Genomic DNA, 183,763 nt, shown 5'->3' on the forward strand with positions numbered 1-183,763 from the left:
ACCGCTTCTCGACACGAGCGGCGCACGAGGCACACGTCATCCCGCCGATCGCCAACTCGACCCGGTCCAGCGCGTTGCCGGAAGTCATCGCTCCTCCTTCTTTGGATGGTCGTGCGGGATGTCAGTTGTGCTCGTGGCCGCCATGCCCGTCCTCGGGCTTGGCAGGCGGGACGGGTGTCCCCTCGTCTCCGGTCGTGGCGGTGAACTCCGCGGTGCGGACCTTGCCCTTGTGCTGGAAGTCCAGGTAGAGCCGGTACGCCCCAGTGCTCGGCACCTCGGCGTAGAAGGTGACCGACGGACCCGGCCGCGTCTTGCCGTCACCCGGCTCACCGTCCGGGTGGACGTGCAGGTAGGCCATGTCGCGGTCGCGCAGCGCCACCAGGTGACCGTACGCCTCCAGGTACGGCTCCAGGTCGGTGACCGGCGCACCGTCCTTGCTCACGGTGAGGGTCAGCTTGCTGGACTGCCCCGGAACGAGCCGGCCGTCCAGCTTCACCTCGTAACCGTCGACCTTCGCGACCTGCTCGGCCTTCGGCAGCACCCGCGGACGGTAGTCGCCAGGAGCGGTGACGTCGGTGCCCAAGGTCAGCTGCTTCTCGGCCCCTTCCGGCTGGACGTCGGTGAAGAAGCGGTACGCGCCGGGATCGGGAAGCGTGAGCGGGATTGTCCACACACCGCCACCGGCCTCGGTCGGATGCAGATGCTGGAAACCCGAGAGGTCACGGCGGGCGACGATCAAGTGCAGCTTCTTGCCATGCAGCGGCTTGTACCGCGTCACCGGCTTGCCGTCGGGGCCGTCCACCCTGAAACGGAAGTCGGACCGCTTCCCGGGCTCGACCGTGGTCGCCTCCGGATTCAGCGTGTAACCCCCTTCGGACACCTGGAGCCCGCCCGGAACGCGGGTGGAGGTGCTGCCCCCGGCGGCGCTCGTGCCGCCGTGTCCACCCCCGGCCTTCTGACCGCCCGTCCCGTGCCCGCCGCCTTCGTGCTGCGCGGTCTCGGTGGTGGCGCCGACGGGCCCGGCGATGTCGCCGACCCCGAGTGCGCCTCCGAAGACGGCGGCCAGGCCCAGCGCGTACGCTCCCAATTTGGTCGCGGAGTTCATCTCACACCTTCAGTTCGTATCCGGCCTCCTCGACGGCGGCCCGAACCTGGGCCTCGTCGAGGGGCGTGTCACTGGTCACGGTCAGCCGGCCGGTCGCGAGGTCGACGGCCACATCGCTCACACCCGCGACCTGACCCACCTCCTCCTTGACCGAGTTCACACAGTGCCCGCAGGTCATCCCAGAGACGGTGTAGGTGGCGTTATTCATCTCGCTCTCCTTTCCAATACCCCCTAGGGGTACCTTCCATCGCCATGGTGCCACGCGGATCGATCGATTGCAACCCCTACCCCCTAGGGGTTAATCGAGTACGATCCTGAAGAAGATACCCCTCGGGGGTAAGCCATGGCATACCCGACCAAGCCAAGGAGGCAAACACGATGAGGACGTTCGACCGGCTCGTGGTCGTCGGCGCGTCACTGGCCGGCCTGCGCGCCGCGCAGGCACTGCGGGACGAGGGCCACACCGGAGGCCTCACCGTCATCGGCGCCGAACCGCACCTTCCTTACAACCGGCCGCCGCTGTCCAAGAGCGTCCTGACCGGCGACGACGACGTGGCGCTTCCAGGCGACGGCGAACTGGACGCAGAGTGGCTGCTGGGCCGGAGCGCGGTAGGGCTGGACACCGCACGCGGTTCCGTGACGCTCGACAACGGCACCAAGGTCGCCTACGACGGCCTGGTGATCGCCACTGGCGCACGGCCACGCCGCCTGGCCGAGGCGGACATGTCCCTCGCCGGGGTTCACCTGCTCCGCACCATCGACGACGCGGTGAGCCTGCGCAAGGCGCTGGCGGAGGGTCCTCGCCGCGTGGCGGTCATCGGCGGCGGCATCATCGGCGGCGAGGTCGGCTCCACCCTGCGCGCGATGGGAATCGAGGTCACCCTCATCGACGCCGCCCCCTTCCCCATGGCCGGACCGCTCGGCGACACCGTCGGCGCATGGCTGGCCGACCGCCACTCGCACCACGGCGTCGATCTCATCTCCGGCGCGCGTGCGGCCGCCCTCGAAGGCGACGGCAGGGTGCGGGCCGTACGGCTGAGCGACGGGCGTTCCGTTCCCGCGGACCTCGTCGTCGCCGGGCTGGGCGTGCTTCCCAACACCGAATGGCTGGACGGCAGCGGGCTGCGCGTAGACGGCGGGGTCCTCACCGACGCCGCGCTCTTCGTCCAAGGCGGCACGGACGACGGGGCGGCGAACGTCGTCGCGGCCGGAGACGTCGCCCGCTGGCCGCACGCGGTCTTCGACGACGAGTACGTCCGCGTCGAGCACTGGGCCAATGCCAACGAGCAGGGGGCCGCCGCCGCGCGCAACCTGCTCCGCGGCCCGCGGGAGGCCGTCCCGTTCGCCGAGGTGCACTCGCTCGGCACCCGGGTGCACGGTGCCCGCGTCCAGTGGGCCGGCCTTCCCCGGCTCGCCGACGACGCCGTGGTCGTCGCGGGCTCGCCGGAGGAGGAGAAGTTCGCCATCGGCTTCGGCCGGGGCGGCACGCTGGTCGGCGCCGTCGCCGTCAACTGGCCCAAAGAGCTCATCCGGATGCGGCGCGCCATCGCCGCACGGCAACCCTTGTCAGCCGCCGCGGCTTGACGACCTCCCAGGACGAGCGCCGGAAGGCAGGCCGGCGCTCGTCCTGGCGCAGGGGCTTATCTACCGGAGGCCTTCTCGCAGGTGAGCTTCGGTTCGGGCTGGTAGACGGTGCGGAACTTCTGCTTCCGCACGACCTGGCCGTCCTTCTTGAAGATCCGCCACACGTCGATGGAGAAGCCTTCGGCGCCGGGCATCGGAATGCATTTGGGGCCGGAGTCCTTGGCCGTCTCGTAGCCGCGCACGGCGTACCGGCCCGAGGACTGGGACTCGATGTCGAACCGCTTGGTGCTCCAGAACGAGACGGTGATCGAGGTGCCGGTGTACGCGGTCTTGATCAGGACGCCGTGCGGGGAGTCGTTGCGCCACCGGAAGTCGGGCTCGGGAAAGGACACCGTCGACTCCCGTCCCGGCGGGTACCGGGGGATGAAGAACATGTGGGGGGTGTGCTGCACGTCCTGCAGCCCGCCGAAGAACACCGCGTTGAACATGGTGGTGGCGAACTGGGAGATGCCGCCGCCCACGTCGTCGACGTACCGCCCGTTGAGGATCATGGGCGCGGGCACGAAGCCCCGTGCCCGGTCGCGCTTGCCGACGAGCTTGTTGAGGGAGAACGTCTCGCCGGGCTTGACGATGTGGCCGTCGACGATCCCGGCGATGGTGTGGATGTTGGTCACGCGCGGCGCGCAGCAGGGGTGCTGGGTGGTGAACGTGCTGATCTTCTCCTTGATCCCCATCGCCCGGATCTGCTCGTCGGTGACCCGCGGAGGTGTGGTGACCACCTGGACCGGGACGCTGCGGGCTCCGCCGGAGGCGAGCACGCCGGTGATCGCCTGGCCCAGCTTGGCGGCGTTCACGCCCATGCCGGTGCGCGCCGGGACGAGCTGCAGCTTGCCCTTCTTCACCTCGTAGGTCGCGTCGCGCGGTGCCTGGGCGGCCGGAACGAACCGCTTGTCGGCGAGCTTGGCCACCGCGGTCGCGTCGAACTCGGGGCGCAGCGAACCCCGGCCGTCGGCGACGAACCGGAGGCCGCGCGCGATCTCCGATGGCGGCACCGGCACCGTTCGGCCCTGGCCGGTCAGCTGCAGCGGCTTGCTGACCGCCGCGAGCGCCGTGGTCTGCGCGAACCGCTGCGCCTGGGCCGCCGACACGGTCGGGGTGGTGGGCCGGGGCGCCACCGTGACCTGCGGGCGCGAGTCGAGGAACGCCTCCTTGATCGCTCGCTGGGCCGCGGCGCGGTCGATCTCGTTCCCCGGCTTGGGCGCGACCGGCACCGGCCGCGTGCCCACAAAGCGGACGCCGCCTTCGCGGAGGGGCCGGTCCACCTCTTTGGCGATGCCGTCGACCGCGGCCGTCAGCCTGCCCGTGTCGACCTTGACGTGCGGCTCGACGGTACGTGCGCCGAGCCACGGCCGCAGGAGGTCGGCCGGGGAGGGGGCGCCGCCGCCGGCGGCGGCGACCGTGGCCCGCACGTCCAGGGACAGGCCCGCCTCGGTCGGCGAGATCGTGAAGCGATGGCCCGCGGCGGTCACCGCGATCGGCCGTTCCGCGTCGTCGGCCAGCTCCATGGCCAGCTTCGCCTCCGCCGCCCGCGGGGAGAGCCCGCCGATGTCGATCCCGGCGACCCTGGTGCCCCCCGGCACCTCGCCGGCGATCGCGACGACCCGGACGACGACCGTCACCAGCAGCACACCCAGCACCGCCGCCGCGACCAGCATGAGATGGCGGGGCAGCCGCGACCGGGTCACAGGTCCCTGGACACCACCGGGCACCGCCGGTACCTGGAAACCACCGGGCGCCGCAGGGCCGTGGTCGCCGCCGGGCACCGCCGGTACCTGGAAACCGCCGGGCGGCACCGGCCCCTGGTCGCCGCCCGGCGGCACCGATCCGTAGTCACCGCCGGGCACCACAGGTCCGTGGTCACCGCCGGGCACCGCCGGTTCCTGGTCACCCCAGGGCGCCGCCGGGACCTGGAAACCGCCGGGCACTTGCGGGTCCTGGGCGCTGCCAGGCGTCATCTGTCCGTGGCCACTGTCCGGCACCGTCTGTCCCTGGTCGCCGCCGGGTGCCGGCGGTTCGTGGGCGCCGCCGGGCGCCGGTGGTTCCTGGGCGTCGTCGGACGTCGGTCGTCCGTGGTCGCCGCCGGACGTTTCGGTCACCGTTCCCGTCTCCTCATCGCTCCCCCACTGGAAGATCCCCTAGCGGGGATGGTAGGTGGCGGTCCGTGATGCTCAGGACGCGCCCGCATGGTCTGTGCCGGCCGCGACGGGACGGGGCGGAACGCCGGCGGCGAAGCCGCCGGTCAGGACCGAGTTCCGGTGCCGGAGCGCGCCGTTCTGCCGGAGCAGCTCGCCGTTCTCGCGGCGTGCCCTGCGGAGGCGGCCGCTCAATCGCCGGTGGCCGAGAAAGCCCCCGAGAACCGCCCCGAGGACGAAGGTGGCCAGGGCCGGCTGCCAGCGCAGCGCCGCCGCCGCGATCACCAGTGCCGTCGTGAGCGCGAGCGCGCCCCCGTGCCGTTCCAAGGCGGTGTCGACGCGCCGGGGGATCCTCACCCAGACCTCACCTCCGGCATTCCGGACTACTACGGGAAATAGTAGGGCTTGCGGACGGGCGATTCGGGCGTTATCGGTGCATCGGCAGTCGTCAGGCGATGCGGACGCCGCCGGCGAAAGGCCGACCGGAGATCGGGCTGACCTTGATGACGTCGCCGGTCTGGGGCGCGTGGACCATCTTGCCGTTGCCGATGTACATGCCCATGTGGTGCAGGTCGCTGTGGAAGAACACCAGGTCGCCGGGCCTGAGCGCGCCGCGCGAGACCCGGGTGCCGGCGTTGAACTGGCTGCCGGTGTAGTGCGGCAGCTTGATGCCCACCTGGGCGTAGGCGTACATGGTGAGCCCGGAGCAGTCGAAGCCCTTGATGTTGGAGCCCTGGGCGATGCCGAAGCTGGGGCCGGACGGTGTGCCGCCGCCCCAGGAGTAGGGGAGACCGAGCTGGCCCAGGGCGGCCTTGACGGCGCCCATGGCCTTGGCCGAGGCGCCGTCCGGGTCGACGGCCGGGGCCGCCCCCTTCTTGGGGAGCGCGGCGCCGATGTTCAGCTTGCGCTCGACCTTGGCGAGCTTGCCCTCCAGCTCCTTCTTCTTGCGCTGCGAGTCGGCGGCCAGCTGCTCGACCTGCCGCGCACGGTCGGAGGCCGACTTCTGGGCGCGCTGGGACGCCTGGATGGTCCGCAGGAGAGCGGCGACCCGGGTGCCGTTCTGGCGCGCGAAGTAGTCCATCGTCGCGGAGCGGTCGAGCACCGCCTGCGGGTCCGAGGAGGAGACGAACGCGGCGGACGGATCGGCGCTGCCGTTCTTGTAGGTCTCCGCCGCCATGGTCGCGACCTCGCCGCGCAGTTCCTCCAGCGCCTGCTGCTGGCGCCGGGCGTTCTGCTCGGCGGCCTTCGCGGCCCGCTGGGACTGCTGGAGGCGGACCCGCAGCCCGTTGAACTGCTCGGTCAGCCGCTCGGCCTCGTCGGTGAGCTCGCGCTGCTGCGCGGTCAGCTCGCGGCGGGACGGCTCCGGCTCGGCCGACGCCGGAGGCGGTGCCAGGAGCGTTACCAGCGCGACGGCCGCGACCGACCCGGTCGCGGACAAGGCCAAGCGGGAGAGCCGGGCGTCGGCGCCTCGCAGCATGCACTGTCCTCTCATGTAGCGCGCGCCGTCCGGTCCGGCGCTTCGCATGAGGTCTCACACGAAAGAAGCCACCCCGTGGGACGGCCCCTACGGAGGGTAGGAGGTTCCAGACCAATTCGCCACCCAAGCGCTCAACTCACGCTATAAGTCACACCCGTATCAGCAGGGGCCGACCAGCTTCGCGACGGCCGCCACCGCCGCGGTGAACGGCAGTGCCACCGCGCAGAGCGACAGTGCCCAGGCGATCGGCCGAACGATCGGGCGCGGCCGTCCCGTCTCCTCTTCCAGGCGGGTCAGCCGCAGGGACAGCGCGCCGCGTCCCTGCCCTGAGGCCGCAAGCGCACCGGCGAACTCCGGCGTGGTGGCGATCTGCCGCAGGGCTTCGGCCAGGGGGCGGTTCCCGCTGGTGCGGGCCGCCGCGTCGTCCGCCGCCATCTCCAGCAGGACGGGGATCCTGGCCTTGGCCCGCCGCACGGTGGGCAGCCACGGCAGCAGCGCGTGGACGACGTCCAGCAGGAGGAGCAGGGCGTGGTGACGCTGGCGCAGATGTGCGCGCTCGTGTTCGAGAACGGCCTCCAGTTGCCGGGGGGACAGCCGCTCGCGGGCACCGGTGCTCACGACGATCGGCCGCCACCGCGAGGGCAGGCAGTAGGCGACCGGAACGGGATGGTCGAGCAGCAGGACGTCGGGATGGTCGCCGTCCTCATACGCGACCATGTGCAGGACCTCGCGATGGTCGCGCCGCTGCCGGATGGCGCGGCGGACGCGGGGGACCCCGCCGGCCAGCCGGGCGCAGCACATCCACACCACGGGCAGGCTCGCCAGCCCGCCCAGCGCGACGACCGCGAGCCGATGATGGGGCAGGCAGCCGCGCAGCCATTCGAAGAACCCGTGCCCCGGCGTCGGCGGCCACAGCAGCCCGATCGCGAGCACGCCGGCGACGGCCGCGACGGTCCCCGCCAAGGCCCCGAACCAGCAGGCGACGGCGGTTCCCGGGTGCGCCTTCGAGGGCCGCAGGCGATCCAGCGCGATCCCGGCCGCACAGCCGAGCAGGAGCACGGCCGCGACCAGGACGATCAGGAGGGCGAGCATCCGATCAGGGCCCCGGCTCACCGGCGGCCCGGCGGCGCAGCGCTTCGAGCAGCTGCCGGGCGTCCTCGGCGGCGACCCGCTCGGCGAACCGCGCCAGGACCGCGCCGTGGTCGGAGGTCCCGGTCAGGGCGTCCAGCATGAGCGCGGCCACATGGTCCTCCCGGGCACGCGTGGGGCGGTAGCGGAAGGCAGAGCCGTCGGGGATCTTCGTCAGCATGCCTTTGCGGGACAGCCGCTCCGCCACCGTCTGCACGGTGTTGTAGGCCAGCGGCTTCGCCGCCCCCTCGTTCAGTCGTCCCAGCAGTTCGCGGACGCGCAGCGGCCCGGGAGCCGCCCACAGCGCCTCCATGACGGCGCGCTCCAGCGACCCCGCCGGTCCGACCACGCGATCACCCCCGTCTCCCCCTTATTCTGCCCAACGGCGACCCCGCCGTGTGCCGCTCAGTGGTGGTACTGGTGCACGACCGCGTGCCCCTGGCCGCGGCCGATCATCCACCGGTTGACCGGCGTGGTGAGCAGGAACGCGACCAGGAAGGCGAACGCCAGCGACCCCCAGAACAGCGGGCTGGCCAGACCGGCGTGCATGGCCCCCGGGATGACCAGCATGACCCCGTTGTCCAGGATCTCCATGATCGCGATCGACAGCGTGTCGGCCGCCAGCGCCACCTTGAACGCCGCGCGCAGGGACAGGCCCGCGCGCAGCACGCCCCGCATGGTCAGCGCGTAGCCGAACACGAACGCCAGCGCCACGGCGAGCGCGATCGTCGGGAGGTTCGACCAGCCCAGCGCGGTGCCGATCACCATGCCCAGCACCTCGCCGATCGCACAGCCGGTCAGGCAGTGCAGCGTCGCCTGCGCGGCCATCCCCCAGCTGACCGCTCCCCCGTGACCGGCACCGTGATCCATGTGCTCGGATCCGCTTTCGGACGGGGAACCGTCCCGCTCATGCATACCCATCCGGACCACCCATCTTCGATATTTACTAAGAATGATAGTAAGTTTTGCGGCAACCCCGGACGGTCGTGCGACCAGCCACGTCGCGACGGCGGGCGCGCCGGGCATCCTGCCGTGATCGGCGACTTATCCGCAGCTCGTAGTAGGTGATCGTGCGATCACGACCCGACACGCGGCCGAGATCGGCCCGCCGGCCGCCTGCTCCGCTTCGCCGCGCTGCTACTATCAGTTGTAGTACTGGTTACTCCGGGGTGGAGCGATACCGAAGGGCGGTGGACGCGTGGCCGGGCAGCGTTTCGGTGAGCTCGAGGCCGCGGTGATGGACCGGATGTGGTCCTACGGCCGTCCCGCCAACGTCCGCCAGGTCCTCGAAGACCTCCAGCAGACCCGGACCATCGCCTACACCACGGTCATGACCGTGATGGACAACCTCCACAAGAAGGGCTGGCTGCGCCGCACCCGGCAGGGCCGCGCCTACATCTACGAGCCGGTCTCCTCGCGCGAAGGCTACACCGCCAAGCTCATGCGGGAAGCGCTCGCCACCAGCGACAACCAGGCCGCGGCGCTGGTGCACTTCCTCTCCGACCTCTCGCCCGAGGAGGCCGAGGCCCTCCGCACGGCGCTCAAGGTCGTCCCTCCCCGGAACAGCCGCTAGCCGCGTCGCATGAGACGTCCGACGGCGGCCATCATCTCGGCCTTGGCCTCGTCCTCCCTGCCCTCGACCCTTCCTTCGCTCATGCAGTGGTCGACGTGATCGTCCAGTAGTCCTAGCGCGACCTTGTCCAATGCGGCCTGGATCGCGGAGATCTGGGTGAGGACGTCGATGCAGTAACGGTCCTCCTCCACCATCGCCTGCACACCGCGGACCTGTCCTTCCACACGTCGCAGCCGGTTCTGCAGCTGACCCTTGGTGGCGCTGTAACCGCGCGTCGGCGGGGCGCTCTTCGTCGTCTCCATGCCTTCAGGGTACCTGAACCCCCTAAGGGTATACAGCCCTCGACGGCGCCCCGGCGACGGGCCGCCAGGACGCCGGAGGCCAGCCGGGTTCAGAGGAGGCGCGAGGCTCCGACGAACTGCCCCGCCCAGTACGCGGCGAGATCCACGACCTCGACGTCCTTGCCGGAGCGGGGCGCGTGGACCATCTTGCCGCCGCCGATGTACATGCCGTTGTGGCCCAGGTCCGGGTAGAAGAACATGATGTCGCCCGGCTGCAGCTGGCTTTGCGAGGAGATGCGCCTGCCCATGTTGTACTGCGCGCCGGTGTAGTGCGGGAGGTTCATGCCGATCTTGTTGTAGGCCCACAGCATCAGGCCGGAGCAGTCGAAGGAGCTCGGCCCCGCCGCCCCGTACACGTACGGGGTCCCCACGCGCGACAGCGCGGCGTTCACCACGACCCCGGCCTTGCCCTTGGCCGACGACGACTGCGCGGCCCCGCCACTCGACCCCCCGCGCGACTTGGGGATCTTGCTGATCAGCTTCTCGATCTTGGCCTTCTTGGCGGCCAGGTCCTTGGTGAGCTTCTGGATCTCGGCGGTGCGGGTGCGGGCGGCTCCCGCGCTGCGCTCGTAGCGCATCCTGGTCAGCGCGAGCTCGCGGAGCTGCTGGACCTGCTGCGCGGCCAGGTAGCGGGACGCCGCCGACTGGTCCAGCGCCACCTGGGGCTCGTCCCCGATGAAGAGGGAGACCTCCGACTCCGCGCCCGGGGTCATGTACTGCGAGGCGGCCAGCACCCCGGCCTTGCGGCGCACGTTCTCGTAGTCGGCGCCCGCCTGCCGCGCCTGCCGTTCCGCGGCCTTCTGGGCCAGGCGCGCCTTCTTCAGCGCGAGGCGCTTGCCGTTGTACTCCTCGGTGAGGATCTCGGCCTGACGTCCCAGCTTGTCCGGGTCCGGCGCGGGGGCCGCCTGGACGGGACCGGTGGTCGTCAGAAGACCGGAGACGACGATGGCCGCCACCGTCGCGGCACGTACCGGCATCCGATGCACAGAGTCCTCCTTGGGCTTCCCGGGCCCTCCTTGGGCGTCCCGGGCCTTGACCGAGGACAAGCTACTACATGACCTAGTACTAGATGTGCCGACCCGGGAAGATCGCCTATCTCCGCCCGGGGCGCCACGTCAGGCGGGCATACGTCACCAAATGGCCACCGTTCCGCCACCTGGCAGTACCGTTCGAATTCCTACTAAGCTAGCTAGTAGCAGACCAGAGGGGCGGGGATGAAGAGGCAGTCGACGAGGGAACGCGGCCGGCCGGCCGCGGCCCGCCACCATCACCATGACACCGACTCCGCCGCCCTGGCCGCGGTCCGCGAGGAGATCCTGCGCAGGGCCCGCCCCGAACCGGGAGAGATCGGACTGAATCTGGGCGCCGGGCACGGACTGGTGATCCCCCTCGCCCAGACGCTCGAACGGATCGTGGCGGTCGATCCCGCGGCGCAGGTGCTGGCGGAACTCGGCCGTGAAGCCGGTGCGGCGCAGCTGGACAATCTCGTCCCGATCGCGGCCGACCTGACGGAGTTCGCGGTCCCGCGGGGAAGCGTCGACCTGGTCGTGTCCAACTACGTGCTCCACCATCTGTACAACGCCGACAAGCGGGAGATGGTGGTGCGCGCACGGCGCTGGCTACGCCCCGGCGGGCGGCTCGTGATCGGGGACATGATGTTCGGCCGCGGCTTCTCCCCCGGCGACCAGCGGATCCTGCGCAAGAAGGTCCGCACCCTGGCCGCGAAGGGGCCCGGCGGTGTCTGGCGCATCGCCAAGAACCTCGTGAAGTTCGGCTTCCACTTCGGCGGCTCCTACCCCGCTCCGCCCGGCTTCTGGATGACCGCCCTGCGCGACGCCGGTTTCGAGGATGTCGGCCATGTCCAGGTCGTGCAGGAGGCGGGGGTCGTCTGGGGCCGGGTCTGATCAGCCCGGCACGCAGCGGATCGGGCCCGGCACCGCGCGGGCGGACGGGATCCGGATCACGAAGGCCGAGGCCGCGTTCCGGCCGGAGGCCAGCGCCTCGCGCATCAGCCGGTCGGCGTACTCCCTCCGGGTGGCGGTCGGCTCGTAGAGGTAGGTTCCGTCGACCAGTTCGCGGCGCAGCCAGCCGCTCCGGCGCAGCCTGTTCACGAGCTTGGCGACGAGGGCCGGTGCCACCGCGCGGTTGCGCCGCAGGTCGTCCGCAAGCTCGCGGACGCCGACCGCGTGGTCGTACGACCACATCAGCTCCATGACGGCGGCTTCCAGATCGTGCACCTTGGGCAGGGTACCCACCTCCCCACAGCTACTATCTTTAATAGTAGCCCTGTGCGGGCCATCACAGCGGTAGGTGGCAGTGCCGTTCGAGGATCGCGAGGACGGCCGGGTTCGCCGCCAGGACGACCGGCACCGCGATCAGCAGCCCGGCGCCCAGCGCCCCGGCCGCGCGGGCGGGGCGCGACAGTCTCCGGTGCGGGCCCAGGAGTCGCCGGACCCGCACGATCGCCGCGGGTCCGCCCGCAGCGAGGGCCGTGGCGGGTATCCGTCCGGCGCCGACGGTGACCAGGGCGGCGGCGATGGTCGCGCGGTCGTGCCGTTGCGCCGCGACGTCGTCGGCCCGCAGCTCCACCAGATGGGCGATCTCGTGCCGCGCCGCCCGGAACAGCGGGACCCCGGGGAAGGCCCAGGCGATGGCGCCGGCGATGTTCACGGCGATGTCGTGGCGCGCTCCCAGGTGCGCGCGTTCGTGTGCGAGCACCGCGGCGAGCTGCGCCTCGGTCAGGCGTTCCAGCGCCCCGGTCGACAGCACCACGCATCGGCGCCGGCCCGGCATGCAGTACACGACGGGCTGGTCGTGCTCCAGCACCAGCGCGTCCAGGTCGGGCCGGCGCCGCGCCACGACGGCCAGCACCCGCACGTGCTCGCTCCGCCGCCGCGCGGTGACGGCGAAGGTGACGATGACGCAGGCCGCCGTCCAGGCGCTCACTCCGGCCGCGATCAGCAGCCCGGCGTAGGCGCCCACCGGCTGTTTCACCCCGCCGTAGTGCGACTGGAGCAGCGTCTGGCAGGCGTTCAGGATGTCGGCGAGGCCGTGCGACGGGCGTCCCGCGGGCACGACGAGGGTCAGCCCGGCCAGCACCACCGCGCCCAGCACCGACACCGTCGCCGCCTGCCACAGGACGAGCCCCAGGCGCGGCGCCCGCTCCAGCCGGCCGACCCGTCGCAGGAGCCGCCCGCCGAGCACGGCGAGGACGGCGGCGTACGCCAGCAGGGCGACCGTGCTGATCACGCGTGGCCTTCCTGCGGGACGACCTTCAGCGCCGCGCGCAGCGCCTCCGCCTCCGCCGGGGAGAGGTCGGAGAGGAAATGGACGAGGGCCGCGGCCTGGTTGTCGCTGGTCGCGAGCGCGTCCCGCATGAGCTTGGCGGTGTAGCCGGCCTTGGTGGCGACGGGCTCGTACACGTGGGCCCGGCCCACCTTGGTGCGCCGCAGCCAGCCCTTCCGGTGGAGGTTCTCCATCACCGTCTGGACGGTGGTGTAGGCGATCGTCCGGTCCCGCTTCAGGTCTTCGAGGACCTCGCGCACGTTCGCCGCGCGCCCGTACGACCACAACCGCTCCATGACGACGGCTTCCAGGTCACCGAACCGCGACAGAGCAGCCATCCCCACTACCCTTCCCAGCACCGCCATCGAGCTTTGCTACGACGATACATCGTAGTCAGTGGCGGGCTCGCGGGAGCGTCCGGGAAGGATCATGACCGCCACGACGCCGCCGACGGCGACGAGGGCGACGCCGGCCAGCAGGGCGTTGCTCATCCCGGCGGCGAAGGCGTCGCGGGCGGCGTCCGCGAGGCGGGCACCGGGTTCGCCGCCGATCCGCGCCGCGACCTCCAGCGCCCCGGCGAGGGAGTCGCGCACCACCTCCGCGACCGGATCCGGCAGGGACCGGGCGGCCTGCCCGGCGTCCCCGCGGTAGCTGGAGTTGAAGACGCTGCCCAGGATGGCGATCCCCAGAACGGCGCCCAGCTCGCGGGTGATGTCGTTCAGTGCCGCGGCGACGCCCTGCTTGGCGGCCGGCAGCGAGGCGAGGATGGCGTCGGTGGCCGGGGTCGCCGCGTACGCCACCCCGGCGCCCATGAGCGCCCCGCCCGCGAGGACGGGCCAGAAACCGGATCCCGCGTCGATCAGGGACAGCACGGCGAGCCCGCCCGCGATGAGCGCCATCCCCAGCCCGATGACGGCGCGCAGCCCGAAGCGGTGCCCGAGGCCCGGCGCGCTCGGCGAGAAAATAATCATTGCGGCGGCGAGCGGCAGCAGGCCCAGCCCGGCACGGAAGGCCGAGTAGCCCAGGATCTCCTGCATGTACTGCAGGAGCAGGAAGAAGACGCCGAAGGCGGCCATCGACTCGATCACGATCACCAGGGATCCGGCCGAGACCCCCGGCAGCCGGAAGATGCGCAGGTCGAGCAGGGGCCGTGCGGTGCGCGACTCCCACAGGACGAAGGCGGCCAGGGCCGCGGCGGACGCGCCGAAGCCGGCCGCGACCAGCGGGTCGGTCCAGCCCCGTTCCGGGCCCTCGACGATGGCGAAGACCAGCGAGGCCACTCCGGCCACCGACAGCACCGCGCCCGGGATGTCGAGCGGCGAGGCGTGCGGGTCCCGCGAGGTCGGCACGACCAAAGCCGTGGCGGCGACCGCCGCGACCGCCAGCAGGGCGTTGAACACGAACAGCGAGCGCCAGGAGTAGGCCTCCAGCAGCCCGCCGGCGACCAGGATGCCGACGAGCCCGCCGCCTCCGAACACGCCGGACCACACGCCCACCGCGCGGCCGCGCTCCTCGGGCGGGAAGACGTCGGTGATGACGGACAGGGTCATCGGCATGATCAGCGCCGCGCCCGCACCGGCGGCGGCGCGCCAGGCGATGAGCGCTCCGGTGCCGTCCACCCACAGCGCCGCCGCGGTGGCCACCGCGAAGATCACCAGGCCGATGAGCAGCGCGCCCTTGCGCCCGTACCGGTCGCCGAGCGCGCCGCACGGCAGGAGGAGGCCGGCGAACGCCACGCCGTAGGCGTTCATCACCCATTGCAGCTGCGCCTCGGTCGCCCCCAGGTCGCGGGCCAGGCCGGGCAGCGCCACGGCCAGCGAGACCAGCATGCCGACCACGGCGATGAGCGCCACGCACATCACCGCCAGCACCGCGAGCCTGCGGCTCCGGCCCGCGGTGGGCGGGCTCTCGTGCACGTTCGTTCCCGTGGAGGTCACGGGCACCACCTCTTCACCTATTGAACGATCGCTTTAACTCAAACATATGTGTTCGGGTTAAATCAAGCGATCGTTATACTCGGCGGCATGGGCATCGACGCCGCGGCCACCCGGAACCGGATCCTGGACGCCGCGGAGCGGCTGTTCGGCGAGCGCGGCTTCGCCGGCACCTCGCTCCGCGCGGTCACGACCACGGCGCGGGTCAACGTGGCGTCGATCTACTACCACTTCGAGTCGAAAGAGGGACTGCTGAGAGCGGTGGCCCGTCGCGCCATGGCCTCGGTCAGCGAAGAACGGCACCGCCTGCTGGACGAGCTGTGCACCCGCGGCGACCCCGGCGTCGAAGAACTGGTGCGGGCGTTCGTGGTGACCGGCGCCGACCTGGTGCGCCGGCAGGGCGAACGCGGCGAGCACGTCGCCCGCTTCATCGGGCGGGTCCTGTGCGAACCCGGGCCCGAGGTCCGCCGGCTCTTCGCCGCGGAGGTCGGCCACGTGGAAGGCCGCTACCTCGACGCCCTCACCAAGGCACTCCCCGGCCTCCCCGCCGGCGAGGTCGCGTTCCGCTACCGGACGATGGTCGGCGTCCTGGCGCTGCACCAGATGGACGCGCTCGCCGACCTGGCACCGCCCGGCCATGGCGACGACATCTGGGCCGGTCGCGGCGATGACACCGAACGGCTGATCGCGGCACTCACCGGCATCTTCCTCGCGCCGCAGGCCCCCGCCGTGCCTAGCTGATCGGCCTCAGGACGGCCAGCAGCGTCTTCTCCAGGATCTCGCCGACGTTCTCCGCGGCCATCCGTCCGGCGGCGACCTCGCCGCTGGCCGTGTGCAGCAGCGAGTAGACGGTGGTCACCAGCCAATCGACCGGGAGGTCGGCGCGGAACGCGCCCTCCTTCTGACCGCGGTCGATGAGGCGCTCGACGTGCGCCATCGGCTCGTCGTGGTAACGCCGCACCTCGTCGGCGGTGAGGGCGCGCTGCGCGGCGGTGTGCAGGCCGCCGAAGCGGCTGAGCATCGGCCAGCACGAGCGGATCAGCCGGGCGAACGCCTCGGCGGGCGGCCCCTGGTGTGGCGCGGCGGCCTCGATGACGTCCGTCCCCTCGGCGATGGACGCGTCGAGGACCGCTCTCAGGACGTCCTCCCGCGAGGGGAAATGCGAGTACAGCGTGACCCTGCCCAGGCCGGCGGCCTTGGCGATGCCGCTCATGCTGACGTCCGGGTCGCGGGCGAAGCATTCGGTGGCGGCGGAGACGATCGTCGCGATGTTGCGCTCGGCGTCCGCCCGCTTGCGCCCTCCGGGCCGTCGCCCCTGTGTCGCCATCCTCCGACCCTACCAGGCAACCCGAACATCACTGTTTGACTTATTACCCCAGGCGGGTACCTTAATCCGTACATCACTGTTCGGTTTTTAGGAGTCGCCGGATGTCTCACCACTCTCCCCCCGCACACGACGCCCCTGACGCGCACTCGGCCGCACACCCGCGCCGCTGGACGGCCCTGGCCCTCATCAGCGTCGCCCAGTTCATGCTGATCCTCGACGTCACGGTGGTGAACGTCGCGCTCCCCCAGATGGGCGCCGAACTGGAGCTGAGCCGCACCACGCTCACCTGGGCCGTCACCGCCTACACGCTGTTCTTCGGCGGCCTGATGCTGCTGGGCGGACGCCTGGCCGACCTCTTCGGGGCACGCCGCCTGATGCTCGCCGGCCTGGCCGTCTTCACCCTCGCCTCGCTGGCCACAGGGCTGGCCCAGAACGAAGCGCTGCTGCTCGGCGGCCGTATCGCCCAGGGCGTCGGCGCCGCGCTGCTGTCCCCGGCCGCGCTGTCGACCATCACCACCACCTTCCACGGCGAAGAGCGCAACAAGGCGCTCGGCGTCTGGGCGGGCCTCGGCGGCATCGGCTTCGCCGCGGGAGTCCTGCTCGGCGGAGCGCTGACCGCGGGCCCGGGATGGCGCTGGGTGTTCTTCGTCAACGTGCCGGTGGGCGCCGCCCTCCTGGCGGCCATCCCCGCGACGGTCTCCGCGTCCCCGAGCCCGCACGGCACGCGCCCGCGCCTCGACCTGCTCGGAGCGCTGGCCGTCACCGCCGCCACGGGCTCGCTCATCTACGCCCTGGTCACCGCGGGCGACCAGGGCTGGGGCTCGGCCGAGACGCTCATCGCGCTGGCCTGCGCCGCCGTCCTGTACGGAGCGTTCGTGCTCATCGAACGCACCGTCCGCTCCCCGCTGATGCACGTGGGCATGCTCGGGCGCCGTCCCGTGGCCGTGGGCGCCTTCCTGATGCTCGCTGGCTCCGGGCTGCTGATCTCGCTGTTCTTCCTCGGTTCGCTCTACCTGCAGCACCTGCGCGAGCTCAGCGCGCTGGAGACCGGCCTGATGTTCCTGCCCGCCGCGCTGGCCACCGGCGCCGGAGCGCACCTGGCCGGACGGTTCGTCAGCCGCATCGGCACCCGTCCCGTCGCCGCCACCGGGCTCGCCCTGGTCGCCATCGGCACCGGCCTGCTCACGCAGGTCTCGCCCAACGGCGACGTCCTGGCGCAAGTGCTGCCCGGCCTCGCCATCGCCGCGGTCGGAGTCGGCCCGGTCTTCGTCACCGCCACCACCTCGGCGCTGGCCTACATCGACCACGGCGAGGCGGGACTGGCGTCCGGCGTCATCAACACCTTCCACGAACTCGGCGGCGCCATCGGCGTGGCGACGGCCTCCACGCTCGCCGCCACCGGCCTGGCCGCCACCCCCTCGATCGACGGCTTCGGCGACGCGTTCACCGCCACCGCGATCGCCGCCGCCGCGGCCGCCGTCCTCGCACTGGTGCTGGTCCCGCCGGGCAAGCCCCAGATGACCGGCACCCCGCACGCCCACTGAAGGCGGGCCGCTACCAGCCGGCGCCGTCCAGGTAGCGCTTCGGGGAGGTCCCGACGACTCGGCGGAACGCGGCGAGGAACGCGCTCGGTGTCGCGTAGCCCACGGCGTGCGCGGCCTGCGACACCGACCGGCCCTCGGCCAGGAGGGGCAGCGCCGCGCGCAGCCGCATATGCGTGCGCCAGCGATCGAAGCTCATGCCCGTGTCCTGGACGAACAGCCGCGTCAGGGTGCGCCGGCTCACCCCGATGGCACGCGCGTGCGCGTCGAGGCTCCGCGAGTCCGCGGGATCGGCGAGCAGCGCGTCGGCCACGGCGCGCACACGTTCGTCGATGGGGTTCGGCACGTCGATGGGCAGGGTCGGGACGGGGCGCAGCAGGTCCAGGACGACCGCCTCGCCGCGCAGCCGGACGTCGTCGGCCAGGTCCTCGCGGGAGAGGTAGGCGATCATGTGGGCCAGCAGCCCGTCGACGCCGACCGCGGTGGGCTCTGGCCAGTCCAGCCCGCACCGGGCCGGTTCGAGGTAGAGGCTGCGCATCACCGCGTCCCGGGTGGCGCCGGTCCGGTGGACGACTCCCGCGGGCAGCCACAGCGCCCGGGTCGGCGGCAGGATCCAGTAGGTGTCGTCGACGGCGATGCTGAGCACGCCGCGTCGCGTCCAGGCCAGCTGGTGGTGCGTGTGGCTGTGCGCGGGGATCCACTCCCCCGACGACAACGGGAACGTGCCGACGACGATCGCTCCCACCCCGGGAGGAACGGCGTACTCGCCGTCCTCCTCGGCGTCTCCGGTCATGCGGCCGAGTGTATGTCCTCAACACGACATGACCTGGCCCCATCGCGGATCGCGGCCAGCGCCGCCGGTCCATAGCGTTGCCGCATGTCGATCAATCACTCCGGTTCGACCATGGGCCGTCGTGGGCCGGCGCTGGTGGTGCTGTGCTTCGTCCAGTTCATGCTCGTCCTGGACGACAACGTCGTGAGCGTCGCGCTGCCCAGCGTCCAGAAGGATCTCGGCTTCAGCACCACGGGCCTGACCTGGGTCGTCAACGCCTATTTCCTCGCCTTCGGCGGGCTGCTGATGCTGTTCGGCCGCCTGGCCGACCTGGTGGGGCGCCGGCGCGTCTTCCTCGGCGGGGTGGCACTGTTCGGTGCGGCGAGCCTGGCCGGCGGGATCGCCCAGGAACCCTGGCAGCTCGTGGCCGCGCGCTTCGTCCAAGGGGCGGGATCGGCCATGGCCAGCCCCGCCTCGCTGGCACTGATCGCGCTCCTGTTCCCCGAAGCCGGTGAGCGCGCCAAGGCGCTGGGCATCTGGGGCGGCATCGCGGGGTTGGGCGGGACGACGGGCCTGGTCATCTCGGGTGCGCTGACCGATCTCGCGTCCTGGCGCTGGACCTTCCTGATCAACATCCCGGTGGCCGTACTGGCCGTCGCGCTGCTGCCGCGCCTGGTCTCCGAGAGCCGCGCCACCCACCGGACGCGCCTGGACGTGCCCGGCTCGGTCCTGGGCACCGGCGCCGTCCTGGCCCTGGTCTACGGCCTGCTCCAGGCACGGGAGTCGGGCTGGGGCGGGGCGGCCGTCATCGGGCCGCTGCTCCTCGCCGCCGTCCTGGCCGCCGCGTTCCTCGTGGTCGAGGCGCGGACGGCCGAGCCGTTGGTGCCGCTGCCGTTCCTGGCGTCCCGGACCCGCGCCGTCGCCAACGTCACGATGCTGCTGTTCTCCGCCGCGCTCTACGCGATGGCCTTCCTCCTGATGATGCACCTGCAGAAGGTGCTCGGCTACGAACCCCTCCAGACCGGAGTCGCCTACCTGCCCTACTGCGCCGGGATTCTCGCGGGCATGTGGCTCTCCTCCCGCGCGGTGATCAGGCTCGGGGTGCGGCGGACGCTCGTCATCTCGATCCCGATCACCGCGGCCGGGCTGGTCCTCCTGTCCGGGATAGCGCCCGGCGACGACTACGCGTCCGGCGTGCTGCCGGGCATGCTCGTCACGAGCGTGGCGAACGGCCTGAGCCTGCCCGTCCTCACGGTCGCCGCTCTCACCGGCACGACCGAGGAGGACGCCGGTCTGGGCTCGGCCCTCCTCAGCTCCGTCCAGCAGGTGGGCGGCGCCGTGGGGGTGGCGGTTCTGGTCACCCTGGCCGCACTCCGCAGCGACGCCGTGTCCGGTTCGGCCGACCCGCCGCACGCCGCGACCGAGGGCTTCTCCCTCGCCATGCTCATCGCCGCCGCCCTCATCGCGCTCGGCGCCGTCCTCGTCGCCGCCCTTCTCAGATCGCCGCGAGACTCCGGCGACGCACCGCCCCTAGCCCATGGAACCGCTGATCAGAGCTCTGCGGTCCGGTGACGCCGGCCGGACGTTGGCGGCGGCGGTCGGCGCGTCCGGCCAGATGTCGAACCGCCCCCAGCGGAGCGGCCATGCGAAGCGCCGGTCGACGATCCAGGCGAGGTGCGCTTCGATGTCGGCGCGACGCTCGGGCGGCCCGATGGCCGTGTCCGGTTCGACGGGCAGGCACCAGGCGTGCTCGTCGAGCGCGATGATCCTGCCGTCGAAGTGGTCGTAGACGACGTCCGGGTGGAGCGGCAGCTCGGCATCCGCTTCCCGCTGGAAGGTGTAGTCGCCCACGGTTTCGCCGGTACTCGCCCGCAAGAAGCACAGGACCTTCTCGCCTACCGCGACGATCGTGTCGCCGGCACCCCACAGCACGCCTTTCGTCCCGGCCGGGGCGGAAAGTGTGCGCAGCCGCTGCGGTTCGCCGTCGCCCAGCGACCAGACCTCGATGTCGCCCGCCGCCGTGAGGACGGCCCCCCGGTCTCCGGACGGCGCCCAGGCCCACGCCGCGAAGTCCTTCCCGTCGGACGTCTCCGCAGGAACAACGCTCAACCGGTGGACGAGCCGCCCCTCGTCGAAGACGACGACTCCCGGGTCGGACGCCCGCTCGCTCAGCACGGCGGCGAGCCGGGCGGTGGAACCGCGCACGCCCCACTGCAGCGACAGATCGAAGCGGCCCCCCTTGATCGGGAAGGGTTCAGCGGCCGGGTGCCCGGTCGACGCGTCGAGGAAGTGCAGCTGCCTGCGGTGGAGATGGGCGAGGTAGCGCCCGTCCGGGCTCCACTCGGCGACCCAGTCGACCCTGGCGCACCAGAGCGGGTCGCCGGTGGGGACGTCCACGACGAACGCCTCGCTGCGGTTGGCGACGTACAGCAGGTTTCCGTCGGGGGACCAGATGGGCGGCCAGTCGACCCACAGCTCCTCCCCGTGGGCTTCCTGGATCTCCGCCGGGAGCGGCCCCTTGGCGAGGACGTACTCGTGCGGCCCCTCGGCGTGTTCGACCAGCCAGTGCATGACGCCGTGCTCCAGCGGGGCCACGCACCCTTGAACACCGATCATGTCCTTCGTGCCCGTCACGACGAAGGCGCCGCGGCCGTCCGGGTGCAGCGCCCAGGCGGGCGGGCGCGACGCGCCGTTGGTCACCTGGGCCTCCGCGCGCGGCTCGGAGGACTCGCCGAACGGGTCCCACACTCCGACGGCGTTGGTCCGGAAGGCCATGCCCAGGTGCAGGCCGTCGGCCGACCACTGCATGGCACGCGCGACTTCGTACGAGCCGATGCCGCCGTCGATCCACGTCAGGACGTTGACGCACCGCCCGGTGGCGACCTCCCACACCTGGGCGGTGCCGCTCTCCCCTTCACCCCAGTCGCCGGTGGCCAGGTAGCCGCCGCAAGGGCTGAGCGCCAGTGCGGAGATCTCCGAGCGATGCCCGTACGGGCGGCTCAGCGTCGTGCCGCGCTGGCGGATCTTGTCCGTGGCCAGCCGGTGCGCCTGAGTGACCCCGTGGTCGCGTTCGAGCTCGGTCAGCCGGGCCCGCAGCGGAGGAACGTCGCGGGCGGGCACGAACGATGCCCAGTCCGCGCCCGTCAGCAGGGCTTCCAGCTCGGCCGGGTCGGCCGCGGCGAGCGCGGCGGGATCCGCGAAAGGGCCCGGGGCAGGAGCGGGCGAGGAAGCCTGCTCGCCCGCCGGGGCCTCCAGGTCCGCGAGCAGGGCGAGCAGCGCCGCCTCGTTGAACTTCGGTATGCCCTGGACGTACGCCTTGTTGCCTTTCTCCCGCGATGTCTCCCGTCCTATGAAGATCGCCGCGGTCGAGGGGGTGAGTTCGTCGGTCACGTCGACGCCCGCGGCCGTCAGGCCTCGTTCGGCCTCGCCCGGTCCGAGGGCGTCGAAAGTACCGGAGAGCGCGACAGCGCGGCCCGTCAAGTCCATGGGCGACGAGACTAGTGCGCCCCTCCGCCATTTCCCCTCGCGTCGTTCAAGGCCGCGTGGACGCGGTCGCGGGCCAGCGGGAGCGCGCCGAAGCGGACGCCGGTGGCGTCCCGCACCGCGTTGGCGAGCGCGGGAGCCACCGGGTTGAACGGGCTCTCGCTCATCGACTTGGCGCCCAGCGGACCGAGGGCGTCGGTCGTCTCGGCGAAGTGCACCTCGGTTCGCGGCACGTCCGCGAAGGATGGGATGTGGTAGTGGCGGAAGGTCGCGGTGGTGACCCGGCCGGTCTCGTCGATGACGAGCGACTCGTACATCGCCGCGCCCAGGGCCTGCGCGACACCGCCCTCGATCTGCCCGCGGCACTGCATCGGGTTGATGACGCGCCCGGCGTCCGCGGCGTGGACGCTCCGCAGGATCCTGATCTCACCCGTCCCGGCGCACACCGCCACCCGGAAGCCGTGGACGTTGAACGCCACCGAACACGGCGCGCCGTCGGACGACCCGACCGCCTGCAGTTCCCCGCCGGCCGCCCGCTCCGCGCCGACCGCGGCGACCGCGGCGATGCGGTCGCGCAGCGCCTCCGCCGCGCGTGTGACGGCCAGGCCCGTGACCGTCGTGCCGGTCGAGCCGAACGCGCCGGTGTCGTGGCCGACCCCGTCGGTGTCGGCCTGCTCGATCCGGATCCGGTCGACGGTCGTGCCGAGCACCGCGGCGGCGAGTTGCCGGTGCACGGTCGTCGTACCGTTCCCGAACTCGGCCATGCCGACCGCGAGCCGGTAGTCGCCGCCCGGCAGCAGCCGGATCCGCGCCTCGGCCCGGTGCCCGCGCGGCGGGATCGTGTCGATCATCGCCAGCGCCACTCCCCTGCCCACGGACCAGCCCTCCTCGGCGGGAGGCGGCGCGCCGTCGCCGCGGTCCAGCGCCTCGTCGACGAGGGCGAGGCACTGGTCCAGGCCGTAGCTGCCGATCCTGGCCTCCTCCGCGGACGGGATCTGGAAGCTCACCATGTCGTCGCCGGGCCGGATGACGTTGCGGGCCCGGAAGGCGACCGGGTCCATATCGATCGCGCGGGCGAGCTCGTCGATCGCCGACTCGACGGCGAAGATCCCCTGGCTGAGCCCGTAGCCGCGGAAGGCCCCGGAGGGGACGGTGTTGGTGTAGACGGCGTATCCGTCCACCTTCTTGTCGGCGCACCGGTACACGCCGATCGACTCGTTGCAGGCGTGGAACACGGCGCCCGCGTGGTTGCCGTACGCGCCGGTGTTGATCACGACTCGCAGCCGCAGCGCGGTCAGCGTGCCGTCGCGCCGCGCGGCGGCCTTGACGTGCACGGTGGCCGGGTGCCGGGTCACGGTCGCCTCGAACTCCTCCTGGCGGGTGAGCTCCAGTTGCACCGGCCGCCCGGTCCGCAGGGCAGCGAGCGCGACGACGTCCTCCGTCAGCATCTCCTGCTTGGCCCCGAACCCGCCGCCCACCCGGCCGCACACGACGCGCACCTTCTCCTCCGGCAGGTCGAAGAGGGTGCACAGCGCGCGTTTGGTGAGGAACGGCACCTGGCTGCTCGTGCGCACCGTCAGCCGTCCGGCCCTGTCGACCCAGGCGATCGAGGCGTGCGTCTCGAGGTGCGCATGCTGGACGCGATGGCTGGCGTAGGTGTGCTCGTGAACGGCGTCGGCCTGCTCGAACGCCGCTTCGACGTCGCCGATGCCGCCGTGCACCTCGGCCGCGATGTTGCGCTCCGCGCGGGCGATGTGCTGGCCGGCGCCCTTGTCGCCGTGGAGGACGGGGGCGCCGGGCGCCATCGCCTCTTCGGGATCGAGAACGGCCGGCAGCACCTCGTAGTCGACGGCGATCCGGCGGCAGCCCTCCTCGGCGGCCGCCACGCTGTCGGCCACCACCGCCGCGACCCGCTGCCCGGTGAAGCGGACGACGTCGTCGAACAGCAGCGTGTCGGAGGGGTCGTCGTCCGGGTTCTCGTGCCGTCCGGACGAGTAGAGCCGCCGCGGCGCGTCCTCGTGCGTGAACACCGCCCGCACTCCGGGAACGGCGCGCGCGGCGCTCGTGTCGATCGCGGCGATCCGGGCGTGCGCGTGCGGCGAGCGCAGCAGCTTGAGGTGCAGCAGGCCCTCCATCGCGACGTCCAGGGTGTAGCGGGCCGCCCCCGTCACGATCTCGGGACCGGCCGGGGCGGGCAGGTTCCGTCCGCACGGATCGTCCCGCGGGGAGTCCTCGGCATGCGCGATCCCGTGGACGGCGTCGTCGATCGCGCGGTAGCCGGTGCACCGGCACAGGTTTCCCTTGAGCGACCGCGCGAGATCCTCCCGCTGGACGGGATCGAGGGCCGCCACCGTCATGATCATTCCCGCGGTGCAGAAGCCGCACTGGAATCCCTGCGCCGCCAGGAAGTCGCGCTGCACGGGATGCGGTTCCGCGCCGGAGGCGAGCCCCTCGATCGTCGTCACCCGGCGCCCGGCCGCCCGGAAGGCGGGGAACAGGCAGCTGTGCACCGGCTGTCCGTCGACGTGCACCGTGCAGGCGCCGCAGTCGCCCGCGTCGCAGCCCTTCTTCACCCCGAAGTGGCCCAGTTCCCGCAGCAGAGTACGCAGGCACTGCCCGGGGCGTGGCCGGACGGTGAAGTCCCGGCCGTTGACCTCGATCCGCATGCGGGTCACCTCCCGACGTCCGCCGACAGCTCGCGCCTGATCTCTTCGGCGAATCGGAGCGTCATGTGCCGGCGCCATTCCGGCGTTCCGTGCACGTCGTCGTAGTACCGGTCCGGGGGGACCGCCCGTTCGAGGGCGTCGCGGAGTTCCGCGGGGCCGGGCGGCCGGGGGAAGGCCAGCCGGACCGGCCGCGGGGTCGAGGCGGTCACCGTCAGGACGAAGGAGCCGTCGTCGGGCGATCTTCTGCCGATGAGCAGTGCCGCGGAGCGGCCGAGCGGGGCCGGCGAGATCCAGCGGAAGGCGGTGCGGCAGCGCAGCGCGGACTCCGGCAGGGTGACCGAGCGCAGCAGTTCGCCCGGTGCCAGCACGTTCGCGCCGGGTCCGGTGACGAAGTCGGCCGCCGCGACGTGCCGTTCGCCGCCGCCGGTCGTCCAGATCGCGCAGCTCGCGTCGAGGGCGGCGGCCAGCGAGATCATCGGGCCCGCTGGCAGCGACATGCAGAGATTGCCGCCCACGGTGGCCTCGTTCCACACCTTGAAGGAGCCCAGCAGGGCCTGGCGGCATTGGTCGATCAGCGGCGCCGCGGTCCAGGCCGCCGGCAGACGGTGGCCGGGCAGCGCGGCGCCGAACAGCTCCGCGAGGGTGCACGTGGCGCCGATCTCCAGGCCGCCCGCCGCGACCCGCAGCGGCTCCCAGCCGAAGCCCTTGAGGTCGATGAGCCGGTCGAGCCGCGGCTGGGGCTCGGAGAACAGCCACGTCCCGCCGCCGAGCCACGCGTCGCCCGGCCGCCACGCCGCCTGCGACGCACGGCTCGGGTCCAGTACCACCGAGGTGATCCCGTTGAGGTCCATGGTGAACATTCCGCTTTCCGGTTCACGTGATCAGGCCGAAAAATGCGATGAGCAGTATGTAGGAGACCAGGACAAGGGCCGTGCCCGCCAAATGGGCGCGCCGGGAGCGGGCCCGGCCGGGCATCAGCCAGAACGCCAGCGAGCGGTTCACCAGCGGCATGAAGGCCCAGGTGAGAAATCCGACGCTGAGCACGTTGCCGGCGAACAGGCCGAGGTACTCCGGAACCCCCGCGTCCTGGAGCGCGCGGCCCACCGTCAAAGTAATGACCATTACGGTGGGATAGAGCGCCAGGAGAACGCACATGGCCTGCTTCCAGTTGGGCGGGATCCCCTCGTGGGTGCGCTCACTGAAACGGAACCAGCCGCTGAACGCCGATTCGATCTCGCGGAGGTCGTATTCGGCGAAGTAGTCGCGCCCCTCGTCGAGAAGCCTCCTGCGGTCGTCGGACTCCAGCCACCGCGCGAGGTGTTCGCGGGTGTCGAAGCGGAAGATGACGACCCAGCGGTCCTGGATGCCTTCCACCGGCTCGAACAGTTCGGCGCCCATGAATCCGGGATATCCCTCCTGCGCCTTGAGGGTCTTGTGCTGCCACTGCAGGAAGTCCTGCTCCCGGCCGGCGCGCACGTCATGGGACACGACCGCCGTCACGGCCTCCTGGGCAGGGACTCCGCCGCTGAGAACCTCCTGTTCGGGCTCCTCCTCGAACAGCTCGCGGCCCTCGTCGATGAGCCGGCGGCGCGTGCTCGACTTGAGCCATGCGCTCAACTGGTCGACGCGCGAGAAGCGGAAGACCACCACCCATTCGTTGCCGCCGCCGGACTCCGGCGGGTACGACTCCGTGCCCTCGAACCCGTCGAAGGCCCGTACCGCCCGATTCACCTCCTCCTGCCAGCGCCGGTAGTCGTCCTCGCGTCCCCGGAAGACCTTCTGGGATGTGACGACCGTGGCCCCGGCGCCGTCCGAGCCGCGTTTTGCACTGACGCCCATACATAGCTAGCGTAGTTACAAACGGACACGGGGCACAAATAGGGAGAAATTGCACATCGATTACCGGGCGGGGGTTGTGCCATGGGGCAGCGGGAGTTCCTGGAAGAGGCCGTCAGGCTGGCCATCGAATCGGTCGAGAACGGCTGGGGCGGCCCGTTCGGCGCCGTGATAACCCACGACGGCGAGATCGTCGCCCGCGGGCAGAACCGCGTGCTCCTCACCGGCGATCCCACCGCGCACGCCGAAGTGGAGAGCATTCGCAAAGCGATAGCGCGGCTCAACCCCGAAGCCCCCTCCATTTCGGAAGAGCATCAGAACGAGAGCACCCTCGAATACGTCCCCCGCCCCGAGGGGTCTCCCGACCCGCTGAGCGAGCGGGCCCGGATGCTCCAGGGATACTCCATCTACGTCAGCGGCGCCCCCTGCCCGATGTGCATGAGCGCCATCTACTGGTCGCGCATCGACGCCGTGTACTTCGGCAGCGACCTCGACGCCACGCGGGCCATCGGCTTCGACGACGCCTTCCAGTACGAGGACTTCCAGAAGCCCATGGACCAGAGGCGCATCCAGGTCGAGCAGATCTACGCCGACCTGGGCGCGAAGGCGTACGCGGCGTGGACGAACCGCCCCGACCGGCACCCTTACTGACCCGGCCGGGCGGTTCCGCCATCAGCCGCCCACGCCGTCCGGGCCGCGCCGCCCCTAGAGGAGGGTGCTCCAGTAGCTGCCCTGCTGCGCGGACGCTTCGACCGCGCGGGCGGCGCGCTCGGCGTTGAAGTGGCCGCGCGGTGAGCCAGCCGGCGACCGCGAGCGCCCACGCCAGGGCGGCGATCTCGTCCGCGCCGAGGCCGCGCAGCGGATGGCCTTCCAGTGCCTGGACGGCGAACACGTGCAGCCCGTGCCGGAAGGTCGCCGCCAGCGGGGCGACCGCCAGCGCCAGGGAGGCGATCACCACCGACAGCCCGGCGGTGCAGATCACCGCCTGCCAGAGCGCCAGCGCCGCCTTCGGGCTGCGTTCGGGCCACCTGGCCTTGGCCAGCAGGGTGGGCACGGGGCCGAGCAGCACGACGGCCAGGCCGAGGAAGCCGGCGGCCACCAGCAGCGGCTTCAGGATCATTTCGGCGGCTCCGGGGCACCGCCGGGGTCGCGGTCCTCGAACGCGGAGAGCACCCGCCGCAGCGCGGCGACGTCGTCGGCCGTCACCGAGTCCAGGAAGTGGCTCAGCGCCGACTCGCGGTCGCCCGCGCCGGTGAACGCCTCGTGCATGAGCTCGGCGACGTGCGCGTCCTTGCTCCGCAGGGCGCGGTAGCGGTGCGCGCGCCCCTCGCGCTCGCGGGTCACCAGACCCTTCCGGACCAGCCGGTCGAGGATGGTGAGCACCGTCGTGTGAGCCGGCCGGGACGGCAGGACCGCGGCCAGATCGCGCGCCAGCGCGCCGTCCGGCCGGCCCCACAGCTCGTTCATCACCGACCGTTCGAGCTCACCGAGCCGCATCCCTCCACCACCTTCGGCCATGTCAGCTGGACGGACCCAACTTCTACAGTATGTAGAACATAGGTGCTCGTCGTCCGAACTCCAAAAACGGGGATCTACTATGGTTCTGTAGTTGCTACTATCGTCACGTAGTAGTCGAGCGGGGAGTGTGCGATGAGCGACTTGGCCGGATTCCAGAATCCTCGGTTCGCGCGCATGTACGAGCGCATCAGCGCCGAGTCCGAGCGGCGCGGCACCGCCGCGCATCGGGACCGGCTGCTGGCCGGCCTGACCGGGCGGGTGATCGAGATCGGGGCGGGCAACGGCCTGAACTTCGCCCGGTACCCGGAGACGGTCTCGGAGGTGGTGGCGGTCGAGCCCGAGGAGCGGCTGCGGGCGCTCGCCGAATGCGCCGCGGCCGAGGCCGGGGCGCCGGTGCGGGTCGTGGCCGCGCACGCCGACGACCTGCCGTTCGAGGCCGGCGAGTTCGACGTGGCCGTGATGTCGCTCGTCCTGTGCTCGGTGCCCGACCCGCGCCGCTCGCTGGCCGAGGCGCGTCGCGTGGTGAAGCCCGGCGGGCAGGTGCGCTTCTTCGAGCACGTCCGTTCCCGCAACACCCTGGTCGGGTTCCTCCAGGACGCGGTCACCCCGATGTGGGCGCGCGGCGGAGGCGGCTGCCACCTGAACCGGGACGTCGAGCGGGCGATCCGCGAGGAGGGAATGGAGATCGACGAGGTCGACCGGTTCACGTACCGGCCCATGCGCGGGCTGCCGCCCGCCCCGCACGTCCTGGGACGCGCTCGCACGCCGGGTTGATCACGCGATATCGTCGCTTACGACACTGACGTAGTAGATGTTGGGGCGGGCCGATGTCGCTGGGCAGCCTGGAGTCCTCGATCATGGACGTCCTGTGGGCCGCCGACGGGCCCCTCACGGTTCGCGAGACCCTCGAATCGCTCAACCGGGAGCGGACCCCGCCGCTGGCGTACACGACCGTGCTCACCGTCATGAGCCGTCTCGCCGACAAGGGCGCCCTGGTCCGTACCGCCAAAGGCCGCGGCCACGCCTACGCCCCCGCGGTCGCGGACGAGGCCGCGCTGGCGGTGCAGGGAGTGCTGCGAACCTACGGTGAGGCGGCGGTGGCGCACTTCCTCGACCGGGCCGCCACCGACCCCGCCCTGCGACAGCGCCTCAAGGCACTGCTCGAGGACGGTCAGCGGTGAAGAGCCGTTCCGCCGACACGGGCAACCGGGCGTTCTGGGGCCTGGTGGCGGCTTCGGTGGCCGCACAGACTCTGGTCGCCTACGGAACCTGCTGCCTGGCCGCCGCCATCGCCGCGGCGGTGCGCGATCAGGGGATCAACGCGCTGTGGACGACCCGCGCCGACCTGCTGCCCGGGGCACTGGTCCTGGTGGCCGCCGGCACCGGCGGGGTGCTGGGCACGTGGTCGCTCGGACGTTCGCTGTGGCACACCCGGATGCTCGCCGCCACCGTCCGCCGGCACCGCACCTCGACACCGCTCCGGCTGCGGCGGCTCGCAGACAGGCTCGGCATCGGGTCGCGCGTCCGCACGGTCGACATGGCGCACCCCTTCGCGCTGACCTACGGGCTCCGCAGACCCCGCGTGCTGGTGAGCACCGGCCTGCTGGCCGCCCTGAGCGACCCCGAACTCGCCGCCGTCCTCGCCCACGAGCGCGCGCACGTGCGCAGCCGCGATCCGTTGAAGATCGTGCTCGCCCGGGCCCTCCCCGCCTGGCACTTCTACCTGCCCGTGCTGCGCGACCTCCGGCGGCGGTTCGCGCTCGGACGCGAGCTGGCCGCCGACCGCGCCGCCATCGCGCGCCACGGCACCGCCGCGCTGGCCGGCTCGCTGCTCAAGGTCGCCGAAGGACCGGCCTGGGCCAAGGCCGCTCCCGCGATGGCGACCGACGATCTGCTCGACAGCCGCATCACCCAGCTCGAAACCGGGAACGAGCCTCCGGCGGCGCCGGCCGGGCGCCTCACGAAGGCGTGGGCGGCGATGTCCGCCTTCGCGCTCGGCACGGCCGCGATCTGGTCGCTGACGGTCGCCGGCCACGCGATGCACTGCGATTGACGCCGGATTCTCATCTGATCTACACCTGTACGGCGCCCCGCCGCATCTTCTACAATGCGTCGAAGCATTGTCGCCAGACTGCCGGACAGAAGTCTTCGCGGCGCCGGTAGGGCTTGACAATGCCTGGAATTCGCGGGAAGCACCGACCTCACGGCGGATGGCGCTGAGCGTCCGCCGATGCGGCCGATCGCGCTGACGGGCCGATCGCCGTGCAACGCCAGGGCGCCCCCGCTTCCGCGTCACCGCCATCATGCACAGCCACCCGGCCGGGCGATCAACGCCCGCGTTCGGCCCTCCCCCCGAGGAAGAGCAGTTGCGCATCTTCGAGCAGGCCCCCGCCGTCCCCCGTCCGCTGACCAGAGCGCTGCTCGGCTGCAGCGTCCTTCTGGCCGCCGCATGCCAGACGGCCTCGCAGGCCGCCACACCCGCCGAGGAACAGGCCGCCCAACGCGGCACGAACGACACGGCCGTGACGATCAGCCCGGCCAACGGCGCCGCCAAGGCCAGGCCCGACCGCGGGGTCGTGGTCAGGGCGTCCAACGGCACGCTCGGCTCCGTCAGCGTGCGTGCGGGCGGCCGGGACGTCGCCGGATCCTTCAACGCCGCGCGGACCGAGTGGCGGTCGCGATGGACGCTGGCCCCCGCCACGTCGTACGCCGTGACCGCGACGGCGAAGAGCCCGGCGGGCAAGACCGCCCAGGCGGGCAGCACCTTCAGGACGCTCAAGCCGGCCCGGACGGTCGCCACGTCGCTGGACTGGATCCTGGAGGGCAACCAGCGGAAGACGTACGGGGTCGGCACCCCGATCATCCTGAACTTCGACCGTCCCGTCCTCAACAAGAAGCTGGTGGAGAAGGCCCTGGAGGTGCGGGCGGAGAAGCCCGTGGAGGGCGCCTGGCGATGGGTCGGCGACCGGCAGGTGATCTACCGGACCAGGACCTACTGGCCCGCGCACCAGAAGGTCACCGTCACCGCCCACATGGCCGGGGTGCGGGCCGCCAAGGGCGTCTACGGGCTCAGGGACTTCACCCGGACCTTCACGATCGGCGCCGCCCGGATCAGCAGGGTCGACCTGAAGAAGCACCGGATGGTCGTCAGCATCGACGGCAGGAAGGCGCGGACGGTCCCGATCAGCGCGGGCAACGGCACCACGCTGGAGTACACCACCACCAGCGGCGTCCATCTGACGATGGAGAAGGGCAACCCGGTGCGCATGATCGCCCCCGGCCGCAAGAAGGGCGATCCCGGCTACTACGACGAGATGATCAACTGGGCCGTCCGCATCTCCAACAGCGGGGAGTACCTGCACCAGAGCATGGGCGAGTACGGGTGCCTGGGCAAGGCGAACTGCAGCCACGGCTGCGTGCGCCAGCACCCCCGGGACGCCACCTGGTTCTACCGGACGGTCCAGCCCGGCGACGTCGTCACCATCACCGGTTCGCGGCGCAAGCTGGAGTGGAACAACGGCTGGTCGTTCTGGCAGCTCCCCTGGGCGTCTTGGAGGAAGGGCAGCGCCCTGAATTGAACCGCTAATCTCCTACAAAACGTAGAAGATCCTTGGAGGGTCGAGATGTCGGCGGACGCCGCGGCGGTTCTGCAGATCATCGGGCTGGCGGCCCTGTTCTTCCTCGGCGGGCGGGCACTGCTGCGCGGCGAACGGAAGGAGCGGGCCCGGGAACGGCTCGTGGACCCGGCCCAGCCCGGTGACAAGGAAAGCGCCTGAACAGGAAGAGGAAGGCTTGTGGCAAACCCCGGATCCCCCGGCCACCCGCGGCGGCGTCCGCTCCGACTGCTGGCGATCACCGTGACCCTGGCACTGGGCGCCGCCGTCCCGTCCCCCGCGGCCCTGGCGCGCACGTCGGCCGAACCGGGCGGAGCGGCCAGGATCGCCAAGCTGACCAAGGAGATCAAGGCGCTGGAGAAGTCCTACGGGGGCAATCTGGAGCAGTTGCGCGATGTCCGCCAGGACGCCAAGAAGGCGGTCGAGAGATCGCGGACCCTCAACACCGAACTGGCCCAGGCCCGGACGATCGTCGCGCAACTGGCCGCCTCGCAGTACATGAGCAATGGCGTGGACCCCTCGGTCCAGATCGTGTCCGGCACCGACCCCAACGATCTGCTCGACGGCGCCGCACTGGCCAGCCACGTCTCGGCGAGCCGGGCCGCCCGGGTGAAGCAGATCCAGTCGCTGGTCGGACAGCAGGAGCGGACCCGCCGCGAGGCCGAAGGCAAGATCGAGAAGCTTGCGGGCGACACCGAGAAGATCTCCAAGCGGAAGGCCGAGGTCCAGCGGCTCCTGAAGAAGTACAAGCCGGAGTCCCCCACGGTCGGCAACGGCGGGATGACGGCGCGCATGGTCAAGGTGCGGGACGAGATCGAGACCGAACTCGGGCCGTTCATCACCATCGGGTGCACGCGTCCGGGCGACCCCCAGGACCACGGGAAGGGGCAGGCCTGCGACTTCATGGAGAGCAGCGCCGGCTCGATGCCCTCGGCCGCCCGGATGGCCCACGGCGATCAGGTCGCCGCCTACGCCATCAAGCACGCCTCCCGGCTGGGCGTCAAGTACGTCATCTGGCGGCAGCGGATCTATGACATGCGCAGCCCCGGCTGGGAGACGATGTCGGACCGCGGCAGCATCACCCAGAACCACATGGACCACAATCACATCTCGGTCTTCTGACCCGGCCCCTCCCGGACGGCCCGCGGGGCGGGCGCGGTGGCACGGCGTGCCTTGCACCAAGGTGTGAAATTAGTTATCTATATAACATGATTTCACCCTATCGGCCCTTCCGATGACGAGCCCCTACGACCGCACGGATCTGTTCGACCTCGCGGGCAAGGTCGCGCTCGTCACCGGGGGCAGCCGGGGGCTCGGCCGCGAGATGGTCCGCGCCTTCGCCGCCGCCGGAGCCGACGTGGTCATCGCCAGCCGGCGGCTGCCCTCCTGCGAGGCGCTCGCGGCGGAGGTGGGCGAGAAGACCGGCCGCCGGACGCTGCCCATCGCGTGCCACGTCGGCCGCTGGGACGAGATCGACCGCATGGTCGAAGCGGCGTACGCGCACTTCGGCCGCGTGGACGTCCTGGTCAACAACGCCGGGATGTCACCGCTGTACGAGAACGTCCTGGACGTCGGGGAAGAGCTCTACGACAAGGTCTTCGCCGTCAACCTCAAGGGCCCCTTCCGTCTCATGGCGCAGGTCGGAACGCGGATGGCCGCCGGGGACGGCGGTTCGATCCTCAACATCAGCAGCATCGGCGCCATCCGCACGGGCGCGGACGTCATCCCGTACGCCGCCGCCAAGGCCGGGCTCAACAGCATGACCGCGTCGTTCGCCCACGCGTTCGGCCCCACGGTCCGGGTGAACGGCATCATGCCCGGCGGCTTCTTCACCGACGTGTCCGCGCACTGGGACCGGGAGGCGTTCGACCGGCACGCGGCCGACACCTTCGCACTGGGACGCGGTGGGGAGCCCAACGAGATCGTCGGCGCGGCGCTGTACTTCGCGTCCGCCGCCTCCACCTACACCACCGGCTCCATGCTCGTCGTCGACGGCGGCGTCCCCCGCTGACCCCTGAATGTTGGGAGAACACCATGCCGGGACGGCTTCAGGACAAGGTCGCGATCGTGACGGGCGCCGGATCGGGCATCGGCCGGGCGATCGCGCTCCGGTTCGCCGCCGAGGGCGCCACGGTGGTGGCGGCGGACGTGTCGGGCGGCGAGCGGGCCGTCGCGGCCGAGGGCGGGGAGCGGGTGGAGCCCTTCTCCTGCGACGTGTCGGACGAGGCCGCCGTCGTCGCGCTCATGGAGCATTGCCGGGACCGGCACGGGCGGCTGGACGTCCTGGCGAACAACGCGGGGATCAGCAACAGCCCTGAACGCGTCCACGAGATGGACATGGCGGCCTTCGACCGGGTGATGGCCGTGAACGTCCGGGGATCGTACCTGGTCCTCAAGCACGCGCTGCCCCTGCTCCTCCGGGCGCCGTCCGGAGCCTCGGTGGTCAACACCGCCTCCATCGGGGGGTTCCGCGCGACGCCGGGCGCTTCCCCCTACCTCATGTCGAAGGGGGCGCAGGTGATGATGACGCGGGTCGCGGCGCTGGAGTACGTCAAGGACGGCATCCGCGTCAACGCGGTGTGCCCGGGGACGACGGAGACGGCGATCCTGGACGGGAGCACGCCGGAGATGCGGGAGATGCTGTCAGCGCGGATCCCGATCGGCCGGCTCGGCGCGCCGGAGGAGGTGGCGAACCTGGCGCTGTTCCTGGCATCGGACGAGTCCTCCTACATCACCGGGCAGTGCTACGTGATCGACGGCGGCAGAAGCGCCGGCTGACCTCCCTCCCCAGAGAACCTTACCCCCGTCGGGTATTTCGACCCGGCGGGGGTTTTGTGTTGCTCAACTAGAAGATGGGGGTTGTTGAACATATTTACCGTTATGTAACATCCACGAAACCCTCCATCTCTAGGTTTCACTCTGACGTCGTCCCAGGTCGCCGACGCGTTCATCGCGCGCGGCACCCGGCACGACCCCGGTGGAACACGAAGAAAGCTGCCGCTGATGCCTTCCCCCCTGCCTCAGGTCGACGACACGGCCGCGGTCTCGCTGCTGCAACGCATGGTCCGGTTCGACAGCCGGACGGAGACCGCGGGCGAGAGCGACCTCGCCCGGTGGCTCGTCCAGCAGATGGACGGGCTCGGGCTGGAGACCGAACTGCAGGAGGTCTCCCCAGGGCGCCACAACGCGATCGGCGTCTGGCGCGGGACGGGCGGCGGCAAGAGCCTGCTGTTCAACGGGCACATCGACACCAACCCCGTCACCGAGGGATGGACGGTCGACCCGTGGGGCGGGCTGGTTCGGGAGGGCGCGCTCTACGGCGTCGGCGTGTCGAACATGAAGGCGGGCTGCGCCTCGTACCTGGCGGCCGTGCGGACCCTTGTGGAGACCGGGCGGCGGCTGGCCGGGGACGTCGTCCTCACCTTCGTCGTCGGCGAGCTGCAGGGCGGCGTCGGCACGGTCGCGATGCTCGAACGCGGGATCCGCGCCGACTACTTCGTCAACTGCGAGCCCACCGACGTGCAGGCGCTCACCCTGCACGCGGGGGCGGTCAACTTCGGCGTGGAGCTGACCGGCGTCACCCGGCACATCTCCAAGCGGGACGAGGCCGTGGACGCGATCGCGATCGCCTGCGAGCTGATCCCGGAACTCAACGCGCTGACGCTCACCGGCGCGGCCGGTCCCGAGCACGCCAAGATCAACCGGTGCAACGTCGGGGTGGTGCGGGGGGCGCTGTCGCGGTCCTTCGAGGAGTGGCGGCCGCCGCAGATCGCCGACTTCGTCCGGCTCATCGGCAGCGCCCGGTACGCGCCCAGCCAGACCGTCGACGGGGTGCTCGCCGACATCCGGGGCGCCGTCGACCGGGCCGTGGAACGCCATCCGGGGCTGCGCGGCCACGTCTACGAGCACGACAAGGCGGCCAAGAAACCCGACTTCCCGCCGTTCGAAGTGGAACGTGACAGCACGGTGGTGCGGGCGGTGAACCGGGCCTACCGCGAGGTGCGCGGCCGGGACCAGCCCACCGGCGCGATCGAGCCGTGCTGCTACTTCGGCAGCGACGCCGCCCACCTGGCCGCGGCGGGCATCGAGGGCGTCGTGTGCGGGCCGGGCGGCAAGTTCAACACGATGCCGGACGAGCGGGTCGAGATCGCCGACTACCTCGACCAGATCCGCATCCACCTTCTGACCATGGGATACCTCTGCGATGACCAGAACTGACACCACCGGCGCCGGCACGGGCGCCAAGCAGTCCGGGCAGCCGGCCGCGTCCGTGCGGATCGAGTCGGTCACCAAGAAGTACGGCGGCACGGTCGCGGTGGACGGCGTCAGCCTGGACATCGCGGCCGGCGAGTTCGTCTCGCTGCTCGGGCCGAGCGGCTCGGGCAAGACCACGCTGCTGATGGCGATCGCCGGGTTCGAACGGCCCGACGGCGGCCGGATCCTGGTCGGCGGGCGCGACGTCACCGGGCTGCCGCCGCACCGCCGCGGCTTCGGCGTGGTGTTCCAGCGGTACGCGCTGTTCCCGCACATGTCGGTGCGCGACAACGTCGGCTACGCGCTGCGCATGCGCGGCAGGCCGCTGGGCGAACGCAACCGCGCCGTGGACGAGGTGCTGGAGCTGGTCGACCTGGGAGGCTTCGCCGACCGTCGTCCCGACCAGCTGTCCGGCGGGCAGGCGCAGCGGGTCGCGCTGGCCCGGGCGCTGGTGTACCGGCCGCCGGTGATCCTTTTCGACGAGCCGCTGGGCGCGCTGGACCGCAAGCTGCGCGAGCAGGTGCAGCTGGAGATCCGGCGGCTGCACCGCGAGCTGGGCCTGACGATGATCTTCGTGACGCACGACCAGGAGGAGGCGCTGGTGCTCTCCGACCGGGTCGCGGTGCTGTCCGACGGCCGGATCGAGCAGTTCGACCGGGGCGCGGAGCTCTACCACCGGCCCCGCACCGAGTTCGTCGCCGGGTTCCTCGGCCGCACCAACAGCTTCGACGCGACGGTGGCCGGCCGGGACGGCGACACGGTGACCGTCGCCGTCGGCGGCCGGACCGTCACCGGGCACGCGCCGGACCCGGGCCCGCTCGCCGAGGGCGGGGCGTGCGTGGTCACGATCCGTCCCGAGGCGCTGCGCCTGGTGCCGGCGGGCACCGACGGCGGCCTGACCGGCACGGTCGCCGAGCTGGTGTTCTCCGGTCCCACCACGACCGCGCGGATCGACGTCGACGGCCGGCCCCTGCTGGTGCAGGGGCTGTCGGGCGACCCGGGCTTCGACGTCAGGGAGGGCGACCGCGTCGCGGTGGCCGTCCCGCCCGGTGCCGCTCGCGTCTTCCCCGGCCGGCGCTGACCGCGTCCCCCTGCTCCTCCCCTCCCCCTCGATACCTGGAGTTGATCGTGTCTCGTTCCTCCCTGCCCGTGAGCCGTCGCGGCTTCCTCGCCGGCGCGGGCGCGCTGGCGGGCGCCGTGACGCTCGGCGCCTGCGGCAACCCCGACAAGCTCAAGGGCTCCGGCCCCGGTTCCGGCGGCAACCAGCTGGTCGTCTACGACGGCGGCGGCGCCTGGGGGCAGGCCCAGCGCAAGGTGCTGTTCCAGCCGTTCGAGAAGGAGACCGGCATCAAGGTGGTGCCCGCTCCCGCACCGCCCGCCGCGCAGCTGCGCACCGCGATCTCCGCGGGCAAGCCCGGCATGGACGTGGTGGACCTCAACGGCGCCCGGATCGGCTCGTGGGCACGGGACGGCCTGCTCCAGGAGATCGACTACACCAAGTGGAACGATCCGTCGCTCAAGGGCAAGTTCGACCCGTACCCGGCCCAGCAGCACGCCGTCCCCGCGATCATCTTCGCCGTCCAGCTCGCCTACGACCGGCAGGCGCTCGGCCGCGACATGACGGGCTGGGCCGACATGTGGAACGGCTCGCTGCCCGGCAAGCGGTCGTTCCGCACCGGTGACGGCCCCGGCGGCGGGACGCTGGAGATCGCGCTGCTCGCCGACGGCGTCGCGCCCAAGGACCTGTACCCGATCGACATGGAACGGGCGCTGCGCAAGCTGTCGCAGGTCCGCTCGAACGTGCTGAAGTTCTGGGACAACGGCGCCGAGTCGATCCAGATGCTGGTGGACAAGCAGATCACCGGCGTCGCCGCGTGGAACGGCCGGATCGAGTCCGCGCTGGCCGGCGGCGCCAAGAACATCCAGTCCACGTTCGCGCAGGCCATCGTGCAGATCGACTACTGGGCGATCCCCAAGGGCGCCGCCAACGTGGAGGGCGCGCTGCGGTTCATCGAGTTCGCGTCCAAGCCCGAGCGGCAGGCCGAGTTCGCCCAGGAGATCACCTACGCGCCGACCGTCAAGTCCGCCTACGACCACATCCCCGCCGAGCGGCAGAAGCTGCTGGCCACCGCGCCCGGCCTGTCCGGCACGGTGCTGCAGAACATGGAGTACTGGAGCTCGCAGGACAAGAGCGGCAAGACGATGGAGGAGATCGCCATCGACCGCTGGCAGAAGTGGCTTTCCTCGTGAGCGAACCCGCCGTGAGCGAGCCCGCCGCCACCGGGAGGCGGCTGCCGCGGGGAGGCGTCGGCTGGCTGTCGCTGCCCGCCCTGCTGGTGCTCGTGGCGCTGTTCGTCCTGCCGCTGAGCCGCCTGTTCGTCGACTCGGTGCAGACCGACACGGGCCTGAACCTCACCCGCTACATCGACCTGTTCCACGACGGCCTGTTCTGGCCGATCATGGGCCGGACGGTGCGGCTGTCGCTGATCGTCACCTTCGCGGCGGCGTTGATCGGGTACCCGATCGCCTACACCGCGGCGCGGCTGCCCCGGCTCTGGGCGGCCGTGGTCCTGGCCTGCGTCGCGCTGCCGTTCTTCACCTCCACGCTGGTACGCAGCTACGCCTGGCGGGCGCTGCTCGCCGACAACGGCGTCATCAACGACATGCTGGTCGGCGCGGGGCTGTTCGACCGGCCGCGGCAGCTGGTGTTCAACGACCTCGGCATCGTGATCGGCATGACGCAGGTGCTGCTGCCGATGCTGGTGCTGCCCACGTACGCGGTGATGAAGGGCATCGACCGGTCGCTGACCAACGCTGCGCGCGGCATGGGCGCCTCGCCGTTCGCGGCCTGGCGGACGGTGTTCCTGCCGCAGTCGATGAGCGGGCTGGCGGCGGGCGCGAGCCTGGTGTTCATCAGCTCGCTGGGCTACTACACGACGCCCGCGCTGCTCGGCGGGCCGTCCACGCCGATGATCGCCCAGCGCATCGACGTGCAGATCAACACCCAGCAGGAGTACGGGCCGACGGCCGCCCAGGCGGTCATCATGCTCATCGGCGTCGTGATCCTGATGGTGCTGCTGCGCCGTCCCCTGGGCCTGTCCCGGCCGGGCGGCGCGACGCACTCGGGATCCGGCCTCGGACGGTGGCTGGGACGATGCTGGGCGATCGCGGCCGACGCGCTCGCCAACCGGCTGCTCGGCGGGGCGCCGGGACGGGCCGGAGTGGCGGTCGGCGCGGCGGTGAGCCGGGTCCGGCACGTGATCGTCGGCGCGCTGGCGGCGTTCGGGCTGGTGCTGCTCGTCGGCCCGCAGGTCGTCGTCGTGCTGCTGGCGTTCAACTCCTCCGACTACCTGTCGTTCCCGCCCACCGGGTACTCGACCCGCTGGTACGGCGAGTACTTCAACGACGAGTACTGGCGGTCGTCCACGCTGCTCAGCCTGGGCGTCGCGGTCGTGGCCGGGCTGATCGCCACGGCGGTCGGGGTGCTGTGCGCGTTCGCGGTGGCCCGGTGGCGGCGCCGCAGGCTGGCCACCGGCGTCTACCTGCTGTCCATGGCGCCGCTGGTGATGCCGCCGATCATCCTGGCGGTCGGGCTGTTCTTCACCTTCGCCCGGATCGGGCTGCTCGGCAGCCCGACCGGTCTGGTGCTGGCGTACGTGGTGCTCGGCGTCCCGTACGTGCTGATCACCAGCCAGGGCGTCGTCGCCGAGATCGACCCGCTGTACGAGCGCGCCGCCGCCAGCATGGGCGCCTCGCCGTGGCGCCGGGCGCGGACGATCGTCGCCCCGCTGATCGCGCCCGCGGTGGTGTCGTCGTTCCTGTTCTCGGTGATCATGGCGTTCGACGACCTGGTCATCGGGGTCTTCCTGGGCAGCGCCGAGACGGTGACCCTGCAGGTCCGCATGTACCAGGACATCCAGTTCGAGATCAGCCCGAAGGTCGCCGCGGTCGGCGTCGTCGTCACCTCGGCCATGCTGCTGACCGGGATGCTGGTCATGACGTTCAACCGGCTCGGGCTGTTCGGCCGCGCCCGCCGCGGCGGCCTCCCGGGGATGGGCCGATGACGCGGGGAGCGGACGCCGCGCGGCGCGCCACGGCGATGCTGGACGGCCAGGAGTCCCAGTGGCCGGAGCTGTCGCGGCGGTACCGGTGGCTGCACGAGCACCCCGAGCCGTCCATGGGCGAGCGGGAGACCGCGGCCGCGCTCGCCGGATGGCTTCGGGAGGCCGGATACGAGGTCACCGAGCACGTCGGCGGCACGGGCGTCGTCGGGGTGCTGCGCAACGGCCCGGGACCGACCGTCCTGCTGCGCGGCGACATGGACGCGCTGCCGGTCGAGGAGACCAGCGGCCTGCCCTACGCCAGCCGCCGCACCGCGACCCTGCCGTCCGGGGACGAGTCCCCGATGATGCACGCCTGCGGCCACGACATGCACGTGGCGTCCCTGCTGGGGACGGCGCAGACCTTGGCGTCCGGCCGCGCGGGCTGGTCCGGGACGGTGGTGGTGTGCGGGCAGCCGGGCGAGGAGACGGCGCAGGGCGCGCGGGCCATGGTCGAGGACGGCCTGATGACCCGCTTCCCGCGCCCGGACGTGTGCCTCGCCCAGCACGTCAGCTCGGCCGGCGACGGGATCGTCGAGCACCGGGCGGGCGTGTTCATGTCCGCGTCGGCCAGCATCGAGCTCACCGTGCACGGGCGGGGCGGGCACGCCTCCCAGCCGGAGGTCACCATCGACCCCGTCCTGCTCGGGTCGTACCTGGTCACGCGGCTGCAGGCGGTCGTCTCGCGGGAGACGACGCCGAGCGACCCGGCGGTGCTGAGCGTGTCGATGTTCCACGCCGGTGCGCAGGCCAACGTCATCCCGGACGACGCCGTGCTCACCCTCAACCTGCGGGCGCGCAGCGAGGAGCGCAAGGCGAAGCTGATCGAGGCGGTGCGGCGGATCGCGGCGGCCGAGTGCGCCTCGTACGGGGCGCCGCGGCCGCCCACGTTGCGGATCTTCTCCGACTTCCCGGCGCTGGCCAACGATCCCGCGCTCGTCGACGTGGTCGGCGGCGCGCACTCGGCGCTGCCCGGCACGACGGTCGAGGAGGGCCACGTGCGGATGGGCAGCGAGGACTTCTCCGAGTTCGGCCTGCCCGGACCGGGACGCTACGACGGACCGCCGATCCCCTACGTCTACTGGTGCTACGGCCTCACCGACCCGGACGTCTGGGACGCGGCGCCCGGCCGGACCCGGGAGGAGCGCATGGCCGCCGTGCCTGTCGCGCACACCGGCGACTTCGTCCCGCGGCACCCCGAACGCACCCTGCGCCGAGGGGTCGAGCTCCTGCTGGCGGCGGCCCTGTGCTTCTTGTGACCGTGCTTCCTGTGATCTTGTTTCGCGGCGGTGCCCGTCCGGCGGCGGTAACCTTCGGGCATACCGCGGCCCCCGACTCTGGAGACCCCCACCCGTGACCGCTGAGCGCCCCTCCCGAGCCGCGGACGCGGTGATCGCGCGGTGGGCCGCGACGCTGACCGTCCAGGCCGGGCCCCGCCGCCGCGCCGCCCGCGAGCACGCGGTCGCCGAACTGCGCGCGGCGATCTCCGAAGGCGTGCTGCCGCCGGGGGCGGAGATCCCCGAGCAGGCCGCCGCCGAGGCGCTGGGCACGTCCCGCAACACGCTGCGCGAGGCGTTCCGCGTGCTGTTCCACGACGGCCTGCTGGAACACCGCGACCATCGGGGCGTCATCGTCCGCAGGCTGCGCGCCGAGGACATCGTCGACATCTACAACGCGCGCATCCTGCTCGAATGCGGGGCGCTGGAGGCGGCCCACCGGGCCCCGTCCGAGCGCGTCGACCTGATCCGGCAGGCCGCCGCCGCGGGACTGGCCGCGCTGCCCGGCCGCGACCCCCAGGAACTGCGCCGCTGCGGCATGGCGTTCCACCTCAGCGTCGTGGCGCTGGCCCGCTCCCGCCTGGTCAGCGCGTTCGCCGACACCCTGTTCACCCAGCTCCAGCTCGCCTACCACCAGACCCGGGACCCGGCCGAGTTCCACGCGTCGTTCATCGAACGCAACGTGGTCATCGCCGACCGGCTCGGCGAGGGCGAGTTCGGCGAGGCCGCCGACGCGATGCGCCAATACCTCCGCGACGCCCAGGCCCAGCTCCTCACCTCGATCGCCATGCCCCACTGACCGGCCGCGAGGACGCCTCATACCGGGGTGGCACGCGCAGACCTCACACTGGGAGTTGACGCCGGTTACGGCCGGGGTCATTAGTGTCGACCGCCATGAGACGCAGGTCGGTTCTGACGATGGCGGCGGGCTTGGCGGCGGCGTCGATGGCGCCCGTTCCGGTGGCCGCGCAGGGACGGCCGACGGGTGCGCGGGCGCGGGTGCGCCTGCCCGTCCCGTCCGGCCCGCACGAGATCGGTACGGTGCCGCTGCACCTGGTCGACCGGTCGCGGCCCGATCCGTGGGCGGGTCCGCCCGCGTACCGGGAGCTGATGGTCAGCGTCTGGTACCCGGCGGTGCGGACCGGCGGGCACCAGATCGCGCCCCACATGGAGCCGGGTGCGGCCGAGCGTTTCGGTGCCGTCACCCGTCACAGGATCCCGCCGGGCACGGTCGACTGGGCCGCCACCCGCACACACGCCCGGCAAGGGGCGCCGGCCGACCCGCGGGGCGGGCGGCGGCCGGTGGTGCTCTACTCGCCTGGTGCCGGCGATCCGCGCACCTGGGGCACGGTGCTGGTGGAGGAACTGGCGAGCCGCGGGTACGTCGTGGTGACCATTGACCACACCTACGAATCGCCGGGCGTCCAGTTTCCCGACGGCTCGGTCAGGAACAACGACCGGCTCTTCGAGGAGATCGCGCAGGCCGAGCAGAACGGCACCTTTCCGGCCTTGCTGCGGAAGGTGCTCGGAGCCAGGATCGGCGACACCCGGTTCGTGCTGGACCGGCTCCCCACACTGCCGCACGGACTGTCCGGTGTGGTCGACCTGGACCGGATCGGCATGTTCGGCCAGTCCGGGGGCGGGTTCACCGCCGCCCAGGGCATGTACGAGGACCGCCGGATCCGGGCCGGGATCGACCTGGACGGGACGCTGGAGTTCAACCGCGAGCCGGACGGCACGAACCTCTCGCCCGTCGCCGTGCACGGCCTGCGCCGGCCGTTCATGCTGATGGGCAGGCAGGGCAGCGACCACACCACCGAGCCGTCGTGGAAGGCGTTCTGGTCGCACAGCACCGGCTGGCGCCGCGACCTGACCCTGCGGGGCTCCAAGCACCAGACCTACACCGACCTGGCGGCGATCATGCCGCGGACGGGGCTGCCGCGGAACGTCGTCGAGGACGCGATCGGCACGACCGACCCCGCCCGCGCCGTCGCGGCGCAGCGGGCCTATGTCACGTCCTTCTTCGACCGCTGGCTGCGCCATCGCGACGACCATCTCCTGGACGGACCGTCGCCGCGTTATCCCGAGCTCGCCTTCGTCGACTGATCAGAATCGGCATATTCGGCCAGCCATATGAAGGGTCGGGTATTTCATTCGCCATAGCGCGTGAGTACGGGGGCCGGCGTCGGGCGCCGGCCCCCGTATTCACTGGCGGGTGTTACTTCTTGCCGCGCTCCTTGCCGTGCTCCTTGAGCTGGTTCTCGTCCCCTTCGTTGTCCTGGTCGACCTTCTGGTCGCAGTGGTTCTTGATGTCGACGGGCGAGTGCTCCACCTTGGAGTCGACGTTAACCGGAGCGAAGACGACGAAGCAGACCTGCGCGTTGTCGTTCTCGAACTTGTCGTTGTCGTGCTTCTTGTTGGCGTCGATCGTGTCGTGCTCGCCGCCCTTCGGGTGAGCGACAGCGGCCTCGGCCATCGCGGCGGACCCCGCGCCGAGCAGGACACCGCCCACAGCCATGGTGAGCGCGCTAGCAGCAGCAAATCGCCGGAACATCATGCTTCCTCCTTGTTTGGCGGGCGCGCCGATACCGGTACCGTCCATGCTGGACTCACTGGTTAATCGACATTTGCAGACGGCCCAGTCCATACCCGTGTTTCGATGCTCTTGCGGCGCCGGGTCGTTCCTTTCCCAAGGCATTGCCCGACACGGACGGAAACGGCGGGCGGGCATTCGGGCGCCGTACCCGGTGTGACGATCACTTGTCCGCCCCGGCCTTCCGTCATGCCGGCCGTTGGCGGCGGCGTGATGTGATCACTGGGTCCCGCGTTGTTTCGGTCCGACCTTCCGCATTGATTTCGCGATCCAGGTCTTATGTCGGGCGTGATCGGATGGCTGGTTATTTCGGAGAAAGGTCCGGAATGATCCGCGCGGCTCCGCTGCCACACCGCTCTCATCAGCCTGACAGCCCTCACTGACCCTTCGGGCCGTATGTGGTCACGCGAGTGGCCAGGCCCCCCGGGCGGTGATACGAACGGGCGGTGATCATGTGACGTCTTCCGCCGGACGGTGAGCAATGAGATCCCGCCAACCCCTCACTCGCAGGAGGCTCCTCGCGAACAGCGCCGGTCTGGTGGCCGCCGGTGCGTTCGGCCTGCGCGAAAGCCCGGCGCACGCCGGGCAGGCCGCCCTTTCCCGGCCGGTGCGGGACTGGCGTCCCGCGGCCGAGGACGTGCGCCGCGAACTCCTGCACACCTGGAACGCCTACAAGAGGTTCGCCTGGGGTCACGACCACCTGCTGCCCGTGAGCGGGGGGCACGGCGAGTTCTTCGACAACGCCCACCCCGTCGGGCTCACCATCGTCGAAGCCCTCGACACGCTGTACCTGATGCGGCTCGACGACGAACTGGCCGAAGGCATCGCGTGGATCGAGGAGAACCTCGACTTCTCGACCGTCAACGCCGACATCCAGGTCTTCGAGACCAACATCCGGATGGTGGGCGGCCTGCTCTCGGGCCATCTCGCCACCCGCGAGCCCGCGCTGCTCCGGCACGCCCGGCGGATCGCCGACATCCTGATGCCGTGCTTCGAGCGGTCGCCGACCGGCATCCCGTACCGCTTCGTCAACCCGAGCACCGGGGAGATCAGCGGCGTCACCAACCCGCTGGCCGAGGTCGGCACCATCATCACCGAGTTCGGGACGCTCTCCCGGCTGACCGGTGACGCCAAGTACCACCGGGCCGCCAAGAAGGCGATGAAGGCGGTCATCGACCGGCGCTCGGAACTGGACCTCCTCGGCACCGAGATCAACGTCGAGACCGGCCGGTGGGTCAACGGCGCGGCGACGATCCACCCGCCGGTCGACTCGTTCTTCGAGTACGTGTGGGACGCCTGGGACCTGTTCGGCGACACCGACTTCCGCGCCTGGTACGAGATCCTCACGCGCGCGATCCTCGAGCACGAGAGCACGACCATCGACGGTCACCTGTGGTTCGCCCGCGTCGACAAGGACGACGGCGACGTGGTGGCCACCGATCAGTCCGAACTCGGCTCGTTCTATGCCGGGTTGCTCGCCCAGAGCGGGCACCGGCGGCTCGGCGACGCCTACCTCGCCTCGTGGACCTCGGTGCTCGACCGGTATCCGGTGCTGCCCGAGGGGTACGACCCGGCGACGCGGGCCGCCACCGCGAAGGGCAACCAGCTGCGGCCCGAGTACGTCGACTCGTGCCTCAACCTGTGGCTCGTCGCGGGACCGGGCCGTCCGGCCGCCGAGCGGTACCGGGAACTGGCCTACGACTACTACGTGCGGCAGAAGCGGCACTCCCGCGTCGCCAACGGCTGGACGATCATCGAGGACGTCACCGCCGCGCCCGTCCGGCACGGCGACCTCACCTCGGGCTACTGGTGGTCGGAGCAGATGAAGTACTGGTACCTCATGTTCGCCAAGGCGGACCGGTTCGACTACCGGAGCAACTACCTGTCGACGGAGGGCAACGTCTTCCGCGGGCTGCTCCGGCGCTGATCCGGCGCCGTTTCACAGGGCCGCCCGGTCGGCGGTCAGGACCTCCCACTGGCGGGCGACGCCCTCGGCGAGGGCGGTGGACGGGCGGTAGCCCAGCAGGGCGCGTGACTTGGCCAGGTCGGCGGCCGTGACGGCGACGTCACCGGGCTGCGGCGCGGCGTGGACGGCCGGTATCGGACGCCCGGTGACGTCGGCGGCCAGGTCGAGCAGGTCGTGCAGCCGCACCGGGGCGCCGCCGCCGACGTTGACCGCCTCGGCGCGGGCCGGGACGCTGCCCGCGGCGAGCGTCGCGGAGACGGCGTCGGCGACGTAGGTGAAGTCGCGGCGCTGCGTACCGTCGCCGAACAGGTGCACCGGCTCGCCGGTGAGCGCGGCGCGGAGCACCCGGCTGATCATCATGTCGGTCCGCTGGCGCGGCCCGTACAGGGTGAAGTACCGCAGCGCGACCACGGCCGTGGTCGCGCCGGGGCGCCGGGCGTGTTCCAGGCACAGCCGTTCGGCCGCCAGCTTCGTCATCCCGTAGGGGGACGCGGGAAGGGCGGGGTGGTCCTCGCGCGACGGATCCCCGCCGGTGGTCCCGTAGACGCTGGACGAGGAGGCCACCACGAGCCGTGGCGTGCCCACGTTCGCGCATGCGGCCAGGACACGCTGGGTCGCCACGACGTTGCAGGCGACATAGTCGGCGAATTCGCGGCCCCAGGACGCGCGCACGCCGGCGACGGCCGCCAGGTGGTAGACGTGGGCGGCGCCTTCCAGCAGCGGCTCCAGGGGGACGCGGTTCAGGTCGGCGACGACGAGGCGGAATCCGGGCCGTCCCAGCAGTCCGGCCAGGTTGGCCGCGGCGGTGGCGTCCCGGGCAGGCGAGCGCCGGTCGATGCCCACCACCCGCGTGCCGCGGGCCACCAGCGCGTCGGCCACATGCGAGCCGAGAAAGCCCGCGACGCCCGTGACCACCACCGCACGGGCGCCCACGCGCTCAACGCGCATGGTAGTTGAGCGCCAGCACGACGCCGATGTCCGGGCCGTGGTGGAGGGGGCGTTCGTGGGGGATGCCGGCACCTCGGAAGACCGTCACGCCGTGCTCGGGATAGGTGAGCGGGACTCCTCCGCCGCTCGTCCGGGCCCCGCCGTGCTCGGCGATCTCGGCGGCGGACGCGGACGCCAGCTCGGGGTGCAGCAGGAGCGGGCCGATGTCGCCGCGCAGGTGGACGAGCATCTGGAGCTCGAACTCGGGCCGGTCGGTGTGCAGGCCGCAGTACGCACCCGGCGGGTAGTAGAGGTAGGCGGCCTGGAACGGGGCCATGGGACGTCCGCTGAGAAGTTCCGCCAGGGTGAGCAGTTGCGGGCTGTGGTGCAGGGCTTGGAGTAGCGGCCCCCGATCGAGCCAGTACTGGTGGCTGTCGGAGGCCGCACCCACTCTTCGTCCCACGCGGTGCGACAGCCGGGCCCGCCCGGCCAGGCGACTCGCCTCCGATGCCAGCCGGCGGCGCAGCGGGTCCGGCCAGAGCCCGTCGACGCGGCAGGACGACGTCTCGTCCAGTTGGCGCGCCAGGGCGCGGAAGGCACCGCGGTCCGCTATCCGGTCCGGGAAAAGCAGCGAGGAAAGGGCGGCCGAAATTACGCCGCGCCGGTCGGCGTCCAGATCCGCGCCCTTTTGACCAGTTTCTTCGATAAAGACGGGCGGTTCACCCGACCTTACCTGACTGGCAGAGTTCCCTGTCGCCATGGCTTCCCTCTTTCTGCCTTGATATGGGTGCCACGTGGACTATCTTTACAAAAAAGTCGACTAATCTCCACTACACCCGGTGATCCGGCAATAAAGATCGCGTCCATCGAACGCCATGCCGATCGTTGATCGCCGACCCGACCGAGGTTCGGCAGAAAAGGGAGGCTCGAAATGCAGCTGGCCGTCACGCAAAACGAACGTGAGCTGCGCGACCAGGCGGTGGCGCGGATCCTTTCCCTCGACGTGGCCGAGCACGACGCGCTGTGTTCGAAGGACCCGGAAGTGGCGGCCCTCCGCCCGCTGATGCGGGACCTGATCCCGGCCGACTTCCCCGGTGTGACCCGGTGGTTCCTGCCGGTCGCCCCCGAGATGCCCGAGGCCGGGGCGGGACGGTTCGCCGCCTACCTGTCCCGGCTGGAGGCCGGCGCCACCGTCTCGGCGTCCGGCCCGGTGCGCAGCGCCTACGTCCTCAAGGTCGTGCTGACCGGCGCGGTCCGGTTCGAGGGGCGGACCTTGACCGCGGGCGACTGGCTGTGGGTCCCCACCGACCGGCCCTACGCCTTCACCGCCGGTGACCTCGGCGCCGTCCTCTTCTCCGCCCTGCCCTGCGTGGCGCCCGAGCCGGACGCCTCCGACGGCGCCGGCCCGGCGCTCGACGGGCTCGGCACGTCCCTGCTCAGCCGGGCCGCGAGGGGCTTCGTCACCTCGCGCGACCCCGGCGTGGACGCCGCGGTGCGCGACCTGGCCGGACTCGGCCGCGCGACGGGCCTGGGCGACTTCGCCGAGCGGGCCGACGGCGTCGCCCACCGGTTCCTCCCGTTCGCCCCGCCGATGCCGCAGGCGCCGCGCGGGTCCGGCCGGTTCTTCGTCTGGCAGTCGCTGCTGGAGCCGGGCACGCGGGTGCCGCGCCACTCGCACGAGCTGGAGCGGCTGGCCGACTACAAGGTCGTCATCAGCGGCTCGCTGCTGTGCGCGGGCCGGGAACTGACGGCGGGCGACTGGCTGTGGGCGCCGGCGGGCGAGAGCTACGAGTTCACCGCCGGCGAGACCGGGGCCCTGCTGGTGGCGGGCTGGCCCTACAACTAGCGCCGTACGCCGATGGGGACGGTACTTCCCAACAGCCTGCGCCACGTCCTTGACGAGCAGGGCCGGGACACCGGATTCTGCTTCGTGCGGGAGCCTGTGCGTGCCGAGCACATGCCGGTCTTCCATGCCTTGGCGAAAGACCACCGGATGGTCGGGCTGTGCAGTTTCGGTCCCTTCCCCCTTTTCCACGAGGGTTACCGGGATTTTTGGGAACTGCCTGGGGAGACCGTCCCCGAGGAGGGCTGGAATCGGCCCTTCATCGAGGCGTGCGAGGCCTGGTGCCATTGTTTCCGGGAACCGGACAGGTTTCTTCCACCGGGACGCCCCCGATTGCTCTTCAGCAATTCCGATTTCACGGATATCGAGCGGATCCGGGCCGCGGCCCTGCCCTCGGGGCCGGTCGGGAAACGGTGGGACGTCGTCTATAGCTGCCTGGGGCATCGTCTGTACGAGTTCCAGAAGGACTGGGACACGGCCAAGGCGTGCCTCAGGCGGCTGTGCGGCGACCTGGGGCTGCGCGTGCTGGTGGTGGGCCGCGCCGACTCCGCCGACCTGCCGGACCTGCCCGGCCTGGAGGTCCTCGAGTCGCTGCCGCTTCCGTGGGACGAGTTCCTCCAATACGTGGCCCGTGCCCGCGTGGTGATGCTGCCGCACCGTTTCGACGCGTCCCCGCGGGCGCTCCCCGAGGCGTTGGCAATGGACGTCCCCGTGCTCGTCCGCCGCGGCATCTTGGGCGGGTGGAAGTACGTGACGCCGGAAACCGGCGAGTTCTTCGACGACGAGGGGGACGTCGTCCAGGCGGCGTGGCGTGTCCTCACCGGCACCTACACGCCGAGCGCGTGGCTGAGCCGAAACTACGGCCGCCGGCGGGCGGAGGCCCGTCTCGCCGACTTCCTGCGGGGCCTGCCTGGGGGCGAGGGGCTGAAGGCGGCTCACGTCCACATAACGGGCGCCCTGTAGCGGACGATTGTGAAGGAGCCCGTGTATGGCCGCAGATGCGGTGATGGTGGAACTGCTCGCCGCCAATCCGTCCTGCCCGGATTCGCTGCTGCGCCGGGCGGCGCGGGTGGACGCGCGGCCACGGCGTGCCGTCGCGGCGCATCCACGGTCCCGTCCATGGCTGGCGGATCTGGCCCAGGACGAGGACTGGCAAACCCGGGTCAGCGTCACGGAGAATCCGGCCTGCCCGTCACCGCTGCTGCGGACGTTGGCGCGGGACGGCGAGCCGCGGGTCCGGGCGGCGGCGGCACGGTGCGCGGCGTGCCCGGAACCCGTCCACGCGCGGCTGGCGGAGGATCCGGTGCCGGAGGTCAGGGCGTCCGCCGCGGCCAATCCGCGCTGCCGGGCGCCCGTCCTCGAACTGCTGCTGGACGACGAGGCGTTGATCGTGCGCGACGCCGCGGTCAAGCATCCCGCCTGCCCTCCGTCCCGGCTGACGGTCAGGGCCGGGGCGGACCTTTGGTGGCGGACGGCGGTGGCCGCCCACCCCGCGGCGCCGCCGGCGGTCCTGGTCGCGCTTGCCGAGGACCGGGACGCGGTGGTCCGGGTCGCCGTCGCCCGGAACCCGGTGACGCCTCCCGCCGTGGTGGGGACGCTCTGCGTCGACCCGGATCCGGACGTGGCCTGCGCGGCGCTCCGCAATCGGGCGGTCCCGGCGGACCGCCTGGAACTGGCCGTGGTGCACGCGGCCGGGCGGCTGCGGGCCGCCGTCGCGCGCAACCCGTCGTGCCCGCGGCGTCTCCTGATGGCACTCGCGTCCGACGACGACGCGCACGTCCGCCTGGCCGTCGCCGAGAGTCCGCGTTGCCCGTCCGCGACGCTGGCCCGGCTCGCCGCCGACGGGGACGACGTCCTGCGGGCCGCGGTGGCCCGGAATCCCGAATGCCCGCCGCGCACGCTCAGTGACCTGGTTCTCTCGGGCTCCGTGAGCGTGCTCATCGCGCTGGCGTGGAACCCGTCCTGCCCGGCGGACCTGCTGCGCGATCTCGGGGCCCGTCCCGCCGCCGCGGTCAGGGCGGCCGTGGCCCGCCATCCGCGCTGCCCCGCCGACATGCTGGAGGTCCTCGCCGACGACGCGAGCCGCGAGGTCGCCGAGACCCTCGCGGTGTTCGCCGGGAACGAGGAGGTCCTGCTCCATCTCGCCGAGCGGTTCCACGTGGAAGGGGCGCGGACATGACCGAGACTCCGCCGCGCGTTCCGGCTCCGTCCGCCGAGGAGTTCCTGAACCGGTACGTCAGGCGCGGGCGGCCCGCGGTGTTCACCCGCCTTTTCCAGGGACAGCCGATCCACGACTTCCGCACCCGCGACGCCGCCCTGGAACGCCTCGGTGACCTGCCGATCACGGTCACCGAGCCGTACCACGCCGGCGGGTTCGCCGCGTTCCGGCCGGACGCGCCGCCGCCGCGGGCCGTGCGGACCACCCTGGCCGGTTACTTCCAGGACGACTCGCCACTGCTGTGCCTGGAACAGCCCACCCCACCCGAACTCCGGCGCACCTTCGACGTCCCCGGCTACCGGCGCGCACTCGGCGGCGAACCATGCGACGGCTGGGAGAGCCGCCTGTTCGCGGGCCACAAGGGCAAGGTCTCCAATCTGCACTTCGACGCGGACTTCCGCGGTGTCCTGCTCCACCAGGTCTTCGGCGTCAAGCGCCTGGTCTGGGTGCCGCCCGCGCAGTCGGCCAAGCTGCTGCCGTTCATGAACCTGAGCCTCCTGCTGCCCGGCCGCCTCACCGAGGACGACCGCCGGGAGTGGCTCGGCTACGTGCACGCGGCCGAGTGCGTCCTGCTGCCCGGCGACACGGCGTTCATCCCGACCGCCTACTGGCACCACGCCGAGTACGTGGAGGACTCGCTGTCGGTCAACCTCCGCCTTCCCCGCAACCCGTTCACGCGTGCCATCGGCGGCAGGGACGTGCACAAGACCTGGCGGCTGGGCTGCGTCGCGGCGTCGTCCCCCGACCCCACCGCCATGACCGGCGCCGACCGCGCCGACCTCGACCTCGTCCGGCGGACGCTGCGGCACCCCGGCACGCCCAGGGAGCGGCTCGACCTCATGGAAGAGACGATCCGGACCCTCTACGAGCGTCGCTGCCCGGGTCTGCCGGCACAGGCCTATGCCGACACGTCCCGCGCACTGGACGAGGAGACGGTCTGGACCCGCCTCATCGACGAAGGGGTGCTCTATGGGCCATGAACGCGCGGATCGTCGCCGGGTACAGGCGGTGCTCGACCTCCTGGATGCGCCGCTCCAGGCTCTGGGGAGTGTCGCCGGGCAGGACGGGCACCGGCTCCTGCGCCAGGACCGGCCCGGCGTCCACCTCGGGGACGGCGATGTGCACGGTGCACCCGGTGACCGCGACGCCCGCGGCGAGCGCGTCCTCCACCGCGTGGAGCCCGCGGAAGTCCGGCAGCAGCGACGGATGCAGGTTCAGGACACGACCGCCGTACCGCTCGAACATCGGCTCGGCGAGAACCGTCATGAAGCCCGCCATGACCACCAGTTCCACGCCGTGCCGCTCCAGCACGCGCACCAGCGAACGGGTGAAGGCGGCCCGGCCTGCCGGAGTGCGAACGCCGCGCGGGACGACCTCCCACGCCACCCCGTGGTCCGCCGCGACACCGGTGGCCGGGCAGGGCCTGTCGACGGCCACGACGGAGACGTCCAGGCCGTCCGCCAGAATGGCGCGCAGACCGGCGCCCTTGCCCGAAGCCAGCACCCCGATGCGCATGACACGACGCTAACCCGGGCGGGCATCCTCGTCATGGCGAAGGCACCGGTGCGTGGCCGGGTCAAGACGAGGCTGTGCCCGCCGTGCACGTCCGGCGAAGCGGCGGCGCTGGCCGAGGCGATGCTCGCCGACACCCTGGCCGCCGTCGCCGCGACTCCTTCGGCGTGGGCCCGCCTCGTCCTGGACGGCGATCCCGGGCCTTGGCTGCCGGACGGGATCGGCGTCGTCCCGCAGCGCGGGCGCGGCCTCGACGAGCGGCTGGAGGCGGCGTTCGCCGACGCGGGCGCCCCCGCGCTGGTGATCGCCGGGGACACGCCGCAGGTGACGCCCGCGCTGCTCCGCATGGCCCTGGCGGCGCTCGACGGGCCCGGCGCCGACGCCGTCCTCGGGCCGGCGCCCGACGGCGGCTACTGGGCGCTCGGACTGCGCCGCCCGGTCGCCGGAGTCTTCGCGGGGGTGCCGATGAGCCGTCCCACGACGCTGCGGGACCAGCGGTCGCGGCTGCGGGCGCTGGGGCTGTCGGTCACCGAGCTGCCGCCGCTGCGCGACGTCGACACGATGGCGGACGCGCGGGAGGTGGCCGCCGAGTGCGTCCCCGGTTCGCGGTTCCCCGCCGTCCTGGCACGTGTAGAGCGGGCGGTCGCACGCCGGGCCAGCCGGGCGAGCCGGGTGGGCCGGGCATGACCGTCCAACGGGTGAGCGCCGCGCTGTGGGGACGAGCCCCGTCCCCCGAGGCCGTGGCGCGGGCGGAGGCGCGGCGGCTGGCCGGTCCCCCGCGGACCCGCGCCGTGCTGACGATCGCCCGCGACGAGTCGGTCTTCCTGCCCATCTGGCTGCGCTACTACTCCCGTTTCTTCGCCCCGTCGGACATCTACGTCCTGGACCACGGTTCCACCGACGGCTCCGCCGACGGGCCCGGCTTCGTGCGCATCCCCGTCCGGAACGAGAACGTCGACGTGCTGTGGGTGCGGGACGCCGCCCAGGAGCACCAGCACCGGCTCATCGAAGGCTATGACGCCGTGCTGTACGCCGACGCGGACGAGATCGTCGTCCCCCATCCCCGGCTCGGCACGCTGGCCGACTACCTCGACCGTTTCCACGGCAGGGTCGCGCGGTGCACCGGATACGAGCTGATCCATCTGCGCGACCGGGAGGCGCCGTTCGATCCGGCACGGCCCGTCCTGGAGCAGCGGGGCCACTGGTTCCCCAACCCGCTCTACGGCAAGCCGGCCCTCGCCCGCGTCCCGGTCACGTGGGGCCCGGGGTTCCACACCTGCCGCGAGGCGGACGACGAGCCCGACCCCGATCTGTTCCTCCTCCACCTGCACCGCCTGGATTACGACCGGTGCCTGGACCGCCACCGCGCCCGCGCCGCGAAGCCGTGGAGCCGGGTGGATCTGGAACGCGGCTGGTATCACCAGATGCGCATCACCGAGGAACCGCATTTCCGGCGGTGGTTCTACGGTGACACCGGCACGCGCGGGGAGATCCCGATGCGGATCGAGCCCATCCCGGAGTTCTTGCGCGGCCTCTTCTGAGCGACCCCGGTCAACGTCGGCGCCCGACGCCGTCCAGGAACACTTTCACCGACCGCGCCGACTCCAGGCGGACGACGCGCAGGTGGCTCCACCGCTCCTCGCCGAGCGCGGCCTCGTACGCCCGGCGCTGCGGCTCGTAGCGGACGTAGGCGCGGGCGATCACGGAACGCCGCGGGTCCGGTGAGAGCAGCATCCGCCACTGCTCGCGGTTGCCGTTCCACAGCTCGGTGCGGCGGACGACGCGGGTGAGGGAGCGCCGGAACAGGCGGTGCACGACCGTCTGCCGGGACGGGCGCAGCCAGATCACGGTGTCCGCGCGCTCCCAGATCAGCCGCCGCCCGGTGCCGTGCTCGTCGCCGAGCACGTCCGCGTTCCCGTCCATGATCCACGCGTCGGTGGCGGCCAGTCCCCCGAGGCGGACGTGCAGCTCCGCCGCGGGCAGCTGCGTCCACCCGGGCTGGAACACGATGGCGTCCAGTTCCACGTGCGGCAGGTCCAGCCGTTCCGCCAGTGCCTTCGCGAGTGTCGTCTTGCCCGCCCCCGGGGGACCCACGACCGAGACACGCCGCATCCCGCGAACGTACCCGCGCCCGCGCCGCTCAAAGCCTCCCTCTACACATTTCGAAACATGACTTCCCAAAAGCGAGAGTCACGTTCTACATTGGTGGCGATCAGGTGTTTCGCGGCGGCGCACAGGAGGTCCCGGGTGGGCAACGATGCGTTCGACGGCATGCGCGTCGTCGAACTCGCACAGTGGGTGTTCGTTCCGGTGGCCGGTGCGCTGCTGGCCGACTGGGGCGCGGACGTCATCAGGGTCGAGCGCCCGGACGGCGACCCGTACCGCGCTCTGATCACGCAGGGCATCGGGGCCGGCAGCGACGGCGTCAACCTGTCGGTGGCCCTCGCGAACCGCGGCAAGCGCTCCGTCGCCCTGGACCTCCGCAGCGACGAGGGCCGGCGCCTGCTCGACCGGCTCCTGGAGACGGCCGACGTCTTCCTCACCAACTTCCGGCCGGCCGTGCTGCGCCGGTACGGGCTCGACTCGGAGGAGCTCACCCGCCGCTTCCCGCGGCTGGTCTACGCCCGCGGGCACGGCTTCGGGGCCCGGGGGCCCGGCGCCGACCGGCCCGGCTACGACTCCTCGGCCTTCTGGGCGCAGGGCGGCATGGCCCACGTCCTGACGCCACCGGACCGGGACCACCCCATCAGCCAGCGGGGCGCGCTCGGCGACCGCAACGGCGGCATGGCGCTGGCGTTCGGCATCGCCACCGCGCTCCTGCGGCGCGAGCGGACCGGCCAGGGCTCGGTCGTGGACGTCTCCCTGCTCGCCACCGCGATGTGGACGCTGTCGTCCGACGTGCTCGCCGCACTCGCGGGCGGGCAGCCGCGCGCCGCCTCCGGGCGCGGCGGCGCGGTCAACCCGCTCGTGGGCGCCTACCGGACCAGCGACGGGCGGCACATCCAGCTCGTCTTCCTCCAGGGCGACCGCTACTGGGCCGACTTCTGCCGGCTGATCGAACGGGACGACCTCATCGCGGACCCGCGGTTCGCCGACCTGAAGGCCCGCGGGGAGAACCTGGAGGCGTGCGTCGCCGAGCTGGAGGCCGAGTTCGCCACCCGCACCCTCGACGAGTGGAAGGACCTGCTGGACCGGATCGACGCGCCGTGGGCGCCCGTGCAGGCCGTCGAGGAGCTGCTCACCGACCCCCAGGTGCTGGCCAACGACTACATCGGCGAGGTCGAGCTGGAGGACGGCCGGTCGTACTCGCTGCCGAACGTCCCCGTGCAGTTCGACGAACGGCCCGCGGAGATGCGGCGGGCACCGGAGCACGGCGAGCACACCGAGACGGTCATGCTCGAACTCGGCTACACCTGGGAGCAGATCGCCGAGCTCAAGGACGCGGGGGCGATCCCGTGACGGCGGCACCGCGCCCCCTGCCGGTGCCCGACGAGCTCTCCGCCCCGTACTGGGAGGCCGCGGCCCGGCACGTGCTCTCCATCGCACGCTGTTCCCGTTGCGAGTCGTACGTCATTCCGCCGGGCCAGGCATGCCCGCACTGCCACGCGACCGACCCGATGTTCGCGTTCGAGCCGGTGAGCGGCCAGGGCAAGGTGCGGTCCTGGACGGTCATGCGGCAGTCGTTCCTGCCCGGATTCGCCGAGGAGGTGCCCTTCGTGCTCGTCGACGTCGAACTGGCCGAGCAGGACGAGCTGCGCCTGATCGGCCGGCTCCTGGACGGCCCGGACGCGGCCCTGCACGTCGGCGACCGGGTCACGGTGGCGTTCGAGGACGTGGCCCCGGGCGTCAGCGTCCCCGCGTTCGTGCTGGGGAGTGACGCATGAGCGCCCGGTTCAAGGCCTCCAACCAGGTGGCGGTCGTCGGCTACGCGCACAGCGCCGTCCAGCGGCACGCGAAGCGCACGCTGGGCACGCTCGCCGCCGAGGTGGCCCGCGACGCGATCGCCGACGCGGCGCTGGAGCCGCGCCAGGTGGACGGCTTCGTGACGGCGGCGCTGTTCCCCACCTCCGGCGACCACGCCGTCGAGGACGGCGTGAGCATGGTGTCGGCGAACTGGCTGGCCGAGCATCTGGGCGCTTCGCCCCGCTACGTCGCCGGTTTCCAGGGGATCGGCCAGATCTCCGGGTCCGTGTCGCTGGCGGTCAACGCGATCGCGAGCGGCGCCGCCGATTACGTCGTGCTCCACCGCGCCCTGCACAATCCGGCCGGGCGCTACCACCACAACGCGATGAGCGAGGCCAAGGGCCGCCAGCAGTGGACGGCGCCGCAGGGCTTCTTCGGCCCGCTGGCGATGATCGGACTGCCTTACAACGAGTACCTCCAGCGGTACGGCGCCGAGCGGGAGGCGATGACGCACGTGGTGGTCGAGGCCCGCAAGAACGGCGCCCGCATCCCCTGGTCGTACTGGTACGAACGGCCGCTGACGGCTGAGGAGTACCTGGCGGCACCGATGATCAACGATCCGGTGTGCCGGTTCGACGCCGACATCCCGGTGGACGGCGTCGCCGCCTTCGTGCTCACCTCGGCCGAACGCGCCCGCGACCTCCCGCACAAGCCCGTCCACATCGCCGGGTACGCCTCCAGCCCGCCCATCAGGCCGCGGCTTCCGCTGCACTGGACGCTCGACGACATCATGTCCGGCGGCACCGAGACCGCCCGCAGGCTGTGGGAGGCCAGCGGGGTGGGGCCGTCGGAGGTGGACCTGCCGCAGGTCTACGACGGCTTCTCGCCGTTCGTCTGGTTCTGGCTCGAAGTCCTCGGCCTCTGCCCGGTCGGCGAGGCGCACCGCTTCATCGCCGACGGCGGGATCGACAGCGACGACCCCGCCGCCCTCCCCGCGATGTCGGGCGGCGGCGCGCTCGGCAACGGCCGCATGCACGGCATCCCGCAGATGCTGGAGTGCTACCTGCAGCTGTCCGGGCGGGCCGGCGAACGCCAGCGGCAGAACGCGACCGTCGGCCTGGCCTGCCATTCCTCCCCCCACTACGGGGGCGCCGTCGTCTACACCAACGAGCCCTGGTGACCGGGCCTCACAGCAAGAAAGGGAACGAGCCCATGGAAGGGATCCTCTCCGAACGGCGCTCGTATGTGGCGGGTAAATGGGTGGAGGGCGACGAGGCCTTCGCCGTGGAGAACCCGGCCGACGAGTCGACGGTGACCGAGCTGTCCGCCACCCCGCCGGCCGAGATCGAGCGGGCCGTCGTCGAGGCCCGGCACAGCTTCGACGACGGGGTGTGGGCGGACGCCGCGCCGGCCGAGCGGGCCAGGGTCCTGCGCGCGTTCCTCGACCACGTCGAGGCGTCGCGGGCGGCGCTCGTCGCGACGATGGTCGCCGAGGCGGGCCAGCCCCCGTCGTTCGCCGAGCGCGCGCAGTTCCTCGCCGGACTGGGCCTGGCCCGGGGGACGATCGACCTCTACCTGTCGATGGCGCATGAGGAGGCCAACCCGGTGCCGGCCGATGAGCTGGTCCGCGGGCGGGTGGCGCTGAGCCTGCGGCGGCATGAGCCGGTCGGGGTGGTGTCGGCGATCACCCCGTACAACGGGGCGATCATCATGGCGATGCAGAAGATCGTCCCGGCGCTGATGGCGGGCAACTCGGTGGTCCTGCGGCCCAGCCCGCTGACGCCGCTGTCCTCGCTGGTGTTCGGGGCCGCGGCGGACGCGGCGGGCCTGCCGCCCGGCGTGCTGAGCGTGGTGGTGGAGAACGGGTCGGCCGGCGCCGAACTGCTCACCACCCATCCGGCCGTCGACATGGTCTCCTTCACCGGCTCCAGCGCGGTGGGCCGGCGCATCCTCGCCCAGGCGGCGCCGACGATCAAGCACGTGGGCCTCGAACTCGGCGGCAAGTCGGCGCAGATCTACCTTCCCGACGCCGTCCACCGGGCGGCGGCCGGCGCGGTCGCCGTCGTCGCGGCCACCGCGGGACAGGCGTGCGTCGCCGCCACCCGGATGCTGGTGCCGCGGGAACGCAAGGACGAGGTGCTCGACGCGGTCTCCCAGGCGTACTCCGCCCTCGTCGTCGGTGCCCCCACCGACCCGTCCACCACGCTGGGGCCGGTCATCAGCGCCGCGCAGCGGGAGCGCTGCGAGCACTTCGTCTCCCTGGCCGTGGAGCACGGCGGCGGGGTGGTCCGCGGGGGCGGCCGCCCGGGCGGGCTGGACCGCGGCTACTACTTCGAGCCGACCGTCCTCGACCTGCCCGACAACGCCAATCCCGCGGCCCAGGAGGAGATCTTCGGCCCGGTCATCGGGATCATCGGCTACCGCGACCTCGACGACGCCGTCCGGATGGCCAACGACAGCGCGTACGGGCTGTCCGGGCAGGTGTACGGCGCCGACACCGCGGCGGCCACGGCGGTCGCCCGGCGGCTGCGCACCGGCGCGGTCAACGTCAACACCGCGCTGTTCAGCGCCTACGCCCCCGGCGGCGGCTACAAGCAGAGCGGCCTCGGCCGCGAGCGCGGAACCGACGGCATCCGCGCCTATCAGGAAGTGAAGCATCTGGTGGTCGGCGAGCTCCGCTGATCCCGCCCCCAGGAGCCCGTAGCAAGGAAGGAAGGGACCATGACCTCCAACCTCAACCTCGACTGGCTTATCTCGGTCGACGACCACGTCCTGGAGCCCGCGAACGTGTGGGTCGACCGCGTCCCGGCCAAGGACCGCGACCGCGCCCCGCACATCGAGTACGAGAACGGCATCGACTACTGGGTCTACGACGGCAAGCGGATGCCCAGCTCGGGTCTCAGCGCGGTCGTGGGCAAGTCGAAGGAGGAGTTCAGCCCCGAGCCGCTGCCCTACAGCGAGATGGCGCCCGGCTGCTACGACCCGAAGGCCCGCCTGAAGGACATGGACCGCGCGGGCATCCTCGCCTCGCTGTGCTTCCCGACCGTGACCCGGTTCTGCGGGCAGCTGTTCCAGGAGGCGAGCGACCGCGAGTTCGGGCTGGTGTGCCTGAAGGCCTACAACGACTGGATGATCGAGGAGTGGTGCGGCGCCGCGCCCGGCCGCTACATCCCGCTGATCCTCATCCCGATCTGGGATCCGCAACTGGCCGTCAAGGAGATGGAGCGGTGCGCCGCCAAGGGGGCCACCACGTTCGCGTTCTCGGAGAACCCCGAGCCGCTCGGGCTGCCGACCATCCATGACAAGGACGGCTACTGGGAGCCGGTGATGGCCGCGGCCAACGACCTGGAGATGGTCGTGTCGATGCACGTCGGCTCCTCCTCGCAGCTGCCGCAGATCTGCAAGGACGCGCCGTTCATGGCCAACCTCACCTGGGGCGCGACCCGCACCTCCGGGACGATGCTGTCGTTCCTGTTCAGCGGCCTGTTCCAGCGCTACCCCAAGCTGAAGATCGCGCTGTCGGAGGGCGAGGCCGGCTGGATCCCCTACTTCCTGGAGCGGGCCGAGCAGGTCCTGGACAAGCAGCGGCACTGGGTCAAGAAGGGCGTGAAGTTCCAGCAGCACGCCGGCAGCGGCGCGATCGACCTGGACACCCTCGACATCCGCGGCACCTTCCGCGACCACATCTTCGGCTGCATCATCGACGACGCGCACGCCATCGCCAGCATCGAACTCGGTGAGCTCCCCGAGGACAACATCATGTGCGAGACCGACTACCCGCACTCCGACACCACCTGGCCCGACAGCATCAAGGTCATCAAGAACCGCATCGGCCACCTGCCGGAGGAGACCCAGTACAAGATCCTGCGCGGCAACGCCGAGCGGCTGTACCGGTTCACGCCGGCCGAACCGCCCGTCCTCGCGACCGCCTGACATGGGGTCGCCCCCCCAGAATGATGACGCCCCGACGATCGAGGTCGACCGGGAGCTGTGCCTGGGCAGCGGCATGTGCGTCGTCTACGCGCCGGGCACCTTCGCGCACGACGACGAGGCCAAGGCGGTCGTCGTCGATCCGGCGGCCGACCCGCCCGACGCGCTCCGGACCGTGGTGGACGCCTGCCCCACCGGCGCGCTCCGGCTGATCTCCGGAGAGAGTGAGTGAGCGGCATGCTGCTCAAGGACAAGAACGCGATCGTCACCGGCGCCGGCTCGGGGGTCGGCGCCGCCGCGGCGCTCCGGTTCGCCGAGGAGGGCGCGCGCGTGATGTGCGCCGACATCCGGGTCGAACCGGTCAAGGAGACGGTCCGCCGGATCGAGGAGGCAGGAGGTACCGCCGCCGCCGTCGAGTGCGACGTCTCCCGCGAGGAGGACGTCGCCGCGATGGTGGCGGCGGCCGCCGAACGCTTCGACCGGCTCGACATCATCTACAACAACGTGGGCGTCCCCACGCCGCGCCTGGGCGCCAAGCTGGAGGACCACACCGCCGAGGACTTCCAGCGCCTTGTCGGCGTCAACCTCGGCGGGGTGTTCTACGGCTCCAAGCACGCGGTCCTGCAGTTCAAGCGGCAGGGCACCGGCGGGGTCATCCTCAACACCGGCTCGGTCGCGGGCATGGTCGCCTGGGGCGGTTCCGTCTACGGCGCCACCAAGGGCGCGGTGCACCAGCTCACCCGCGCCGTCGCGATAGAAGGCGCGCCGTTCGGCATCCGCGCCAACGCCATCTGCCCGGCCGGGATGCCCTTCACCGGCTTCATGGCGGCGGGCGGGCTGGACACCGGCGCCGAGGCCCTGGAGTCGGTGACCCGGCAGACCGCGGCCAACCACCCGCTCGGGCGTCCGATCACGGCCGAGGACTGCGCCGAGGCAGCGGTCTACCTGGCGTCCGACCGGGCGGCCAACGTCACCGGCGTGCTGCTGCCGGTCGACGGCGGCTACATCGCCAAGTGAACGAGAAGAGCGAGATGACCGAGCACAGCACGACGGCACTCCTGGACCGTGACCGCGTTCGCGAACTGTTCGACCTGCGCAGTTCCTACAACGCGCACATGGGCGGCGGGTACCAGGAGGACCCGTACCCGGCCTGGCACCGGCTGCGCGAGCGGGCCGCGGTCCATCCGGGCATCGTCCACGAGCTGACCGGGTTCGACGGACCGGCGGCCTTCTCGGGCCTGCCGCTCCCCGACCGGCCGCACTTCTCCGCCTTCACCTGGGAGGCGTGCGACGCCGCCTACCGCAACGCCGAGGTCTTCTCCTCCTCGCTGGAGCCGGTCGACCCCAACAACGGCCGCTACGACGCGCTGAACAGCATGCTGGCGATGGGCGGGGACCAGCACCGCCGCCACCGGTCGCTGGTCCAGCCCTCGTTCGTCCCGGCCAAGGCGGAATGGTGGATCCGCAACTGGATCGAGGAGACCGTCCACCACCTCATCGACGGGTTCGCCGACGAGGGCCGCGCCGAGCTCAACGTGGACTTCTGCGCCGCCATCCCGGTACTGACGATCACCGGCAGCTTCGGCGTCCCCGTCGAGCAGGCCCTCGACATCCGCGCCGCCCAGTCCCGGCCCGCCGACCTGGTCGAGATGATCAAGCCGATCGTGGCCGCCCGCCGGGAGTCCCCGCAGGACGACCTGATCAGCGTCCTCGTCGAAGCCGAGATGAAGGACGAGAACGGCATCGCGCAACGGCTCACCGACGCTGAGATCTACTCCTTCGCCGTGCTGCTCCTGACCGCCGGATCGGGCACGACCTGGAAGCAGATGGGCATCACCCTCACCGCCCTGCTGCAACGCCCGGAGGTGCTCAAGGCGGTGAACGAGGACCGCGCGCTGCTGCGGCCGGCGATCGAGGAAGCACTGCGGTGGGTGCCCACCGACCCGATGTTCTCCAGGTATGTGACGCGCGACGTCGACTTCCACGGCGTCCACCTGCCCGAAGGGTCGGTGCTGCACATCTGCCTGGGCGCCGCCAACCGCGACCCGGCCCGCTGGGAACGTCCCGACGAGTACGACATCACCCGCAAGATGAAGGCCTCCTTCGCCTTCGGCGGAGGCGCCCACATCTGCCTGGGCATGCACGTCGCCCGCGCCGAGATGAGGATCGGGATCGGCGCGCTCCTCGACCGGCTGCCCAACCTCCGCCTCGACCCCGACCGTGAACCGCCCCGCTTCATCGGCATGTACGAGCGCGGCGCGACCGAAATCCCCGTCGTCTTCGGATAAGGAGCCATGCGCATGAACGACCCCGGTTACCAGAGGCCCGACCTGACCCTTCTCGGCGCCGAGCATGTGGCGCGCTACAAAGAGACGGACGGCGAGGTCGGGTTCGAGTGGAACGGGGTGCCCATCCTGCTGCTGACCACCACGGGACGCAAGACGGGCCTGGAGCGCACGTCCGCCCTCATCTTCGGACGGGACGGCGACGACTACCTCGTCGTGGCGTCGACGGGCGGCGCGCCCAAGCACCCGTCGTGGTATCTGAACCTCGTGGCACGGCCGCAGGCCGAGATCCAGGTCAAGGGCGAGCACATCCGGGTCGTGGCGCGGACGGCGCAGGAGGCGGAGCGGTCCCGCCTCTGGAAGATCGCGACAAGCTACTGGCCGAACTACGATGCGTACCAGACGCGCACCGAACGGGTCATCCCGATCGTGGTGCTCTCCCCCGCCCGGGAAGGCACCACCACCTGACGAGCGAACCCCCCTGATTACAGAAGCAAACACTGCACAGAAGCAAACACTGCACAGAAGCGAACCCGGATTACAGAAGCGAACCGTGACCACTGAAGCGACGAGTGACTTCCCTGCATCGTGGGCCGACCGGGCCGCGGACCGGTCGCCCTCGGTCCAGCGGTCGCGGACGCGCAGCGTCCGGCAGGTGAAGGCGATCGTGGACGCGGCACGCCGGCTGATCCGGGTCAAGGGCTCCTCCTTCACCACTCAGGAGCTGGTGAAGGAGGCCGGGATCGCGCTGCAGACGTTCTACCGGCATTTCGCCGGCAAGGACCAGCTCCTGCTCGCCGTCTTCGAAGAGGAGATCATCAACGGGGCGGCCGACATCGACGCCGCCATGCGGCGGTTGCCGGACCCTGTCGCGCGGCTGCGCCTCTTCGTCACCGGCGCGCTCGAATCGCTGCGGGACCTGGACGGCGACCCGGCGCACGACGATCCGGACCGCGGCATGGGGCCGCGCTTCGTCACCGCCGAGCACTGGCGCCTCCACCAGCTCTTCCCCGACGAGATGGCGCAGGTGAACCAGCCTTTCGCCGACCTGGTCGAGAGGGAGCTGCGGGAGGCGGCCGCGCTCGGCCTGCTCAGGCCGGCCGATCCGGCCAGTGACGCGTGGTTCGTGATGAAGCTGGTCATGTCGGTCTACCACCACTATGCGTTCGCGACCGCCGGCGAACGGCTCGAAGACATCGCCGCGCAGCTGTGGGCGTTCTGCCTGGCCGCCTTCAACGGCGGCGGCGAGACGCCGCCGCCGTCGCTCACGGGGACACCGAGTTGAAGGCCTCGTGGTCGGCGGCCGCGGTCCCGAGACGGTGCTGGAGCGTGCTGGTTATCTCCGGGGCGACCTTCAGGGTGATGCTCCAGAGGTAGAAGCCGTGGACGACGCCCCGGCGGAAGCCCAGCCACGCCTCGTCCCATGACGGCGCCTCGACCCCGGCGGCGCGCAGCCTGTCGAGGTAGTGCCGCAGGAGGTCCTTCTCGGTTCGCCGCCTGTCCTCCACCGTGAGCGTGGACGCGATGTGGTAGCCGACGTCGAGGTACCAGGGTCCGCGCTGTACCAGCTGCCAGTCGGCGAGCGAGGGTCGCCGGTCTCCGTCGAGGTAGAGGTTGCCGACGTGGGCGTCTCCGTGGATCACCGACCAGGGGGATTCGGAGAGCGTCTCCTCCGCGAGCGCCCGGTAGGCCGCGACGAGCGCATCGGGGTCGCGGACCTCGTCCGGCACTCCGGCGCCGATCTCGCTTTCGAAGTTGGCGCGGATCTCCTTGACGCCGCGATGCACCAGATGGCCTTCGAGCCGGGGCGACAGCCATTCCGCCTCGCCGAGCGACGAATCGCCCCACCTCGCGGCGTGCAGCTTGGCGTACTGCTCGAGGCTCTGGGACGTCTGTTCGGGGGTGTAGTCGCTGGTGGCGTCGAGGAAGGTGCCGCCCTGGGTGACGGCGTCCTCGGTGATGACCACGCCGTGCTGCGTCTCGGGGTCGATGTCGGCGTACACGCTGCGCAGGGTCCGCACGCCGCTCGTGCCCGCCATGTGGCGGTAGAAGGCCACCTCGGATACCCCGGCGTTACGGGCCTCCCAGGTGCCGATGTCCATGAAGTAGCCCTTGCCGCACAGGTCCGGCGACAACCCACTGGGGAGGCCGCCCTCGCATTCAATGCGGAAACGGGCATTGGTCGACATCCGGCTCACCACCGGCCCTGGGGTGACCTTCGAGACCTGGATGCCGGGGAAACGTGGCTCGAGCGCCGAACTGAGCCATTCCGGCGACATCAGTTCCGTCATCCTCCGGGGGACTGGAAGGGATTTCTGGTTCGGCATTTTCTCCCTTTGATCGCTGTTTTCCTTCGGCGGCCCCCGGCCACGGCGGGACCGGTGCCCGGGCGAGGGCTCGTCCTGCGTTCGTGGCCGGGGGCCGGCTCTCTCAGGCGGTCGTCTGCTTGGGGCCGAGGCCCGGCGTCGGCGCCTTCTCCACGGGCACCCGCCGGGCGCTGCCGATGAGCAGTGCGAGCAGCAGGCTCACCGCGGAGCAGGCGATCATGAACAGGCAGGCGGCCGTCAGTGCGGTCTCGGTCGGCAGGTGGGTGCCGGGCACGGTCGAGACGGTCAGGATCACCGCGGTGATCGACAGGCCGGTGGCCACGGAGACGTTCAGCGTCACCCGGTTCATCCCGGTCGCCTCACCGGTCTGCCCGGACGAGACCGCCTCGACGATCAGGTTGGCGATCGCGCTGTAGGCGAAGGCCGAACCCACGGCGATGAGCCCCAGGCAGACCACGGTCCCGGGCAGGCTCTCCATCAGGAAGATCCACATCCCGGCTCCGGCGAGGTAGAGGACGCCCGCGACGGCCAGGGCCCAGCGTGCCCCCACCACCTCGGCGATCCGCCCGCTCACCGCGGCCCCGCCGTAACCGATCGTGGAGTTGACCAGCATCACCACCCCGGCGGTGGTGGCCGACAGTCCATGGCCGACGGCCGTGGAGGCGGGCAACTGCAGCACCATGGGCGTCAGGAGCGCGGCGGCTCCCATCGGTCCGACACCCACGGTGATCGTCGCCAGGGTGGTCAGGCCCACCTTGCGGTCGGTGAACTGCCGGACGTCCACGATCGGCTCGCGGACGCGCCGCTCCCACCACACCCACAGGGCCAGCGCCGCCAGCCCGACCGCGAACGCCGCGAGCACCCGCGCGTCGCTCCAGCCCCACTCCTCGGCCCGGGAGACACCGAACAGCACCCCGCCGGTCGCCGGTATGAGCAGGACGGCGCCGAGCAAGTCGACCGTCGGCCGGGGCGTGAGCCCGGGAGTGCGCGGCAACCCGACCAACGCGATCAGTGCCGCGACGAGGCCCATGCCGGTGGCGACGATGAACAGCAGGCGCCATCCGCTGTGGTCGAGGAGTATCCCGGCGAGCAGGGCGCCGGCGCCGGTGCAGATCGGGACGATGCCGCCCAGCAGGGCGACCGCGAGCGGCACCCGCCGCTCCGGCAGCAGCTCGCGCACCAGCGCGAACGATAGGGGCAGGGCTCCGGCGGCCAGGCCCTGCACGCCGCGGCCGACGGTGATCATCCACAGGTCGTTGGCCAGCACGCTGATCAGCGAGCCGCAGGCCGCGCCCAGCAGCACGAACACCAGGACGTTCTTGCGTCCGAAGATGTCGCCCAGGCGTCCGGCGGTGGCGGCGGAGGAGGCGCCCACCAGCAGGTAGGCGGTGGTGGTCCAGCCGGCGGCCGCCGCGTCGGCTTCGAAGACCCGCATGAAACTCGGAATGGCCGCGATCGCCATCGCGGTCTCGAAGACCGCGAAGACCTCGATCACGATGAGGATGAGCAGGGCGCGCAGGTACGGCTGTTCACTGGGCGGGGTGGTTCTGTCCGATGAGATGGTCATCGACTTCTCCGGGCGCTGGGGTGGGGTGGGGTGGTCGGCCGGGGCATGGACGATGCGCGGTTTCGGAAACGGTCCGGTTCACTGAATGACACGAATTGGTCTGGTCGACTCCCTCCACGGCAAGGGCCAATTCACCCCCAGCAAATACGCCCTTCCGCGAAGTTCAGATATAAGTCATACCCTAATAAGGAGAAGCTGCTATGTCCATAAGGAAGGAGAAGATCATTTCCACTTCCTGAACAGGCAATTCTCACACACGGCGATGCCCGGTCGGCCGTCCTTTCAGCCGCCGCGCGCCTCGACCAGCCGGCCGCGGTTGACCTTCGTCGCCGCGCTGCGCGGGACGGCGTCGACGAACTCGATCGTCTTGGGCACCTTGTACGGCGCGAGCCGGGTCTTGGCGTACGCGATGACCTCCTGCACGGCCGGCGGGGCCGCCGGATCCGCCGGCTCGATGACGGCGTGCACCCGCCGCCCCCACTCCGGATCGCGCAGCCCGATCACCACGATGTCGGCGATCTTCGGATGGTCGATCAGCGCCGCCTCCACCTCGGCCGGGAAGACGTTCGCGCCACCCGTGATGATCATGTCGACCCGGCGGTCGGCGAGGTAGAGATAGCCGTCGGCGTCGACGTGGCCCATGTCCCCCACGGCGGCGAACCCGTCCGGGGTCTCCGGCAGCCGCGGCGCTTCGCCGAGGTAGGTCGAGCCGCCGTACGACGGGCAGCGCAGGAAGATCTCGCCGATCTCGCCCGGCGGCAGCTCGCGGCCGTCCGGGTCGAGGATCCGCACCTCGGTGCCGCGCAGGCCGCGCCCGACACTGCCCTGGTGGTCCATCCACTCGTCGCCGCGCAACGCGGTCACGCCCAGCGCCTCGGTCATCCCGTAGGCCATGATGATCCGCTCCGGGCCGATCAGCTTCGCCCACCGGTGCACCAGCGAGGGCGGCATCGGCGCCGCGCCCTGCTGGATGAACACCAGGCTGGACAGGTCGCGGCCGTCGACCCCGGGCACGTCCGCCATCCGCTGCAGCATCGTCGGCGTCGCGGTGAACGTCGTGACGCGGTGCCGCTCGATCAGTTCGAGCGCCAGCGCGGCGTCGAACTTCTCCATCACCACCAGCCGGTCGCCCGCGAGCAGGTTGTTCAGCGTGGCGAACGCGTTCACGTGGTACATCGGCGCGAGCACGAGGATCGTCTGCGGCCGCGGGACCCGCATGCGCCACGCCTCGGCCATCGGCGTGCTGAACGTCGGGTTGAACAGCGCGGGCAGCGAGCTCAAGATGATCTTCGGGGTGCCGGTGGAGCCGCTGCTGCAGATGCCCTGCAGGTGCGGGGACACGACATCGGGCAGCTCCGGCGGCTCCCGCCCGGCCGTCGCGTCGATCCACGCCAGGTCGTCCGGGCCGAGGTAGACGCGGGGGTCGATCACGTCCCGGAGCCGTTCCAGCTCCCACTCCGGCACGTCCCAGCGCACCGGGACGGGCACCGCGCCGACCTTCCACGTCGCGAAGACGCTGATCACGAACTGCGGGGAGTTGCGCAGGCCCAGCCCCACCCGGTCGCCATGGCCGACGCCGCGCTCGGCGAGCTCGCCGGCCAGCCGGCCGGACCGGGAGTCCAGCCGGCTGTAGGTGACCACCTCTTCGGTACCGTCGACGCGCACCTGCAGGTACGCCGGCTCGTCCGGCCGCTCGTTCGCAAGCTGCGCGATGCGCTGCACCTGACTCATACTCACGTCTTGCATGGTCACCTCAGGCGCTCCCCGGGTAGAACGTCCCTCTACCGAAACAGAACCCTCCATCACTGTCAATGGAAGCTATGTTCTATCCAAGTCAGAATCACGCTCTACCGGGGGCCGTGTAACGGGTGCCCTTCAGCCGACGGGGTCCAGCTCCTTTCCGCGGTCGCCGGCCGGGGCCGGGTCGGCGGGACGGTCCGCGGCCGCCTTCCCGGCCTGGCGGCGTTCCCTCCGGGTCTCGACCATCGTGTAGAGGGTCGGGATGAGGATCAGGCTGAGGACGGTGGAGCTGAACAGGCCGCCGATGACCACGACCGCCAGCGGCTGGGAGATGAACCCGCCGGAGCCGGTGACGCCGAGCGCCATGGGGAGCAGGGCGAAGATCGTGGCCAGTGCGGTCATGAGGATGGGCCGCAGGCGGCGCCGGCCGCCTTCGGTGACGGCCTCGGTGATGCCCATCCCCGCCTTGCGGTACTGGTTGATGAGGTCCACCAGGACGATCGCGTTGGTGACCACGATGCCGATGAGCATCAGCAGGCCGACCATGGCGGCGACGCCGAGGGGGACGCCGGTCACGCGGAGCAGGAGGATCGCGCCGGTCGCCGCGAACGGGATCGACACCAGCAGGACCAGGGTCTGCCGGATGCTCCCGAAGGTGGCCACCAGCAGCATGAACACGATCAGGATGGCGGCGAGCAGGGCCAGGCCGAGCTGGGCGAACGCCTCGTCCTGGTCGGCGGTGACGCCGCCGAGTGAGTGCTCGGCGCCCTCGGGCAGGTCGAGCCGGTCCAGCGCCTCGGTGACGGCGCCGCTGGCGGCTCCCGTGTCGTCGCCGACCGGGGTGGCGGTCACGGTGACGGTGCGGTCCCCGTCGACGCGGGCGCGCTCCACCGGGCCGTCCTGCTGGGTGACGGTGGCGACGTCGCCGAGCTCGACGGTGCCTCCGGTGGCGGTGGGCACGTCGAGGCCCCGCAGCTCGGCGGCGGTGCGCGGAGCGGTGGTGGTCGTGCGGACCGTGACGTCGGTGTCGTCGCCGCCGAGCGGGACGGTGGTGACCGTCTGCCCGCGGACGGCCTGGGTGACCGCCTGCGCGATCGTCATGTCGGTCAGGCCCGCCGCCGCGGCCTTCCCGCCGTCGGCGCGGATGACGAACTGGGGCGTGCTCTCGCTGAGGTCGCTGGTGACCCCGGTGACCTCGGGAACGCCCTTGAGCGCCTGCTCGATCTGCCTGGTGGCGGCGGCGAGCACGCTGTCATCGGTGCCGTGGACCTGCACCTGGATGTCCTCGGAGCCGCCGAACCCGCCACCGCCGTCGGCGACGGTCAGGGTCCCGGCGCCGCTGAGGGCGCGGAGCCTCCCGTCGAGCGTCTTCTTGAGGGCCTCGGCGTCCGTGCCGTCCTTGAGCGCGACGGTGTAGGAGGCGCTGTCGACGCCGGTGCCCGCGCCCATCAGCCCGCCTTGGGAGCCGATGGTGACCTGGTAGGACTCCACGCCGCGGGTGGCGGCCAGGACGCCCTCGACCTTCTCGGCCGCCGCGTCGGTGGCCCCCAGGCTGCTGCCCGCGGCCAGTTTCTGGGTGATGGTCAGGGACTCGCTGCCCGGGCCGCCGATGAAGCTGGTCTTCAGCCCGCCGGCGAGGGCGACGGTGCCGATCAGGACGGCGGCCGAACCGGCCAGCACGCTCTTGCGGCGGCGGGTGGCGAAGGCGATGACCGGGACGTAGGCGCGCTGCAGCAGCCCGTTGCGTTCCTCCTCCTCGACGCGGCGGCGGAACCCGTCCGGGTCGCCGCCGGTGGCGGGCGGCTTGAGGAACCAGTAGGCCAGGATCGGGATGACGGTGAGGGAGACGACGAGCGAGGCCAGCATCGCGACGGTCACGGTGATGGAGAACGGCCCGAACAGCTGCCCGACCGCGCCGCCGACCAGGGCCATCGGCAGGAAGACCGCGACGGTGGTCAGGGTGGAGGCGGTGACCGCCCCGGCGACCTCCGCGACGGCGGTGCGGATCGCGGTCGTCCGGTCCTCGCCGTAGCCGAGATGGCGCTTGATGTTCTCCAGGACGACGATCGAGTCGTCGACCACCCGTCCGACCGCGATGGTCAGCGCGCCCAGGGTGAGCATGTTGAGGGAGTGGTCACCGATCTTGAGCGCGATCAGCGCGATCACCAGCGACAGCGGGATCGAGATCGCGGTGACCAGGGTCGAGCGGGCCGACCGCAGGAACAGCACGATCACCAGGACGGCCATGACCAGGCCGAGCAGCCCCTCCTCGACCAGTCCGGCGACCGCCTCGCTGACCGCGGGTCCGCTGTCGGTGACCACGGTGAGCTTCGCGCCGCCGAGCTTGCGCTCCAGTTCGGGCAGCAGCGCGCGGACGTCGTCGGAGACCGAGGAGGAGCTGCCGTCGGGATCGAGGGTGATCGAGACGCCCAGGCTCTCCTTGCCGTTGGTACGGGTCAGGGACGTCGCCTCTGAGTCGGTGACCTGTACCGAGGCGACGTCGCCCAGTCGCACCGCGGCGCCCTGCGCCGCGGCACCTCCAGGCGCCTGCGCACCGGCCCCCTGACCACCGGGCCGCTGCCCGCCCGGCGCCTGCCCGCCCGGCGCCTGCGCACCGGGGGTCAGCCACAGATCCTTGAGCTGGTCGACCGCGCCGATGGGCCCGCCGACCTGGACGCTGAGGCTCTTGCCACCGGACTCCACCGCGCCGGCCGGCAAGGTGGTCCCGGCCGCCTCCAGCGCGCCGGTGATCGCCGCGGTGCCGAGGCCGCGGCTCTTCAGCCGCGCCTGGTCCGGCACGACCTGGACGACGCGGGCGCGCTCGCCCGACACCGCCGCCTCGTTGACGCCGTCGACCGCCTCGAGCTCGGGCACCGCCACCCTGGCGAGCCGGTCGGCCAGGACGCGCGGGTCGGCGCCCGCGGTGGCCGCGAGCGTCAGCGTCGGCATGTCGTCGGTGGACCCGGTCACCACCTGCGGTTCGACGTCCTCGGGCAACCGCTCGCCGATCTTGTCCAGCTCCTGCCGGACCTGGGCGGCCAGATCCCCGGTGTCGGTGCCGAAGGCGAACTGCAGCTGGACCGTCGCGCCGCCCTGCCGGGACGTGGAGGACATCGTCTCCAGGCCGTCGGTCCCCTTGACCGCGTCCTCGATCGGCTGGACCACCTGCTGCTCCACGACCTGCGGCGAGGCGCCGGGGTACGCCGCGGTCACCGCGACGGCGGGGAACGACAGGCTCGGCAGCAGTTGCTGTTTCAGCGTCGGGATCAGGTACCCGCCGAGCGCGAGCACCCCGATCGTGATCAGGAGGACCAGCTTGCGATGCGCAAGGCCGGCCTTGGACAGCCAGGACATGGGGGCTCGATTCACGAGGTGACAAGTGTCCCCACCCTGGCGCCGCGCCCGGCCCCGCCACATCGGAGCAGCGTGGACAATCGGCGTACCTCGACCGCGGTACGCGGCCGCGCCGCCTGCTACCGCGGGCGCAGGCCGCCCGGCCTGACCAGACCCGCCTCGTAGGCGATGATCACCAGCTGCGCGCGGTCGCCGACGCGGAGTTTCGACATGGTCCGGTTGATGTGCGTCTTGACGGTGTGCGGGCTCAGGCCCAGCCGGACGGAGATCTCGTCGTTGGACAGTCCCGCCCCCACCAGGGCCATCACCTCCCGTTCCCGGGGCGTCAGATCCGCCAGCCGCGCCGAGTCGGCCGGGCCCGGGGCGGCCGCCTCCCGGAACCGGGCGATCAGCGCCTTGGTCGCGGACGGCGACAGCAGCGCGTCGCCGCGGGCCACGGTCCTGATCGCCGCCAGCAGTTCCGCGGGGTCGACGCCCTTGCCCAGGAACCCGGCGGCGCCCGCGCGCAGCGCCGCGAACACGTACTCGTCCACCTCGAAGGTGGTCAGGACGAGGATCCTGGTGTCGGGCCGCTCGCGTTTGATCCGCCGGGTGGCCTCCAGCCCGTCCACGCGCGGCATCCGGATGTCCATCAGCACCAGGTCGGGCCGGTGCTCCAGGGTCAGGTCGACCGCCTCGCCCCCGTCGGCCGCCTCCCCGACCACGGTCAGGCCCGGATCGGCCTCCAGCAGCATCCGCAGCGTCTTGCGCAGCAGCGCCTGGTCGTCGGCCAGCAGCAGGCTGATCACGAGCGCTCCCCCAGCGGCAGTTCGGCCTCGACCGCGTACCCGCCGCCCGCCCGGCGGCCGGCCGTCACCCGGCCGCCGACCGCGGCGGCCCGTTCCCGCATCCCGATCAGCCCGCGGCCCGAGCCGCCGCCGGCGCCCGTGCCGGTCCCGTCGTCCGCGACGGTGATCTTCAACAGGTCGGTGGCGTAGTCCAGGCACACCCGGGCGGTTCCGGTGCCGGCGTGCTTGCTGACGTTGGTCAGGGCCTCCTGGACGATCCGGTACCCCGACACGTCCACCGCCGACGACGCCGTCCGGACCTCGCCCCGGCGCCGGACGTCCACCCGCAGGCCCGCGCGGGCGAAGGACACGACCAGGTCGTCCAGCCGGTCCAGCCCCGGCACCGGCTCGCGCGGCGCCTCCGGGCTGCCCAGCAGCCCCACGATGGCCCGCAGCTCCGACAGCGCCTGCTTGGAGTCCTCCTTCACGTGGGAGAGCGTCTCGGCCAGCCGTGCCGGATCGGTCCGCTCCCCCTCGTGCAGGTAGAGCGCGACCCCCGCCTGCGCGTTGATCAGCGTCAACTGGTGGGCGACCACGTCGTGCAGTTCCCGGGCGATCCGGACCCGTTCCTCGGCCACCAGCCGCGCGGCCTCGTCCCGCCGGGCCTGCTCGGCCCGCACCGCCCGCTCCTCCAGCGCCGCGACGTAGGCCCGCTGGGCGCGTACCCCGCCCCCGGCCGCCACGGCCAGCCAGGTCGAGGTGATCACGGCGATCATCCCCGGCGACAGTCCCCTGGGAGCGACCGTCACCAGCTGGGCCATCGCGACCGCCAGCAGCAAGATCCCCGCGGTCAGGCCCACGCGGCCGCCGTACACCGTGGTGACGGTGTAAAGGGCCACCTGCGCCGGCAGCATCTGCGGGCCGTGGGCACCGCCCATCCCCCCGCGGACCACCGCCAGCAGCACGGTCACGACCAGCACCCCCACCGGCCACCGCCGCCGTCCCAGCAGGACACCACTGGCCAGCAGGGCATACCCGTAGTCGATCGGCACCAGCACCCGCCCCTGGGGCGGCTGGCCCGCGAAGCGCATCATCCCCAGCGTCAAGAGCAGCGAAGCCAGCGCGACCGCCGCGTCATGCGCCCACGGATATCGCCGCCGCCACCCCTGGCACTCCACCCACGCCACCTCGCCGTATGTGACCGTCCGCAACCCACACACGGTAATCGCGGCCCGTGACCTCCCACATCAACCGATCGTGTTATCCGCCCGTACCGCAACCGCGGTATGGGCGGATTGTCGGGGACATGGTCCATGATCTAGTGCCATCGGCATACGGGCGGGAAGGGTGGACGGGATGCGCTGGAGCGGCGTCGGGGGCGGCTACGAGGTCGCGGTGCGCGGTGAGGGCGGGGAGCGGCCCGCCGTCGTCTGCCGGAAGGCCGGGGGGAAGGAGCTGGCCAGGGTCCCGGCGAAGGTGAAGCGGGACCCCGGCGTGGTGAGCCTGGCGGAGCTGTGCGAACGGCTCTCCGAGCACGGCCGTGCCGTGCGCGGAGAAGTCGAGGCCTGGATGCTGCGCTCGCTGCCCGTCCCGGTGGAGGTCCTGCACGCGGTGTGGGACGACCCGGCATGGCGGTACGCGCTGACCGATCTGGTCGTCGCCCCGGTCCACGACGGCGTCCCGGACCTGGAGCGGTGCGGGATCTTGCGCGACCTGGACGGGGCGAAGGGCGTCCGGCTCGTGCCGCTCGACGGCGACGACCTCTGGTCGGACGCCGGCACGTTCGCCGTCCCCCACCCCGTCCTGCTGGGGGACGGCCTCGCCGCCTGGATCCGGCGCGCCGTCGCGCTCAAGCTGGACCAGTCCGTGGAGCAGCTCCGGCGGGAACGGTGGTCACGGCCGGACGGGATGGACCGGACGATCGGCGTCATCGACGCGTTCTGGTTCACCGAGGCCCGGTACACCAGCGGCGGCCGGTTCGAGCGCCAGGTCCACGAGCTGGGCGGACGCATCCGCGGCGAGGCCGCGCGGTTCACCGTGCACGACCCTGATCCGATCGGCGTCGAGCTGGAGGTCGAGTACAGCGGGCCCATGAACCCCGCCTATCTGGGAACCCTGACCTTCGCGAACGCCGGCCAGGAGATCGGCGACATCGCCTGGTCGGAGGCGACGCGCATCCTGATGTCGCTGTTCGCGGGCCGCACCGTGGAGGGCGACGAGGACGAGGAGGCGCGGGAGGTGCTCGGGGCGGCCGAGGTGTACGCCGACTACTGCGACCGGCACCGCGGCGAACCCGGCCCGGCCGCGATCCGCCGTCCCCCCTCGCGCGACGTCCTCATGCGCGCGGGCGCCGTGTTCCCCGGTCCGCCAGCGTCGGCGGACGAGGACGATCTCCTCGCCGCCCGCTTCACCCACCCCGCGCTGATCGAACCGGTCGTCTCGCTGGTACGGCGCGCGGCGGTGGCGGCCGAGCGCGCGGCGCTGGCGCTGCACGGCCTGGTCGCGGCGGGGGACAGCACGCTCGGGACGGTCCACGCGGGCCCGCTGGGATTCCTCGCGGCCGCGCTGAACCGGCACCCGGCCCACCGGGCCCGCATCGTGGCCCTGCATCGGGATCTGAACGCGGCACGCAAGACCGCGGCGGCCAAGCCGGGCCTGGCGCGGAACGCCCTCAAGGGGCCCGCCGACGACCTCGCCGTCCACGCCCCCGAGTTGCTTCCGTTGTTCTTCGAAGAGTGTGCGCGCATCATGGTCGCCGCGGGGAGCATGCCCTACGCGGCCGCCTATTTCGAGCATGCGCGGGCCGCCGAGGTCGAGCATGCCCTGCCGGTCGACGAGGCCGAGCTGGTGGCGGCGCATCTCGCCGCGGGCTCCGGTGCCGTGGGGGCGAGCACCCTCAAGCGGCATACCGCGCGCCTCGGCAAGCGGCACTCGCCCGATGACGCCTACCGCTGGCAGCGCCGCCTGCTCACCGAGTGGTGCGAGGCCGGCGAGGACAACGCGCTGATCCTGGCCGCCGGCTGGGCCGGCGCGGCGGGCGCCGCCGGGTGGACGCCCGGTGCGGGCCCGAACGCCGGTGACGTGGCCGCCGATGAGCGCGCCGTCCGGGCGTTGCTCGGGCATGGCTGCCTGCGGACGGCTCCACCCGCGATCTGGAAGTTCGTCCGCCCGCTGCTGTTCCAGATGGCGCGCGGGGACGCCGCCGTCCGCCGTTCCCTGGTCGAGCTGCTTCCCGAACCCGCCGGGGACTCCCCCAAGGCGAAGGCCGCCGCCGTGTCCCTGCTCATCACCAACCTCGCCGGGGCCGGTGCGAACGCGCCGTTCACCGCCGACCCCGATCTGAGCGGTGCGCGGGTTCAGGACTGGGTGGCGCGCTTCATGAACCTCTACGCCGGTCTCCCCCTGCCGGTCACCGGGCTGGCAGAGCTGCTGCGGGACGCCGGGACGCGGCTGACCGCCGAAGAGCTGACGTGCGACGGCCACACCGCCCTGCTGGGGCCGGACGACAACGAGATGAGCTTTTACAGCTACGACGGCACGCTGCTGGAGGAGCACACCGACTACGACTTCCCCTTGCTGGAACTGGCGCTCGGCTGCGGGGTCCCCCTCGCCCCGCCGCGGAACCTGCACACGTTCAAGCTGTATCACTGGCTCGAAACCGCCGAGCGGCCCGACCTGACCGCCACGGCCGCCGACCCGCACTGGGGTCCGCTGCTGCGCGACGCGGTGATCGGGAACGTCTCGGTGCCGCTGGCGCTCGGCCCGGTCGCCCATGACCTTCAGGTCCGTACCGCCGCGGTGAAGAACCTGGTCGAGGCTCCGGGCACGCGGGAGATCGTGGCGGACATCCTGGCCGAGCATGCCAAGCGGGTTCCCGGCCAGGGGCTGCCGGACGTGCACGCGGCGCTGTGCGACGTCGAACGGTTCACCTTGGCCGGCGTCCCCGAGGCCGCCGAGGAGTCCGTTCGAACGATCCTGGCCGAGGCCGATCCGGTGCGGGCACTGGCGGCGACGCTGCGCGGCGGCGTCCTCAACGAACTCGACCTCGAGGTCCTCTCCCGGTTCGAGCTCGCCACCACGCGCGATTACATGGAGGAGAGCGGGACGGATCTGCTGCTGATCGAGGCGGGCCGACTCTGGGGGCACGGCTTCAGGGCCTCGGCCGTAACACCCGAGGGGGTCGGCCCCTGCCACAAATTCGGGACCTACGACGAATACAGCGAGACCGCCCACAGGAAGGGCGAGGCACGCCAGCTCTACGGCCGCTGCCTGATCGTCGCGGACGGACGCGTGACCGTACTCGACCACAACGGCCCGCACTGCCCGCACGGCAGCACCCATCCCAACGCACCCGCCGTCCGTCCCGTCGACGGTGAGCAGGTGCGTTTCCCCGGCGCCGAATCGGCCGCGACCGTGTGGCGCGGCGAAGGCCGCCTCATCGAACTGCGCGACTCCACCGGCCGGACGATCGGGCGTTACGTGCGCGGCTCCGGCTCGGTCCCCGAGCACGGCGGAGCCGCCCCCAGCCGCATCCACCCCCATCGCTACGCGGGCAGGGCCGGCTTGGTGCCACCGCCTGGATGGTGGGGCAGGATGACGCCCCGCGATCCGGAAGGGTCCCGCGCTCTGCGCCGTGTCGACGACGAGACCGCGAGGCGGCTGCTGGACGTCGCGGACGCCTCGTTCGGGGCCCGGGTCAAGGCGATGACGGCCCTGGGCGCCGACTGGAAGGAGCAGGACGCCTGCTTCGACGAGCTGAAGGCCCGGCTCGGCACGCCGCTGCCCGAGATCACCGACGAGAAGCTCCGGATCGGTGCGACCTCCATCGTCTGGACCGCGATCGAATGCCGGGAACGCCTGTTCGCGCTGGCTCAGCACATCGGGCTGACGCCCCCGTCACACCTGCCGCCCGCCCCCGACGCGGCGCCCGTGACCGCCGTCGAGGCCCCGAAGCCCACGAAATCGAAACTCGCCTTCCTCGATTCCAAGCCGGAGCGGTTCGAGGGCCGCTCCACCCGCGCGATCGTGTACGAGCGCATCGTGCGGCTCGCCGAGGAGACCGTGCCCAAGCGCGGGGCGGGCCGCCCGACCTCCGGGAACTTCACCGCGGCCGCCGTCCAGGGGGTCGAGGAGCGGCTGGGACGGCTGGGCGCCTCAGTGCTGCGCGCGGCCTGGGCCACCGGCACGGACCGCGACCAGCGCCGCGAGGAACTGCTCGACCTCGCCTCGGTCCCCGAACTCATCCGCACCGACGGGACCTGGCAGGTCGTACGCGTACGCCCGGCGCCTGACGCGGGGAGGCCGTACCCGGCTCTGGGACAAGCCGCCATCATCGGCATCGGCCCGGAGGAGCGTTCCGATAAGAGCTCGGCCTACGTCTCCACGGCGCTCCTCCACACTCCGGACGGTCCCGATCCGCTGGTGCTCGGCCGCAACACGGTCCAGGAAGCACGGATCTGCCGCGGTTGGGGCGATCCCGATCGGCTCCGCACGGCCGCGGACCTCATCGGCCGCAACGGGCCGCCGACGCTGAGCCACGAGGCCGTCGTCACCGCCTTCGCGGACGCCACCGGGCTGTCGGTCGCGCAGGCCGTCGTGCTGCTGTCCCCGTCCGCGCGCAGCGTCACGTGGCCGCTCGGCTGGGCGCTGGGACGCGTCGCCCCGCTCGCCCCCGACGACGCCGAGCTCGCACGCGCGCACAACCTGACGCAGACGGAGCTGGAGGCCGCGGCCCTCACGCTGGAGGCGATGACCGGCCCCGAAGAGGCCGTCGAGCTCGTCGAGGCGCTGATGCCGGACGATCCCGCGGACCTGTGGCTGTCCGGACCGGACGTCGACCGCGCGATCGCCCTGTGGTCCGGCCGCCATCCGCGGCTCACCCCGCTCGCGGGCCCGCACTGGGTCACCCTCGCCGCCGGACTGGACGAGCGCGACCTCCCCCTGCTCACAAGCGTGATCGCGCTTCTCGGCGAGCGGCTGCCGGAACGTCTGCCGCCGGGACGGTTCGGCGAGGCCGCCAGGGCGCTGGGCGACCGCGTCCCCGCGAGCCACCCCGCGCGGGCCACCACCGAGGCACGTCTCGAAGACCTGCGCGCCGCGTACGCCGCTCCGGAGACCCGGGTGCCGATCGCCACCGGCATCACCTCGGTGAGCGCCCTCGAACAGGCCGTCGGCGCGCTCGCCGTCCACCTGCCCGAACACGGTGGACTATGCATCGGCGATCTCCTGCTGCTGCTCCCCGACGGCGACGGCTACCGGGTCCTGCTGCGCCCCTCGGGCTTGGGCGGGCCGGATGACCCGATGCTGGAACGCCTCCGGGCGGCGCTCACGCGCAGCGGCGCGGCGAACGTCCAGTCCCTGCTGTCCGACCTGCGCCTCCTGCTCTCCGGTCGTCAGAAGGCGTTGACCAGCACGACGTAGACGGCGGTGCCGATGCCTACGCTGGTGCCGTTACTCGGCTACCCCTCTTCCCGGTGAGGGGCGTGGTCATCCGCCGCCCGCAGAGGGAAGCCGGGGCCGGGGTGGGCGCGGACGGCGCGGACGTCGATGGGCTCGGTCCATCGCCGGAACCCCCTGGCCCAAACACGTCCCGGCCCGGGTCGAGTCCGTCGCGGCTCAGTCCTGCCAGTAGAACACCAGATCGCGGACCTGGAGCGGCTCGCGGGAGCCGAAGAAATAGACGGCCAGCCCGGTGAACGTGATCGCTCCGAGTTCGGGGTCGATGTGCCGGAACCCCGCGTCCCGAAGGGCCGTCGTGATCCGGGCGTCCTCCTCGAATCCGAAGAAGGGGCCCAGCGTGCTCACCCAGACCTTGCCCGCGTCGGTGGGAATGACGTGGTAGGTGCCCTTGCCCGACCCCATGGACCGGCCCGCCGGTACCGGTTCCCGCGGTTCCAGCCCCGCGCCGGCCAGGGCCTGGCGCGCGGCGCCGAGCCGTACTTCCCCGAAGTCGTACGACTCGGGCGGCGGATCGAGGAGCGCCGCCTCGATCAGCCAGCGGGGGTCGGTGTCGCGCTGACCAGGCACGTACCTCCGGACGATCGCCTCCCGCACGTCGGGCGGGACGCCGGGCACCTCGACCCGCGGCGAGCCGAGCCCCTCCCACATCGGACGGATGTCATGGCCGCGCCGGTGCAGGATGGGAAGCGCCCACAGATGCCCCGGCCGGCCCTCCTCCACCATCGCCAGCAGCGTCCCGTCGTGGCCCTGACCGCCGATCAGCAGGTCGTAAGCCGTCCGGCTCACGATGGCGGAATCGTCGCCGAGACAGGGAGAGATGTCGCCGCCCGCACGCGCCAGAAGGCGGAGACCGAGCAGCCGTATCGCCGGGTAGGGCGCCGAGCGCGCGAGCGCGTCCGGCGAGTCGGCGCCCAACATCGCCACGACGGCGGGCATGCCGCGCAGTTCGATCAACTCGTCGACCGCCCCCTCCCCTGCCGCGCGAAGGTGCCTCCAGGGGGACGAGGCCAGCACGGTGAGCAGGCCCAACGCCTTCGCATCGCCTGACTTGGCATCGTCCAGGAGGGCCTGCGGTCCGAGCTTCTCCGCGATGTAGTAGTTGCCCCTTTCCAGCGCTCGCGCACGCAGTTCGCCGGAATACGGTTGCCCCGGCACATTCAGCGCGGTGGTCAGAGCGCTGTTGAGCCGAGCGCTGACCTCTGTGTCGCACACGCAGTCCACCAGCGCCGCGGCCCGCTCGCCGGGCACCCGCCCGATCAGCGCCTCCGCGCACGCCTCCCGCCGCCAGAACGCTTCGCCCTCGTCCAGGACGAGGTCGGCGATCGCGACCGCCGGGACCCCTTCCAGCGCCCGCTCGACGACCTCCCGTCCGGGCCGCCGGTCCCACGACGCGAACAGTGTCCTCAGCCGATCACGATCGTCCGTCATGGCCGGATCATCGTCCGCACCCCGCGCGGACCGCAACGCCTTTGCCCATGTGGGGATCACCCGGCGCGGGCGACCTGGGCTCCGGTTCCGGATCGGCGGGAACCTGGGGTCCAGATCGGCCTGGTGGTCCTGCTGCCGGCCGCCGCGGTGAAGACCTGCGTGCGACGCGGCGCCTCAGCCGTTTCGGGTCAGGCCCAGGCGCCTGGCCACCGGAGTCGCGCTCAGGCCGTACAGGGTCACCGTTGTGACGATCACCAGGAACGTGGCGGGCAGGATCTTGGCCGCGCCGGCGACCCCGGCGGCGACGAGCTCGGTCGAGAAGGTCGAGGCGGTGGCGGCGGCGACGATGCCGCGCGGGGCCATCCAGCCGATGAAGCGCCACTCGGCGGCCGTCAGGTCGGTCCCGCGCGTGGACGCATAGGCCACGAGCGGCCGGACGATCAGGACGAGCACGGCGACCAGGCCCAGGGTCGGCAGCACCAGGTGCCGGAGGGACTGCGGGGTGATCGTGGCGGAGATGGAGACGAAGAGCAGGCCGATGATCAGCTGGACGAGCGCCTCGGCGAACGGCCGGTGCGCGGGGAGGTCGAAGCCCGGCAGGTTGGCCACGGCCAGCCCCATGATGATCGCCGCCAGCAGCCCGGTGTCGTCCCGGGCGATGTCGCAGGCCGCCGCCACGGCGATCACCGAGGCGAGTTGCGCCGTGGCGCCGAGCACCTCACCGAGCCGCAGCCCGCACAGCAGCAGCCACAGCAGCCCCGTCCCGAGGAGGCCGCCGGCGGCGCCGATCGCGATGCTGGAGGCGAACTGCAGCACTTGGGCACCCGAACCCGTCTCGGTCGCGCCGATGACGGCGCTGAAGACGACCGCGCCCAGAATTCCGCCGATCGGATCGATCAGCGACCCTTCCCAGCTGAGGATCCGCCGCAACCGCTCCGGGGGCCGGACGAAGTCGAGCAGCGGGCCCACCACCGTCGGGCCGGAGACGACGAGGATGGCGCCCAGCATCGCCGCCGCCTCCGCCGACAGGCCGAGCAGCAGCGCGCCGAGGAACCCGGCGGACGCGGCCGTGACCGGCACCCCGAGCGCGATCAGCCTGACCACGACCCGGCGGACGTGCCCCTTGAGCCGGCGCAGGTCCAGGCCGAGGCCGGAGTCGTAGAGGATGAGCGCGACCGACAGCGACACCAGGGGTTGGAATGCCTCGCCCAGCAGCCGGTCGGGGTTGATGTCGGCGGTCATCGCGCCCGCGGCGAAGCCGACCGGCAGCAGGACGATGAGCGAGGGGATGCGTAATCGGGCCGCCAGGACCTGTGAGCCGACCGCGAGCGCGACCGTCAGCCCCACACCGAAGAGGACCTGGTCGGTCGTCATGCCTCTTCGAGGGCCTCGCCGAATTCGCGCAGCGCCTGGCGGTGGGCATTGTGGATGAGCACGTGCCCCACGCCGATGGCGGCCGCGAGCGGCCACTCGATGATCTCCAGCACGACCAGCACGCCGAGGCCGCCCAGGAAGGCGAGCTGATCCCCGGGCGGGAGCTCCACGCGCCGGCCCCACAGCTCGACCGTCACGTTGTGCGTCAGGGCGCGCTCGGCGGCCGCTCGACCGCGGACGTCCGTCGAGGCCCGCGGCGCGGCGGGTTTCCGGGTGGTGCGTACCGGTGCAGCCATGATCGCTCTCCGTTCTTCACTGGTGGATGGGCTCGGTACGAGATTCCCTCGCGCGACGGGTGGCGGGGGTCACCCATGACGGGGGAAGTGACCCGCAATCATCCGCCGTGGGGGATGCGGGGCGGCCGTCCCCGAGATGAGCTGCGTTCATAGGCCGCTACCGCATAGCGACGGGTTCATCAGCCCCTTCGACCTGGTGGAGATCGGCCGGCGGAGGAAGCCGACCGCGCGCCGCGTCGCACGCCGCCGCATGTAACAGGCATCTACAGGAGGAAAAGCTGCCGTGCCCGCCTGACCGCCTCGCCTCTCCGCGTCACGGCCAGCTTGCGGTAGACGCTCTTGAGATGGGTCTTGACCGTGTTCACCGACAGGCACAGGGCCGAGGCGATCTCCTCGGTCGTCATCAACTGCGCCACGGACCGCAGCACCTCCAGCTCCCGCGAGCTGAGCGGCTCCACCAGCGCCGCCCCGTCCCCGGGCGGGGGCGGGGGCGCGGCGAGCAAGGGGTGACAGCGCCGGAGCATCTCCGGATCGCCGCGGAGGACGGGCAGCAACCAGCTGGACGACAGGGCGAACGGCCGTCTGATCTCCTCATGGCGGGCCAGCCGCAGGGCCCGCTCCAGGGAGTAGCGGCCGCGCCGCCGGTCGGCGGTCCGGTAGGCCAGGCGGGCATCGAGCAGCCATGCCTCCACCCGGACGCCCGCCGGCGCCCCGGCGGACCGGGCCAGCGCGCTCCTGAGCATCGCCGCGGCGGTCTCGGCCGCGCCGCCGCCCGCCTCGATCCGGGCCAGCACGACCGCCGTGTCCAGGGCCGCCGTCCCACCCGCGCGTTCCGCGTCCCGCCGCGCCGCCTCGACGTCACCGGCCGACTCGTGCGCCTCCGCCGCCGCGAGCGCCAGCCTGCGTCCCAGCCAGCCGGGCCGCGGGACGATCGCCTCGGCCGCCCGCAGATCCCGCAGGGCGTGCTCGGGCCGTCCCCGGCACATCTCGGCGCGGGCCCTCACCAGGCACTGGACGGCGGTCGAGAAGGGGTCGGCGCAGCCGGAGGACGCCAGGGACGCCCTGGCCAGCTCGGTCCGGGCCGCGTCGATCCGCCACCGTTCCAGGTGCTCCCACGCGGACGCCAGATGGGCCGTCGCCACGCGCCGGCCCTCGGGCGACACCGATTTCTCCGGGAGCCGGCCGGCCCGGGCCGCGAGCTCGGCGGCCCGGACGACGTTGCCGCGCAGGGCCTCGGTGAGCGCGAGATCGCCGAGGCAGCGCTTCCGCTGGAAGTCCCCGCCCGCCTGCTCGGCCGCGGCCAGGGCCGCCTCGAACAGGCGCGCCGCCTCCGGCAGCCGCCCGTCCCACGCGCGGGCCCCCGCCCGTCCCGCCAGCGCCAGCGCCCGTAGTTCCGGACGGTCGTCCAGCAGCCGGTCCGGAACATCCCCCAGCAGGCCCGCGGCGTCGCCGGACGCGGCGGCGAAGGCGGACGCGCCGGGCCGGCACAGTTCGACTGCCGCCAGGCACAGCCGCGCGGGCCAGGCGGCCTCGTCCGGCGCCCGTTGGAGCAGCCGCCCGGCATGGTCCAGCGCGGCAGAGCACAGCGGGCCGTCCCCGCGCCTGGCCGCCACGGCCGCGGCGACGATGGCCGGCTCCGGCTCGGCACCGGCGAGGGTGTCCTCGTCCGGCATGGACTCGAACATGCCGGACAGCGCCTCCCGGGGCCGCAGGCCGAGCACGTGACCGATGGCGAGCCGGTCGACGACAAGCCGCGACGCGAACCGCCGGTCGCCCGTCCGGACGGCATGCCGCACGGCCTCGACCGGCCGTCCGCACCGTTCGAACCATGCCGCCGCGCGCCGGTGCAGTTCGGGGACCATGGCGGGTGACTCGTGCCGGAGGATCAGCCGCAGCGCTTCACCGAACATGTGGTGGTAGCCGTACCAGCCGCGGCCCAGCGGTGCGGCGAACGCGTTGCGCCGGACCACGTCCGGAAAGGCCCGTCCCGCCTCGCCGGCGAGCACGCCGGCCAGTTCGGCGTTGACGCTCGGCACGACGCTCGTCGCCAGGAGCGTCCAGCGCGCGTCGGGGGGCTGGGCGTCGACGACCTCCTCCATCAGGTAGCCGACGACGCTCTGGTCGTCCCCGGCGAAGCGGGCGGCGAACGCCTCGGGGTCGGGGTGCGCCTCCATGGACATCGCGGCCAGCCTGATCCCCGCGGGCCAGCCGCCCGTCCGCTCGCGGAGCGCCCGCTGCGCGGCGCGCCCGAGCCGCACCCCGTGCTGGGCCAGGACCGCGGCGATCTCCCGGTCGCCGAAGGCCAGGTCGCCGGCGCGGATCTCGGTCAGCTCGCCCGCGAGCCGGTGGCGGTGGAGCGGGAGGGGCGAGTCGCTGCGCGAGAGGACCACCGCCCGGAATCCCGGTCCCGCGTTCCGCAGCAGCCGGTTCACCACCTCGGCGGGGGCCGAGCCGGGTCTGGCCGGGAAGTCGTCGATCACGACGGCGACCGGCACGCCGGCCTCCCGCAGGGCCGCCGCCAGGGCGGCCTCGTGGGACGCGGGCTCCGCGACCCCGGCCCGCGACAGGCCTTCCGCCAGCGCGGCGCAGAACCCGCGGACGGTCACCGTCGAGTCGTCGCACCCGACCCAGCAGATGATCGGCCGGGTCGAGGCGGCCGCCCACATCAGAGCCGTGATCGTCTTTCCCGAACCGGGCGGCCCGGTGATCACCGTGAGCGGTCCCCGGACGCCCTTGCGCAGGCGCTCCATCAGCCGGGGCCGCGGCACGGCCCATTCGGGCAGGTACGGGTCCATCAGCTCTTCCGCCTTCGGCACCGCCAACCAGGTTTATCGCCCCTGATCTCGTCCCGCACGACCTCGATGGAGGAGATTTTGCGAACTCATGTGCCCGCCGTCCCCGCACGGCGGCCGCGCGCCTCACCCGCGATGGATGATGCGGAACGCAGGGCGCCACGGTGCGCTGGTACCGGGATTACCGAGCGCCCAGGATCGGGGATGGCCTCATGCCCGGCTACGAGATCAGGATCAAGGGCCGCGTCAGCGACTCGCTCCAGCACGCCTTCGAGGACCTCAACGTCTCGGTGCGGTCGGCCGAGACCGTCGTCTGGAGCCCGGCGCTCGACCAGGGCGCCCTCTACGGCGTCCTGGAAAGGATCCAGGCCCTCGGTCTCGAACTCGTCGAGGTGCGCGAACTCCCCCGGCATCAGCCCTGATCAGACGTCGCGGCGTTGGACGCCGACCAGGGTGATCAGGACGCAGGCCAGTGCCCAGACGGCGTAGACGGTCCACGCGCCACCGGTCGTCCACGGGTAGGGGACCGCGTCCTGGACGGCCTGGCCCAGGCGTTCCCACGCGTTGAGCGGCAGCGTGTGGGCGACGACGGCCGACCAGCGGCCGCCGGCGCCGAACGCGGCGGGCGGCACGAACAGGATCACGAACACCACGACCAGGGTGGGCGCGGCGTGCCGGACGGCCGCGCCGGCGGCCATGCCCACCAGCGCGGACACCGGCGCGAGCAGGGCCGACGCCGCCACCAGGCGGAACGCTCCCGGGTCCGCGATCGACATGCCCGCGTCGCGCCCGGACAGGATCGCCTGGGTCAGCCCGAAGGACGTCCCCGCGACGGCGGCGCCGAACCCGGCCGCGACCGCCGCGACGACGACCACCTTCGCGGCCATCACCTGGCGGCGGGCGGGCACGGCGATGAACGTCGTGCGGATCATCCCGGTGCCGTACTCCCCGGTGATCGCGACGGCCCCGATCGCGGCGACCGCGAAGACCAGGCACATCGCGGCGGGCTGGGTGAACGCGTCGTGCAGCGCGCCGACCGGGACGAACCCGGAGGCGCGCGGGTCCCCGCCGGTCAAGTCGCGGTAGTCGCCGTAGGCGGCGGTCACGTTGAACCCGACCGCGGCCAGCGCGCTGACCGCGAGGGCCCAGGCGGTCGAGCGCAGCGACCGCAGCTTGATCCATTCGGCGGCGAGCAGGTCGCGGAACCGGGCCCGGGGCTCGGCGATCCTGGGGTCTTCGATCAGTTCGTTCGCTTCGATCATCCGCCCACGGTGTCGCGCGCCGCGCCGCCGGGCATCGGGCCCGCGCGGGCAATGCATGTCATCCGTGGACCTACATCCCCGGGCCGATTCCGGGCCGCGGCCGCGCGGCTACCATCACCGCATGCACGCCGCGCCGCTGACCCTGCTGAAGCGCGTGCCGCCGGGCGCCTGGACGGCCGTGACCTGGTGCGCGATGGCGATCTGGCCGATCGTCGAGTTCGTCTGGTTCCCGCCCGACCACGGGTACTCCAACAAATATCCGGCGGACGGCCTCGACTCGTTCCCGGCGCAGGCGCTGCTGGCACTGGCGTTCGTCCTGGCGGTCGCGGGCGGCGTGCTGCTGCGCCGCCGGCCGGTGACCGGGTACGTCCTGCTGATCGCGGGCACGGTCGTGTCCGCGGTGGCGTGGCGGCAGCCGGAGCTCCCCTCGGCCCAGTTCCTGGCGGTGGACGTGGCCCTGTGCTTCATCGCGGCGACCCGGGCGCGCCGCGTCTCCGTCGCCGCCGCGGCGATGGCGGCCGGGGTGCTCGCGGGTTTCCTGGCGGTGCGGCTGTCGTGGTGGGAGGAGAACGGGATCGCCTCGGAGCCGTTCATGGTCCTGACGGTGGTCATCGCCTGGCTGGCCGGCAACTCCGCGCGCCAGGCCCGCCTGCACGCCGAGCGGCTGCGCGCCCAGGCCGCCGCCCAGGCGGTCACCGCCGAACGGCTCCGGATCGCGCGCGAGCTGCACGACGGCGTCGCGCACAGCATCGGCATCATCGCGCTCCAGGCGGGCGCGGCGCGCCGCGTCCTCGACACCCAGCCGGAGGGGGCACGGGAGGCGCTGGCGAGCATCGAGGACGCCGGCCGCGAAACGCTGTCCGGGCTGCGCCGGATGCTCGGCGCGCTCCGCCACGCCGAGCCGCTCGACGCCGCCCCGGGCCTGTCCGACGTCGACCGGCTGGCCGCCGCGACGACCGCCGCGGGCGTCCACGTCGACGTGCGGTGGCGGGGCGAGCCGCGGCCGCTGCCTCCGGAGATCGACGTGTCCGCCTACCGGATCGTCCAGGAGGCGGTCGCGAACGTGGTGCGGCACGCGGGCACCCGCTCCTGCCAGGTGGCCATCGAGCACCGCGACGGCGAGCTGGCCATCGAGGTCCTCGACGGCGGCCATGCCCACCAACGCGGCCCCGGCCGCACCGAGGGGACGGGGTACGGCCTGGTCGGCATCCGCGAGCGGGTCGGCCTGCTGCGCGGCGAGTTCTCCGCCGGTCCGCGGCCCGAGGGCGGCTTCCGGGTGGCGGCCCGGCTGCCCGTTCCGGCGGCCGGCCGATGACCGTGCGGGTGGTGCTCGCCGACGACCAGCCGCTGGTGCGCGCCGCGCTGCGGATGGTCATCGCCGACGCGCCCGATCTCGACGTCGCCGGGGAGGCCGCGACCGGCGCCGACGCCGTCCGGCTCGCCGCGGACGCCGACGTCGTCGTGATGGACCTGCGCATGCCCGGCATGGACGGCATCGAGGCCACCCGGCGGATCGCGGCGCGTCCCGGCGGGCCGCACGTCGTCGTGCTGACCACGTTCGACGACGACGACCACGTGTTCGGCGCGCTGCACGCCGGGGCGGCGGGCTTCCTGGTCAAGGACATGGCGCTGGACGACATCCTCGCCGCCATCCGGGTCGTCGCCGCCGGGGACGGGCTGATCGCGCCCGGGGTCACCCGGCGCCTGATCGCGCGCCTGGCGGGCAGCCCGGCACGGCTGGCGTCGGCGGCGTCCGCGCGCGGGCTCACCGGTGTCACGGGACGGGAGCGCGAGGTGCTGACCCTGGTGGGGCAGGGCATGAACAACAGCGAGATCGCCGCCGAGCTGCACCTCAGCGTGGCCACGGTCAAGACGTATGTGACGCGGCTGCTCACCAAGCTCGACGCCCGCGACCGCGTCCAGCTCGTCATCATCGCCTACGAGACGGGCCTGGTCGCCCCCGGGACGGGACCCTGACGGCGGGGCGCCGTGGCAGGCTGGTACCCGTGACGACCGACAGCGGACGGCAGACCACCGCGGCCATGGGCAGGCCGCGCGTGACGTCGCGGGCCGCCCTGGAACGGCAGGCGTTCGCGCTGTTCGCCCGGCAGGGGTTCGACGAGACCACCGTCGACGACATCGCGGCGGCGGCGGGGATCGGGCGGCGGACGTTCTTCCGTTACTTCGCCTCCAAGAACGACCTGGTCTGGGGCGACTTCGAGGCCCACCTGCAGCGGCTGCGCGGGCTGCTGGACGAGACCGATCCGGCCGTGCCGCTGGTGGAGGCGATCCGCCGGGCGGTGGTGGAGTTCAACCGGTTCGACCCGCGGGAGGTGCCCTGGCACCGGCAGCGCATGCGGCTCATCCTGGAGGTGCCGACCCTGCAGGCGGACGCGACACTGCGGTACGCGTCCTGGCGTGCGATCATCACCCGGTTCGTGGCGGGGCGCACCGGCCTTCCCGCGTCGGGGATGGTCCCCCGGCTTGCGGGCAACGTCGTGCTCGCCGCCGCGCTCAGCGCCTACGAGCACTGGCTGTCGCTGGAGGACGACACCGCGCTGTCCGGCCTGCTGGACGAGACGATCCGTCAGGTGTCGGCCGGTCTGGCGACCGTGCTGGACCTGGCTTCCGCGCCCTGACCGCGGGCGATGAGCGCGGCGATGACCTCGCCGATGAGGACGGCCGTGGCGGCGGGGCCGCGCAGCGGCGCGGTGGGGAGGATGGAGGTGTCGGCGACGCGGAGCCCGGTCAGGCCGTGGACCCTGCCGTGGGCGTCGACGGCGGCGGCGGGGTCGGCCGCCGGGCCCATGGGCACGGTGCCGCAGGTGTGCTGGGACGTGCCGAGGCGGGACCGGATCCACTCGTCGAGCAGGCGGTCGTCGTGCAGCGTCCGGGGTAGCGGGTCCACCAGGCCCCGGGAGACGTCCTCGAAGGCGCCGGTGGCGACGAGGGCGGCGGTCGCCCGCACCGCCTCACGCATCCGGCGCCGGTCGGCCGCGGTCCGCAGGTAGCCGTAGTCGACGCGGGGCGGGGTCTCGGGGTCGGCCGACAGAGTGCGCACCCCGCCGGTCAGGCGGGGCGTCTGCACCGAGGCGAGGAAGGCCAGGGGCGCGCCGGGGATGGCTGTCAGCCCGCCGACCAGCCCGGCCATGGGCACCAGGGACTGGAGGATCTCCAGGTCTCCCGCGTCGGGGCCGTCCGACGAGGGCAGGTGGAGGGCTCCGCCCAGCCATGAGCCGGACGGCTCGTCCAGCGGGTGCCGGGGCGTCCACTCCAGCACGACCTGGGGGTGGTCGCTGAGCGCGGCGCCGACCGCGGGGAGGTCGTGCACGACGGGGATGCCCAGGCGTTCCAGGTGGCGCGCCGGTCCGATCCCCGACAGGTGCAGCAGGTGCGGCGAGGCCGGCGAGCCCGCGCACAGGACGATCTCCCCGGCCTCCAGCACGGTTCCGCGCCCGACCACGACACCAGTCGCCCGGCCGCGGCGGACGATCACCGATCGCACCGGGGAGCCGCCCGCCACGGTGAGGTTGGGACGTCCGAGCGCGCCGAGCAGGTAGGCGATGCCGGTGTTGACGCGCCGTCCGTCCAGGACGTTGGCGGGCACCGCGCCGAATCCGGGCGGGTCCTGGGCGTTCTTGTCGGGCTCTTCCGGGTGCCCGAGCTCGCGGGCCGCGGCCTGGAACGCGGCGGCGGCGGGGTGCCGCAGGTCGGTGCGGCCGACCGGGACCGGTCCCCGGTCGCCGTGCAGCGGGGTGGCCCCGAGGTCGAGGTCGGTCTCCAGGGCGCGCAGGAAGGGCAGCGCCCGCTCGTAGGACCAACGGGCGTCGCCCGCGGCGGCCGCCCAGCGGTCGAAGTCCGCGCGGCGCGCCCTGACGAAGTAGCCGCCGTTGACGGCGGTCGAGCCGCCGAGGAAGCGGCCGCGGGTGACCGTGTAGGGCATGCCGGGCATGAGGCGGGCAGGGAACGTGCGGACGGCGGTGTGCGTCGGCTGCGCGCCGGGGACGAGGCACGCGTCCAGCAGGTCCGCCGGGAAGTCCGGCCGGGCGCGCGGCACCGGTCCGGCCTCCAGCAGCAGGACCTCGCGATCGGGGTCCTCGCTGAGCCGGGCCGCGAGGACGGCGCCGCTGCCGCCCCCGCCCACCACGAGCACGTCGGGCCGCCGCGCGCCCACCTTGAAATCGGGCAAACCATCCCCTTTTCTTTTGACACTCGATGCACTTAGTATCACCCGCAGGTGAAACGGCCACCACTCATCCAGCCCGAGGAGGCCCCATGGACACCACCGCCCCCGACGCCCAGGCCGCCGACCAGACCGACGACCGGACCCGCGATCGAGCCGCAGAGCCCGCCGAGGCCGAGTCCCTCGTCGAGGAGGTCTCGATCGACGGCATGTGCGGCGTCTACTAGAGCGTCATGCCCGGGATCGACATGGACCGCGCCTGGGACCTGCACCCGCAGGTCTCGGTGCGGCCGGAACCCTTCGGCGCGCTGCTCTACCACTTCGGCACCCGCAAGCTGTCCTTCCTCAAGGACCGCAGGCTGCTCGCGGTCGTGCAGGGCCTCGGGGACGCGCCCACCGCCCGCGCGGCGTGCACGGCCGCCGGGATCCCGGCGCCCGAACTGGACCGCTATGGCGCGGCGCTCGGCGCGCTGCACCGGTCCGCCATGCTCGTCGAAAGGCTCGTCGAAAGGACTCCTTGACCTCCTCCCCCTCGTGAACGAGGGGGATTCCGACCCGTGGCCTCAGGAGAGGGGGACAGGTTGAGGTTCGCGGTTCGTCCGCCCCGGCGACCCGGAGCGTCCCCGCGCAGGGACGGCCGGTCCGGCCGCCGTGCCCACGAGTCTGGTCTCGTGGGCGATGTTGCGTGCCGCGTTCACATCGGCGTTGCCGGCGTGGCCGCAGGACCGGCACCGGAAACGCGCTTGGCTCTCACGCGCCTCCCGATCCCTGATCCCGCACGCCGAACAGCGCTGCGAGGTGTACGCGGGATCGATCCTGTGGACGCGGCCGGGGGCCTTGTGCTCCAGCCGCTCGACCAGCATCCCCCAACCGCCGGCCAGGATGCCCCGGTTCAGCCCCGCCTTGGCGGCGACATTGCGTCCCGGATCCTGGAGCGTGCCTCTGGCGGAGCGGGTCATGCCCCCGATGCGCAGGTCCTCGACACCGATCACCTCGAACTCGCGGGCCAACCCGGTGGAGGTCTGCTCCACCCAGTTCCTGCGGCGATCGCGCTCGCGGGCCTTGAGCCGGGCGAGCGCGGCCCTGAGCCGCGCGCGGCGGGCAGAGCCGCGCCGGGCACGCCCCAGCTTGCGGGCCAGCAGTTCCAGGCGTCGCTCCTCCGCGTGGGTGAGGCCGGGGACCTTCAGCAGGTCCCCATTGGACAGGGCGGCGCTGACGGCCACGCCCCGGTCCACCCCCACCACGCTCCCGTCACCAGGACCGGGAACCGGGGACGGGACGTGCGCGAAGGCCACATGCCAGCGCCCTACCCGATCACGGGTGACCCGGTAGGACTTCACGCCCTCCGGCACCGGCCGCGACAGGCGGAACCGCACCCATCCGCACTTGGGCACCAGCACCGCACCCCACTTGCGCGACAACCGCTCGACCTGGTGCGGTTTGACGCCGACCTGCCGGAACCCCTCGTGCACCCCTTGCTTGCGCCAGGTGGGACGGCGGTGGGTACCGGCGAAGAAGTTGCTCATCGCCTGCGCGAAGTCACGCAGCGCCTGCTGCTGCACGGTCTGGGACCCGGCCCGCAACCATGCGAACGCGGCACGGGCCTCGGTGAGCTGCCGGGACTGCTCGGTGTAGCCCGGCGCCCTCCCGCGCAGGTGCCGGGACCAGAAACCGTGTTGCTCCACGGCCAGGTTCCACACGTACCGGGCGTGCGCGCAATGCCCGAGCAGGACCTGCTCCTGCTCGGGGGTGGAGTCCAGGCGGTAGCGCGACACAGGTGTGAGCGTAGCGTGCACGCTCGAACACAGAGACGAAAACCTGCAGGATGGCGCCTGGCCCGGTCAACCGACATTCGCCCGGGGGCGAATCTCCTTTCCTGCCCTGCTCCGCAGGGGTCCGATTCCTCCCCGGCCTCAAGGCCGGAGTTTCCTCGGAGGTCCTTTGATGAGCAGCACAACGCGGCTGGTCGACCTGTTCGAGTACGGGCTCGACGCGCCGATCTGCCTGACCTGGGAGCTCACCTACGCCTGCAACCTGGCCTGCGCGCACTGCCTGTCCAGCTCGGGACGGCGCGACCCGCGCGAGCTGAGCACCGCCGAGGCCAAGGCCGTCATCGACGAACTGGAGGCCATGCAGGTCTTCTACGTCAACATCGGCGGCGGCGAGCCGACCGTCCGACCGGACTTCTGGGAACTGCTGGACTACGCCACCGCCCACCACGTGGGCGTGAAGTTCTCCACCAACGGCGTCCGGATCACCCCCGAGGCCGCCCGGCGGCTGGCCGCCAACGACTACGTCGACGTGCAGATCTCGCTCGACGGAGCGACCGCCGAGGTCAACGACGCGCTGCGCGGCCCCGGCTCGTACGACACCGCCGTGCGCGCCATGCGCAACCTCTCCGACGCGGGCATGAAGAACTTCAAGCTCTCGGTGGTGTGCACCCGGCACAACATCCCGCAGATCGACGCGTTCAAGGCGCTGGCCGACGAGTACGGCGCCCAGCTGCGCCTGACCCGGCTGCGCCCGTCCGGCCGGGGCGCCGACGTCTGGGACGAGCTGCACCCCACCCCCGCGCAGCAGCGCGAGCTGTACGACTGGCTGGTCGCGCACGGCGACAACGTGCTGACCGGCGACTCCTTCTTCCACCTGTCCGCTTACGGCGAGCCGCTGCCCGGCCTCAACCTGTGCGGCGCCGGACGGGTCGTGTGCCTCATCGACCCGGTCGGGGACGTGTACGCCTGCCCCTTCGCGATCCACGACGAATTCCTGGCCGGGAACGTGCGGCGGCCCGGCGGGTTCACCCGGGTGTGGCGCGAGTCGGAGCTGTTCCGCGACCTGCGCGAGCCGCAGAACGGCGGAGCCTGCTCCTCCTGCTCCTTCTACGACACGTGCAAGGGCGGCTGCATGGCCGCCAAGTTCTTCACCGGCCTGCCGCTGGACGGCCCCGACCCCGAATGCGTCCAGGGCCACGGCGAGAAGCTGCTGGCCCAGCGCCCGGAGGACCGGGCGGGCATCCCCAAGCCGTCGGCCGACCACTCCCGCCGCACCGCCCCGTCCCGGAGCCGGCCGGTGCCGGTGAAGATCACGCGCCGCCCGGACCCGGACCGTCCCCCGGTGAGCGCCTGCGCAGAAGACCCGCTCGCGGGTCTTCGCGTTCGCTAACGCCCCAGCCCCTAGGAGACACATCCCGATGCCGAGGAATCCCTGGTTCGAGACCGTCGCCGAGGCCCAGCGCAGGGCCGAGCGGAGACTGCCGGCCATGGTGTACGGGGCGCTGGTCGCGGGCTCCGAACGCGGCCGGACCATCAAGGACAACATGGCGGCATTCGGCGAGCTCGGGTTCGCCCCCCACGTCGCCGGCCACCAGCCGGAGCGGGACCTGTCGACCACGGTGATGGGCGTGGAGACCGCGCTGCCCGTCCTCATCTCCCCCACCGGGGTGCAGGCCGTCCACCCCGAGGGCGAGGTCGCGGTGGCGCGCGCCGCGGCCAACCGGGGCGTCATCATGGGCCTGAGCTCGTTCGCCAGCAAGCCCGTCGAAGAGGTCACCGCGGCCAACCCGAACGTCTTCTTCCAGATGTACTGGAGCGGCGACCGCGACGCGATGGTGCAGCGCATGGACCGGGCCCGCGCGGCCGGGGCCAAGGCGCTCATCGCCACCCTCGACTGGTCGTTCTCCAACGGCCGGGACTGGGGCAGCCCCCTCATCCCCGACAAGATCGACCTGAAGACCGCGATGAAGCTGGCGCCCGGCGTCCTGCCCCGGCCCGGCTGGCTGTGGAGCTTCGCCAGGAGCGGCCGCATCCCCGACCTCACCGTGCCCAACCTCCAGCCGCCCGGCGGCCAGGCCCCCACCTTCTTCGGCGCCTACGGCGAATGGATGCAGACCCCGCCGCCCACCTGGGACGACGTGGCGTGGATGCGCAAGGAATGGGACGGTCCCTTCATGCTGAAGGGCGTCACCCGCGTGGACGACGCCAAGAAGGCCGTCGACGCGGGCGTCACCGCCCTGTCGGTCTCCAACCACGGCGGCAACAACCTCGACACCACGCCGGCGACCATCCGCGTGCTGCCGGCCGTCGCCGAGGCCGTCGGCGACCAGGCCGAGGTCCTCCTCGACGGCGGCGTGCGGCGCGGCGGCGACGTCGCCAAGGCCCTCGCCCTGGGCGCCCGCGCCGTCCTGATCGGACGCGCCTACCTGTGGGGGCTGGCCGCGAACGGGCAGGCCGGAGTGGAGAACGTCCTGGACATCCTGCGCGGCGGCCTCGACTCCGCCGTCCTGGGCCTCGGGCACTCCAGCGTCCACGACCTGTCGCCCGAGGACCTGGTCGTCCCGCCCGGGTTCCGGCTGACGCTGGGCGGCGGGGCGGCGGGCTGACGTGCCCGGGGAGGGGGGCCGCGAACTTGCGGAAGCCGCCTGGCCGGACGTCCAGGCGGATCCGCTGGTGCTGGTGCCGGTCGGCTCGACCGAACAGCACGGGCCGCACCTGCCTCTCTCCACCGACACCGTGATCGCCGAGGCGGTCGCCGAGCGCGCGGCCGGCGCGCTGCGGGCGGTCGTCGCGCCGGCGATTCCCTACGGCGCGAGCGGGGAGCACGCCGGCTTCCCCGGCACGATCTCGATCGGCCACGAGGCGCTGCACGCGGTGATCGTGGAGACCGTCCGATCGCTGGCGCTGTGGGCGGGCCGGATCGTCTTCGTCAACGGGCACGGCGGCAACGTCGCCACGCTCGACGCCGCCGTGCCCCGGCTGCGCGCCGAAGGGCACGACACCGCCTGGACCGGCTGCGACGCCCCCGGCGGCGACGCGCACGCCGGGCTCACCGAGACCTCCGTCATGCTGCACCTGGCCCCGCATCTGGTGCGGCCGTTCGACACGGTCACCGGCGACACCCGGCCGCTGGCCGCGCTGCTGCCCGAGCTGATCGCGCGCGGCGTCCGCGCCGTCTCGCCCTCCGGAGTCCTCGGCGACCCGGCCGGGGCCTCGGCCGAGCGGGGCCGCGAGATCCTGGACGCGATGGCGGCGTCGGCCACCGCCCGGATCGGCGGCGGAAAGGTGGACGCCAGCGGCCGCCTCGTCCCGTCCGCAGAGCCGCGGCCATGAGCGCGCGGCGCTCCTTAGCGCTTCCGGACGGCTTCCGGATCGCGCTGGACCGGGGGACGTCCCTCTGGTCGGGCGGGCGGGTCGCCACCGGCGGCTCGCCCTGGAAGGTCGTGCGCCTCGGCGAGGCGGCCCGCCCCCACCTGGCGGCGCTGCGCCGGGCGGGCGCGCGGGGCGTGGCCGACGACTCCCCCGTCGGACGGGCGCTGGCCCGCCGGCTGATCGACCACGGCCTGGCCCATCCGGTCCCGGCCCCGCGCCCCGGCCCGCACGACGTCACGGTCGTGATCCCGGCATACGATCGGGCTGACGAGCTCGAACGGTCCCTGGCGGCGGTCAAGGGCATGCCCGTGATCGTCGTGGACGACGGGTCGCCCGATCCCGGACCGCTGCGCCGGGCGGCCACCGCGCACGGCGCGCTGATCGTCCGGCACCCGCGCAACCGGGGACCGGCCGCCGCCCGCAACACCGGGCTGCGGCTCGCGGAGACGCCGTTCGTGGCGTTCGTGGACTCCGACTGCCGCCCCGAGGACGGCTGGCTGGACGTCCTGATGCCGCACTTCGACGACCCCCGCGTCGCGGCCGTGGCGCCCCGGGTGGTGCCGAGCCCGGGCGGGGACCGGCTGCTGGCCCGGTACGAGGCCGCCAGGTCCGCGCTCGACATGGGCGCGCGGCCCGCGCTGGTCCGTCCGGGAGGCCGGCTCGGATTCGTTCCCACGGCGACGCTGCTGGTGCGCGTGGCCGCGCTGGAAGGCGTCCCTTTCGACGAGCGGCTGCGGCTGGGCGAGGACGTCGACTTCGTCTGGCGGCTGGGGGACCTCGGCTGGAACGTCCGCTACGAGCCCGCCGCCCGGGTCGCGCACACGCCGCGGCTGCGCCCGGTGGACTGGGCGCGGCGGCGCCACCAGTACGGAACCTCCGCCGCGGACCTGGCCGTCCGCCATCCCGGCAGGCTGGCACCCGCGCGCCCGTCGGCGTGGAACCTCGCGGTCCTCGCCCTGCTCGCCCGGGGCCGCCCGGTCCCGGCCGCCGCGTGCGCGGGCATCGCCGCGGGCCTGCTGGCCAGGCGGCTGGCGCGGCTGCCCGCCGACTGGAGCCTGGCCGCCGCCATCGTCGGCAAGGGCACGGTCGCCGACGCCGCCGCGCTCGGGCACGCGCTGCGCCGCGAATGGTGGCCGGCCGGGCTGCTCGCCCTGGCCGCGAGCCCGCGCAGCCGGCTCGCCCGCGCCGCGGCGCTGGCCATGATCGCGCCCATCGCGCTGGAATGGGCGCGGTGCCGCCCCGCCGTCGACCCCGTCCGCTACACGGTGCTGCGGCTCGTCGAGGACGTCGCCTACGGGTCAGGGGTGACGGCGGCCTCGGCTCGCGCGCGGACCGCCGCGCCCCTGCTCCCGGACGTCCGCTTCCCGGACCGGCTCCGCAGGTGGGCCCAACGGCTCAGCGGTTGAGCGCCCCGAGGTCGACGCGCAGCTGGGTGCCGGTGATGTACTTGCCCTCGTCGGAGGCCAGGAACGCGACCATGTTCGCGATGTCCTCCGGCTCGACGAGCGGGTACGGCAGCGCCGGCATGTAGATGGGCCCGAGGTCGGGCGACTTCTCGATGAACGACTGCAGCGAGTTGTCGTTCATGCCGGTCCGGACGCCGTGGGGGTGGATCGTGTTGACCCTGATGTCGTGCTCGCCCAGCTCGTTGGCCAGGGTCTTGGCCAGTCCGACGACGCCGTGCTTGGAGCTGGCGTAGTGGGCGAGGAAGGGCATCCCCTTCAGGCCCGCCACCGAGCTGATGATGATGATCGACCCGCCCTGCCCCTGCTCGATGAGCGTCGGCACGGTGGCCTTGACCGTCTTCCAGACGCCGGTGAGGTTGATGTCGATGACGTCCTGCCACTGCTCTTCGCTCAGGTCCCAGGTGAGGCCGTAGTTCGCGATCCCCGCGTTGGCGACCACGATGTCCAGCCGTCCGAGCTCGGCGACACCGTCCCGGACCACCGACTCCAGCCCCGCCAGGTCGCGCACGTCGACCTCCCGGGTCAGGACGCGCCGCCCCTGCTCCTTCACCAGCTTGGCGGTCTCCTCCAGCTCGGCCTCGGTGGCGGGCGCGTACTTGACGTGCGGGCTCGGGTTTCGGGCGATGTCGATCGCGATGATGTCCGCCCCTTCGGCGGCCAGCCGGACGGCCTCCGCCCGGCCCTGCCCCCTCGCGGCGCCGGTGATGAAGGCGACCTTTCCCGTCAATCGCGCCATGACATGTCCTCCACGGTGGTCGGCCCCGAGCGGTAACCCGCCGTCATGATGGCACTCGATGCCAAAAACAGGCAATAGCAGGCAGTCGTCAAGCGATTGACCGATACACATATCGGGCGGCGGGTCAGGAAGAGGGGACCTCGGACCCGGTGCCGAGGACGCCGGCCCGCCACAGGACGCGGACATGCTCGATCAGTGGCGGCCCCAGGGCGAGCAGCGCCTCCGGGTCCCGCTCGGCCACCGGTGCCGTCACCATCGCACTGGTCGCCGCCACGATCATCCGGCAGGTGAACCGGGTGGCCTGGTCCGCGCTGCCCGTCAGATCGGCCAGCGCGTCGCTGATGACCTCCTGCAACAGGCTGCGCCGCCGGATGGCCTCGGGTCCGGCAGCGTACACCTCGACCAGGAACAACCGGGCAAAGGGCAGCTCTTCGGCCAGCGCCCGCAGGTACGCGGTGATCGCCCGCTCGCACAACTCCAGGCGGTCGTCCCGCGCCCCCTCGCCCGGCGCCCCGGCGTCGCCGATCTCCCGGGTCAGCCGCTCCAGCAGCAATTGGCCCGCGCCTTCGAAGGCGGCCATGAAGCAGTCGAGCTTGGAGCCGAACAAATCATAGAAGCTCTGCCGCGACACCACCGCGCGCTGGAGCACGTCCGCCACCGACGTGCCCACGTACCCCTTCTCGGCCATGACCTCGGCCATCGCGGTGCACAGCCGGGTCCGGTGGATGCGCCGCACCTCCTCGCGCGCCAGCGCATGGCGGCCGCGCGGCAACCGGCGGGGCGTGGAGTCCGGCATCCGACCACGATAGTCGTCGCGAAGAATGTAAGCGTGGACTTCTCACCGGCGTGGATTCTGTTCGAACCGGACGGTTCCTTCTCCTGGCATGCCGCCGCGGACACCGCGTCGGTGGAAGAGCGCTGCCGCGCCGGCGCCGGTGCCCTGATCACCTTCCCGGTGGCCGGCCGGATCCGCCTCATCGGGTACCGCGCGAGCGCGCTACCTGGCCGGTGAGGCGATGCCGAAGGCGAGCGTCGCCGGGCAGATCGCGAAGCGATGTCGCGCTCGTTCAGGCTCGGTCAGGGTGCGAGCCGCCAGGCGAGCGCCCTGGGCCGGGACTGCGATCAACACTGGACGGGTCCGGGCGGACCAGGCCGTGGTCGTAGGCGAACACGACGGCCTGGATGCGGTCGCGCAGGTCCAGCTTGGCGAGGATCCGCTTGACGTGCGTCTTGGTCGTGGCCTCGCCGACGTGCAGGGCGCGGGAGATCTCGCCGTTGGACAGGCCGCGGGCGATCAGCAGCAGCACCTCGCGTTCGCGCTCTGTGAGCCGGTCCAGGCGGCGCCTGGTCGGCTCGTCGGGCGGGGCGGGCGAGGTGCGGGCGAACTCGTCCAGCAGCCGCCGGGTGACCGACGGGCCGAGCAGTCCCTCGCCCGCCGCGACCGTCCGCACGCCTTCGAGCAGCGTCTCCGGCGGGGTGCGCTTGAGCAGGAAGCCGCTGGCCCCGGCGCGGACGGCGGCGAAGACGTACTCGTCGAGTTCGAAGGTGGTGAGCACCAGGACGTGCGGCCGCGGGCCGCGCGCGGTGATCTCGCGGGTGGCGGTCACTCCGTCCATGACGGGCATGCGCACGTCCATGAGGACGACGTCGGGGGCCAGGTCGCGCGCCAGCCGCACGGCCTGCGCGCCGTCGGACGCCTCGCCGGCGACGGTGATGTCGGGTTGGGTCTGCAGCATCATGCGCAGGCCGCCGCGCATGAGCTCCTCGTCGTCGGCGAGCAGGACCTTGATCACGCGGCCCGCCCGACCGGGACGCGGACGTCGACCCGCCAGCCGCCGCCGGGCGCCGGGCCCGCGTGGCACGTCCCGCCGAGCCGTTCGACGCGGTCGCGCATGCCGGTCAGGCCGCGCCCGGGGACATGCGGCAGTGCGGCGGTTCCGTCGTCGGTCACCCGCAGCATGATCTCCTCCTCGTCACGGGCCAGGCTGATCCGCACGGTCGCGGCGGACGCGTGCCGTACGACGTTGGTCAGCGCCTCCTGCGCGGCGCGGTACAGGGTGCGGCGGACGGGCTCCGCCAGCGCCGCGACGTCCCCGTCGACGGACAGCTCGGCCGTGAGGCCGCCGGGCAGCCCGTCGATCAGGGGCCGCAGCGCGTCCGCCAGGTCGGGGGGCGGGCCGTCGGCGCCGAGCAGTCCGAGGACCTGGTCGAGGTCGGCCATGGCGGCGCGCCCGGTGTCCTCGATGCGGCGCAGGGACGAGCGGACGTCGTCGTGCTCGCCGCCCAGCGCGAGGCGGGCGGCGCCCGCGTGCGTGACCATGACGGTGACGGCGTGGCCCACCGCGTCGTGAAGCTCCCGCGCCAGGCGCGCACGCTCGTCGGCAAGCGCGCGCTCGCGCATCGCCGCCGCTCGTTCCTCCTCATGCGCGCGCAGCATGCGGGCCGTCTCCCAACGGGAACGGTTGGACGCGCCCACGGCCCATGCGACCCCGTGCAGCACCGCCCCTAGGACGAGCGTCTCCCCGTCCTGGGCCGCCAGCGCGGTAAGGGCGACCAGGACGGGCAGCACCGACAGCTGGATGGCCTGGGTGCGCGGACGCGTCTGCGCGACCATCGTCAGCGCCAGCGCGGACGCCGCCGACAGGTTGGTCAGGGGAAGGCCTGCCAGCGCCACGGCGGCGGTGGCGCCCGCCGCGCCCCACAGCGCCGCGGCCGGGGCGAACCTGCGGCCCGCGATCGCCGCGAACCAGACGACCGCGGCGACCCGCACCACGAGCGGGCCGTGGAACACCGACGCGGTGGCATCGGAGTCGCCGATAGGGATGGCCGCCGAGGTGTAGGCGACCAGGACGTCGATCGCCACCCAGCGCCACCCGCGGTCGGCGCGCCGGTCCGGCCGCCAGAGATCCATGACGGTCAGCGTACGGAAGGTCCGTGACATGGTGAATCAGACCGGAGGAGGGACCCTCGTCCCCCCGTGGGGGGACGGATCCGATCCCGGCCGGGGGACGATCCGGGAGCCGCCCGGTTCTTAGCGTCGCGGCATGACGAACACGCACTCCACACGCCGCCGCGTCGCCGGCTGGTCGATCCTCGTCCTCACCGTCCCGCTCGGCCTGCCGCTGGCGGCCGTCACGCTCCTGCTGGTCGCGGCGGCCCGGGCCGGGCTGGTGCCGAGCGCCGTGCTCGCGCTGGCCGCCACCGTCCTGGTGTGCGGGCCGGCCGCCGGTCTCGGCGCCCGGCTGGCGCTGCGCCATCGCCGGAGGCTCGCCGCCGGGCTCGTGACGGGCGGCACCGTGGCCGCCGTCGTGCTCACCGCCGCGCTGGCCGCCGTCCGGCCGCTCGGCGTCGCGCCCGGCCCGCTCCCCGCCCAGGACACCCGCTACTGGCGGCTGTCCACCGGTTCGCGCATCGCCTACACGCTGACCCCGGGCACCGGGCCGCGCCGGGCGGAACCGGTCGTCCGGCTGCACGGCGGCCCTGGAACGCCGGGCGCGGGACCGGACGAACTCGACCGGCGGCTCGCGGGCCAGGGCTTCGACGTCTACACCTACGACCAGCTCGGGTCCGGGCGGTCCCAGCGGCTGGACGATCCGACCGGCTACACCGTGTCCCGCCAGGTCGCGGACCTGGAGGCGATCCGGCAGCGGATCGGCGTCCAGCGGATGACCCTGGTGGGCGGCTCGTGGGGCGCCACGCTCGCCGCCACGTACATGGCCGCGCACCCCGGCCGGGTCGCCAGGACGGTTTTCGTCTCCCCCGGCGCGCTGTGGGCGCCCGAGTGGGAGAAGTCCGGCGAGGGCGAGCTGTGGGACCGGCTGACGCCCGCCCAGCGCGCGGCGATGGACGCGCTGGAGGCCCGCCCGAAGCTCATGGCCTGGTCGCTGCTCATGGAGGCGAACCCGCGGGCGGCGCACGCGCTGATGCCGGACGAGGAGATCGACCCGCTGTTCGACCGGCTGCTCGCCACGGTGGGATCCGCGGCGACCTGCAACCCCGGGCGCCCCTTCAGCGAGCCGTCGTCCCGCTCGGGCTTCTACGCCAACCAGATGACCTCGGCCGACGCGCTCACCGTGCCCGACCCGCGCCCGGCCCTGCGCGGCGACCGCACGCCCGCGCTCGTCCTGCGCGGCCAGTGCGACTACAAGAGGTGGGAGATCGCCCGCGAGTACCGCGACACCCTGCCCGGCGCGAAGCTCCTGTACGTGCCCGGCACGGGCCACGTGATCGAGGCCGAGCAGCCCGCGCTCTACTACACCGCGATCACCGCGTTCCTCACCGGCAAGCCGCTGCCGCTGGCCCCGTACACGCGCGACGACCGGCCCTGACACTCGGGCGCCACGGCCCGGCGGTTTATCCTTGCGCCCATGATCACGCTGGAACCCGATGTCTTCCACGCAGCGCTCCGCGACCAGTTCGAGACGTTCCTCGATGAGCATCGATCCGGCCTGCACGACAGCTTGAACGGGCTGACCGAGGAGCAGGCGCGCCGGTCGCTGGTCACCTCCGAGACCACGCTGCTGGGGCTGGTCAAGCACGCCACGTTCGTCGAGAGGGTCTGGTTCGACGAGGGGATCATGTGCCGGTCCCGCGCCGAGATCGGCATTCCCAATTCGCCCAGCGAGTCGTTCGTCCTGGACGGAGGCGACACGATCGCCTCCGTCCAGCGGGCCCACCAGGAGGCCTGCGCGGCGTCCCGCCAGGCCGCGGCGGGGCTGACGCTGGACGACATCGTGCGGGGCAACCGCTGGGGTCCGCTGCCCCTGCGCTGGGTTTACCTCCACATGCTGCGTGAACTGGCGCAGCACTGCGGTCACGCGGACATCCTCCGCGAGCAGATCCTCAGCGGCCGCACGGCTCCGTAGCAGGCGCTTGACGGCGGCGGGCGCCGGCGCGAGTGTCGGGGGTCTGGCGGGACGAGCAGGACCTGCGGAAGGCGGCGGGATGTCCGAGTCCACGCGAAGGCCGGTCACCGAAGAGATCACTCGCGCCGCCGAGGAGCATTTCCGGCGGGCCGAGCATGCCGATCCCGAGGCCTTGGCGCGCCGGCTGGTCCAGGCGCTGGGCGACGGCAGGATGCGTGATCTGGCGCGCGCACCCGCGCTGCTCTCGATGCTCTGCGAGCTTTTCGCCTCGGCCCCCGGCACGCCGGTTCCCACCAGCAAGGCGGCGCTGTTCCTGCGCTTCGTCTCGCACAGATGCGCACGGCTGCCCCTGGGCAGCGAACTCCTGCTGGAGGAGATCGCGCACCGGCTGCGCGACGAGAAGGCCACGCTGCCGGTGGAAACGGCCGCCGAGGTGCGGAACGCCGAGCAGGTCCTCGACCCCAGCGGACTTTTCGTCCGGGAAGGGGACGGGCTGCGCTTCGCGGATCCCGCGATCCATGAGTTCCTCGTCGCCAGGTACATCGAGCACGGCCAGCCGATCGGCGCGTATTCGTCGTGGCGGTACCTGCGGCCCCGGCACGGCTGGTCGGACCGCAGGCTCCAGGTCGCGCTCTTCGTGGCCGGTCTGCGCCTGGAGAACGGCGAGAGCCTCGGCCTTCCGCTGCGGCTGCTCGTCCGGCGGCGGCGCGACCGCGTCACGGCCCTGTCGTTCGTCGCCGCGCTGGCCGGCGACGGCGCACCGCTTCCCGACGCGATCGTCGCCCGCACCGGGGAGCTGCTGGAAGGCATGGTCGTGCGCGTCCAGGACCCGCGCGACTGGCGCCGGACGGTCGACGCGCTCGAACTGCTGGACGGCGAGCGCGCGCTGGCCGCCCTGGAGACGGCCGTCCGGAGCAGCCCCGAGCACGAACTCCGGGCCGCCGAGCTGCTGCTCGAGCGCGATCCCCGGCGCGCCGAGCGCGCCATGGCCGCGCAGACCGGGGACACCGGCGTCCCGGCCGCCCGCCGGGAACGCATGATCGCGCTCCTGTCCGAGCACCTCCCGCCGGACAAGGCCACCGAACTCCTCGTCGAAAGGGCCCTCGACCCGTCCCTGGACGCCGCGGCCGTCAAGCTGGCCCTCACCGTCCTGCCCCGAGACCGCCTCCGGGGGCTGGCCCTGCTGGAACACCAGCTCGCCGGGGCCGCGTGGCGCGACGAGGTCAGGTTGTCGGCGGGGGTCGAGCTGCTCCGGCAGGACGGCACGCGCGCGTTGCCGGGGCTCGAAACGCTCGGTCTCGCGACGTCGGTCTCCCCCGAGGTGCGGCTCCAGGCCGGGCAAGCGCTCGTCGAGCACGAGGCGTTCGGCGAGCACGGCACCCGCGTTCTCACCGGGCTGGCCCGGGACGGCCGGGTGCCGCACGCGGCCGTCCGGGTCGAGGCGGCCGTCCGGATCCCGACGAGGGTGGACGGCGACGCCTGCCTTGCGTTCATGGTCTCCAGGGCGGGCGGCCTGGACGAGGCGGGCAGGCTCGACGCCGCGACCGCGCTGCTCGGACGCGACCGCGCGCTGGGGCTGGCGGCGCTGGACGAACTGCTGGACGACCGCAGGGTCTCGCGCGAGTCATGGCTGCGGGCGGCGCTGGTCGCGGCACCGGCCGATCGGGGGTTCCGGCTTGAGCGCCTGTCCCGTTCCAAGCGGATGGGCACCGACGAGCAGGTGCGCGCGGCGAAGGCGCTGGTCCGTTTCGACCGGCCGGTGGGCGGGCGGCGCCTGGGCGATCTCGCCGTCTCCGCCCGCGGCCTGTCCGACGCGGAACGGCTGCGAACCGCCGTCGCGGCCCTGGAGGCCGCCCCTGACTGCGGCAAGGAGGCGCTGGTCAGGCTCACCGACGGCGTCCTGGACGACCCGCATCAGGTGCTGGAGGCCATCGGCCATCTGAGCGGCGTCGACCCCGGCCTGGCCGACCAGCGGCTGGCCAGGCTGGCCGGGCCCCGCGGCTGGACCGGCCCGGAGGCCCTATGGGCGGCGTCCGCCATCGGCTCGGAACGGCGGCGCCTGGCCGCCCTCGCCGAGCTGGCCGACCGCGACCTGGACCTCGGCGTCCGGCTCGCCGCCATCGACGAGGTGGCCAGGGCGAGCCGCCGCGAAGCGGCCCGGCTCTACCGCCGGCTGCTCGACACGGGCCGGTTGGACCATGCCGAGCAGCTGGCGGCGGCCGTCCATTTCCAGGACCACGACGCCTACGCGGCCAAGGGCTACATCGAGCGGCTCGCCGCGGACCCGGACGTCGCCGAGCCGCTCCGGGAGACGGCCCGGTCCCGCCTGGCCTGACGTCAGCCGCCGGCGGGCACCAGGCCGTGCGGGTCGATCACGTACTTGCGCGCCGCGCCCCGATCGAACTCCTGGTAGCCCTCCGGGGCCCGCTGCAGCGGGATGACGGTGGCGTTGACGTTCTTGGCGATCTCCACCCGGTCGTGCATGATCGCCATCATCAGCTGCCGGTTGTACTTCATGACCGGGCACTGGCCGGTCGTGAAGGCGTGCGACTTCGCCCAGCCCAGGCCGATGCGGATGCCGAGCTGCCCCGCCTTGGCGTTCTCGTCCACGCCGCCGGGGTCGCCGGTGACGTACAGGCCGGGGATGCCCAGCTTGCCCGCCGCCCGGGTGGCCTCCATCAGCGCGTTCAGGACGGTGGCCGGCTGCTCCCCCTTGGATCCCTCGGGGCCGAGGCCGCGGGCCTCGAAGCCGACGCAGTCGACGGCCGCGTCCACCTCGGGCACGCCGAGGATCTGCTCGATCTGCTCGAGCAGGTCGTCGTGCTGGGACAGGTCGATCGTCTCGCAGCCGAAGCTGCGGGCCTGCGCGAGCCGTTCGGCGTTCATGTCGCCCACGATCACCACGGCGGCGCCGAGCAGGAAGCAGGCGGTGGCGCAGGCCAGGCCGACCGGCCCCGCGCCCGCGACGTACACCGTCGACCCGGTGGTCACCCCGGCGGTGTAGGCGCCGTGGTAGCCGGTGGGGAAGATGTCCGACAGCATGGCCAGATCCTTGATCTTGGCCATGACCCGGTCGCGGTCGCCCGGGAACTTCAGCAGGTTCCAGTCGGCGTAGGGGACGGTCACGTACTCCGCCTGGCCGCCGTGCCAGCCGCCCATGTCGACGTAGCCGTAGGCCGCGCCGGCCCGGGCGGGGTTGACGTTCTCGCAGACCCCGGTGTTGCGCTCCTTGCAGTTGCGGCAGCGGCCGCAGGCGATGTTGAACGGCACGCTGACGAGATCGCCCGTCTTGATGAACTCGACGTCCCGTCCCGTCTCGATGACCTCGCCGGTGATCTCGTGGCCGAGCGAGAGGCCCGGCGGCGCGGTGGTGCGCCCGCGCACCATGTGCTGGTCGGATCCGCAGATGTTGGTCGCGATGGTCTTGAGGATCGCGCCGTGCTCGAGCTTGCGGTGGGCTTGCTCGTCCAGTTCCAGCTTCGGGAACTCCAGGTCCTCGACCTCCACCTTGCCCGGCCCCTCGTAGACCACGCCTCGGTTGTGGTTAGCCACGACTGCTCTCCCGTTCAGGTTCGAGTCCGTCGGCGCTCCCCGGGGCGTTCTCCCGCGGCATGCTGAGGACCACGCCCTGAGCGGGCGCCCTTCAGGCGGACGGCATACGAGACACTCGCGGCGATCCGCCCCACAAACCCCCTACCGCACGCCCGACCTGGATAAACCCACCTGATCAAGCGCTCGTTCAGGCTTCCTGGCCGGCGCCGGGGCGCCGGTACACGAAGGCGGGGACGGCATCGCCGGACCCGGCGGCGTCGGCGAGGTCGCGTACCAGGTGGTGGTCCGGTGACAGCGAGCAGGCCGGGTCGGTGCGGGCGGCGTCGCCGGTCAGCGCGTACGCCTGGCAGCGGCATCCGCCGAAATCGGTCTCCCGCCGCGGGCATCCGCCGCACGGGCCGGTCATCCAGTCGGTGCCCCGGTAGGCGTTGAACGCCGGCGACTCCTCCCAGACCCAGGCGAGCGAGTGCTCCCGGACGTTCGGGAAGGGCAGCTCGGCGATCGCGTAGGCGGCGGGGCACGGCAGCGCGGTGCCGTCGGGGCCCACGGTGATCGATCGGCGGCCCCAGCCGCCCATGCACGGCTTCGGCACGCCCTCGTAGTAGTCGGGCATGACCCAGACCAGCTCGGGGCCGCTCCCGCTCCGCTCCTCCACCGTCGCCTTCGCCCGTTCCAGCTGGCCCCGGGTGGGGAGCAGCGCGGCCCGGTTGCGCAGGGCCCAGCCGTAGAACTGGGTGTTGGCGAGCTCGACGCGATCGGCGCCCCAGGCCGCGCCGAGATCGATGATCTCCGCGAGCCGGTCGAGGTTGTGCCGGTGCAGGACGACGTTCAGCCCGAACGGCAGCCCGGCCGCGCGGATCACCGCGGCGGCCTCCGCCTTGGCCTCGTACGACTCGCGGCCCGCGATGAAGTCGGAACCGGGGCGGCGGGCGTCCTGCAGCGAGAGCTGGACGCTGTTCAGGCCCGCGTCCAGCAGACCGTCCAGCCGGGACGCGCTCAGCCCCAGCCCGCTGGTGACCAGCTGGGTGTAGACGCCCGCGCGGGCCGCCGCCCCGACGATCTCCGCGACGTCCGGGCGCAGCAGCGGCTCGCCCCCGGAGATGTGGGCCTGGACGACGCCGAGGTCGGCGGCCTCGCCGAAGACGCGTTCCCAGTCGCCGGTTCCGAGTTCGGCGCTCTTGCGCACCAGCTCCAGGGGGTTGGAGCAGTACGGGCAGTGCAGCGGGCAGGCATGGGTGATCTCCGCTAGCAGCGCCCACGGCGGTGCCATGCCGCTCATCGCAGCCATCCCTCCGCCCTGATCCGGGCCAGGAACTCGGGCACGTCGTCCTGGAGCGGCGCGTCCGGGAAGGCCGCGCCGAGCTCGGCGACGATGTCGGCGACCGTGCGGCGGCCGTCGCACAACCGCAGGATGCGCCCGCCCTCGTCGCTGAGCCGCACCGCGCGCTCGGGCATGAGCAGCAGCTCGGCGCCGCGGACCCGGTCGTAGCGCATCATGACGGAGCGCGCCAGGCGCGGCCGCCAGACACCCTCTGCGCCCTCTTCATCGGGCATCGGAGGCTCCCGCCGGGACGGCGGTCGCGTGGTCGACCGCGTCCAGGAGCGACCAGAGCACGTCGCACTTGAAGGTGAACGCGGCCAGGACGCGCTCCTGGTCGGCCCGCGTCCGCGCCCACCGGTGCACCAGGCCCAGGGCCTCCTCGGAGTCACGGCGGCCCTGGCTCACCCGTACCTGGAAGTAGCGCAGCCCCTCGGGTTCGATCCAGGGGTAGTGGCGTTCCCACGCCGCGATCCGGGTCACCATGAGATCGGGCGCGAACAGTTCGGTCAGGGACGACGCGACGGCCTCGAGGGGCGAGCCGTGCCGGCAGAAGTTGACGTAGCCCTCGACGGCGAACCGCACGGCGGGCAGCACGCCCTCGCCCGACAGCAGCAGCACCCGGTCCAGGCCCGCGGCCTCCCCCAGCCGCAGCCAGCGCTCGATGCCGCCGTCCTCGCCGGGACGGCCGTCCTCGGCCGGGCGGCCGTCGTGGTCGTGGATGCGCCGGATCCAGGAGCGCCGCAGCTCGCGGTCGTCCAGCTTGGCCAGGATCACCGCGTCCTTGATCGGGATGTTCCGCTGGTAGTGGAAGCGGTTGAGGATCCAGCAGCGCAGCTCCTCCGGCGACAGGGCGCCCTCGTGCATCCGCAGGTTGAACGGGTGGCGGTGGTGGTAGCGCTCCTCCGCGAGCGCCCGGAGCCGGTCTTCCAGCTCGCCGGACGACCACGGTTCCGCGCCGGCTCCGGCCTGCGCCGTGCTCAAAGTTCGATCACCGCCTTCTCCCGCGCGACCTCGATGCCCGCCCCCGCCAGTTCGCCGTGCCCGGGCGCGTTCGGATCGATCAGCGGGTTGGTGTTGTTCAGGTGCGTGTAGAGCCGCCGCTCGGCGGGGAGCTTCGCCATCCGCCCGGCCGTGCCGCCGGGCCCCGTGATCGGCAGATGGCCCATCTCGGTGGAGGTCTTCCGGGAGACAGCGTGCCGGTGGGGCTCCTCGTCGTCCCAGAAGGTGCCGTCGATGATGGCGCAGTCGGCGTCGTCGAGGACGCGGTCCAGCTCCGCGGGCCAGGCCGCGAGAGCCGGGGCGTACACGACGACCTTGCCGTCCCGGCGGTCGCGGATGCGCAGCGCCACCGCCCACGCGTCGCCGGCGGGCTCCAGGTCCGCCGCGTAGCGGGGTCGTTTGCCCGACACCCGGACGCCCTGGACCTCCAGCGGGCCGTCGTCCAGCCGGACGGGCTCCTCCTGCGGCAGCGGCGTCCAGGAGATCCCCGCGTACGGGGCCAGGACCTCGTCCATGCGCAGCCCGCCGGCCAGCGCACCGCGGACCGTCTCCGTCGCGATGACCTGGAGGCTGTCGGCCTCCCGCAGGCGCGGCAGGCCGAGCGTGTGGTCGAGTTCGGCGTCGGTGAGGATCACGCCGGCCACCGGGGTGCGCCGCCGCGCGGACTCCCCCGGGCCATAAGTGAACGGGCGCAGCGGCGCGCACTCCTCGATCTGCTCACCGATGTCGGGCGTCGCGTTCACCACGTACCAGCGCCCCTCGCCGGCCTCCACGGCGATCGACGCGTGGCGGCGCCGCAGGGCGGGTGCGGCGCGGGCGGCGGCGCACCCCGGGCACGCGCAGTTCCACTGGGGTACGCCGCCGCCTGCCGCGGTGCCTAGTATCCGCAACCGCATCGCGCGTGGATCAGCTCTCGGCGCCGAAGTAGGCGGTGACCTCCAGGGAGGTCTCGATCACCTCGTAGTCGGGCTTGACCCAGGTCGTCGCCTGGTCGGCGGCCTTGTCGCGGCGCTCGGTGTCGGGGGTCTGCTCGTGCATGTGGTTCGCCTGCCCTTCCGTTCCTCGATCGGTGCGGATCGTCCGGGACGCGTGCCGTCCCAGAGCCCATCGGACGACGGCCTTCCCCGTGCTTCACGGGGAGACAAGATCATTGTAAAAGCAGTCAGCCGCTTCGGTGAAGGTGCGAAATTGCGATGCCGCCATTACCGGATGTCATTATCCGATGGCCACACCACGTCTGAGCTGCTAGAATTCGTCCGAATTTCGGGGCCTTAAGCACCATGGGGGATCGCGATGAGGAACGTCGCCACTCTGCTGTTCGTCGCCTCCCTGGGAATCGGGCTGCTCGGGACCGCCGCCTGCGAGGACGACCCGATCAGCGCCAAGCCGCCGGCGCCGTCCCCGTCGGCACCGGCGCCCGGCGCGACCTCCGCGAGCGCGTCGCCAGGGTCGCCGTCCCCGGCGGCCTCGCCGTCGGGCCGGAACTCGTTCCCGCCCGACTCCGCCGATCCCAAGGTGACCGGCTCCCAGATCATCATGATCGACCCCGAGGGCAAGAAGTACACCCGCAAGTTGATGGTCCAGATGGCGGCCGGGATGGCCGCGACCATGGAGGGCCAGGGCGTGCCGCGCGAATTCTGCGCCAAGTCCTACGATCAGGGCGTCCAGCAGGGCGGCAAGTTCCCCGCGGGCAGGGGCGCCTTCATGGACGCATGCCTGGAAGGCGTGCGGCTCGCCGGGCAATGAGACCGCACATCCCGCTTTTGAGTTGAAACGTACTAGATTGCCCCTGACGCAACTTGATCTTGCAAGGGGGCAGTCTTGGGGAACGGGCTCAGCAGACGGGAATTCGGCAGGGTGGCCGCACTGGGCGCGCTGGGCACGGGCGGAGCCGTCCTGCTCGGCGGGCCCCGGACGGCCCAGGCGGCCCGGGCGGCCCGGGCGGCCGCCCCAGCGTGGAAGGTCAGCGGGCAGGCCGGCGCCGGGCTCGGCGGCTTCGACACCACGATGAAGACGTTCATGCAGGAACGCAACATCTCCTGCGGCTCCCTGGCGGTCGTGCGCAACGGCAAACTGCTGCTGGCACGCGGCTACACCTGGTCCGACGACGCGAGCCTGGCCACCCAGCCGACCTCGCTGTTCCGGCTCGCCAGCGTCTCCAAGCCCGTCACCGGCGCGGCCGTGCTGAGGCTCGCCCAGGACGGCCTCCTCAACCTGGGCACCTCGGTCACCAGCCTGCTGCCGCTCGCCCCGCCGCCCGGCTCGACGGCGGACGCGCGGCTGAAGAACGTCACCGTCCTGCGGCTCCTCCAGCACACCGGAGGCTGGGACAGGGACATCACGCCCGACCCCATGTTCGCCGACTCCGCGATCTCGGCGGCGCTGGACGTCCCCCTGCCGATCGGCAAGTCCCACATCGCCACCTACAACACCGGACGCGCGCTCGACCACGCTCCCGGCAGCACCTTCGCCTACAGCAACTACGGCTACATGCTGCTCGGCCTGATCATCGAGAAGGTCAGCGGCCTGCCCTACCTCGACTACGTGCAGCAGAAGATCCTCACCCCGCTCGGCATCAAGCGGATGCGGCTGGGCCGGACCCTCAAGCAGAACGCCGCCCCCGGCGAGGTCCCCTACGCGTCCATTTACACCGGCACGACGGTGCACGACGGCTCCGGCACGGTCGTGCCCTTTCAGTACGGCGCGTTCAACCTCGAGAACATGGACTCCCACGGCGGCTGGCTCGGCACGGCCGTGGACACGGTGCGTTTCGCCGGCCTCTTCGACGCCGCCGGGCCGGTGCTCAACAGCGCCTCCATCAGCCGGGCCTTCGGCGTGCCGGAGACCGGCCTCAACCCCGACGGCTGGTGGTACGGCTGCGGCTGGCAGGTGCGCCCGGTCAGCAACACCACCGCCAACACCTGGCACAACGGCAGCCTCCCCGGCACCTACACCCTCGTCGTGCGGCGCTCCGACAACGTCTCCTTCGCCGTCCTGTTCAACCAGCGAGACGACGCCTCCGGCAAGGACTACACCGCCATCGACCCGCTCATCAACCAGGCCGCCAACCGCGTCACCGCCTGGCCGACCACGGACCTGTACCCCGGCTACTTCTGACGGGCCGCGCCCGAACAGTGGAACTTGTACGCCGTCCGCATGCCCCGGGAATCCACCGGCCGCCACCGACATCCGTCAGTCACTTAACGCAATCAATCGATTACTGAACCGCATGACTGCACAGACGGCGGCAACGGCGCCCTGCTCAGCGCCATCGTGCTGCCGGGCATCGGCATCACGCCCACCCAGTACGAGTTCGCCCGCGCCGTCGTGCTCGCGTCGGTACTGGCCCTGACCGCGTACTGCCTGTGGCGGCGTCGTCCTCCAGGTCACCCGCGCCGGGGGAAGCTGCGAAGGACCTTGCCCTTCATCCCCGCCGCCAGGTACGCCCCGCCGTACTCGTCGCTGAGGTAGACCAGCAGGGCGGGCTGGTCGTTGTTGAACGCCCACGCCGGATCCACGACGAGGTAGCGGCTGGTCGGCTTGGGCACGCCGAGGGTGCGCTCCGCGGTGCTCAGCAGCTTCGGCACCGCGTTCCAGTTGAACGCCCTCAGCCTGACCCTGGCGTCGTCCGCGTCGAGCGTCCCGCCGGGGCCGATACGGGTGGCCCTGCCGTCCCTGTAGACGAACCGGTCGTAGGTGTTGCGGCGCCCGGGAACCGGCGCCTCGGCGCTCGCGTAGTCGGGGTGCAGGACAAAACGGGTGAACTCGACACCACCGGTGATCTTCTCCAGGTCGGCGACCACGCCGCGGATCCGGACCGGCGCCAGCAGGGGCCCGGACGCGGCCTGGCCGGTGGGCCCACCGGTCACGGGGGCCTCACCGGTGCGGCGAAGGTCGTCGGCCTCCCCGCCGACGGCGTTCAGCAGCCGGGGAACGACGATCAGGGCCGTGGCGACGACGCTGCCGAACACGGCGGCGGCAAGCGCGATCAACGCGGCCGTCGCCTTCGTCCGCCGCCTGCCCGGTCGTGCCTTGATGGGGCCGGTGTTCCCGAGCGGCGTGCCGGGCGCGGTGGACTCGGTGGACTCGGTGGACACGTTCGGAGCGGTGGACGTGTTCGGAGCGGTGGACGTGTTCGGAGCGGTGGACGTGTTCGGAGCGCCGGACTGGGCGACCGCTCGCGCGAGCATCCTGTCGAGCTGATCGACGGAGGGCCGCGCGGACGGATCCGGCACCAGCAGGGCCCGCAGCGCCGGAGCCAGAGCGCCCGCCTGGCTGGGCGGCGGGACGACACCGCTCATCACGGCCGCGAGCGTGGCGGCCGCGTTGTCCCGGCGCATCGGGTGGCGGCCCTCGACCGCGACGTACAGCAGCATGCCGAGCGACCAGAGGTCCGAGGCCGGGTTGCCCTCCTCCCCGCGCAGCCGCTCGGGCGCCATGTACTGCGGCGAGCCGACCAGCCCGCCGGTGGCCGTGACCCTGGTCGAGTCGCGCAGCGCGGCGATGCCGAAGTCGGTCAGCACCGGGGTCCCGTCCTCGCGCAGCAGCACGTTCGCCGGTTTCACGTCGCGGTGGAAGATCCCCGCCTCGTGCGCGGACCGCAGCGCCGCCAGGATCCCGCGCCCGGCCACCGCGGCCTCCGCGGGCGCCATCGTCCCCTCGTCGAGCCGGTCCTGGAGGGAGCTCCCGCGCACCAGCTCCATGACGATCCACGGATGCGTCATGTCGGGCAAGTCCACGATGTGGTGGACGGTCACCACGTTGGGATGCTGGAGCCGGGCCTGCGCGCGAGCCTCGCGCAGCACCCGCTCGCGCAGCTTGGCGGCCCGCACGGGGTCGTCCTGGGACTCCGGGTCGACCACCCGCACTTCCTTGAGCGCCACCTCGCGGTGCAGGGCGACGTCCTGCGCCCGCCAGACGGTGCCCATACCGCCGCTGCCCAGCCGCTCCAGCAACTCGAAGCGACCGTCGATCACTTTCTGTGCAGAGGCCACGATGACAGCCTAGGGCCACCGAAACTTCAAATGCCCCACTACACGACATCCCGGTCGCGTTAGGGATTCCTGATCAGGCTGGGGCCACGTCGGCGCCCACCGGGCCGACGTTGGCGGCGCCGCCCGGGGTGCCCAGAGGGGTGGTCCTGCCGGGCAGGATCTCTTCGAAGAAGCGCCTGTTGTCGTCGCGGACGGCCGGGGCGGCGGCGCGGTCGGCGGTGATGGCCTGCTCGGGGCAGGCCGTCTCGCAGGCGCCGCAGTCGATGCATTCGACGGGATTGATGTAGAGCTTGCGCTCGCCCTCGTAGATGCAGTCGATCGGGCACTCCTCCACGCAGGAGCGGTCCATGATGTCGGTGCAGGCGGGGCCGATGACGTAGGCCATGTCAGGCGTCCTTCTCGGTGGAGTGCCCGGGGAACAGCAGTGCCTCGGGGTCGATGACGGTGGCGGCGTTGTTGACCGCGGTGGCGACCTCGCCGAAGCCGACGGAGATCAGCCTGACCTTGCCGGGGTAGTCGGTGATGTCGCCGGCGGCGAACACGCGCGGCAGGTTGGTGGCCATCCGGGTGTCCACGGCGATGTGCCGGGCGCTCATGTCCAGGCCCCAACTCTGGAGCGGGCCGAGGTCGGCTTTGAAGCCGAGCGCGGCGACGACGGTCTGCGCGGGCAGGACGCGGGCGGTGCCGTCGAGGTGCCGGATCTCGGCGGCCTCGACGTGCCCGTCGCCGCGCAGCGCGGCCACCTCGGCGTTCACGATGATCTCGACGCCGAGGGACCGGACCGTGTCGACGGTGGCCTTGTGGGCGCGGAACCGGTCGCGGCGGTGCACCAGGCGCACCGAACGGGCCAGCGGGGCGAGGGTCGCGGCCCAGTCGAAGGCGCTGTCGCCGCCGCCGACGACGACCACGTCCCGGTCCGCGTGGTCGGCGGGACTCGGCACGAAGTAGACCAGGCCGCGGCCGAGGTGGCCCTCGCCGCACGGCAGCGGGCGGGGGGTGAACGTGCCGATCCCGCCCGTGACGACGACCGCGCCGGCGCGCACCGTCCCGCCCTGGTCGGTGCGGACGACCGGCAGCCCGTCCTCGTCGTAGGACAGCGCCACCGCGCGGTGGCCGAGCAGGTAGGCGGGCTCGTACGGGGCCGCCTGGGCGAGCAGGTTGTCGACGAGGTCGCGGCCCTTGACGGCCGGGAAGCCCGCGATGTCGAGGATAGGCTTCTCGGGGTACATCGCGCTGACCTGCCCGCCGGCCTGGGGCAGCACGTCCATGACGGCCGTGCGCAGGCCGCGGAAACCGGCGTAGTAGGCGCCGTAGAGTCCCGCCGGACCGGCACCGATGATCAGGATCTCGGTCTCGGTGGTGACGGGAACGTCGGAGATAACGCTCATGGCCGTTGACGGTATGGACGGCCATGACCACGGCAAACAGCACTGTTCCGGTGAGCAGGACGCTTCACTTATGCGGAACGGCCCCGGCTGGGAACGTCGACCTCCCGCGCACTGCTCCAGCGATAGGAGAGCCACCCGTGAACGTGAGACTCAGGTCCCCCAAACTGACCGGCCTGCTTGCCGCCTGTACGGCGCTCCTCCTGGCGACCGGCTGCACCTCCGGGACCACGGATTCGGCGGGTGGCGAAGGCACCGCCAAGGGTCCGCTGGTACGCATCGCACTGGGAGTGGACGCCTCCTACGCCCCGTTCTATCTCGCCAAGGAGCGCGGGATGTTCGCCAAGGCGGGCCTGAACGTCGAGCTGATGCAGGTGGAGGGCGGGCCCGCGGCGGCGGAGGCGGTCGCGGCCGGGACGGCGCAGATGTCGGCCAACGCCGACTCCAGCGCGCTGCCGCTGATGGCGGCCCAGGACAAGCTGACGGCGCTGGGGGTGTTCCAGTCGTCCGACCGCTACCTGAAGGTGGTGCTGCGGGACGGCATCGACAAGCCCCAGCAGATCAAGACGATGGCCTCGATCCAGGGCATCGGCCTGTACTCGACGCACTCCTACCTGAAGCACAACAAGATCGACCCTGCCTCGGTCAAGATCGTGAAGAGCTCGCCGCCGGAGATGCCGGGGATGCTGCAGCGCGGCTCGGTCGACGCCTACATCCTGTTCGAGCCGTGGGCGGCCAAGGGCGACGCGAGCGGCGGGCACATCGCCGGACGGATCGGCGACTTCGGCGTCAGCTACTTCCAGTGGCTGCTGGCCGGGCGGAGCTGGCTGGCGGGCAACAACGAGCTGGCCGGGAAGGTCTTCAAGGTCGTGGCCGAGGCGGACGCCCTGGTGACCAAGGACCGGAAGGCCGCGGCGGAGGCCACCCAGAAGCAGGTGAAGCTGCCCGCCGAGCAGACCGAGAAGGTGCTGCCCGAGATCACCTTCACGGCGCGGGGCTTCACCGACGCCGACCACGCCTCGGCCAAGCGGGTGGTGGACTTCCTGCTGCAGCAAAAGCTGATCGCCAAGTCGCCCGACCTGAACACCGTGCTGCCGAAGGGCTGGTACGAGAAGTACGTGGGGGCGCCGAGTGAGTGAGCGCTGGCCCTGGGACGGCGACCCCCGGGGCGCGTACCGCCCGGACGAGCCGTACCGGCTGTTCATCGCCGGCGAGTGGGTGACCGCCCGCGCCGCGTTCGACGCCGTGGACCCGGCCGTGGGGGCGGCCTGGGCCGCGGTCCCCGAGGCCGGGCCGGAGCAGGTCGAGGACGCGGTGGCGGCGGCGCGCAAGGCGTTCGCGGGCTGGCGCCGGTCCAGCCAGGAGACGCGGCAGGAGGCGCTGTGGCGGATGGCCGACCGGATCGAGGCCGACCCGGACCGGTGGGCGGTGCTGCTGGCGACCGAGGGCGGGCGCCCGGTGCGGGAGGCGTACTTCTCCGACGTCCCGGCGTCCGTGGCGGCGCTGCGCCTGTTCTCGGGGCTGGCCCGGGGCGTGCGCGGCGAGCAGGTGCCGGTCGAGGACCCGCACGGGCTGGCGTACACGGTGCGGGCGCCGCTGGGCGTCCTCGCCGTGCACGTGCCCTGGAGCGCGCCGCTGGTGGCGCTGGCCGAGCAGATCGCGCCCGCGCTGGCGGCGGGGAACGCGGTGGTGGTCCATCCGGCGGCGGCGGCGTCGGCGACCGTGCTGGAGTTCGCCCGCGCCACCGAGGACCTGCTGCCGGCGGGGGTGCTCAACGTCGTCACCGGCGCGGACCCGGGGATCGCGGCGCGGCTGGACGCGCACCCCGGCGCGCTGCGGATCGGCGGCCCGGACGCGCCGCGGCCCGGCGGCGGGGCAATGATCGTGTTCGCGGACGCCGATCTGGACGCGGCCGTCACCGACGCCCTGACCGGCGTGTGCCTGGCGGGCGGCGAGGCCGGTGCGCCGCCGTCCCGGCTGCTGGTGCACGAGACCGTCCACGAGGAGTTCGTCGGGCGGCTGGCGGCGATGGTGGAGGCGGTCGTGCTGGGCGATCCGCTCGACCTGTCCACCGAGCTGGGGCCGCTGATCTCGGACGGGCGGCGGGAGCGGGTGCGGGACGCGATCCGGCAGGCGGTCGCCGGAGGCGCGCGGCTGGTGGCGGGCGGGGAGCCGCCCGAGCTGCCGCCCGAGCTGGCCGGCGGGTTCTTCCAGGCCCCGGCGCTGCTGGCGCAGGAGGAGGGCACCGGGGCGGCGCCGCCGCTGCTCGGGCCGGTCGCCGTCGCGGAGCCGTTCGCGGACGAGCGGGCCGCGGTGGAGCGGGTGAACGCGGCCGGGCCCGGGCGGGCGGCCGGGGTGTGGACGGCCGATCTCGCGCGGGGCCACCGGATCGCCCGCGAGCTGGACGCCGGGATCGTGTGGATCAACCGCTGGTCCGATCCGCCGGCCGGGCTCCCCGCGGACGCGGGCGGCGGCCCGGCGGCCGGGACCGAGATCGGCGAGCGGATGCTGGCCCGCTACAGCACCGCCAAGATCATCAGCGTGGATCTCGGCTCGCGCCGCCCCGCTCTGTGGGGCGGCGGCGCGGCCCCAGAGTAGAAGGCTCAGATAAGAAGGCTCAGAGGAGAAGGTCGACGGTCCCGGTGACGCTGGGCGTGCCGTCGGCCTTCACGATGGCGGCGTCCAAGGACAGGCGCAGTCCGCCGTCACCCGGCTCGGCCGACCGGACGGAGGCCCGCCAGGTCAGGGGCTCCCCGGCCACGGCGGTCGCCTGGTTGCGCCAGCTCACGGCCTCCAGCCGGGCGTCCGGCCCGGCCCAGTCGAGGGCGTGCCGGACGAGCATCTCGCCGTGCAGCGTCGATTGGACGACCGTGCCCGGAAAGCCTTCGAAGGACGCGTAGCTCTCGTCGTAGTGGATGCGGTGGGCGTTCCACGACACGGCGCTGAACCGGAACAGCTGCACCGTGCTGTGGGAGTAGGAGCGGGAGGGGCAGCTCTCTCCAGGGGTGGTCATGCCTGCGAGTTGTCCTTCACGATGATCGTTTCGTCGACGGAGGCCAGCTCGGCGCCGTCGCCGGTGAACCGGGTGGTGACGGCCAGCACCACGAAGTCGCCCGAGCGGCCCGCCTTGCGGGTCGCCGAGCGCACCGCCCGCGCCGCGCGGACGCGGGTTCCGGCGACCAGCGGCCGGCCGATCCGCACCGACTCGCCGCCGTGCACTTGCCGTACCGGGAGGCCCTGCGTGCACGGCGACTCCCGGGCGGTCAGGCCGTCCGGGCGCAGTTCGTCCTCGGCCGGGCCGTCCTCCCAGCTGAACGTTCCGGCGAGGAAGAGCGGAGGTGCCGAGACGGGGCGTCCGGCGGCCTCGTCGGCGCGGGCCCGGCCGATGTAGGCGGTGTCGTTGAGCGCGGCCGCGTACCGGCAGAAGTCCTTGACGGTCACCACGCCGCAGTCCTCCTCCTCCCAGCGGTCGGCCAGGTCGCGGGCGCGGGCCAGCACCTCTCCGAGCACGTCCTCCGCCACTGGGCTCACAAGACCTGCCGCAGCGACCGGGTGATGCCCATGCCCGCGGTGCGGAGGGCGCCCGACAGCTTGGCCGGGTCCACCCGGTAGGTGGGGCCGGTGATCGACAGCGCGCCGACGAGGGCGGAGCCGCGGCCGAACACCGGGACGGCCGTGCTCATGTAGCCGAGCCGGGTCTCCTCGGCCTCGGTCGCCAGGCCCTCGGTGCGGATCCGTTCGAACTGGGCGCGCAGCCGGGCGGGCGAGGTGATGGTGTGGCGGGTGAGCGGCTTGAGGCCGTTCCGGACGACCTCCGCGAAGAGGGAGGCCGGGCCGAAGGCGAGGATGACCTTGCCGGTGGCGGTGCAGTAGAGCGGGAGCCGCCCGGCGACCCGGGACTGCTCGCTGAGCCCGCGGTGCGCAAGGATCTTCTCCAGGTACAGCACCTCCAGGCCGTCGTGGATCGCGAAGTGGATGGTCTCCTGCGTGGCGAGCAGCAGGTCCTCCATGTAGGGCTGGGCGACCTCGCGCAGGATCCGCTGCCGGTGCACGCGCTGGCCGATCTCGAACATCCGCAGCCCCAGCCGGTAGTCGCAGCCGGCGCGTTCGAGGAGGCCCCACTCGACGAGCTCCTGGGCGAGCCGGTGGACGGTGGCCTTGGCGACGCCGGTGCGCCGGACCAGGTCGGCGAGCGACAGGGTGGCGTCCTCGGCGGTGAACGCCTCGATGATCAGCTGGGTCTTGCCGAGGACGGAGTTCATCGGGTCGGCGCAGGGGTTCCGCCGCGCCGCCGGATCCCGTTCGGCGCGGATGTGGTCGATCGATACGACGGTCATGACAGGAACCTCGCGATCAATTCGCAGACCTCCGACGATCGGTGCTCCATCAACGGAATCATGCCGCCCTCGATCACCGCCACAGTCGGGTTGTTAAGATGAGATGACAATATCCGCAGGTCAGGAAACACGAAAGGGTCTGCGGAGGCGCCCAGGCACAGCGCCCGGCAGCGGACGAGAGCGATCCGCTCCTCCATCCGATACCGGCCGACGGCCAGGTGGCCCTTCTCCGCGTCATCGCCCAGGACCAGGGCGTCGCGCACGAATCGGGAGAGCAGGTCCGGCCGTCCCGGCGGGTAGTGCTTCTGCCGCCGCTGCCACAGCTCGGTCAGGTGCGCGCCACCGGGATCGGGCTCGACCTCGTCGATCGGCGGCCGGTCGCGGCGCCGCTCCCGGGCCGCCGCGTCCACGTACGGCGTGGACGACAGCACCAGCGCCGAGACCCGGCCGGGCGCCCGCGCCGCCACCTCGACCGCCACCACACCGCCGGTGTGGTGGCCGACCAGTGCGGCCTCGGGCAGCCCGAGCGCATCCAGGAACTCCACCACGGCGCCGGCGTAGGTCTCGATCGAGTGGTCGGCCAGCGGAGCGGAGGCCCCGAAGCCGATGGTGTCCATCGCGATGGCCCGGTGGGTGCGGCCCAGCAGCGGCAGCACCTCGCGGTACTCGTCCCAGGACCGCGGCGTCTGGTGGAGCAGCACCACGGGCGAGCCGGTGCCGCACTCGGCGTAGTGCACCTGCCCGCGCGTGGTGCCGGCGTAGCCGAACCTGATCTCCGTCACGATGACTCGGCGAGGAATGCCAGGCTGAGCGGGTTGTAGAGGTCGGCCTTCTCGTGCTGGGGCCAGTGCCCGCAGTCGTTGAACACCTCCAGGCGCGCCCCCGGGATGGCCGCCGCGATCGCCTCCGCCTCGGGGACCTCCCCCAGCGGGTTCTTGTTGCCCCACACCACCAGCGTCGGCGCCTTGATCGTCGCCATCCGCTCGGGCCGCAGCAGGTTCCGCTCGCGCGCCTCGACCTCCTGGAGGGCCAGCAGGTTGTCCAGGTTCTCCTTGAACTCGGGCCGGTGGTAGATGTCGAACCGGACGTCGGCGAGCTCGTCGCCGAGCGCCTCGTCCCAGTGCGCCCACAGCAGCCGCAGCCGCTCCCGGGTGAAGGACGGGTCGTCCTGCTCGACCGCGGCGCGGGTGGAGGTCTTCAGCCGCTCCATCACCTGCGGATTGATCTTCGTCCCGCCCATGCAGAGCAGCTGCAGGGACGCCACCCGGTCGGGCTGCTCGCTGGCCGCCCAGGACGACACCCAGCCGCCCAGCGACTCCCCGACCAGGTGCGCCCGCTCGGCGCCCACCGCGTCCAGGTAGGCCAGCAGATGCTCGACGTAGGCGGGGATCTCGCCGGGACGGTCCGGCTTGCCGGTGTATCCGTGCCCCAGCATGTCGATGGCGTGGCACCGGTAGCCGGCCTCGGCGTGCGCCGGGATGTTGCGGACGAACGCCTCCAGGTGCCCCGTCGTGCCGTGCAGGAACACCACGTGCTCGCCGTCCTCGGGCCCGGCCTGCAGGGCGCGGGTGCGGACGCCGCCCGCGTCCACGTAGGCGTGCCGGTAGTCGACGTCGACCAGTTCGGTCCAGATGCTCATAGGTCGCCTTTCGCTTTCTAGCTTCTAGGTGGTGGTCGGGTCGAGCACGGCCACGGCCATGCCGGTCAGCCATTCGGGGATGGACTCGTAGGCCAGCCGCCGCCCCGGGACGTGGTCGAGCAGGGCCGCCATGAGCAGCCAGGTCCGCAGCTCCTGGGCGCCGTTGCCGGCGACCTCCTCCAGCCGCTCGGTCGTGTACTCGGTGATCCGGGCGGCCTTCCCGCCCTCCAGCAGCGTGAGGAACTCGTTGTCGAAGTCGGTGTTGATCGCGGCCTCGGCGGCCCGGATGATCTGCCGCCGCCGGGCGTCGTAGTCCTGCCAGTTGTCGCGGCCGTTCAGCCAGGCGCCGACCATGAACTCCTCGTCGTCGCCGTCCGGGGCGCGCCAGTCCGGCCAGGGCAGCCGGTGCGACAGCCCGCCGGACCCGATCACCGCGACCCGGCGGTCCCCGGGGAAGGCCAGCACCGCCTCCCGGATGGCCCGGCCGAGCCGCTCGCAGCGGTCCAGGGTGGGCAGCGGGGGCGCGAAGACGTTCACCACCAGCGGCACGATCTCCACGCCCAGCCCGTCCAGCAGGTACTGGATCGCGTGCGACTGGCCGTGGTCGATCTGGAGCCGGGCGGAGAAGGCCACGTCGAACCGGCCGCCGTCCACCAGCTCGCCGGCGATGTGCCGGGCCAGCGGCTCGTCCACCGGCTGCGGGCCCTTGGGCGTCCCGGACTCCCCGCTGGCCAGGCACTCGCCGACGCCGATGGTGAAGCTCGGGATCAGGTCCAGCCAGAAGCCGCGGAAGTGGTTGGAGCCCACCAGGATCACGGTGTCCGGACGGGCCGCCGCGAGCTCCTCGCGCGCCGCGTACAGCGCGTCCCGGAACCGCCCGGCGCGGTCCTTGTGGATGGTCTCTTCCCAGTGCGTGTTCATCAGCGTGGAGTGGGAGGCGCCCACGCCCAGCACGATCTCGGTCATCGCAGCGCTCCTACCTCATCACGGGAACGGGTGACGGTGTCGACGGCCGTGCGGACCAGGAGGCGGGTCAGCCGCTCCATCTCCCGCACGCTCACCGCGTTCATGCCGAACGAGAAGTCGATCTCCCGCGGCGCCTCGGTGATCTTCGGCATCCCGATCCGCACCGTGGGCACGCCCCGGCTCCGCAGGATGTTGGCGTCGGTGGCGCCGCTGTTGCCGCGGATCACCTCGTGCGGGCGGCCCTCGAACGCCTCCCAGCCCGCGACGGCGCTGCGGCACGCCCAGCCGTCGGGGTCGCTCCGGGTGCCGGGGATCGCCAGGATCAGCTCGGCGTCCAGGTCGAGGCCGGGCTCGTCGGCGCCGATCTTCTCCAGGGCCGCGGTGAACTCCCGCTTGGCCTCCATCGGGGTGGTGTTCGGGCTGAGCCGCAGATCCACCCTGATCTTGCACGCGGCCGGTGTCACCGCCGCCATCCGCGGCCAGCCGCCGCGGATGGACGCCACCACGCCCTGCGGCGCGACCGTGTCCTCGGTGTGCCGGTCGGCGTACTCGGCGAACCACTCCTCCAGCCGCCGCACCACCACCCCGGCGCGCGCGATCGCGTTGTCGTAGGGCAGCCGGTGCCGCGACCCGACGTAGGTGTGGGTGCCGCGGACCGTGACCTCGAACCAGGCGAGCCCGACCTCCTCCCAGGAGACCGTCCAGCCCGGCTTGGCGATCACCGCCTGGTCGGCCCACACGCCCTGCTCCAGCAGGAACGAGCAGCCCGCGCCCTGCCCGGTGTTGCGCCGGGCGCCGGCCGGCCGCGCGTTGGTGGGCATGCCGCCCGCGCCGAACGCCGCGATCAGGTCGCCGGTCAGCGGGATCCCGGCCCGCGCGATCGCCTCGGCCGCCATCATCACGCACGCGGCGTGGCCCTTGGGGTTGGACGCCCCCAGCCCCATGACCAGGTCGCCGTCGACGACCGCCCGGGGCCGCATGTCGGGACGCAGCTCGGGCCCGATCCACGGGACGTCCTCGCTCTCCTCCCCCACGGTCAGGGTGTCGATCGGCGCGTACAGCATCAGGTCGGGTCCGGTGCCGTCGCCCTCCAGCCGCGCCCACGCGTTGGCCTGCCGGTCGTCCAGCGGCTGCACCCGGGCGGGGCAGCCGGCCTCGGTCAGGGTGGCGGCGATGTGCTCGGCCAGCGGGCCCTCGTCGCCGGTCGGGCTCGGGACGTCCACCACCCCGGTCACCAGCTCGCGCAGCCGGTCGGCGGTGATGTGCCGCCACGCGGCGGCGACCCAGCCGCGCCGCCGCTCGTCCAGGCCGGCGAGCCCGTCGGGCCCCTCGGGGTTCGAGCTCACTGATTGACCCTGTGGACCTGGGTCCTGGTGGTGCGGGCGATCCGCCGCCAGGCCACCGGGACCGCCAGGGCCAAGAGGGCGCCGGCGATCAGTGCGGGCAGGACGCGCTTCATGATCATCACTTCTTCCTGGTCCTGGTGACGGCCGCGCCGCCGTTCGGCGCCGTGCCGCCGGAGTCGGCGAGCTTCTTCGCGTACTGCTCCTCGGTGAGGTTGCGCCAGGCCGTCAGCGACACGTCGGGACGGTAGAGCTTCTCGGGGGGAGCGTCGGTGACGTCGACCATCCAGGCGTCCTGGGCGGAGAACTGGCCGTGGAACAGCCAGCGGATCGCGCCCAGGTACTTGGCGTAGAAGCCGAAGGTCCGCCAGCCCTCGGTGAAGTTGACCATCACGCCGACGTAGCGGTGGTTGTCCGCGTCGACCGGGACGTAGAACTCGTAGTGGATGAAGTTCGGGTAGGCGATGCGAAGGACGCCGGGCATCGACAGCGAGGCGAACCCGGGGAACTCCTGCGCCTCGATCGTCGGGTCCACCCGCTTGGGCTTGCCGGTGTTGCCGATGTTGAACGCTTCCTTGGGCGGCCGCGCCTTCCACCAGCGCTTGTTCGACCACCGGCCCACGCCCGGGAAGTCGGCCTCCCAGTGCACCTCGTCCTGCACCCGGTAGATCCAGCGGCCCCCGGGCACGATGCGTGTCACGTTCCACGTCGGCATCGGCTTGAACAGCCGCCACAGCGAGGTGCGGTGCAGGTACTTGGCGTGCCCCTCGTCGAAGCCGTTCTCGCACGCGAACCGCCAGTTGCCGCCGCGCGGGTCGATCCGGCCGCCCATCACGAACGCGTTGCCGACCAGCTCCTCGGGCAGCTGCTCGTCGATCGGGTGCGGGTCCTCGGCCGCCACCGGCACGTACACCCACACCATCCCGAGCCGCTCTTCCACCGGGTAGGTGCGCACCCCGACCTTGCCGCAGATCCGCGAGTCCGGACCGTCGGTGATCACCGCCGCCAGCCGACCGCTGGCCAGGTCGAACGTCCATCCGTGGTACGGGCAGCTGATGGTGCCCGGGAACTGCTGGTCGCCCTCCGACAGCGGCACCCCGCGGTGCGGGCAGCGGTCGTGCAGCGCGTACGCCGTCCCGCCGTCCCGGACCAGCACGATCTTCTCCCCGCAGATCATGTACGAGCGCGGGTCGCCGGTGATGTGGCTGGACCAGGTGACGGGGTACCAGTAGCCGCGGAAGCCCTCGGCCGCCGCGTCGTAGTGCGGCCACGTCGACCAGTCCTGCCGCCCCGGCGCCCCGTCCTGGCGGCGTGCCCGCGGCGCGGCCTTCGGATCGAGCGATTCCTCACCCGTCATCTGCGTGTCCTCCTGGTGACGTCTGAGCTACGCCGCCATGAGGGCGGCGCATCCGAGCATGCGCGCGGCCCGGCCCGATCGCCTACGGACTCGTTTCGCTCAGCAGACCGCACCCCGTTCCAGGCGCGCCGACGCGTGCCAGGGTCCGGTCATGGAAGAGATCTCGCACGCGGATTTGTTCTCCCTCGCCGGCCGTACCGCGCTGGTCACCGGCGGCACGTCCGGCATCGGCGCCGAGGCGGCCAGGACCCTGCTGGCCGCGGGCGCGAAGGTCGCGGTCCTCTCCCGGGACGCCGGACGGGCGAAGCGGGCGGCCGCGGACCTGGGCGCGGACGGCGCCACCGCGCTCGGCCTGGCCTGCGACGTCACCGACGAGGAGCAGGTGGACGAGGCCGTCGCGGAGGTCGTGCGGCAGTGGGGCCGGCTGGACGTCCTGGTCACCAGCGCGGGGCGGCTGGCCCGGGGCTCGGTCGCGGACCTGCCCACCGCGGACCTGCACGGCTGCTTCGCCACCAACGTGTTCGGCACCTGGTACGCCTGCCGCGCCGCGGCCCGCGCGATGACGGCCGCCGGCACCGGGCGGATCGTCACGATCGGCTCGGTGCTCGGCGCGGTCGGGGCGCCGGAACGCGCCGCCTACGCGGCGTCCAAGGGCGCGGTCGTCCAGCTCACCAAGTCGCTGGCGCTGGAGCTGGCGGGCACCGGCGTCACCGCGAACTGCCTGCTTCCCGGCCCTATCCTGACCGAGATGAACGCCGGATCCCGGGACGACCCGGTGGCCAGGGCGTTCGTGGAGCGCGAGGTGCCGCTCGCGCGCTGGGGCGAGCCGCGCGACCTGGCCGGCGCGCTCCTGCTGCTGGCCTCGCCGGCGTCGGCGTTCGTCACCGGGACGGTGCTCGCGGTCGACGGCGGCTACCTCGCGCACTGACCCGGACAGGCCGCGGACCGGCCCGGGACACCCGCCGTCCACCCGGGGGACGAAGGCGTCCCGCTCAGTGGACCCAGGGCCATGCGTGCACGTCGGCACCCGCCTACGCTCGCCGGATCCGGCTCCACCCCGTTGACCGGCCTACCTGCAGGCTCCCCTAACTGCAGTCCCCCTTCGATCTATGAGGTGTTATGGAGGCACGGGCCAGGAGAAGGCGCCTCGTCGGCGTCCTCTCGCTCATCACCGCGCTGTGCACGCTGTCGGCGTGCAGCGGCGCCACCACCGACTCCGGCGGCGCCGCGGCCACCGGTCCCAAGATCCGCCTCGCCGTCGGGATCGACGCGGCGTACGCGCCCTTCTTCACCGCCGACGCCAAGGGGCTGTGGCGCAAGCACGGCCTGAACGTCGAGCTGGTGCAGTTCGGCCGGGGCGGCGAGGCCGTCGACGCGATCGCCGGCGGGCAGGTGCAGATGGCCGCCAGCTCCGACAGCACGACCATCGCCCAGTTCCCGCAGAACCCCGGGCTGCGCGCCCTGATGGTCTACCAGGAGTCCGGCCGGTACCTGAAGGTCGTCACCGGATCGAAGATCGCCAACCCGGCGCAGATCAAGAAGATGGCGGTCGTGCCCGGGCTGTCCGAGCTGGCCGCCACCCGCTTCCTGGAGTCCAAGAAGATCGACGTGAAGTCGGTGAAGTTCGTGACCGCCGACCCGCCGGAGATCCCGGCGCTGATGCAGAAGAACGAGGTCGACGCGTACGTACTCTGGGAGCCGTGGCCCGCCAAGGGCGTCGAGCTGGGCGGCAAGGTCCTGGAGCCGACCGGCGCCTACGGGCTCGCCTACCAGCAGTGGCTGATCACCGGTCAGCAGTGGCTGAGCGGCAACGAGGCCGTCGCGGTCAAGGTCGCCAAGGCGCTGGAGGAGGCGACCGGGCTGGTCGAGTCGGACCCGGCGGGAGCCGCCGAGGCGACCAAGAAGGCGGCCAAGGTCCCCACCGAGCAGACCCTGACCGCGATCAAGGAGATCGACTTCAAGGTCCGCGACATCGCCGCCGCCGACCTCAAGGGATACGAGAGCACGGCCGCGTGGTACGCGAGCACCGGCAAGGTCAAGTCCAAGCCGGACGTGACCGCGTCCGTGCTGCAGGGATGGGTGACCGCCAAGGTGAAGGGAACGGGATGACCAAGGCGATCAAGACGGGCCGCCGCCCGCCCGGCGGCGGCCCGGCGGGCGGGGCCGCCGCGGGCGGCACGGGCCCGGCCGGCGGGCACGGGGCCGCGGTGTCGGTCTCCGGCGTGGGCATCGGGTTCGGGTCCTTCCAGGCCGTCCAGGAGATCTCCCTGGACATCGCGGCCGGCGAGTTCCTGTGCCTGCTCGGGCCCAGCGGCTGCGGCAAGTCGACGCTGCTGTCGTCGCTGGCCGGGTTCGTCCCGGTGCGGCAGGGCCGGCTCACCGTGGACGGCACCGCCGTCACCGGCCCCGACCCCGGCCGCGGCATGGTGTTCCAGAGCAGCGAGGCGCTGTTCGACTGGATGACCGTCCGGCAGAACGTGGCGTTCGGGCCGCGCATGCGGGGCCGGTCGCGGGCCGAGCAGAAGAAGGTCGCCGACGAGTACCTGGGCCTGGTGGGGCTGCGGCACTGCGCCGACCGGTTCCCCGGGCAGCTGTCGGGCGGGATGCGGCAGCGCGTCCAGATCGCCCGGGTGCTGGCCAACGAGCCCCGCGTGGTGCTGATGGACGAGCCGTTCGGCGCCCTCGACGCGCAGACCCGGCAGGTGATGCAGGAGGAGATGGCCCGCATCTGGCAGGCGTCCGGATGCACCGTCGTGTTCGTCACCCACGACATCGACGAGGCGATCGTGCTGGCCGACCGGATCGCGGTGATGACCGCGGGCCCGGCCGCCACGATCAAGAACGTGTACCAGGTGGACCTGGCCCGGCCCCGCGACGACACGGCGCCGGAGTCGGTCGAGCTGCGCGCGGCGCTGCGCCGCGACATCGGCGAAGAAGTGCGCAAGGCCCTGCGGGAGCAGGGCGTCGAGGACCCGCCGGAGGACCCGGCGGACGGCCCGAGGGAGGAGCGATGACGGTGGCCTCGGCGGACGCGTCCGCCAAACCGTCCGTCGAGCGGCGCCCGCCGGGGGCGATGGCCGGACGGCTGCGCTCGATCGGCATGTTCGCGGTGTCGATCGTCGCCGGGATCGCGGTGTGGCAACTGCTGGCGATGAAGTACGGCTCGGGCCTGGTGGCCTCGCCGGGGCAGACGGTGTCGGCGGCCCGGGAACTGGCCGCCGACGGCACGCTGGGCAACTCGGTGATCGCCTCCAGCCGGCGGATCCTGATCGGCTGGGGCCTGGGCCTGGCCGTCGGCGTGCCGGTGGGCCTGCTCATGGGGCAGGTCCCGTTCATCCGCCGGCTGCTGGACCCCTACATCGAGTTCTTCCGCTTCATCCCGCCGGTCGCGTTCGTGACGCTGGCCGTGGTGTGGCTGGGCATCGGCGAGGCGTCCAAGGTGGTGCTGATCTTCTACACCGCGGTCTTCATCGTCACGCTCAACACCATCGCCGGGGTGCTGTCGGTGAACGAGACCAAGCTGCGCGCCGCGGCCAGCCTCGGCGCGGGCCGCTGGCAGGTGATGCGGAGCGTGGTGCTGCCCTCGACCGTGCCGCACATCGTGACCGGCGCGCGGCTGGCGATGGGCAACAGCTTCCTGACCATCGTGTCCGCGGAGATCGTCGCCGCACAGGTCGGGCTGGGCGCGCTCATCTGGACCTCGCGCAACTACGGCCGCATCGACTGGGTGTTCGTCGGGATCATCGTGCTGGGGATCCTGGGATTCGTGTTCGACCGGGTGCTGCGGATCGTGGCCGCCCGGGTGCTCAAGAGGTACGAGGTGCGGGTTTGAGCGGGAATCCGGAGCGCTCTCGGGCGCTCCTGCTGGAGGAGTTCGGGACGCTGCCGCGGCTGGTGGAACGGCCGGTCCCCGAGCGTCCGCCGGGCCACACGCTGGTCCGGGTGCTGGCCGCGCAGATCGGGCATCTCGATCTCAACGTCGTGGACGGGAGGTTCGGCGTCCTGCCGGACCTGCCGGCGGTGCCCGGCACCGAGGCCGCCGGGGTCGTGCTGGCCTCGGACGTCCACCCCGAAGGGATGCCGGTGCGGGTGCGCGGCGGCGGTGCCGGGCTGCGGCGGAACGGCGGCTGGGCCGAGCACGCGGTGCTGCGCGACTCGGCGGTCGTGCCCATCCCCGAGGGCACCGACCCGGCGCTGGCCTGCTGCTTCTTCTCGCCCGCCGGGACGGCCTGGGCGGCGGTCCACGCGGTCGCCGCGATCCGTCCCGGCGAGCGGGTCGCGGTGACCGGCGCGGCGGGCGCGGTCGGCGCGCTGACCGTGCAGGTCGCCGCGCGCGCCGGGGCGGAGGTGATCGGCGTGGTCGGCCGTCCGGCCAAGCTGCCGCACGTCCCGGCGCCGGGCAAGGCGGTGCTGGCCGCCGACCTGTCGGAGGAGGCGGTGGGCGGCCCGCTGGACGCGGTGATCGACACCGTCGGCGGCGCGGTCCTCACCACCGCGCTCGGGCTGGTCCGGGGGCGCGGACGGATCGCGCTGGTCGGCTACACCGCCGGCCGCGACTTCAGCGTCGACCTCGCCGACTTCCTGCTGAAGGACGTGTCGCTGCTGCCGGTCAACCTGATGACCCGGGGCGCGGAGGTCGCGGCGGACGCCGACCGGCTGCTGGCCGACATCAACTCGGGCGAGCTGACGCTGCCGATCGAGCGGTACCCGGCCGAGCGCCTGGCGGAGGCCGCCGAGCGGCTCCGCACAGGCGAGGCGGTCGGGAAGGTGGCGCTCGTTTTCGACTGAGGCGTTCAGCTGAGGACGACCACGGCACGGCCCCGGCAGCACAGGCTGCCGGGGCCTTCGCCGTCCGGGCGGGAGTGCTCTTCCAGGGCCAGGGTGATCTCGCCGGTCTCGGGGTCGACCGCCTCGACGACGCCGGACACCACGAGCCGGTCACCGGCGTAGGCGGGGGCGCGGTTCTGCCAGCCGACCGACAGCACCTCACCGGCTTCGCCCGCGAACGCCGCCGCGGCCCGGTAGAAGAGGCAGCCGTGCAGCTGCGCCATGACGACCGGGCCGTCCAGGCCCTCCGAGCGGGCGAACGCGGTGTCGTAGTGGATGCGGTGCGTGTTGCGGGTGACGGCCCCGAACCGCAGCAGCCTGATCTCGTCCGCGACCAGCTCCACCGGCGGCACCGGGGCACCCGGTTCGACATGACGACTCATCGGACGATGAACCTTTCGATGACCTCGATGAGCGGGCCGCGCTCGGTGCCGTAGGTCTTGGCGACCGTGAGCAGCAGGAAGCCCGCGCCCTTGCCCTTGCGTTCGACCGACTCCAGGACGCGCCGCACCTCCAGCCGCTCGCCCGGACGCGGCCGTCCCAGCCAGCGCACGTCCTGCCCGCCCGCCATGAGCCGCACGTCGAGCCCGTCGGTGCCGGGGACCTCGTCGCGGTACATGCCGTCCGGGCGGAACTCCGCGGGCTCGGCGCCGGGCGCGCCGCGCAGCAGGCTGACCGGGTACATCGGGTGGACGGCGAACCCGGGGTGGTCCGGATCGATCAGGTGCGGGGCGGTCTCGCCCGCCGCCCGCGCGAACTCGGCCGAGGCCTCGGCCGTCACCGCGCCGAGCGAACGGAGCTCCACCCTGCCGACCAGTTCCCGCGCCCGCTCCTCGGCCAGATCAAGAGCCCTGTTCGTCAGTCGGTCGGTCACTCGGCGAGCTCCGGCCGCTCGGAGACGATCCGCTCCCAGATGGGCTGGAAGCAGAACCAGCCGACCTCCTCGCCGCCCACCTGCTCGGCCGTCATCCGGGCGGTCTCCTCGTCCAGCGGGACCGGGTCCCCGGCCGCCCGCGCCATCAGCTCGGCCTGGAAGGACCGCTCCATCGTCACGAACCACCAGATCGCCGAATCGACCGTCCGGCCCACCGTGAGATGGCCGTGGTTGGCGAGGATCACCGCCTTGCCGTCCCCCAGCGACTCGGCGATCCGCCGCCCTTCCTCCGGGTCGAACACCACGCCGGTGTAGTCCTCGTGGAAGGAGTGCGAGCCGTGGAAGGCGCAGGCGTCCTGGGTGAGCGGCGCCAGCGTCCGGTGCAGGGACGAGAACGACTTGCCGTGCGGGCCGTGCGCGTGCACCGCGCCGACCACGTCGGGACGGGCCCGGTGCACCTCCGAATGGATGGCGAACGCCGCCTGGTTGAGCGGTCCCTCCCCCTCCACGACCTTGCCCTCGTCGTTCACCAGCAGCAGGTCGCCGGGCAGGATCGCGCCGAAGTAGCGGCCGAACGGGGCCGTCCAGAAATGGTCGGTCAGCTCGGGGTCGCGGGCGGTGATGTGCCCGGCGATGCCCTCGTCCAGCCCGAACCGCGCCAGCACCCGGTAGCCCGCGGCGACCCGCCGCTTGCGGTGGGCCCGCTCCTCGGCGGCCGTCGGGAAGACGGGCGGGGCGGGGATGTTCGCCAGTTCCTCGGCCAGGGCCTGCGCGGCGGCCTCGTCGGCGATCGTCATATGCTGCCTCCCTCTCCGGCTCCTACCGCGAAGGCTAGGCGCGGCGGCCGCGGGCGGGCCATTCGCCCGGCCCGCTCAGCGGACCGGAGCGCTTGGAACGGACCGCCCCTCCCCGGCACCATCCGATCATGGACCTCATGCAGATCCGGCCGGCGCCGGAGGGCAAGTACGCGGAAGCGGACGGCGTCAGCTACCACTACATCGAGCTGGGTGAGGGCAGTCCCACGATCTTCCTGCACGGCGGCGGGCCGGGCTGCACCGGCTGGTCGGACTTCGGGCAGGTGTCGCCGCTGTTCGCCGCCGACCGGCGGGTCCTCCTGGTCGACATCCTGCAGTACGGCAAGTCCGAGAAGACCGTGATCAAGGGCCCCATGTGGGACTTCCACGCGGCCAAGACGGTGGCGCTCATGGACACCCTGGGCATCGACCGCGCCGACTTCGTCTGCAACTCCTGGGGCGGGACGATCGCCCTCAACCTCGCGGCCCGCTACCCCGAGCGGGTGCGGTCGCTGGTCATCACCGGCAGCCAGCCCGTCTGGCACGGCCCGCTCGCGCCGCTGCCGGAGAACGGGCACCGCGGCCGCAAGGCCCGCGACATCTACTTCGGCGGCACCGGCCCGTCCTGGGAGAAGATGCGCGAGCTGATCGCGCGGCTGGAGTGGTACGACGCCGACGCCATCCCCGACGCCACCGTGACCATGCGGTACGAGCAGAGCATCGACCCCGAGGAGGTCGCCCTGGCCGGGGCCTCCGACGACCCGCGCGGCGAGTGGCAGGAACTCGCGGACGTGCTTCCCACCATCCAGGCGCCGACCCTGTTCATGTGGGGCATGTACGACGCGTTCCTCACCCCCGACTACCCGCTGATGCTCGCCCGCATGATCCCGAAGGGCAACCTGCACGTGATGGACCGCGCGTCCCACCACCTCCAGGAGGAACGCCCGGCCGACTACTTCAGCGTCGTGACCGGCTTCCTGAACCAGGGGCACTGAACGTGACCGAGGCTCCGGTGCGCGTCGTCGAGCTGTCCAGCCCGTTCACCCGCTTCGCGGGCAGGCTGCTGGTGGGGCTCGGGCACGAGGTGGTCCTGGTCGAACCGCCCGAGGGCGACCCGACCCGGCGAGAGCTGGACGGCTGGTCGTTCGCCCACTGGCACGCGGGCAAGCGCTCGGTCGTCCTCGAACCCGGCGACGCGGCCGGACTGCGGCGGCTGCTGGAGACCGCCGACGTCCTGCTCGACGGCACCCGGGAAGGCGCGGACGGCCTCGATCATCTGGTGCACGTCCGGGTCACGCCGTTCGGATGCGACGGCCCGCGCGCCGGCTGGCAGGGCGGCGACCTGGTGGTGGCGGCCCTGGGCGGCATGCTCGCGCAGGTCGGCGACCCGGACGGCCCGCCGCTCACGCTCCCGGAGAACCAGGCCGAGCAGCTGGCGGGCGTGCACGCCGCGATCGCCGTCGAACTGGGCCTGCGGGCAGGCCGCGGGCAGCTCATCGACGTCTCCGCACAGGAGTGCGTCGCCGCGAGCCTGGAGGCGGGCACCCTGGCCTACCTGCACGCCGACCGGGTGCCACCGCGTCCCGGACGGGTGCACCCGCTGGTGCCGCACGGCCTGTTCCGCGCCGCCGACGGCCATCTCGGCGGCGGGCTGGGCGGCAGCCCCCGCATGTGGGACGGCCTGCTCGCCTGGCTGGTCGAGGAGAACGCGCAGGCCGACCTCGACGAGCCGCGCTGGCAGGATCCCGTCGAACGCAAGAAGCACCAGGAACACGTGTTCGAGGTCGTCCAGGCGTTCGCGGCCAAGTGGCCCAAGGCCGCGTTCGCCGAGGAGGCCCAGGCCAGGAAGCTGCCGTGGGCGGCCGTGGAACGTCCCGAGGAGATGCCCGCCAACCCGCAGCTCCTCGCCCGCGACTTCTTCCTCCGGGCCGAGTCCGGCGGCGTGGAGCGGACCGACCTCGGCTTCCCTTTCGCCTTTCCCGAAGGCCGCCGCGTCGCGTCCCTCAAGGTCGCCGAGCCGGGCGCCGACCAGGGGCTGCTCGACGCCTCCCGCGAGCCCGGCCAAGCTGACGGGCCGCGTTCGGACGCGCCCGCGCTGACCGGGGTGCGGGTCCTGGATCTGACATGGGTGCTCGCGGGGCCGTACTGTACAAAGGTGCTGGCAGACCACGGTGCCGAAGTGATCAAGGTGGAGTCGGAGACCCGTCCCGACCCCACCCGGTTCGCACCGTTCATGCACCTGTCGCGGGGCTCGCACACCGATCCGAACGGCAACGGCTACTTCAACGAGGTCAATCGCAACAAGCGCAGCGTCGCGCTCGGCCTGCGCTCGGACGAGGGCCTGGCCGTGCTGCGCGAGCTGATCGCCGCCAGCGACGTCGTGGTGGAGAACTTCAGCTCCACGGTCATGAAGAAGATGGGCCTCGGCTACGAAACGCTGCGCGAGCTCAGGCCGGACATCGTCTACGTGAGCATGTCGGGCATGGGCCACACCGGGCCGCGCAACGGGTGGGTGTCGTACGCCGACACCGTCTCCGCGAGTTCCGGGCTAACCGGAATGACCGGGTGGTCGTCCGACGACGTGGTCGGCGTGATCTACGGCCATGGCGACATCGTCGCCGGCCTGCACGCCGCGCTCGCCACCGTCGCCGCGCTGGAGCACCGCGACCGGACCGGGCACGGGCAGCACATCGACCTCTCCCAGCTGGAGGCGATGGCCGCCCACATGGGCACCAGCGTGATCGCGCCGGTCCCGCCGGAGCCGCGCGGCAACACCCACCCGTCCTGGAGCCCGCAGGGCGTGTACCGGTGCCTCGGGCCCGACCGGTGGCTGGCCGTCAGCGTCCGCTCCGACGCCGAACGGGCAGCGCTCGCCGCCCTGCTCGGCGCCGGCGACCTCGCCCTCGACGAGGCCCTCGCCGCCTGGGCCCGCACCATGCCCGCCGACGCCGCCGCCGAACTCCTGCAGGAGCACGGGATCGCCGCCGGAGCCGTGCAGAACGGCCAGGACCTGGTCGAGCACGACCCCCAGCTGCGGGCTCGCGGCTTCTACGTGCGGGCCGAGCACCCGGTCGCGGGCGCGTTCCTCCACGAGGGCACCCCGATCCGGCTGGGCCGCACGCCCGGCGGGATCCGCCGCGCCGCACCAGTGCTGGGCGCCGACACCGACACAGTCCTCCGCGAGATCGCCGGCCTGTCCGAGGAGCGGATCCGGCGTCTCCACGACGCCGGGGTGCTTCGTTGACGGACGGCGCCACCACCATCCCGGCCCTCCTCACGGCCGCGGTGGAGCGCCACGCCGACCGCCCGTTCCTGCACGCGGACGGGGTGACGCGGACCTACCGGCAGACGGCCGAGGTCGCCGCCCGGACGGCCGGGGCGCTCGCCGCCCGCGGAGTCCGGAGCGGCGACCGGGTCGCGATCATGGCGGCGAACAGCCTGGGCTTCGTCGACCTCTTCCTCGGCTGCGCCTGGCTCGGGGCGGTCCTCGTGCCGCTCAACACCGGGCTGCGCGGCCACGGGCTCCGGCACGCGCTGGCCGTCGCCGAACCGGCGTTCCTCGCCACCGACAAGGAACACGCCTCACGCGTCACCGGCTTCAAGGGGACACACTGGATCCTCGACCATGACGAGGCCGAGCCGATCCCGCCCGCACCAATCCGCCCCGAGGACACCGCGGCCATCCTCTTCACCTCGGGCACCACGGGCTACTCGCGCGGGGTCCGCTGCCCGCAGGCCCAGTTCGGCTGGTGGGGCCGCAACGTCGCCGACGCACTCCAGCTGACCCGCGACGACGTCCTCTACACCTGCCTGCCGCTGTTCCACACCAACGCCCTCAACGCGCTCGCCCAGGCCATGGTCTCCGGAGCGTCCTACGCGCTCGGCCCGCACTTCTCCGCCTCCCGCTACTGGACGCACGTCGCCGAAGCGGGCGCCACCGTCGTCTACCTGCTCGGCGCCATGGTCCCCATGCTGATGGCCCAGGCACCGGGCCCGCAGGACCGCGCCCACCGCGCCTGGCGCGCCCTCGCCCCCGCCACCCCCGCCCCGCTCTGGGAGCCGTTCCGGGAACGGTTCGGCGTCACGCTCGTCGACGGCTTCGGATCGACCGAGACGAACATGGTCATCGGAACCTCCGTCGCCGACGCCCGCCCCGGCTACATGGGCACCGTCCGGGACGGGTACTCGGCCAAGGTCGTCGACGAGCACCTCGCCCCGGTCCCGGACGGCACGCCCGGCGAACTCGTCGTCCGCAGCCACCTGCCCCTGGCCTTCTCCACCGGCTACCTCGGCGAGCCCGCCGAACCGCCCGACTCGTGGCGGCGGACCGGCGACCGCGTCGTCCGCGACCCCGACGGCCGGTACCGCTTCGTCGACCGGATCAAGGACGTCATCAGGCGGCGCGGGGAGAACATCTCCTCCCACGAGGTCGAGGCCGCCGTCCGCTCCCACCCGTCGGTCGCCGAGGCCGCCGCGTTCCCCGTCCCCTCCGACCTGGCCGAGGACGAGGTCATGGTCGCCGTCCTCGTCCGCCCCGGGCACTCGCTCGACCCCGCCGACCTCGTCCGGCACAGCGAGCGCGAGCTACCGCCGTTCGCCGTCCCCCGCTACGTCGAGATCATGCCGGACCTCCCCCTCACCGAAACCGGCAAGATCCGCAAAGCATCCCTCCGCACCCGCGGCGTCACCCCCGCGACCTGGCACCGCTACTGAGAGCGTCAAAGTAGCCGACGACAGGCCCCACGGTGAGCAAGCCGCTGCCCGCGCCCGCCGGGCTCAGAGATCGTGGCGCCCTTCCTTCACGGCGGTGAGGAGCTCCAACAAGGCGTCCCAACGGCACGCCTGCTGCGTGTCAACCTGTCCAGGTGATGTCGAAGACTCGGATGATCTCGGCCGTGTCGTCGACGTAGAAGGAGACCAGGCCGTAGGTGCCGAAGATGACTTGGCGGTATTCGGGCTCGTCGTTGGCGAGGGCCATCGCGTCCCAAGGGCGCTCGGCAACATCGGCGAGGGAGCTCACCAGGGCGCCGAAGGCTTCGGGGGCAGACCGGCGATTTGGGCGAGTGCAGTCGCGTGCAACTCGACGCGGTGGCTCAACTAGCGCCGTCTGTGCGCTAGGTCCAGCCTGGAATCGCCTCGTCTGCGGGGGTGAAGACGGCCGGGTCGCCCGTGCGGGCTTGCCGTGCTCGTTCGGCGAAGTCGGGGCGGGCGTATGCGGTGGCACGCATGTGCCAGAGGCGGAGGACCTCTTGGAGTTGGCGGTAGCGCCAGAGTTCGTGTGCGGCGTCGGCGCTGCGGTAGTCCTGGTTGACCTCCTCCCCCTCGTGAACGAGGGGGATTCCAGCCCGTGGCCTCAAGAGAGGAGGACAGGTTGAGGTTCGCGGTTCGTTCGCCCCGGCAACCCGGGGCGTCCCCGCGCAGCGACGGCCGGTCCGGCCGCCGCGCACACGAATATGAGTCTGGTCTCGTGGGCGATGTTGCGTGCCGCGTTCACATCGGCGTTGCCGGCGTGGCCGCAGGACCGGCACCGGAAACGCGCTTGGCTCTCGCGCGCCTCCCGATCCCTGATCCCGCACGCCGAGCAGCGCTGCGAGGTGTACGCGGGATCGATCCTGTGGACCCGGCCGGGGGCCTTGTGCTCCAGCCGCTCCACCAGGGCACCCCAACCGCTGGCCAGGATGCCCCGATTCAGCCCCGCCTTGGCGGCGACATTGCGTCCCGGGTGCTCGAGGGTGCCCTTGGCGGAGCGGGTCATGCCCCGGGTGTTGAGGTCCTCGACACCGATCACGTCGAACTCGCGGGCCAGCGTCGTGGTGGTCTGCTCCACCCAGTTCTTGCGGCGGTCGCTCTGGCGGGCTCTGAGGCGGGCGAGCGCGGCCTTGAGTCTGGCGCGGCGGCGGGAGCCGCGCCGGGCGCGACCCAGCTTGCGGGCCAGCAGCTCCAGGCGTCGTGTCTCTCCGGGCGTGAGGCCGGGAACCTTCAGCAACTCCCCGGTCGACAGGGCGGCACTGACGGCCACGCCCCGGTCCACCCCGACCACGCTCCCGTCACCAGAGCCGGGAACCGGGTCAGGGAGGTGCGCGAACGCCACATGCCAGCGCCCGGACCGATCACGGGTGACCCGGTAGGACTTCACACCCTCCGGCACCGGCCGCGACAGGCGGAACCTCACCCATCCGCACTTGGGCACCAGCACCGCACCCCCACTTATGCGACAACCGTTTGACCTGGTGGGGTTTGAGGCCGACCTGGCGGAACCCCTCGTGCACGCCTTGCTTGCGCCAGGTGGGACGGCGGTGGGTACCGGCGAAGAAGTTGCTCATCGCCTGCGCGAAGTCACGCAGCGCCTGCTGCTGCACGGTCTGGGAACCGGCCCGCAGCCACTCGAACTCGGCGCGGGCCGCGGTGAGCTGCCGGGACTGCTCTTTGTAGCCGGGTGCCCTCCCCCGGTGCCGGGACCAGAAGCCGTGTTGCTCGACCGCCAGGTTCCACACGTACCGGGCGTGCGCGCAATCCCCGAGCAGGACCTGCTCCTGCTCGGGGGTGGGGTCCAGGCGGTAACGCGGCACGAGGCGATCGTAGCGTGCACGCTCGAACACAGGGACGAAAACGTGCTGGATAGTGCCTGGTCTGTCAACGGACAATCGCCCCGGGGGGCGAATCTCCTGTCCCTTCCCTGCTCCGCAGAAGTCCGATTCCTCCCCTGCCTCAAGCTCAAGGCCGGGGTTTCCTCGGAGGTCCTTTGATGAACCGGTCCCGCCCGTCATGGGGCAGCCTGCGGATGATGTCTTCCGGCTCGAGCGGGCCATGATCGAGTGGCTCAGCCGTCATGACGCGCCCTCTTCAGCGCTCAGTCCCCTGCCAGCTCTCACCATGCGGCTACGGGCTGTGGAGTCCGGTAGAGGGCCCAACCGAGCGTTCGAAGCGGTGGCGCCACTGGTGAGCGGTCGTCGTCTGCCCCGCGCTACGGAGCCGGGAAGTACAGCACGGAAGTACTGCAACGAAGGCGTACGACTGCTGGCACCGGTGACCATGCGCAGCCGGATCTACCAGCGATGGCGACGATCATGGGCGGCCGGTTTCTTCGTCACAGAAGGTTGCCCTGTCCCTGAGCGGTCCACCGGCGCCACCCAGGCCCGGTGACAGCACCCCCGGGATCACGCCTGCGGCAGGGGTTTGAGTCATCCGGGCCGGGTGACCTGGCTCCCCACCGACCAGCGGCCGGTGGGGACGTGCGCTCATCTACGTCCTCGCTGTCAGGAGAGGCGGCGGCGGGTCCACCAGAAGCAGAACGCCGCCAGGCCCAGGGAGAGCACGATATAGATCCCGGTTTCGAGCCACTGGAAGGCCCAGAAGCGGCTGGACGGGTGGTAGGTCACCTGCTGCCGGTAGCCGAGCCGCTCGATCTGGGCGAGGCATGTCTCTGGGCCCTCCGGGGACGGGGGGCAGGGCCCGGGGATGGTCTCGACTGCGCGTCCGGACCGGTCGACGGTGTGGCTGGACCGCAGCCAGCCACCTGTTGGCGCGTTCACGGTCACGCGCAGGCGCCGGTCGTCGCCGAGGATGAGCGAGTCCAGGTTCGACATGCTGACCACGGTGGTCGTGCTGGTGGGCGAGAGCAGGTGGGGGCGGACCAGCAGCGGCATGGCGACCTGGACGGCGGCGAAGGCGGCCAGGGTGATGGCCATGGCGGGCAGGGTGCGGCGGACCAGCATCCCGATGGTCACGCCGAGGGCGAAGGCGAAGGCCGCGTAGCCGATGGGGACGATGCCGCGCGTGCCGAACACCAGCGGTGCAATCCGCGCGAAGTCCTCGGGGTTGGTCTTGTCGATGGGAGCGGCCCACCAGGTCACCGCGAGGCTGCCCAGTCCCGCGGCGGTCATGGCGGCCAGGCCGGTGAGGCCCAGCTTGACGGCCAGCCAGCGGGTTCGGGTGATGCTCTGCTGCCACACCAGGCGGTGCGTGCCGGCCTCCAGCTCGCGGGTGATCAGCGGCGCTCCCCAGAAGAGCCCGATGATCGCGGGCAGGACCAGGGCGACGGCGCTGACGGCCAGGAAGGCGTTCTGGTTGGCGCCGAAGAGCTGGTCGAAGATCCTCCTGCAGTCGTCGCTCTGGGCGGCGCAGGAGGCGCTCGCGGTGGAGTACTCGTCGGCCAGGCCCGGACCGGTCAGGCCGAGGACGGCGGCGAGCACGGCGAGGGCGGCGGCCATCATCGCGGCTCCGGCGCGGAACTGCCGCCAGGTCAGCCAGATCATCGCTGCACCTCCAGGGTGGGGCGGCGGCCGTTGTCGGCGGGCCGGTCCATGTAGGCCAGGACGAGGTCTTCGAGGCCGATCTGGCTGACCGTCCAGGCGGGGTCGTGGATCGGGGCGTCGGTGCGGATGATGAAGGTGCTCTGCCGGTCGGTGTGGCTGGCGGACACGACGTGCTGGTCGGCGGGGAGCCGGCCGGGGTCGCGGCGCGGGCCGGTGAGCCGGTGGTGGGTGGCGAGCAGTTCCTCGACCTCTCCGGCCACCCGGACGCGGGATTCGACGAGCACGACCAGGTAGTCGCAGGCTCGTTCCAGGTCGGAGACCAGGTGCGAGGAGAGCACCACGCTGAGCCGGTGTTCGGCGACGGCCTCCAGCAGGCCCTGCATGAACTCGCGGCGGGCCAGCGGGTCGAGCGCGGCGACCGGCTCGTCCAGGATCAGCAGCTCGGGCCGCTTGGCGATACCGATGGTGAGGGCGAGCTGGGCGCGCTGGCCGCCCGACAGCCTGCCCGCCTTGCGCGCGGGGTCGAGGCCGAGCCGTTCGATCCGGTCCCGTGCCAGCGCGTCGTCCCACCCGGGGTTGAGCCTGGCGCCCAGCTTCAGATGGTCGGCAACGCTCAGCCCCGCGTAGGTGGGGGTGTCCTGGGCGACGAACCCGACCTTGGCCAGCTGAGCCGGGACGGCGCCGGGACGTCCGCCGAGCACGGTGATGCTGCCGGCGGACGGCGCCAGCTGGCCGCTCGCCAGGTTGAGCAGGGTGGTCTTGCCCGCTCCGTTGGGACCGACGAGTCCCACGACGTGCCCAGACGGGATGTCCAGGGTGCAGTCGGTCAGCGCCCAGCGGCGGCCGTACTTCTTGCCCAGGCCCTGGGCCTGCAGGACGGCGGTCATGCTATGTCCTCCTGAGCGGCGGACCGAAAGGTCGTCATGAACAACGCCTCGATGCTCTCCTCGTCGAGGCCGGACCGGCGGGCCTTGGCCAGCCAGCTCCGCAGCTCCCGCCGCAGCGGCTCGTGGGCGGCCAGCGAGGCGTCGGTGAGCGTGGCGGTCACGAACGTCCCCAAGCCCGGCCGCGCGGCGACCATGCCCTCGTGCTCCAGTTCGCGGTACGCCTTGAGCACCGTGTTCGGGTTGATCGCCAGCTGTGCGACGACCTCCTTGACCGTGGGGAGCTGGTCGCCCTCCCTCAGCAGCCCGAGCCGTAGGGCCTGCCGCACCTGCCGGACGAGCTGCTGGTACGGCGACACCCCCGAACGGCCGTCCAGGTGAAACTCGATCACGCCGAGCCTCCTCTATTTATCTAGTTAGCTATCACAATATGATGCTAGCAAGATCAGGGTGTCAAGCCGGAGCGGGGCCCCAGTCGCTTCCGCAGGTCGGCGACCAGCGCCTCCAACACGGAATTCCGCTGCGCCTGCACCGCGATCAGCGTGTCCTGCGGAGGGGATAACCCCTCTCCAGCCAGACAGCAGGGGTGCTCTAGGCGTCGCGCATGCGTAGCAGTAGGCCGCCGGCCGCGAGCGCGGCGGCGGCCCACCCGGCGGTCACGCCGAGGCCGGCCCAGGGGCTGATGGGCAGGCTGCCGAGATCGGTGGTGGCCTGGACGGCGAGCCCGGCGCTCATCGGCGCGATCTTCTCGAGCAGGCGCTGCCAGTGCGGATCGCTGATGGTCTGGGAGACGATGGGGACGATGTAGAGCAGGCCGAGGACGATCCCGATGCTGGTGGCGGAGTCCCGCACGGCGGTCGCTGTACCGAGGCTCAGAAGGCCGATCAGAATCAGGTAGAGGACCGTCCCGACGGCCGCGCGCAGCGTCGGCCCGTCGGCCAGGGACAGGGCCTGGTCGCCGACGTCGGGCAGGATGAGCCGCCCGGCGAGCACCGACCCGAGGACGGCGACCGTTCCGCCGACGGCCACGACGCCGGTGAGAGTGATGGCCTTGGCCGCGAAGACGGTGGCTCGCCGCGGCACCGCCGTCAGGGTGGTGCGGATCATGCCCGAGCCGTACTCCCCGCTGATGATCAGCACTGCCAGGATCGCGACCGGCGCCTGGCCGATGTAGACGCCCATAAGGCTGAGCTTGGTCGTGTCACCGCCGCAGCCACCGGCTGTGCAGTTCACCACCGAGGTCGCCCCGATGCTCAGGGCCGCCGTCGCCGCGACGGTACCGAGCAGCAGCCATAGAGGGCCGGCGACGGTCCGCAGCTTCGTCCATTCCGCGTGCAATGCCGGTCTCATGCGTCCCTCCTGTTGAGAAGGACGGCGGCCACGGCCAGGCTTGCCATCGCGTAGCCGGCCAGCACGGCGAACCCGGCCCATGGCGCCAGCGGGTAGTAGCCGTAGTACGGCGTGTAATTGCTTGCGACCTGGTCATACCGCACAAGCGTCTGCTGGACGGCAAAGGCCGCCCCCGGCGTCACCCGGGCCAGCCAGTTCGACACGCTCGCGGGCACGAACGGGATGGCGGTCAGCATGTAGGGCAGCACAATGGCCACGATGACGGTGGTGACCGCGCCCGCACTGTGCCGGAAGATGGTGCCGACGGAGAGGGCCAGGACCGAGGCGGTCGCGAGCAGCGCCGCGGTCCCGAGCGCCACCCGCAGTTCGGTCGAGGACGACACCGGGAAAATGTAGACGCCGTTGCCCCGGGCGAGCCGCTCACCGAGCGGAGTCGCGAGGATCGCCCCCGCCAGCCCGGCGACGAAGGTGACGGCCCACAACACGATCGCCTTGGCCACCAGCACCCGGCTCCGCCTCGGACTCGCGGCCAGGGTGAGGTGGATCATCTTGTTCCGGTACTCCGCGGTGATGAACAGCGCCCCCACGACGATCACTGCGACCAGCGCGGCGAACGTGCCGGTGAGGATGTCCCGGAGGTGGCCGCCGGTCGGCAGGCTGTCGCGGACGGCGGGCGCTATGTCGCCGGCACCGGTCACCGTGAACCGGGCGTCGGATCCCGTGAACGAACCCGAGGCGTTCTCCGGGTAGCCGGCGAAGCTGGGAGATTCGGCGCCCACCTGATCGCCTGTCCAGTCGCCGCCGGCCCAGCCCCCCTGGGTACGAAGATCCCCGAAGGTGGCCGTGGACACACTGCCGGCCGTGCCCCCGCCGCCCACGGCAGGCGGAGATGCGACGAACAGCCCGCCTTGCGCGGTCGGTCCGAGGCCGCTCACATGCACAGTGCCCACCCTGGTCCAGTGCGTGCCGTCGGCGGAGGCATGGCCGGTGATCGCATCGCCCGAGCGATCCAGCCGCAGCCAGCGGGGGGACCCGGCGGAGACCGGACCGGAGGGGCCGGCCGTGTCGTTGACGTAGCCGTCCTGCATCCGCACGCCGTGGCTGCCGGTGGCCATGATCGCCGCGTAGGGTGCTCCCTGGCGGGTGCTCTCCTTGATGATGAGCCCGGCCTTCGCCCACGGCACGGTGCCGGGCCTCAGGTCCCCGGGGCCCTCGGGGATGCTGCTCTTGAGCGCGGAGACGGAGACGGTGATGCTGCCGTTTCCGGCGAGCGGCCGGTGCACGAAGTAGAAGCTGTCGGTGACCGGCTCACCGCCCGGTCCGATCGGAACGGGCGGTGCACCCTTCTGGTTGCTGCTGACCCCTGTGAGCAGGGCGAACAGCACCACCATCAGTGCCGCCGCCATCAAGCCGGTCACCCAGCCCCGGACCGTCCGGAACTTGGTCCATTCCGCGTGCAGCAACTGGCGGAAGCCGTCCCGCCCGACCCGTTGGCCGGGGCGGTACGGCGTCATGGCGGGGGTCACCGCGACACCTCCGACGGCGTCGCGGCGCGGAACTCGACCGCGTCGCGGGTGAGCTCGATGTAGACCTCTTCCAGCGTGGCGCGGTGCGCTGATACCTCCGAGAACGGGACCGCGCCCTGGTTGAGCAATGCCACGATGCGATCCGCCGCCAGGCCGGAGACGGTAATGGTGTCCCGGCCGGTGGCCGCCACGGCAGCGCCCGCATGCCCGAGCACCGTCATCGCGTCCGGCCGGGCCGTGGTGCGCACGGCCACCCGGTTCCCGGACGCGGCCGCGATCAGGTCGGCCACGCCGGCGTCGGCGATGGCCCTGCCGCGCCCGGCCACGACGAGGTGGTCGGCGGTGTCCTGCAACTCGCTCATCAGGTGGCTGGACACCAGGACGGCGCGGCCCTGAGCGGCCAGCGACCGCAGGAAGCCACGCATCCAGATGATGCTCTCCGGGTCCATGCCGTTGAACGGCTCATCGAGCATGATGATCGGCGGGTCGCCCAGCAGGGCCGCGGCGACCCCGAGCCGCTGCCGCATGCCGAGCGAGTAGCCGCCGGCCTTGCGCCGGGCCGCCGAGGCCAGGCCGACCTGCTCGATCACCTGGTCCACCCGCCGCGCGGCCAGGCCCTGTGAATGTGCCAGCCAGAGCAGGTGGTCACGAGCGCTCCGGCCGGGGTGCAGCGCCGCCGCGTCCAGCAGTGAACCGATGTGCCTCAGCGGATGCCGAAGGCTGTGGTACGGCCTCCCCCCGATGAGCGCGGTGCCCGCATCGACCGCGTCAAGGCCGAGGATCACCCGCATACTGGTGGACTTCCCGGCCCCGTTCGGCCCCACGAAGCCGGTCACCAGCCCGGGCCGGACGGTGAAGGACATGCCGTCGAGGGCTCGGGTCGCCCCGTACCGCTTGTGCAGCCCGGCGACGACGATCTCTGCGGCGCTCGGTGAGCAGCCGGTTCGGTGTGGTCTCATGCGGGCCGTTGTACAAGGCGCCTGGTTCCCGCCCGGTCTCAGCCGCTGCGACCTGGTTGGAACCTGCCACCTGGCATCGTTGAGTCCATGGCACCTCGAACCGGCAGCCCGCCCCGCCGCCCTTCTCCTACGACAGGCGGTGGTCTGCAGTGAGGGTTCTGGTGGTCGAGGACTTCGAGGTGCTGGCCCGCTCGATCGGCACCGGGCTGCGCCGCGAGGGTATGGCCGTCGATGTCGTGCTGGACGGGACCGACGCCCTTGGCCGCCTGGCCGTCACCCGCTATGACGTGGTCATCCTCGACCGCGACCTGCCCGGCGTCGGCGGCGACGACATCTGCCGGCGACTCGCCGCCGACCGCACCGACAGCCGCGTGCTGATGCTGACCGCGGCCGGCACGATCGAAGACCGCGTCGAGGGGCTCAGTCTCGGCGCGGACGACTACCTGCCCAAGCCGTTCGCCTTCGCCGAACTGGTCGCGCGCGTCCGTGCCCTGGCCCGGCGGGCCACCCCGCCGCTTCCTCCCACCCTCTCCTGCGGGGACATCACCCTGGACCCGGCTCGCCGGGCGGCGTTCCGCGCCGGCCGGCGTCTCGAGCTCAGCCCGAAGGAGTTCGCGCTCCTTGAATGCCTGCTCGCCTCGCCTGGCCTGGTCCTGCCCGCCGAGGAACTACTCGAACGAGTCTGGGACGAAGCGGCCGACCCCTTCACCTCTGCGGTCAAGCACACCATGCACCGGCTGCGGGCCAAACTCGGCGACCCGCCAGTGATCGCGACCATCCGCGAAGGCGGCTACCGGATCGGGCCGCCATGACCGACCTCCGACCGCTCCCCAGACGGTCCCTGCAGGCCCGGCTCGCGCTCTTCTACGCCGCGGGCATCTTCGTCGCCGGGATCGTGGTCCTCGCCGTCGTCACCATCCCCCTGGTCGGCATGCAGTCAACCGTTCCCGCCCGCAGCTCAGCGCCAGGCGCGATCACCGGCACCGGGCAGGGGATCGGCCCGCACCGGCTCCTCGTCGGCTCCGCCGTCGCGATCGCCATCCTCATCCCCATCGCCCTCGCCGCCGGCTGGTTCGTCGCCGGCCGCTTCCTCAGACCCCTGCGGGCCATCACCGCCACCGCCACCGCCATCTCCGCCGGAAACCTCCACCAGCGCCTCGACCTCGGCGAACCCGCCGACGAGCTGACCGAACTGGGCCGCATCCTCGACGACCTCTTCGCCCGGCTCCAAGCATCCTTCGACGCCCAACGACACTTCGTCGCCAACGCCTCCCACGAGCTGCGCACCCCCCTCGCCGGCCTGCGCACCCTCCTCGAAGTCGCCCTCGCCGACCCCGGCGCCAACGCCGACACCCTGCGCTCGGCCTGCCAGGAGGCCCTCGACCTCGGCGGACACCAGGAACGGCTCGTCCAGGCACTGCTCGCCCTGGCCACCAGCGAGCGCGGCGTCACCCGCTGCGACACCCTCGACCTCGCCCAAGTCGTCCGAGGAGTGCTCGCATCCCGCCGCGACCAAGCAGCAGAAAAAGGCGTTGACCTCGCCGAACATCTAACGCCCGCAGTGACGGCCGGGGACCCGAGACTGATCGAAAGCCTCATCGCCAACCTCATCGACAACGCCATCCGCCACAACCACCCAGACGGGCACGTAGAGATCACCACTCAGACCTCTGGCACGCGGGCGACCCTGACGATCACCAACGGCGGGCCGGTCATCCCCGGCAACCAGATTCAGCGCCTCTTCCAACCCTTCCAGAGACTGGCGCACGACCGTAACAGCCGCCGCGGCGGCTACGGTCTCGGCCTCGCCATCGTCAACGCCGTCGCCCAAGCTCACCAGGCCACCCTCACCGCCAGCGCGCGCCCCGAAGGCGGCCTGGCCATCACCGTGCGGTTCGCACACCCATCTCCCCCGAACCCCCCATAGGTCAGGCGTCGAGTGCGGCGAGGTAGTCGGAGACCGGGCCCAGGGTGAGCAGGCCGCTGCCCGCGCCCGCCAGCTCGCCTGCCGCGGGGGCGAGCTCGTGGCGCGCCCGCCGCATCGTCTCCGTGTCGCCGACCGCGATGGCCGCCCGTGCTGTGAGGCACCACAGGGCCTCGAACAGCAGGTCGCGGGGCGGTTCGGGGACGTCCCGCAGCGCCCCCGCGGCCTCGGCGGGACGGTCCTGCGCCAGCAGCACCAGGGGACGGGCCCACGGCTCGTACGGGCCCCAGTCCCCGTCCGCGGGGGCGGGCAGATCGTGCCGCACGCGCAGGCACAGCAGCGCGAGCGGCAGCAGGCCGTGCTTCACGCCGGGCATCCCGGCGCCGTCCAGCAGTTCGGCGGCGTCCCGGTAGGCCGCCTCGGCTTCGGATGCCCGGCCGGTCTCGGCGAGCCGCAGCGCGCCGTACCACCGGGTGAAGACGCCCACCAGCGGCAGCTCGTGGCGCTCGGCCAGCCGGTCCGCGGCGGACGCGTGCCGGTCCGCCGCGGCGAAGTCCCCGAGCGCGCCGCGCGCCTGAATCCGGATCAGGTGCCCGAGCACCTCGAACGCGGTCAGGCCGTGCCGGGCCGACAGGGCGACCAGTTCGGCGCCGATGCCGTCCCGGCGCGCGGCCAGACCGGCACGTTCGAAGCTCTGCATGAACACGCCGTTGAGGACGAACGCCAGCAGCGCCGGGTCGTCCAGGCGGCGGGCGATCTCCTCGGCCCGGCGGGCGGCCTCCGGGCCGCGGACCGCACGGGTGCCGCGCGACTCCAGCGCGATCGTGGCCAGCAGCCGCGCCCGCGCCGACTCGGGCGCCCCGGGCGGCAGCCCCGCCAGGGCGCGTTCGGCCGCGGCGACGATCCGCGCCGCCTGCCGCGGATCGTCCGAGCGGGTCCAGATCGCCGGGACGTCGTAGGCGCCGATCACCCGGGCGGTCAGTTCGGGGTCGCCGAGCTCCTCGGCCGCGGTCACGGCGGCCAGGCGGTGCTCGCGGGCGGCCTCCAGCCCGGTGCCGCCGGTCACGGCGAGATTGCGCAGCAGGCCCACGGTCGACTCCAGCCGGGCCCGCGCCCCGGACGGCACGGCGCGGTCGTAGACGGCCGCCGTCTGCGCCCAAACCCGAGCCGCCACGCCCTCGGCGTCCAGGTGGGGGGCCTGGTTGAGGATGTCGGTCTCCAGCCGGCGCAGCGGCGCCCCAGGGTCCATGCCCAGCCGCTCGACCAGCAGCGTCCTGGCCCGGCGCAGGACGGCGAGCGCGTCGCCCTGGCGTCCGGTGCGGTACAGCGCGAGCGCGAGGAGCCGCCAGGCGTCCTCGCGCCAGGGGTGTTCGGCGACGTGCGCGTCCAACTCGGGCACCGCCTCGGCGGCCCGGCCCAGCGCCAGCCGGAACTCGGCCTGCCGCTCGACGGCGTGCAGCCGCAGTTCGGCCAGCCGGGACCGGTCCGCACGCGCCCACGGCTGGTCGGCGAACTCGGCGTACGCGGGTCCGCGCCACCGGCCGAGCGCCTCCGCCAGCCGTGCCAGCCCGTCCTCGGGCGGCAGCGTCGCGGCGGTGGCCACCTCACGTTCGAAGAGCCAGGCGTCCACCGCGTCGGGCCCGGCGCGCAGCGCGTACCCCGGCCCCTCGGTGACCAGCAGCCGGGACGGGGCGCGCGGCGGACGGTCGGGCTCCAGGGCACGGCGCAGGGCGGCCACGAACGTGCGCACCGCGCCCACCGCTCCGGGCGGCGGATCGTCCCAGAGGTCGTCGACCAGGAGCCCGACCGGGACGACCCGGCCGCGGGCGATGATCAGCCGGGCCAGCACTTCGCGGTGCCGCGGCCCCTTCAGGGCGATCGCGTTCCCGGCGCCGTCCCAGGCCGTCACCGGCCCCAGCACCCCGAACACGGCCCCCACGGTAGCGCGCTGACCGAATGCTCATTCGCGCCCGGCAGCCTGGAGCCATGGACGAAATCATGATCCCCGTCGCCGACGGCGTGTCCCTGAACGCCGCCGCCGGCGGCTCCGGGAGCCCGATCGTGCTGCTGCACGGCTTCCCGCAGACCCGCCTGATGTGGCGGCACGTCGCCGCCGACCTGGCGGCCGACCACACCGTGATCTGCCCAGACCTGCGCGGCTACGGGGCCAGCGACAAGCCGGAGGGCGACTACTCCAAGCGCACCATGGCCGCCGACATCGTCGCCCTCGCCCACGCACTCGGCCACGACCGCTTCGCGCTGGCCGGGCACGACCGGGGCGCCCTGGTCGCCTTCCGCGCCGGCCTGGACCATCCCGAGACGATCACCCACCTGGCCTGCCTCGACGTGCTCCCCACGCTGGACATGTGGGACGTCATGCGCGGCCGGACCGCCGCCGTCGGCTTCCACCTGTACCTGATGGCCCAGCCGCCGGGCCTGCCCGAACGGATGATCGCCGCCGACCCGGACGCGTTCTTCGGCCATTTCCTCGACATCTGGGCCAACGCCCCGTTCCCCGCCGACGTCCGCGCCGCCTACCTGGACGCCTGCCGCGCCGCCGTCCCGTCGATCGTCGCCGACTACCGCGCCTCAGCGGGCATCGACGTCGAGCACGACCAGGCCGACCGGGACGCCGGCAACCGGCTGGCGATGCCCGTCACCGTGCTCCAGCAGGACTGGGGCGCGGCCCTCGGTTTCGACGCGGCGGCGCTGTGGCGCGCGTGGGCGCCCGACCTGCGGCACCTCACCGTCGACCACGGCCACTTCATGGCCGAGGAGGCCCCCGCCGACGTGGCCAAGGCCCTGCGCGACCTCCTCACCCGCTAAACGGTGGGCTCGGCGCGGAGCAGGCGCAGGAAGGCCCTGATCCCGCTGATCACTTCCTGGTCGTCGGTGAGCTGCGCGACGGTGTCCTCGAACCGCCGCCCCAGCGCGTCCAGCCGCCGGTGCAGCTGCGACACCGCGAGATCGAAGTCGTCCAGCCGCCGGCCCTGGGCGAGGTCGGCCTCGTGGAGCTGCTCGGTGGTCTGCCGCAGCTGCTCGGCCCGGAACTCCAGGAGCGTGAGCCGCTCTTTCACCGCCAGGACGTCGTCGCGCGGGTGGCGCGTCTCCCGGAGCATCGTCCCGAGCCGCTCGCGCAGGTGGACGAACCAGGCGTGCACCGGCCGGAAGAACGTGCTCACAAGGTAGAAGCCGACGAAGTAGTACCCGACGACCGCCCCGGAGAAGTAGGTGATCACCGCGGCGAGGGCGGCGGACAGGACGTGCGCGCCCACGGCCGCCGCCCGCACCCGCACGGCGATCCGGCGCGCCTCCTCCTCCCGCCCCTGAGGCGCCTCCAGCCCCCTTTCCCGGCTCGTCCGGATCTCCCCGATCACCCGCCGGGCCTGGAAGTACACGTTCCACGGCACGGTGAGCAGCACCACCAGCCAGGCAAGGCACAGCGCCCCCGCCCCCAAGGACAGCACCACCGCCAACGGCACATCGGCCACCAGGACCAGCACGACCGCGCCGACAACGGCGAGCACGCCGATGAGGAACACATACTTGAACACGGTCGGCCTCCCTCGGCTCGCTTCCCGTCCGGCCATCCTCGCCGCACCGGCCCGCCCGCGTGGTGAGCGCACGTACTCAACAGCCCTGAGCGCCCCTACTCACCTGCCTTGTGAAGGGCTCTCTGCTTGTCGGCGGCGGCGTTCTCGGGCCAGCCGAGGTCACGCCTTGAGTCCCGTTTGCCCGGGGGACTGTAAATCTCGCTTGGTGAGCTGGCGAAGGCGGCTGTGGGCTGCGGCGATGCAGCACGCTGGGCGCCCTCGCCCGGGCTATGACGGGTCAAGACTCCGACGCAATCGAGACGAGCCCCAGCGTCAGGATCGCCGCGCACACCATGCCGGCGATCGCAAACGCGAGCCGGTAGGGATGCCGCTCGACCCACGACACCAGGCCCGGATACTCCTTGGCGAGCTCGTTGGCGTTGACGACGCGGCCGGGGCCGCTGCACGGCACGCCGAGCGCGCTCACCAACCGATGGATGTCCTCGCGTGTAGTTGGCGGTGTGCACCCTGACGAGGACGCTGCGGTGCGCGTCGAGCACGAAAAGGGTGTCGCCTGGCGACCCCGCGGCGCGATGATGGTCGCGCGCACTGCCTCCACGGCGCGCGATCGTGACCGGCGCCGCCGGAAGACCGGCCCGCGCACGACGATTTCGTGCGGGGTCAGGATGATCCGGGACCGGATCTGGTACGAGACTCCCAGGGCGATTGAACAGCACGCCCGTGATCCAGGCGAACGCCGTCGGTGCACGGCCGATCAAGATGGCGGCGACCATACCCACGGCACACACCGCGACGACGGTCAGCGTGATCAGCCCCTTCCGGGCATTCGGCCGCAATACAAGGTCACCCTGAATGTGACGCACGCGAAAATCGCCCCTTTTTCGGTTCGCTGAGCGATCTCGCCTCATCGGCGGTGGTGCATCGATCACGCGGGACCGGCCGGGAGTCAGACCTCCTAGCCCCGGGGTGATGTCAGCGGAGGTGACGACAGCGCTCGGTAACTACAGCCCACACAGCGAGCACCATCCAACCTCGGCGGACGGCCCAAGGTGACGAGGGGTTATTCTCCCGAAAAAAGCGGAAGGTCGGCGGTTCACCCCTGCCGGCGGACGGTCGCAGCCTTGCTCTCCGAGACACTGGCATCAAGAAGCACGTGGACGGCACGTCCTGATGGAAGTCGCATCCCCGATCCCGTCGGCAGAGCACGGGCATGCTCAGGCTCGGTAGGCTCTAGGTGAGAGAGAGGAGGCTTGCGATGACCGCACAGCCGCAGGACTACCGGCCAGGCAGCGCGCCGATGCCGGGCAAGAACCTGCGTGACATCCGGGCTGCCCTCGTCGTACCGCAGGACCGCCAAGCGTTCGACGCCGGGCTCAAGACCGTGCTCGACGAGGTCCGTGTCAGCCTGGATCTGGGCGTCCTGAACGACTTCGTACACCGCTGGTGGATCTCGGCCTGCGACTCGCTGAAAGACCCGGAGGGGCGCAGGCAGATGCATGCCCTGGCCGAACAGATCCGCTCTGGGGAGACGGTCCCGCAGGGTCGGCCATGGCGGGAGATCCTCGCCGAACGAGAGGCCGAGCGGTAGTTGTACCAGCTCACCACCACCCCGATAGCAGAAGAGCAGATCTCCGCCCTTCCCGGCCAAGCCCTCGGCCCCCTGGCCGAGTTGTTCGCCCTGCTGGAAACCGCTCCCTGGAGCGGACAACCGTTCGACACCTCCAATCCGAGAGCCAACATGCTCACGCACGCGTTCGGAGAGCGGGGCTTCGCTACTTACGTGGTCCTGGAAGAGCAACGCGAGGTGTACGTGATCCGCGTGGCGTGGCTCTGATCGGAATCGACCTATCACGGGCGATCCGGCCGGTGGCGCGGCGTAGCTCACTGGGAGACGCACTTCTCCGCATCCTTCTGCATTTCGGCGTCGCTCTTGGTTTGCTTGATCTGGTCCATGGTCTTCTTGCCGTCGACGTACTGCTTGAGATCTTCCTTGTTTGCGCTATTCATCATGAGGTCGGCCATGCAGTCATAAGCCTTCTGCGGTAGCCCCTGAAACTCTTTCTCAGTCTTCACCTTGGCAATGAAGTCTTCCTTTGTGACGTCGCCACCGCCACATCCGGTGGCCAGCCCAGCGACCACCACGAGGCAAATGAGACCCGTGCGGGTGAACTTCATCAGCGGTATTACTCCTGACTAGGCGTGGCATCGGCGATCCAAGCGCGGATCGCGATCTTGATCACGAGATGACTGTCCGAGGAACAGATCGGCGCGCAACTCGGTGTCGACACCAATACCGCACCGCCCCGCTACGTGCCCTCAACGCAACGGGCTGTGAGGGGTTGGCCCCAATTTGGGGCGACCACCCGGATGCCCCTAGGGCGTTTCAGCTCGCCCAGAAGAACAAACGCACGCATTGCGCGTGAACGCGGCACGCAACGCCGCCCACGCAGCGCGACAGGCTGCGTCGGCCGCTGCGCGGGAACGCCCCGGAGTACCGGGACGGACAAACCGCGCCGGCCCGCCCCGGTCGGTCACGGGTCTCGTGGATGGGCGTGGGGCCATCGGGGCTCTCCGCGGTGCGGGGATCGTCCGCCTCGTCCGGTGCCGCCCCATCGTCGGGCTTCGCGGTGACAAGGTCCCGTTCACGGATGAAGAACACCGCGACGACGATGCTGATCAGCGAAAGGGCGGCGGTCGTCAGCATGACCAAGGAGGTGCCCGAAGAGATCGCCCTCTCCATCGCCTGCTGCACCTCGGTCTCGAACCCGGGCGGCGTCGCCGCCTTCAACCGGTCCAGGTCGACCTGTGCGGCAGCGTCCGCGACGGCGTCCCGGCCGTCCTCCGGCAAGGCGGAATCGGCGGTGACCAAGGCTCCGATCCGCTCCTTGAACACGACGCCGAGGCCGGCGGAGCCCACGCCGACGCCGATCATGAACGTGGTCATGATCGTGCCCGACGCCATGCCGGCCTTTTCCTTCGCCACCACGTTCATCGCGGTGGACAGGGTCGGCATGCCCGCCGCGCCACCCCCGAGGCCCCAGAGCGCCATCGGTGGCACCAGGGACCATGCGCCCGCTCCCGGTTCGAACACCTGGGCCATCCAGGCGGCCGACACGCCCTTGACGGCGTAGCCGGCCACGATGATCTGGGAAGCGGTGAACTTCGCCCGGAGTTTGGCTGCGCCGATGCCACCCGCGGTCTGCGCGATGAATACCGGCAGCAGGAGCAGACCGCTTTCCATCGGGGACATGCCCAGGGCGGCCTGGAAGTAGAGCATGAAGTAGACGGCGCCGCCGATGCTGACGAGCCTGGACACGACCGCGATGACGTTGATGGCCGCGAACGTGGGGATCCGGAACAGCGACAGGTCGACGATCGGCGCGGCCGCCCGCTTCTCCACCGCCAGGAAGGCCACCAGCAGCACGGCGCCCACGGCGAACTGGAGCCCCGTGGCGGCGCTTCTCTGGTCCTCACCCCTGATCAGGGCGAAGTTGAGCAGGCCGAGCGAGACGATCAGCAGCGCCGCGCCGGACCAGTCGATCCGCCCGGACCTCGCCGGGTCCGGCCGGTACGCCGGCATGAAGGCGAGCGCGATGATCAATGCCAAGACGCCGATCGGGACATTGATCAGGAACATCCAGCGCCAGTTCAGCGTGACCAGCCCCGCCGAACACGGGGGCGATCGCGCCGGCCACCTGGAGCACCGTCCCGAAGATCGCGATGGCCATGGTGCGTTTCGGCCCCTCGTAGGCCGCGACGATGAGCGGAAGCGAATTGGCCATCACCATCGCGGCACCGACGCCCTGGAGTCCGCGCGCCATGTCGAGGAGGGCCACACTCTGCGCGAGGCCGCAGAGCACCGACGCCACCGTGAACACGGCGATGCCGATGACGTAGATCCGTCTCCGTCCCAGCCGGTCGGACAGCGTGCCGGCCGTCTGCGTGCACGCGGCCATGGTCAGCGCGTAGGCCGCGACGATCCACTGCACTCCGGCCAGCGAACCGCCGAGATCCCGCTGCACCTCGGGCAGGCCCACACTGACGATCGTTATGTCGATGAGGAGGAGCGCCTGCGCGACGATGACCGCCGCCAGCGTCATCCGCGCACGGCCGGCCGCGGTCAGATTCATCCGGTTCCCCGGGAGTTCAGGACGTTAGGTTTGCCTAAGTTAGGTTGGCCCTCCATAAATGTCAACACCCCATGAAGTTCAAGCCATCTGGCTACGCTGGCGGCGATGAGCGAGAAGCCGAGCAAGCCGCGCCGCCGTCCGGCCACCCGCAAGGGCCGGCCCACCCTGACCCGGGAACTGATCGCCGAGAGGGCACTGCACCTGGCCGGCGCCGAGGGCTTCCCCGCGGTCACCATGCGCCGGCTGGCCGAGGAGCTCGGCGTCACGGTGCGGGCGCTGTACAACTACGTGGCCGATCGGCAGGAGGTCGTCGACCTCGCCGCCCGGCTACTACTGGCCCAGTGGGAACTGCCCGAACTCGACCCCGAGCGCTGGGAGGACAGCGTCCGCGCCTACTGCGCGCAGCTCCGCGGGCTCTACCGCCGCTACCCCAGGGCCCTCCTGGTCTCGCTCGACGAGCGGGTCCGCCCGACCGGGGTCCACCCCAACCGGCTCGCCAACCCTGAAGCCTTCCTCGGCCTGCTCCGCGGCATCGGGCTCACCCCGCACGATGCGTTGCGCGTGCACAGCGAGCTGGGACTGAAGCTGTTCGCCTTCACCCTGCTCGTCGACCACCCCACCGACCGCGCCCCGGACGGGCCCGGCCCCCTCGACGCCGCCCCCGTCCCCGCGGCGTGGCCGGCCGCCCACCCGGAGCTGCACCTCCCGTACTTGAGCGAGGCGGTGCACCTTCCCAAGCCGACCCCGGACGAGTTGTTCGACTACCTCGTGGACACCCTCGTCCTCAGCATCCGCGAGCGGCTACCGGCCACTCACGCTGGTGTCAGGCGCCAGAAGCCGTAGGGGTTGAAGAAGAAGTCGTCGTCCTCGTAGCGCTCACATGGCCGTCGGCTGAGAATCCATCGGGGAGCGTCTTCGTCGAGCCGGAAACCCTCACCGTCCTGCATCTCCTGGGCGCGTTCTTCGGTCAGCAGGTAGAGGGCCAACGCGTCGATGAGGTCCGCGAGGTCCTCGGGATCGGGGTCGCCGGACGCTTCGATCTCGATGTCGGGCACGCCGAGCAGGTGCATGCCGCAACTGAAGTACAGGCCGTGGCCATCCGCGATCGGTCTCTTGACCCACGCGCGATACAACGGCACAACGGACTTCTCCGCGTCGCCGGCGAGTTCCAGCCAGCGCTCCCTGCCGTGCGTGAGCCCGCTGCTCTCGTTCTTCACGGCCGTGGCGCCGGAGCGAAGCAGCGTCGCCGTGAGGCCGAGGGTCCACCGGGCGACGTCCATGGCCACGAAGGGGAAGATCGGACGGGACAGCAGATAGACGACCGTGTCGTGCGACTCGACCGCCGACCAGTCCGCCTCGGTGAAGGACGCCGCCGCCAGGCTCGCCGCGAAGGCGTCCGGCATCCGCGGGTCGCGCACATCCTCCGAATACTCCTGGTCGACCTCGAAACCCGCGTCCGTGGCGGCCTGCTCGACCGCGTGGAGATCCAGGCCGGAGCCGAGCACGCAGAGGACGTGGCGCGGGGTCACCGCGTACGCCGGAAGATCGTCGATCATGCTTGCGCAGGCTACGCCACCCCGGACCGGGATGACAGCCCTCGGGTGACGGCCCGGCGCCGTCGGGCACGGTCGCGGGGCCCGGTGGCGCGGTGGGGCGGCTCAGCGCCGGCCGAGCGTGACATCGCACCGCACGAGGTCGTCTCCATCGGAGATCACGTGGAGGCTCTCGTGCTCCGGCGGGAGGACGCCGACGGCCGGCTCATCCTGTCCATGACTTTCTCCCGCTCCTGAAAGGGGGATTCCCGTGGCCTGTGGGCGTACTGGTGCGGGTTGCGGGGCGGCTGCGCGCGCCAAGCTTGCGGGGGACGTCAAGGGTGATGTGGCCGGGGAGGACGGACGGGATGACCGATGGAGGCGCCATCGTGCGGCGGTTGCTGATGTTCGTGGACGCGACCGGGTACGGCCGCAGCGTCGGGAGGCGGCAGGAGGCGATCCAGAACGGGCTCGTCAAGGTGCTCGACGAGGCCGCGGCACGGACCGGGTTGCGGCGTGCGGAATGGGCGCGGCAGCCGGCGGGCGACGGCGAGCTGTCGGTGCTGCCGCCGGACGAGCCCGAGGACCGGGTGGTCGAGTCGTTCCCGCAGGAGCTGGCCGCCGCGCTGCGCCGGCACAACCGCGACCTCCGGGACGAGGCGAAGCTGCGGCTCCGGCTGGCGGTCCACTACGGCCCCGCGCGGCCCGCGGTCAACGGGCACACCGGCGCGGGCCCGGTCACGGTCAGCAGGCTGTGCGACAGCGAGCCGCTCCGGGCGGCCCTCGCGCGGTCGGGCGCGGACCTGGCGGTCGTCTTCTCCCGGCAGATCTTCAACGACACGATCCTGCAGGAGCACACCGATCTGGAGCCGGGTCGGCTGCGCAAGGTGCGGGTGCTGGTCAAGGAGTTCGACGAGGAGGCGTGGATCTGGATCCCGGGCCACGATTCGAGCGCCTTCCCGGCCGCCGATCCCGCGCTGGAGGCGGGCCGGCCCGCGCGGGGGGACGGCTTTCACCGCGGGGTGACGATCGACGCCCGTTCGATCGCGCCGGAGTGAATGGCCATAGGCGCATCAATGCGTATTTGACGCGCTGATCTTCTGGAACACTGGCTCGCGCACGTTCCCAGAGATGATTTCCCCCGTCACTGGCGGCATTTCGGACAGAATTGACATTCTGCCTGCTGCTTGGCGAAGTGCGCATAAGGAATTCGATGAGCCGGTCGACCTATAAGAACACATCGCCTCGCTGGGACGGCCGGGGCAAGCCGGTCATCGCCGCCGTCCTCGTCCTGGCGCTCGTCACCTGGGGCGCGTGCAGCGTGTTCTCGGGCGGTGACGACGAGCGGCGCGCTCCGGCGGTGTCGTTCGAGATCTCCTACGCCGGCGCGGCCGCCCGGCTGGACGGGCTCGCCCCCCAGGACGCCGAGGAGCAGCTCCGCGACTGGGCCAGGTTCGCGCTGGCGGCGCATCTGAAGCTGGACACCGCGCGCTTCCGCGACGCGTCCTACGACACGCTGCCCGTGCGCGACGCCTACTTCGCCGATCTCGCCGAGCAGCCCACCGGTCCCGGCCGGGCGCTGTACGACGGCGCCGGCGTGCTGCACCTGCTGGTGCCGGACGGCGATCCCCGCGCGTCCCGGACGATCGGCCTCCTCATCGACGAGCACCGCGCCGACGCGGGCTCGGACCCGCCGTCGGTCCGCGTGCACCGCTACCGGATCCGGCCCGAGGCGCGGACGATCCAGATCAGTTCCGGACGGCCGGAGCCGACGGCGCGGGTGCGCTCGGCGCACGGGTACGTCACGGCGCGCGTCGACACGGCCGAGGGCCTGAAGGGCTTCCTGGCGCGGACCCGGCACCTGTCCTGGCTGGAGAGGCGCGGGCAGGAGATCCACGCGGGCGGCTGGAACTGGAAGGACGGCTCCGCGCCGCCGCTGGACACCGAGGACGTCGGGGCGATCCAGCGCGGCTACCTGGCCTCGTCCGGGCGGCTTCCGGGCTTCTCCCTCGATCCGGCGCCACTGCGGACGGCGGCGGACGTCCGCGCCGCGCTGCCCGGCGTGGACGCACGGCTGGCCGACGCCCTCGCCACCGGGAACTGGACCGGCTCGCAATTCCGGTCGCCCGGCGATCTGGTCACCGCGGTCAAGGGGGCGCTTTTCCAGAACCAGGCGGCGGGCGGGCTGCCTTCGGACCGTACGCAACTGTGGGCCCTGCTACAGCTGGCCCAGCGGCAGCCCGCCTACAGCAGGGCGCGGTACGACGGCGGGCTGCAAGGCAGCGAAGTCGGAATGACCCTTTTCTACACCGATTACGTTGCCAAGCATTGGGTGTCGGGAGCGGGAGAAGGCGTTCCGGCGAAGGCCGTCGCCGGATTCGTTCCCGGCTCGGACGCCGCGATCCCGTGGGCCCATTGCGAGGGCGCCAAGGACGCCAAAGCCGAATCCGGGCGGCTGTGGTTCGGGCAGAACGAGCAGGGCTTCGCCTTCGACGGTGATCGGATCAGCATCGGTCCGCGCGCCACCCGGCTGTTCGCCAGGTCCGACAGCGCGTCCGGCGGCGAGGAGGAGACCAGCTACGGCTTCGGCCGCGGGCTGCGCTACTGGGACGTCCATTACCAGGCCGTCGCCGACTACGAGCCGCAGTACCGGCGGCTGGATCAGATCATGCGGTGGAGCGGGGCGGTCGAATGGCTCACCACCAGGCCCGGCGCGCCCCGCCTGCCGCAGCCGGACGACGGCCGGATCCGCTCCGACCTGCGTTTCAAGGACTGGTACGCCCAGCACCGCGAGCTGCGCGAACGCGCACCGATCGCGTTCGCCGACGTGCCGTCCGCGGCGGGCGTGGAGGGCGTCGTCCCGGCACCGTCCAAGACCTACCGGCACTGCGGCCTCCAGCGGATCACCGGCGGTGTCTCGCTGGCCGATCTCGTGCATCGCGGCGCGCCCGAGGCGCCCTCGGGCGTCCCGGCCGAGCTGCGCCGCGCCGGGCCGCACGAGAAGTCCTCCACGTTCGACCGCGCGAGCGGGCAGGGCCGCGTCGAGCAGATCGGGACGGACGCGGAGGGCAAGGTCGTCGACCGCGTGCGCCGCACCCTCTCCCCGGGCGAGGGCGGAAGCTCCGTCGTCGAGACCGAGGCAGGGGGCAGGAAGGTCGCCCCGCTCGGCGAGCTGAAGATCGCGCGGGCCGAGACCGCCGGCCGCCGGGTGGAGGCCGAGGCCTCGGCCGGCCAGGGGCAGGTCACGCAGCGCGCCGAGGTCGAGGGCAAGGAGCTGGGACGGCTGACCGCCCGCGAATCCGACCGGACGGTCACCCTCCAGTGGCGCCCCGGGCCGCTCGACCGGGCCAGAAGGGCCCTGGAGTCGTACCAGCGGCGGTGGGGGTCCGGTCAGCCGCCCGCGCCGGAGGGCGTGCTGTACGGCGCGAAGGGCGACGGCGGCCGGGAGGTGTTCAAGGTCGGCGAGCGGGACTGGCTCTCGATCACCGACGGGGTGGCGCCGCCGGGCGACGAGCCGGCCTTCCGGCTGGGCGCGCCGAAGCCGGACGACGGCACGCCCCGGTTCGCGACCGCCGGATTCGTCCCGCCGGCGAAGGGGGTGGCCGGGGGCGCCGCGTCGAACCGGGGCCCTCCGGGCTGGACGGCGATCACGCCGGCGACGCCCGGCCGTCCGGCCCGGGCCGTGCCCGCCGCGCCGCCGGGCCCGGACGCGCAGCCGATCCGCGTGGAGACGCCCGACGGGAGGTCGACCACCGTCTACGCCACCTCGGGGGGCCTGCTGGTGGCGTCCGGCGACCCCATCGCGGGGCCCGCCGGGTCGGCCGAAGGGGCGGCCCTGGCGCGCGACTTCCCGCGCGTCGACCAGGCGCGGCGCGAGGCGGCCCAGGCCCGGGACGGGCTGTACCGCGGGATCGCGCTCGGCCCGGACGCGGTCGCCCTGGCCGGCGCCGACAAGGTGATCCTCGCCCCGAACGACCATTCGTACGCCGGTCGGGTGCTGCAGGCGCTCGGGGACGACCTGGCCAAGATGGTGCCGCTCATCCGGGTCGAGCAGGGCCGTCCGCTGCACGTGAGCAGGAACCGCCTGTCGGCCTCCGACAGGGCGGAGCGCGCGGAGATGCGGCTCGACGAGGTCCCGCTGTCGGGCGACAAGGACGTCTACGTGCACGAGAAGCTGCGGGCCCAGGTCTTCGTCGACGGCCCCGTCGTCCGCGACCCGCTGCCGCACGACGAGAAGGTCATCGTCGTGGAGGCCCTGATCGTGCCCGCTCCCGATGCCGAGGTCTCCAACGCGGCGCCCGACGTCTACGCGCACGACGGCTCGGACTGGCTGCTGGTCAAGAGCAGGCCGGGCACCGGGCAGCTGGTCGGTCCCGGTCCCACGTCCACGCCGACGTCCACCGCGTCCGCCGCGCCCCCGGGAGGCGCGCCGTGGCCGGGCGCGAGGCCCGGCCGGCACGTTCTCCTCGTCTGCCCGGCCGACGGCGCGGACGGCACCGTCTGCGACGAGTGAGGGGGAAGATGCGGATCGAAGCGGGCAGCCCGGTCGGGCAGGCCGTCCTGCGCGGCCGGCGCTGCTTCGCGAGCGGCGACGTGCGGGGCGGCGACGAAGCCTACCGCCAGGCCGTGCGGTCCGCCGGCGCCGACGCCCGGCTCGGGTCGGAGCTTCGGGAAGACCATGTGACGCGGCTGATGGCGTGCCGCGAGTTCGGGCTGGCCGCGGCGCGCTGCGAGGAGTACGTGAACGGCGCGCGGCCAGGGCCGGTCCCGCTCCGGGTGCTCCGAGCGGAGATCCATTCCGCGGTCGGTGACCATCGGAGGGCCGCCGCCGAGGCCGAGGCCGTCCGCACCGCCGGGGCCGGCCCGCTCTCTCCCGAGGAGGACGCGCGGCTGCACCGCGTGCAGGGCCTCGCCGCGGCCGACCTGGACGATCACGGCCTGGCCGGACTCCACCTGCTCAAGGCGCGTTCGCTGCTCGACGACCCGGAACGCGCGGCGCGCATCGACGACGATCTCCGCCACCTCGCCGCCCGCGCCGACCACGACGCCGCGGCGGACGAGGCGGTCCGGCACGCGCTCTCCGGCGATCCGCCGGAGACCGTGGCGGAGCATCTCCGGTTGGCGACCGACCTGCGCCGGCAGGCCCGCTACCAGGAGGCCATCGCGGTGCTGATCCGCTGCCTGGCGCGTTCCGAGATCGCGCCCGGGTTCCGCTGGCCCGTGATGCACGAGCTGGCCCAGCTGGTGCGGGCGGTGGGCCAGGGCAGGGCCTTCGAGCGGCTCCGCCCACTGGTCGAGGACGCGGCGCGGGAATGGGCCGAGCCCGCGGAGGCGAGCGAAGAGGCGGCGCGTCTCTTCGGCGCCGAGAGCCCCGGCGAGGTGCGGTCGACCCGGTTCACCGTGCGAATCGCGCACGCCCGCGCGTTCATCGGTGACGAACGGCTCGACCAGGCCGAACGGCTGCTGGTCGAGCTCCGCGACCGGGCGTCCACGCCGCGCGAGGTCTCCCTCTGGCATCTGGCCGCCGGCGAGCTGGAGTTCACCCGGAGCCTGACCGCCTTCGGCGGGAACTCCTTCCTCGACGACGCCCTGGGCCACCTGGCGCGGGCCGTCCAGCACGCCTCGGCGGTCTCGCTCGCGGACGTGCGGATCCGCGCGCTGCGCCTGCTCGGCCGGGCCTTCGCCGAGGTCGGCACGGCCGCGGCCGACGACCGCTGCGTGGAGTGCTGGGCCGAGGCGCACCGGCTGGAGGAACAGCACATCGCCGCGCGCCAGGTCACCGACCGGCTGCGCGTGGAGATGCTGCACACGGTCCTGGACGAGCACGACGAGCGGGTGCGCGTCGCCGACCAGGCCGTGGACGCGCACGGCGGCGAGCGGGCCGCGGTGCTCGCCGTCGCCATGGAGGCCGCGCGCGGGGCGGCGATCCTGGGCCGGATCCTGCCCGGCGGGGCGGAGGCCGTGCGCGATCTTCCCGGGCCGAGCGATGTGCGCGGCGCGTGGCGGTGGCTGAAGGGCATCACCGCCGACCTGCCCCGGACCCGCGCGGCCTGGCTGATCCACTGCACTCCGGACCACGTCCACCACGCCGTCGTGGGCCGGGGGCTGCTCGTCCAGGCCCGGGTGGCCTGCGACCGGCGGGAGCTGGCCGCGGCGGTCGAGGCGCTGAGCGCGTGCTGGGCCGACGAGTCGCTGCTCGAACTGCTGGTGGCGAGCGGGGATTTCGACGAGCAGCTCGCCCGCGTCACCGCGATGATCAGGCCTGCGGCGGTGCTGGACGCCCTGCCGCCGCGCGTCCGGCGGATCGCCCTGGTCTCCGGGGGCGTGCTGGCGGACGTCCCGTTCGGGGCGATGCGGCCCGGCGGGGAAGGGGAGCCGCTCGGCCTCCGGTTCGCCCTGTCCGACCTGCCCTGCCTGTCCGCGCGGCTGCCGCTCCACCTGCGTTCGCGGCGGCTGCGCGGCGACGAGCGGCACCTGATCCGGCCGCCCGGGGAAGGGCTCCCAGGACGCGGCGGGGACGCCACACCCGCCGGGGTCCGGGCCGCCTTCGCCGCGAACCGGTACCGGCTGGTCCGCATCGACGCGCACGGCGAGTACGGGCACCGGGACGCCGACGACTCCTACCTGCGGCTCATGCCGGAAGGGCCGGACGGCCACCTGCGCGCCCGCGACCTGCGTGACATGGACCTGGGCGGCTGCGGGACCCTCGTCCTGGGCGCCTGCGAATCCGGAATGGCCGGGCGCGTCGGACGGGACGAGCGGCTCGGCTTCGTCCGGGCGGGCCTGACCGCGGGCGCCGCGTCGGTGATCGCGGCCAGGTGGAAGGCGCCCGCGGTCGTGGCGATGCCGCTGCTCGACCGCTTCGAGGCCTACCTGCGCCACCTGCCGCGCGACGTCGCGCTGCAACGGGCCCAACGGGACTTCTGCGAGGGCGCACTCGGCGTCCCGGAAGATCTGCGCCTCCCCGGGCATCCGGCCAGGTGGGCGTGCTGGACGCTCTACGGCGACGCCGGTCTGCAGACCGGCGCGGGCCTGGTGCGCCGCAAGCTACGCGAAATCGCCATGAGGGGGGACGATGGGTGAGACAGGCCGTCCGCGGGTCTTCCTATGCCACGCCGCGGCCGACCATGCGGCGGCCGTGCGGCTCGGCCGCGATCTGGCGGGCCACGGCATCGGCGTCATCAGCCACGAGCACAACATCGGGCCAGGCGAGAACATCGTGCTCGCCACCAACCGGGCCCTCACCCAGTCCGACTACTTCGTGCTCCTCTGGTCGCACGCCACCGAGGACCTGCCGTGGATCGACGAGGTGTGGACCGCCGCGTTCGCCCGCGGGCAGAACGAGCAACGGCGCTTCCTGTTCGTCCTGCGGCTGGACCGCACTCCCCCGCCGGTGCTGCTGGCGGCGCGGCCGCACCTGGACGCCTTCGCCGGCTGGGACGAGGCCGTCGCCGAGCTCGTCGCCACCTGGAACCGCGACCGCGTCCTCGGCCATCCCGTGCTGCCCGCGCCCTTCCCGTCCCACGGCGAAGGGCCCACGATCGCCGTCTACGTGCGCAACCGGGCCCTGGAGGTCGCGCATGTCGTGCGGGTGCCGGAGCGGACGACGGCGCAGGACGCCTTCGACCGGGTGCGCTCCCAGCTGGCGCTGCCCGGCAAGGCCGAGGTGTTCGGCAAGGTCGGGATGGACCTCGGCTACCGCCTCATGCGGAACGGGACGCCGCTTCCCGACAAACCGCTCGACGAGCTCGGCGTCACCGACGGCAGCGTGCTCGATCTCGAGATAACGATCAAACCGTTCGGACTGGGCGACACCGCCACTTCGGTGATCTACCTTTCCGTCGAACCGGCGGACGTCCTTCCGCCCGCCCTGCTCCGCATGCTGACCAACGCCGCTTTCGGCCATCTGAAGCCCTGGCGCTGACCGGCGAACACGCTCCCACGGCACGCTCCTGTGCACCATAATGATGGTTATCACCAACGTGTGAGGGAGTGCTAAGTGGCGCAACCCCAGATCAGGCGCGGGCCCAAGGTCGCCGAGGCGATCGCGCAGGACATCGTGCGCAAGATCGGCGCCGAGGGCCTGGCGCCCGGCACCCCGCTGCCGTCCGAGGCGCAGATGCTGGCCGACTACGGCGTCGGGCGCGGTTCGCTGCGGGAGGCGCTGCGCATCCTGGAGGTGCACGGCCTGATCTCGATCAAGCCGGGGCCGCGCGGCGGGCCGATCGTGGCGGAGGTCAGCCCCGCCGCCTTCGGCCAGATGGCGTCGCTGTACTTCCAGGCCGGCCGGATCACCTTCCGGGAGCTGATCGAGGCCCGCCTGGTGATGGAGCCGGTGATGGCGCGGCTGGCGGCGCAGCGCCGCGACCCCGAGCAGACGGCCCTGCTCGCCCGGATCGCCGACGGCACCCCGCTGGACGACGACCAGGGCTACTACGGCCACAGCGGCGACTTCCACCGGCTGGTCGCGTCGATGTCGGGGAACGGGATGCTCAATCTCTTCAGCGGGTCCCTGGGCCACATCTTCCACGACCGGGTGAGCGGCCTGCTGTTCCCCAAGGCCCGCCGCGCCAAGGTCCGGGACGTGCACGCGGAGATCGCCAAGGCCATCGCCGCGGGCGACGCCGACGCGGCCGAGTCGCTCATGCGCGAGCACATGGAGGAGTACGCCGCCTTCGTCAAGCGCCGCCAGCCCGCCCTGATGAACGAGGTCGTCGGCTGGCACTAACCTCGCGGGTCAGCGGGTAGTTGACGGAGAAGAAGGGCCCGGCGGCCCGCCGGGCACGATGGTCCGCGAGGTTTCGGGAGGCGACCATGGCGACCATCTCCGAAGTCGGCACCGACATCTACCGCGTGAACCTGTCGTTCGAGCCGGATTTCGACGTCAGCTGCTTCGTCATCCGGGACGAGGCGCCCACGCTCGTCGAGACCGGCTTCCGCAAGGCCTACCAGGACACCTACGACGCCGTGCGCCGCCTGATCGACCCGGAGTCGCTGCGCTACATCGTGATCCCGCACCGGGAGGGCGACGAGGCGGGGGCGCTGGAGCCGTTCCTCGGCCAGTCCAGGCACGCGGTGGCGGTGGGCGGCGCGGCGTCCGACCTGGGCGACGCCGGCGACCGCGAGCCGCTCGTCCTGGACGATGACGAAGAGCTCGACCTGGGCGAGCACCGGCTGCGCGCGCTGATGACCCCGTACGTGCACACCGCGGACAGCATGCTGGCCTACGACGAGAGCACGGGCACGCTCTTCGCCTCCGACGTCTTCGCGACGCTGACCCTGCAGGGCCTTCCTGTGACGGACGACGACGACTCCGAGGCGATGCTGGGGCTCTACGAATGGATCGGGATCTTCCCGTCCAAGCCCCACCTGGACGCCGCGCTCGACAAGATCGAGGCGCTCGCGCCCCGGACGCTGGCGTGCCACCACGGCAGCGTCAAGGGCGGCCGGGTCGAGCCCTACCTGCGCACGCTGCGCGAGCACGACGTCACCGGCCTCACCGACTGGAACCCGATGCGCGAATAGGGTTTCACGCCTCGATGAAGGCGAGGAGCCGGCGCGCCCTTTCCTCGCCCACGGCCTCGTGCAGAGCCTCTTCGAGATTCACCTCCTCGATATCGGCCGCGAAGACGAAAAAGCCTTCGCCCACCGGGAAGTGACGCGTCCAGTCAAGGGCGTTGAGCCGCTGGGCCGCCCGGCTCATCAACGCTCTCAGACGGTCCTCGTCCAACCGGATCTGGTCGAGCAGCCCGGCGAGTTCGAACAGTTCCGGGTGCCGCTCCTCGTCCAGGTCGATCTCGTGGAAGGTGCGGTCGTTCAGCATTCCCTTGATCCCGGCGTCGCCTTCGCCCACCGGGAAGATCGAAAACGGCGGTAGCACGCTGAACTGCCCGGGCGAGTATTGCAGCCAGAGACAAGCAGGCGGCACCGGCGGTTCGGCAGCGTCCGGCAGCGCCTCGACGAAGCGATCGAGGAAGGCCCGCTCGGCCTCGTCGAGCGTCAGACCAGGAGGCCATTTCCGGTAGATGGTCACCGCGGCCTGTGTCAGCCGGCTGATGTCACCATGCTCGTCGTGATGAACGAGGACCTGCCCGAACGGCCGCAGCCGTTCCGGGCTCTCCCCGTTCTCGTCCTCGATGCGCACCAGCCGGCCGTCCTCGTAGAAATAGCGTGAACGGCCGCACCCGCCTCTCGCCTGATAAACAGTCTCGATCAGCAGGCCGTTCTCGTACGAGAAGGTCTGATGCCGGATCGGGCTCTTTCCCGGCGTGTAGTCATAGAGGGCCAGTTCCGCGATACGGCCTTCGCCGTCCAGGACGCGGAAGCACTCATAAAACCGGCCCTCGAACTCCACCGCCTGCCGTTCCACCCAGGCCCGGCCGTCTCCGTCCAGGCCATAGAAGTAGTGGGCCTCGGCTTCGTCGACCGGTTCGCCGACCCCGAATCGATGGCGCAGCAGGTAGAGCGGCTCGGTCTCGAACGCCTGGTCCGAATACGGAACCCACGCGGTCACCCGGGCCTCGGCCGCCGCCTTCCGTTCCGCGTACTCACCGGCCAGCCACGACATGTCAACCATGCACCCGCTCCCTCCGTTCGCCCTCGTCCGATCATGGCGTACGGGGCCGCGGACCGAAGACGATCTGGGCGCCGAGCTCGGCGGCGCCCTGGGGGGTGAGCAGGTGAACCAACGCAGGGGCCGCGAATCGCCGGTACGGCCAGGCGGAACACATTTCTGTAGTTCCCGAAGGTTTCCCCGCACTTCCCGCCCCATGTGCATTCGATGCGCACACGTGGGAGGTCTTCGGGAAACTGTTGGGGAGCGGTCAGTGCCAGGCGCCGTCAACCCGTTCGACGGCCTTGAAGCTGCCGTCGGCGACGCGGCGCGAGCACTCTTCCCACTCCCGGATCACACGTCGCGAGCCGTCCGGGATGGTGGGCCAGTCCTGCCGGGTGATCGGCTTCCTCGCGTAGATCGGATCCCAAGAGATCGCGTGAAAGGGACCGACCTCGGGGAAGACGGTCTTCAGCACGTGGATCGCCCGGCGGTGGTACCACTTGCACACGGCCGTGATCGCCAGGCCCGCGTCCACCGCCTCACGTAGGAACGCAAGCGCGAACTCGACGTTCTGCAAGGTGTTGGCGGACCGGTCCTCGATCCGGATGACATCCTCGGGCACGCCGCGTTCGGTGAGGAGTTGGCGGAACACCTGGCCCTCGATGATCCCGTTGTGGCGGTTGACGCCACCGGTCGCGATGATCAGCGGAGCGAGTCCCTGATGGTGCCGCTCGGCGACAATGTCGACCGGCTGGACCTGGTTGGTCCCGAAGACGAAACATGCGGTCGGCTTGCCGTCCGGTGGGGGCGCCTGCGTGTCCACGAACTGGGTGATGCCAGGGATCTGCTCAGGACTGATGTCGACGGTCATCCATGATCCTCGTCAGGGGGCGGTCGGGGCCAGCTCGCGCCCGTCCTGGAGGCTGGATGCCTCCAGGAAGCGGGCGTGGTACTCCGCGGTCTGGCGAGCGTCCACGAAGTTGCTGGCCAGGACCCTATCGAGACGCTTGGCCAGCACCATGGTGGGCCATGCGGGACGGCTGCCGGCCAAGGCGGCATGCCCTGCGGCCACCGCCTGGTCCAGTTGCCGGACCTCGGCGTGGGCGAGCCCGAGGATCAGCAAGGAACGTGCGTAACCGGAAGGGTTCTCGCCCCGTTTGCGCGCCTCAGGCGGGTAAACGGACCTTTTCGGTCAGCGTGTGGGCACGACGGGGGCACGCGATGGGTGCCCCTCCATGCTGCATCCAGCTGCCAGATGATGCTCAGGAGTTGCCAACAACAAGGCGGCCCCGGCCTGGTGCGGACACACCAGGGGACCCGGGGCCTTGGCCGGAAAGAAGGTCCGACCCGTGGCAAATGTTATGCCCCAGACCAACCCGCTCGCCGCACTCGGCGCCTACATGGGCGCGCACGGACTCGCCGTCGACCTGACCGCGCGCGGCCTCAAGGTGACCAACCTGCAGGTCTCCGGATGCTGCGACGAGGTGTCTCACGCGGCGGACATGATCACCTGCCGCAAGCGCAGCGACGACGGCGGTAGGCAGTGGTTCTTCAGCTCGTCCGGGAAGCCGATCACCGAGGTGGAGCGTGTCGCGAACGCCGCACTGATCATCCGCGGCAACCTGTCCGGGCACTCGCCGGCGGAGCGTGGACGGTGAACGCGGTGGCCCCATGCCCGGCGGAGATCTCCCGGGTCGTCACCGAGCTCGCCCGCCGCTTCCCCGGTGTTCGCGCCTGGTGGGGCGCGTCCACGCGCGAGTGGTGGGCGATGTTCCGCGACAGCTCCGGCCGCGACCGTCTGGTGGAGGCCGAAAGCCCGGCCGAACTGTGCCGCCGCGTAGCGGCCGTCCTCACCCCGCCCCGGTTCGCCCGCGGCCACCAGCCCGGCGCGGTGAGGCGCCCGGCGGGTGACGTCCCTCCTCCACGCCGCGCCGCCCCGGCCACCGAGCCCCGGGCGACGCGCGGCCGGCACGAACTGCCCCGGCGCGGTCTGCTGCGCGGGTGGCGCTGACCTTCGACGATTCCTGGAGCCTCGTATGAACGAACCGTCCGGGCTCGTGCCGCTCTCGCGGTTCGGGCCACTGGACAGCCTGCACGGCGCACTCCGCCGCCGCTTCCCGCAGATGGGTGTGGTGAGCGTCGGCGCGCCGACCGAGTCCCTCACCGTCACCTACCGGCGGCGGGGTCCCTGGCGGATCCGCTGGGACGACGGCGACGAGCTGTTCATCTGGTCCTCCGGTCCGCAAAAGGACAAGCCCGTCGGCACCCTCAACCACGTCGAGCGGACCGCCCTGCGCATCGCGCGACCGCTCGGCGTGGCCACTGACGCGCTGCGGTGCTGACGCGCCGCTCGCGGACGCGGCCGGACGGCTCTTAGAAAGACCCTCGCCGTCCGGTCGTGAATGAGAGACACCGCGCGGTCAGAGCTTCCCCGTCCCCCGAGGGCCTGGCCGCGCGGGCCGATGTGAGCGCGTGCCGCGTCGCCCGCCCGGAAGAGTGGGTGGAGTGCGAGCGGCGCGCGGTCGAACTGGCGCGCGGCCGGGTCCTGGACGTGGGATGCGCGGTCGGCCGACATATGCTCGCCATCGCCGAGACATGCCAGGTCGTCGGGATCGACCCGTCGCCGGGCGCGGTGGCCATCGCCCGCGCGCAGGGCCTGGACGCCCGGCTCGGCAGCATCCAGGAGCCCGGCGGGCTCGGTACCTTCGACTCGATCATGCTGCTCGGCGGGAACCTCGGCCTCCTCGCCTCCCGAGAGGAAGCGCCGAAGGTGCTGGACGGCTTCGCCAGGCTCGCCCGCGCGGACGCCAGACTGCTCGCGGTCGGCCACGACCCCTACACCGTCCAGCTCACCGATCACCAGCACTACCACCTGCTCAACCGCCGGCAGGGCCGGCTGCCCGGCCAGGTCCGGATGCGGCTTCGGTACCGCGGCTGGTCCAGCAGTTGGTTCAGCAGGCTGTTGATGTCGTGCGACGAGCTGGCGCGTCTCATAGTCAACAGTGAGGACTGGGTGATGGAGCGCTGCGGCCAGCCCGACGACCTCGGCTTCTACCTGGCCGTCCTGAGGCGAAAGCCCGGCACGGGTCCGGACGGCGTGCTAGGAGGATGACATGAGCCAAGAGACAACGACCTGGGACGCGATCAACGAGCTGAGCCTTCAGGTCGCCGCGCTGCGCGAGGACTTCCGCACGGCCACCGAACAGCCCAAGGCCCGTCATCGCGCCGAGTCGGACCGCCTGACTCCGGAGGCCGTCCGCAACACCAAGTTCGTCACGACCCGGCTCCGCCCCGGGTACTGGGAAGAACAGGTCGACGCCTTCCTCGACCACGTCGAGATCGAGGTGGAGACGCTCACTCGCGAACGCGACGAGGCCCGAGAGGAGAACGCGCGGCTGCGTGCCGAGCTTGACCGTCGGACGGCCTGAACACCGCGACCAGAACGCCCCGCCCGCTCACCGGCGCATTCGAGGGGTCGTCGCAACACCTCGATTTGAGGAGTTGCGACGACCACTTGAATCCGCCGCCCCACTCCTCAGGGAGTCTGCACAGGGCAGCAGCAACATCGTTGGATTCACGGCCGTTGCTACCGGAACCCCCGACCCGGTTCCCACCAGCGGCCACGTACGCTCCCGGGCAACCGGCCAGCGGATACCGCGGGTGGTGGCGTGTGAGCTCGCCGGCTGGACGGGTCTGCTCAGGCGAAGGGCGGCGGACCACTTCCGACCAGCGTGATGACGTCAGACCAGGCCGCCGAACCGCCGAGCGTGACCTGTGCCTCGCGGCCGTCTGGAAGCCTCAGCGTCCGGTCGTGAAGGCCGGTGGCATCGAAGTCACCGATGGTCGCGGTCCCGGACCACTCCCGCTGCTTGGCGCGCAGGTCGACGTAAACCTCGACCTCGGCTCCGTCGCTGCTGATCAGGGTGGCGGGCCCCCGGTAGCGGCTCACGCCTGAGCCGTCTCATCAGGGCCGGCGTGGAGTGTGTTCATGAAGACACACCATAGCGCTCAGGTCGGACGTTCTCCGCGCCACCTATTTGGTGCTGGGTCATGTTCGAGGGAGGAGAACCGCGCCGCCCACAATGCCATCCACGGCGCCCGCGTCCGGGACGGGCGCCGCGCCCACGTGACCACGGTGTCGCGCATGCAGATGTCGAGACTCATGCCTGTTCCTCTAGCGACGGGAGAACTCGGCCCTGACCTTGCTCGACCAGATGAACGGCTGGGCGCCGAGCCAGATCAGCCCCAGGAGCATGAGAGGGGCGATGAGGGGGCCGTTGTGGTCCGAGTCCAGGTCCAGGCCCGACCCTGCCGCCTCGTAGACGGGCACGACCCAGAGCAGGGCCACCAGGCCTTCTGCGAGCACGGCCGCGGTGAGCAGGGCACGGCGGGCGGGCGGGTCCGTCACCCGTCCGGCGAGCGACGGGTTCACCGCGGCGAAGGCGAGCATGAACGCGAGCGTGCTCAGCACCCAGGAGATCTCGAACCCGACGTTGGGCTCGATGACCGGGATGTCGCCGGACGGCCGGCGGTTCCCGTACACGATGAGGGATTCCACGTGAAGGCCGACGAGGATCGCGAACACCAGGGCGAGGACGAGCGTCGGCCTGTGCGGCAGGAACCACAGCCCGCACATGAGGATGAACGCCACGACCACGGGCAGCATCTGAAAGACATCGTCCGAATACACCTCGATGGGAGGCGTCCCGCTGGTCCCCCGCCACGGCCCGGCCAGGAAGGCCAGGAAGGCGAGCGCGGTGCACAGGAGGGCGGCTCTGACGAGGGCTGTTCGGTAGCGCCGGAGCGGGATGTCGCTGGTGGGCGGGTGGAGGAGCGCGGTGCGCGGCGGCCGGTGCGGGATGGGCGGTCCGGCGTCGGCCGCGGTCTCGGCGGTGTTGGCGGTGGGGTCCAGGACGGCGTTGAGCAGGTCGCGGACCTGGTCGGGGGAGAGCCGTTCGTCCGGGTTCTTGCGCAGCATGCCGTTCAGGGCCTGCGCCAGCGGGCCGCCGCACTGGGGCGGGGGCGGCTGCCGGGTGGCGATCGCGACGAAGACGGCTCCGTGGCTGGGCCCGTCGAACGGACGGCGGCCCTCGACCGCCGCGTACAGGGTGGCGGCCAGGGACCACAGGTCCGAGGCCGGGGTGACGGCCTTGCCCTCCACCTGTTCGGGGGACATGTAGGCGGGCGTGCCCAGCACCATGCCCGAACGGGTGATGGTGACATCGCCCTCCAGCGCGGCGATGCCGAAGTCGGTGAGGAGGACCCTGTCCCCTTCGAGGAGCACGTTGGCGGGCTTGACGTCGCGGTGGACGACGCCCTGCGCGTGGGCGGCCGAGAGGGCGTCCAGCATCGCGAGCCCGATCGCGGCGACCTGTCCCTGTGGAAGCGCCTTCTGCTCGGCCAGCAACTGTTCGAGGGAACGGCCGCGAACCAACTCCATGACGATCCAGGGACGGCCGTCCTCACCCATCACCCGGTCATAGACGGTGACGATGCCGGTGTGCCTCAGCCGGGCGGCGGCGCGGGCCTCGCGTTCCATCCGGGCATACCAGACGCGCCGCTCCTGGTCGGTGACCTGTTCGGGCACCCGGAGTTCCTTGACGGCCACCTCGCGGTCGAGATCGACGTCATGGGCGCGCCACACCGAACCCATGCCGCCCTGGCCGATCCGGCCGAGATTCCGGTACCGGCCCGCCAGTACCCCGTCACCGTCCCAACTCATGATCGGGAATCTATCGGTGCGGAACGGCTGGAAGAAAGCGATCCGAACAACTGACAGACATCTGTGTCTGTATGGCCGCATAGTGACCCCGCGTGCGCGGGCCTCGAAGCGTGGCGGCGGTGCCTGAGCACTGTCCGCGCGTTCGGCGGTGGGGCCCCACCGCCAACGTTTGTCGCCCCCGCGCTCAGCGGGTGGCCGGGATGCGGTTCGGGCCTGTGGTGATGGTGGTGACGTCCATGGGGGACGGGAGCATCAGAGTAGTGATCGCGATCGGGTGGTTGCAGTTCGGGCAGTTGTGCACGGAGCCCGGTTGCTGCTCGGGCTGCGGGGCCCGTGCCACGAGGCGGTCGGGTGCCGTCTCGCAGGTGTCCTCGTGCTCCTCGCGGGCCGGGCGGCCTGGGAGGAAGAGTGCCAGCAGCGCCCCGGCCAGGGCCAGGCCCGTCATCAACCATACGGTCTCGTGGAACGGCACGGCGCTGCCCGTCCCCGCGACGGACGAGCGGAACTGGTAGAACGCGGCGAACCCGGCCACGCCGAGCGAGCCGCCGAGCCGCTGGACGACGTTGAACAGTGTGCTGACGTCGGCGACCTCGGTCCGCGGCAGCCGGCCGAGCGTGCCCATGATGATCGGCTGGAGGGTGAGGCCGAGCGCGATGCCCCGTCCGGCCAGCAGCAGCGCGAGCAGCCACGCGGCGGTGCCGGGGGTGACCAGGAGCAGCAGCGCGGAGGTCGCCGCGAGGACCAGCATCCCGCCGCCGACCGTGGCGCGGAACCCGAGGGAACCGACGAGCTTCTCCCCCAGGCCGGTGCACAGGCCCATGACGATGCCCTGCGGCAGCAGCACCAGGCCGGTGGCGACGGCCGAGCGGCCCTGCACCTCCATCATGAAGATCGGGATGAGGAACAGCACGGCGAACAGCACCAGCGAGGCGACCACCGACACCGCCACCGGGATCGCGCCGGCCAGGCTCTTGACCAGGCCCAGCGACAGCGCGGGGCGGCGCAGCGGCAGCTGCCACCAGATGTAGGCGGCCAGCAGGTCGACGCCGACCAGGGCGATCGGCCAGCCGAGCCGGGCGTCGGTCGGGATGATCGACGAGCTGAGCACGACCCCGGTGGCGCCGGCGGCCAGCAGCAGCATCCCGACCATGTCGAGCGGACGGCGGTCGGCGCGGGCGACCGGCCGGTCGCGGGGCAGCTTGAGGCCGGCGAGCAGGCCGACGATCACCAGCGGCACGTTCACCAGGAAGATCCACCGCCAGCCGGCGGTGTCCACCAGGAGGCCGCCGGCGCTGGGGCCGAGGGCGGGTGCCAGGAAGAAGCACAGGCCTGCGGCCATGGGCGGGCGGGCCCGCCGGCCGTCCTGCTTGTCGGCGAACAGCAGGGCCAGCGCGAGCGGGATCATCGGCGCGCTCGCCACGCCCTGCGCGCCGCGCAGCGCGATCAGCGCCTCGATCGTCGGTGCGAACGCGCAGGCCGCGGAGGCGGTGCCGAAGGCGGCCAGCGCGGCCATGTAGACGCGGCGGTTGCCGAAGCGGTCGGCCAGCCAGGCGGTGGCGGGCAGGAAGGCGCCGATGCCGAGCAGGTACGCGCCGACGATCCAGCCCACCGTGGAGACCGTGCTGTCCATCTCGCGGGCGATGCCGGGGATGGCGACATTGACGGCGTTGGAGTCGACCATCGAGATGAACGGCCCGCACGCCAACCCGATCAGGACCAGCGGATGGATCCCGGCGCGTTCAGAAGTCACACGTCACCTCCGGGAGGACGTGGGAGCGGCTGTCCCTGATCAGGCCCAACTGGATGAAGCGGTCGCGCCGGGTGAAGCGGCGCACGCCCAGGCCGGACATGTTGTAGGTGATGATGTGCTGCAACCTGTGGTTGTGCCGGTTGCGGCGGAGCATGCGCCGGGCGACGACCCGCCCCTTCCAGGAGGTGTCGGTGAACAGGCCCGCGAGGTTGTGGCTGAGCCGGGCGACGTAGTCGACGCGGGGGCGGCGCGTTTCCTCATAGCGGTTCAGGGCGAGGTCGACGGCGTCGGGGGTGAACGCGTCGAGGTCCGCGAGCCGCTCGCCGAGGGCCCAGGCGTCGGCGATCGCCGCGTTCATACCCTGCCCCGCCATCGGGTGTACGCAGTGCGCGGCGTCGCCGAGCAGGGCCAGTCCTGGACGCACCCAGCGGGGCGTGTTGAATCTCCAGGCCGACATCACGCGGGCGTCGGCGGCGCTGTCGAGCAGCGGTTCCGCGAGCGGTTCGAGCGCGGGGACGGCGGCGGTCATGCGCCGCGTCCACTCGGTGAGCCCGGCCCGGCCGATCGCGCGGTGTTCTCCGGGGTCGATCTGCGCGTAGAGCCGCGCGCGGCCGCCGGGCATCGCGAACAGCAGCCGCAGCCCGGCGTCGGTCAGGTAGGCGACGATGTCGGTCCCCAGGCCGGGAGCAGCCAGGTCGTAGCCGACGAGCCGGTGGCCGTAGGTGTGGCGGGACGCGTCGAAACCGGCCTGGGCGCGCAGGCGTGAAGAGTGCCCGTCGCATGCCGCGACCAGCGGCGCCCGCAGTTCCTCGCCGCCCGCCAGGCGCACACCGGTGACCCTGTTGTGGTCGAAGAGGAGTTCTTCTGCGCGCGCGCCGAACGTGATGGGGATGTCTGTAAGAAGCGCCTCTTGTATGGAGGCGTAGTAGTGGACGAGGCAGTGGTTGAACGGTTCGGGCAATGGCCGGTAGTCGAGTGAGGCGATCTCGTCGTTGTCGGCCGTGCGGCAGCACAGCCGGTGCGCCTCGATCGCTCCTTGGCGACGGAGTCTTTCCAGCACGCCCAGCGCGTCGAGGATCTGCAGTGAGCGCGGCTGGATCAATTCGCCCTTGTGGACGTCGCGCGTGCCCGGCTGCTTGTCGAGGACGAGCACCCGCCGCCCCTGGCGGAGGAGTGTCCGCGCCAGGGCGAGCCCGGCGACGCCCGCCCCGCAGATGATCGCGTCGTGGTCAGCCACCGCCGCCCTCCGGGGACGAGGTGTACAGGGCCAGGGCTTGGAGTGCGTAGGCGTTGGCGAAGTGGTCGCACCAGTAGGTCAGGTCGAGGAAGTAGACGCCGACGATGGCGGGTTCCCAGAGGCCGTCTTCACGCTGGTGGCGCAGCAGCCAGTCGATCCCGCGTGCGACGGCCGGGTCGTCGGCGTGGCCGGCCCCGATCAGGCCGATCAGCGCCCACGCGGTCTCTTCCACTGTGGCCGCAGCGCCGCGGCCGTCCCCCCAGCCGCCGTCGGGGTGCTGGTGGGCGAGCAGCCAGTCGCGTGCACGCACGCCAGTGGGCGTACCGGACAGGCCCAGCCGCGACAGCGCCTCCAGGACACGCGCGGTGCCCGTCGTGTAGTTCCGGAACCAGGGAGTGGCGAACGAGCCGTCAGCGCGCTGCGCCCGCGCGAACCACCGGACCGCCCTGGCGGTGGCGCCTTCCCTGGCGCCCGCCCGCCAGAGCGCGAGCACCGCGTGCGCGGTCATCACGGCGCATGGCGCGTCCATGGACACCCGTGCGTTCCGGGTGAAGCAGCCCCACGAACCGTCGCGGTTCTGCATGCGCAGCAGCCAGGAGACGCCGCGCCGCAGCGACGGGTCGCCCTTGCCGGCGCCGAACCCGGCCAGCGCCGCGACGGCGCCGGAGGTGTCGTCGGTGTCGGGCCAGCCCGACGGCATCGACCAGCCCCAGCCGCCGGGCGGGCAGCCGGTCGGCGCGAACGCGGCGGGACGCTGCGCGCCCCTGATCCACGGCTCGATACGCCGCAGCCGCTCGTCCCCTTCGAGCCCCGCGTCGAACATCGCCTGGACGAGGTACACGCTGACGGAGAACTCGATGTCGCGGTCGATCGGCCACGATCCGTCGGGACGGACCGTCCCGCGCAGATAGTCCAGGTACGGCACCGGCCGCAGCCCCGCGCGCCGGTAGCCGAACGCGACGATCGAGGCCATCAGGGGCGACTCCTCGACGCCGCCCGACGGGCCCTCGTACCGCCGGATGCCGTCGAGGTAGGCCAGCGCGCGGGGCTCCGCGAACCGGTTGACCAGCCGCCGCACCGGCCCGAACGACCAGGTGCGGCCCTGCATGACGCCCCAGGCCGCCAGCCCGGGGACGGTGAACGACAGCTTGTTGCGCAGCCAGGCCGGGGCCAGCAGCAGTTCGTAGGGCATCCGCGCCAGCCGCTCGGCCGGGTAGAGCCCCGCTTCGGCCAGGTACTGCTGGCAGACGGCCTTGAGCGTGCAGCGCTCGCGGTCGCCGACGGCGTCCATGCCGCCGAACGCCTCGATCCGCTCCAGGCCCCGGGACACCGCGTCCGACGGGCCCTCGACGATCCGCAGCGCGGCGACGGCGATCGCGGTCGCGTTGAGCGTGGACGGCCCGCCCGGCGCGTCGCCCCAGCCGCCGTCGGGCTCCTGCGCCTCGCGCAGCCAGCGGGCGCCCGAGGCGACCAGGTCCGGCGACTCGTCCGCGGCGTGCAGCGCGATGACCGCCGAGCCGGTGGACACCGCGGACGAGGGCAGCACGCCCTGCCACGAGCCGTCGGGGCGCTGCGCCGCGAACACCCCGTCGAGCGCCGCCGCCAGCCCGGCCCGCGCCCGCGCCGTGTTGGTGATCGTTTTAGTGATCTCGGCGGTCATGGTGCCTCGCCCCGGGCCCGTGCCTTCTTGTGCACGTTGAACAGCGACCGCATGAGCAGCAGCTTGCTCAGCGCCGGCGCCTTGCGGATGTCCAGCAGGCCGCCCACGATCGCCTCCCGTCCGCCCAGCTCGCCGCTGGTCAGCCGGTGCAGGGTGAGGGGCTCGGCGCGGATCACGATGTCGGCGTCCGCGTAGGGCACCGCGCCCTCGTCGACGCGCCGCTCGTCGCCCCGCACCACGAGCGTGTACGGCTCGGGGAACTCGTACAGGACGGTCAGCGAGCCGCCGGCCAGGCGCCGGGCGATGGTGCCGTTGCCGCGGGTGGCCGCGACGATCTCGCGGAGTTCGGCGACCACCTCGGCGGCCGTCATCGATTCGGGAGAGGAGACGGTCATGACGTGCTCCGTGCGTTGTGGGTGGCCAGGGAGAGCCCTTCGACGACCCGGGGCTGCGCGGCGGGGGCGGTGCCGGGGATCGTGCCCGGGACGGTGACGAGCTTCCTGCGCCGTCCCGCCGGCTCGGGCAGCGCGGCGAGGAGCTCCTCGGTGTCGCCGTGGTAGGTGGGGTCGAGGACGTCGGCGCGGCCGGTGTGGATCACCGAGCGGGCCAGGCAGCCCAGGTCCTCGCCGCGGGCGCGGCGCATCAGCGGCGCCTGCCAGATGTCGGTGATGCTCTGCCGCCGCAGGTCGCCGATCTCGGTGTGCACGAACGGGCAGGGGTACACCTTGCCGTTCGGCTGCACGCTCACCATGAACCGGCCGACCTTGCAGCCGACCGACTTCTCGAACCCGACCGCGTGCCCGGCGTGGTGCAGCCGGTCGTCGGGCGCGTTCAGCTCGATGCCCTGCGGGCAGGCGAGCCGCTGCTGCAGCGGGACGTTGATGCCCAGCGGCGCGCCGATCTCGTGCAGCCGGCGCAGCGTCGACAGGAACAGCTCCTTGCCGGCGATGTCGGCGCGGCGGTCCTCGGCGCCGCCCGCGGCCCGCCCGACCATGAAGATCGGCAGCAGGATCAGCTCCTCGACGCCCTCGTCGATCGCCCAGCGGAACAGGTCGGGGATGGCCGGGTAACTGTCCTCGGTGACGACGATCCGGACGCTGGTGCGCAGGCCGCGCCGGATGGCGTGCCGGATCGTGCCCTTGGCGCCGGCCAGCGAGCCGGGGACGCCGCGCACCGCGTCGTGCACGGCGTCGTCCTTGCTGTCGATGGAGACGCCGATCATCTCCAGGCCGCCCTCGACCAGCCGGTCGATCTTCTTCTCCCGGACGTTGAGCCCGTTGGTGAGCAGCGCGGTGTAGATGCCGAGGTCGGTGGAGTGGTCGACCAGGTCGTAGATGTCCTTGCGGGTCAGCGGCTCGCCGCCGAGGAAGGTGACGAACATCAGGCCGCTGTCGGCGAAGTCGTCCAGCACCGCCTTGGCCTGCGCGGTGTCGAGCTCGTCCGGGTCGCGCCTGCGGGCGTCGGCGAAGCAGTAGAAGCACTTCAGGTTGCACGCCCGGGTGACGATCCACCAGGCGGACGGCGGCGCGGCCAGTGCCCCGGCCGACGCCTGGTCCATGTAGTCCTCCAGCCAGGACTTGCCGTTCGTGCCCGTGCTGGTGTTCGCGGTGGCGGCGGTCATCGGCGTTCCCCTCTCTTCCAGACGCGGGTGCGCAGGTTCCAGACGACGAAGACGAGGCCGAAGAGGACGGCCACGTACAGCAGGCCCTGGCCGAACTGGACCGCCAGGTCGCTCGTCCGGGTGAACGCGCCCGCCTTCATCGCGTCGATCGCGGGCGTGTAGGGCATGTACTCCTCGGCGGAGGAGTCGCCGCGGCCGAGCGCCATCTGCACCCCGGCGATGGCGACGACCAGCATGAACGCTTCGAACTCGCGCGGGACGACCAGCCCGACGAGGGTGCCGATCGCCACGCCGATCAGGCCGACCAGCAGGAACGCGCCGGTCACGATCGCCACCGACTTCAGGTGCACCAGCGGCACGAAGATCGCCATAAAGACGGCGGTGGACAGCGCGGTGATGAGCAGCAGCACCAGCAGCCGGGCCGACAGCAGCTGCCCGGCGCGGTAGCCGGCCAGCCGCAGCCGCCGCATCACGCCCATGCTGGAGCGCACGGTGGTGAGCGCGGCGAACGAGCTGGTCACGCTGGTGCCGAGCACGGCCAGGTAGATGGCGCGCAGGTCGCGGTCCAGGACGCTGACCGTCTCGAACCCCTCGCCCGTCCAGACCTGGTCGGGCACCCGCGCGTCGCCGGCCGTGGTCAGGTAGCTGACCAGGAAGTACGACGCGGGCATGAAGATCATGAACAGCACGGACGGCCAGCGCCGGACCAGCTCGACGACGAACATCCGGGTGACGGTGAGCGTGGCGTTCATGCGTCGCGCGGCCGGGGCCGGCTCCGCGGCGGAGGTGGCGGTCACGAGGTCCTCCCCTCGGGCCGCGTGCCCTCGGCGAGGGTGCCCTCGGCCAGCTTGAGCATGGTCGTGAAGCGGTGCTTCTCGGTGTGCATGTGGCTGACCACCACGACCGAGCCGCCCTCCTGGCAGTAGCGCTCGGCGTAGGCCCAGAAGATCTGGTAGGTCTCGTAGTCGAAGCCCTGGTAGGGCTCGTCCAGGACGAGCACGTCGGGCTGGTGCAGCAGCGCCGCGATCAGGTTGATCTTCTGCTTGCTGCCGCCGGACATCCGGTCGACGCGGGTGCGGGCGTACTTCGCGCAGCGGAAGGTCTCCATGAGCCGTTCCGACCGCCAGGACGTCTCGCGCGCGCTCAGCCCGTACCCGGCGCCGAACATCGTGAAGTGCTCCTGCGCCGTGAGGCTGTCGGCCAGCAGCGGCTCCTGCGGGCAGTAGCCCATCCGGCCGTGCAGCGCGATCGTCCCGGCGTCCGGCTTGAGCAGCCCGACCAGGCACTTGAGCAGGGTGGACTTGCCGGCGCCGTTCTCGCCCTCGATGCCGACGAGGGCGCCGCGCGGGACGGTGAAGCGCACGTTCTCGAAGATCCGGCGCCGGCCGTAGCGCTTGGCCAGCCCGTGCACCTCGATGATGGTAGGGTGCGTAACCTGGGGCATTGTCTGGATCGTCACCTTTCGCTCCTCGTGACGTGGCCCTCCGTGAGCGTGCGGGCGGCCTCCAGGACGGACCGGCCATCGGCCCCGGGTGAACGCTTGACGTGGGCGAGCAGCATGGCCAGCTCGTCCTCGCTCGGGTCGAGGCCGTGATCGGACAGCACCTGGCGCAACGCCGTCCGGCCTGAGTGCTTGCCGAAGACGAAGCGGCGATGGCGACCGGTGAGCTCGGGCGGGTAGGGCTCGTAACTGCTCGAGTCTCGCACGAGGCCGTCGACGTGCAGGCCGCTTTCGTGCGTGAAGGCGTGCCCGCCCACGACCGGTTTCGTCGCCGGCACCCGCTCCCCCACCAGCGCGGCGACATGCCGGGCGAGCGGGGTCAGCGCGGTCAGGTCGAGCCCGGTCGGATGGCCGTAGGCGGTCTCCAGCGCCAGCACGACCTCCTCCAGCGGCGCGTTGCCCGCCCGCTCCCCGATGCCCAGCACCGAGCACTGCACCGCGGACGCGCCCGCCAGCAGCCCCGCCAGCGAGTTGGCGGTGGCGAGGCCGAGGTCGTTGTGGCAGTGCATCGCGATCGGCAACGGCGTGCGCGCGGCGACCTCGCGGACCAGCCGACCGATCCGCCACGGCGTGGCGACCCCGGCGGTGTCGGCGACGCCCACCGCGTCCGCGCCCGCGTCGGCCGCGGCGGTGAAGATCTCCACCAGGTAGCCGGGATCGGTCCGGGTCGCGTCCTCGGCCGCGAACACCACCTGCCGGCCCGACTCCTTGGCGTGCACGACCGCGCCGCGCACCCGGGCCAGCAGCCGCTCCGGAGTGGTCCGCAGCTTGGCCCGCACGTGCGCGTCGGACGTCCCGGCGAACAGCGCGATGCTGTCGGCGCCGGACCGCACCGCCGCGTCGATGTCGGCCCGCACCGGCCGCGCGATCACCTGGACGGTCGCGTCCAGCCCGAGGCCGGCGATGGCGCGCACCGCCTCGGCCTCCTCCTCCGACACCGCCGGGTAGCCGACCTCGATCAGCGGCACGCCGAGCGCGTCCAGCCTGCGGGCCAGCTCCACCTTCTCCCGGACGCCGAACGCGATGCCGGGCATCTGCTCGCCGTCGCGCAGGGTGGTGTCGCTGATGACGACCCGTGCCGGGAGCCGCTCCCTGTCGTTCTGGACGGCCCGGACGTCCTGGACGGCCGGCGCGTTGCGTTCGGTGACGGTGAGCCGTGCCGCGGCGGGCGCGGCGGCACCCGACGCGGCACCCGAGCGGCGGCGGAACTCGTTGAAGACCTGGTTGAGGCGGATCATGTCGCGGGGCGAGGCGTCCATCCGGACCGCGCCCGCGATGTAGGCGTGCCGGGGGCTGGTGCGGGCCAGCAGGAAGATGTCGCGGAAGACCGCGCCGGACGTCGAGATCGACACGGTCGCCGTGTCTGTGGCCCCGGGTTCGCCGGGCTCGACCATGCGGATGCGGCCCGCCGCGACGGCCAGCTCGATCCGCAGGTCCAGGTCGGTGACCTCGATGACGATCCGCCGGTCCCAGCGCCGCAGCGAGCTGAGCGTGTCGGGGAGCGCGGCCAGTTGCCGCCGCACGTAGTCGAGGACGGTCGCCGCGTCGACCGGCGGGCCGTCCTGGCCTGCCCCTGAGCCGGACGCGAACTCGTACCGGAGCCGCATCCGGCGCTGCGCCGCCCACGTCACCAGGAGCGCGGCGGCGGTGACCGGCAGCGCCAGGCGCGGTTTCGCGCCGAGCGCGACGAACGCGCCCGCCAGAACGATCCGTTCCAGGACGAGGATCTCGTGCGCGCGCAGCGCGACCCGGCGCGGGATCGGCCGGGGCGCCCGTCCCAGCAGTACCAGCGCGGCCAGCCCGCCACCCGCCGCCGCGGCGAGCAGCGCCGCGAACGCCGCGATCCCCGGTGTGAACGGCAGCACCAGCGGGGCCGAGACGGCCAGCGCCAGCCACGCCGCGTACAGGACGCCGCAGACCGCGAGCGCGAAGCCCGTGCCGCGCCGCACCGGGAGCGTCCGGTAGCCGCCCGCGCGGTCGCCGTCCACGTCGCGCAGCGTTCCGACGAGGTTGGAACCGGCGTCGTGCAGCAGGAACAGCGCCGCCGCCCACAGCACCGCGGGCGCCGGCTCGGCGGTCGCGGCGAGCGCGCCGAACCCCACGGCCAGCGCCGTGATCCCGCCCCGGACCAGGTTGCCCAGCCCGCCGCGCGCCTTGAACACCGTGCTGTAGGCGATGCCCGCCGCCAGCGCGCCGCCCGCCAGCGGCACGGTCCGCCAGTTCAGCAGCAGGCCGAGCGCCGCGCCCGCCGCCACGCACCCGATCATGCAGGCCAGCGCGGTGCCGGGGCGCATCCGGCCGGACGGGATCGGGCGGTGCGGCTTGGCCTCGGCGTCCAGCCGCCGGTCGAAGTAGTCGCCCCCGTACAGCCCCGCCAGCCAGCCCAGCGTCGGCACCGCCCACGCGCCCGCCAGCCGCCAGCCGCCCGCGTGCGGCGCGGCCAGCACGGCGCCGGCCAGGCCGGCCAGCCCCGGGTAGAAGAGGGTGTACGGCCGCCAGGTCTCCAGATGCGCCTTGATCATCGGGTCACCGGTCCCTGGTGACCGCGAGCCGCGCGACGTGCGCCAGCCGGTCCGCGCTGGGGCTGGACGGCAGCACCGCCAGCTGCTCGCGGGCGCGGGAGGAATGCCACCGGGCCCGTCCGCGCGACGCCTCCAGCGCGCCGGTGCGCTCCAGCACTCGGTGCACGGCGCGGAACGCGGCGTCCTCGTCGATCGTGTCGTTCTGGACGCCGTGCAGGACGTCCTCCAGCGTCCGCCGGTCGGCGGCCGAACCGGTCTCGTAGGCCAGGATCACCGGCAGCGTCAGCCGCCGGTTGCGGATGTCGCTCACCGCGGACTTGCCGGTCTGCTCGGGCGTGCTGTCGTAGGCCAGCAGGTCGTCGTGGATCTGGAACGCGGCGCCCAGGTGGTCGCCGTACGCGCCGAGCACCCGCACCGCCTCGGCCGACCCGCCGCCCAGGATCGCGCCGCTCTGGCACGCCGCCCGGAAGAACGCGGCGGTCTTGAGCCGGATCATCTCCAGGTAGGTCTCGGCGTCGCAGCTCAGATCGCCGCAGACCTCGGCCTCCAGCGACTGGCCGTGGCACATGTCGTACCCGGCCTGAGCGACCACCCGCAGCGCGGACACGATCCGGTCGTCGCCGACCCCGGTGGCCCGGCAGTCGGCCAGGCAGCGGAACAGGAAGAAGATCAGCGCGTCGCCCGCGATGATCGCGTTGTCCCGGCCGTGCGCGCGGTGCACGGCGGGCCGGCCGCGCCGGGTGTCGTCGCCGTCGATGATGTCATCGTGCACCAGGCTGGCGACATGCCCGCACTCGGTGCCGACCGCGGCGGGCAGCACGTCGGCGGCCCGGCCCCCGGCCGCCACCGCCGACTCCAGCAGCAGGATCGGCCGCAGCAGCTTGCCGCCCGGCGCCATCGCGTACCGGCAGATCTCGTCCAGCAGCCGGTCCCCGCCCGCCCAGCACAGCTCGAATTCCGAATTCAGCAGCGTCACGTATTCCCGGGGGAGCACGCTCTCCCGAGGAAGCGCGGGCGCCCCGTCCGGCATGGACGGATCGGCGGTCTTTCCGGCGTGTGACTTCACCCGGAGCCACCCCTTTCACATCGGATAACTGCTCGCGCGGGGCCCCAGTCCACTCTGGGGTGCTCCGAAAGGTAGGCGAACCCGCTGGTGAGGCGCACTGGCAAGCCCCAGCCGGCAAGGTTCAGCCAGCAGAGGTCAGCCGACCGGACCCAGCCGGCAGAACCCTGCCGACAAAAACCTGCCGACCATTGCCTGTCATCCCCCCCGGCGGCCGTTCCTCTTTACGCTGCCTCCATTCCCGGAACGAGGAGGATCGCGGTATGGCCGGTAAGCCGAGCGCCTGCCCGGTGGCGCACGATTTCCCCTTCGCCAAGACCGACCCGATGACGATGCCGGCCGAATTCGCGGAGCTGCGGGAACGGGAGCCGGTGGCCAGGGTCAGGCTGCCCAGCGGCGATCTGGCCTGGCTCGTCACCCGGTACGCCGACGCCAAGGCGGTGCTGTCGGACTGGCGGTTCAGCCGCGACACGGGCCGTCCCGGCGCCGCCCGGATGAACACCGCGATCGGGTTCGGCAACCGGGGCAACCCGTTCGCCGACCCGCCGGACCACACGCGCTGGCGGCGGCTGGTGGCCAAGGCGTTCACCGCGCGCCGGGTGGAGCGGATGCGGCCGGGCATCCAGGCCGTCGTGGACCGGCTGGTCGGCGCGATGATCGAGCAGGGCCCGCCGCTTGACCTGATGGAGGCGCTGGCCTACCCGCTGCCGATCACGGTGCTGTGCGAGATGCTCGGCGTCCCGGTCGAGGACCAGACGCGGTTCCGCGGCTGGATCGACGACATGCTGAACGCCGCCTTCACCCCGGAACGGCGGACGGAGGCCGCCGTCGCGCTGATCGAGTACGCCCGGGCGCTCTCCGAGGCCAAGCGGCGCGAACCCGCCGACGACCTGCTCAGCGCGCTGGTCGCGGTCCGGGACGAGGGCGACGGCCGGCTCAGCGACGACGACCTGTTCGTCACGGTCATGACGCTGCTGGTCGCCGGGTACAAGACGACCGCCGCGCAGATCGGCAAGGGGCTGCTCACCCTGTTCCGGCATCCCGCCGAACTGGCCGCCGCCCGGGCCGGGCGCGACGAGGCCCACCTGCGCCGCGTGTCGGAGGAGCTGCTGCGGTTCACCCCGCCGGGCGCCGGCTACGGAATCGCCCGGTACGCGGTCGAGGACGTGGAGGTCGGCGGGGTGCTGATCCCGGCGGGCTCGACCGTCTTCGTCGCCCGCCACTCCGGCAACCGCGACGAGGCCCACTTCCCGGACGCCGAGACCTTCGACATCTCCCGCGGGACCGCCAGCCAGCACCTGACGTTCGGCGCCGGGCCCGCGTTCTGCGTCGGCGCGCCGGTCGCCCGGATGGAGCTGGAGCTGGCCTTCGACGCGCTGCTGCACCGGCTGCCGGGGCTGGCCCTGGCCGTCCCGGAGCCGGAGATCCCGTGGAACAGCGACAACGCGGCACAGGCTCCCGAGCGCGTCCCCATCACCTGGGACGGCCCCGCCGCCCGGGAGGCGGAAGCCGCCCGCACCACCGCAATGGGAGGAACAGCATGACCGTCCAGCTGGGAATGCCGCCGATCGGCCGGCCGGCGCGGGGCGCGCCCGTCCCGCCGCCCGCACCCGCCCCCGCACTGGCGCCGCGTCGTGCGTCCCGCCAGATCATGGTGGGGAGTGTGCCGGTGGGTGGGGACGCGCC

The 183,763-nt window shown here is 72.3% G+C and carries 178 protein-coding genes and 1 pseudogene; 85 read left to right on the plus strand and 94 right to left on the minus strand.

The genetic code is table 11. The features are described 5' to 3' along the window. Positions 1 to 121 precede the first annotated feature (121 nt). On the minus strand, positions 122 to 1,105 hold the full coding sequence (locus ABD340_RS36345) for a hypothetical protein (protein ID WP_344595305.1): 984 nt from the start codon (positions 1,103 to 1,105) through the stop codon (positions 122 to 124). A gap of 1 nt (position 1,106) precedes the next feature. After that, positions 1,107 to 1,313 (minus strand): heavy-metal-associated domain-containing protein, encoded by a 207-nt coding sequence (locus tag ABD340_RS36350; RefSeq protein ID WP_344595307.1) that lies wholly within the window; start codon positions 1,311 to 1,313, stop codon positions 1,107 to 1,109. 170 nt (positions 1,314 to 1,483) lie between these two features. Here ABD340_RS36350 and ABD340_RS36355 point away from each other — a divergent pair, with 170 nt between their 5' ends. Next, positions 1,484 to 2,689: an NAD(P)/FAD-dependent oxidoreductase gene (locus ABD340_RS36355; RefSeq protein ID WP_344595308.1), complete on the plus strand. Its 1,206-nt coding sequence runs from the start codon at positions 1,484 to 1,486 to the stop codon at positions 2,687 to 2,689. A gap of 56 nt (positions 2,690 to 2,745) precedes the next feature. On the opposite strand, the gene ABD340_RS36360 is transcribed toward ABD340_RS36355, so the two are convergent. The 6 genes from ABD340_RS36360 to ABD340_RS36385 form a co-directional block, all read right to left on the minus strand. Continuing rightward, entirely contained in the window at positions 2,746 to 4,845 is a 2,100-nt protein-coding gene (locus ABD340_RS36360; RefSeq protein ID WP_344595309.1) for a VanW family protein, read from the minus strand. 72 nt (positions 4,846 to 4,917) lie between these two features. Next, positions 4,918 to 5,238, minus strand: coding sequence for a hypothetical protein (locus ABD340_RS36365; RefSeq protein WP_344595311.1), 321 nt, complete (start codon positions 5,236 to 5,238; stop codon positions 4,918 to 4,920). A 91-nt stretch (positions 5,239 to 5,329) separates the two neighbouring features. After that, complete coding sequence (locus ABD340_RS36370; RefSeq protein ID WP_344595312.1) at positions 5,330 to 6,358, minus strand: C40 family peptidase; 1,029 nt, start codon at positions 6,356 to 6,358, stop codon at positions 5,330 to 5,332. A gap of 159 nt (positions 6,359 to 6,517) precedes the next feature. Beyond that, complete coding sequence (locus ABD340_RS36375) at positions 6,518 to 7,450, minus strand: M56 family metallopeptidase (RefSeq protein WP_344595314.1); 933 nt, start codon at positions 7,448 to 7,450, stop codon at positions 6,518 to 6,520. Positions 7,451 to 7,454: 4 nt separating this feature from the next. Beyond that, positions 7,455 to 7,835: a BlaI/MecI/CopY family transcriptional regulator gene (locus tag ABD340_RS36380; RefSeq protein WP_344595315.1), complete on the minus strand. Its 381-nt coding sequence runs from the start codon at positions 7,833 to 7,835 to the stop codon at positions 7,455 to 7,457. A 56-nt stretch (positions 7,836 to 7,891) separates the two neighbouring features. Further along, on the minus strand, positions 7,892 to 8,356 hold the full coding sequence (locus tag ABD340_RS36385) for a DUF4396 domain-containing protein (RefSeq protein WP_344595317.1): 465 nt from the start codon (positions 8,354 to 8,356) through the stop codon (positions 7,892 to 7,894). A 328-nt stretch (positions 8,357 to 8,684) separates the two neighbouring features. Between ABD340_RS36385 and ABD340_RS36390 the strand changes: the two genes are divergently transcribed. Further along, positions 8,685 to 9,059, plus strand: coding sequence for a BlaI/MecI/CopY family transcriptional regulator (locus ABD340_RS36390; protein WP_344595318.1), 375 nt, complete (start codon positions 8,685 to 8,687; stop codon positions 9,057 to 9,059). Here ABD340_RS36390 and ABD340_RS36395 read toward each other — a convergent pair. Together ABD340_RS36395 and ABD340_RS36400 are read right to left on the minus strand one after the other, a co-directional pair. Next, complete coding sequence (locus ABD340_RS36395) at positions 9,056 to 9,361, minus strand: metal-sensitive transcriptional regulator (RefSeq protein WP_344595320.1); 306 nt, start codon at positions 9,359 to 9,361, stop codon at positions 9,056 to 9,058. The two genes, ABD340_RS36390 and ABD340_RS36395, sit on opposite strands and share 4 nt — an antisense overlap. A gap of 89 nt (positions 9,362 to 9,450) precedes the next feature. After that, positions 9,451 to 10,377, minus strand: a complete 927-nt coding sequence (locus ABD340_RS36400) for a C40 family peptidase (RefSeq protein ID WP_344595570.1) — start codon at positions 10,375 to 10,377, stop codon at positions 9,451 to 9,453. A 237-nt stretch (positions 10,378 to 10,614) separates the two neighbouring features. Here ABD340_RS36400 and ABD340_RS36405 point away from each other — a divergent pair, with 237 nt between their 5' ends. Next, positions 10,615 to 11,304: a class I SAM-dependent methyltransferase gene (locus ABD340_RS36405; RefSeq protein ID WP_344595321.1), complete on the plus strand. Its 690-nt coding sequence runs from the start codon at positions 10,615 to 10,617 to the stop codon at positions 11,302 to 11,304. Here ABD340_RS36405 and ABD340_RS36410 read toward each other — a convergent pair whose 3' ends face one another. From ABD340_RS36410 to ABD340_RS36425, 4 genes are all read right to left on the minus strand, one after another. Continuing rightward, complete coding sequence (locus ABD340_RS36410; RefSeq protein WP_344595322.1) at positions 11,305 to 11,637, minus strand: BlaI/MecI/CopY family transcriptional regulator; 333 nt, start codon at positions 11,635 to 11,637, stop codon at positions 11,305 to 11,307. It lies immediately after the preceding gene. 61 nt (positions 11,638 to 11,698) lie between these two features. Next, positions 11,699 to 12,649, minus strand: coding sequence for a M56 family metallopeptidase (locus ABD340_RS36415; protein ID WP_344595323.1), 951 nt, complete (start codon positions 12,647 to 12,649; stop codon positions 11,699 to 11,701). Continuing rightward, positions 12,646 to 13,023, minus strand: coding sequence for a BlaI/MecI/CopY family transcriptional regulator (locus ABD340_RS36420; protein ID WP_344595324.1), 378 nt, complete (start codon positions 13,021 to 13,023; stop codon positions 12,646 to 12,648). Before ABD340_RS36420 ends, ABD340_RS36415 begins: the two co-directional genes overlap by 4 nt. A gap of 36 nt (positions 13,024 to 13,059) precedes the next feature. Beyond that, positions 13,060 to 14,622 carry an MFS transporter gene (locus ABD340_RS36425; protein ID WP_344595326.1) on the minus strand — a complete coding sequence of 521 codons (1,563 nt, stop codon included), beginning with the start codon at positions 14,620 to 14,622 and terminating at the stop codon, positions 13,060 to 13,062. An 87-nt stretch (positions 14,623 to 14,709) separates the two neighbouring features. Here ABD340_RS36425 and ABD340_RS36430 point away from each other — a divergent pair, with 87 nt between their 5' ends. Next, a complete protein-coding gene (locus ABD340_RS36430) occupies positions 14,710 to 15,360 on the plus strand; it encodes a TetR/AcrR family transcriptional regulator (RefSeq protein ID WP_344595327.1) in 651 nt (216 codons plus the stop codon). On the opposite strand, the gene ABD340_RS36435 is transcribed toward ABD340_RS36430, so the two are convergent. Next, complete coding sequence (locus ABD340_RS36435) at positions 15,353 to 15,946, minus strand: TetR/AcrR family transcriptional regulator (protein WP_344595329.1); 594 nt, start codon at positions 15,944 to 15,946, stop codon at positions 15,353 to 15,355. The two genes, ABD340_RS36430 and ABD340_RS36435, sit on opposite strands and share 8 nt — an antisense overlap. Positions 15,947 to 16,047: 101 nt before the next feature. Here ABD340_RS36435 and ABD340_RS36440 point away from each other — a divergent pair, with 101 nt between their 5' ends. Next, positions 16,048 to 17,490, plus strand: coding sequence for an MFS transporter (locus ABD340_RS36440; protein WP_344595330.1), 1,443 nt, complete (start codon positions 16,048 to 16,050; stop codon positions 17,488 to 17,490). 10 nt (positions 17,491 to 17,500) lie between these two features. On the opposite strand, the gene ABD340_RS36445 is transcribed toward ABD340_RS36440, so the two are convergent. Beyond that, positions 17,501 to 18,280, minus strand: a complete 780-nt coding sequence (locus ABD340_RS36445) for an AraC family transcriptional regulator (RefSeq protein ID WP_344595332.1) — start codon at positions 18,278 to 18,280, stop codon at positions 17,501 to 17,503. 84 nt (positions 18,281 to 18,364) lie between these two features. On the opposite strand from ABD340_RS36445, the gene ABD340_RS36450 reads away from it, so the two are divergent. Continuing rightward, on the plus strand, positions 18,365 to 19,831 hold the full coding sequence (locus ABD340_RS36450) for an MFS transporter (protein WP_344595334.1): 1,467 nt from the start codon (positions 18,365 to 18,367) through the stop codon (positions 19,829 to 19,831). Here the strand turns inward: ABD340_RS36450 and ABD340_RS36455 are convergent. The 4 genes from ABD340_RS36455 to ABD340_RS36470 are packed head-to-tail and all read right to left on the minus strand — an operon-like array spanning position 19,790 to position 26,247. Beyond that, a complete protein-coding gene (locus ABD340_RS36455; RefSeq protein WP_344595336.1) occupies positions 19,790 to 21,745 on the minus strand; it encodes a WD40 repeat domain-containing protein in 1,956 nt (651 codons plus the stop codon). The two genes, ABD340_RS36450 and ABD340_RS36455, sit on opposite strands and share 42 nt — an antisense overlap. Before the next feature lie 11 nt (positions 21,746 to 21,756). Continuing rightward, positions 21,757 to 24,408 carry a molybdopterin-dependent oxidoreductase gene (locus ABD340_RS36460; protein WP_344595337.1) on the minus strand — a complete coding sequence of 884 codons (2,652 nt, stop codon included), beginning with the start codon at positions 24,406 to 24,408 and terminating at the stop codon, positions 21,757 to 21,759. A 5-nt stretch (positions 24,409 to 24,413) separates the two neighbouring features. Further along, on the minus strand, positions 24,414 to 25,268 hold the full coding sequence (locus ABD340_RS36465) for an FAD binding domain-containing protein (RefSeq protein WP_344595339.1): 855 nt from the start codon (positions 25,266 to 25,268) through the stop codon (positions 24,414 to 24,416). A 13-nt stretch (positions 25,269 to 25,281) separates the two neighbouring features. Then, on the minus strand, positions 25,282 to 26,247 hold the full coding sequence (locus ABD340_RS36470) for an antibiotic biosynthesis monooxygenase (protein WP_344595341.1): 966 nt from the start codon (positions 26,245 to 26,247) through the stop codon (positions 25,282 to 25,284). Positions 26,248 to 26,328: 81 nt separating this feature from the next. Here ABD340_RS36470 and ABD340_RS36475 point away from each other — a divergent pair, with 81 nt between their 5' ends. Further along, a complete protein-coding gene (locus ABD340_RS36475; RefSeq protein ID WP_344595342.1) occupies positions 26,329 to 26,895 on the plus strand; it encodes a nucleoside deaminase in 567 nt (188 codons plus the stop codon). 465 nt (positions 26,896 to 27,360) lie between these two features. Here the strand turns inward: ABD340_RS36475 and ABD340_RS36480 are convergent, their stop codons facing one another. Then, positions 27,361 to 27,741: a BlaI/MecI/CopY family transcriptional regulator gene (locus ABD340_RS36480; RefSeq protein WP_344595343.1), complete on the minus strand. Its 381-nt coding sequence runs from the start codon at positions 27,739 to 27,741 to the stop codon at positions 27,361 to 27,363. A 153-nt stretch (positions 27,742 to 27,894) separates the two neighbouring features. Here ABD340_RS36480 and ABD340_RS36485 point away from each other — a divergent pair, with 153 nt between their 5' ends. The 15 genes from ABD340_RS36485 (at position 27,895) to ABD340_RS36555 (ending at position 43,113) form a co-directional block, all read left to right on the plus strand. Then, the gene (locus ABD340_RS36485) at positions 27,895 to 28,536 is read left to right on the plus strand and encodes a class I SAM-dependent methyltransferase (RefSeq protein WP_344595345.1); all 642 of its coding nucleotides are present in this window, start codon (positions 27,895 to 27,897) and stop codon (positions 28,534 to 28,536) included. Positions 28,537 to 28,589: 53 nt separating this feature from the next. Further along, entirely contained in the window at positions 28,590 to 28,943 is a 354-nt protein-coding gene (locus ABD340_RS36490) for a BlaI/MecI/CopY family transcriptional regulator (protein ID WP_344595346.1), read from the plus strand. After that, positions 28,940 to 29,815 (plus strand): M56 family metallopeptidase, encoded by an 876-nt coding sequence (locus tag ABD340_RS36495; RefSeq protein ID WP_344595347.1) that lies wholly within the window; start codon positions 28,940 to 28,942, stop codon positions 29,813 to 29,815. Before ABD340_RS36490 ends, ABD340_RS36495 begins: the two co-directional genes overlap by 4 nt. Before the next feature lie 313 nt (positions 29,816 to 30,128). Beyond that, positions 30,129 to 31,340 (plus strand): L,D-transpeptidase, encoded by a 1,212-nt coding sequence (locus tag ABD340_RS36500; RefSeq protein ID WP_344595349.1) that lies wholly within the window; start codon positions 30,129 to 30,131, stop codon positions 31,338 to 31,340. 45 nt (positions 31,341 to 31,385) lie between these two features. Then, a complete protein-coding gene (locus tag ABD340_RS36505; protein ID WP_344595351.1) occupies positions 31,386 to 31,538 on the plus strand; it encodes a hypothetical protein in 153 nt (50 codons plus the stop codon). Positions 31,539 to 31,556: 18 nt separating this feature from the next. Further along, the gene (locus ABD340_RS36510; protein WP_344595352.1) at positions 31,557 to 32,498 is read left to right on the plus strand and encodes a coiled-coil domain-containing protein; all 942 of its coding nucleotides are present in this window, start codon (positions 31,557 to 31,559) and stop codon (positions 32,496 to 32,498) included. A gap of 112 nt (positions 32,499 to 32,610) precedes the next feature. Continuing rightward, positions 32,611 to 33,387, plus strand: coding sequence for an SDR family NAD(P)-dependent oxidoreductase (locus ABD340_RS36515; protein ID WP_344595354.1), 777 nt, complete (start codon positions 32,611 to 32,613; stop codon positions 33,385 to 33,387). A 23-nt stretch (positions 33,388 to 33,410) separates the two neighbouring features. Next, complete coding sequence (locus ABD340_RS36520) at positions 33,411 to 34,154, plus strand: SDR family NAD(P)-dependent oxidoreductase (protein ID WP_344595356.1); 744 nt, start codon at positions 33,411 to 33,413, stop codon at positions 34,152 to 34,154. Between the two features lie 225 nt (positions 34,155 to 34,379). Beyond that, on the plus strand, positions 34,380 to 35,594 hold the full coding sequence (locus ABD340_RS36525) for a M20 family metallopeptidase (protein ID WP_344595358.1): 1,215 nt from the start codon (positions 34,380 to 34,382) through the stop codon (positions 35,592 to 35,594). Further along, on the plus strand, positions 35,581 to 36,711 hold the full coding sequence (locus ABD340_RS36530) for an ABC transporter ATP-binding protein (protein ID WP_344595360.1): 1,131 nt from the start codon (positions 35,581 to 35,583) through the stop codon (positions 36,709 to 36,711). The genes ABD340_RS36525 and ABD340_RS36530 overlap by 14 nt, the downstream gene beginning before the upstream one ends. A gap of 47 nt (positions 36,712 to 36,758) precedes the next feature. After that, positions 36,759 to 37,880 carry an ABC transporter substrate-binding protein gene (locus ABD340_RS36535; protein ID WP_344595361.1) on the plus strand — a complete coding sequence of 374 codons (1,122 nt, stop codon included), beginning with the start codon at positions 36,759 to 36,761 and terminating at the stop codon, positions 37,878 to 37,880. Then, entirely contained in the window at positions 37,877 to 39,694 is a 1,818-nt protein-coding gene (locus ABD340_RS36540) for an ABC transporter permease (RefSeq protein WP_344595362.1), read from the plus strand. The genes ABD340_RS36535 and ABD340_RS36540 overlap by 4 nt, the downstream gene beginning before the upstream one ends. After that, the gene (locus tag ABD340_RS36545) at positions 39,691 to 40,989 is read left to right on the plus strand and encodes an amidohydrolase (RefSeq protein ID WP_344595364.1); all 1,299 of its coding nucleotides are present in this window, start codon (positions 39,691 to 39,693) and stop codon (positions 40,987 to 40,989) included. The genes ABD340_RS36540 and ABD340_RS36545 overlap by 4 nt, the downstream gene beginning before the upstream one ends. Positions 40,990 to 41,083: 94 nt before the next feature. Then, positions 41,084 to 41,806 carry a GntR family transcriptional regulator gene (locus ABD340_RS36550; RefSeq protein ID WP_344595366.1) on the plus strand — a complete coding sequence of 241 codons (723 nt, stop codon included), beginning with the start codon at positions 41,084 to 41,086 and terminating at the stop codon, positions 41,804 to 41,806. A gap of 95 nt (positions 41,807 to 41,901) precedes the next feature. After that, complete coding sequence (locus tag ABD340_RS36555; RefSeq protein ID WP_344595368.1) at positions 41,902 to 43,113, plus strand: alpha/beta hydrolase family protein; 1,212 nt, start codon at positions 41,902 to 41,904, stop codon at positions 43,111 to 43,113. A 112-nt stretch (positions 43,114 to 43,225) separates the two neighbouring features. Here the strand turns inward: ABD340_RS36555 and ABD340_RS36560 are convergent, their stop codons facing one another. Next, entirely contained in the window at positions 43,226 to 43,564 is a 339-nt protein-coding gene (locus tag ABD340_RS36560; protein WP_344595370.1) for a hypothetical protein, read from the minus strand. Between the two features lie 574 nt (positions 43,565 to 44,138). Here ABD340_RS36560 and ABD340_RS36565 point away from each other — a divergent pair. After that, complete coding sequence (locus ABD340_RS36565) at positions 44,139 to 45,527, plus strand: glycoside hydrolase family 47 protein (RefSeq protein ID WP_344595372.1); 1,389 nt, start codon at positions 44,139 to 44,141, stop codon at positions 45,525 to 45,527. Positions 45,528 to 45,539: 12 nt separating this feature from the next. Here ABD340_RS36565 and ABD340_RS36570 read toward each other — a convergent pair whose 3' ends face one another. Beyond that, positions 45,540 to 46,514 (minus strand): NAD-dependent epimerase/dehydratase family protein, encoded by a 975-nt coding sequence (locus ABD340_RS36570; protein ID WP_344595374.1) that lies wholly within the window; start codon positions 46,512 to 46,514, stop codon positions 45,540 to 45,542. Next, a complete protein-coding gene (locus ABD340_RS36575; protein ID WP_344595376.1) occupies positions 46,504 to 46,944 on the minus strand; it encodes a hypothetical protein in 441 nt (146 codons plus the stop codon). Before ABD340_RS36575 ends, ABD340_RS36570 begins: the two co-directional genes overlap by 11 nt. A 480-nt stretch (positions 46,945 to 47,424) precedes the next feature. On the opposite strand from ABD340_RS36575, the gene ABD340_RS36580 reads away from it, so the two are divergent. Genes ABD340_RS36580 through ABD340_RS36595 form a run of 4 tightly spaced genes read left to right on the plus strand, consistent with a single transcriptional unit; the run spans position 47,425 to position 51,534 of the window. Beyond that, complete coding sequence (locus ABD340_RS36580; protein ID WP_344595378.1) at positions 47,425 to 48,339, plus strand: cupin domain-containing protein; 915 nt, start codon at positions 47,425 to 47,427, stop codon at positions 48,337 to 48,339. Between the two features lie 12 nt (positions 48,340 to 48,351). Beyond that, complete coding sequence (locus ABD340_RS36585) at positions 48,352 to 49,299, plus strand: glycosyltransferase family protein (RefSeq protein WP_344595380.1); 948 nt, start codon at positions 48,352 to 48,354, stop codon at positions 49,297 to 49,299. A gap of 25 nt (positions 49,300 to 49,324) precedes the next feature. After that, positions 49,325 to 50,515: a hypothetical protein gene (locus ABD340_RS36590; RefSeq protein WP_344595381.1), complete on the plus strand. Its 1,191-nt coding sequence runs from the start codon at positions 49,325 to 49,327 to the stop codon at positions 50,513 to 50,515. Beyond that, a complete protein-coding gene (locus ABD340_RS36595) occupies positions 50,512 to 51,534 on the plus strand; it encodes a cupin-like domain-containing protein (RefSeq protein WP_344595383.1) in 1,023 nt (340 codons plus the stop codon). Before ABD340_RS36590 ends, ABD340_RS36595 begins: the two co-directional genes overlap by 4 nt. Here ABD340_RS36595 and purN read toward each other — a convergent pair. After that, positions 51,503 to 52,069: a phosphoribosylglycinamide formyltransferase gene (gene purN / locus ABD340_RS36600; protein ID WP_344595384.1), complete on the minus strand. Its 567-nt coding sequence runs from the start codon at positions 52,067 to 52,069 to the stop codon at positions 51,503 to 51,505. The two genes, ABD340_RS36595 and purN, sit on opposite strands and share 32 nt — an antisense overlap. A 33-nt stretch (positions 52,070 to 52,102) precedes the next feature. On the opposite strand from purN, the gene ABD340_RS36605 reads away from it, so the two are divergent. Then, positions 52,103 to 52,753 carry a TIGR04282 family arsenosugar biosynthesis glycosyltransferase gene (locus ABD340_RS36605; RefSeq protein WP_344595385.1) on the plus strand — a complete coding sequence of 217 codons (651 nt, stop codon included), beginning with the start codon at positions 52,103 to 52,105 and terminating at the stop codon, positions 52,751 to 52,753. Then, entirely contained in the window at positions 52,750 to 53,607 is an 858-nt protein-coding gene (locus ABD340_RS36610) for a glycosyltransferase family 2 protein (RefSeq protein WP_344595386.1), read from the plus strand. Before ABD340_RS36605 ends, ABD340_RS36610 begins: the two co-directional genes overlap by 4 nt. A 10-nt stretch (positions 53,608 to 53,617) precedes the next feature. On the opposite strand, the gene ABD340_RS36615 is transcribed toward ABD340_RS36610, so the two are convergent. Continuing rightward, positions 53,618 to 54,178, minus strand: coding sequence for an AAA family ATPase (locus ABD340_RS36615; protein WP_344595387.1), 561 nt, complete (start codon positions 54,176 to 54,178; stop codon positions 53,618 to 53,620). Between the two features lie 135 nt (positions 54,179 to 54,313). Between ABD340_RS36615 and ABD340_RS36620 the strand changes: the two genes are divergently transcribed. The 10 genes from ABD340_RS36620 (at position 54,314) to ABD340_RS36665 (ending at position 63,469) form a co-directional block, all read left to right on the plus strand. After that, complete coding sequence (locus ABD340_RS36620; protein ID WP_344595389.1) at positions 54,314 to 55,525, plus strand: CaiB/BaiF CoA transferase family protein; 1,212 nt, start codon at positions 54,314 to 54,316, stop codon at positions 55,523 to 55,525. Continuing rightward, entirely contained in the window at positions 55,522 to 55,950 is a 429-nt protein-coding gene (locus ABD340_RS36625) for a Zn-ribbon domain-containing OB-fold protein (protein ID WP_344595390.1), read from the plus strand. The genes ABD340_RS36620 and ABD340_RS36625 overlap by 4 nt, the downstream gene beginning before the upstream one ends. Then, positions 55,947 to 57,149, plus strand: coding sequence for a thiolase family protein (locus ABD340_RS36630; protein ID WP_344595392.1), 1,203 nt, complete (start codon positions 55,947 to 55,949; stop codon positions 57,147 to 57,149). Before ABD340_RS36625 ends, ABD340_RS36630 begins: the two co-directional genes overlap by 4 nt. A gap of 32 nt (positions 57,150 to 57,181) precedes the next feature. Continuing rightward, positions 57,182 to 58,651, plus strand: a complete 1,470-nt coding sequence (locus ABD340_RS36635; protein ID WP_344595393.1) for an aldehyde dehydrogenase family protein — start codon at positions 57,182 to 57,184, stop codon at positions 58,649 to 58,651. 39 nt (positions 58,652 to 58,690) lie between these two features. After that, positions 58,691 to 59,902 carry an amidohydrolase family protein gene (locus tag ABD340_RS36640; protein WP_344595395.1) on the plus strand — a complete coding sequence of 404 codons (1,212 nt, stop codon included), beginning with the start codon at positions 58,691 to 58,693 and terminating at the stop codon, positions 59,900 to 59,902. 1 nt (position 59,903) lies between these two features. Then, positions 59,904 to 60,131 carry a ferredoxin gene (locus ABD340_RS36645; protein WP_344595397.1) on the plus strand — a complete coding sequence of 76 codons (228 nt, stop codon included), beginning with the start codon at positions 59,904 to 59,906 and terminating at the stop codon, positions 60,129 to 60,131. Between the two features lie 5 nt (positions 60,132 to 60,136). Next, on the plus strand, positions 60,137 to 60,916 hold the full coding sequence (locus tag ABD340_RS36650) for an SDR family NAD(P)-dependent oxidoreductase (protein WP_344595572.1): 780 nt from the start codon (positions 60,137 to 60,139) through the stop codon (positions 60,914 to 60,916). Next, positions 60,913 to 62,187 carry a cytochrome P450 gene (locus ABD340_RS36655; protein WP_344595399.1) on the plus strand — a complete coding sequence of 425 codons (1,275 nt, stop codon included), beginning with the start codon at positions 60,913 to 60,915 and terminating at the stop codon, positions 62,185 to 62,187. The genes ABD340_RS36650 and ABD340_RS36655 overlap by 4 nt, the downstream gene beginning before the upstream one ends. 12 nt (positions 62,188 to 62,199) lie before the next feature. Continuing rightward, on the plus strand, positions 62,200 to 62,652 hold the full coding sequence (locus ABD340_RS36660; RefSeq protein WP_344595401.1) for a nitroreductase family deazaflavin-dependent oxidoreductase: 453 nt from the start codon (positions 62,200 to 62,202) through the stop codon (positions 62,650 to 62,652). Between the two features lie 85 nt (positions 62,653 to 62,737). Then, on the plus strand, positions 62,738 to 63,469 hold the full coding sequence (locus tag ABD340_RS36665) for a TetR/AcrR family transcriptional regulator (RefSeq protein WP_344595403.1): 732 nt from the start codon (positions 62,738 to 62,740) through the stop codon (positions 63,467 to 63,469). Here the strand turns inward: ABD340_RS36665 and ABD340_RS36670 are convergent. The 6 genes from ABD340_RS36670 to ABD340_RS36695 all read right to left on the minus strand — a co-directional run bounded on the left by ABD340_RS36670 (position 63,450) and on the right by ABD340_RS36695 (position 73,150). Then, complete coding sequence (locus ABD340_RS36670) at positions 63,450 to 64,475, minus strand: phosphotransferase family protein (RefSeq protein WP_344595404.1); 1,026 nt, start codon at positions 64,473 to 64,475, stop codon at positions 63,450 to 63,452. The two genes, ABD340_RS36665 and ABD340_RS36670, sit on opposite strands and share 20 nt — an antisense overlap. A 139-nt stretch (positions 64,476 to 64,614) precedes the next feature. Further along, the gene (locus ABD340_RS36675) at positions 64,615 to 66,078 is read right to left on the minus strand and encodes an MFS transporter (protein WP_344595406.1); all 1,464 of its coding nucleotides are present in this window, start codon (positions 66,076 to 66,078) and stop codon (positions 64,615 to 64,617) included. Positions 66,079 to 66,360: 282 nt separating this feature from the next. After that, positions 66,361 to 67,809, minus strand: a complete 1,449-nt coding sequence (locus ABD340_RS36680; RefSeq protein WP_344595574.1) for a class I adenylate-forming enzyme family protein — start codon at positions 67,807 to 67,809, stop codon at positions 66,361 to 66,363. 144 nt (positions 67,810 to 67,953) lie between these two features. Next, positions 67,954 to 71,172 (minus strand): efflux RND transporter permease subunit, encoded by a 3,219-nt coding sequence (locus ABD340_RS36685; protein ID WP_344595407.1) that lies wholly within the window; start codon positions 71,170 to 71,172, stop codon positions 67,954 to 67,956. Positions 71,173 to 71,291: 119 nt separating this feature from the next. Continuing rightward, positions 71,292 to 71,960, minus strand: coding sequence for a response regulator (locus ABD340_RS36690; protein ID WP_344595408.1), 669 nt, complete (start codon positions 71,958 to 71,960; stop codon positions 71,292 to 71,294). Next, positions 71,957 to 73,150: a sensor histidine kinase gene (locus tag ABD340_RS36695; RefSeq protein ID WP_344595409.1), complete on the minus strand. Its 1,194-nt coding sequence runs from the start codon at positions 73,148 to 73,150 to the stop codon at positions 71,957 to 71,959. Before ABD340_RS36695 ends, ABD340_RS36690 begins: the two co-directional genes overlap by 4 nt. Before the next feature lie 145 nt (positions 73,151 to 73,295). On the opposite strand from ABD340_RS36695, the gene ABD340_RS36700 reads away from it, so the two are divergent. Beyond that, complete coding sequence (locus ABD340_RS36700) at positions 73,296 to 78,359, plus strand: DUF4132 domain-containing protein (RefSeq protein ID WP_344595410.1); 5,064 nt, start codon at positions 73,296 to 73,298, stop codon at positions 78,357 to 78,359. 195 nt (positions 78,360 to 78,554) lie between these two features. Here the strand turns inward: ABD340_RS36700 and ABD340_RS36705 are convergent, their stop codons facing one another. The 4 genes from ABD340_RS36705 to ABD340_RS36720 form a co-directional block, all read right to left on the minus strand. Continuing rightward, positions 78,555 to 79,826 (minus strand): hypothetical protein, encoded by a 1,272-nt coding sequence (locus ABD340_RS36705; protein ID WP_344595412.1) that lies wholly within the window; start codon positions 79,824 to 79,826, stop codon positions 78,555 to 78,557. A 174-nt stretch (positions 79,827 to 80,000) separates the two neighbouring features. Next, positions 80,001 to 81,200 (minus strand): cation:proton antiporter, encoded by a 1,200-nt coding sequence (locus ABD340_RS36710; protein WP_344595413.1) that lies wholly within the window; start codon positions 81,198 to 81,200, stop codon positions 80,001 to 80,003. Continuing rightward, positions 81,197 to 81,496: a hypothetical protein gene (locus tag ABD340_RS36715; RefSeq protein ID WP_344595414.1), complete on the minus strand. Its 300-nt coding sequence runs from the start codon at positions 81,494 to 81,496 to the stop codon at positions 81,197 to 81,199. The genes ABD340_RS36710 and ABD340_RS36715 overlap by 4 nt, the downstream gene beginning before the upstream one ends. A gap of 263 nt (positions 81,497 to 81,759) precedes the next feature. Continuing rightward, positions 81,760 to 84,312, minus strand: coding sequence for a winged helix-turn-helix domain-containing protein (locus ABD340_RS36720; RefSeq protein ID WP_344595416.1), 2,553 nt, complete (start codon positions 84,310 to 84,312; stop codon positions 81,760 to 81,762). A 188-nt stretch (positions 84,313 to 84,500) separates the two neighbouring features. Between ABD340_RS36720 and ABD340_RS36725 the strand changes: the two genes are divergently transcribed. Further along, complete coding sequence (locus ABD340_RS36725) at positions 84,501 to 84,710, plus strand: hypothetical protein (RefSeq protein ID WP_344595417.1); 210 nt, start codon at positions 84,501 to 84,503, stop codon at positions 84,708 to 84,710. On the opposite strand, the gene ABD340_RS36730 is transcribed toward ABD340_RS36725, so the two are convergent. After that, on the minus strand, positions 84,711 to 85,550 hold the full coding sequence (locus tag ABD340_RS36730; RefSeq protein WP_344595419.1) for a hypothetical protein: 840 nt from the start codon (positions 85,548 to 85,550) through the stop codon (positions 84,711 to 84,713). It abuts the gene before it with no gap. A 121-nt stretch (positions 85,551 to 85,671) separates the two neighbouring features. Between ABD340_RS36730 and ABD340_RS36735 the strand changes: the two genes are divergently transcribed. Genes ABD340_RS36735 through mftR form a run of 3 tightly spaced genes read left to right on the plus strand, consistent with a single transcriptional unit; the run spans position 85,672 to position 88,189 of the window. After that, positions 85,672 to 86,865, plus strand: a complete 1,194-nt coding sequence (locus tag ABD340_RS36735) for a sensor histidine kinase (RefSeq protein WP_344595420.1) — start codon at positions 85,672 to 85,674, stop codon at positions 86,863 to 86,865. Continuing rightward, a complete protein-coding gene (locus ABD340_RS36740; RefSeq protein ID WP_344595422.1) occupies positions 86,862 to 87,527 on the plus strand; it encodes a response regulator in 666 nt (221 codons plus the stop codon). The genes ABD340_RS36735 and ABD340_RS36740 overlap by 4 nt, the downstream gene beginning before the upstream one ends. 29 nt (positions 87,528 to 87,556) lie before the next feature. After that, positions 87,557 to 88,189 (plus strand): mycofactocin system transcriptional regulator, encoded by a 633-nt coding sequence (mftR, locus tag ABD340_RS36745; RefSeq protein WP_344595423.1) that lies wholly within the window; start codon positions 87,557 to 87,559, stop codon positions 88,187 to 88,189. Here the strand turns inward: mftR and mftG are convergent. Beyond that, a complete protein-coding gene (gene mftG, locus ABD340_RS36750) occupies positions 88,138 to 89,739 on the minus strand; it encodes a mycofactocin dehydrogenase MftG (RefSeq protein WP_344595425.1) in 1,602 nt (533 codons plus the stop codon). The two genes, mftR and mftG, sit on opposite strands and share 52 nt — an antisense overlap. An 86-nt stretch (positions 89,740 to 89,825) precedes the next feature. Here mftG and mftA point away from each other — a divergent pair, with 86 nt between their 5' ends. Together mftA and mftB are read left to right on the plus strand one after the other, a co-directional pair. Then, positions 89,826 to 89,960, plus strand: a complete 135-nt coding sequence (gene mftA / locus ABD340_RS36755; RefSeq protein ID WP_344595427.1) for a mycofactocin precursor MftA — start codon at positions 89,826 to 89,828, stop codon at positions 89,958 to 89,960. Positions 89,961 to 89,966: 6 nt separating this feature from the next. Then, positions 89,967 to 90,254, plus strand: a complete 288-nt coding sequence (gene mftB, locus ABD340_RS36760) for a mycofactocin biosynthesis chaperone MftB (protein ID WP_344595429.1) — start codon at positions 89,967 to 89,969, stop codon at positions 90,252 to 90,254. A 42-nt stretch (positions 90,255 to 90,296) separates the two neighbouring features. Here the strand turns inward: mftB and ABD340_RS36765 are convergent, their stop codons facing one another. Next, complete coding sequence (locus ABD340_RS36765; RefSeq protein ID WP_344595431.1) at positions 90,297 to 91,508, minus strand: RNA-guided endonuclease InsQ/TnpB family protein; 1,212 nt, start codon at positions 91,506 to 91,508, stop codon at positions 90,297 to 90,299. 169 nt (positions 91,509 to 91,677) lie between these two features. Here ABD340_RS36765 and mftC point away from each other — a divergent pair, with 169 nt between their 5' ends. The 4 genes from mftC to mftF are packed head-to-tail and all read left to right on the plus strand — an operon-like array spanning position 91,678 to position 96,283. After that, positions 91,678 to 92,895, plus strand: a complete 1,218-nt coding sequence (mftC, locus tag ABD340_RS36770) for a mycofactocin radical SAM maturase (RefSeq protein WP_344595433.1) — start codon at positions 91,678 to 91,680, stop codon at positions 92,893 to 92,895. 28 nt (positions 92,896 to 92,923) lie between these two features. Beyond that, positions 92,924 to 94,111, plus strand: a complete 1,188-nt coding sequence (gene mftD, locus ABD340_RS36775; RefSeq protein ID WP_344595435.1) for a pre-mycofactocin synthase MftD — start codon at positions 92,924 to 92,926, stop codon at positions 94,109 to 94,111. Between the two features lies 1 nt (position 94,112). Continuing rightward, the gene (gene mftE, locus ABD340_RS36780; RefSeq protein ID WP_344595436.1) at positions 94,113 to 94,838 is read left to right on the plus strand and encodes a mycofactocin biosynthesis peptidyl-dipeptidase MftE; all 726 of its coding nucleotides are present in this window, start codon (positions 94,113 to 94,115) and stop codon (positions 94,836 to 94,838) included. Beyond that, positions 94,835 to 96,283, plus strand: coding sequence for a mycofactocin biosynthesis glycosyltransferase MftF (gene mftF / locus ABD340_RS36785; RefSeq protein WP_344595438.1), 1,449 nt, complete (start codon positions 94,835 to 94,837; stop codon positions 96,281 to 96,283). Before mftE ends, mftF begins: the two co-directional genes overlap by 4 nt. Here the strand turns inward: mftF and ABD340_RS36790 are convergent. Continuing rightward, a complete protein-coding gene (locus ABD340_RS36790) occupies positions 96,273 to 97,079 on the minus strand; it encodes a mycofactocin-coupled SDR family oxidoreductase (RefSeq protein ID WP_344595440.1) in 807 nt (268 codons plus the stop codon). The two genes, mftF and ABD340_RS36790, sit on opposite strands and share 11 nt — an antisense overlap. Positions 97,080 to 97,203: 124 nt before the next feature. Continuing rightward, complete coding sequence (locus tag ABD340_RS36795; RefSeq protein ID WP_344595442.1) at positions 97,204 to 97,875, minus strand: TetR/AcrR family transcriptional regulator; 672 nt, start codon at positions 97,873 to 97,875, stop codon at positions 97,204 to 97,206. Positions 97,876 to 97,908: 33 nt separating this feature from the next. Here ABD340_RS36795 and ABD340_RS36800 point away from each other — a divergent pair, with 33 nt between their 5' ends. Continuing rightward, entirely contained in the window at positions 97,909 to 98,091 is a 183-nt protein-coding gene (locus ABD340_RS36800; RefSeq protein ID WP_344595443.1) for a hypothetical protein, read from the plus strand. A 55-nt stretch (positions 98,092 to 98,146) separates the two neighbouring features. Here the strand turns inward: ABD340_RS36800 and ABD340_RS36805 are convergent, their stop codons facing one another. Both ABD340_RS36805 and ABD340_RS36810 read right to left on the minus strand, forming a co-directional pair. Next, on the minus strand, positions 98,147 to 98,872 hold the full coding sequence (locus tag ABD340_RS36805) for a response regulator (RefSeq protein WP_344595444.1): 726 nt from the start codon (positions 98,870 to 98,872) through the stop codon (positions 98,147 to 98,149). Continuing rightward, on the minus strand, positions 98,869 to 99,990 hold the full coding sequence (locus tag ABD340_RS36810; protein ID WP_344595446.1) for a sensor histidine kinase: 1,122 nt from the start codon (positions 99,988 to 99,990) through the stop codon (positions 98,869 to 98,871). Before ABD340_RS36810 ends, ABD340_RS36805 begins: the two co-directional genes overlap by 4 nt. A 133-nt stretch (positions 99,991 to 100,123) precedes the next feature. Here ABD340_RS36810 and ABD340_RS36815 point away from each other — a divergent pair, with 133 nt between their 5' ends. The 3 genes from ABD340_RS36815 to ABD340_RS36825 all read left to right on the plus strand — a co-directional run bounded on the left by ABD340_RS36815 (position 100,124) and on the right by ABD340_RS36825 (position 104,279). After that, positions 100,124 to 101,407, plus strand: a complete 1,284-nt coding sequence (locus tag ABD340_RS36815; protein WP_344595448.1) for an alpha/beta fold hydrolase — start codon at positions 100,124 to 100,126, stop codon at positions 101,405 to 101,407. Between the two features lie 39 nt (positions 101,408 to 101,446). Further along, on the plus strand, positions 101,447 to 101,944 hold the full coding sequence (locus ABD340_RS36820; RefSeq protein WP_344595450.1) for a DinB family protein: 498 nt from the start codon (positions 101,447 to 101,449) through the stop codon (positions 101,942 to 101,944). Positions 101,945 to 102,023: 79 nt separating this feature from the next. Then, complete coding sequence (locus tag ABD340_RS36825; RefSeq protein ID WP_344595452.1) at positions 102,024 to 104,279, plus strand: hypothetical protein; 2,256 nt, start codon at positions 102,024 to 102,026, stop codon at positions 104,277 to 104,279. Between the two features lie 2 nt (positions 104,280 to 104,281). On the opposite strand, the gene fdhA is transcribed toward ABD340_RS36825, so the two are convergent. From fdhA to pqqA, 6 genes are all read right to left on the minus strand, one after another. After that, positions 104,282 to 105,496, minus strand: a complete 1,215-nt coding sequence (gene fdhA, locus ABD340_RS36830; RefSeq protein ID WP_344595453.1) for a formaldehyde dehydrogenase, glutathione-independent — start codon at positions 105,494 to 105,496, stop codon at positions 104,282 to 104,284. A 187-nt stretch (positions 105,497 to 105,683) separates the two neighbouring features. Continuing rightward, positions 105,684 to 106,775, minus strand: a complete 1,092-nt coding sequence (gene pqqE / locus ABD340_RS36835) for a pyrroloquinoline quinone biosynthesis protein PqqE (protein WP_344595454.1) — start codon at positions 106,773 to 106,775, stop codon at positions 105,684 to 105,686. After that, a complete protein-coding gene (gene pqqD / locus ABD340_RS36840; protein ID WP_344595455.1) occupies positions 106,772 to 107,050 on the minus strand; it encodes a pyrroloquinoline quinone biosynthesis peptide chaperone PqqD in 279 nt (92 codons plus the stop codon). The genes pqqE and pqqD overlap by 4 nt, the downstream gene beginning before the upstream one ends. Continuing rightward, entirely contained in the window at positions 107,040 to 107,798 is a 759-nt protein-coding gene (gene pqqC / locus ABD340_RS36845; RefSeq protein ID WP_344595456.1) for a pyrroloquinoline-quinone synthase PqqC, read from the minus strand. The genes pqqD and pqqC overlap by 11 nt, the downstream gene beginning before the upstream one ends. Beyond that, on the minus strand, positions 107,795 to 108,712 hold the full coding sequence (pqqB, locus tag ABD340_RS36850) for a pyrroloquinoline quinone biosynthesis protein PqqB (RefSeq protein ID WP_344595458.1): 918 nt from the start codon (positions 108,710 to 108,712) through the stop codon (positions 107,795 to 107,797). The genes pqqC and pqqB overlap by 4 nt, the downstream gene beginning before the upstream one ends. Positions 108,713 to 108,722: 10 nt before the next feature. Beyond that, positions 108,723 to 108,854: a pyrroloquinoline quinone precursor peptide PqqA gene (gene pqqA, locus ABD340_RS36855; protein ID WP_344595459.1), complete on the minus strand. Its 132-nt coding sequence runs from the start codon at positions 108,852 to 108,854 to the stop codon at positions 108,723 to 108,725. Between the two features lie 255 nt (positions 108,855 to 109,109). Between pqqA and ABD340_RS36860 the strand changes: the two genes are divergently transcribed. Together ABD340_RS36860 and ABD340_RS36865 are read left to right on the plus strand one after the other, a co-directional pair. After that, complete coding sequence (locus ABD340_RS36860) at positions 109,110 to 109,562, plus strand: hypothetical protein (RefSeq protein ID WP_344595460.1); 453 nt, start codon at positions 109,110 to 109,112, stop codon at positions 109,560 to 109,562. Between the two features lie 75 nt (positions 109,563 to 109,637). Continuing rightward, positions 109,638 to 110,933, plus strand: coding sequence for a serine hydrolase domain-containing protein (locus ABD340_RS36865; protein ID WP_344595462.1), 1,296 nt, complete (start codon positions 109,638 to 109,640; stop codon positions 110,931 to 110,933). Positions 110,934 to 111,202: 269 nt separating this feature from the next. Here the strand turns inward: ABD340_RS36865 and ABD340_RS36870 are convergent, their stop codons facing one another. The 3 genes from ABD340_RS36870 to ABD340_RS36880 all read right to left on the minus strand — a co-directional run bounded on the left by ABD340_RS36870 (position 111,203) and on the right by ABD340_RS36880 (position 114,198). Further along, entirely contained in the window at positions 111,203 to 112,810 is a 1,608-nt protein-coding gene (locus ABD340_RS36870) for a serine/threonine-protein kinase (protein WP_344595463.1), read from the minus strand. A gap of 73 nt (positions 112,811 to 112,883) precedes the next feature. Further along, positions 112,884 to 113,195 carry a ferredoxin family protein gene (locus ABD340_RS36875; protein ID WP_344595465.1) on the minus strand — a complete coding sequence of 104 codons (312 nt, stop codon included), beginning with the start codon at positions 113,193 to 113,195 and terminating at the stop codon, positions 112,884 to 112,886. Between the two features lies 1 nt (position 113,196). Continuing rightward, positions 113,197 to 114,198 carry an NAD(P)/FAD-dependent oxidoreductase gene (locus tag ABD340_RS36880; RefSeq protein WP_344595466.1) on the minus strand — a complete coding sequence of 334 codons (1,002 nt, stop codon included), beginning with the start codon at positions 114,196 to 114,198 and terminating at the stop codon, positions 113,197 to 113,199. A 137-nt stretch (positions 114,199 to 114,335) separates the two neighbouring features. Between ABD340_RS36880 and ABD340_RS36885 the strand changes: the two genes are divergently transcribed. Together ABD340_RS36885 and ABD340_RS36890 are read left to right on the plus strand one after the other, a co-directional pair. Next, entirely contained in the window at positions 114,336 to 115,334 is a 999-nt protein-coding gene (locus tag ABD340_RS36885) for an ABC transporter substrate-binding protein (protein ID WP_344595468.1), read from the plus strand. Further along, positions 115,327 to 116,793 (plus strand): aldehyde dehydrogenase family protein, encoded by a 1,467-nt coding sequence (locus ABD340_RS36890; RefSeq protein WP_344595470.1) that lies wholly within the window; start codon positions 115,327 to 115,329, stop codon positions 116,791 to 116,793. The genes ABD340_RS36885 and ABD340_RS36890 overlap by 8 nt, the downstream gene beginning before the upstream one ends. Before the next feature lie 19 nt (positions 116,794 to 116,812). Here the strand turns inward: ABD340_RS36890 and ABD340_RS36895 are convergent, their stop codons facing one another. From ABD340_RS36895 to ABD340_RS36935, 9 genes are read right to left on the minus strand one after another with little or no spacing between them, the layout of a single operon-like run. After that, a complete protein-coding gene (locus ABD340_RS36895) occupies positions 116,813 to 117,208 on the minus strand; it encodes a hotdog family protein (protein WP_344595471.1) in 396 nt (131 codons plus the stop codon). Beyond that, positions 117,205 to 117,726, minus strand: coding sequence for an FAS1-like dehydratase domain-containing protein (locus tag ABD340_RS36900; RefSeq protein WP_344595473.1), 522 nt, complete (start codon positions 117,724 to 117,726; stop codon positions 117,205 to 117,207). Before ABD340_RS36900 ends, ABD340_RS36895 begins: the two co-directional genes overlap by 4 nt. Beyond that, positions 117,723 to 118,532: an IclR family transcriptional regulator gene (locus ABD340_RS36905; protein ID WP_344595474.1), complete on the minus strand. Its 810-nt coding sequence runs from the start codon at positions 118,530 to 118,532 to the stop codon at positions 117,723 to 117,725. Before ABD340_RS36905 ends, ABD340_RS36900 begins: the two co-directional genes overlap by 4 nt. Further along, the gene (locus ABD340_RS36910) at positions 118,529 to 119,314 is read right to left on the minus strand and encodes an alpha/beta fold hydrolase (protein ID WP_344595475.1); all 786 of its coding nucleotides are present in this window, start codon (positions 119,312 to 119,314) and stop codon (positions 118,529 to 118,531) included. The genes ABD340_RS36905 and ABD340_RS36910 overlap by 4 nt, the downstream gene beginning before the upstream one ends. Continuing rightward, positions 119,311 to 120,171, minus strand: coding sequence for an alpha/beta fold hydrolase (locus ABD340_RS36915; RefSeq protein ID WP_344595477.1), 861 nt, complete (start codon positions 120,169 to 120,171; stop codon positions 119,311 to 119,313). Before ABD340_RS36915 ends, ABD340_RS36910 begins: the two co-directional genes overlap by 4 nt. A 24-nt stretch (positions 120,172 to 120,195) precedes the next feature. Next, on the minus strand, positions 120,196 to 121,137 hold the full coding sequence (locus ABD340_RS36920) for a DODA-type extradiol aromatic ring-opening family dioxygenase (protein ID WP_344595478.1): 942 nt from the start codon (positions 121,135 to 121,137) through the stop codon (positions 120,196 to 120,198). After that, positions 121,134 to 122,483 (minus strand): M20 family metallopeptidase, encoded by a 1,350-nt coding sequence (locus tag ABD340_RS36925; protein ID WP_344595479.1) that lies wholly within the window; start codon positions 122,481 to 122,483, stop codon positions 121,134 to 121,136. The genes ABD340_RS36920 and ABD340_RS36925 overlap by 4 nt, the downstream gene beginning before the upstream one ends. After that, a complete protein-coding gene (locus ABD340_RS36930; RefSeq protein ID WP_344595480.1) occupies positions 122,480 to 122,602 on the minus strand; it encodes a hypothetical protein in 123 nt (40 codons plus the stop codon). The genes ABD340_RS36925 and ABD340_RS36930 overlap by 4 nt, the downstream gene beginning before the upstream one ends. Continuing rightward, positions 122,602 to 123,837, minus strand: coding sequence for an aromatic ring-hydroxylating oxygenase subunit alpha (locus ABD340_RS36935; RefSeq protein ID WP_344595481.1), 1,236 nt, complete (start codon positions 123,835 to 123,837; stop codon positions 122,602 to 122,604). Before ABD340_RS36935 ends, ABD340_RS36930 begins: the two co-directional genes overlap by 1 nt. Before the next feature lie 151 nt (positions 123,838 to 123,988). Here ABD340_RS36935 and ABD340_RS36940 point away from each other — a divergent pair, with 151 nt between their 5' ends. The 5 genes from ABD340_RS36940 (at position 123,989) to ABD340_RS36960 (ending at position 128,625) form a co-directional block, all read left to right on the plus strand. Next, on the plus strand, positions 123,989 to 124,765 hold the full coding sequence (locus ABD340_RS36940; protein WP_344595483.1) for an SDR family NAD(P)-dependent oxidoreductase: 777 nt from the start codon (positions 123,989 to 123,991) through the stop codon (positions 124,763 to 124,765). A 191-nt stretch (positions 124,766 to 124,956) separates the two neighbouring features. Beyond that, positions 124,957 to 125,946 (plus strand): ABC transporter substrate-binding protein, encoded by a 990-nt coding sequence (locus ABD340_RS36945; protein WP_344595484.1) that lies wholly within the window; start codon positions 124,957 to 124,959, stop codon positions 125,944 to 125,946. Next, positions 125,943 to 126,851, plus strand: coding sequence for an ABC transporter ATP-binding protein (locus tag ABD340_RS36950; protein WP_344595486.1), 909 nt, complete (start codon positions 125,943 to 125,945; stop codon positions 126,849 to 126,851). The genes ABD340_RS36945 and ABD340_RS36950 overlap by 4 nt, the downstream gene beginning before the upstream one ends. After that, complete coding sequence (locus ABD340_RS36955) at positions 126,848 to 127,669, plus strand: ABC transporter permease (protein WP_344595488.1); 822 nt, start codon at positions 126,848 to 126,850, stop codon at positions 127,667 to 127,669. Before ABD340_RS36950 ends, ABD340_RS36955 begins: the two co-directional genes overlap by 4 nt. Next, positions 127,666 to 128,625 carry a quinone oxidoreductase family protein gene (locus tag ABD340_RS36960; protein WP_344595490.1) on the plus strand — a complete coding sequence of 320 codons (960 nt, stop codon included), beginning with the start codon at positions 127,666 to 127,668 and terminating at the stop codon, positions 128,623 to 128,625. The genes ABD340_RS36955 and ABD340_RS36960 overlap by 4 nt, the downstream gene beginning before the upstream one ends. A 5-nt stretch (positions 128,626 to 128,630) precedes the next feature. On the opposite strand, the gene ABD340_RS36965 is transcribed toward ABD340_RS36960, so the two are convergent. From ABD340_RS36965 to ABD340_RS36975, 3 genes are read right to left on the minus strand one after another with little or no spacing between them, the layout of a single operon-like run. Beyond that, a complete protein-coding gene (locus tag ABD340_RS36965; protein WP_344595491.1) occupies positions 128,631 to 129,047 on the minus strand; it encodes a hotdog family protein in 417 nt (138 codons plus the stop codon). Then, a complete protein-coding gene (locus ABD340_RS36970; RefSeq protein ID WP_344595493.1) occupies positions 129,044 to 129,538 on the minus strand; it encodes an FAS1-like dehydratase domain-containing protein in 495 nt (164 codons plus the stop codon). The genes ABD340_RS36965 and ABD340_RS36970 overlap by 4 nt, the downstream gene beginning before the upstream one ends. Beyond that, positions 129,535 to 130,335, minus strand: a complete 801-nt coding sequence (locus ABD340_RS36975) for a class II aldolase/adducin family protein (protein WP_344595495.1) — start codon at positions 130,333 to 130,335, stop codon at positions 129,535 to 129,537. Before ABD340_RS36975 ends, ABD340_RS36970 begins: the two co-directional genes overlap by 4 nt. Before the next feature lie 128 nt (positions 130,336 to 130,463). Here ABD340_RS36975 and ABD340_RS36980 point away from each other — a divergent pair, with 128 nt between their 5' ends. From ABD340_RS36980 to ABD340_RS36990, 3 genes are read left to right on the plus strand one after another with little or no spacing between them, the layout of a single operon-like run. Continuing rightward, complete coding sequence (locus ABD340_RS36980; RefSeq protein ID WP_344595496.1) at positions 130,464 to 131,327, plus strand: alpha/beta fold hydrolase; 864 nt, start codon at positions 130,464 to 130,466, stop codon at positions 131,325 to 131,327. Positions 131,328 to 131,329: 2 nt separating this feature from the next. Next, positions 131,330 to 133,576, plus strand: coding sequence for a CaiB/BaiF CoA-transferase family protein (locus ABD340_RS36985; protein WP_344595498.1), 2,247 nt, complete (start codon positions 131,330 to 131,332; stop codon positions 133,574 to 133,576). After that, complete coding sequence (locus tag ABD340_RS36990) at positions 133,573 to 135,045, plus strand: AMP-binding protein (protein ID WP_344595500.1); 1,473 nt, start codon at positions 133,573 to 133,575, stop codon at positions 135,043 to 135,045. Before ABD340_RS36985 ends, ABD340_RS36990 begins: the two co-directional genes overlap by 4 nt. A 139-nt stretch (positions 135,046 to 135,184) precedes the next feature. Here ABD340_RS36990 and ABD340_RS36995 read toward each other — a convergent pair whose 3' ends face one another. The 10 genes from ABD340_RS36995 to ABD340_RS37040 all read right to left on the minus strand — a co-directional run bounded on the left by ABD340_RS36995 (position 135,185) and on the right by ABD340_RS37040 (position 143,306). Next, positions 135,185 to 135,352: a hypothetical protein gene (locus ABD340_RS36995; protein WP_344595501.1), complete on the minus strand. Its 168-nt coding sequence runs from the start codon at positions 135,350 to 135,352 to the stop codon at positions 135,185 to 135,187. Between the two features lie 94 nt (positions 135,353 to 135,446). Further along, positions 135,447 to 135,689, minus strand: a complete 243-nt coding sequence (locus tag ABD340_RS37000) for a DUF6247 family protein (RefSeq protein WP_344595503.1) — start codon at positions 135,687 to 135,689, stop codon at positions 135,447 to 135,449. Then, positions 135,686 to 136,528 carry an RNA-guided endonuclease InsQ/TnpB family protein gene (locus ABD340_RS37005; RefSeq protein WP_344595505.1) on the minus strand — a complete coding sequence of 281 codons (843 nt, stop codon included), beginning with the start codon at positions 136,526 to 136,528 and terminating at the stop codon, positions 135,686 to 135,688. Before ABD340_RS37005 ends, ABD340_RS37000 begins: the two co-directional genes overlap by 4 nt. Next, positions 136,443 to 136,901 carry a helix-turn-helix domain-containing protein gene (locus ABD340_RS37010; RefSeq protein ID WP_344595506.1) on the minus strand — a complete coding sequence of 153 codons (459 nt, stop codon included), beginning with the start codon at positions 136,899 to 136,901 and terminating at the stop codon, positions 136,443 to 136,445. Before ABD340_RS37010 ends, ABD340_RS37005 begins: the two co-directional genes overlap by 86 nt. 687 nt (positions 136,902 to 137,588) lie before the next feature. After that, a complete protein-coding gene (locus ABD340_RS37015; protein ID WP_344595507.1) occupies positions 137,589 to 138,587 on the minus strand; it encodes an ABC transporter permease in 999 nt (332 codons plus the stop codon). Beyond that, positions 138,584 to 139,474 (minus strand): ABC transporter ATP-binding protein, encoded by an 891-nt coding sequence (locus ABD340_RS37020; RefSeq protein ID WP_344595508.1) that lies wholly within the window; start codon positions 139,472 to 139,474, stop codon positions 138,584 to 138,586. Before ABD340_RS37020 ends, ABD340_RS37015 begins: the two co-directional genes overlap by 4 nt. Further along, positions 139,471 to 139,863, minus strand: coding sequence for a GntR family transcriptional regulator (locus ABD340_RS37025; RefSeq protein ID WP_344595509.1), 393 nt, complete (start codon positions 139,861 to 139,863; stop codon positions 139,471 to 139,473). The genes ABD340_RS37020 and ABD340_RS37025 overlap by 4 nt, the downstream gene beginning before the upstream one ends. A gap of 199 nt (positions 139,864 to 140,062) precedes the next feature. After that, a complete protein-coding gene (locus ABD340_RS37030) occupies positions 140,063 to 140,821 on the minus strand; it encodes an ABC transporter permease subunit (RefSeq protein WP_344595511.1) in 759 nt (252 codons plus the stop codon). Beyond that, complete coding sequence (locus ABD340_RS37035) at positions 140,818 to 142,347, minus strand: ABC transporter permease subunit (RefSeq protein ID WP_344595513.1); 1,530 nt, start codon at positions 142,345 to 142,347, stop codon at positions 140,818 to 140,820. The genes ABD340_RS37030 and ABD340_RS37035 overlap by 4 nt, the downstream gene beginning before the upstream one ends. Further along, positions 142,344 to 143,306, minus strand: coding sequence for an ABC transporter ATP-binding protein (locus ABD340_RS37040; RefSeq protein ID WP_344595514.1), 963 nt, complete (start codon positions 143,304 to 143,306; stop codon positions 142,344 to 142,346). The genes ABD340_RS37035 and ABD340_RS37040 overlap by 4 nt, the downstream gene beginning before the upstream one ends. 149 nt (positions 143,307 to 143,455) lie before the next feature. Between ABD340_RS37040 and ABD340_RS37045 the strand changes: the two genes are divergently transcribed. Both ABD340_RS37045 and ABD340_RS37050 read left to right on the plus strand, forming a co-directional pair. After that, complete coding sequence (locus tag ABD340_RS37045; RefSeq protein ID WP_344595515.1) at positions 143,456 to 144,118, plus strand: response regulator transcription factor; 663 nt, start codon at positions 143,456 to 143,458, stop codon at positions 144,116 to 144,118. Then, positions 144,115 to 145,233 carry a sensor histidine kinase gene (locus ABD340_RS37050; protein WP_344595516.1) on the plus strand — a complete coding sequence of 373 codons (1,119 nt, stop codon included), beginning with the start codon at positions 144,115 to 144,117 and terminating at the stop codon, positions 145,231 to 145,233. The genes ABD340_RS37045 and ABD340_RS37050 overlap by 4 nt, the downstream gene beginning before the upstream one ends. A 1-nt stretch (position 145,234) precedes the next feature. On the opposite strand, the gene ABD340_RS37055 is transcribed toward ABD340_RS37050, so the two are convergent. Next, positions 145,235 to 147,169: an AfsR/SARP family transcriptional regulator gene (locus ABD340_RS37055; RefSeq protein ID WP_344595517.1), complete on the minus strand. Its 1,935-nt coding sequence runs from the start codon at positions 147,167 to 147,169 to the stop codon at positions 145,235 to 145,237. A 47-nt stretch (positions 147,170 to 147,216) separates the two neighbouring features. Between ABD340_RS37055 and ABD340_RS37060 the strand changes: the two genes are divergently transcribed. Continuing rightward, the gene (locus ABD340_RS37060) at positions 147,217 to 148,056 is read left to right on the plus strand and encodes an alpha/beta fold hydrolase (RefSeq protein WP_344595518.1); all 840 of its coding nucleotides are present in this window, start codon (positions 147,217 to 147,219) and stop codon (positions 148,054 to 148,056) included. Here the strand turns inward: ABD340_RS37060 and ABD340_RS37065 are convergent. After that, on the minus strand, positions 148,053 to 148,784 hold the full coding sequence (locus tag ABD340_RS37065; RefSeq protein WP_344595520.1) for a hypothetical protein: 732 nt from the start codon (positions 148,782 to 148,784) through the stop codon (positions 148,053 to 148,055). The two genes, ABD340_RS37060 and ABD340_RS37065, sit on opposite strands and share 4 nt — an antisense overlap. Positions 148,785 to 149,061: 277 nt before the next feature. Next, positions 149,062 to 149,250 (minus strand): hypothetical protein, encoded by a 189-nt coding sequence (locus ABD340_RS37070; protein ID WP_344595521.1) that lies wholly within the window; start codon positions 149,248 to 149,250, stop codon positions 149,062 to 149,064. 58 nt (positions 149,251 to 149,308) lie between these two features. On the opposite strand from ABD340_RS37070, the gene ABD340_RS37075 reads away from it, so the two are divergent. The 3 genes from ABD340_RS37075 to ABD340_RS37085 all read left to right on the plus strand — a co-directional run bounded on the left by ABD340_RS37075 (position 149,309) and on the right by ABD340_RS37085 (position 150,618). After that, a complete protein-coding gene (locus tag ABD340_RS37075; RefSeq protein ID WP_344595523.1) occupies positions 149,309 to 149,677 on the plus strand; it encodes a hypothetical protein in 369 nt (122 codons plus the stop codon). Between the two features lie 362 nt (positions 149,678 to 150,039). Further along, on the plus strand, positions 150,040 to 150,372 hold the full coding sequence (locus ABD340_RS37080) for a DUF6247 family protein (protein ID WP_344595524.1): 333 nt from the start codon (positions 150,040 to 150,042) through the stop codon (positions 150,370 to 150,372). Next, complete coding sequence (locus ABD340_RS37085) at positions 150,373 to 150,618, plus strand: hypothetical protein (protein WP_344595526.1); 246 nt, start codon at positions 150,373 to 150,375, stop codon at positions 150,616 to 150,618. 47 nt (positions 150,619 to 150,665) lie between these two features. Here the strand turns inward: ABD340_RS37085 and ABD340_RS37090 are convergent, their stop codons facing one another. Then, positions 150,666 to 150,959 (minus strand): hypothetical protein, encoded by a 294-nt coding sequence (locus ABD340_RS37090; RefSeq protein ID WP_344595527.1) that lies wholly within the window; start codon positions 150,957 to 150,959, stop codon positions 150,666 to 150,668. A 208-nt stretch (positions 150,960 to 151,167) separates the two neighbouring features. Continuing rightward, positions 151,168 to 152,914: pseudogene (locus ABD340_RS37095) on the minus strand (MFS transporter). Between the two features lie 105 nt (positions 152,915 to 153,019). On the opposite strand from ABD340_RS37095, the gene ABD340_RS37105 reads away from it, so the two are divergent. Next, positions 153,020 to 153,757 (plus strand): TetR/AcrR family transcriptional regulator, encoded by a 738-nt coding sequence (locus tag ABD340_RS37105; protein WP_344595529.1) that lies wholly within the window; start codon positions 153,020 to 153,022, stop codon positions 153,755 to 153,757. Here the strand turns inward: ABD340_RS37105 and ABD340_RS37110 are convergent. Further along, a complete protein-coding gene (locus ABD340_RS37110; protein WP_344595530.1) occupies positions 153,727 to 154,470 on the minus strand; it encodes a DUF4261 domain-containing protein in 744 nt (247 codons plus the stop codon). The genes ABD340_RS37105 and ABD340_RS37110 overlap by 31 nt on opposite strands. Positions 154,471 to 154,814: 344 nt before the next feature. Here ABD340_RS37110 and ABD340_RS37115 point away from each other — a divergent pair, with 344 nt between their 5' ends. The 6 genes from ABD340_RS37115 to ABD340_RS37140 all read left to right on the plus strand — a co-directional run bounded on the left by ABD340_RS37115 (position 154,815) and on the right by ABD340_RS37140 (position 163,971). After that, positions 154,815 to 155,504, plus strand: a complete 690-nt coding sequence (locus ABD340_RS37115; protein WP_344595532.1) for a hypothetical protein — start codon at positions 154,815 to 154,817, stop codon at positions 155,502 to 155,504. A gap of 155 nt (positions 155,505 to 155,659) precedes the next feature. Then, on the plus strand, positions 155,660 to 158,959 hold the full coding sequence (locus tag ABD340_RS37120; RefSeq protein WP_344595533.1) for a hypothetical protein: 3,300 nt from the start codon (positions 155,660 to 155,662) through the stop codon (positions 158,957 to 158,959). A gap of 8 nt (positions 158,960 to 158,967) precedes the next feature. Further along, positions 158,968 to 161,529, plus strand: coding sequence for a CHAT domain-containing protein (locus ABD340_RS37125; RefSeq protein ID WP_344595534.1), 2,562 nt, complete (start codon positions 158,968 to 158,970; stop codon positions 161,527 to 161,529). Further along, positions 161,522 to 162,370 (plus strand): toll/interleukin-1 receptor domain-containing protein, encoded by an 849-nt coding sequence (locus ABD340_RS37130; RefSeq protein ID WP_344595536.1) that lies wholly within the window; start codon positions 161,522 to 161,524, stop codon positions 162,368 to 162,370. The genes ABD340_RS37125 and ABD340_RS37130 overlap by 8 nt, the downstream gene beginning before the upstream one ends. A 75-nt stretch (positions 162,371 to 162,445) precedes the next feature. Further along, positions 162,446 to 163,174 (plus strand): FadR/GntR family transcriptional regulator, encoded by a 729-nt coding sequence (locus ABD340_RS37135; protein WP_344595537.1) that lies wholly within the window; start codon positions 162,446 to 162,448, stop codon positions 163,172 to 163,174. Between the two features lie 86 nt (positions 163,175 to 163,260). Beyond that, positions 163,261 to 163,971 carry an oxygen-binding di-iron domain-containing protein gene (locus tag ABD340_RS37140; RefSeq protein WP_344595538.1) on the plus strand — a complete coding sequence of 237 codons (711 nt, stop codon included), beginning with the start codon at positions 163,261 to 163,263 and terminating at the stop codon, positions 163,969 to 163,971. A 4-nt stretch (positions 163,972 to 163,975) separates the two neighbouring features. Here ABD340_RS37140 and ABD340_RS37145 read toward each other — a convergent pair whose 3' ends face one another. The 3 genes from ABD340_RS37145 to ABD340_RS37155 all read right to left on the minus strand — a co-directional run bounded on the left by ABD340_RS37145 (position 163,976) and on the right by ABD340_RS37155 (position 166,124). Next, positions 163,976 to 165,013 carry a hypothetical protein gene (locus ABD340_RS37145; protein WP_344595539.1) on the minus strand — a complete coding sequence of 346 codons (1,038 nt, stop codon included), beginning with the start codon at positions 165,011 to 165,013 and terminating at the stop codon, positions 163,976 to 163,978. 256 nt (positions 165,014 to 165,269) lie between these two features. Next, positions 165,270 to 165,872, minus strand: a complete 603-nt coding sequence (locus tag ABD340_RS37150; RefSeq protein WP_344595540.1) for a YdcF family protein — start codon at positions 165,870 to 165,872, stop codon at positions 165,270 to 165,272. 12 nt (positions 165,873 to 165,884) lie between these two features. Next, positions 165,885 to 166,124, minus strand: coding sequence for a hypothetical protein (locus ABD340_RS37155; protein WP_344595541.1), 240 nt, complete (start codon positions 166,122 to 166,124; stop codon positions 165,885 to 165,887). Between the two features lie 226 nt (positions 166,125 to 166,350). Here ABD340_RS37155 and ABD340_RS37160 point away from each other — a divergent pair, with 226 nt between their 5' ends. The 5 genes from ABD340_RS37160 (at position 166,351) to ABD340_RS48190 (ending at position 168,429) form a co-directional block, all read left to right on the plus strand. Then, positions 166,351 to 166,659: a hypothetical protein gene (locus tag ABD340_RS37160; RefSeq protein WP_344595543.1), complete on the plus strand. Its 309-nt coding sequence runs from the start codon at positions 166,351 to 166,353 to the stop codon at positions 166,657 to 166,659. Then, complete coding sequence (locus ABD340_RS37165) at positions 166,656 to 167,012, plus strand: hypothetical protein (protein ID WP_344595545.1); 357 nt, start codon at positions 166,656 to 166,658, stop codon at positions 167,010 to 167,012. The genes ABD340_RS37160 and ABD340_RS37165 overlap by 4 nt, the downstream gene beginning before the upstream one ends. Before the next feature lie 25 nt (positions 167,013 to 167,037). After that, positions 167,038 to 167,343: a hypothetical protein gene (locus tag ABD340_RS37170; protein WP_344595546.1), complete on the plus strand. Its 306-nt coding sequence runs from the start codon at positions 167,038 to 167,040 to the stop codon at positions 167,341 to 167,343. Between the two features lie 56 nt (positions 167,344 to 167,399). After that, complete coding sequence (locus tag ABD340_RS37175) at positions 167,400 to 168,113, plus strand: class I SAM-dependent methyltransferase (protein ID WP_344595548.1); 714 nt, start codon at positions 167,400 to 167,402, stop codon at positions 168,111 to 168,113. Positions 168,114 to 168,240: 127 nt separating this feature from the next. Continuing rightward, the gene (locus tag ABD340_RS48190) at positions 168,241 to 168,429 is read left to right on the plus strand and encodes a DivIVA domain-containing protein (RefSeq protein ID WP_425547508.1); all 189 of its coding nucleotides are present in this window, start codon (positions 168,241 to 168,243) and stop codon (positions 168,427 to 168,429) included. A 269-nt stretch (positions 168,430 to 168,698) separates the two neighbouring features. Here ABD340_RS48190 and ABD340_RS37185 read toward each other — a convergent pair whose 3' ends face one another. From ABD340_RS37185 to ABD340_RS37235, 11 genes are all read right to left on the minus strand, one after another. Continuing rightward, positions 168,699 to 168,950 carry a DUF4873 domain-containing protein gene (locus ABD340_RS37185; RefSeq protein WP_344595550.1) on the minus strand — a complete coding sequence of 84 codons (252 nt, stop codon included), beginning with the start codon at positions 168,948 to 168,950 and terminating at the stop codon, positions 168,699 to 168,701. Between the two features lie 225 nt (positions 168,951 to 169,175). Further along, complete coding sequence (locus ABD340_RS37190) at positions 169,176 to 170,723, minus strand: serine/threonine-protein kinase (RefSeq protein ID WP_344595552.1); 1,548 nt, start codon at positions 170,721 to 170,723, stop codon at positions 169,176 to 169,178. A gap of 184 nt (positions 170,724 to 170,907) precedes the next feature. Next, on the minus strand, positions 170,908 to 172,473 hold the full coding sequence (locus ABD340_RS37195; protein WP_344595554.1) for an MFS transporter: 1,566 nt from the start codon (positions 172,471 to 172,473) through the stop codon (positions 170,908 to 170,910). Continuing rightward, a complete protein-coding gene (locus ABD340_RS37200) occupies positions 172,463 to 173,710 on the minus strand; it encodes an FAD-dependent oxidoreductase (RefSeq protein WP_344595556.1) in 1,248 nt (415 codons plus the stop codon). The genes ABD340_RS37195 and ABD340_RS37200 overlap by 11 nt, the downstream gene beginning before the upstream one ends. After that, on the minus strand, positions 173,703 to 175,370 hold the full coding sequence (locus tag ABD340_RS37205) for a prenyltransferase/squalene oxidase repeat-containing protein (RefSeq protein WP_344595557.1): 1,668 nt from the start codon (positions 175,368 to 175,370) through the stop codon (positions 173,703 to 173,705). The genes ABD340_RS37200 and ABD340_RS37205 overlap by 8 nt, the downstream gene beginning before the upstream one ends. Then, positions 175,367 to 175,765, minus strand: a complete 399-nt coding sequence (locus ABD340_RS37210; RefSeq protein WP_344595559.1) for a hypothetical protein — start codon at positions 175,763 to 175,765, stop codon at positions 175,367 to 175,369. The genes ABD340_RS37205 and ABD340_RS37210 overlap by 4 nt, the downstream gene beginning before the upstream one ends. After that, positions 175,762 to 176,991, minus strand: coding sequence for a radical SAM protein (locus ABD340_RS37215; protein WP_344595560.1), 1,230 nt, complete (start codon positions 176,989 to 176,991; stop codon positions 175,762 to 175,764). The genes ABD340_RS37210 and ABD340_RS37215 overlap by 4 nt, the downstream gene beginning before the upstream one ends. After that, positions 176,988 to 177,788 carry a hypothetical protein gene (locus ABD340_RS37220; RefSeq protein WP_344595562.1) on the minus strand — a complete coding sequence of 267 codons (801 nt, stop codon included), beginning with the start codon at positions 177,786 to 177,788 and terminating at the stop codon, positions 176,988 to 176,990. Before ABD340_RS37220 ends, ABD340_RS37215 begins: the two co-directional genes overlap by 4 nt. Further along, complete coding sequence (locus ABD340_RS37225; protein ID WP_344595564.1) at positions 177,785 to 178,450, minus strand: ABC transporter ATP-binding protein; 666 nt, start codon at positions 178,448 to 178,450, stop codon at positions 177,785 to 177,787. Before ABD340_RS37225 ends, ABD340_RS37220 begins: the two co-directional genes overlap by 4 nt. After that, positions 178,447 to 181,014, minus strand: a complete 2,568-nt coding sequence (locus ABD340_RS37230) for a UbiA family prenyltransferase (protein WP_344595566.1) — start codon at positions 181,012 to 181,014, stop codon at positions 178,447 to 178,449. Before ABD340_RS37230 ends, ABD340_RS37225 begins: the two co-directional genes overlap by 4 nt. A 4-nt stretch (positions 181,015 to 181,018) precedes the next feature. Continuing rightward, complete coding sequence (locus ABD340_RS37235; RefSeq protein WP_344595568.1) at positions 181,019 to 182,080, minus strand: polyprenyl synthetase family protein; 1,062 nt, start codon at positions 182,078 to 182,080, stop codon at positions 181,019 to 181,021. A 260-nt stretch (positions 182,081 to 182,340) separates the two neighbouring features. On the opposite strand from ABD340_RS37235, the gene ABD340_RS37240 reads away from it, so the two are divergent. Further along, positions 182,341 to 183,621, plus strand: a complete 1,281-nt coding sequence (locus ABD340_RS37240) for a cytochrome P450 (protein ID WP_344595569.1) — start codon at positions 182,341 to 182,343, stop codon at positions 183,619 to 183,621. The last annotated feature ends 142 nt before the right edge of the window (positions 183,622 to 183,763 follow it).

It is taken from the genome of Actinomadura vinacea (assembly GCF_039532545.1).
Classification (GTDB): Bacteria; Actinomycetota; Actinomycetes; order Streptosporangiales; family Streptosporangiaceae; genus Spirillospora; species Spirillospora vinacea.

Excerpts from the sequence above, each read along its gene's own strand:
- ABD340_RS36615 (WP_344595387.1), bottom strand. The coding sequence starts at position 54,178 with ATGCGGCGTGTCTCGGTCGTGGGTCCCCCGGGGGCGGGCAAGACGACA.
- mftA (WP_344595427.1), top strand. The coding sequence starts at position 89,826 with ATGGACACCACCGCCCCCGACGCCCAGGCCGCCGACCAGACCGACGAC.
- pqqD (WP_344595455.1), bottom strand. The coding sequence starts at position 107,050 with ATGCCCGATGAAGAGGGCGCAGAGGGTGTCTGGCGGCCGCGCCTGGCG.
- ABD340_RS36490 (WP_344595346.1), top strand. The coding sequence starts at position 28,590 with ATGTCGCTGGGCAGCCTGGAGTCCTCGATCATGGACGTCCTGTGGGCC.
- ABD340_RS37015 (WP_344595507.1), bottom strand. The coding sequence starts at position 138,587 with ATGATCTGGCTGACCTGGCGGCAGTTCCGCGCCGGAGCCGCGATGATG.
- ABD340_RS36420 (WP_344595324.1), bottom strand. The coding sequence starts at position 13,023 with ATGGCTGCTCTGTCGCGGTTCGGTGACCTGGAAGCCGTCGTCATGGAG.
- ABD340_RS37115 (WP_344595532.1), top strand. The coding sequence starts at position 154,815 with ATGACCGATGGAGGCGCCATCGTGCGGCGGTTGCTGATGTTCGTGGAC.
- ABD340_RS36630 (WP_344595392.1), top strand. The coding sequence starts at position 55,947 with ATGAGCGCCCGGTTCAAGGCCTCCAACCAGGTGGCGGTCGTCGGCTAC.
- ABD340_RS37240 (WP_344595569.1), top strand. The coding sequence starts at position 182,341 with ATGGCCGGTAAGCCGAGCGCCTGCCCGGTGGCGCACGATTTCCCCTTC.
- ABD340_RS36740 (WP_344595422.1), top strand. The coding sequence starts at position 86,862 with ATGACCGTGCGGGTGGTGCTCGCCGACGACCAGCCGCTGGTGCGCGCC.
- ABD340_RS36520 (WP_344595356.1), top strand. The coding sequence starts at position 33,411 with ATGCCGGGACGGCTTCAGGACAAGGTCGCGATCGTGACGGGCGCCGGA.
- ABD340_RS36610 (WP_344595386.1), top strand. The coding sequence starts at position 52,750 with ATGACCGTCCAACGGGTGAGCGCCGCGCTGTGGGGACGAGCCCCGTCC.
- ABD340_RS37130 (WP_344595536.1), top strand. The coding sequence starts at position 161,522 with ATGGGTGAGACAGGCCGTCCGCGGGTCTTCCTATGCCACGCCGCGGCC.
- ABD340_RS36880 (WP_344595466.1), bottom strand. The coding sequence starts at position 114,198 with ATGAGCGTTATCTCCGACGTTCCCGTCACCACCGAGACCGAGATCCTG.
- ABD340_RS36945 (WP_344595484.1), top strand. The coding sequence starts at position 124,957 with ATGGAGGCACGGGCCAGGAGAAGGCGCCTCGTCGGCGTCCTCTCGCTC.
- ABD340_RS36975 (WP_344595495.1), bottom strand. The coding sequence starts at position 130,335 with ATGACGATCGCCGACGAGGCCGCCGCGCAGGCCCTGGCCGAGGAACTG.
- ABD340_RS37125 (WP_344595534.1), top strand. The coding sequence starts at position 158,968 with ATGCGGATCGAAGCGGGCAGCCCGGTCGGGCAGGCCGTCCTGCGCGGC.
- ABD340_RS37140 (WP_344595538.1), top strand. The coding sequence starts at position 163,261 with ATGGCGACCATCTCCGAAGTCGGCACCGACATCTACCGCGTGAACCTG.
- ABD340_RS36590 (WP_344595381.1), top strand. The coding sequence starts at position 49,325 with ATGGCCGCAGATGCGGTGATGGTGGAACTGCTCGCCGCCAATCCGTCC.
- ABD340_RS36965 (WP_344595491.1), bottom strand. The coding sequence starts at position 129,047 with ATGAGTCGTCATGTCGAACCGGGTGCCCCGGTGCCGCCGGTGGAGCTG.
- ABD340_RS36455 (WP_344595336.1), bottom strand. The coding sequence starts at position 21,745 with ATGGACTTGACGGGCCGCGCTGTCGCGCTCTCCGGTACTTTCGACGCC.
- ABD340_RS36435 (WP_344595329.1), bottom strand. The coding sequence starts at position 15,946 with ATGGCGACACAGGGGCGACGGCCCGGAGGGCGCAAGCGGGCGGACGCC.
- ABD340_RS36405 (WP_344595321.1), top strand. The coding sequence starts at position 10,615 with ATGAAGAGGCAGTCGACGAGGGAACGCGGCCGGCCGGCCGCGGCCCGC.
- ABD340_RS36585 (WP_344595380.1), top strand. The coding sequence starts at position 48,352 with ATGGGGACGGTACTTCCCAACAGCCTGCGCCACGTCCTTGACGAGCAG.
- pqqE (WP_344595454.1), bottom strand. The coding sequence starts at position 106,775 with ATGAGCGGCATGGCACCGCCGTGGGCGCTGCTAGCGGAGATCACCCAT.
- pqqB (WP_344595458.1), bottom strand. The coding sequence starts at position 108,712 with ATGCGGTTGCGGATACTAGGCACCGCGGCAGGCGGCGGCGTACCCCAG.
- ABD340_RS36895 (WP_344595471.1), bottom strand. The coding sequence starts at position 117,208 with ATGACCACCCCTGGAGAGAGCTGCCCCTCCCGCTCCTACTCCCACAGC.
- ABD340_RS36705 (WP_344595412.1), bottom strand. The coding sequence starts at position 79,826 with ATGACGGACGATCGTGATCGGCTGAGGACACTGTTCGCGTCGTGGGAC.
- ABD340_RS37145 (WP_344595539.1), bottom strand. The coding sequence starts at position 165,013 with ATGTCGTGGCTGGCCGGTGAGTACGCGGAACGGAAGGCGGCGGCCGAG.
- ABD340_RS36580 (WP_344595378.1), top strand. The coding sequence starts at position 47,425 with ATGCAGCTGGCCGTCACGCAAAACGAACGTGAGCTGCGCGACCAGGCG.
- ABD340_RS36460 (WP_344595337.1), bottom strand. The coding sequence starts at position 24,408 with ATGCGGATCGAGGTCAACGGCCGGGACTTCACCGTCCGGCCACGCCCC.
- ABD340_RS37030 (WP_344595511.1), bottom strand. The coding sequence starts at position 140,821 with ATGAGACCGGCATTGCACGCGGAATGGACGAAGCTGCGGACCGTCGCC.
- ABD340_RS36395 (WP_344595320.1), bottom strand. The coding sequence starts at position 9,361 with ATGGAGACGACGAAGAGCGCCCCGCCGACGCGCGGTTACAGCGCCACC.
- ABD340_RS36980 (WP_344595496.1), top strand. The coding sequence starts at position 130,464 with ATGGACCTCATGCAGATCCGGCCGGCGCCGGAGGGCAAGTACGCGGAA.
- ABD340_RS36545 (WP_344595364.1), top strand. The coding sequence starts at position 39,691 with ATGACGCGGGGAGCGGACGCCGCGCGGCGCGCCACGGCGATGCTGGAC.
- ABD340_RS36400 (WP_344595570.1), bottom strand. The coding sequence starts at position 10,377 with ATGCCGGTACGTGCCGCGACGGTGGCGGCCATCGTCGTCTCCGGTCTT.
- ABD340_RS36560 (WP_344595370.1), bottom strand. The coding sequence starts at position 43,564 with ATGATGTTCCGGCGATTTGCTGCTGCTAGCGCGCTCACCATGGCTGTG.
- ABD340_RS37060 (WP_344595518.1), top strand. The coding sequence starts at position 147,217 with ATGGACGAAATCATGATCCCCGTCGCCGACGGCGTGTCCCTGAACGCC.
- ABD340_RS36555 (WP_344595368.1), top strand. The coding sequence starts at position 41,902 with ATGAGACGCAGGTCGGTTCTGACGATGGCGGCGGGCTTGGCGGCGGCG.
- ABD340_RS37170 (WP_344595546.1), top strand. The coding sequence starts at position 167,038 with ATGAACGAACCGTCCGGGCTCGTGCCGCTCTCGCGGTTCGGGCCACTG.
- ABD340_RS36935 (WP_344595481.1), bottom strand. The coding sequence starts at position 123,837 with ATGACGGGTGAGGAATCGCTCGATCCGAAGGCCGCGCCGCGGGCACGC.
- pqqA (WP_344595459.1), bottom strand. The coding sequence starts at position 108,854 with ATGCACGAGCAGACCCCCGACACCGAGCGCCGCGACAAGGCCGCCGAC.
- ABD340_RS37120 (WP_344595533.1), top strand. The coding sequence starts at position 155,660 with ATGAGCCGGTCGACCTATAAGAACACATCGCCTCGCTGGGACGGCCGG.
- ABD340_RS36430 (WP_344595327.1), top strand. The coding sequence starts at position 14,710 with ATGGGCATCGACGCCGCGGCCACCCGGAACCGGATCCTGGACGCCGCG.
- ABD340_RS36355 (WP_344595308.1), top strand. The coding sequence starts at position 1,484 with ATGAGGACGTTCGACCGGCTCGTGGTCGTCGGCGCGTCACTGGCCGGC.
- ABD340_RS36920 (WP_344595478.1), bottom strand. The coding sequence starts at position 121,137 with ATGACCGAGATCGTGCTGGGCGTGGGCGCCTCCCACTCCACGCTGATG.
- ABD340_RS37020 (WP_344595508.1), bottom strand. The coding sequence starts at position 139,474 with ATGACCGCCGTCCTGCAGGCCCAGGGCCTGGGCAAGAAGTACGGCCGC.
- ABD340_RS36475 (WP_344595342.1), top strand. The coding sequence starts at position 26,329 with ATGGGGCAGCGGGAGTTCCTGGAAGAGGCCGTCAGGCTGGCCATCGAA.
- ABD340_RS36470 (WP_344595341.1), bottom strand. The coding sequence starts at position 26,247 with ATGGGCGTCAGTGCAAAACGCGGCTCGGACGGCGCCGGGGCCACGGTC.
- ABD340_RS36795 (WP_344595442.1), bottom strand. The coding sequence starts at position 97,875 with ATGCCGGACTCCACGCCCCGCCGGTTGCCGCGCGGCCGCCATGCGCTG.
- ABD340_RS36640 (WP_344595395.1), top strand. The coding sequence starts at position 58,691 with ATGACCTCCAACCTCAACCTCGACTGGCTTATCTCGGTCGACGACCAC.
- ABD340_RS36660 (WP_344595401.1), top strand. The coding sequence starts at position 62,200 with ATGAACGACCCCGGTTACCAGAGGCCCGACCTGACCCTTCTCGGCGCC.
- ABD340_RS36815 (WP_344595448.1), top strand. The coding sequence starts at position 100,124 with ATGACGAACACGCACTCCACACGCCGCCGCGTCGCCGGCTGGTCGATC.
- ABD340_RS37040 (WP_344595514.1), bottom strand. The coding sequence starts at position 143,306 with ATGAGACCACACCGAACCGGCTGCTCACCGAGCGCCGCAGAGATCGTC.
- ABD340_RS36370 (WP_344595312.1), bottom strand. The coding sequence starts at position 6,358 with ATGCTGCGAGGCGCCGACGCCCGGCTCTCCCGCTTGGCCTTGTCCGCG.
- mftB (WP_344595429.1), top strand. The coding sequence starts at position 89,967 with ATGCCCGGGATCGACATGGACCGCGCCTGGGACCTGCACCCGCAGGTC.
- ABD340_RS36790 (WP_344595440.1), bottom strand. The coding sequence starts at position 97,079 with ATGGCGCGATTGACGGGAAAGGTCGCCTTCATCACCGGCGCCGCGAGG.
- ABD340_RS36515 (WP_344595354.1), top strand. The coding sequence starts at position 32,611 with ATGACGAGCCCCTACGACCGCACGGATCTGTTCGACCTCGCGGGCAAG.
- ABD340_RS36440 (WP_344595330.1), top strand. The coding sequence starts at position 16,048 with ATGTCTCACCACTCTCCCCCCGCACACGACGCCCCTGACGCGCACTCG.
- ABD340_RS36570 (WP_344595374.1), bottom strand. The coding sequence starts at position 46,514 with ATGCGCGTTGAGCGCGTGGGCGCCCGTGCGGTGGTGGTCACGGGCGTC.
- ABD340_RS36385 (WP_344595317.1), bottom strand. The coding sequence starts at position 8,356 with ATGGATCACGGTGCCGGTCACGGGGGAGCGGTCAGCTGGGGGATGGCC.
- ABD340_RS37215 (WP_344595560.1), bottom strand. The coding sequence starts at position 176,991 with ATGACCGCCGCCACCGCGAACACCAGCACGGGCACGAACGGCAAGTCC.
- ABD340_RS37080 (WP_344595524.1), top strand. The coding sequence starts at position 150,040 with ATGACCGCACAGCCGCAGGACTACCGGCCAGGCAGCGCGCCGATGCCG.
- ABD340_RS36730 (WP_344595419.1), bottom strand. The coding sequence starts at position 85,550 with ATGATCGAAGCGAACGAACTGATCGAAGACCCCAGGATCGCCGAGCCC.
- ABD340_RS37205 (WP_344595557.1), bottom strand. The coding sequence starts at position 175,370 with ATGACCGCCGAGATCACTAAAACGATCACCAACACGGCGCGGGCGCGG.
- ABD340_RS36530 (WP_344595360.1), top strand. The coding sequence starts at position 35,581 with ATGACCAGAACTGACACCACCGGCGCCGGCACGGGCGCCAAGCAGTCC.
- mftC (WP_344595433.1), top strand. The coding sequence starts at position 91,678 with ATGAGCAGCACAACGCGGCTGGTCGACCTGTTCGAGTACGGGCTCGAC.
- ABD340_RS36735 (WP_344595420.1), top strand. The coding sequence starts at position 85,672 with ATGCACGCCGCGCCGCTGACCCTGCTGAAGCGCGTGCCGCCGGGCGCC.
- ABD340_RS36710 (WP_344595413.1), bottom strand. The coding sequence starts at position 81,200 with ATGACGACCGACCAGGTCCTCTTCGGTGTGGGGCTGACGGTCGCGCTC.
- ABD340_RS36645 (WP_344595397.1), top strand. The coding sequence starts at position 59,904 with ATGGGGTCGCCCCCCCAGAATGATGACGCCCCGACGATCGAGGTCGAC.
- ABD340_RS37110 (WP_344595530.1), bottom strand. The coding sequence starts at position 154,470 with ATGATCGACGATCTTCCGGCGTACGCGGTGACCCCGCGCCACGTCCTC.
- ABD340_RS36605 (WP_344595385.1), top strand. The coding sequence starts at position 52,103 with ATGGCGAAGGCACCGGTGCGTGGCCGGGTCAAGACGAGGCTGTGCCCG.
- ABD340_RS36375 (WP_344595314.1), bottom strand. The coding sequence starts at position 7,450 with ATGCTCGCCCTCCTGATCGTCCTGGTCGCGGCCGTGCTCCTGCTCGGC.
- ABD340_RS36505 (WP_344595351.1), top strand. The coding sequence starts at position 31,386 with ATGTCGGCGGACGCCGCGGCGGTTCTGCAGATCATCGGGCTGGCGGCC.
- ABD340_RS36445 (WP_344595332.1), bottom strand. The coding sequence starts at position 18,280 with ATGACCGGAGACGCCGAGGAGGACGGCGAGTACGCCGTTCCTCCCGGG.
- ABD340_RS36940 (WP_344595483.1), top strand. The coding sequence starts at position 123,989 with ATGGAAGAGATCTCGCACGCGGATTTGTTCTCCCTCGCCGGCCGTACC.
- ABD340_RS36915 (WP_344595477.1), bottom strand. The coding sequence starts at position 120,171 with ATGAGCATCTGGACCGAACTGGTCGACGTCGACTACCGGCACGCCTAC.
- ABD340_RS37050 (WP_344595516.1), top strand. The coding sequence starts at position 144,115 with ATGACCGACCTCCGACCGCTCCCCAGACGGTCCCTGCAGGCCCGGCTC.
- ABD340_RS37150 (WP_344595540.1), bottom strand. The coding sequence starts at position 165,872 with ATGACCGTCGACATCAGTCCTGAGCAGATCCCTGGCATCACCCAGTTC.
- ABD340_RS36820 (WP_344595450.1), top strand. The coding sequence starts at position 101,447 with ATGATCACGCTGGAACCCGATGTCTTCCACGCAGCGCTCCGCGACCAG.
- ABD340_RS36725 (WP_344595417.1), top strand. The coding sequence starts at position 84,501 with ATGCCCGGCTACGAGATCAGGATCAAGGGCCGCGTCAGCGACTCGCTC.
- ABD340_RS36345 (WP_344595305.1), bottom strand. The coding sequence starts at position 1,105 with ATGAACTCCGCGACCAAATTGGGAGCGTACGCGCTGGGCCTGGCCGCC.
- ABD340_RS36350 (WP_344595307.1), bottom strand. The coding sequence starts at position 1,313 with ATGAATAACGCCACCTACACCGTCTCTGGGATGACCTGCGGGCACTGT.
- ABD340_RS36485 (WP_344595345.1), top strand. The coding sequence starts at position 27,895 with ATGAGCGACTTGGCCGGATTCCAGAATCCTCGGTTCGCGCGCATGTAC.
- ABD340_RS36930 (WP_344595480.1), bottom strand. The coding sequence starts at position 122,602 with ATGATCATGAAGCGCGTCCTGCCCGCACTGATCGCCGGCGCCCTCTTG.
- ABD340_RS36950 (WP_344595486.1), top strand. The coding sequence starts at position 125,943 with ATGACCAAGGCGATCAAGACGGGCCGCCGCCCGCCCGGCGGCGGCCCG.
- ABD340_RS36875 (WP_344595465.1), bottom strand. The coding sequence starts at position 113,195 with ATGGCCTACGTCATCGGCCCCGCCTGCACCGACATCATGGACCGCTCC.
- mftF (WP_344595438.1), top strand. The coding sequence starts at position 94,835 with ATGAGCGCGCGGCGCTCCTTAGCGCTTCCGGACGGCTTCCGGATCGCG.
- ABD340_RS37090 (WP_344595527.1), bottom strand. The coding sequence starts at position 150,959 with ATGAAGTTCACCCGCACGGGTCTCATTTGCCTCGTGGTGGTCGCTGGG.
- ABD340_RS36700 (WP_344595410.1), top strand. The coding sequence starts at position 73,296 with ATGCGCTGGAGCGGCGTCGGGGGCGGCTACGAGGTCGCGGTGCGCGGT.
- purN (WP_344595384.1), bottom strand. The coding sequence starts at position 52,069 with ATGCGCATCGGGGTGCTGGCTTCGGGCAAGGGCGCCGGTCTGCGCGCC.
- ABD340_RS37210 (WP_344595559.1), bottom strand. The coding sequence starts at position 175,765 with ATGACCGTCTCCTCTCCCGAATCGATGACGGCCGCCGAGGTGGTCGCC.
- ABD340_RS36825 (WP_344595452.1), top strand. The coding sequence starts at position 102,024 with ATGTCCGAGTCCACGCGAAGGCCGGTCACCGAAGAGATCACTCGCGCC.
- ABD340_RS37105 (WP_344595529.1), top strand. The coding sequence starts at position 153,020 with ATGAGCGAGAAGCCGAGCAAGCCGCGCCGCCGTCCGGCCACCCGCAAG.
- ABD340_RS37190 (WP_344595552.1), bottom strand. The coding sequence starts at position 170,723 with ATGAGTTGGGACGGTGACGGGGTACTGGCGGGCCGGTACCGGAATCTC.
- mftD (WP_344595435.1), top strand. The coding sequence starts at position 92,924 with ATGCCGAGGAATCCCTGGTTCGAGACCGTCGCCGAGGCCCAGCGCAGG.
- ABD340_RS36595 (WP_344595383.1), top strand. The coding sequence starts at position 50,512 with ATGACCGAGACTCCGCCGCGCGTTCCGGCTCCGTCCGCCGAGGAGTTC.
- ABD340_RS36670 (WP_344595404.1), bottom strand. The coding sequence starts at position 64,475 with ATGACGGAACTGATGTCGCCGGAATGGCTCAGTTCGGCGCTCGAGCCA.
- ABD340_RS36860 (WP_344595460.1), top strand. The coding sequence starts at position 109,110 with ATGAGGAACGTCGCCACTCTGCTGTTCGTCGCCTCCCTGGGAATCGGG.
- ABD340_RS37230 (WP_344595566.1), bottom strand. The coding sequence starts at position 181,014 with ATGATCAAGGCGCATCTGGAGACCTGGCGGCCGTACACCCTCTTCTAC.
- ABD340_RS36650 (WP_344595572.1), top strand. The coding sequence starts at position 60,137 with ATGCTGCTCAAGGACAAGAACGCGATCGTCACCGGCGCCGGCTCGGGG.
- ABD340_RS36685 (WP_344595407.1), bottom strand. The coding sequence starts at position 71,172 with ATGTCCTGGCTGTCCAAGGCCGGCCTTGCGCATCGCAAGCTGGTCCTC.
- ABD340_RS36810 (WP_344595446.1), bottom strand. The coding sequence starts at position 99,990 with ATGGATCTCTGGCGGCCGGACCGGCGCGCCGACCGCGGGTGGCGCTGG.
- ABD340_RS36715 (WP_344595414.1), bottom strand. The coding sequence starts at position 81,496 with ATGGCTGCACCGGTACGCACCACCCGGAAACCCGCCGCGCCGCGGGCC.
- ABD340_RS36525 (WP_344595358.1), top strand. The coding sequence starts at position 34,380 with ATGCCTTCCCCCCTGCCTCAGGTCGACGACACGGCCGCGGTCTCGCTG.
- ABD340_RS36955 (WP_344595488.1), top strand. The coding sequence starts at position 126,848 with ATGACGGTGGCCTCGGCGGACGCGTCCGCCAAACCGTCCGTCGAGCGG.
- ABD340_RS36480 (WP_344595343.1), bottom strand. The coding sequence starts at position 27,741 with ATGCGGCTCGGTGAGCTCGAACGGTCGGTGATGAACGAGCTGTGGGGC.
- ABD340_RS36680 (WP_344595574.1), bottom strand. The coding sequence starts at position 67,809 with ATGAGTCAGGTGCAGCGCATCGCGCAGCTTGCGAACGAGCGGCCGGAC.
- ABD340_RS36450 (WP_344595334.1), top strand. The coding sequence starts at position 18,365 with ATGTCGATCAATCACTCCGGTTCGACCATGGGCCGTCGTGGGCCGGCG.
- ABD340_RS36905 (WP_344595474.1), bottom strand. The coding sequence starts at position 118,532 with ATGACCGTCGTATCGATCGACCACATCCGCGCCGAACGGGATCCGGCG.
- ABD340_RS36675 (WP_344595406.1), bottom strand. The coding sequence starts at position 66,078 with ATGACCATCTCATCGGACAGAACCACCCCGCCCAGTGAACAGCCGTAC.
- ABD340_RS36465 (WP_344595339.1), bottom strand. The coding sequence starts at position 25,268 with ATGTTCACCATGGACCTCAACGGGATCACCTCGGTGGTACTGGACCCG.
- ABD340_RS36635 (WP_344595393.1), top strand. The coding sequence starts at position 57,182 with ATGGAAGGGATCCTCTCCGAACGGCGCTCGTATGTGGCGGGTAAATGG.